A 224,908-nucleotide genomic window follows, 5' to 3' on the forward strand; every position below is an offset into this window, starting at 1 on the left:
AGGGCGTACGGGTGGGCCCCGTCTCGCTCTACACCCAGGACGCCCAGGACGCCGTGGCCACGGCCGACACCACGGGACACGTGGTCGGCATGCAGCTCGTCGTCCGCCGTTGGGACGGCCGCGACGGGCTCGTCCTGCGGCTGGCGACGGCCCCCGGCGGCCACGGCCGCGATGAGCTGGCCGGTGCCGTCGTCGCGGAGCTGGAGAACGTCCGGCCGCTGTATCCGGACAGCGTGCGCGCCGGGTTCGTGCACCCGCTGTCCGTGGAGTGGGTGCGCCACCGCGACCTCGCCGTCAACCCGCGCTCGGGCAAGCTCGTCCGGGTCCTCGACGAGAGGCCGACCGCATGACCGCCCCCTCCCCCGTGACCGAGACCGGGGCCGCGACCGGGGCCGGGACCGCGGCCGACCGGCGGCGTGCTCCGCTGGTCCTGCGCAACCGCGCCTTCGGCGCCGTGTGGCTCGGCCAGATCCTCACCCAGGCCGCCGTACGGATGTTCCAGGTGGGCGTCTCCTGGTGGATCGTCGCCTACGCCGTGCACGACGGCCGGGGGCTGGCCTCCGGGCTGTTCATGGCCGCCTGCACGCTGCCCGCCGTGGCGCTGGCGCCCGTGGTGGCCGCGGCGGTCGCCCGGTTCGCGCACCGTTCGGTGCTGCGGACCGCCGCCGCCCTGGCCGGAGGCGCCTCGGGGGCCCTCGCACTGTGGGCGTACGGCGGGGGCCCGCCGCTCGCCACCGTGTACGCCGCCGGTCTCGCCCTGGCCACCTGCCAGGCGTTCTTCGACCCCTGCCTGACCACCTCGGTGCCCGAACTCGTCGACGACGCCGACATCGAGACCGCCACCGGCTTCGAGCTGTCCACCCAGTCCCTGGCCGGCCTCGGTGGAGCGCTGCTCGGCGCTCTCACCGTCGACCGGGCGGGCGTGGCCGGGCTGGCCGCCGGCTGTGCGGCCGCCTACCTCGGCGCCGCCCTCCTCGTCGCGGGTGCCCGGTTCCGTACCGTCGTGCCGGGCGACGGGGCCGATGCGGCGGATCCGGCGCAGCGGCGCACGCTGCGCGGGATCCTCGGGGAACTCCCCTACGTGCGGCGGATCCTGATCTGCTTCACCGCGGCGAACCTCTTCACGACCGCCGTGTTCGTGGTCATCCCCCTCTACACCCGCTCGGTCCTCGCGGGCGGTGGCGGCACCGTGGCCCTGCTGGAGGCTTCCCTGGGCACCGGCGCGCTCGTCGGCGCCTTCACCGGCACCCGGGTACCGGGACGCCCCACGGTCGCCGGCGCCTGCTGCCTGGGCCTGATGGCCCTCGCCCTCGCGCTGCCGGGGCTGGTGGCGCACCGTCCGGTCGTCGCGGGCTGCCTGGCCGTGGCCGGCTGGTGTGCCGGGGCCGTCAGCGTCCGCTTCGTGGCCCTCTTCCAGCGGCTGGTTCCGCCGGCCGACAAGCCCGGCTTCTTCGCCGTGATGCAGGCCGTGCTGGGCGCCTCGCTGCCGGTGGCGTCCTTGGTGTTCGGCTTCGCCGGCGACTTCCTCTCCCCGCAGACCCTGTGCCTGGTGCAGGGCGTCGGACTGGTCCCGGCGGCCTGCGCGCTGGCCCTGCTGAAGTCCCCCGCACCCGCGCCGGCCGCACGACCCGCCGGAGGTGAGCGGTGAGCCCCGTCATCACCCCCGCCGCGTGCTCGGACATCGCCGAACTGCGACAGCTCTACTACGCCGTCTACGGACCGCACTACCCCGTGGCCCTCGGCACCGACCCGGCCGAGATGGCCCGGCTCATCGAGGACCCCCACTCCCTGTGGCTCGTCGGCCGCTGCGCCGGCACCGGCGCACTGACCGCTTCCGCCGCCATCCACGGTGAGGCGGGCAGCCGCATCGGCCGCCTAGAGGGCATCGCCGTACACCCCGAGCACCGCTCGGCGGGCCTGGCCGCCGTCCTGACCGAGGAACTGTGCGCGGGCATGCTGGACACGGGACGACTGGACTCGGTGTACGCGACCGTGCGCACCGTCAGCGCCGGCCCGCAGCGCGTCGTCGCGCGCAACGGCTTCCGCCCGCTGGGCATCCTGCCCAACGCGGTGGATCTCCGCAGCCGCGAGAGCCTCGCGCTCTACGCGCGTCACTCCGCCGGGGTGCTGGACCGCCGGATCCCCGTCGCCGAAGTGCCCGCCCCGCTCCTGCCGTTGCTGCGCACCGCCGAGGCCGCGCTGGGCATCGGCTACCCCGGGGTGCGGGCCGTCACCGGGCCGCAGCCGGCGCCGCCCGTACCGCAAGGCGCCGGCGACCGGCTGGAGATGATCGAGGCGCCGGCCTTCGTACGCCGCCGCTTCCGCGAGCGGTACCCGAGCGCCGAGGGCTGGTTCTACCCGCTGCACACCCCGAACGTGCTGCTCACTCCCGAAGACGGCCGGTTCGAGGTCTACGCCTACCTCAACCGCGCCGGAGGGTACTGCTCCCTGCTGACCGCCCACCCCGACCCGGCCGCCGCGGCCGCGTGCCTGGAACCCGTCACCCGGGCCCTGGCCCGTGCGGGCGCGGGCTACATCGAGGCCCTGGTACCGCTCGCGCACCAGGAGGTCCTCTCCGCCTTCCTGTCCGAGGGGTTCGTCGCCGGGGCCATCTACCCGGCGATGCGCGCGGACGGCGAGGGCTTCCACGACTACGCCGTGCTGTCCCGCTCCAGCGAGCGCATCGACTTCCGCGGCGTCGCCGTCGAACCGCCCCTCCAGCCCTATCTGGACTGCTACGTGTCGGCCTGGGCGTCGACGCACCTGCCCACATCACCCGAGGTTGCCCCATGAACCCCCATCTCGCGCCGGTCGCCGTCCCCGACCCGGCCCTCCTGCCGCACGTCCAACAGCTGTGCGACCTGACCGACCCCTACGCCTGCGGTCCCGCGGAGGACGAGCTGTTCGCCGCCGCCATGGCCGAGACCAACGCCTGGCACGTCGAGCGCTCCCCGTTCTTCAGCTCCCTGTACGAGGCCACTCCCCCGGCGCGGCCCTACCGGACTCCGCTGGTCCACGCGAACTTCTTCAAGCGGCACGAGGTGCTCTCCGTCCCGCGCGAGGACGTCGAGCTGCACCTGACCTCCTCCGGCACCACCGGCCAGAAGTCGCAGATGTTCTTCGACCACTGGACCATCCGCTCCGCCCAGCGGATGGTCGCCCGGATCTTCGAGCGCAACGGATGGATCACCCCCGACCAGGAGGTCAACTACCTCCTCTACAGCTACGAACCGGCTCCCTCCCTCAACCTCGGGACCGCCTTCACCGACAACTACCTGTGCGATTTCGCCCCGGCGCGCAGCGTCGAGTACGCACTGCGCAACACCGGTGGCGACCACGAGTTCGACCCCTTCGGCTGCGTCGCCGCACTGCGCCGCTTCGAGCGGGAGGACGCCCCGGTCCGCATCCTCGGCTTCCCGGCCTTCCTCTTCTTCACCCTGGAGCGGATGCGGGCCATGGGGATGCCTCCGCTGAGCCTGCCCGAGGGCTCCCTCGTCATCCTCGGCGGGGGCTGGAAGGGGCACTCCGACCGGCGCATCGAGAAGGAGGAGCTGTACGCCCGCGTGACCGAGCAGCTCGGCATCCCGGGCGAGCGGATCCGGGACACCTTCGGGTCGGTGGAGCACTGCATCCCGTACATCGAGTGCGACCACCACCGGCTGCACGCCCCCGTGTGGTCCCGGGTGACGATCCGCTCCACGCGCACCCTCGAACCGCTGCCGTACGGGGAGCGGGGCTACCTGCACCTCGTGTCGCCGTACATCACCTCGGTGCCGGCGCAGAGCGTGGTCATGGGCGACCTCGCCTCCCTCCAGCCGGGCGACGCCTGCGGGTGCGAGCTGGAGACACCCTGGTTCACCGTCCACGGCCGTGCCGGGGTGAGCCGCAACCGCAGCTGCGCGGTGGCCGCAGCGGAACTGATGAAGGGCATGGCGTGACCATGATGGAGACCACGACCGGGTCCGCGTACGAGCAGCACGGCGACGGCGGCGCGGACCACTACTGGCAGGGTGCCTTCATCGGCGACGAGGAGGCCGGGCGCCGCCTGGCCGGCCTGCCGGGCGCCGTGGAGGCCGCGCTGGCCACGGTGCTGGAGACCGAGACCGTGCTGGCCGCCTGCGACGCCCTGGCCACCGCCCTGTGCGACCCGGCCCACCCGGTACACGCCCGGCTCGCCGCGCACCTGCCCGCGGGAGAGGACCCGGCCGTCCTGGCGGAGCTCGGTGGCCTGCTGGGCCGGCGGGAGCTGACCCGCAAGCTGCGCCGCGAACTCGGCAGCGCGACTCCCGGCCGGCTGGACCGGGCCGATCCGCGCGAGACGGTCTACGAGGCGTGGGCGCCCGTCGGCCTGGTCGCGCACATCGCCCCCGGCAACGCCGCTACGGTCGCGCCGCTGAGCATCGTCGAGGGGCTGCTCGCCGGGAACGTCAACGTCCTCAAGACCAGCAGCGCCGACACCCTCCTCACCCAGCACCTGATGGCCGAGCTCGCGGCCCTCGATCCCAGCGGCGCGCTGGCCGCACGGGTCGTCGTCCTGCGCTTCCCGTCCTCCCGGCAGGAGTGGCTGCGCCTGATGTGCGCGCCCGCGGACGCCGTCGCGGTATGGGGCGGGGAAGGCGCCGTCGAGGGGGTGGCGTCGCATGTGCCGGCCGGGTGCCGGCTGGTGGAGTGGGGGCACCGGATCTCCTTCGCGTACCTGACGGGCGACGTCTGGTCGGACGCCGGCACGCTCGGCGCCCTCGCGGACGACGTGTGCCTCCACGAGCAGCAGGCGTGTTCGAGCCCGCAGGTGGTCTACCTCGACACCGAGGACGAGGGGGAGGTGTTCGCCTTCGCCGAGCGTTTCGCCGCGGTCCTCGCGGCCCGCCCGCCGGCCGCGGGCACCGGTCAGGAGGTCGGGCCGGACCCCGCCGAGGCCGCCGAGCTGACCACCACCGAGCTGGTGGCCCGGCTGGAGGAACACCTCGGCCTGACCCGTGTGTTCGCCGCGCCCGACGGCTCGTGGCGGGTCATGGCCGACACCCGGTCGCCGCTCACGGCCTCGCCGCTGCACCGCAGCGTGTGGGTCAAGCCGCTGCCCCGCAAGCGGCTGATCGCCACCTTGCGCCCGATGCGCCGCTACCTGCAGACGGCGGGCCTCGCGGGCAGCCGGTCCGACGTGGCCGAGCTCTCCCGCACCGCCCTGGCCGCGGGCGTCACCCGCGTCACTCCGGTCGGCGCCATGCTGGAGAGCTACGCGGGCGAGCCGCACGACGGCGTCTACGCCCTCCAGCGGTACAGCCGCCGCGTCGCGGTCCAGGCCGACCCGGCCCGGTTCGCGACCACCGCCTGCCTCGACGACCTGGTCCGGCCCGTCGTACTCCCGCTGCCGACGGGCCCGCTGCTGGGCAAGGAGGACGTGCAGGAACCGGCCCGGGAGCTGGCCCGGACCGATGCCGAGCTCTACTTCCGCAGCGGCGGCAGCACGGGCGCTCCCGCCCTGTCGGTGTTCAGCTACGACGACTACGACACCCAGATGCACGCCGCCGCCCGCGGTCTGCTCGCCGCCGGCTACGACCCGGTCGGGGACCGCACCGCCAACCTCTTCTACTGCGGCGGCATGTACGGCAGCTTCATCAGCTTCTTCTCCGTACTGGAGCGGCTCGGCGGGGTGCAGCTGCCGCTGTCCGCGGGACCGGACCACCGGGCCACGGCCCAGGCCCTCATCGAGCACCGGGCCGACACCCTCTTCGGAATGCCCTCCTACCTGTGGCAGCTGCTGCACGCGGAGGCGGACGCGCTGCGCGCGTACGGGGGCCTGCGGAAGGTCTTCTACGGCGGTGAGCACTTCACGCAGGAGCAACAGCGCACGCTGAGGGAGAAGTTCGGCATCGAGACCGTCCGCTCCATCACCTACGGCAGCACCGACCTCGGCCCGCTGGGCTACCAGTGCACGGAGAGCTCCGGCGGCGTCCACCACCTGCACGCCGACCTCCACACGATGGAGATCGTGGACCTGGCCGAGGACCGGCCGGTGGCCGCGGGAGAGACGGGCCGGCTGGTCTTCACCACGCACGCCCGGCGCGGCCAGCACCTGGGCCGGTACCTGATAGGGGACCTCGGCCGGGAGGTCCCGGGCCGCTGCCCGTGCGGCCGGCACGCGCCCCGCTTCGAGCTGATGGGGCGCACCGGTGACGTGATGCGGGTGGCGACGTACTTCCTCAATCACCGCCGCTTCCTGGCGCTGGCCGAGGAACAGGGCGGCCACCGCGGCGAGTTGCAGATCAGGATCGACGGTGCGGATGCGCGCGAGCGGCTGACCGTACGGGTGGAGCAGGCGCCGGCGACGGACCCGGGGCGGCTGCGGGAAGTGTTCCTGTCGGGCTACCCGGAGCTCGGTTCGGCGGTGGCGGAGCGGCTGCTGGACCTGGTGGTCGAGGCGGTCGACGGCCCGTCGCTGGACCGCAGCCCGACCAGCGGCAAGCTCCTCGCGGTGGTGGACGCACGCCGCTAGGACGTGGCCGCGCCCGTCGTGCCGGGTGTCCTCCGGCCCCGGTCCGCCGGCCGGGGCCGGGTTCCGCGCGGGCGGTCGCCGGGCTCGGGCAGGATGGGGGCGTGCAGACGACGGAGCTGGTCATGAGGGCGGGTGCGCTGGCCGCCGGGGGCGGCCGGCGGATCCTCGGCATCGCCGGGCCGCCGGGCGCCGGGAAGTCGACGCTGGCGGCACGGATCGCGGGGGCGCTCGGGCCGGCGCGGGCCGTGGTGGTGCCGATGGACGGGTTCCACCTGGCGCAGGCCGAGCTGCGCCGGCTGGGGCGGGCCGACCGCAAGGGGGCCCCGGACACCTTCGACGCGGCCGGCTACGTATGCCTGCTGCGCAGGCTGCGCGCGCCCGAGGGGGCCACGGTGTACGCGCCCGCCTTCGACCGCTCGCTGGAGGAGCCGGTCGCCGGCAGCATCCCCGTCGGGCCGGCCGTACCGCTGGTGATCACCGAGGGGAACTACCTGCTGCACGACGCGGTGGACTGGGCGCCCGTGCGGCCCCTCCTGGACGAGGCCTGGTACCTGGCCCCGGACGACGCCGTGCGGGTCGACCGGCTCGTCGGCCGGCACGTGCGCCACGGCAAGGACCCGGCGCACGCGCGCACGTGGGTGGCGCGGTCGGACGAGGCCAACGCCGTGCTCGTCGCCCGCGGCCGGCACCGCGCCGACCTCGTCCTCGACCCCGGCTGACGTGCCCGCGGGGGACCCGGCCGACCGCGTGCTCAGAAGCTGTTGCGGCGGCGCATCCTGAGGGGGCGGCCGTCCGGGTCGATCAGGGCGCGGTGCAGCGGCGCCGCGAACAGGCGCCGCGTGCCCGAGAGCTCCGGCGGGAGGTAGCGGCGCAGCCGGCCCGGGGGGCGCGGTCCGCGGCGGCCGGAGGCGTGCCAGTCGTCCAGGGCCGCGGCGGAGCGCCCGAACCGGTCGAAGGCGGTCTCCGGATCGCACAGCTCCGGCCCGGTCCCGTCCGGCGCGTCCAGGTGCTCGCGCATGAGCTCCAGGCGCAGCCGCCGGGCGAAGGGGCGGGCCCCGTCCCCCAGCCCGCCCGGGTCGTGCGGCGGATCGGGATCGCGGCTCCGGTCGAGGACGGTGCAGCTCAGCTCGGAATCGTGCGTCCACGAGCGCAGGTTGACGTTGTCGGAGCCGACGGCGGCCCATACGTCGTCGATCACGCAGACCTTGGCGTGCACGTACACGGGGGTTCCGGCGTGGTTCTCCAGGCCGTACACCGCGACGCGGTCGCCGCCCGCCCGGCGCAGCTCCTCCAGGGCGGTGATCCGGCCGATCAGGTTCACGGGGCGGGTGAGGCGGCCGTTCTGGTCCGGGACGGAGGGGATGACGGCGATCAGCCGGAGCCCGCGGTGCGCGCGCAGCGCGCGGGCGAAGCAGGCCACGACGCGCGGGGACCACAGGTACTGGTCCTCCAGGTAGACGAGCGCCCGGGCGCGCCGCAGGGCCTTGAGGTAGCCGCGGGCGATGCTCCGCTCGCCGTCGGGGGCGAAGGGGTATCCGCGCAGCAGCCGGTTCGGGTAGGTGCGCAGTACCTGCACGGCGTGCGTACCGCACGGCAGGGGGTCGGGGCCCTGCGGAGGCAGCTCGTCCGCGATGGTGTCCTCCCGGCCCCACCACTCCCGGAGGCGGATCACGGGGCTGCGGGAGAGCGGCGCGGGATCCTCCCAGCGTTCCCGGAAGACCGCTTCGACGTCGCCGACGGCCGGCCCTCTGACGGCCAGCTGGATGTCGTGCCAGGGCGGGTGCGGGCCGTACGCTGCGGCGATGGGCAGCGACTGGCGGTCGCCCCGGTGGTCGGCGTCGTCGTTGCGGTTGTGGCACAGGTCGATCCCGCCGACGTACGCGACGTCGTGATCCGGGCGGCCCTCGTGGCGCAGGACGACCAGCTTCTGGTGGTGCGAGCCGCCGGGGCGTACGCGCAGGTCGAGCAGGCATTCACCGCCGGCGGCCTCGATGTCCTCGCCGAGGGAGCGGTTCTCCTCCTCGCTGAAGCGGAAGCCGTCCAGGTGGGAGCGCCACAGCAGCCCCTTGACGATGACACCCCGCTGCGCCGCTGCGCCCAGCACGGTCGCGATCTCGGTGCCGGGTCCGTCCAGCCGTTCGTCGGGGTCGCCGCGCCAGTCGGTGAACAGGAGCAGGTCGCCCGCGCGCATCCCCCGGATCATGGCGAGGAGCTCCGCGAAGTACGCGGCTCCGTGGACCAGGGGACGGGCGTCGTTGCCCTCGGACCAGGCGGCCCCGTCCGCGCGGCGGTGCTCCAGCCGGGTGGCGGCGTTTCCGCGTTCTCCGGGCTCCAGCAGCCAGTCCGAGCGGGTCATGAGACGACCTCCGCCGTGCGCCTACCCGCTGCGGGGCCTTCCACCCCCGCGAGCCGTCAGGGGGCGGGCGCGGCCCCGGCGGGCTCGCGCAGGACGCCGATCTTGTCGATGCGGTGCTCGGGGTTGCCCTGCGCGTCGCTCCAGAAGTTCCCCTTGGCGTGGTCCTCCGGCGTGGCGCAGGTCGAGATCGTGATCATGGCCTGGGTGGGGGTCGCCCCGGGCTTCCCGGGTACGGCGGCGCGCTGTTCGCTCAGCGAGCGCTCGGACCGGAAGGACGTCTTGCGGGTCTCGACGATCTCGTAGGCGTACGTCTGCCCGCCCGCGGTCACGAGGACCGTGTCGCCCTCGTCCACGGCGGGCAGGTCGCGCAGCGGGCCGCCCGCCGAGAGGCGGTGCGCGGTGACCAGGAAATTGCCCACCTGGCCGGGTCCGGCTCCACCGCCCTTCCCGTACGGGCTGGCCGCCACGCCCCGGTCCTGTATGCGGGTGCCCGGTACGTCGTCGGTCGTGCCCTCGTAGGCGACGACGCGCAGCCCGGTGATGCCCACGGAGGGTATCGACAGCGTCGATTCCCGGATCGGTGCGGGCGCGGTGGTCGATGGCACCGGGGGCTGTTCCGGGGCGGGCGCGGGCGGGGCGGAGACGGGCGGGGCGGAGGCAGGGGGCGCGGAGGCAGGGGGCGCGGAGGCGGGGGGCGCGGAGGCGGGGGGCGCGGAGGCGGGGGGCGCGGAGGCGGGGGGCGCGGCCGTACCGGCGGCGGCCGAGGGCCCGCACGCCGCCAGCAGGGCGACGACGGCGCCGGCCAGTACGGCGGGGACGGCTCTGGAGCGGAACGGCAGGGGCATGGGGCGATTCCGTGTCGGTCGGTCGGCCGGGTCCTGCGGCATGTGGGGGGGGACCCGGTCCTCCCGGCCAGAGTGACATGCGGAGCAAGCGGTCCATAAGGGCCCCGTCCTGTGACCTCGCTCCCCCACCCGGCTTCCGGGGGCGGCGGAATCCGGGAACATCGTGTGGCGGCCGGCGGACGGCGGGGTCGAGGCCACCGCGTTCCGTCCGCTCCCGCCCGCCGCCGCGTGGGACGGACTCGCCGCGGAGGCGCAGTCCCTGACGGCGCTCCTCGCCGGCCGCGAGGCCGCGCCCTACAGCCGCTGCCACCACTGGTGGGCCAGGCTTCCCGAGGCCGAGGTACGGCTGCTGCCGGTCCGGCCGTGAGCGGCGTGGACGTCCGGAAGGCGCCCGCGGTCAGCCGCGGTCCGGCAGGGCCGGCCCGTCCGCCTGTTCCACCCGCCCCAGCACCTCCCGCAGCCGGTCGCGCGCGGCCGTCTGCGCGGCGATCCGGGCCTCCAGGACGGCGAGCCGCCGCCGGGCCACCGCCAGCCCCTTCGGGGAGGGCGGCCCGGCGGCGACGTCCCCGTCCAGGCAGGGCAGGAAGACCCGTACGTCGTCCAGGGTGAGCCCCGCGTCGAGCAGCGTCCGGATGTTGCGGACCCGTACGACGGCACGCTCGTCGTAGACCCGGTAGCCGTTCGGCGCCCGCAGGGAGGAGATCAGCCCGGCGCCCTCGTAGTGGCGCAGGGCGCGGGCGCTCGTGGCGGTGGCCCCGGCCAGTTCCCCGATCAGCATCCGGCCATGGTCTCAGGCCACCGCCGCGCCCCCGTCGACCGGGACCACCACGCCGGTGAGGAACGACGCCGCCGGGTCCGCGAGCCGGCACACCGCCCAGGCGATCTCCTCGGGCCGTCCGACCCGCCCGAGCGGGGTGCGCGCCACCTGCCACGCCCGCACCTCGGCGGCCCGCTCGGGGCTCAGCCCCTGGTGCTCCCCGATCGGGGTGTCCACCGCACCCGGTGCCACCGCCACGACCCGCACGCCGCGCGGGGCGAGTTCCACCGCCCAGCTGCGGGTGAGGGTGTCGAGCGCCGTCTTGGTGGCGGCGTAGACGGAGGCCCCGGGCCACCCCCGCTGCCCCACGGCGGTGCTCACGTTCACGACGACCCCCGACCCGGACGCCTCCAGCCCGGGCAGCGCGGCCTGGGTGAGCAGCACCGGCGCCACGAGGTTGACGGCCAGCTGCTCCGCGACGTCGCCGGGGGCCACCCCGCCGAGGGCGCCGGCACGCACGATTCCGGCATTGTTGACCAGCACGTCCAGCCGTCCGTGCGCGGCGAGCACCTCGCCGACGATCCGCTCCGGCTCGCCCGCCCCGCTCACGTCCCCGGCCACCACCCGGATCCCGGGATGCCCGTGGGCCGTCTCCTCCAGCGGCTCCTTCCGCCGCCCGACGGCGACCACCAGGTCCCCGCCGGAGGCGAAGGCCCGTGCGGTCGCCCGCCCGATCCCGGTCCCGGCCCCGGTGACCAGGACGACGCGCCGATCACTGCCGTTCGTCTCGATGTCCATGCCCCGAGTGAACAACCCTGCCGCCAGTGACAAGGTCAAGTCCGGGCCGACCGCACGCCGGACCGGCGGGTGAGGCGGTGCCACCAGTGGTGGCGGCGCGGGTGTACGGCGCGGCCCATCCGGCGGCCCAGGAGGAGGTAGCCGAGCAGCGCGCCGGCGGTGTTGAGGAGTACGTCGTCCACGTCGAAGGCACGGCCGGTGACCAGGGCGCCCTGGATGAGTTCCACGAGCGTCATCACGACGGCCGTCACCGCCGCCACCCGCATCAGCCCGCGTGCCTGAGGGAGGAGGACGGGAAGCAGCACTCCGAACGGAACGCCCAGCAGGACGTTCCCGCCGAGCTGCTTGGCCGCCTCCCGGACCGAAGTCCCGTGGAGGTACGGGGCGATCGAGGCGCCCGGCCGGGTGTTGCTGTGCGCGATGCCGGCCGAGGCCGCCGAGGGCTCCAGGGTGAGGCGTGCCAGGACCAAGCTGAACAGGACGGTCCCGGCGAAGGCCGCCAGCATCGCGAGGGCCCGTGTCAGCGGACGGACGGGTGGCCGGGAGCGGTCCTCGGGCACCGGCTCCCGCACCCTCGCCGTCCGCTTCATACGGCGGCGCAGCGCGGCGAGCTTCCCGCGTACGTCCATGGCCCGCTCCTTCCGTGACCGGCTCGTGCCGTGCGGACCCGTGTACCCCGCTCCGAGGCACTGACGCGTGTGGCGGGCGGCGGGGTCAGTCGACCTGTACGCCGATGACGCAGGTGTCGTCGTCCGTGTCGGACCAGCTCTCGGTGAGGAGCGCGTCGAGGCGGCCGTCGAGGTCTCCGGCCCCCGTCGCGGCCGTGTGCAGCAGATGGGCCAGGGAGTCCTGCACGGAGGCGTCCCGGCGCTCGACGAGGCCGTCGGTGAACATCAGCAGGGTGTCCTGCGGTTCGAGGCGGACCTCTCCCTCCGCGTACGTGACGTCGGGCAGCGCGCCGAGGAGGAGGCCGTCGATGAGGGGGAAGGCCTGGGCCCCGTCCTTCCTGACGAGCACGGGCGGCAGGTGTCCGGCGCGTGCCCAGCGCATGACGCGGGTGCCGGGGTCGTAGAGGCCGCACACGGCGGTCGCGGTGACCTGCTTGGTCAGGTGGTGGGTGACGGTGTTGAGCCAGGACATCAGCTGGGCGGGTCCGGCTCCGGTGACGGCCAGGCCGCGCAGGGCGTTGCGCAGGACGACCATGCCGGTGGCGGCTTCGATGCCGTGTCCGGCGACGTCGCCGACCGAGAGCAGGATGAGGCCGGAGGGCAGCACCAGCGTGTCGTACCAGTCGCCGCCGACGAGGGACTCCGTCTCCGCCGGCCGGTAGCGGACGGCGACGCGCAGTCCCGGCGCCTCGACGTGGTGGTGCGGGGGCATGATGGCGTGCTGGAGCTGGAGGGCCAGCCGGTTGCGTTCGGCCGACTCGGCTTCGGTGAGGGCGAGTTGGTCCCGGGTCGCGGCGAGGGCCACCTCGGTCCAGTGCTGGGCGGAGATGTCCTGGTAGGCGCCGCGCACGGCGTGCAGCCGCTGTGCCGCGTCGAGTACGGGCTCGGCGACGACCCGGATGTGGCGCAGGATGCCGTCGGAGCGCCGCAGGCGCAGGTTCACGGAGGCGGGGCGCCGGTAGCGCAGGACGGCGCGCAGGAAGCGGCCGAGGGCGGCGGAGTCGTCCGGGTGGGCGTGGTCGGGCAGGTCCCGCAGTGGTACGGGGGACGCGGTGGGCGGGAGTCCGTGGAGGGCGTAGAGCTCGGAGTTCCAGGTGATCTCGCCGGTGGCGAGGTTCTCCTCGAAGCCGCCGATGCGGCCCAGCCGCTGGGCGTGCTGGAGGAGGTTGGCGAGCCGGGCGGTCTCGTCCTCGATCCGCCAGATGAGCAGGACGGCGGCGCCGTGCCGGCTCACGCTGATGTCGGCGACCGAGGTCAGCGGGATCTGGTCGACCAGCGCGGTGAGGCTGACGCGTTCGGCGCGGAAGGGTTCTCCGGTGGCGTGCACCCGCTCGATGGTGTCGAAGAGGCCGCTGTCGCCGCCGGCCATCGGGTAGGCCTCCAGCAGCAGTGCTCCGTTGACGTCCGCGCGCGGGCGGCCCACGGGGTCGACGAACCGGCTGTTCGCGTGCCGGATGCGGAAGTCGGCCAGCCGGCCTTCGGCGTCGAGGACGGGAGTCAGGATGACGGTGGGGTCGTGGAGTCCCTCGGCGAGGTCGATGAGTTCCGAGACGTCGGGGAGCAGTCCCTCCGGCGCTGCCGCGTCGGGCGGGGCTGCCGTGTCGAGGGTGTGGGCGCACAGCTCGGCCAGCGCTTCCACCTGGCGCCGGATCTGCGGGGGCTGCGGCGGCAGGGGCTGCGGCCAGCAGACTTCGAGTACCCCGTGTACGCGTCCGCCGGTCCCGGCGGGTACGGCCATCCGGCCGCCTCCGGGCCATTGGAGGTGTCCGATCGAGGGGATCCCCTCGCGCCCGAGGTCGGTGAGGGTGACCGGGGCGCGTTCGCGCAGGGCGAGGCGGGGGACGGTCGTGACGCCCGGGGGCACGTGCCGCCAGCGGGAGGCTTCCTCGGCGGGGAATCCGGCGTGGCCCGCGAGGGCCATCGAGCCGTCGGGGGCCGCGGCCCATACCGCGACCGCGACCGCCCCCAGCGGGGTCAGGGCGTTGGCGAGCAGGGATTCGGCGACCGCCTGGGTGTCGGCGGCGGCGGCGAGGACTCCGCTCTCGGCGGTGCGCAGGCGTACCGAGAGGGTGGATGCCGCGGGCGCGGTCGGCGGGGCGGTCGCGGTGCGCTCGACGAACTCGGCCGCGACCTCGCTGACGTGGTCGCGGGCAGCCTGGTTCACGATGTCGGCGGCGAGTTCGAGGGGGGAGAGCCCGGCCTCGCGGCACAGCTCGTCGAGCTGGCGGGCCGCGGCGGCCGGGGTGCAGTTGAGCCGCCCCATCAGGATGCCCTTGGCCAGTTCGACCAGGGCCCTGCCGTCGGCCGCCGCGTGGGCCTCCCGCACCTCGCGGCGCAGCCGCTCGACGGTGGCGACGAGCCGTCCGAGCGGGCTCGGCGCCTGCTTCGGGAGCGAGGGCGGCGGCCCTTCGCCGGCCCGGGCCGCGGGGGTCGGGGAGGGGTGCGGGCGGGTCACCGGACGGCCTGCCCCGCGTCGCGGCGGCCGGGTTCGGTCAGCCAGTGGCGGACGCGGCCGATGAGGTCGTCGGCGTCCACGGGCTTGGTGACGTAGTCGCTGGCCCCGGCGGCCAGGCTCTTCTCCCGGTCGCCGGGCATCGCCTTGGCCGTGACGGCGATGATGGGCAGGTCGGTGTGCGCGGGCATGCGGCGGATCTCCGCGGTCGCGGCGTAGCCGTCCAGCTCGGGCATCATCACGTCCATCAGGATGAGGTCGATGCCGGAGTTGCGGGTGAGCGTCTCGATGCCCTTGCGCCCGTCCTCGGCGTGGAGCACGTGCACGCCGTGGAGTTCGAGGATGCCGCTGAGGGCGAACAGGTTGCGCGCGTCGTCGTCGACGACGAGGACGGTGCGTCCCGCCAGGTCCCCGTCGGGCGCGGCGGGCGCCTCCTCGCCCTCCGCGGCCCCCTTCACGAGGGCCGGCGCCTCGCCGGGCCGGTCGGCGGACAGGTGCAGGACGATGCGTTCGCGGAGTTCGTCGAGGCTGCTGAGGAGTTCCACGCGGCCGGACCCGGCCCGGTCGCGCAGGGCGTCCTCCCGGCCGTTCCTCAGGCGGGGGTTGTTGTGCGCGAGGACCGGCAGCGAGCTGAGTGCCGGGTCCCCGTCGAGCGCGTCGAGGAAGCGCAGGGCTTCACCGCCGGGCATGTCGAGTTCGAGGACGACGCAGTGGAACGGCTCGGACGCCAGCACGGCGGCGGCTTCGCGCGAGCTGGTGGCGCCGACCACCTGGACGGCCCCGTGCTCTCCGCCGAGGGCGGGAGGCGGTACGAGTTCGCGTTCGGCGCTCTCGGCGACGAGGGAGAGCAGCCCGCCCTGGCGTTCCTCGATGACGAGGAGGCGGCGGGCCTGGCGCTGCCGGCCGCCCGGGGTCCCGCCGTCGGCCTCGTGCCGCGGGCCGGGCAGCCCGTACGGGGCGGCGGCGGCAGGCGCAGTTGCGGCGGGGAGGGCGGCGGGGCCGTCCTCGAACTCGGCGTGGCTGACCGGGAGGTAGAGGGTGAAGGTGCTGCCCTGCCCGGGGGTGCTCTCCGCCGCGACGGCGCCGCCCAGCAGTTGCGCGATCTCGCGGGTGATGGAGAGGCCGAGCCCGGTGCCGCCGTACTTGCGGCTGGTGGTCCCGTCGGCCTGCTGGAAGGCTCCGAACACGGATTCGAGCTGCTGTTCGGGGATGCCGATGCCGGTGTCGCGGACGCGGAAGGCCATCACGCTGCCCCGGCCGAGCAGCCGGGCGGGGACTTCGGCGTCGGTGGCCCGTTCGATGCGCAGCTCGACGCCGCCGCGCTCGGTGAACTTGACCGCGTTGGACAGCAGGTTGCGCAGGACCTGGCGCAGCCGGGAGTCGTCGGTCAGCAGGTCGGCGGGGGCGTCGGGGGCGGTGGTGACGGTGAAGTCGAGGCTCTTCTGCGTGGTCATGGGCCGGAAGGTGGCCTCGACGTAGTCCAGCAGCTGCGGCAGGTGGACCCGCTCGGGGTGGATGTCCATCTTGCCCGCCTCGACCTTGGAGAGGTCGAGGATGTCGTTGATCAGCTGGAGGAGGTCGGATCCGGCCGAGTGGATGATGCCCGCGTACTCGACCTGCTTCGAGGTGAGGTTGCGGGTGGGGTTCTGGGCCAGCAGCTGCGCGAGGATCAGCAGGCTGTTGAGCGGGGTGCGCAGTTCGTGGCTCATGTTCGCCAGGAACTCCGACTTGTACTTGGAGGCCAGCGACAACTGCTGGGCGCGGTCCTCCAGTTCCTGCCGGGCGTGTTCGATCTGGAGGTTCTTCGCCTCGATGTCGCGGTTCTGGCTGGCCAGCAGGGCGGCCTTCTCCTCCAGTTCCGCGTTGGAGCGCTGGAGTTCCTCCTGCTGGTCCTGGAGTTCGGCCGAGCGTGCCTGGAGTTCGGCGGTCAGGCGCTGGGACTCGCCGAGGAGTTCGTCGGTGCGCGCGTTGGCGACGATGGTGTTGACGTTGACGCCGATGGTCTCCAGCAGCTGGCTGAGGAAGTCCTGGTGGACCGGGGTGAAGGAGGAGAACGAGGCGAGTTCGATCACGCCGAGGACCTGGTCGTCGACGACGATCGGCAGGATCATCAGGCTTCCGGGCGTGGTGTGGCCGAGTCCGGAGGAGATGACGTAGCCGGCGGGGACCTGGTCGGTGCTGATGGTCCGGTGGCTGCGGGCCGCCTGTCCGACGAGGGACTCGCCGAGGGCGAAGCGGACGGCGACCCCGTCGGACGCGGAGCGGCCGTACGAGCCGACGAGCGTGAGCATCGTGCCCTGCTGGGTTTCCTCGGCCAGGTAGAAGGCGCCGTACTGGGCGGCGACGAGCGGGGTCAGCTCGTCCATGACGAGTTCGGCGACGACCGCCAGGTCGCGGTGGCCCTGCATCAGGCCGGAGATGCGCGCGAGGTTGGACTTGAGCCAGTCCTGCTCCTGGTTGGCGCGGGTGGTCTCCCGCAGCGAGCCGACCATGGAGTTGATGTTGTCCTTGAGGTCGCCGACCTCTCCGGGCGCCTCCACGGTGATGGAGCGGGTGAGGTCGCCCTCGGCGACGGCGCTGGTGACGGCGGCGATGGCCCGGACCTGCCGGGTGAGGTTGCCGGCGAGCTCGTTGACGTTCTCGGTGAGCCCCTTCCAGGTGCCCGCCACGTTGGGCACGCGCGCCTGGCCGCCGAGGCGGCCTTCGGTACCGACCTCGCGGGCCACCCGCGTCACCTCGTCGGCGAACGCGGACAGCGTGTCGACCATCGTGTTGATGACCCCGGCGAGCACGGCGACCTCGCCCTTCGCCTCCACCGTGATCTTCTGCGACAGGTCGCCGCGGGCCACGGCGGTGGCGACCTGGGCGATGGAGCGCACCTGGCCCGTCAGGTTGGACGCCATCACGTTGACGTTGTCGGTGAGGTCCTTCCAGGTCCCCGACACTCCCCGGACGGTTGCCTGACCGCCGAGGTTGCCCTCGGTGCCGACCTCGCGGGCAACGCGCGTCACCTCGTCGGCGAAGGCGGACAGCTGGTCGACCATCGTGTTGATGGTCGTCTTCAGCTCCAGGATCTCGCCGCGCGCGGCGACGGTGATCTTCTGCGAGAGGTCGCCCTGGGCGACGGCGGTGGCGACCTGGGCGATGGAGCGCACCTGCGCCGTGAGGTTCCCGGCCATGAAGTTGACCGAATCCGTGAGGTCCCGCCAGGTGCCCGAGACGCCCTTGACGTCGGCCTGGCCGCCGAGCAGTCCTTCGGTGCCGACCTCGCGCGCCATGCGGGTCACCTCGCCGGCGAAGGAGGAGAGCTGGTCGACCATCGTGTTGATCGTGTTCTTCAGCTCCAGGATCTCGCCCCGGGCGTCCACGGTGATCTTCTGCGAGAGGTCCCCCTGCGCGACCGCGGTGGTCACCTGGGCGATGTTGCGCACCTGGTCGGTGAGGTTTCCGGCCATGAAGTTGACCGAATCCGTGAGGTCCAGCCAGGCCCCGCCGACGCCGGGGACCTCGGCCTGGCCGCCCAGGGTCCCCTCGGTGCCGACCTCGCGGGCCACCCGCGTCACCTCTGAGGTGAACAGCGAGAGCTGGTTGACCATCCCGTTGAAGACGGTGGCGATCTCCCCGAGGAGCCCCTCCGCCGCATCGGGCAGCCGCGTACGGAAATCGCCGTCCCGTACGGCCGTCAGGCCCTCCAGCAGCAGGCGCAGCTCCGACTCGGTGATGCCGCCCTCGCCGGATTCCACTGGCGCTCCGCCCGGTGCAACCGCGCCAGTCCGCTCAGCCATCGCCAACCCCACTTCCGCCGTACATGACGGGTGAAGGCTAACCCCCTCCCGCCGGACGCCGGGAAGCGTCACCGGCCGAGGGCGTCCCCGACGGTGGGGTGCAGCGACAGGATCGTGTCCGCGCCGGTCAGGGCGAACAGGCGGCGCAGTTGTTCACCCGGAGCGGCGATCCGAAGGTCCGTCAGGCGGTGCAGCCGCAGCAGCAGGTTGAGGAACGAGGAGTCGCCGAAAGTGACCGAACCCGCGTCCAGGACCACCACCCCGTGCCGGTCCGCGGCGGCCGTCAGGGCCTCCTCCAGCGCCGGCAGGGTGTCCTGGTCCAGCTCGCCGCGCGCCGTGACGACCCAGCCGGGCCCCGCCCGGTAGCTGTCCCCGACCACGCCGTCGCCCTGCGCGTCCCCTGCTCCGGTCATGTCCGCCTCCCCGGATCTCACCTGTACGGGTTCCGGAATGGAGTATGCACGGTGGATCGGCGTCGGACGACGCCGCCCGTCCCGGCAGCACGGCGTGGCAGAAGTCACGTTCCGGTACGCGTAGGACGCCGGTCTCGGGGCAGGAGCGCGACGGCAGCCATCGACAACAGGGAGGGACCCGCCACCATGCCCCGTTCGGCAGCAGTCGTAAGCCCTGATCGTGCGACGGACCGGCAGGTGCCGGCCCCTGTCCCGCCCGCGGGAGGGGAGCCGTCCGCCGCATCACCGCTGCCCCGGGTGGAGCAGGCCCGGGAGGTCGCGCCCGCGGACGCCCGGGAACTGTCGCGGGTGTTCTTCGGGCGGCTGCGCTCCCTCGAGGAGGGCACGCGGGAGTACCAGTACGCCCGCAACACGCTGATCGAGATGAACCTCTCCCTGGTGCACTACGCCGCACGCCGGTTCCGCGCGCGGGTCGCCGGCGGCGGACTGGACATGGACGACATCATCCAGGTCGGCACCATAGGCCTGATCAAGGCCATCGACCGCTACGACCCGGGCCGCGAGGTCGAGTTCTCCACGCTGGCGCTCCCCTACATCACCGGTGAGATCAAGCGGCACTTCCGCGACACCACCTGGGCCGTGCACGTCCCGCGCCGCCTCCAGGAGCTGCGCTCCGAACTCGCCAAGGCCCAGGAGTCCCTCACGGAGACGCTGAACCGGGCCCCCACCGTCAAGGAGGTCGCCCGGTACCTCGACCTGTCCGAGGAAGAGGTGATAGACGGCCTGGTCGCGGCGAACGGCTACACCAGCGGCTCGCTCGACACCGCCGACGACGCCGAGGAGGTCGGGGGAACGGGCCGCCCCGCCCGGGCTCTCGCCGACAAGCTCGGCGAGAGCGACCCCGCCATGGAGCTCTTCGAGGACTTCCACACCCTCGCTCCGCTGCTGCGGAAACTGGAACCACGGGAACGGCTGATCCTGAGCATGCGCTTCGGGCAGGAGAAGACGCAGGCGGAGATCGGCGCGGAACTCCACATCTCGCAGATGCAGGTGTCCCGGCTGCTCTCCCGCACGCTGGGCCGGCTGCGCGCCGGAATGCTCACCCCCTAGGAGTCATGGTGGCCCTGACAGCCGTACCGCTGGGAGACCGCGCCGGCGCGCGCCTCAGCGGCAGCGGGGACCTGGACACCCGGCAGGCCCTGTGCGCGGCGCTGGCGGCCGTGAGCCGGATCCCGGGTTCCGTCGTCCATCTCGACCTGTCCGCCGTGAGTTTCCTCGACGCGGCCGCCGTGGCCGCTCTGGTGGAGGCGTCGGCCCTCTTCCGCTGTCAGGGCCGGTGCCTGCTGCTCCACCACCCCCCGTACTCGCTCCGCAGAGTGGTGGAGATGTTCCCGGACGAATGTGCCGCGCTGGAGGTCGCAGCATGATCACAGTTCCTGCGGCCAACGGCCCCGGGGCCTTCGTCCATCCCGCACTCCTCTACCGGGATCCCGACGAATACCTGAGCGGCGTGGGGGGCTTCGTCCGCGGCGCGCTCGCCGCGGACGAGCCCGTCCTGGTCGCCGTGCCCGGACCCCGGCTCGGGCCCCTGCGCGAGGCCCTCGGCAGCGACGGGGCGGACGTCGAGTTCGTGGACATGTCCCGGCTGGGCCGCAATCCCGGCCGGATCCTCGCCGCGCTGCGGGATTTCGCCGACCGGCACGAGGGCCGGCCCGCCCGGATCGTCGGCGAGCCGATCTGGCCGGGCCGTACGCCGGCCGAGGTGCTGGAGGCCACGCGCCACGAGGCCCTCATCAACACCGCCTTCGCGGGCCGCGACGCCACCGTCCTGTGCCCGTACGAGGTGCCCGCCCTCTCCCCCGGCGTGCTCGCCGACGCCCGTCGTACGCACCCCACGCTCATCGAGGGCGGACGCGTACTGCCGAGCCCGGCCTACGCGGACCCCTCGGTGGTCAGCGCCGACTGCGACACCCCGCTGCCCGAGCCCGGGCCGGAAGCGGCCGGCCTCGACTACGCGGGCGGGGACCTGGCACGGGTACGCGAGTTCGCCGGGGCCTGGGCCGACGGGACCTCCCTGGCCGCGGCGCGCCGGGGCGACCTGCTCCTCGCCATCGGCGAGGCCACGGCCAACTCCCTGGCGCACGGCGGGGGCCGCGGCTCCCTGCGGCTGTGGCGCGCCCCGGGAGGACGCGGCGTGGTCGCCGAGATCCGCGACGGCGGCCGGCTGGCCGATCCGCTCGCGGGGCGCCGCCGTCCCCCTCTCGCCTCCACCGACGGCGGGCGGGGACTGTGGATGGTCCACCAGCTGTGCGACCTCGTCGAGATCCGCTCCACGTGCTCCGGCCTCACCCTGAGACTGCACATGGCCGACGTCTGAGCGCCCGGCCCCCGTAAACTGTCCCGGCACTCGACGTCACCGGGAGGTGGCCCGCCGGGTGTCCCCGGCCGGTCCGGGGGCATACCCACCGTCTGGAAGCCGACGGAATCAGCCGGGACCCGAGCGGTCGCCACGAGACGAGAGCCGTGTCAGCGGCGGGGGTGAGACCACAGTGAAGAGCAGCGGACCTCAGACCGGCCGTCCGCCACGGCCCGGGGCAGCCGGCCAGCGCCGGCTCCTGGCACTGGCCGGTGCCCGGGGCCAGGTCGCGAAGGGCCGCGACTTCGCCCGGCAGGCGCTGCGGGACTGGGAGTGGGACGGGACCGAGACCTCCGAGGACACCCTGCTCGTCGTCTCCGAGCTGGTGACCAACGCCGGTCTGCACGCGGACGGCTGCCTCCAGCTGGTCCTCACCGGCGGTGAGGCCCTGCGCATAGAGGTGTTCGACGGTTCCACGGCGCTGCCGCACCGACAGCCGTCGGCCCGGCGGGGCGCCCCGGGCGGCCACGGGCTCCACATCATCGACCGCCTCTGCGACCGCTGGGGCGCCGAGGTCCTCGAGCGGGGCAAGGTGGTGTGGGCGGAGATCGAGGCCGCCCGGCTGGTCTCCGGCAGGCCCACGGGGGGGTGATCCCGCCCGGGGCCTGCCGCACACGTCACGGCCGCACACGTCACGGCCGCGCACCTCACGGCCGCGCACCTCACGGCCGGCGGCCTTCATCGGCCCGGGGTTTCAGCCGGCCGGGCCGTCCGCGGCCGCCAGGACGAACGCGTGTCCCGCCGGGTCGGCGTAGCGGCGCTGGGTCGTCCTGCTGCCGGTGCCGGCGCCCTCCGCCTCCGCCGCCACCGGGCGGGCGCCGAGGGCCACGGCCTCGCGTTCCGCCTCGTCGAGCGTGTCCGGGGCCACGAGGATGTGCAGGTGGGGCTGTTGGGACCCTTCGGGCAGCGGCCAGCTGGGCGGTACGCGGTCGGGGTCGTGTCGGACGCCGAGGACGGTGCCGGCGGCGCCCGAGACGAGGAGGAGGCCGGGGTCGCCGTGGGCCGGGCCCACCGCGCCGCCCAACAGGGAGGCGTAGAAGCGGGCCAGCGGTTCGGGCTCCGCGCTGTCCAGCACGATGACGCTCGTCTTGGGTCCCCGCGTGTGCCCTGCGCGGCCGCCCGCACACGTGCCGTCATACGGGGCACGGCCCGCCCTTCGCCGTGGCGCGGGGGTGCGCCCGGGCCGTTTCGTTTTCCGGACGGCCGGCGCGGATCCGTTCGCGCAGCGGCTTTCGCACGGGGCTCCGGGCGGCTGGAGTGGGAACATGCCTGCCACCCCGCCCCCAGCGACCCCCGAGCCTTCCGAAGAGGGGGACGGCGGCGACGACTGCGAGCGCGTCCGGCGCGTCCTGGCGTCGGCCGGCTTCGACACGTCCCCGCAGGAGGGGGACGGACTGCGCGTGTGGACGGCCCCGGAGGGGGTCGTGGTGGGGTGGGTGGCCCGGGAGGTGCTGCGGCCGACCGTCCGGGTCCACGCCCACGAGGACGACCTGTCGCGGTTCACTTCGCTGGCGGGCCTGCACCAGGCGCTCCGGACGGCGCTGGCCGTGATCCTGCGCGAGGCGGGACTCGACGTGGCCGTCCACGGGGAGCACCTGCTCACCGTCCGGCCCGCGGCGCCGCCGCCGGGGCGCCGTCCCGGGCCGCCCGGTCAGGACCCCGCGAGCGTGCGGCCGGGCGGGCCTCCGTAGGCGGCGCGGTAGGCGGCGGAGAAGCGGCCCTGGTGGTGGAAGCCCCAGCGGTTCGCGATGGCCGTGACCGTGTCCCGGGCGGGGTCCGCCGCGACGAGGTCGGCGTGGGCCAGAGCCAGGCGTACGCGGCGCAGGTACGCCGTCGGGGTGGTGCCGAGGTGGCGGCGGAAGGCGTACTGGAGGGCCCGCGGGGTGACCGCGGCGGCGGCGGCGATCTCGGTGAGGCCCATCGCGGCGGCCGGCTGCGACTCGATGAAGGCGACGGCCCGGCGGACGGTCTCCGGCGTCGCGTCCCTGGTGTCGGCGAGTACCGGGTCGGGGCGGGCGTTGGTGGGGAAGGCGGCCAGGACGGTCGCGGCCAGCATCCTGGCGGCGGCGTCGAACACCAGCGGTTCGCCGCCCTCCGGCAGCCCCAGGATGCTCTCCTCCACGTAGTCGACCGTCCTCTTCCACTGGTCGGCCATGGCCTTGGAGACGGGGGTGAAGCGTGTGAAGCGCAGCGGGCGGGCGGGGCGGTCGGCCGGGCGGCCCGCGAGTTCCTCCACCAGCGCCAGCGGCACCGTCACGGCACGGAGTTCCGCCGAGTACACCCTTCCCGCGTAGGGCAGATGGGGCTGCGAGATCGCCAGGACGTCGCCCGGCCCGGCCTCGGCGGTGTCGTCGGCGCACTCCCGGGCCAGGCGGCCGCCGACCACGTGGGTGACGGCCACGGCGCCGAGGGGGCCGGTGGTGTAGCCGTACTCGGTCCGCAGCGAGATGGTGCTCAGCGATACCGGGCCGACGTTGTCGCGCGTGTACGTGAAGGTGCTCGACGGCTCGGGGGTCTTCATGCGCAGGCTCGTCCCGTACGCCGACCTCAGCCAGTCCCGTGCCACGTCCACGTCCGAGGTCCGGAAGGTGTGCCCGGCCCGTGGTCCGGCGGCGTGCTGCGGTCGTCGCATGGCGAAGGCGTCCTCTTCCGCGGTGGCGCGGCGGGGAGGAGCTGCGCGGGATCAGCGTACGCCGGGGGGCGGGTGCGCGGGGCGGGTTGGCGGTGTGCGGACCGTACGGCCCGTGATCGCGGAGCGGGCTCGGCGCCGGTGCCTGCCCCGCGACCGGGCCGCTGTCGGTCCGCGTCCGCCGTACCTTCCGGCCGGCCCCAGCATGTGCTCCTCGTACCGGCCGAGCCCGAGGGCGGCGCACATCAGCAGCGGCGGTACGAGCAGCGCCAGGAACAACACGGGAGGGCTACCTGTGGCGGACCAGGGTGGCCACGAGGACGACGAGGGCGAAGGCCACCACGAGCAGGTGCAGCCATACCGGTCCGGCTTCGGCGGCCAGGGCGAGGACCGCGGTCGTATTCGATGTCATACGGGCGCGCTTGCCCGCGCTCGGGCGACTGACACGGCCGGGGCGGATCCGGTCGTGGGCGGGCCCCCGGCAGGCTCAGGTGCGGGGTTCCATGGCGCCCAGGCCCAGGGTGCGGAGCGTGTGCTCGGCCATCTGCAGGTGGCCGACGGCGTTGGGGTGGGCCGGGTCGTCGAGCCAGGCGATCGGGTCGGCACCGTCGAAGTGCCGGTTCCAGTGCGCCTCGTGGTCGACCAGCAGTACGCCGGCCTCCTTCGCGATGTCCCGTACGGCCTGTGCGTACGCCGGGAGCGTGCCGCGGGCCTCACGGCCGGCGATGCTGACGAGCACCGGGGTGTGGAGGACGATCTGGGTGTCCGTGCCGGTACGGTCGATGAGCCGGCGCATGGCGTCGTGGAACTCCGGCAGCCCGGCCAGGCCGGCGCGCGCGTCGTTCGTGCCGAGCGATATGGACAGCACATCGGGTGCGAAGCGTCCGATCAGGTGGTCGTAGGAACCGAGCACGTCCACGGCTCGCCAGCCGGAAACGCCGGTGTTGACGACGATGTCGGTCAGCCGGTCCATCTGCCATCTGATCCGTTCCTGCAGGTGTTCCACCCAACCGCGTGCGCCGTGGGTGTGCAGTACGGCCTGGGTGATGCTGTCGCCGGCGGCCACCCAGGTCATCGGTGCTTCAGAGAGGCGGATCATGCCGTCGTCCTCCGTTGTGCGGTCGTGGCTCCGGCGGCTGCCGGGTGCCCGAGGTCCTGTTCAAGATCAGAAACATAACGCTCGCACGCCCTGGCGCCTTCCCGTCCTGGGAGAGGAGTTCACGCGGACGCCCCGCGGTGCCAACCCGCCCGCCCGCACGGTTCAGCCGAGGACCTCGCTCACTTCTCGACGGGCCGCCTCCGAAAGGAGCGGCGTCCAGCGCGTGAAGAGTTCGAGCAGGTCCGCCCCGTTGCGCTCGCGGAAGGACGCGTTCACCTTGGCCAGGTCCAGTTCGTTGGCGACCGTGAGCTCGGCGAAGTCGCGGCGCCGGCGCAGGGACGGGGCGGACTCCTCGCCGGTGAAGCGGTCCCGGAAGGTCACCGGTGCCCCGTCCGGGGCGGCGAGGGTGGGGTAGGAGGCCTTGCGGTCGCAGCTGGCGTAGAAGTACACGAGCTCTTCCGCCTCCGTCCCGATCGCCTCCGCGAGGCGGGCGCGCTCGGAGAGTTCCAGGAGGCTCAGGGGCAGCCCGTCCGTGCCGTAGAAGGCGTGGCACAGGGCCGCCTCCTGCAGGACGGGCCGTGCGCCCCACGCGGCGAGCAGCGCCTCGACGCGCAGCAGGTGGGTCAGGAGCGTACCGCCGGAGTGCTTGGCGGTACCGGCTCCCAGCTCCTTGAGCAGGGCGATCGCGGGTGAGTCGGTGTGCTTGTCGTCGCTGTGCATCATGCGCACATCATGGCGGGGTCCCCGCGCGGGCGTCCGCCGGGACCGGCATCCGGACACCGGGGCCCGGGTGCGGTCACCGCCCGGCGGGCACGCCCTCCGTGTCGCTGCGCGCAGTCCGCTCCTCTGCGTCGGCCAGCCAGAACAGGAGCGGCGGAAGGCCGAGCTCGATCGCGGCGAGGGCGATCTGGAACCCGTGCGGCGGGCCGGCCACGGCGAGCGGGAGCAGCCGGACCACACCGCCCAGCAGGAAGACCCCGGTCAGCCACCGCACCGGCCGAGCCGGGATCGGGCTCTGCCGTGCGGCCCAGAGCCAGGCCGGGCCGTAGCCGGTGGAGCTCGCCCCCGTGAACCGGCCCCAGCTGTCGACCGTCGCACCGGCGGAACCGGCGCCGGGGATCGCCGCGTTGCCGAGGGCCGCGTGGAGCAGGACGATCGCCACACAGGACCAGCCCATCACGTGTGCGAGTGCGCGCAGAGTCCTGGGACGAACGAACCGGACGCACTCCGGGCGCGGCTGCCGGCCGTGCTCCCCCTCGCGGACGAGAGCGCGCGCGAGGCCGTGTCCGGCGTCCTGAAGAGCTGGCTGGTCTTCGTCCAGGTCCTCTGCGTCGACTGGCTCACCCACGAGACCTGTACGCGCACCCGCCTGCGCGACGTCCGCGTCGGCGCGGCCATCGGAGCCCTCCGCCCCCTGCTCACCGAAGACCCGGCCCCGACTGGCCGTCGCACGGGGCCGGCGCGGGCGCGGGCAGCTAGCGTGGGGCCCGTGGGACTGGACTGGAACACGCTCCTCGCCGACCAGCTCGACTGGCACTGGCAGCACCAGCTGCGCGCGCGGCTGGACGGCCTCACCGACGACGAGTACTTCTGGGAGCCCGTACCCGGCTGCTGGTCCGTGCGGCCGCGCGGCAGCGGCACGGCCGCCGTGCAGGGCGGTTCCGGTGGCTTCACCATCGACTGGGCCTACCCGGAGCCGGTTCCCGCGCCCGTCACGACGGTCGCCTGGCGCCTCGGGCACCTGCTCGTCGGCGTGCTGGGCGCGCGCAGCGCGGCACACTTCGGCGGGCCGCCCGCCGACTACATGGCGTACGCGTATCCGGGCACCGCGGCAGGAGCGCTGGAGCGGCTCGACGCCGCGTACGCGCGGTGGGTGTCCGGCGTGCGCGGTCTGGGCGCGGAGGGTCTGGCGCGGCCGTGCGGCGCCGCCGAGGGCCCGTACGCGCAGGAGCCGATGGCGACGCTCGTACTGCACGTCAACCGCGAGGTGATCCACCACGCGGCGGAGGTCTGCCTGCTCCGGGACCTGTACGCCCACCGGCCCTGAGGCCGTCAGGCGGCGGGTCCGGCGGACCAGGTGACGGCCGGTGGGCGGACGGCGGCGCACAGGGGTCTGCCGTGGGCGTCGGTCAGGGCGAGGCGGGCGGTCAACAGGCCGGCGTCCGCGGCTTCGCCGGCCGTCGACGGGTCGACGGCGTCGAGCATGAGCTTCGCCCGGCGGAACATCGTGCGGACACCGGCGTCGTCGATCCCGCTCCACGAGAGGTAGACGAACCGCTGTCCGGGACGGCCCTGGATCCACGGGCCCGTCAGGTCGATGCCCGCGGGGCCCCGGCGCGCGGTGCAGTCCAGCGTCCAGACCGCCGCGCCGGCGTCGCCGGGATGGGGGGCCAGGGGCTGCGCGTCCCGGGCGCGCGGCTGGACGGCGACGTGGATGTCGTCGTAGCCGGGGAAGCCGGGGCCTGGCGGGCAGGTGCGGCCCGGCAGGTTGAATCCCTCGATCCGGATCTGCATGGGGCCACTCTGCCATCCGGCCCGCGACGGCCATGGCAGAGCCCGCCCGGCGCCGCACAATCGAGCTGCACCAGGCGATGCCGCCGGCCTCGCGCTCGCCGTCCGGTGGCTGGTCCACGGGGCGGCAGGGACCAGGTCAACGGGGAGGCCGACCGCCGCCTCACGAGCGGCTAGCAGGTGTCGTCGTTCTCCGCGCGCGGCCAGTACCGTCCTTCGAGGGCCTCGGCGCTGCGGTTGAGCCGGACCAGGACGTCCTCCAGCTCCCGTACCTCCTCAGGGGTCCAGTCCGCGACGACCCGGGCCAGGCAGGAGCGGTTGACCTCGCGGTCCCCGGCGAGCCGGCGCCCGCCCTCTGCGGTGATGCGCAGCTTGCGGGCCATGCCGCCGTCCGGGTCGGCGACGCGCTCGGCGAGTCCGCAGCGCAGCAGTGCGGCCGTCTGACGGTTCACGGTCGAGGTGTCGAGCCCGAAGGCCTCCGCCAGCTGCCCTATGGACATGGGGCCCTGGGTGTCGATCCGGCTGAGCAGCAGGTACGCCGACCGCTCCAGCCGCTCGGGGTCGCGCTCGCGCCGGGCGAGCACCTGGTGCCGCGAGAGCAGCATCAGCTCCCGCTCCAGTTTCTCCAGCACTGCGCCTCCCACTCCTTCCGGCGCTCCATTATCGCCGACCGATGATCCCGTACGGGCGGGCAGGCTACGGTCCAGGTGCAATATGCATGCTACATATCGTGTGTATCATGCATTTCTCGTTGCCGTCCGACGAGCCACAGCCTCAACCCGGAGGACCCGCATGACCACCACCACGTCCACCGCCTCCCGCGCGGCCGAGATCCTCTCCCGGCCCGTCACGCTGAACGGCCTGACCGTCCCCAACCGCATCGCGATGGCTCCGATGACGCGGATGTTCTCCCCCGGCGGCGTGCCCGGCGAGGACGTGCAGGCGTACTACGCCAGCCGGGCCGCCGCGGGTGTGGGCCTGATCATCACCGAGGGCACCTACGTCGGCCACGAGTCCGCCGGGCAGAGCGACCGCGTGCCCCGGTTCCACGGCGAGGAGCAGCTGGCGGGGTGGGCGAAGGTCGCCGCGGCCGTGCACGAGGCGGGTGGCACGATCGTCCCCCAGCTGTGGCACATAGGCATGGTGCGCAAGCAGGGCGACGCGCCGTACGCCGACGCGCCCGCCGTCGGCCCCTCCGGCATCCGCGTCGACGGCACCGAGGGGACCGGCAAGGCGATGACCGCCGCCGACCTCGACGACGTCATCGGCGCGTTCGCCGACGCCGCCGCGGAGGCCGAGCGGATCGGCTTCGACGGCGTCGAACTGCACGGCGCCCACGGCTACCTGATCGACCAGTTCCTGTGGGAGCGCACCAACCGCCGCACCGACGCCTACGGCGGTGACGCGGTGGCCCGTACGAAGTTCGCCGCGGAGGTCGTGGCCGCGGTCCGTGAGCGCGTCTCGGCCGAGTTCCCGGTGATCTTCCGTTACTCGCAGTGGAAGCAGGAGGCCTACGACGGCCGGCTCGCGCAGACCCCGGAGGAGCTGGAGGCGATCCTCGCCCCGCTGGCGGCGGCGGGCGTCGACGTCTTCCACGCCTCCACCCGGCGCTACTGGCTCCCGGAGTTCGAGGGTTCGGACCTGAACCTCGCGGGCTGGACCAAGAAGCTCACCGGCCGGCCGGCCATCACCGTCGGCTCGGTGGGCCTCGACGGCGACTTCATCCGCTCCTTCGCGGGCGAGGGTGCGGCGCTCGGCGACATCGACAACCTCCTGGACCGCATGGAACGCGACGAGTTCGACATGGTCGCCGTCGGCCGGGCCCTGCTCCAGGACCCGCAGTGGGCGGCGAAGGTCCTCGGCGACCGCTTCGACGAGCTGAAGCCGTACGACGCGGCTTCGCTCGGTTCGCTCAGCCGGTAGCCGCACGGCCTGTCCCGCATCGCCCCGCGACGCCGGTCCGCCGGCCTCGCGGGGCGTTCGCGGTCCGGTCAGCCCCCGACTCGCTCATCCATGGCCGAAACCACACCTCTCGGGCATGTGCCGCATTGACCCCACCGCACCGTCGCGGTTGCATGCTCTGGTCCTCCGGCAGGCAGCCGGAGGAGCGGCTTTGTCCTGCTTGGGGGGAATGATGAGGGGAAACAGGAACCGGATCACCACCAGACGCGTACGGGCCGCCCTGAGCGCGGCGGTCGCGGCCTGCGCGGTCACGGCGGTGCTGCCCGGAGCCGCCTGGGCCGGGCCCGCGGGGGCGGCGGGCCCGGCCGGTGTCGGTGTCGGTGTCGGTGTCGGTGTCGGTGTCGAGAGGATCAGTGTCGCGGCCGACGGCTCCCAGGGCGACGGCAACTCCACCGGGGCCTCGATCACGCCCGACGGCCGCCACGTCGTCTTCGCGTCGTCGGCGAGGAACCTCACGCCGGACAGCTCGACGGGCGGCGACAGGGTGTTCGTCCGCGACCTGCAGACGGGGCGGGCCAAGCGGTTCGGGGACTACACACCGCTCCAGGCCCCGGTGATCAGCGGCGACGGGGGGTACGTCGCCTATCCCCTGCAGTGGTTCAACGACGTACGCGTCCGCCAGTACCAAGTGAGCACGGGCGGGACGGCCTCCGCCAACTGCTCGGCCTACAGCTGCGACCAGCCGTCATTGGGTGCGGACGGCCGCTACACGGCCCTCGCCGTCCTCATCAGGAAGCCGTCGCCGAGCAACCGCCAGCGCGTCGAGGTCCACGACTGGAACACCGGCGCCAAGGTGACCGTCGCCGCCTTCGAACACACCTCCCCGTCCCGGCCGTCCATGAGCGGCGACGGCCGCTACGTCGCCTACCAGGACGGGCAGGCGCAGGACGTCTTCGTCTGGGACCGGACCACCGGCACCAGCTCCGGACCGGTCGAGGGCCCGTCCGCGGGGGCGGCGATCCTCCAGCTCAGCGACGACGGCAGCACGGTCGTCTACCTCTCGGGCGCCGACACCTACGTCCACGACCTGCGCTCGGGCACCAGCCGGCTCGTACCGAACGTGCGGGGCGTGGCCATCGATCCCACCGGCCGCCATCTGCTGTACGCCCCGCACGGTACGAGCGGACCGTCGCTGGTCCTGCGCGACCTGGAGACCGGAACGGACCAGGTCGTATCGGACCAGCCGGCCTCGGCCGGGACGGACTCGGTCAGCGCCGGAGGGCGCGACGTGGTCTTCCAGTCCACGGCCGACGACATCGTGCCCGGCGACACCAACGGCAAGTCGGACGTCTTCGTCCGCCACTTCTCCTGACCGGATCTTGTCCGGTCAGCCGTGTGCGGGGAAGAATCGAGGCATGACCGGTGACCGACTCATGCGCATCCACAGTGCCGAATTCCAGGCCATGGCGGAAAGGGTCCTGCGGGTCACCGAACTCACCTCGCGCCTGAACGTCCTGCCCTTCGAGGACGAAGGGGCCAAGGCCGAGCTGTTCGCACAGATCCTCGGCAAGCCGCTGCCGCCGAGAGTCACGATCCATCCGCCCTTCTACACGGACCACGGTCTGCGCCTCGAGCTCGCCGAGCGCGTGTTCATCAACCAGAACTGCACGTTCCTGGACTACGCCGGGATCCGGCTCGGCGAGCGCGTGATGGTCGGCCCGAAGGTCACGTTCATCACCAGCGGCCACCCGGTCGATCCCGAGGAGCGGCGGCTGTACCTCACCGGCGCGCCCATCGACGTCGCGGAGAACGTGTGGATCGGCGCCGGTGCCACGATCCTGCCCGGCGTCAGCATTGGCCGTGACGCGGTGATCGCCGCCGGCGCGGTCGTGGCCGACGACGTTCCGCCGGCAAGCCTGGTGACCGGCCCGAAGGCCACCGTGCAGCGTCAGTGGTGACGGCTTCCCGGGCCCGGGCCCGGGGGCGGCGGCGTGCCGAGTGGCCGCGCGGTGGTGGCCGCGCGGCCTGCTCGGTCAGGAGCGCGGCGAGACCTTGACGATGGCCTCGATCTCCACCAGCTGCTCGGGAACGGACAGCTCGGAGACGCCGACGATGGTGTCCGTCGTGCGGTGCTTGCCGACGTACTCCTTGTGCAGGCGGGCCGCCGTGTCGAAGTTCTGGCGCAGGTCCTTGGTGAAGATCTTGATGCTGATGATCTGGCTGCGCGGCACCTTGTAGTGCGCGAGGACCTTGTCCAGGTTCTCGAACGACGTGCGGACCTGCTTCTCGAAGTCGCCGGCGCCCACGAAGTTCCCGGCCGCGTCGTGCGAGACCTGCCCCGAGATGTAGATCTCGTCCCCGGCTCTGATGCCCTGCGAGTACCCGTAGGACTCCTCCCACGGCACTCCGAACGTGAAGTGGTCCCAGCCTCGGCGTGCCTGGTCATGCGCGCTGGCACCCTGCTGCGGTCCCGTGAAGGTGATGGTGGTGGCCACGATCGCGGCCACCACGGCGCCAATGCCGAACCTGCGCCTTGACTTGGTCATTCCTCTTGTCCTTTCGTCCCCGGTGGAGCCCGGAGCCCTGACGCTGTCAGGCCGGGAAGGAGAACTCCTCGAACGGGAATCGAGTGGACGGCACACCGCTGTGGCGGCCGGGCCTGGCTTGATCCGGTGCCTTCGGCCGCCGGGGTCGCAGCCGGGCTGGCAGCATCTGCGGATGCTCGGAAAACGTGGTGTTGTCCTGACCGTGGTGGCGGCCGCGTACGGCCTGTCCTCCATGGGGGACCAGATGGCGATCGTCTCCCTGACCCTCCGGCTGCACGACCAGGGGCATTCGGGCGCCGCCGTCTCGGCCCTGGTCATCGCCGGCGTGCTGCCGCTGGTCGTGGTCGGGCCGCTGGCCGCTCCGCTGGTCGACCGGATCGAGAGCGGCCGGCTGGTCGTCGCGGTGACGGCTCTGCAGGCTCTGGTCAGCGCGGGGCTCGTGTTCGTGACCGACCTGGCCGTCACCCTCGTACTGCTGGTCCTGCTCGGGGCAGGGCTGGCCCTGGCGTCCCCGGCGCTGCTGCTGCTGGTCCCCCGGATCGTCGGCGCCGACGACACCGCCCGCGGCTACGCCCGGCTCGATGCCTTCCGGTCCGCCGGCAACGTGGCCGGGCCGGCGCTGGCAGGTTCCCTGATCGCCGCGTTCGACGTACGGGTCGCCCTGGTGGCGAACACGGCCACCTTCGTCGGCCTGGCCGTGGTGCTGTCCTGCCTGGGCGTCCGGCGCGAGCCCGTGGAGGGGGCGGGAGGGCGCTGGCCGGCGCAGGTCCGCGAGGGGGTGCGGGTGCTGGGCGGGGACCGGCTGCTGCGCACCGCGATCCTCGCGCTGGCGTCGGCGATCGTGTTCACCGCCGTGCTGAGCGTGGCCCGGGTCTTCTTCATCCGGGACGACCTGGACGTGTCCGGTACCGGGTACGGCTTCCTGGTCAGCGCGCACACCGTCGGGATGCTGGCCTCCTCCACGCTGATCGCTCCGCGGGTCCCCCTGGAGTGGCAGCCCCGGGTCCTGGTCGGGGCCGGGGTCCTGATGGGGACCGCGCTCGCGGTCGGCGCCGCCGTGCCGGTCTTCGCCCTCACGCTGGTGTCCTTCGTCCTGACCGGCATCGCCAACTCCCTCCAGGGGCTGGCGATCCGCAACCTCATCCACGCCCGGGTCCCCGAGCAGGTACGGGGCCGGGCCTTCGCCACCTCGGGGGCGACGCTGAACGGGGCCAACCTGCTGGGGACCGCCGTCGGCGGGCCGGCCACGACGCTGCTCGGCGGGGCCGGGGCGCTGGAACTGGCGGGCGCGGGGACGCTGCTCGCCACCCTGGCGGGCAGTCCGGTGCTCCTGCGCAGCCGCGCGGACGCGGCCGGCCCGGAGCCGTCCCGGGATCCGGAGCAGGAGGCCGATCCCGCGCCGGAGTAGGTGGCCGGTTTGCGCTCCTGCGCGTTGACGGGCCGGAGAGCCGTCCCTAGCGTCGGAATTCGACCAGGAATGGTCGAGTACGTCGTGTCTCTGATCTCAGAGGGTGCCAGGCAGGACCTGCCACCCGTCAGAGGGGGAAATCCATGTCCAGCACGATCCTTCCCGGCAATCCCGTAATCCGAGAACTGGTGCTCCTGGGCGACTCCGCGCCCGGACGCCGGGGCGGGCGCACCATCGTCGCCCAGTCCCACTGCGAGATCGACCTCGGCTCCGACGAGGCGCTGGAGCGCTGCGTCCAGGCGTTACGGGCCTCCGACGAGCGCCTCGCCGAGCAGTCGGACGGCCCCTACGACTGGCAGCGGACCTGGGTGGAACGCAACGGCCAGGGCGGCGGCAAGGTCATCTTCGACGTGGCCTGGTACAACGAGGAGTTCTTCCAGCAGAAGAAGGACACCTTCCTCGCTCCGGAACACCTCGCGATGTACGCGAACATCGGCGCGCAGGACGGAGCGGTGCAGGTCACCCACTGGCACAAGGTCGACTGACGTACCGCCAGGAGCCCGGGGAGGGCCGCCCGCCGGAGACGCGGGCGGCCCTCCCGCGTCGGCGGCCGCGGCTCCGGATCTCTACGCCGATCGGGTAGGGGCGGAGCGTCATGCGCAGTGGGCGGGCGGGGCGCGGGCAGAGCAGGGGGAGGGAACCCGCACACTTCGGAGGCGCTTGACATGTCCGTTCTCTTCTTCGACATCGGGGCCACTCTGGCCGATGCCCGCATGGAGCCCGACGGCTCGTTGACGCTGCGGCCCCGGCCCCGGGTGCTCGCCGTCCTCGATGCCCTGCCCGGCGTACCCAAGGGCATCATCTCCAACCCCGGACCGGGCGAAGGCGCCGCCGAGCGGGCGGCGGCGGCCCTCGCCGAGGCGTTTCCCGGCCGTTTCACGGACGCGGGGCTCGTGCACTGGGGCGTGAAGGACAGCCGAGGGCTCTTCGACCTGGCGGTCGCGAGCGCCGGGGGCGCAGCGGCCGACGACTGCGTGTTCGTCGGCGAGGACGCCCAGGAGAGGGCGTTCGCGCGGGAGGCCGGAATGGGTACGGCGCCGCATCCGGTGTTCGCCCTCGCCGCGATGGAGGACCGTCCCGTGTTCTTCGCGCGGATCGGCCTGCCGGACGGCACGGGCCTGCCGGAGCTGGCCGCGGTGGCGGAGACGACCGAGGTCGTTCCGGTGCACGTGGCTTCGGAGCGGCTCGTGCTCGTCATGGCGAGCGCGCTCGGCGCCGAGGCGCTCGAACGCGCCGGGTTCTCGGTGGACCTGCGGGATCCGGTGGACGACAGGTCGGCCTTCCTGATCCGCGACGAGGGCCCCGCCGGCGCCGCGGAGCCGGCGGCCGGGGTGGCACGCCGCGCCGAGGCCGTGTACGGCTTCATCGCCGACGCCCTGGCCGGGATGGGTGCCCCGCCGGCCGTCCTGCTCGGACCCGCACCGGGCGGCGTGTACCTCGCCGTGCCCGCCGGTGCGCGGGTCGAGGAGGTGCACCGGCCGGGAGCCAGGCCCGGGGACACGGAATGCCTGCTGCCGGACCCGGCCCTCCTCTCGCGGCCCGGCGAGGCGGCCGGGTCCCCGCGCTCGGGCCCGGCCGGCGCGGCGTCCGGCAACGGCCTCCCGTCTCCCGAGGTGCTCGCCGCGGTGCGGGCGACGGTGACCGCCGAGGCCCTGCGGGGCCATGTGGCGCGCATCTCCGGGGTGGAGCCGCTGGTGGAGGGCGAGCCGCTGACGGTCCGCAGCAGGGACGCCGCCGCCGAGGACAACGCGCTGGTCGTCGAGGCGCTGGCCGGCCGGTTCCTGGAGCTCGGGCTGCGCGTGCGAAAGCACCCGTTCCGGTGGCGGGGGCGACGGCTGTTCAACCTGGAGGCCGAGCACCGGGTCGCCGGGGCGGACTCCGCCGTGCTCATCACGGCCCACCTGGATTCGACCGCGTCCGGCGGTGACTTCGTGGACGCCGACGGCGCACCCCGGCCCTACGACCCGGCGGTGGACCCGGCGCCGGGGGCCGATGACGACGCGAGCGGGACGGCGGGGGTCATGGCCGCGGCCGAATGTCTGGCAGCCCTGCTCGCGGACGGCAGGCGGCCGAGCCGCAGCGTGCGCTTCGTGCTCTTCAACGCCGAGGAACAGGGCCTCGTGGGCAGCAAGTTCTACGCACGGGCCGCCGCCGCGGAGGGCGACCGGATCGCCGGGGTGTTCCAGATGGACATGATCGCGGGACTGCAGCAGGGCAGCACGCCCAAGGTCGAGATCCACGCGGGGTCGGCCGTACCGGGCCCGGTCGTGGAGGCTTCCGACGCGCTCGGCGGTCTCGTCGCCCGCACCCTTCCGGCCTTCGACCCCTCGGTGACGGTCCAGCACCTCACCGGCCCCGGCGATCCGGCGGTGGGACGCAGCGACCACGCGAGCTTCCACGAGCGGGGATGGGCGGCCGTCGCGGTGTCCGAGGACCTCTTCTCCACCTCCGACGGCGCGCCCGGAACCGGCACCCGGCAGTACCACACCCCGGGGGACACGCTCGTCGACCAGGACCACGACACCGCTTTCGCGGCGACGGTCGCCGGATCGGTCACCGCGACCGCTCTGGCGTTCGCGGGGCTGTAGGTGGCCGGTCGGGGTCCGAATGCCGGCCGGGAGGACGTTTCCGTGCCCCTGTCCGATACCGGTTCCGGTGATTCCGTGACCGCGCTTCCGCCGCTCGCCGTCCAGGCCGAGCGCCTGATCGAGCTCGGGGTGCCCGGGCTCGCCGGGATCTCCGCCGCCGAATTTCGGGCCTTCGCGAGCGGGGGCGGCGACGGTGTGCTGCTCGCCGTCCACCCCGAACGGGCCCCCGCCTCCGTCCTCGCACCGCTGCTCCGCCGCGAGGGGAAGTCCGGCTTCGTCGTCGCCGACATGCACGACGTCGACCGGTTCGCGCCCCATCAGGTCGAGCTGCCCGATGCGCCCCTCTACCTCGTCGCCGGTCCCGACCGCGGCGACCGCATGGCCAACTGGAGTCCGGACGAGGCACTTCCCGCCCTCGCCGAGGAGGGCCGCACCCCGCTCGTGCTGACCGAAGGCATCCACTGGATCCTCCAGCAGCCCTCCGTGCTCGACCGCAACCACTGCTTCATGACCATCGGGTCGCGGCTGCTCAAGGCCAACGGCACGCCGGACGCCCGTACTCCGGCCATCTGGATCAGCAACGGCACCGGACGGGACGGCCTCGCGCGGCGCAACGCGCCCAAGGTCGGCTGGTGTTGGTGGAACAACCGGCACACCTGGCTCGGCTTCGCCTCCGCCGCCGGCCGCCGGCTCCAGGCCGCGAGTGTCACGCGGCCGGCGGCGTAAGGGGTGTGGGATCGCGGTAGCCCGCGCGAAGCATGCCGTGCGCCGCCCTCGGGCGTCGGCTGGGCTGCGATTGTGCTGCCCAGTACCAAAGTTGCGAACCCTCCCCCGTGGAGATCGCTGCCTTCGGGCGGCGCATACAGCCATACGGGAGGTCCGTCGCGAGTGCGAGGGGCAGCCCCATTGGCGGCATGGCAAGATCCTGCTCCACCATCCCTCAGGTGTCAACAATAGTTTTCACATACGTCAACTCGCGGGCTGCCGCCGGATCTTGTCCGCCGCTCCGCGCCGCAAGCGGGCGCTGGTGAGCCCGTGTCAGCGAGGAGGGCTTTAGACCCTTCCCAGTCAAGGCGAAAGCGGCGATGATCGTGGCGCACTCGCCGTCCCGGCCGCCCAGCGCGCCCGTGCCGGCAGCCGATCCGACCAGCAGGAAAGAGACCGATGAGCGGCACGGGGGACGAACGGGCGTCGCTGATCTCAGCACGTCTCGACTTCCTGTTCGCGCACATCTTCCCGAGGGGCGGCGGCCCGCAGTCGCAGGACGCCGTCAGCCTCGCCACGGGTGTGCCGGTCGGCCTCCTCCAGCGTCTTCGGGCGGGCGATCCCCTCACGGAGGGCGTGGACGACGACCCGTTCATCGGCCGGCTCGAACACCTGCTGAAGACCCGGATGACCGCCGAGGGCAAGCCGCACACGATCACGGACGTGGCGAAGGCGTGCGGAAAGTCCCGGACCTGGCTCTACAACCTGCTGGACGACAAGAGCAAGCCGAGCCTGGAGTCCACCAAGCTGCTCTGCAAGATCTTCGGGGTGGATCCGTCCTTCTTCACGGACGACCCCCTGGAGGCCCTGGCTCGGCACTTCGGCATCGAGGCGGGACCGCGGTTCTTCCTGCTCCCCGACGACGACGACCTGGTGCGGGAGACGAAGAGCCAGGTGGAACTGGTCGCGCTGCTCAGGGAAGTCGGCGCTCCGGCAGTGCTCAGCCGCTATCTCGGCACCCTGCCCGGCTCCGCTCCCGCGGGTACGCCCCGATCACGGACCTGAGCTGCGACTTCGACCTGCCGCCGGGCGGGGGCGCCCCCGGCGCGGAACCCTGCGGGCAGCCATTCGGGGCTCGCTCCTTTACGCTGCCGTGGGACCACGGTGAACGGTCCGTGGATGCGGCGCCGCCCACGAGTGACGCGGCAGACCGGTGGACCGGACGAAGTAGGCGTCCTGTCGCAGGTCTTGTAGGAGGAGAGGTCGTGGCGGGAATCAGGGCAGCCGTCGGGATCGTCGTGGAGACGGTCCGGGAGATCCGCACCCTTCGCAGGTTGCGCAACACCTTCTGCTCCCAACTGGGGCTGCCCGCGCATCCGACCATCGACGCGGTCGTCTCGGCCGTGTCCGACCACTGCGGGATGCCGATCCGGATCCTCCACCTGCCGTTGAAGTACCCCCTCACAGGGGGGCTCCTGCAAGGGCCCGGCGAACTGATCGTCGTGGTCGACAAGGACTCTCCGAGCATCCTGCAGAACTTCGTGGTCGCTCACGAACTGGCCCACGCCTTCCTCGGGCACGATCCGGAGACCGCGGGACACGACCTCCAGGACGAGCTGCTCGCCAGCCTGGCGCCCGCGCTCAACCCCAAGGTGGCCCGCATGATGCTGGCCCGTACGTACTTCGACGGTGACGGACCCGCGCATTCCCACGGCCAGAGTCCGCCCGAGCGGGAAGCCGAGACGCTGGGACGTCTCATCGTCAGCATGATCACCAATACCGGCGGCAACTCGACGACCTCGGCGAGCTCTGCCCTGCGCCACAGGGGGACCGGTGTCTGAAGACACTGCGGACGTCGTCTACCTCATCGTCGCCGCGATCGCGTCCTGCACCACCCTGGCGAAGTTCGTCGCGTGGCAGCGGGAGCGCTCCCCGGCCCTGCGGCTGATCGCCGTGTGCTCCGCGGTCGGGGTGGGCGCGTTCGTGTTCGCCACACCCGTGGTCTACCGCGGCATCGCCGGGCTCACCGGCTCGCAGAACCTCGCCGAGCTGCTGGTGTTCTTCTGCATCCTCGGCTTCTTCGCCCACACGCACGTCATGTCGCTGGTGTGGCGGCCCCTCGCCGAACCGGCCTCTGGGCGGAGCGTGCTGGCGTTCCCGCTCTGCGTCTACGCCCTCGTCTCCACGGCCATGGCCGCCGGGTTCCTCGCCGGCGGACTCGACGACGCGCCGCACCCGCTGGACTTCAACATCGCCTACGGCCGGGACCCCGGCGCCCTGGTCATGCTGGGCGCGTTCCAGCTGGGCCTCGGCTACGCCTCGGTCTCCACCGCCCTGCGGTTCCGCCGCAACGCCCTCTCCGCCCAGGACGATCCGCGGCTGCGCCGGGCCCTCCAGCACATCGCCGTCGCCACCTGGTTCATCGCCGGATACGTGGCGTGCGTCGGACCGGCCACCCTGGCCGGCGCCTTCGGCTGGAGCGGCCTCGACCCCCTGCACAGCCTCGGGCCGGTCTCCGGCACCATCGGGGCGATCATCATCAACTGGGGCTTCTCCGGGGCCGCGATAGCCACGTGGCGCAAGGACCGCCGCGACTACCTGGCCCTGGCCCCCCTGTGGCAGCTGACGCGCCGCCCCGACCCCCGGATCGCGCTGACCGAGCCCAACCGGGTCACGCAGCTCGGCCTCGTCTACGTACGGGACTGGCACCTGGTGACGCGCATGGCCGACATCCTCAGCGGGATCCGCAGCCTGTACCCGTACTTCAGCGACGCCCCCGTGGACCGCGTCCGCCGGGCCGCCCCGGGTGCGGGCTGGTCGCAGGACGAGGAGCACGCCGCCGCGGCGGCCGCGGTCCTCCTGCGCGCGGTGGCGCTCGCCGAGAGCGGGGCCGGCCCCGTGAGCGAGAGGGGCCGCCCTCTGCCGGGCTCCGCACTGGAGCCGGCCGCCCAGCGCGCCCACCTGGTCCGCATGGCCCGTCATCTCGAACACCCCGACGTCCTGAGCGCGGCGGGGGTGGACACGGACGGGCGGCTGGTCGCCGACTAGGCCGTGTCCGGGCGCCCGGCGGCCGTGGCCCTCACCGTCCCCGCTGTGCCCGCTGTGCCCGCTGTGCCCGCATCGCCATCGCGACGCGCCACCAGAACTCCGGCGTCCGCAGGTCCGCCGGCCGCCGCCGCATGTTGACGACGTCGAGGAACCTCTCGTTCACCCACGTGTCCGTCGTGGAGGCCCGGGCCATCCAGTCCGCCATCTTCGCGGCGACCCGGTAGCCGCGCGGATAGGGGCCCGTGACGTGCGGCTGCGCCAGGTCGGAGAGGGTCGAGACCTCCCATGCCGCGTCCACGACGACCCTGACGTGGCGGAAGTAGGCACGGGCCGGCGCGTGGAGGTCCCCACCCTTGCTCAGGTGGGCGGCCAGGCAGGAGGCGTGCAGGAAGGCACTGGTCATCCCCTGCCCGTACACGGGGTTGAAGGACGCCACCGCGTCACCCGCCACGAACAGGCCGCCCGGCAGACGGTCCAGCGCCCACCAGTTGCGCCGCAGCGAATGCGCCATGCCGTACGTCTCGACCCCGCCGATCATCGCGCACCGCTCGGCCACGACCCCGAACGGAGCCGCCTCCATCTCCCTCATCCGCCGCAGGAACTCCGCGGGGTCGCGGGAAGGGCGCTTCTCGGCGTAGGCGACGATCACCGCCATCCACTCACCGCCCTCCACCGCGGCCATGGCCCCCGTATCGGGCTGCTCCGCGGCGCCGACGGCAGCGGTGGGCAGCTGGTGCGCGACGCCCACCCCGGGCAGTTCCCCGCCGCGGCGGAAGCGGGCCGTGGCGTAGCCCAGGTCGATCCGCATGCGGTCGACGGGCGGTTCCGGCCAACCGTGTTCCCTCAGCCAGGACGTCAGCCGGCTCGACCGGCCCGTGGCGTCGACGACCGCGTCGGCGGGCACCACGCGCACCCCGGCCGGGTCTGCGGTGCGTACGCGGACGGCCGCCACGCGTCCGTTCCGGATGTCCAGGCCGCACGCCCTGCCCACCATCACGCGGGTGCCGCCGTCCAGGACGGTCCGTCGGCGGATGTGGTCTTCGAGGAGGGTGCGGCTCACACCGATCAGGGCGTTGCCGGGAACGCTCACCTTGCGCGTGCCGTTCGTGAAGAGCTGGACCTCGCTGCCCGACACCAGGACCGCGCCGTCTGCCACCAGGTCCTTCGACAGACCGGGAAACCAGCGTTCCGCCTGTGTCCGGCCCATGTCGAGCAGCGCGTGGAGCTGCCCGCCCTGCGGCACACCGGCCCGCGCCCCCCTCACGTCGAGTCCGTCGGGCTCGACGATGGTGACCTTCATTCCCCGGCTGCGCAGGGCGCGCGTCGCGGCGAGCCCCGCGATGCTTCCGCCCAGGACCACTACGTGTTGCACGTGCTTGCTCCCCCTCCTCCTCGGCCGGCCTTCCCGCCCGGCGACCCGCGCAGAAGGACTCCGGGCCAATCTAAGGCCGTTCCGCTTGGCCACCAACGCGGGGTGGGATCCGCCCCGTTGGTGCGGAGGGGCCGGCCGTGGGCGGGGGCGCGGTGGGCGGCGTGCGCTTCAGCCCCCGGGGCTCCCGGAGGGATCGGGCGACCGGCGGAGTTCGAGGAGGGCCAGGGCGATCTTCACTCCGGTGGCGATCGTCAGGGCCTGCAGGAACGGCATGCCCGTGAGCCACAGGGCGACCATCATCACGGTGAGGACCAGGAACGCGGGAAGCAGGTTGGTTCGCGTGATCGCGGCCTTCAGGTACCCGGCCGTGCCGCGGCTCCGGCTCCGGCTCCGGGCCGCCGTACCGGCGGGACGTGCGGTGAGGCCTTCCTCGTCCTCTTCGGCTCGCGGCATCGGCCGTTCTCCTTCCCTCGCGATCGTCCCCCGCCACGAGCCTCCGGTGCGGCCGGGCCGACTGCCACTCCTGTCGCCCCGCCCCGCCGCCATCCGACGTACAGGTTCACCGGCCCGGGCCAGGCCGGCGCCGTTCCGACCGCGTGCCGTGCCCGCGGGGGCCGCGCCGAAGCGCGGCCAGGTCGCAGCCGCGGCGCGCGGAGGCATGAGACCGCGCAGTCGGATATCCCGCCATCGGCTGACGCGAAAAGGCCTCGCCGGGCCCAGGCGGGCACTCCATGCTTGGTGAGGTCCGGGATGGATGAGCCATTTTTTCCGGGCCACTCCGTACGTCCCCGCTATTTCTCCGGGGCACTGCCCCGGCCACGATTTCCAAAAGGGGTACTTCTGTTATGCGCCGAGTGAGTTCCTTAGCCGCCGCCGGCCTGTCCCTCGCCCTCGCCCTGGCCGCGGCGCCCTTCGCCGCCGCCACCGGGAGCCAGCCCGCGGCGTACCCCTGCAACTCCGGGAACTTCTGCATCTACAGCGACTGGAACGGCGGCGGCGAACGCTGCGAGTGGCCCGAAGCCCAGAAGGCGAACACGGCGGACAACTGCGGCTTCATCCAGCGCGGGGCCAATGTCCGCTCCGTGTGGAACGGAAAGAACAACCGGGTCCAGTACTACACCCAGACCAATTACAACGCGCGCGTGGGATCCACTCCGGGCGGCGCGGGCGGAAATCTGATGGGCAACTACCAGATCCGGTCCTTCAAGAAGCAGTAGTCGATTCCGGGCGCTCAAGGATTCCGAAATGCCGGGATCCCGAACCGGCCCAGTACATGGCCCGGAGGGCGTACGCCAGGGCTCCCATCCTGAGGACGTCGCGCTCTGCCTGGAGCTCGACCGGTTCTCCTTCGCCATGCTGGCGGCGCTGGAGGACTCGCACATGGTCGTGCGCCCGTTCGCCGTGCCCTCGCTTCCGGACGGCGCGGAAGACCGCCAGGACACGACCGGGCGCGACGCGGCGTGACCTGCTCGGGCCCGGGACTCCCCCGGCTCAGCGTCCGAGGGTGTTCATCAGGATGATGGCGACGAGGTTCAGGAGCACGACGGCGATCACGCCGCCGAGCATGATCCAGGCCCTGCGCGATTCGTCCACGTCCGTCGCCTCCCGGCTCTGCCGTCCCGGCCATGGTGGCGCGATTCCGCGCAGGGCACACCTCGGGCGGGCGGCCGGCCCTCCGGGCCCGCCGCCGGCGCCCGATCACGCGGGGCGGTTCAGGCCCCACGTCTGCAGGACGAACGGCCGGCCCTTCTCCTCACCCGTGATCAGCGGCACGTCGAGCAGTGTGAAGCCCGCCTTCTCCGCCACGGCGACACTGGCGGCGTTCTCGGCCTCCAGTTCCAGGATTACCTGTTCCGCACCCATCTGCTCGAACGCGTACGCGGCCATCACCCGCACCGCCCGTGCCGCCAGACCCCGGCCGCGGTGCGCGGGCCCGACCGCGTAGCCGATCTCCATGCCCTCGGGGGCGCGCCGCAGCATGATCTCGCCGAGCGGTGCACCGCCGTCGACGGTGATGGCGAGGAGGATGGTCATGCCCTCCTGCCGCAGCTGCCGGTCCCGGGCCAGCCGTGCGTGGGCGGCCGCCTCGTCGAAGGGCGACACGATCGGTGTCCAGTACGCGATGTCGGGGTGGTCGAACAGCTCCGGCATCGCGGCCAGGTCCGCCTCCGTCCAGTCGCGCAGGACGAGCCCCTCCCCCGACAGCTCGATCCGCTCGGGCAAGGACGACGACGTGGCACTGCTCATGATGTGGGACCTCCCGGGGCCTGTTCAGGACGAGGCAAGATATCCGGCACGGCTCCCGGCCGCACGCCCATTTTTCCCGGGTCCGGAATGACAGCGGGGTGCGGGTCGGCGCCGGTCGTGTCCAGGCCCGCGAGCAGGCGCAGGCCGTCTTCCGCCGGGGTGTTCGGGGCGGCGGACAGGACCAGCAGTTCCATGCCCGACTCGTCCGGCAGCGCGAAGTTCTCCTGGTGCAGTTCCAGCAGTCCGACCAGCGGGTGCCGGTAGACCTTGCGCCCGTGGGTGCGGGCGCGCACGTCCGCGCGGGCCCAGAGGCGGCGGAAGCGGTCGCTGCCCATGGCCAGTTCGCCGATGAGGGACGCCAGGCGGGGGTCCCCGGGGTGTTGGCCCGCGGCCAGGCGCAGGTGCCCGACCACGTCGAGGGTGCACTGCTCCCAGTCCGCGTAGAGGCCGCGCTCGGCCTCCTCCAGGAAGATGTGCCGGGCCGTGTTCAGGCCCGGCAGGGGCCGGCCGAAGAGGAGCCCGGCGAGGCGGTTCCCGGCGAGCACGTCCAGCCGGTGGTCCATGATCAGCGCGGGTGCGTCGGCGACGAGGCCGAGGACGCGCAGCAGCTCCGGCCGGACCCGCCCGCCCGGCGCCTTGGCGCGCCGCCGGCGCTGCCGGGCGAGCCGGTGGAGGTGTCCGCGTTCGGTGTCGTCGAGGCCGAGGACGCGGGCCAGCGCGTCGAGCACCTGCTCGGAGGGCTGGGTCGCACGGCCCTGCTCCAGGCGTACGTAGTAGTCGACGCTCACCCCGGACAGGTGTGCCACCTCTTCGCGGCGCAGCCCTTCGACCCGGCGGCGGCTGTCGGTGGGTATGCCGACGGCGGCCGGTTCGACCCGGGAACGCCGGGTCCGCAGGAAGCCCGCAAGATCGTCCATGCGTTCCAGTATGGCCTCGGCCACTCTCGTGAGGGTGGTACTGGCGTTCCCAGGACGGCCGGTCCGATGGAAGGAGCATCCCTGAACGCCGTGCGCCGCGGCGCCCAGGATGGGGGCATCCGAACCGAAGGAGTTCCCATGAAGACGCTCATCGTCCACGCCCACCCGGAGCCGAGGTCCCTCAACGGCTCGTTGAAGGACCTCGCGGTGTCCACGTTGGAGGGCGCCGGTCACGAGGTGCGGGTGAGCGATCTGTACGCGATGGGCTGGAAGGCGGTCGTGGACGCCTCGGACTACGGCCCCGACGCCTCCAGTCCGCTGAAGGTGGCCCTGGACTCGGGCCGGGCCTTCAAGGCGGGGACGCTCACCCCGGACGTCCTCGCCGAGCAGGAGAAGCTGCTGTGGGCGGACACGGTCATCTTCCAGTTCCCGCTGTGGTGGTACTCGATGCCCGCGATCCTCAAGGGCTGGGTGGACCGGGTGTTCACGTACCGCTTCGCGTACGGGGTCGGCGAGCACAGTGACACCAAGTACGGCGAGCGTTTCGGCGAGGGCACCCTCGCGGGCCGCAGGGCGCTGCTGTCGGTGACCGTCGGCGGCCCGGAGTCGCATTACGCGGCCCGGGGCATCAACGGTCCCATCGAGGACCTGCTGTTCCCGATCCACCACGGCATCCTCTACTACCCGGGCATCGAGGTCCTGCCGCCGTTCGTGCTGCACGGCACCGACCGGATGGACGACGAGGAGTACGCGGAGGCCGCCGAGGCCTGGGAGGAGCGCCTGCTCACCCTGGAGTCCACCGAGCCGATCGCCTTCCGGCGGCAGAACTTCGGCGACTACGGGATCCCCTCGCTGCACCTGAAGGAGGGTCTGGAGCCCGCGGGCCGCACGGGTTTCGGGCTGCACGTACGCGGCTGACGGGCTCGGGGCGGTGTCTCCCCGTACCCGTCTCCAGGGTGTTTTGGCTTGAACTCGCCGTGCGAGGGGGTTCCCACTCGGCTGCCGGCCGGAATGGGCGGCCCCCGGCGTGCCCCCTTACGGGAGCAGTCGCTCCGGGGACGTCGCCCACCAGAACGTCAGCTGGGGCACCGTTTCCAGGCCCAGCGCCTCGCGCAGCTTCGAGACCTGGGCCGTCACGGTGCGCTCGCTCAGCCCGAGGTTCTCCCCGATCTGCCGGTGGCTCCTGCCGGCCACGATGCCCCGTACGATCGTCCGCTGGAGCTTCGAGGTCGTGGTGTCGTCGTCGCCCTTCCCCGCACCGCCCTCGGCCCCGCCCGGCAGCCACGGGTCGGCCCGCTCCCACTGCTGCCAGAAGTGCGCGGCGAGCACGGCGCACACGCCGCGGTCCTGGGTGTACCAGGCGGCCGCGTGCTGGACGGTGCCGTCGTCGCCGTAGACCTCGAAGAAGGCGTGCTTGCGGTCCACGATGATTAACCGCAGGAAGTCTTCGCCGAGGGTGCGGACCTGGGCGCCGGCCCGCGTCATGGTGGCGACCCAGTCCCGCTGCGTCGGGTTGGTCCGGCCGTTGGTCCGGTAGATCGTCCGAACGGTCACGCCGCGCCGGGCCGCTTGCAGGTCCCGCGGCAGCGCCCCCTTGAGGACCTGCGGTTTCCGGTGGCCGGGCTGTGCGGTGAGGATCTCGGACTCGGCGGACTGGATGGTGCGTATCGTCTCCGCGTTGACCTCCGGCACGGTGCGGAGCAGGAGCGTCCCGACCGGGCCCGGGGTGTGGTGGTACCGCTGCTGCTCGGCTTCGAGCTCGCGTACGTGCGCGGGGACGGCGGCCAGGGCCGCGGTGACGCCGGTGAGCGCCCTGAGGACGGCGTCGATGAGCTGGGTCTCCAGGTAGCGGGACGGGGCGGGGACGTACGTACCGGGTTCGTGGGTGTTGGGGAAGAGGATGTCCCGCGCGAGGAGCGAGGCGAGGCCCGGCTCCTCGTCGGGCAGTTGCTCGCCCTGCAGGGCCCTGCGGTAGGTGCGCAGTTCCCCTGCGGTCAGCCGGGAGGTGTCGGGGGCGGCGGATATTTCCCGTTCCGTCATCAGATCTGTCTTCCTCTTCCTGAACTGCGGGTGGACGCAGTATCGCGAAGGTTGATCGCGCCCCTGTCCCGGTACAGGCTTGATCCCGTGCCACAGGGCCCGTGGCGCGCAGAAGGCCCCGCTGCCCGCATCGTCCGCGGGGGCCGGGCCCGCCAAGGGAGGAACGCCTTGATATCGATCAACATCCGGTCAACCATCACCGCCGTGCTGCTCGCGATCCTCGCGGTCACCGGACTCAGTGGTGTCGCGGCGGCCAGTGGGCCGGCCGGCACCAATTGGGGAATCGCAGCCCAGGGAGAGGTGGAGCAGCAGGCCGACGTCCCCGTCGTGTCCGCCCGTTCACTGATCCAGCCGCCGGACTCCGACTGGGGATGATCCTCCCGCGCTGCGGCGCACAGCACCCGGTACAGCGGTAACCCCGCTCCGCCGGGTGCGACGCCGTTTCCGGGGTCGGTCCGCCACGAGGAGAGTCATGCGCCCCGTCCTCGTGGCGGACCGTCAAGGAACGTCCGCGGGCCGACGGCGCCGCGCGGGGTATGCGGAACCGCAAGTCCGGGAGCTCACGCCGCATCGGGCCGACGAATGACCACGCGCTCGTCCTGCGCGGTGGAAGGATGGGCGCATGTGGTCACGACTGCCGTTCGGGAACGGGTTACGGGCCGAGCTGGGGACACCCGGACGCTCCCGCAGGCTGGGCAGCAGCCCTCGCTCGCGCGTGTGGCGCGTCGAGTTGCCGGACGCGACGGCGGTGGTGAAGCAGGTCGTCGACGGGCCTGACGCCGACGAGCGCTACAGCCGTGAGGTGACCGCCCTCCGGCTGGCCGCCCGGGGGGACACCCCCGTGGTACCCGCACTGCTGCCACCGATCCCGGCGAACGGGTCCTGGTGCTGGAGCACCTGGAGCACAGGCCCCCGGCCGATGACTGGATCGTCGGCTACGCGGGCGCGCTGGCGCGGCTGCACGCGACCGCCCGCCCCGAGGACGTCGGGGCGCTTCCCCGGTGGCGGGGCCCGAGCCGGGCGGACGCCGATGCCTTCCTGCGGCTGGCCATGGCTCTGGAAGTCCCCGTACCGCCCCACGTATCCGGTGAACTCCACGGCCATGGCCTCACTGACGCGTGCGCCGGCTGGCTGCTGCGCGGCGACGGGCTGGTCGAGCGGGCGCGCCGGGAGAGCGCCGATCACCTGGCCCGGATTCCGCGCCGGGACTGGGCGTGGGGCACCGCGACGGCCCGGCAGCGGCTCGTCCACCGGCTCGGTGTCGTCGGCGAGATGGCGGCCGGCCACCCTTCGCTCAGCGGCTTGGGCGGCCTCGGCACCGCCATGCGCCGCCGCATGCTCGCCCGCTGGCCCGGGCTCCGGCCGGTTCCGGAGAGGCGGCCGTAGTGGAGCCGCCGGGGCGGGAGGGGCCGGTGGAGCGTCATCCGAGCCAGACGATGTCCAGGACCGACAGGCGGCGCAGCGGCCGGTTGATCCAGTAGATGACGGACAACGCGCCGACGGACGCGATGCGCACGTCCTCGCCCTCGGGGTCGCCCGTGTCCCACTGGTGGAAACCCCACGGTCCGGCGGACGCGGCGTCCATGATGTCCCAGGCCGTGTCCTCGGCGTGTCCGGGCAGGGCCGTGAGCACCTTCGCGGCATGCGGGGACAGCCGGACCGCGTACGGCTGACCGGTCATCGGCGCCTGCTCCGCGGTTCGTTCAGCTCGGCGGAGCCCTTTCCCCGGTCCGGGTCGAGCCGTTCACCCAGCACGCGTCCGCCCTCCTCGGCACCGCTCCGGCCCGGCCTTCGCGGACCTCGGACAATCTATCGGCCGGGGGCGGGGGGCGCGGCGCCGGACGTCCTCCCGCCTCCCCCGTGCGGGGGAGACGGCCGCGACCTGCGGAGGATCCCCCGCGCCCTGGTCGCGGGCGACGATCAAGGCGTTCGCATACCGTCACCGTCACCGTCACACATCCGGATCGGAGCCCATCGTGCTGAAGTGGACCCTGCGCGCCGTCGCCGTCCTGGCCATCGCCGCCGCGATCGCCGCGCCCGTGGCCGCGCCCGCCCCTGAGACCGCCGTCGCCTCACCCGCCGCCCCCGTCGCCGTCGCCGCGCCGGCGCCCGGAACTGACGCCCTGGGGGCCGGGCTGTGACGGGCGCCGCGGGGAACGACCGTGATCCGGCCGCGTTCCACCAGATCAAGATCCGTGTCGCGGGCCTGGTCCTGGACGGGCGGGACGTGGCGCTGATCCGGCGGACGAACGGCCGGGGGACGGCCCACTACTCCCTGCCGGGCGGCAACGTGGAACCCGCCGAGCCCCTGTCCGACGCCCTGCGGCGCGAGCTCCAGGAGGAGCTCGGCCTGGGTCGGGAGGACCTCGCGGAGGCGCCGCGCTTCATGTGGCTGCTGGACGCCATGGTGAGCCGGCCCGGCTCCACGCCCCCGCGCAAGCTCCACCTCGTCTACCAGGTCCGCCTGGATCCGGGAGTCCGGCCGAAGCTGAGGGCGTTCGAGGATGACGACGCGGTCGGCCGCGGGGAGGTCGTCTGGCTGCCCCTGGAGCAGACCCGGGGCCTCCCCCTCTTCCCGCCGGTGCCCCTCGCCGATCTCGGGCTCGCCGGAGGCGACGGCAGCGGATCGTCCCTGCTCCCCCCTGTGGACGACTCCGACTACGAGTGGATCTGACCGGGACGGGTACTTCGGGGCCCCGGCCCCGGACATCGTCACGGGGCGTTCGGCGTGGCACGTTCCAACGTGGGAGGAGCCGTCACTACCCTCGGCGCATGGCAGACACGTTCGATCACGCTCCCGCGGTCTGGACCGCCAGGCAGCTGCGCTCCGCCCTGGCCGATGTGCCCGACGACGCCCCCATCAGCATCGGCGTCGCCGGTACGCCCGGCGACTTCGACGAGTACGACGAGTTCGTGCTCGTGGGCGCCGAACCCGTGGAGGTCGACCCCGGCGACGGCGAGGATCCCGGGACGCCCCAGGTCGAGTTCACCCTCTTCGCCGACGCCAAGGCCGGGCTGTACTACCTGGACATGGAGTGACGCCGGCCCGCGCCTAAGGAGCAACGGGCCCGGTGCTCCACGGCCATGCGGACCCGCGGCCGGCTTCGATGAGGCCGACCATGCGGAAGGCGGCGTCCGTGAGGCCGCCGAAGGTGTAGCGGTGGGGGCCCGCGGGGCCGTGGGCCGGCCGGTATCCCGCGAGGTTCCACGTGTAGACGGGGACCTCGGCCGGGACCGGATCCGCCGGTCCTGTGGGGCCGTGGGGCGCGGCCTGCTCATCGGTGACGATCAGGACCCGGTCGTGTCCCCGGTAGTGGGTCCGCACCGCCTGGGTGGTCTGCGTGCCGCCGAGGCTGTGGAACCGTTTCAGCACCTGAAGTACCGGTTCGTCCCGCACGAACGGCACCTCCCGGCTGCTCGAGCCGAACTCCACCAGGTCGGCGCGCTCGGCCCGCATCGCCAGCGCGGCGCCGAACACGGCCGCGGCGTCGGCCCGGGTCAGCTTGGACCGCTCCGAGACGGCGTCCCAGAACATCGAGCCGGACCGGTCGACCAGGATCAGGGTCCGGCCGGGCAGGGACGGTACGTTGGACAGGGAGTGGCCCAGCGCCCGTTCCAGCGCGCCCGCCCAGCGCGGCGAGGGCGCGTGCTGGTGAGCGGCCAGGTAGCGGAAGGGGAACTGGCGGGACCGGGCGACCTCGGCCGGGTCCGAGAGGCGGGCCGCGACCCGGTCCGCGACCTCGTCGCAGACCCCCGCCCCGTCGAAGTTCCGCAGGTTCCGCAGCAGCGCCATCGGGCCCATCGCCGGGATCACGGCCTCCCAGACGGCGGCGTCCATCGGTCCGTGCAGCCAGCCCGCCAGGGCCTCCCACGTCATGCCGGCCGAGGCCAGCCGCTCGGAGCCGCCCGGCCCGGTCACCATCGCGCGCCGCTCGTCCGCCGGAGCCCCCATCAGCTCCCGGTGTGCGGCCAGCAGTTGGTCGGAGGCCGGCGGAACTGCCTGCTCCGGGTGGTGGCGGCGGTCCAGGGCGTACCGGAAGAGCGCGCCCTGCCAGGGTTTCGCCGGGTCGGGCGAGGCGTGGACCAGGTTGAGCACGTCGCCGAAGCGGAAGGCCTTCGAGGCGGTGTCGTACTTCAGCAGGGACCGGGAGGTGTACAGCCGGCGTACGGCGTCGGCGATGCCGCGCTTCACGGGCTGCGGCACGTTCCGCCCGTGGGCCGAGGTCCAGTGGGCGAGCAGTTCGCCGGGCTCGTCGGCCCGCTGGAGCACCGAGTCGATCACGGACCGGTTGGACGGGCCCGCGGCGGCCCCGGCCGCGAGCCGGGCACTCACGTACGCGGCGGCGCCCACCAGGGACGCCGTACGCATGTTGCCCTCGCCGCGCAGCCACCGCAGCAGGCCGGCCGTCCACTCGGGGTCCTGGACGGCGAGTTCGCCGACGAGACGGAGGTACCGGGCGTCCCGGTCCTCGCCGCTCTCGTAGAAGGTCCGCTGCGAGACGAAGTTGCCGACCGCGAGGAGGAAGAGTTCTTCGCGGGGCTCCCGGACGAAGGCCGGGCCGCCCTCGTAGGTGAGGTGGTCCGCTCTGGCGGGCCGGTGGTGGAGCAGGGGTGGGCTCTGGGAGCGGGCGGCCGCCGCGATGTGCGGGGCCACGAGCATCTCGGACCACGTCTTGGAGACGCGCGGGGTGTGGCGAGGCAGCGAATCCCCCCGGATTCAAAGGACTGGGCGGCCCCGGCCGGACTTGCCGGCGGGGCGGACGACGACCACGCCTGCGGAGATCAAAGGTGGCGGCGGCGTCACTTGGGTGTCAGAAGAAGTAGCCGCGGCCGGGCGCATCGCAGGCGTGGTCGCGGACGACAACCTACAAGGACCGCCGGGCCGCGCACCAGCGATTAACGCGAGGGCGGACCATCTTGCCCGACCTATTGAAATTCGATAGATTCACATCGTGATTCGATAGAAGGAGAGGCAATGGGAAAGCTGACGGTGCACGCCCTGCGCGCCGTGCTCGCGGTGATGCTCGCCGGCACGGTGTTCGTACAGGCGTTGATGGTGTGGGCGTTGGCCGCGGACCCGGAGGAGGGGACGGCGCTACCGCTGACCCCGCTCCGCGTGATCGTGATCCTGGGAGCCGTGACGGTCCAGGTCGTCCTGGTCTGCGTCTGGCGGCTGGTGGCGATGGTGCGGCGCGGCACCGTGTTCTCGCACGCCGCGTTCCGGTACGTGGACGCCGTCATCGGCTCGTTCGTCGCGGCCGACCTGCTGGTGTTCGCGGTCTTCCTGCTGGCGCGCCCGCAGATGGAGCCGCCCGGGTTCCTGTTCCTCGGCGGGATCGGCATCGGGCTCATCGGTGTCGCGCTCATCGTGCTGGTGCTGCGGATGCTGCTCGCCCAGGCCGTGGTGCGCGACGCGCAGGCCGCGCACATGCAGGCGGAGCTGGACGAGGTGATCTGATGCCGATCCTCGTTGACATCGACGTGATGCTGGCCAGGCGCAAGATGTCCGTGGGCGAGCTCGCGGACCGCGTCGGGATCACCCCCGCCAACCTCGCCGTGCTCAAGAACGGCCGCGCCAAGGCGGTGCGCTTCTCGACCCTCGCCGCGCTCTGCGAGGTCCTCGAGTGCCAGCCCGGCGACCTGCTGCGCTGGGAGGCAGAGGACGTGGTGGACGAGTCCGCCGCATCCTGGGCCTGAGCCGGATCGAGGGGGCGGTACGGCGGGCCGACCGAGGCCCGGCCCCGCCGGCCGCCGCTGCCAGTACCCACACCGTGACCATGACCGGAACCCTGACGGTGTCGGACGCCCCCAGCTTCGGTTCGAGCCGCACCACGCAGCACTTCCCGTTCACCAGGCTGGTCAAGCTGAGTCACGACCGACGAGACGGTGCGTCGGACTGGACCCCCGTCCACCCGAGGGTCGAGTGCGCCTGACCGCGGTCCCTCACCGGTGGCGCCGTCCGGCGTGCCGGGGAGAATGCGTGGATGCGCATCAGAGCCGTACGCCTGGACGAACTGCCGCTCCTCCAGGACATCGAGAGGGCCGCCGGGCAGTGCTTCCGGGACATCGGCATGCCGGAGATCGCCGACGACGAGCCGCTCCCCCTCGATGAGCTGGCCCGTTACCACCACGCCGGCCTGGCCTGGACCGCGGCCGACGAGGCCGACGCGCCGGCCGCCTACCTGATCGCCGACCGGGTCGACGGGAACCTCCACGTCGAGCAGGTCTCGGTGCATCCGCACAGCTCGCGTCGCGGTGTCGGCCGGCTGCTGCTGGAACATCTCGCGGCCCGCGCCAGGAGCGAGGGGGTACCGGCCCTGACCCTCACCACGTTCACCGGGGTGCCGTGGAACGCTCCCTACTACGCGCGCTGCGGCTTCCGCCTCATGGACGACGACGGCCTCACTCCCGGTCTGCGCAGGATCCGCGAGCTCGAAGCGGCCCACGGCCTGGACCGGTGGCCGAGGGCCTGCATGCGCCGGATGCTCTGACGTCCCGGTTACCCCTCGCACCGTCCCCCGGACGGGCGGCCCGGCGGGCCCCGGCGTCCGGGCGGCCGGAGGATGGGCGGGGGGACACGCGACGGGAGCCGACCAGGATGCCGAACACCGCCGGTCACTCGTACAAGGCACGCGGCGCCCTCGCGGGCGTGCTGCTCCTCGCCGGGACCGTCGTCACCGGGTGCGGCGGCGAGGACCGCGACGGGGCGCGCGGCGCCGGAGCCGCGGCGCCGTCCGGCAAGGTCACCGTCGTCTACGAGGACCGGACGGTCGCACCGGAGGACCGCAAGGTCGTGGCGCTGGTCCGGGACTCCCGTGTGCTCCAGCGGCTGGCCGACTGGGTGAACGGGACGCTCGCGCTCCCCCACGACCTGGTCGTGAAGGTCACCGCCGCAGTGCCGCCCGGCGTCACCGACGCCGTCACCCAGCCGGACGGCAGGACGATCTTCATCCCGCCCTCGTTCCTGACCGAGGTCGAGGAGACCTCCGCCACCATCGTGAAGACGGTCGAACGGCCCGCCCCGTTCCCCGCGTCCGACTACAACACCGGCGAACTGACGGTATTGGCCACCGAGTTCGTCTTCGGGCACGAGATGGGCCACGCCCTGCAACGCCAGCTCCTCCTGGCCAACCTCGGCCTCGAGGAGGACGCGGCCGACGGCTTCGCGTCCTTCTACACCGTCAACGAGGTCGGGCCGGGCCCCTCACTGGCCGCCGCGATCCTCTTCGACGAGATCGCCCGCAAGGAAGGCCGGCTCACCCTGGAGAACCTGGCGAGCGACCACCCCGTCACCCAGCAGCGGGTGTTCAACTTCCTCTGCTACCTGGACGGCAGCGACCCGGAGAAGTACCAGCGGCCCCTGGTGGACGGCGGATACCTCCCGAAGACCCGTGCCCCGCTGTGCCCGCAGGCGTGGGCGATGCTGGACAACGGCTGGTGGACGCAGCTCCAGCCGCACTTCGGTGCGGCGTACCGGGCGCGGGGTGACGAGGAGCGGAAGAAGGCGCACGCGCGGCTGATCGCCGAGACGAAGGCCCTCGCGGAGCGGCTCGACGAGATCCGCACCGGCCGATGACCGCATCCGGGGTCCACTCGGCCTCGACCGGATCTCCAGGACACCCTGCCAAGATCATCGGATGAATCAGGCAACACCCCCACAGAGTCCGGAATCGGAGCAGGGCTCCGGCAACGCACTCACCGGATACCCCGCCGCCTACGTGACCGGCGTCGCCTACGAGGCCCTCATCGCGTTCACCCGCGCCCGGCAGGCCGAGAAGGGCTACACCCAGCCCCAGTTCTGGCTGCTGCGGAACCTGTCGGCGAACGACATCTCGCCCGACGGCGAAGGGATGACCCTGCCCGAGCTGCGGCAGGCCATGGCCTCCTACATCCGGCCCGAGGACGACCTGGCGGCGGAGTCCGCGGTGCTCGTGGAGCGCGGCTGGCTGCACCGGGACGACGAGGACCGGCTGTGGCTCACCGAGGAGGGGGAGCGGGCCCGGCTCGAACTCCGGCGCAACGGTCCCGCGATCCGCGCCGCCCTCCACGAAGGCATCGACGAGGCGGACTACGCCACCACCGTGAAGGTGCTCCAGCAGCTGATCCGCAACGCCGGCGGGACGGCCGTCTGACGGACCCGCCCGGCCGGCCGGTTCAGGCCCCCGTTCCGGTCAGGGTGTGCGTGAGGTGGTCGGCGAGGCGGGGCAGCCACTCGGAACGGACGTTGCCGAGGAGGTGGTCACCGTGCGGGACGCAGAGGTGGGTGCCGTACGGTGCCAGCCGGGCCAGGGGCTCGCCGTTGACGACGCCGGGGATGACGTCCGCCTCCCCGTCCACGACCAGCAGGGGCGCCGTGATCCGGGGGGCCAGGTCGGTGAGGTCCACGTGCCGTGCGAAGGCGCGGGCGGCGTCGGCACCCCCGGTGCGGCGGGCCATGATGTCCCGCACCGGCGGGGGCAGTTCCTCCCAGTCGAGGCGGAAGGGCCCGCTGACGGTGGCGACCGCCGCCACCCGCGGCTCCAGGGCCGCCGCGCGGGCGGCGAAGTAGCCGCCCAGGCTGAGGCCGACGAGGCCGACGCGTGCCGCGCCGAGCGCGTCGACGACCCGGCCGACGACCTTCTCGTACTCCGGCCGGAGGGTCGTCGCCTCCGCGAGGACGCCCTGACCCGGGCCGTCCATCGCGAACACGGCCAGGCCCCTGGCCAGCAGCGCGGACGCCAGGTCGAGGAACTCCTCCTTGGCCGAGTCCAGTCCGGGGACGACGACCACCGTGGCGGGCGCGTCGCCCGGGCCGCGCAGCCAGCCGGTGAAGCCGTCGCCGCTCACCCGTCGCGCGCCGGGCTCCAGCGCGCTCAGGGCCCGGCCCAGGGCCTCGTCGGCGCGGGCGGCGGCACGGCCGGCCCCCGCGTGGGGTGCGAGCGTGGCGAGGTGGAACCACCGGGCCGCCATCAGCAGGTGCTCACCCTCGGAGAGGGACGAGGCGGCCCGGTCGGCGCGCGTGAGGTGGCTGTGCGCGGTGCGGACGAGGGCCGGGCCCCAGTCGTCGACGGACGCGAGGGCGCCCGTCACGCGCCGGAACTCGTGGGGGTCGACTCCCGCGCCGGTGGCGCGTGTCCACTGGGCGTCGGCGAACTCGTGGGCGTTCATCGTGCGGTTCCTCCGGTCAGCAGGACGGCTTTGCCGCGGATGCGGCGTTCTCGCAGGTCGACCAGTGTGTCGGCGGTCCGCGTCCAGTCGGCGGTCCGGCCGGTCTCGGGATGCAGCCGGCCCTGCTCCACCAGGCGCACCAGGGCCGCGAGGTCGGGGCCGTAGGGGGCGCCCGCGTAGTGGAAGTGCCGGATCGTGACGCGCTCGGGTCCGTTCAGCAGGTCGAAGAAGTCCAGGGTGACCGGGGTGCGGCCGGCCTGGCCGAACCAGACCAGGGTGCCGCCGGGGCGCACCTTGGACACGGCGGCCGTCAGGGCGGCGCCGCCCGTGGACTCCAGTACGACGTCGAACGGGCCTTCGGCCTCGCTGACGTCGTGCACCAGCCGTGCGCCCAGTGCCGTGAGCCGCTCGCCGCGCCGCGGGGTCGCCGTCACCGCGGTCAGCTCCGCTCCGGCCCCCGCGGCCAGCTCGGTGACGTAGTGGCCGACGCCGCCCGAGGCGCCCGTCAGCAGCACCCGCCGGCCGGCCAGGGAGCCCGCCGTGCGCAGCAGGCGCAGGGCGGTGATCCCGGCGAGCGGCAGGGCCGCCGCCCGTACGCTGTCGATGGTGTCCGGGAGAACCGCGAGCGAGTGGGTGGGCACGGCCGCGTACTCGGCCCAGCCTCCCTGTGCCGGATGCCCGACCACGCGGGTGCCGATGCCGGGACCCGAGCCGTCCGCCGCGGCCTGGACGACGAGGCCCGCGATGTCCTTGCCGGGCAGCCAGCCGGGCCTGGGGCGTTCGAGGAGGAAGGTCTCGCCGCGGTTCAGTGCGAACGCGTCGACCTTGACCAGTGCCTCGTCCGGCTCCGGTACGGGCTGGGGGGCGTCGGCGAAGGCGACCGGCCGCGCCGCGTCCCCGGTGGGAATCAGTCTCTGCATGCCGAGGATGCAACACCGGTGGCCGCCCGCTGATCCAACAACCGGCGCGCGAGGCCGACAACCATCGGTTGTCGCCTATGGTGAGGGCCATGGATCTTGATGTGGCGCAGGTACGTGCCTTCGTGTGCGCCGCAGAGGAACTGCACTTCGGGCGGGCGGCCGGGATGCTCTCCATCTCCCAGCAGGCGCTGTCCAAGCGGATCGCGCGGCTGGAATCCCTGCTCGGCACCCGGCTGTTCGAGCGCGGCGGCACCGGTGTCCGCCTCACCGAGTCCGGACGGCGCTTCCTCGCGCCCGCCCGGCACACCGTGGCCGCCGCCGACACCGCGGTCGCGGCGGCCGCCGGGACCGGCCGGCCGCTGCGGGTGGACGTCTGGGGTCACCTGTACGCGCCGATGCGGACGCTGGCCCGGGTCGCGGCGGGGGCCGGGGAGCTGGTCCCGGGGCACGGCCGTGATCTGCCGGCGGTCGCGGCGGCGCTGCTGGGCGGTGACATCGACGCGGCGTTCGGCCGGGTCCACCCTCCGCTGCGCGGCGGACTGGCGCACCGGCTCATCCGCCTCGAACCCGTGGACGCCGTCCTGAGCACGGCCCATCCGCTCGCGTCCGCGGCCGCGCTGCGGCCCGGGCAACTGCGCGGCAGCGTGCTGTGGGCACCGGGCACGCCGGACCGCCTCGACTTCCTCCACCAGTTCGCCGACCGGTTCGGCATTCCGGACCGGGCCAGGGGCATCAACCTCGGGCTCGCCCACTTCCTCGCGGAGGTGGCCGGGGACCCGCGGCGGTTCTCGCTCGTACCGGCCGACCTCCCCCTGCCGGACGTCCCCGGCCTGCGCTCCGTCCCGCTGGTCGGCCCCACTCCCCTGTACGCCTGGTCATTGCTGTGGCGCACCGGCAACGAGCACCCGGGGCTCGGCCGCCTGACCGCGGCCTGCGCCGCCGAAGCGGGGCGCAGCCGTTGGCTGGAGTACGACCCGGCGCGCGACTGGATGCCCGAACCTCCGACGGGCCGGCCCGCGCTGTGAGGCGCGTCCGGACGGCGCCTCGCGTCCCGAGGGCTGCCGTGCGGTACGGGAACGGCAGCCGCTGCCCCTGCGTCTCATGCGGCGGCGGTGGACGGGCGGCGGAAGGAGCGGGGCCATGCGGGGCGGACGAGGCGTCGGAGGCGGGGTGGTCGCCCTCGCGGTCGGGGTGCCGCTGGTCGTGGCCGGGATCGTGCTGGTGGCCGTCCTCCCGGGCAGCGGCAGCGCCCCCGGGCCGCTGCACCGGGCGGTGGACGCGTACCTCGACGGGGCGGGACGCGGCGGACCCGTGCCGGCCACGGCTCAGGGAAGCCCTTGTCCGGGCGGCGGGGAGGAGCCCGCGACGGCGCTCCGCCGCATCGCGCCGGCGTTCGGACACCGCATCGTGTCCTCCACGGAGAGCGGAGACAGGGCGGCGGTGAACGTGGACCTCGCTCCGCGGGCGGGCGGCCGGGTCGCGGTGGTCCTGGAGTTGCGCCGGAGCGGTGACCACTGGGACGTCTGCGCGGCCTCCACCGGGCACGTGGAGATCGACCCGTTCTGAGCTTCGTGTAACCGGTCTGCGACAGCGGTGTCCTGGAACGAAGACGCCGGGATCCCCTCGCCGCACCTTGGTCTCGTAGTGATCGGACGACCGCCGGGGATCCGGACCGCCTCGGCCCGACCACTGACGACCAAGGGGCTCTTCCATGTCCGGCGACCGCCGCAAGGCCATCCTCGTCTCCGCAGCCCCCATCGGCGGCGCCGTGCTGATGACCGCGTGCCAGGACTCGGACGCGGCCTCGGACACCGGCGCCGCGCAGGGCTCCACCCCTTCCGCTCCCTCCGCCCAGTCCACGAATTCCGCCGCTCCGGCCGGGAAGCCGGGCACCCCGTCCGGCTCGCCCGCGGCGGGCGGCGGCCAGGGCAACGGCAAGGGCAAGGGCTCGGGCGCCGACGACGGCAGTGGCGGGCGGAAGCCCGTCGGCCAGGCCTGCGGCGCCGGCGACATCGCCTGGAGCACCACGTCCGGGAGCCAGGCCGGCGGATACATCCTGATCACCGCCAAGGCGAAGCCCGGGATCACCTGCTACCTGCCCGCCGCGCTGCCGACGGTGGCGTTCGGCTCCGACGGCACCGAGGCGGGCCCCGCGGAGCATGCCCCCGGCCGGCAGATCGAGCTGAGCGGCGGCACGGCCGCCTACACCGGGGTCAACCCGAAGACCACCAAGGAGAACGGCGGCAAGGAACTGGACAGCATCATCGTCGCCGTCGGCAACGACGACCCCGATCCGGTTTCCCTGAAGGTCGGCACGATCACCGTCGACCGCCCCGTCGTCACCAACTGGCACACCTCCCCGAAGGACGCCGTCCCCGTGAAGTGAACGGCCCGTTCGTCCGCACATGGCGTCCTCTCGGCGTACCGGTGGTGAACGTGGCGGCACCTCGATCGAGAGATATGCAGACGTCACCGCTACTTCGCCGGCCGGGACGAGCTGATCACCGAACTCGTCCGCGACGCCTACCGGAGCCTCGCCGACACCCTCCGGGCCGCCTCCGCGGCCGGCGCGGACCTGGCCGGGCCGGCGCACGCCCTGCGCGGCTGGGCCTGGACGACCCCCGGCGGGTACTTCCTGCTCGGCACCCCCCGTCCCCGGCCACCAGGCGGCCGAGGACACCGCGGCCATCTCCGCCGAGATCGTGACCGCCCTCCTCGACGCCTGCGCGGCACCCGCTCCCACCGCGCCGGGAGCGCCGTTCGCCGCCTGCCTGGCGGAGCACCGCGACCCGGGAGCTGACGCCGGTCCGGGGCGGGCGGACGGCCGGATGCGCTCGCCAGGGCGCTATGCCCCCATTGCGTAGATATCCTGTGAACTGTGATCGAGTCCGGACGGCCGCGGCCCCGTCGGCGCCCAGGCCCGGGAAGGCTTGTGCGGCTGTCGCCGGTCATCCTGACCGTCGTCATCGCCAGCCTGGCGTACACCACTCCGCCGGAGATGGCCTTCAGCCGCCTCCTGCCCGCCGCCCCGGCCCTCGCCGCCGCCATGTGGCCGGTGCTCCCCACCGTCCTGCTCGGCACCGTCTGCCTGATCCTGATGATCGGCCTCAGCCTCGTCTTCCCCGACCTGGGGACGTGGTGGACGGCCGCGGGGATCATCGCGGTCACCGTCGCCGCCGCGTACGGAAGCCACCTGCGGCTCCAGCGGGAGCGGACCCTCTTCCAGGTGAGGCTCGTCGCCGACGCCGCGCAGCAGGTGGTGCTGAGCCCCATGCCCCGCCGCTTCGGCGACGTCGCGATCGAGTCGTTGTACCTGGCGGCCGCGGCGGAGGCCCGCATCGGCGGGGACTTCTACGAGGTGGCCGACACGCCGTACGGGGTGCGGCTGCTCATCGGCGACGTGCGGGGCAAGGGGCTGCCCGCGGTGGGGGCGGCCGCGGCGATCGTCAACGCCTTCCGGGAGGCGGCGTACGACGAGACCGACATGGTCGACGTCGCGCGCCGGATGGACGCCAGCAGCACCCGCTACAACGCCGCCTTCCCCGCCGACGGGGCGACGGAGCGCTTCGCCACGGCCCTGCTCGTCGAGATCCCGCACGAGGGCAGGCACATCGACATCCTCAACTGCGGGCACCCCCCGCCACTGCTGCTGAACCGCGGGGAAGTGCGTGTCCTCGAACCCGCCACCCCCTCGCCGCTGCTCAGTCTCGCGGAGCTGATCGGTGATCACTACAGCGTCGACACCTTCGAGTTCGCCCCCGGGGACCTGCTGCTCCTCTACACCGACGGGATCGCCGAGGCCCGCGCCCGCGACGGCGAGTTCTTCCCGCTGACGGCCTGGATGCGCCGGCAGCCCCCGACACCGCCCCGCGAACTGCTCACGGCGCTCCACCGCGACCTCCTCCGCTACAGCAGGGGACGGCTCGACGACGACGTCGCCGCCCTCGCCGTACGCCTGTGTGACCCCTGAGCATCCGCCCCCACGCCGGCCGGGGCACCGAGCCCGCTACCCTGCGGGCATGGTGTCCCCCTCCCGTCCCGGCCGCAGGCGCCGCGTCGCACTGGCGGTGGCCGCCGCCACGGCGGCCGGCGTCTGGCTGTACCAGGACCGGGCCCGGCAGGGCGACTTCGCCTCGGATCCGCACCCCTGCGCGCTCGTGTCGGCGCAGACGGCCCGGCTGGCGGCAGGGCCGGCGGAGGGGGTGGAGGCCGGGTCGTCCTGCACCTGGCCGGGCCCCGGCCCGCAGCCGGTGCTGCAGGTGCAGGTGACCCGGCTGGGGACGCCGGCGGCGCGGGAGGCCTTCCAGCGCGTCAAGGAGGAGTCGCAGGGGAAGACGGGCCCGATGACGGCGGAGCTGTCGGACTTCGGCGACGAGGCCTTCTCCCGCGTCCGGTACCCCGGCGGGGGCCGGGTCACGAGCGAGGTCTACTTCCGCCAGGGCAACGTGGTGGTCGCGGTCCGGTACGCACCGGTCGACGGCGGCATCGACCCGTCCCACGCGGGCGCCTACGAGGTGGCCACGGAGGCGGCGGCCAGGCTCGGCAAGGGGAACTGACGGCCGGGGGACGGCGCCGGACCGCGGACGCCGCGGCGAGTGGTGGACGCGGATGCCGGAGTCGCGGGCCGCTCGGGTGATAGTGGTTCCCACCCGGGCGGTTTCCGCCCCGAACGTACGCACCACACGGGGAGTTCAAGCATGCGCATCCACCGGAGCCGTCACGCGGCCCTGGCCACCTTCGCCGGGCTCGTCCTGGGCCTGACCGGCTGCGAGGGCGGCGGCGCCTCGGACGGGGCGCTCGAGGCGCCCGCGGCGAGTCCGAGCGGGGGCACGGCGCCTGCCGTCGCGCCGGCGCCGGCTCCGACGCCGTCCCGCTCCGAGACGCCGGCGGCCGACGCGGGTCCGACGCGGGAGGGGCAGGACGGCAAGGGCACCGGCGGGCCGGGCACCGACGACAGCTACGCCTACACCCACCCCTGCTCCGCACGGAACATCACCGTCAAGGTCACCTCGCCGCAGGGGTTCCCGGCGACCGTCCGCGTCATCACGGTGACGAACAACGGCTCCACCACGTGCGGGCTCGCCTTCCACCCCGCCGTCGGCTTCAGCGCCAAGGACACCGCCCTCGGCATCCAGGCGACGCCTCCCGATGGCCTCGGCGGCCCTCCGGCGCACCCGGTCCGGCCGGGAGCCACCACGTACGCGGCGGTGGACCTCAACCCGTCGGGCGGCGGCGGACCCGTCGCCGACGAGATCAACATCCTGGCCGATCCGGACCACATGCCGAACGCGGACGGCGTCAGCCTTCCGCTCGCCACGCCCGGTGCCGTCGCCCGTCCGAAGGTCGGCTTGTACCACTTCACCGCCCGCGACTCGTTCAAGACCCTCTAGGACGGGTCCTGGTCGGCGTCCCGCTGCTCGCGCGCCCGTTTGGCGACGACCGCGGCCGCCGCGGCCGCGCTCGCGGTGAAGGCCAGTGCGAGCATCCACCGCTGGTCGAAGGTGTGGCCGGTGGCGTGGTCGAGGGAGTAGCGGCCCGCGCCGGCGAGGCCGATGGCGGCCGCGGTGAACCCGAGGAAAGCCGGGTACTCGAAGCCGCCGGCCTGGGCGAAGAACCCGGCCGGAGCGTGGAAGGACACCGCGCCCGCCATGGCACCCGCCGCCGCGGCACCCGCGGCCGGGGTCGCGAGCCCCAGCACCAGCAGCGCCCCGCCGCCGGTCTCGCCGAGTCCGGCGGCCAGGGCGCTCTGCCGGCCGGGGGTGAAGCCCATGTGCTCCATCGCGGCGGCGGTCTTGTCCAGACCGCCGCCGCCGAACCAGCCGAACAGCTTCTGGGTACCGTGTGCCATGAGCACGGCTCCGGTCCCGGTGCGCAGGGCCAGCAGCGCGAGGTCGCGTCGGTTGATGCAGCTCATCGAAGTCTCCCTGGAACGACGGGGCCGGATGCCGGGAACATCCGTATCCCTTCCGGGCGGCGACGCCCCGCGTACCGGGACAGGTCCGCCGAACGGCCGAACGGCGCGCACCGGGAGCGCGTTCCGGTCAGGCCCTCGCCGCGGCCGTGCCCGCGACCTCCGGGGAAGGGGCGTCGGCGGGGCGCGTCCGGAGCCAGTACGAGCGGGCCGCGACGGTCAGGGCGATGCCGTAGACGGCGAAGGCGGCCATACCGATCCAGCCGACCAGCAGCATGTCGCCCGCGGAGTGGAAGTCGCCGCGCCGCATCGGCGCCGCTCCGGACGTGGCCAGGACCAGGTATCCGACCCCCAGGACGCCGTACGGGGCGAGGGTGGCGGCCCCGAGCAGGGCGGGGGTGAGCGGGAGCCAGCGCGGCACGCGGCGGCCGCGCAGGAAGGGGGTCCAGCGCGGGAAGGCCTGCCCCCACGGGCTGACCAGTCCCCAGAGCAGGAACACGCCGAGGGCGGCCAGCAAAGCGGTGGGGTCCAGGCCCCAGGACTCCAGGGTGAGGAAGAGCCCCGAGGCGCCGTTCCGCTCCGACGCCGCGAGCACCTCGGTACCGGTGGTGCCCGCGAACGTCCCGCCGGACGCCCAGATCAGCTTCATCGCCGCGTACGGTACGAAGGCCAGCGTCCCCGCCCAGGCGGCGAGCCGGATCGGGCGCGGTGCGGCGGACGGCGCCCGTACGGCGGCGCCCGCGGGCGGCCGGCCGGACCGGGCCGTGGCCGCGAGCAGGACCGCCCCGACGGCCGCGAGGGCCTTGTTCGCTGCGGAGGCCCAGCTGTCCGGGCTCTGGCCGAACATCAGCGCGACGACGTCCATCAGCAGGCTGAACGCGCCGGCGCCGGCCAGGGCGCAGAGGACCCAGAGCAGCGCCCGTACCGCCGGCCGGATCCCGTACAGCACCGCCGCACCACTGGCCGACGCCGCCAGCGCGCCCAGCGCCGCGACCGCCCACCCGAGCCCGGGACTCCCCGGGCCGCCTCCGTGACGGGGCAAGGAGGTGCCGGTCAGCGCGCACGCCAGGCCGAAGCCCGTGTACAGCACCGCCCACAGCATCGTCGCCGGGGCCGCCCGGTGCGGCCACCGCTGCCATCGGGCGCTCCGGGGCGCCTTCGTCGTCCGTCCTGCACTGGTCATGCCCCGAACCTCGCACCGGGCGGGGCGTCGCGGCGTCGCCCCGCGGAACGATCCCCCTCCCCCGGCCGGGGGAGGGGGCGCCGCACGGGCCGTCAGTCCACGAGCACGCCGGGGTTGAGGATGCCGCGGGGGTCGAGCGCGGCCTTCGCGGCCCGCAGGGCCAGTGCGAAGGGTTCGGGGCGCTGGAGGTCGTAGCCCGGCCGGTGGTCCCGCCCCACGGCGTGGTGGTGGGTGATGGTGGCGCGGTACCGGTGCAGGACCTCGCCGGCGACGGCCTTGAGGTCGTCCCAGAGTGCGACCTCGCCGCCGGGCACTCCTGCGGCGAGGACGGTGAAGTAGGGGGCCGCGCCGTCCGGATAGACGTGTGTCAGGCGGCAGTTGACGGTGGCGGGGTGTCCGGTGGCCTTGAGCGCCGCCGCGGCGACCTCGGTGCGCACCGCGTCGATCAGGCCGGGGACGCGGTCCCAGGTGGCGGCCGTCTCGAAGGTTTCCGCCACCGCGCCCATCCGGACGAGGCCGTCGCGGAGGTAGGGCATCCGCAGGAAGGCCTCGCGCCACGCGCCCACGGCCTCGTCACCGGCCGGTCCCCCGTCGGCTGCCCGGCCCGGGCCGGTTCTGCCGTCGTGCCGGCCGCCGTGGGAGCGGGCCAGCTCCACGGCGCGGGCGAGCCGGCCCTCCACCGGTTCGTACGCGGACTCGAAGCCCAGGACGAGGACGGCGGAGCCGTCCCGGGCCGCTCCCGACAGGGCTGCCTCGCCCGGGTCGAGGAGGCGGCAGTTGGCGGGTGCGAGGTCGGACTGCGCGAGGTCGCGCACCGCGCGGAGCGCGGCGTGGAAGTCCGTGAAGGCGACGGCCGCGGAGGCCTTGTGCCGGGGGCGTTCCTGGAGGCGCATCCACGCCTCGGTGATGACGCCGAGCGCGCCTTCCGAGCCCAGGAAGAGGCGGTCGGGCGAGGGGCCGGCCCCCGAGGCGGGCAGGCGCCATGACTCGCCGGCGCCGGCGGGGGTGACGACGCGCATCGACTGGACGAAGTCGTCGATGTGGGTGCGCCCGGTGGCGTAGTGGCCGCCGGTTCGGGTGGCGAGCCAGCCGCCGAGGGTGGAGAACTCGAAGCTCTGGGGGAAGTGGCGCAGGGTCAGGCCGTGCGGGCGCAGCTGGTCCTCCAGGTCCGGCCCCAGGGCGCCGGCCTGGATGCGCGCGGCGCGGCTCGTGGCGTCGACCTCCAGGACGCGCCGCATCGCGGTCAGGTCGAGGGACAGCACCGCCCGGTGGGCGTCGCCGCGGTACTCCACTCCCCCGCTGACCGAGGAGCCCCCGCCGTACGGGACGACCGCGGTCCCGTGACCGCCCGCCCAGTCCAGGAGGTCGGCCACCCCCTGCTCGTCGGAGGGACGGGCGACCAGGTCGGGGATGCGGCCGGGCTGCCCGCGCAGGGCGCGCGCCACGTCGCGGTAGGCCTTGCCCATGGCGTGGGCGGCACGGTCCGCCGGGTCGGCGGTGACCAGGTGGGCGAGGCTCGGCGGCGGTTCGACGGCGGGAGCCCCGATGCGGAGGTCGCGTACGTCGGGGACGGGGAGGGGCCGGGCGAGGGTGCCGGGGAGCAGTGCCCCCATCGCGGCGCATTCCGCGTCGTCGGGGTGGGCGTCGGTCCAGCCCCAGCCCCACCAGGAGCGGGTGCGGAGGGCGGGCCGAGGGGTGGTGCCGTCCATGGAGGTACTCCAGAGGTCGCCGTGGCGCGAATTTACCTTGCGGTAAATTACCTACTGGTAAGATCGGCTCATGGCAACCCCTCCTTCAAAAGCCGGCACCAAGGGAGTCCCCCGCGAGCACCGCGCGCGGCAGATGCTGGACGCCGCCACGCAGGAGTTCGGCACCCGGGGCTACGCGGCCGCCTCGCTGCCGGCGATCGCCGCACGGGTCGGCGTCACCAAGACGCTGCTGCACCAGTACTTCGGCACCAAGGAGGAGCTGTACGTGGCCTGCCTGGTACCCGTCGGCGACCGGATCCTGGGGGCCGTCCGCGCGGCGATGGGGCCGGGCGGAACCACCCCGCAGACCCCGCTGCGCGTGCTCGACGCGATCTTCACCGCGCTGGAGGGGCAGCGGGAGGCGTGGTCCGTGCTCTACGACACCACCCTGCCGCCGGGCGGGGAGGCCGCGCGCGTGGCGTCGGAGTACTGGTCGGCCATCGACCGGCTGGCCGCCGCCGGCACGGCCGAACTGCTGCGCGGCGCCGGATCCGCCGACGTACCGGGCGTCGGCCCGTCGGACGTCGACCCGTCGGACGTCGGCCCGTCGGACGTCGACCCGCTGGACGCCGACGCGCTCCTTTACGTGTGGCGGGACCTGGTCGCCACCCTGGTCCGATGGTGGGTCAAGCACCCGGAGCAGACCCCGGACGCCATGACCCGGCGCTGCGCCCGCCTCTTCGCGGCGGCCGCGGCGCTCGCCCCGGACGGCGGCCGCTGACCCCGCGGCGTCAGAAGGCGTAGAGCGCGTTGCCGTTCAGGGTCGCCGACATCTCGCAGGGGTTGGGGAAGGTGTGCTGCCACGCGATGCGGCGGCCGTTCCAGACGCCGTCCGCCGTGACCGTGACGGGGGCGTACTGGCGGGGGCAGGGGCGGTCCGGGGCCGGGGCGGCCAGCAGGCGGTCGAGCTTCCCGCCGGTGGCGCCCAGGGCGTCGCACGCGGCCCTGGGATCGGGGTGCGTGCCCTCGGCGGTGTAGGCGCAGCTGAGGGTGGCGGCCCGCAGGACGGTACCCGTGGCGGCGTCGCGGCCCTGGACGATGCCGAAGACCATGGCGGACGGTCCGTGCGGGGTCGCGGGCGCGGCCTCCGCCGCGCCCGCGGCGCCGGCGAGGCAGAGGAGAGCGGCGGCGGAGACTGCTGCTAAGCGGTGACGCACGACAAGACTCGCTTTCGATTCAAAGGTTGAAACTGGCCCTATCTCTGCTATCCAGCGGCCAGTTGGGGGTGACACTGTCAGATGTGAAAGGTCTCCGCACATCGAGGATCGATTTACGGACGCCAGGTTCGGATATCGGATCCCTGGTGGCGGCGGCGACCGGCTCGCCGCGGGGCCGTCCAGCGTGACCGGATCGGTGCGCCGGCGGGTCGGCCGACAGGCGGACGGCGGGGCGGGCGGCAGCGAAGTGACCCGTGCGTACTGCACGTCGGGGTGGTGACAAACGAGACTGTCGCGGGCTCCTCGCCGCGTGCCACCTTTGCTCCCGTCACCGACCGAGGGAGCAGGAGTGAACAACGGGCACGCGGCCTTCTGCGACGCCGACCGCTGGTTCTACGACGCCCCGTACCGGCGCGCCGGAGAGAGCTTCCCGGCGGCCCTCGCCCCCGTACCCGAGGGCTGGCGCTCGCACCGCAGCGGCGACTGGCTCGCCCTGCGCCCCGTCGGCCTCCGACTCCCCTCCCAGGGCTGGAAGATCCACGTGTCCGCCTGCCTCGACAACGCGGAGTCCGTCCTCGACCGGGTCCACGCCTACTGCGTGGAGCGGCGGACCGCCTTCAAGTTCGTGCCCAGCCGGTACCTGCTGCACCTGCGCAACGCCAAGTACGCGGACCGCGGGGCGAGCGGCAAGTTCCTCACCGTCTACCCCGCCGACGCGGACGCCTGCCGCGGCGTCGCCGAGGACCTGGACGCCCTCCTGGCCGGCGAGCCCGGCCCGTACATCCTCAGCGACCTGCGCTGGAACGACGGCCCGGTGCACCTGCGTTACGGCAGCTTCACCCTGCGGCACTGCTACGACGAGCAGGGCGAGCTGGTCCCGGCCATCGAGGAGCCCGGCGGACGGCTCGTGCCGGAGGTACGCGGCCCGGTGTTCCGGCCGCCCTCCTGGGTGGAGCCGCCCGACTTCCTCCGGCCGCACCTGGAACGGCGCTCCGCGGTCACCCTGGAGGGCATGCCGTACACCGTCGAGCGGGCCCTGCACTTCTCCAACGGCGGCGGGGTGTACGCGGGCCGCGACACCCGCACGGGCGAGCCGGTCGTGCTCAAGGAAGCCCGCCCCTTCGCCGGGCTCGCCGCCGACGGCGCGGACGCCGTGGCCCGGCTGCACCGGGAGCGCAGGGCGCTGGAGCGGCTGGCCGGGCTGGACTGCGTACCCGCCGTCCGCGGCGCCTTCACCGTCGGGGACCACCACTTCCTGGCGCTCCAGTACCTCGACGGCAAACCCCTCAACACCTACTTCGCCCGCCGCCATCCGCTGATCGAGGCCGACCCCGACCCCTCGGAGCTCGCCGCCTACACCGACTGGGCGTTGAAGATCCACGCACGCGTGACGGAGGCCGTCGACGCCGTCCACGCCCGCGGCATCGTCTTCAACGACCTCCACCTCTTCAACATCATGGTCGCGGAGGACCCTGCCACCGGCGAACCCTCCGTCGCCCTGCTCGACTTCGAGGCCGCCGCGCACGTCGACGAGGGCCTGCGCCAGACGGTGGCCAACCCGGCCTTCGTCGCACCGCCCGGCCGGCGCGGCTTCGCCGTCGACCGGTACGCCCTGGCCTGTCTGCGCCTGGCGCTGTTCCTGCCTCTGACCAGCCTGCTCGTCATGGACCGGGGCAAGGCCGCGCACCTCGCGGACATCGCCGCCGCCCAGTTCCCCGTACCCCGTTCCTTCCTCGACGAGGCGGTACGGGAGATCCTCGCCGACCCCTCGGGCGGCGCCCCCGGCGGGCGGACACCCGCCCCCGCCCGGCCGTACCTCCCGGCCCGCCCCGAGGACTGGCCGGCCGCCCGCGCCTCCCTGACGGCGGTCCTGCGCGCCACCGCCACCCCCGGCCGCGAGGACCGGCTCTTCCCCGGGGACCCGGCCCAGTTCGCCACCGCCGGCGGCGGAACGGCCTTCGGCCACGGGGCCGCCGGGGTCCTGTACGCACTCGCCGAGACGGGCGACGCGCCCTGGCCCGAAGCCGAGGAGTGGCTGCTCGCCCGTACCCGGGACCCCGCGTCCGGCACCCCGCTCGGCTTCTACGACGGCCTCGCCGGACTGGCCTGGACCCACCACCGGCTCGGCCACCACGACCGCGCGCTCGCCCTGGTGGAGCGCCTGCTCGACCAGCCGTGGCAGTCCGCCGGCCCCGATCTGCACGGCGGCCTCGCCGGCATCGGGCTCGCCCTCGACTCCCTCGGCACGGCCACCGGCGACGGCACCCTGCACGGCGCCGCCCTGCGCTGCGCCGAGCTGGCCCACGCCGCCGCCCCCGGGCTGAAGCGGGCGGGGCTGCTGTACGGCCACAGCGGGATCGCCCTGCTGCACCTGCGCCTGTACGAGCGCACCGGGGACCCCGAACTGCTCCGGCGCGCCGGGCACTTCCTGCACCGGGACCTGAACCGCTGCGTGACCAGCGCCTTCGGCACCCTCCAGGTGGACGAGGGCTGGCGCACCATGCCCTATCTCGGCGCGGGCAGCGTGGGCATCGGCATGGTCCTCGACGACTGGTCGCGGCACGCGGCGGACGACCGCTTCGAGAAGGCCCGGCCCGAGATCGTGCAGGCCTGCCAGGCCACCTTCTACGCGCAGCCCGGCCTCTTCCGCGGCGCCGCCGGCATGATCCTGCACCTGTCGCGGACCACCGCCCCCGGTCCCGGCACCCGCCCCGAGGACATCGGCCGGCAGATCGAGGCCCTGGCCCGCCACGCACTCCCGTACGAGGGAAGGCTCGCCTTCCCCGGCGAGCAGATGATGCGCCTGTCCATGGACCTGTCCACCGGCACGGCCGGCGCCCTCCTGGCCCTCGGCAGCGCCGCCACCGGCGGACGCGCGCACCTGCCGTTCCTCCCGCCGCCGCGCACCGCGGCGGCCCCAGAGCCGGTCCCCCACCGGGGGGCCGTGACCCATCGGAACACACCAGCGAAGGAAAGGAAGCAGCGATGACCCTTCTCGACCTGCAGTCCATGGAGACCCCGAAGGAAGAGAACACCGAGGCCGCGCAGCTCGGCGGTGGCGGGGGCGGCAGCCGCGCCAGCCTCCTCCTGTGCGGCGACAGCAGCCTGAGCATCACGACCTGTAACTGATCGGGTCCCTGCGGGCCCGGGCGACCCCGCCCGGGCCCGCACCTCATCCCGGGCGCCCCCGTCCCGGGCCCCCGGGAGACACGAGGAGCCGCCGCCGATGACCCCGCCCGAACCCCCCGGCGAGGCGGCGGCCTTCGACGCCCCCGGCGAGACGGCTGCCACCGGTGCCGCCGACCGGGCACTGAAGGCGGCCGCCCGGCACAGCGCCGGCCGCACCGCCGCCGTGGCCGGCTGCTCGCTGGCCGCCGCGTGCGCGGCACTCGCCGAACCGGCGGTCCTCGGCCACGCCCTCGACCTGCTCCTGCGCCGCGACCCCTCGGGCACCCTGTGGGCCCTGTGCTGCGCGGCGGTGATCGCCGCCGAAGTCCTGCTGGACGCCGCGACCGCACGGCTCACCGGCAGCGTCGACGCCCGCTCCACCGCCTGGCTGCGCCGGCGCGGCCTCGCCGCGCTGCTGCGTACCGCGCCGCACCACGCCGCGCGGCACTCCCCCGGTGAGGTCTCGGCCCGGCTCACGGCGCACGCCGCGGGCGCCGGAACCGTTCCCGCGGCCGTCGCGACGGCCGTCACGGCCCTGCTGCCGCCGGTCGGGGGACTCGTCGCGCTGTTCCTCGTCGACGTCTGGACCGGCCTCGCCTTCCTGGCCGGGGTGCCCGTCCTCGCGCTGCTGCTGAGGACCTTCGCGCGCGCGTCGGGAGCCAGCGTGGGCCGCTACCAGCAGGTGCAGCTCGCCATGGCCGGCCGCCTCGCCGAGGCCCTGGCCGGCGCCCGCACCATCGCGGCGGCCGGCACCGCCGACCGGGAGGCGGCGCGGATCCTCGCCCCGCTGCCCGAACTGGGCCGCGAGGGACGGCGGATGTGGCGGATCTACGGCGGCACCGCCGCCCGCACCGGCGCCCTGATGCCGCTCCTGCTCTACGTGGTCCTCGGCGTGGGAGGCATGCGCCTCGCGGCCGGGGCGCTCGGCGTCGGCGGCCTGCTCGCCGCCGTCCGCTACGCGGGACTCGCCGCCGGCGCCGGAGCCGTCACGGGCCGGCTCGCGGCGGTGGTGCGCGGCCGCGCCGCCGCCCGCCGCACGGCCGCCCTCCTCGGCCTGGCCGAACTCCCCCAGGGGGACCTGGAGCACGCCGCCGGCGGCCCCGGCACGCTGGAGCTGCGCGGGGTCCGCCTCGTACGGGCGGGCAGGACCGTGCTGAGCGGCGTCGACCTGCGTCTGCCGGGCGGCACCACCACCGCCGTCGTGGGCCGCTCGGGGTCCGGCAAGAGCCTGCTGGCCGCCGCCGCCGGACGGCTCACCCCCTGCGACGGCGGACGCGTACTGCTCGACGGCACCCCGCTGGAGGAGCTCACCGCCGGGGCGCTGCGCCGCGAGGTCGGCCACGCCTTCGAGCGGCCCGCCCTGTTCGGGGCGACCGTGGGCGCGGCCATCGCCTTCGGAGCCCGGCCGGAGCCCGGGGCCGACGCCGTTGGGGCCGCCGCGCGGGCCGCCGGAGCCGAACCGTTCGTACTCCGCCTGCCCGAGGGCTACGGCACACCCCTCGCCGACGCCCCGATGTCCGGAGGTGAGCTCCAACGCCTGGGCCTGGCAAGGGCCTTCTGCGGTGCGGGGCGGGTGCTCGTCATGGACGACGCCACTTCCGGCCTGGACACCGTCACCGCCCGCGAGGTGGAACACGCCCTGGCCCACCGGGTGCGGGCCGGGACCCGCCTCGTGGTGACCCACCGCGCTTCCACGGCCGCCCGCGCCGACCTCGTCGTATGGCTGGACGAGGGCCGGGTCCGGGCCACGGGGACGCACGCCGGGCTGTGGCGGGACCCCGCCTACCGCTCCCTGTTCGGGGCGGGCACGGACCCCGGCGCCGACGGCCCCGGGGCGGACCGGTGAGCGGGCACGGCACCTGGCGGCGGGTCGGCGGCGAGGGACGCCGCTTCCTGCGCGGCCGCACCCGGATCCTGCGCCGCCTCGCCCTGTGGTCCCTGCTGGAGTCCGCCCACACCTTCCTCGGCGGGTACGCGGTGGCCCGCGCCCTGGACGACGGCTTCCTCGCCGCCCGGACCGGCACCGGCCTCGCCTGGCTGGCCGTGGCCGGGGCCGGCGCCCTCCTCGGCGGGCTGGCCCTGCGGGGGGTCTTCGGCGGGCTCTCCGACCTCGTCGAACCGATGCGCGACGGCCTGGTGCGCCGGGCCGTGCGCCAGGCCCTGGAGCGCGCGGTCGCCGACCCCGCGCGGGCCGCGCACGACGGGGGCGTCTCCCGGCTGACCCAGCAGACAGAGACGGCCCGGGACTCCTTCGCCGGACTGGTGCTCGTCGCCCGGTCCTTCGTCTTCACGGCGGCGGGGGCGCTGGCCGGGATGGCGGCGCTGGCGCCGGTGCTGCTCCTGCTCGTCCTGCCGCCGCTGCTCCTGGGAACGGCCGGATTCCTGCTCACGCTGCGTCCGATGGCACGGGTGCAGCGGCGGGCGCTCGACACCGACGAGGCCCTGGCCGCGCGGACCGGCGAGCTGGCGGCGGGCCTGCGCGACGTGGTCGCCTGCGGAGGCGGCGCCGAGGCGGGGGCCGGCCTGCGGCTGCTGATCGCCGAGCAGGAGCGGCTGACCCGCCTGCTGGCCCGGTGGGCCGCACTGCGCACCGTGGCGCTCGGCGTCGCGGGCCGGCTCCCGGTCGTCGCCCTGCTGCTGGGGGCGCCCTGGCTGCTCGGGCGGGGGCTGAGCGCGGGGGCCCTGGCCGCCGCGCTCACGTACCTGGTCCAGTCCCTGCTGCCGGCACTCGACGCGTTCATGGGCGCCCTGGGCTCCGCGGGCACCAGGCTGGTGGTGGTCCTGGACCGCTTCTGCCTCCCGCGCCCGGGGCGGGCACCGGACACCGGGATGGGGGATCCGGCACCGGCACCGGAGCCGGTGTCCGCGCCGGGCGGTGGCGGGGGCGATGGCGGGGATCTCGCCGCCGAGCTGCGCCGGGTGCGGTTCGCGTACGGGGCCCACTCCCCGCCGGTGATCGACGGTCTCGACCTGGCCCTGCGCGAGGGGGAGCACCTCGCCGTCGTCGGGCCGAGCGGCATCGGCAAGTCCACGCTCACCGCGCTGCTCGCCGGGCTGCTCCCGCCGGGCCGGGGCAGCGTGCTGCTGGCCGGCGCGCCCGCCCGGCACGCGCCCGCTCGGGGTCCCGATCCCCGGCGGACCCTGCTGCCGCAGCAGGCGTACGTGTTCACGGGCTCCGTCCGCGAGAACCTGACGCACCTGTGCCCCGGGCCGGTGCCCGGGACACGGCTGGACGCGGCCGTGGCGGCCATCGGGGCGGACGGCCTCGTGGAACGGCTGGGCGGGCCTGACGCGCCGTTGGACCCCGCCGCGCTCTCACAGGGCGAACGGCAGCTTCTGGCCCTCGTGGCCGCCTACCTGTCGCCCGCTCCGCTGCTCCTGCTCGACGAGGCCACCTGCCACCTCGATCCGCCGGCCGAGGAGCGTGCCGAGCGGGCGCTCGCCGACCGCCCGGGCACGCTGGTCGTCGTGGCCCACCGCATCTCCTCCGCGGCCCGGGCCGACCGGGTCCTCGTACTCGACGGGAGCCGTGCGGTCTGCGGCACGCACGCGGACCTCCCTGCCAGGTCGGCGCTGTACCGGGAGCTGGTGGGGCTCTGGAACGCGCGGGTGTGAACGGGCGGGGGTGAACGGGGGGTCTCAGACCCAGCCGGCCCGCCGGGAGATCCGGATGGCGTCTATCCGGTTGCGGGCGCCGGTCTTGCGGGTGGCGGCGGCCATGTAGTTGCGCACGGTGCCGCTGGCGAGGTGCAGGGCGTGCGCGATCTCCGCGATGGAGTCGCCCTCCGCGGCCCGGGCCAGCACGGTCAGTTCGCGCGGGCTGAGCGGCATGGGGTCGGCCTCCAGCAGGGCCGAGGCGAGGGAGGGGTCGACGAACCGCTCTCCGGCGGCGACCTTGCGGATGGCCCGGACGAGCCGGCCGGTCGATCCGTCCTTGTCCACGTAGCCGCGCGCCGCGGCGCGGACTCCGCGCTGGAGGGAGCCCGGCGCCCCCGACGTGGCGAGCACCAGCAGCGGGGCGGGCGGCTCGTCGAGCGGGCGGGAGGCCCCCGCCCGGGCCTCCAGGGTGGCCGAAGCGCCCGGACAGTCGAGGTCGACGACGGTCACGTCCGGTCGTAAGGACTCCGCCTCGCGCGCCGCGGACCGCCAGCCGGCGCACGTGACGTCGAAACCGCCCTCGGATCTCAGCAGGGCGGCGAGCGCCGACCTCACGAGGCTGACGCTGTGCAGGACGAGGACCTTGGTCATCGGGGCTCTCCTCGGGTGCTGATCAACGGGCACCAAGCGGGTGCCCAGCAACCACCGGGTCGGAACGTCCGCGTCCGCGGCGCGGGGGCGCACGTGGCCGAAGCCCGGCGCCCGGGCGAGCGGCCTGGCGGCCGGCCGCACCGGCGTCACGCTCCGCGGGCGCGGCCGCGGCGCCGGGGCGCACGCGGCGGCGGGCTGAAGCGGTAGGGCTGATTCCGGGTGCTTTCCGGCTCCTGGTCCGCCCAGGCCGCCGGCAGCCGGCGCGGCGCACGGCCGTGCGCCCCCTCCGGGACCGCGGCCTCCTCCGCCGACGTGCCCCGCACACGCCGGAGGCCTTCCTCCGCGAGAACCGGCACCCCGGTTCCGCTGACCGGGGGTCAGCACGGCGGGGTTCCCGGGCCGTTCGCACGACCTCGTGATCCGTACGGGCTGTCCGGCCGCCCGTACGGATCACGCCGGGGAGCCGTCCTCCCGTGGGCGTGGTCGGCTGGGCTCGGCCCGCCACGGTCCCCGGCGGCCGGCCGTCCCCGCAGCCGCAGAAAGAGGAACCCCGATGTTCCGTCGGCGTGTCCCGGCCGTCCTCGGCCTTGTCGCGGGAGCGCTGGTGGCTGTCCAGGCCGAGGCCGCGCACGCCGCCACCGTGCAGGTCCGCTGCTCGGTCCCGGATCCCGTCGAGGCGATCAACGCCGCGAACGCCGCACGGGGACCGGACACGCTCCAGCTCGCTCGCGGGTGCACGTACAAACTGAGGGCGCCCCGCCTTTCCCGAAGCCGTGGGCGTCTCCTGCGGCGGCGGCATCTCCAACAACGGGGTGATGCGGATCACCCACCACAACCGGGCGGGGGACAGCGGCGGCATCTTCAAGGCGTCGGGCCCGCTCACCCTGAGCGGTGACGTGGTCCGGCACCACCAGCCCAACAGCTGCGCCCCGTCCGGCGCGGTGCCGGGCTGCACCGGCTGAGGCCCCCACCCGGTGGTCGCCGCCGCCGGGTGTCCGTAGCGGATGCCGGGCCGGGGCGGATCAGCCGATCGGATGACGGGAGGGTCGGCCGGGCGGGCGGCACGGCAGGGACGGCGGGCGGACCGCCCGCCCGGGCGGGCCGGGCCACGATGGAGGCATGAACCCGCACGACCGACTGATGCTCGACGCCGCCAAGGCCGGTGACACCGACGCGGTGCGCGCCGCGCTCGCCGCCGGCGCCTCTCCGGAGATCCGCGACGAGGACCTCCGCACACCGCTGCTGCTCGCGGTGCTCGGCGACCACGTGGGCGTGGCCGAGGTCCTGGTGGCCGCCGGCGCCGACCCGAACGCCCCCGACTCCCGTGCGGACAGCCCCTGGCTGGTCACCGGGGTCACCGGCAGCGTCCGCATGATGCGGGTCCTGCTCCCGGCCGGGCCCGATCTGACGCAGCGGAACCGGTTCGGCGGGATCTCCCTCATCCCGGCCGCCGAGCGCGGGCACGTCGGATACGTACGGGCCGTGCTGGCGGAGACGGACATCCGCGTCGACCACGTCAACCGGCTCGGCTGGACCGCCCTGCTGGAGGCGGTGATCCTCGGCGACGGCGACTTCCGCCACGAGGAGGTCGTGCGGCTGCTGCTGGCCGCCGGGGCGGACCCGTGGCTCGCCGACTCCAAGGGGGTGACCGCGTACGAGCACGCGGTGCGGCGCGGCTTCGACGGCCTGGCCCGGCTCCTGCGCGCGGCGCAGGACCGGCCGGGCGGCGACGGCCGGAGCGCGCGGTGAGCCGCCGGGCCCGTACCCGGGTGCTGCTCGTGGCCGTACCGGCCGTCCTCGCGCTGCTGGGCGGCTGCACGACGGCCGGGGCCGAGGGCGGGGCGGGCCGTGCCGCAGCCCCGCCGGCCCCGAGCGGGACCCCGCTGCCCGCCGGCCGCCCCACCCCCGAAGGGACCCTGCTCGTCGCCGACTTCGGCGCCGACACCGTCACGGCGCACCCGCGGCCGCGGGCTTCATCCGCTGGCGTACCGGACCCGGGCCGATTGTCAGTGGCGGGTGCGAGGATCGGAGCATCAAGTCGGAAACAGGGGGAGCGGCCATGTCCGGAATCCAGAATTACATCAATCACGTTGCCCTCGTACTGGACGCGAGTTCGTCCATGTCGCACCTGAGCCAGAAGGTCGTCGACGTCGCCGACCAGCAGATCGCATATCTGGCCCGCCGTTCGAAGGAACTGGACCAGGAAACCCGCGTCACGGTGTACGTGTTCTCGAACAAGGTCGAATGCGTCATCTACGACAAGGACGTGCTGCGAATGCCGTCCCTGAAGCAGCTGTACCGGGTCGGCGGGATGACGGCGCTGCTGGCGGCCACGCTGCAGTCGCAGCGGGAGCTGGCGCAGACCGCCCAGCTCTACGGCGACCACAGCTTCCTGACGTTCGTGCTGACCGACGGTCAGGAGAACGCGAGCCACCGGTGCCCGGGTGCCCCCGGCCGCACCCCGAGTGACCTGGTGAAGGCCGTGGGCACGATGATCGAGACCCAGGACGACAACTGGACGCTGGCCGTCCTGGTGCCGGACCAGATGGGCAAGCGCGAGGCCATGCAGTGCGGCTTCCCGAAGGACAACATCGCCATCTGGGACGCCACCAGCACCCGGGGGCTGGAAGACGCCGGACAGGTCATCCAGGAGGCCACCGAGAAATTCATGGTGGGCCGCACCAAGGGAATCCGCGGTTCGCGGGCCGTTTTCTCCACGGGCGGCGAGGCCGTCAACAAGAAGGCCATCGAGGCGGCCGGACTCACCCCCGTGGACGTCTCGAAGTACCAGCTCATTCCCGTGGCCCGCGACGCCGCGATACGGGAATGGGTCGTCGAGAGCGGGCACACCTACCGCACGGGCTGCGCTTTCTACCAGCTGAGCAAGTCGGAAAAGGTCCAGGCCCGAAAGCAGATCGCGGTGCTGGAGAAGAAGACGGACCGGGTCTACACGGGGCCGGAGGCCCGCGCCCTGCTCGGCCTGCCCGACGCGGAGGTCCGCGTCAAGCCCGACCACAACGACGACTTCACGATCTTCGTGCAGAGCACCAGCGTCAACCGGAAGCTGGTACCGCAGACGCGTCTGCTGCTCATGGTCTGAAGTCACCGCCGCCGGACCGGAATCGGGGACCCGGGGACCGACTGGGAAGGGGTCCTGGGCGCCTTCGGCGGGGGTCCGGGGCACCCGCCGCACGGGTGTGCGACCGGTTCGCCGGCCGCGCCCGCGCGGGGCGCCAACCGGCCGTCCAGCGCTTCAGGGAAATGACTCTGACCTGGTGTTTTGTGAGATCGCACCTAGGCTGTGGGGGTCTGCTGGACACCGTCGAAGGGGGACTTCATGAGCAAGGACCGCATCGAGTACGACGCCTCCCGCATCCAGGTGCTGGAGGGAGCGGCGGCCATCCGGCTGCGGCCCGGGATGTACGTCGGCTCGTGTGACGAACGCGGCCTGCACCAGATGCTCTTCGAGATCGCCGGCCGGGCGGTGGAGGAGGTGCTGGCCGGCCGCGCCGGCTCCGTCCACGTCAGCCTCACGCCCGAGGGGTTCGTACGGGTCGCCGATGACGGTCCTGGGGTGCCCGTCGAAGGGGTCGAGGCGCTGATGACCGGCGTACCGGGGCCGCGGCCCGGCGGTCGGGACTCGGTGCTCCTCGGGCCCTGGGGGATCGGCCCGTGCGTCGCCGGCGCGCTGTCGAGCCGCCTGACGGTGGAGGTACGCCGGGACGGTGTCCGCTGGCTCCAGGAGTACGAGCGCGGTGCCGCACTCGCCCCGCCCTCGCCGGCGGGGCCCGCCGTGGACACGGGGACCGTCATCTCCTTCCGGCCCGACTCCGAGATCTTCGGCACGGCCGAGTACGACTTCGACAAGCTGGCCGGCCGCTTCAGGGAGTTGGCCTTCCTGAACCGCGGCCTCGACATCGCGCTGCTCGACCGGCGCCCCCAGGGCGGGTCCCGGTCCGAGCGCTTCCGGTTCCCTCTCGGGGCGCGGGAGTTCGTCGCCTTCCTCGACGACCGGGCCGGGGTCTCCGCAGGCACCGGCGTCCGCGGCTTCGAGCTGGAGGTCCCGCGGATGGCCGGGACGCTGGAGGTGGCCCTGAGGTGGAACGACTCCCCCGAGGAGCGGGTCCTGGGCTTCGCCAACAGCTCGCCCACCCCGCACGGCGGCACGCACGTCGTCGGCCTCCGCGACGGGGTGGCGGCCGCGGTCAGCGCCTTCGCGCGGGACCGCGGGCTGCTGTCGGCGGCGGAGGCCGACTTCGGCGCCGACCTCGTCTGCGAGGGCCTGACGGCGGTGGTCTCGGTGAAGCTCGACCGCCCCGAGTTCGAGGGCGCCACGCGCGGTGCGCTCGGCAATGCCGTGGTGCGCGGCTGCGTCGCGGAGGCCGTACGGGGAGAGCTGGGCGCCTGGTTCGCACGGGACCCGCGGCCGGCCGCGTCGGTCGTCAGCCGTGCGCTCCGGGGTTCCCGCCCGGCCTGACCGGGTGCAGACCGTCTTCCCCGTCCCCCGCCGGCCGCGGAAGACGGGGAACGGCCGGCAGTTCACCGCAGTCGTGGGTGTCGAGCCAGGCCGTGGCCCTCTCGCAGAAGAGGCGGATCCCCAGCGGCATGGCCAGGTCGCGCATCCGCCTCGCGACCGGGCCCGCCGTCTTGGCGTCCCGGTTGTCCCGGGCGGCCCTGGCCGTCTTGGCGACGCGCGAGGACCGGGCGGTGTCGTACGCCGCGAGGGCCGCCGCCACCGAGGGCTCCGCGGCCGGTGAGCGCGCCTGCTCGGTGGCGACGGCGTCCACCTGGAGTGGCTGGCCGGGCGCGGCCACCGGCTGCCCGGCGACCCGGCGGTCGTCGCCGCGGCCATGGGGGCGATGGTCTCGATGCTCGGCCACGCCGTCGCCGCCGCCGGGGAGGGCGGCCCGCCGGCCACCGACGAGGAGATCCCCGACGCCCTCACCGCCCTGCCGCTCCACGGCCTGGCGGGACCGGCACCGGGCGCGGACCGAGCCGCCGGGGTCCGGCCGCGGGGCCTCCGGCCGTCACCCGGTCGGGCCAAGCCGCGGCGGTCCGCTACCGCGAATGGTCCAGGATCGGGACACCGGACAGGCCGTTGTCGGGGTGAGGTGCCTAACGTCGCTGGCAAGGCACATCGTTCGGAGACCTGTTCTCGCAGACCTTTCGCAGACCTTGTGGAGACGCCATGTCCCGTAGAGGCCGCTGGATGGCCGGCGCCTGCGCCAGTACGGCCGCCGCCGTACTGCTCGCCACCGGGGGCGCCCCGGCCCCCGCACCGCACGGGGGCTTCGGGAGCGGCTCCGGGAAGGGGGTCGCGGTGGGCGCCTACCTCCACTACGGCTCGCCCGGCGTCGACCGCATGCGGGGGCTCTCGCACTGGCTGGGCGGGACCGACCTGCGCGCCGGCCACACCTACCTGCCCGGCGACACGTGGGCGAACATCGAGGGAGCACCCGATTCCCTGCACAGCTGGGCCCGGTGGCGCAAGGAGCGGCCCGACCGGCTGTTCGTGCTCAACGTGCCCATGCTGAACCAGAACGAGGCCGACGTCCCCGATGACCGGGTCGCCGAGCTGCTGCGCGCCGGTGCGGAAGGCGAGTACGACCACCACTTCCGGCGGCTGGCCGGACGCCTGGTCTCCCTGGGACTGCCGGACACGGTGATCGTGCTCGGCTGGGAGATGAACGGGTTCAACTACACCCACCGGTGCAAGCCCGACCCGGAGAGCTGGAAGCGGTACTGGCGGAACATCGTGTCCTCCATGCGCTCGGTTCAGGGGCAGCGGTTCCGCTTCGACTTCGCCCCCAACCGCGGGAGGGACGCGATCGGCTGGACGAAGTGCTATCCGGGGGACGACGTGGTCGACATCGTCGGGATGGACTCCTACGACCAGCCGCCCGGGGAGAGCTTCGAGGAGCAGGTCACCCAGCCGTACGGCCTCCAACAGCACGTCGACTTCGCGCGGGCGCACGGCAAGCGGATCTCGTACCCCGAATGGGGGCTGTTCCGCAACGGCGACAACGCCGAGTACATGCGGGACATGCTGGCCTGGATCGCCGACCACAAGCCGCTCTACCACAGCATCACCGACTACTGCCCGCACGGCGTGTGGCAGTGCGGGCAGAACCCGCGTTCCGCGCAGGTGTTCCGGGAGTTCCTGTCGTCCGGCCGGGGCGGGCGGCCGGCGGGCGGGCCGCCACGCCCGGGCGGTCACCCGGGCGAAGCCGTCGGGAGCGGTGAAGGGGCCAGCGGCCGCGGCGGTCGCGAGGCGGTGGGACCGATTGCCCTCTGGGGCGACTCCGGCCGCTGACCGCTCCCGCGGCCGTCCCCGGCGCGCCCACGCGTCCGCCGTGTCGCAGGACGTCTGCCCGAGGATGGCGGGATGACATTCACGACACGGACCATCGACGTCACCACCGGCTCCGCGGAGACCGTCCACGATCTGACGGCGGCCTGCGCCGGCTTCCTGCGCGAGGCGGCCCGGGGGCGCGACGGGCTCCTCAACGTGTTCACGCCCCACGCGACGGCCGGGCTCGCGGTCATCGAGACGGGTGCGGGCAGCGACGACGACCTGCTCGGCGCCCTGGCCGAGCTGCTGCCCGCGGACGACCGCTGGCGCCACCGCCACGGCTCCCCCGGCCACGGTCGCGACCACGTCCTCCCGGCGTTCGTGCCGCCGCACGCCACGCTGCCGGTCGTCGGCGGCGAACTCGCCCTGGGTACATGGCAGTCGGTCGTCCTGGTGGACACCAACAAGGACAACCACCGGCGCACCGTACGGCTGTCCTTCCTCGGCTGACCGGCCGCGCACGGGCCGGCCGGCCGGCCCGCGCGCCGGTGGCGCGGGCCGGTGTCCGGTCATCTCCCCGGCAGCGCGGGGCCGTTCGGGAATCCCGCCGGTTCAGAAGGGACGGCCGCCGAAGGCGCCGCCGGCGCGGTAGTAGTCGGCCAGTTCGTCGTGGTAGAGGGCGTCACCGAGGTGCTTCTCCCGGTGGAACTCCGGTGCGTGCTTGATCTGTTCCTTGGTCCGGTCGACGTAGATCTTCTCCTCGTCGACGTCGATCCGCGAGACGGTGCCGGCGGGCAGGAGTACCTCCTTCCCGAAGATCCACGGTCCGGTGTCGACCACGATGTAGGCGGAGCCGGCCTCGTCCGAGTGCCTGTCGACCTTGCCGATGCCGCCGTCGACGGCCTCCACCTTGTATCCGCTCAGATCGACGCCCTGCAACCGCCCGGACGTCTCGCGGTAGCCCCACACGTTCTCGGTCATCAGAAGTGGTCCTTTCCGTTCGACGGAAGTCGTTCTCCGTGTCACCGCGCCTGCCCCGCATCCCCCGGCTCACACCCGGTCGGGGCGTTCGGGGCCCGATACCGGCGGAACCGCCCGGCCGGGCACCCGCGTTGCGGGCCGGAGGACATCCGGGCATATCATCTCGGGCCGATTTGCCCGACCCGAAAAATTTCACGCCGTGTCCGACCGTGCATGAGTGGAGACTTCGTGCAAAATGGGCGGTCGTCGGGAGCCATTACGCAGTCACCGAGAACAGTCACCATCACGGTCTTGTTCCTGTATATGAATGCGGAGGTATCACGATTGCCGAAAACAAAAAAACGCGTGAAGAGGCACAGCTTCCCCGCCCTGCTCCTCTCCCTCTCCGTGGCCGCCGCCCTGTTCGTCCCCGCCCGCCCGGCCCAGGCCGCTTCCCAGTACGGGATAAAGGCCGTCGCCATCGCCGCTTCCAAGAAGGGCGCACCTTACGTCTACGGCGCCACCGGGCCCAATGAATTCGACTGCTCGGGCCTCACTCTCTACGCCTTCCGGAAGGCCGGCCGGGCCCTTCCCCGCACCGCGGAAGCCCAGTACGAGAGCACCCTCCACATTCCGCACACGCAGCGCGCCCCCGGTGATCTGGTCTTCTTCCCCAAAGGGGGAACCATGGGCCACGTCGGCATCTACGCCGGCCACGACAAGATCTGGCACGCACCCAAACCCGGCACCCGCGTACGGCTGGAACGCATCTGGACCGGCACCGCCCGCTACAGTCGGGCCAATTGAACGAGCAGCGGGCGAAACGGATCAGCAGGGGTGTGAGCAGCAGTGGTCACCGGCGCGAGCGCTGCGCCTCGACGATCTGCCGCACCGAGCCGTCGAGGCCGGCCCGGGCCTGGATCCGCTCGGCGAAGCCGGGGAACTGTCCGGCCACGGCACTGAGCAGCCGCAGTTCCAGCGGTGCCACGTTGACCTCGCAGCGGTCGCGGCGGACGGCCCGCACGACGCCGTCGGCGACCTGCCCGGGCGTCACCGTCCTGATGCCGCTCGGCGGGGCGGCACCCGTCGCGGCGAACATGCCCGCGTCGCGGACGAAGCCCGGCTGCACGAGGGACACCCCCACTCCCGTGCCCCTGAGTTCCTGGCGCAGGGCGAGGGCGAAGCCGCGCAGCCCGAACTTCGTCGCGTTGTACAGGGAGGTCGACTTGGTGGCCGCCTTCCCGGAGATGGAGCCGACCAGCACGATGTGTCCGCGGCCGCGCTCCGCCATGCGCGCCGCGAGCAGCCGGGACAGCAGGACCGGGGCGCGCAGGTTGACGTCGAGGGCGCGGTCGAGCTGCTCCTCGGTGTAGTCCAGCAGGTCGCCGCTGGCGGGCAGGGCGGCGTTCGCGACGAGGAGGTCCGTCCCGGCGCAGGTTTCCGCGAGCCGGACCACGTCGGGGCGTACGGCGAGGTCCGCGACCACGGTGCGGGCGCCGCAGGCACCGGCGGTGTCCTTGAGGGCCCCCTCCCGGCGCCCGGTGACCGTGAGGCGGGCCCCCTGGGCGGCCAGGCGCACCGCCAGGGCGGATCCGATGCCTCCGGTGGCCCCGGTGAGCAGGACGTTCGATCCGGATATCTCCACGACGACTCCCGTACGGCTTTCCCTCGGACTGTTCGTTCGAACGAACAGTAGGGACCGCCCCGCGCGTTGTCCACACCCCGCGCGCTTTCAACTCCCCTCACCCACAGGGGAAGTGGCCCGGCACGGCCGATGGGGCAGAATGCCGACATGCCCCGTGCTTCCGAAACCCGACAGAGCATCATCGACGCCGTACTGCGGATCATCGGGCAGGACGGGATCGCCGCCGTCACCAACCGGCGGATCGCCAAGGAGGCAGGGGTCTCCCTGGGCTCCGTCACCTACCACTTCGCCACCCAGCACGAGTTGCTGCGCGAGAGCCTGCTGCACTTCGTGGCGGAGGAGACCCGGCACTTCACGGAGCTCGCCGACTCGTGCGCGGACGAGCGCTTCGACATCGGACGGGCGGCGGAGGTGGTGGCGCGGGTCGCGGGCGGCAACGCGTTCGACAGCCGGCACATCGCGCCGTTCGAGCTGTACGTCCAGGCCGGCCGCGACGAGCGGCTGCGCGCCTCCGCGGCCGAGTGCTTCGCCGCCTACGACCTGCTGGCCACGCGGGTCCTCAGCCACCTCGGCGTGCCGGATCCCGAACGGCTGGCGGGCGCGGCCGTCGCCCTGGTCTTCGGCCAGCAGCTGCGCCGCCTGGCCACCGGCGCCCCGGCCGAGGACCTCGTCGACGCGCTGATGGTCCTCACGCAGCTCGCCCCGGCGCGGACCTAGAGGGCGTCCGGTCGGGCGGGAGCGGATGTGGTGGGAACACTCCAAGATCGATTCGGGATCCTTGTTCCCGGCCACGGCTCCGGTGCGTACCGCTGCCGACGCAGACTGGCGGGACGCGGTGGCCGGTCGGCCGCCGCGTCCTTGTCCCGGCCGACCCAAGGACTGCCACCGTGAACGAGCGCGTTCTGACCCCCCGCAACCGGGGCTTCCTCTTCCTCGACTCCCACCCGGCGGGCTGCCGGCGGCTGGTGGACGACATGTGGCAGGCGTGCCCCGCTCCCGCCGACGTCCCGGAGGGCGACGGCCCAGTGGCACTGGTCATCGGCTCCTCCGCCGGATACGGCCTCGCCGCCACCCTCGCCGGACTCAAGCGGGCCGGGATCCGCGGGATCGCGGTCTCCTTCGAGAAGGCCCCCACGCCGCGGCGTACCGCCACGGCCGGCTGGTACCGCACCGCCGCCACCGCCGACATCGCCCGCTCGGCCGGGCGGGACCTGGTCTTCCTCAACGGCGACGCGTTCTCGGACGCGATGAAGGAGCAGGTGGCCGAGCTCGTCGAGCGGCGCTTCGGCGGCCGGCTGGACTACCTGGTGTACTCCGTCGCCGCCCCCCGCCGCACCGACCCCGACACCGGTGCCGCGTACGCCTCCGTCCTCAAGCCGATCGGCGGGGCGAACCGCACCAAGACCCTCGTCTTCGACGACGAGGGCGCTCCCGAGGTCCGCGAGGTCGAGACCGGGCCGGCCGAGGGCGACGACGTCGAGCAGACCGTGGCCGTGATGGGCGGCGCCGACTGGGAGCGCTGGATCGACCACCTCGCCGGACGGGGCCTGCTCGCCGAAGGCTTCGCCACCGCCGCGCTGTCGTACATCGGCTCGCCGCTGACGGCGGCGATCTACCGGCAGGGCACCATCGGCGTGGCCAAGGCCCACCTGGAGGCGACCGCCCGCACCCTGGACGAGCGCCTCGCCAAGACGGTGGGCGGCCGGGCCGTGACCTCCGTCAACGGCGCCGCCGTCACCCAGTCCTCCACCGCCGTCCCCGGCATCGCCCTGTACACCGGCCTGCTGCGCGGGGTGCTCGGAGAGGACCTGGTCCCGCCGATCCGTCAGCTCGCCGCCCTGTGGGACCAGCTGACCGGCGCGGCCCCGCTCGCCCAGGACGACGAGGGCCGGGTCCGGCTCGACACCTGGGAGCTCGCCGACGGGGTCCAGGCGGCCGTCGCCGAGCGCTGGGAGGCCGCCACGACCGGCACCATCGCGGGGCTCGCCGACCTCGACTGGTTCCGCGACGAGGTCCGGCGCCTGTACGGGTTCTCGGTGCCGGGCATCGACTACACCGCCGCCGTGGCCACCGACATCCCCTGGCCCACAGCCTGATCCGGCCCGAATCCGGCCCGGCCCGAACCCCGACACGGCCTGCACTCCGTCCGGCGGCCCGCCGGGCGGGGCTGTAGGGTGCGGCCGTGACGGAGCATCAGCGCGACCTCGTCGGTTACGGTGCCGAGCCGCCGCACGCCGCCTGGCCCGGCGGGGCCCGGGTCGCCGTCAGCCTCGTACTCAACTACGAGGAGGGCGGCGAGCGGAGCGTTCTGGAGGGCGACCCGGCCTCCGAGGGGTACCTCCACGAGATCGTCGGCGCGCCGCCTGTGGTGGGCGGGCGCGACCTGAACGTCGAGTCGATGTTCGCCTACGGTTCGCGGGCCGGGTTCTGGCGCATCCACCGCACCCTCGCGGAGTACGGCGCGCCGCTCACCGTCCACGCCGTGGGGCAGGCGCTCGAACGCAACCCGGAGGCGGCGCGGGCGATGGGCGGCGCCGGCTGGGAGGTGGCGGGCCACGGCTGGCGCTGGACCGACTACCGCGATGTGCCCGAGGACACCGAGCGCGCCGAGATCGCGCGCTGCACCGCCGCCATCGAGCGGCTCGTCGGCCGCCGGCCGGTCGGCTGGTACACCGGGCGGACGAGCCCCGCCACACGGCGGCTCGTCGCCGAGGAGGGCGGTTTCCTCTACGACTCCGACGACTACTCCGACGACCTGCCCTTCTACGTCGAGGCGGCCGGGCGGCCGCACCTCGTGGTGCCGTACAGCCTCGACGCGAACGACTTCAAGTTCCTGATCGTCCACGGCTTCACGACCGCCGACGACATGCTCGGCTACCTCGTCGACACGTTCGACGCGCTCCACGCCGAGGGCGCCGACCGGCCGCGCATGATGAGCGTCGGCCTGCACTGCCGGATCATCGGCCGGCCCGGGCGCATCCGCGCGCTCGACGGCTTCCTGCGGCACGTCGCCCGGCGCGGCGGGGCATGGGTCACCACCCGCGAACGCATCGCGCGCCACTGGCTGGCCGCCCATCCGCCCGTGCGCTGAGCCGTACGGCCGGACCCCGGGCCGGCGGCCCCGGCCGCTTCGCCCGGGTCCGTCAGTCGCCCCGGCCTCCGCCGCCCCCTCCCCCGCAGGACGAGCCTCCGCCGCAGGAGTCGCCGCCGCCGTCGCCCCACGAGGACCTCCGCCGCCGCGGCCGCTTGCGCCCGAACAGCACCTGGACGGCCACCACGAGGATGACGACCGCCATGGTCAGCACCACTTCCATCCTGCTCTCCGTTCCCTCTTCGTTCCGTGCCGGCACGATGCCCTGCGCGGGAACGGCCCCAACCCCGTGTTGAGCAACTTCAGAGCTTCGGATGCGGGGTCCCCGGTGCGGCCGGTGTCACCTTCCGGAGTGCGGACGGAGCAGGCGGGCCTCGACGTCGCCGTCGACCGTGCGGCATTCGAAGACCGGCTGCGGTGCGGTCGCTGGGCCGCTGACGTTCCAGCCGTCCGACAGGCGGAAGACGCTGCCGTGCCAGGGACAGCGGACGCAGCCGTCGGCGAGCTCGCCCTCGAACAGGGGGCCGGCCATGTGGGAGCACCGGCCGGCCAGCGCGCGGATCTCGCCCCCGGACTGCCGCACCACCAGCACGTCCACTCCCGCCAGCTCGGCCCGCACGGCCCGCCCCACGGGGAAGTCCGCGACCGCACCGAGCCGGCTCCAGCCCTCCGGCACGATGTGCGGGACCGCCTCCGCGTGGTTGGCCCCGGCCGCCTGACGGTACGAGAGGTGTCCGCCCAGGGCTCCGCCGACGCCGACCGCCGCGAGGCCGGCCGCTCCGAGGAGCCTGCCGGATGTGTTCCGGCCGCGCAGGCGCGCGGCGAGGGAGGCGGCGTAGAGCGATACGCCGGTGAGGTTCGCGGCGGCGTGGACGAGTCCGACCCGGGCCTGCTCGGGCGGCAGCTCCGCCCAGTCGGCCCAGCCGGCCACCGCCGCGGGTGCGGCCGAGACCAGGCCCACTCCGATCAGCACCTGCTGCTCGCGCCGGCGCCCGGGGAGGCAGTCCAGCACGGCGGCCGAGAGCCAGGCCCCGAGGGGTACCTGGACCAGCAGGGGATGCAGCGGGTGCCCGAGCGGAAGGCCGTGCAGTACGTCGCGGGCCGGACCCAGCGGAACGGCGCGCACGGCCCCGCGCACCGCGGACGCGAGGCGGTCGGGCGCGGGCCACTGCTCCAGCCGGTCCAGACCCGCGAGGAGCCGGCGCGACCAGGCGCGGGAGCCGCTTCTTGTCAGGGGTTGTCCGGTCATGGGCCGCGTCTACCCCGCGCGGCCGCGGTTCACCACCCTTCGGGCGCGGGGGCTCCGCGGGGCGCGCACACCCCGGCGCGCCACGCGCGACGGCGTGCGCGCCGTTGTGACCGGGGCGGCGGTTCCCTAGCGTGCTCGGCGCGGGTCCGGCGGCGAGGGGAAGGCGCCGGTTCCGCTGCCGGACCGTCGTCGTACGCACGGGAAGCAGGGGGAACATGAGCGCACCGGGAGCGAGCACGCCGGACACGCACCGGCCGAAGGGGAGGATCTTCCAGACCTCGACCATGACGGCCATGCTGGAGGGCGTCTACGAGGGCACGACCACCATCGCCGAGCTGCGCCGGCACGGTGACTTCGGGATCGGCACCTTCGACCGGCTCGACGGCGAGATGATCGTCCTCGACGGCCGCTGCTACCGGCTGCGCGCCGACGGGTCCGCCGGTGAGGCCGACCCGTCCACGCGCACGCCGCTGGCGGCGGTGACCTACTTCCACGGCGAGCACGACTGGCGTACGCGGGAGGCGGTCGACGCCGCGGGGCTGCGGGCGCTGATCGACGACCGGCTGCCGAGCCCCAACCACTTCTACGCCGTCCGCGTCGACGGGTACTTCGACCACGTGGTCACCCGGATGCTCCCCGAACAGCACCGGCCGTACGCGAGGCTGATCGACGCGGTGGCGGGACAGATCGTCTCCACCCACACCGGCCTCGCGGGCACCGTCGTCGGTTTCCGCAGCCCCGCCCACATGCTGGGGGTGGCCGCCGCCGGGTACCACCTGCACTTCCTCTCCCGCTGCCGCACGCGCGGCGGGCACGCGTACGACTTCGTGCTGCGCTCCGGGCGGGTGCGTGTCGACGTGGGGTACGAACTGGTGCTGCACCTGCCGCGCACCGCGGACTTCGGCCGCGCGCGGCTCGGGCGGGGCGATGTCGCGGGGGAGATCGAGGCGGTGCTCCAGGGACGCCCGAAGCGGTGACGGGCGTCCCGTCCGGGGGCCCGTCCTTGCGGCGCGGGCGTCAGAACGCGAAGACGGCGTTGCCGTTGAGGGTCGCGTTCATGGCGCAGGCGTTGGAGAAGGTGTGCTTCCAGGTGACGCGGCTGCCCTGCCAGACGCCCTCCGCGGTGACGGTCACCGGCGCGTAGTGCATGGGGCAGGCGCGGTTGGTGTCGGGGGCGGCCAGCAGGCGGTCGAAGGTGCCTCCGGTGGAGTTCAGGGCCGTACAGGCGGCCTTGGGGTCGGGGTGCGTGCCCTGCGCGCTCGGCATGCAGCTGAGGGTGGCGGCACGCAGGACCGTGGCGGAGGCGTCGTCGCCCTGGGCGACGGAGAAGACCATGGCGGACGGGGCGTACAGGCTGGTGGGCTTGGCCTCCGCCATGCCGGTGGCGCCTGCCAGGCACAGGAGGGCGGCGGCGGAGACGGCAGCGAAGCGGTAGCGCACGACAAGACTCACTTTCGATACGAAGGTTGAGCGCGACAATTACTTTCGTTGTCGGGCTCCGATGCGACCGAGTCTGTCGGGTATGAAGGTGGAGTGCATATCGACGGCCGATTTACGGACAGGCCGTTCGAATATCGGATAACGAATGGTCGTTCGGGCAGCTCAGGCGGTGTGCGCCGCTCCGTGTCCGGACGGAAACAGGGGGTGAGGAGGGGGCCGCCCGGCCGAAGGCGGGCCGCTGACCTGCCGTCGAGCGGCCCGCGTTCACCTGGAGGTCATTCAGCTTGTCCGGATCGCTGCGGTTTCCCTGCCGTGGAACCGGTCGTCGTCCCTGACCTGGACCTGAACCGTCGGGGAGGCGCACGCGACGAGGATCCCGAGTACGAGGAGGAGCACGATCAGCGCCTTCGCCGGCGTGCCGAGGAGCAGCGGCCGGGTGCCGGACCCCGCGCCGGGCCCGGGTGCCGGGGCGGAGGCGGCCGGCGCGTCGCCGAACAGGCGCTTGGGGTACGCGGAGGTCAGCATCATCGTGTACGCCTGGTAGCGCATCCGGTACCGCGCGACCGCCGCGACGGCGCCGAAGACCGCGGTGGGCATGCGCCCCAGCACGAGGGTGATCAGCCAGAACACCCAGCAGACGGCGCCCCAGCCGTACTGCAGGAGGCCCGCCACGATCATCGCGGGGATCATGAGGACGAGGCGGAACAGGACCGCCGCCCGGTTCAGCGGGCCGGGGCGCAGCTCGATCCGGACCGGATGGCCGGGCGCCTCGAAGGAGAACGGCGGGTACCGGTCCACCAGCAGCACCGCACTGGCCGCGACCCGGGTCTCGTACGCCAGGAACCCGCCGAGGAAGCGGGCGATGCCGTCGGGCAGGCGGCCCTGGACCAGAGCGGCGAACCAGCCGGCGATGGTCACGAAGAAGGCGGCGATGCCGAGGAGGGCCGTGACGATCAGCTGCGGCAGCAGCAGGAGCAGCCGCAGCAGCACCGTCCAGCGTCGCTGCCGGCCCGGCGGCGGGACGTCGAGCTCGGGCAGGTGCTCGCCCTGCGGGTGGCCGGCGTCCGGCGGGCGGGGGGTCCAGCCTGTGGTCATGCGGCGCTCCTGCCGTCGGTCGGGGCGCGCGGGCCGCGCCGCCCGGCCGGTCGGCCGGGACGGCCGCATGCGGAAAGGCGGGTTCCGCGCGTACGCCCTGTCAGGGGTACCGCGCGGAACCCGCCTTTCCAAGGATCCCGGCTGTGGCCGGCCGCCCGTTGCCCTGAAGGGCCCCTCCGGCGGCCGGGCCCGGCCCGTCTCAGGCCGTGGCGGGCGCCGCGGCCTCGGCGGCCGCGGGCGGCTCCGGGGTCTCGTCGGCGGAGGTCCCGTCGGCGTCGGGGCGGGGGATGCGGTGCAGGCCCCGGCGGTCGTAGAGGCGGGTGACCGCGAAGCCGAAGAGCAGTGCGGCGACCAGGGCGATCCCCATCGCGGCCCACGCCCGGCTCAGGCCGGCGTCGGCCTGGGCCCCGTAGAAGAGCAGGGAGCGCAGCCCCTCGGTGACCTGGCGCAGCGGCTCGAACTCGGCGAGGCCGCGGAAGAAGCCGGGCAGCGCCTGGAGGGGCACGGTGGCGCCGGAGGAGGGAACCGCCATCGCGATGAAGACGATGGTGGCCAGCAGCATGCCCGGGGTGCCGAAGGCGGCGAACAGGGCGAGGCTGCCGATGCCCACGACCGCGATCGTGGCGACGGAGTACAGCCACAGCAGGCCGAGGTGGGAGGCGTCCATGTCGAGGATGGCGACGGTGGCGACCTCGACGAGGGTGCCCATGATCACCGACATACCGAGCATGAGCGCCATGCCGACGGCCAGGGTGCGGACGCGGCTGGTGTGCTGCACGGGTTCGCGCTTGCGGACCGGGCCGTAGTCGGTGTGCAGGTAGCCGAGCGCGGTGTCGACCTGGGAGTTGACCAGGTTGGCGCCGAGCATGCCGCAGACGACCAGGACCAGGGCGTAGTAGAAGGCGCTCAGGCCCATGGCGCTGCGGGAGCCGAGGGGGTGGCCGTCCGCGACGGTGACGGTGACCGGGTCGGCCAGCTTGAGCTGGGCGGCCGTCGGCAGCGGGGCCTTCTGGGCCGCGGCCTGCTTGAGGAGCTCCTGGCCGATCTGCGCGGAAGCCGCGTGGGCCGCCTTCTGGGCGGCCTGGGAGGACATGGAGGAGCCTATGCTGCCGGCGGACTGGTTGGTCAGCACCGTGATCGTCGGCGGCGCGGGCTTGCCCTGGGCCGGCTGGGGAGCGGCGAGCGCGGTCACCGTGGCGGAGAACTCCCGCGGGATGACCAGGGCGCCGAAGACCTTGCCGCGGCCCAGCCGCTTGTCGGCCTCCTCGCGGCTGACGAGCTGCCAGTCGATGCTCTTGTCGCCCTCGGCGGCCTTCTCGATGCCCGAGACGACCTGCTCGCCGAGGTTGACGCTGCGGCCGCCCGCGTCGGCGCCCGCGTCGGCGTTGACCAGGGCCACCGGCAGGTCGCGCAGGTTCCCTCTGGGGTTGACGTTGCCGCCCACGTAGAGCAGGGCGAACAACATCGAGACCACTGCGGCGATGAGTCCCGTACCGATCCACAACTTGGGTCGGCGGAGCACGGAGGGTGGCGTGGGGTGAGGCATCGATTCTCCGGTGCGGCTGCGATTCCTGAGTTGGATACTTCTGGTATCCAGTGACTGGATACTGGCAGTATCTTGTTGTGGTGTCCAATCGCCCATGCCGGACACCGGACCGGATCGCATGACCAGCAGGGAAGCCGTATGAAGATCTCGGAGCTCAGCCGGCTCACCGGCGTGCCGGTCGCCAGCATCAAGTACTTCCGGCGGCAGGGTCTGCTGCCGGCCGGGCGGGCGACGGCCGCGACGCTGGCGGAGTACGGGGAGGAGCACGCGGAGCGGCTGCGGCTGATCAAGGCCCTGACCACGCTCGGCGGCCTCTCCATCGCCGCCACCCGCGAGGTGCTCGGGGCCGTCGACCAGGCCCACAGCACCGAGGGCGCCCTCGGCGCGATCAGCTACGCGCTCCCGGTGCCGGTGGCCTCCCAGGGCCCCGGGGGCGACGAGGAGGACACCGACGCCGACGAGGCCGCCGGGGCGGAGGTGGCGGAGCTGCTCGCGGCCCTGGACTGGCGGGCGCCCGGCACGTCACCGCACGTCAAGGGGCTGACGGCGGCCCTCAAGGAGTTGCGCCGGCTGGACGCCCAGTACGCCCCCGGCGAGCTGGCCGCCTACGCGAGACTGGCCGGGTCGGTGGCCCGGCTGGACCTGGAGCGGGCGTCCTGCCTCGACGAACCGGTGGCCCTCGCGGAGCGGGCCGTCATCGTCTTCGCGATCTGCGCCCCGGTCTTCGAACTGCTGCGCCGCCTCGCCCAGGAGGACCAGGTCCGTCGCCGCATCGCGGAGGACGGCGCCGGGTCCGGCCGCTAGCCCGTCCCGTCCGGGCCTGGTGGGTGCCACCCGGTCACGGTGCACGCGGTCACGGCGTCACGCGGTCACGGTGTCACCGTGGCGGTGGGCCACCCTCCACTCGCCGTCCTCCCGGCGGTAGACCTGGGTCGCCCGCAGGGTGTAGGTCCGGGGCTCTCCGTCGACGGAGGCGGAGGTGTGTTCGAGGCCGGCCGTGTAGGCCATGTCGCCGACGACGTCGTACGCCTGGAGTTCGAACTCGTACGAGGTGCAGTCGGAGAAGCTCTCGCCGAGACCGGTGAACAGCTCGTCGAGCTCCCGCCGGCCGATGGCGTTGCGCCACGCCCCCAGGACGCTGACCGGCTCGTTGCGCGACCACAGCGCCCGGCGGGGAGCCGGGTCGCCGTTGTGCAGTGCGCGCTCCGCCTCGTACAGGGAGGTCCTGACCCACGCCAGGAACTCGTCGCGGTCGCTCATGGCTTCATCATGCATCCGGCGGACGCCGGTCGCCCCGGGCCGGTGGCCGGCGAACCGGGTACGCGGGCGGTCCTGCCGGCCGGGCCTGCCGCCGGGGGCACCGGGGCCCGGCCGGCGGCGTCGGGGGCTCCGCCCGGGTCAGATGGTGACGCAGATGCCGTCCTCGATGGTGCGGCCGTCGCGCTCCAGGCCACCGCAGACGAGCTTGGCGCCCGCCTGCTCGTAGCCCACGTCCCACCGGTGGGAGGCCGCGTTCACCCTCGGGCCGTGGAAGTTGCCCCAGTAGGAGCGCAGCGTGCCCGGCAGGCCGTCCTTGGTCTGGACGGTGATGTCCTGTACGAAGCGGTTGTGGTGGGCGGTCATCACGCAGATGTACTTCCCGCATTGGCTGTGGACCCCGCTGGGACGCGCGTCGGCGGGAGCACCGGCGGTGAGCGCCAGGGTGACACCGGTTGCCAGGGTCGCGGCGAGGTACCGCAGGCGGTTGTTCATGGAAGAGCCGTCTTTCTTTCTGTCGCTCTGTCGCTGCTCGGAAAACGCCGGCGGGCGGCGGTGACCGTCGTGCCCACGGGGGCCCCGCTCTTGATCACGATCCGGTTGTAACGACCCGCGGCCGGGCCGGGACAGGGCACGGAGGGGAAACTCACCCGTGTGGGCTAGTGCGTTCACCTGGCAAAACGCCACTGCACCGGCGGGGCGGGCCCTCAGTCCACCAGCCCGGGGGCGAAGTAGTCGCGCAGCCTCGCGATCTTCCCGTCCCGGACGCGGAAAATCTGCACCAGCGAGACGGCCCGGTCTGCCGTGGAGCCGTCACCGTCGAAGACCGTGTCGATCTCGACGATGAAGACGTCGGGGTCGGAGGTGGTGTGCAGCACGTACCCGGACTTCTCGAAGTTCGGCGCGCCGCCGCCATCGACCGGTCGCGCGTAGTACGCCGCCATCGCGCCGCGGATCTCCTCTCGGCCCGCCAGCCTCCGCGGGAAGGAGGCTCCGTCCGGCATGAGCGGTGCCTCGAAGACCCCGTCCTCGGTGAAGGTCTCGGCGAGGGCGTCGGCGTTCCGGCTGATGGTGCCCGCGTGGAGGTAGCCCTCGAAGATCTGCTGCGGTGTCGGCGACACGTCGGCCTCCCCTGGAAGTCCGGCTGGATATCGGAAGGCCACACCATCACAGTGCCGCCTCCCCCACGGGGGTTTCGGGCAACGATCACCCTCCGCCGGCTCAGGGCCGCTCCAGCATCCGCCGCCGCAGGCTGTCGTAGACCGGCTCGCTCTCCAGCCGGTCCGCGGCCAGGACCGCGGCGAAGCAGGCGACCAGCAGCGGAAGGACGAGCGGGGTGGCCCCGGTCATCTCCAGCACCAGCACGACACCCGTGAGCGGCGCCCGTACGACGCCGGCGAACAGGGCGGCCATCCCGACGGCCGCGAACGCCCCCGGACCGGCCGCCCCGGCCGGCAGCAGCGGCGCGGTGACCGCGTGCGCGAAGGTCCCCCACAGGGCGCCCAGGGCCAGCAGCGGGGCGAACAGCCCGCCCGGGGTCGCGGCCGCGTAGCTCAGCGGGCCCGCCACGAACCGGACGGCGAACCAGCCCGCCAGCACCGCCACGGCGGGCTCCCCGCCCGCCAGCAGGCTTTCGCTCAGCGGGTCTCCGCCCCCGGCCAGCAGCGGGTCGTACGCCATGAGCAGGCCGACGACGGCCCCGATGACCGCGGCCCGGGCCACGGGCGGAACCCGGGTGAGCCGGTCGCACACGGCCAGCGAACCCACGACGAGGGCGCTGTAGGCCGCGCCGAGGACCCCGGCCACCGCGCCGAACAGCAGGAAGACCGGCAGCGTCCACGCGGGCGGGACCGGTGTCGGCACGACCGGGAAGACGGGCGCGTCACCCACCAGGAACCGGGAGCAGGCGAGCGCGGAAGCCGTGCCGATGAAGGTGAGCAGCACCAGGCGGGGCCGGACCGTACGGGTCACTTCCTCGCAGACGAACAGCAGCCCGCCGAGGGGCGCGGTGAAGGCCGCGGCCAGGCCGGCGCCGCCGAGCGCGGTGTGCAGCTGCCGGGTGTCCTCGGCGTCCAGGCGGGTGAGGCGGCCCGCCCCGGAGCCGATGGAGGCCCCCATGTGCACGATCGGGCCCTCCCGTCCGAGCACCAGGCCCGAGCCGATGGCGATGAGACCGCCGAGGAACTTGGCGGGCACCAGCCACAGCGAGCGGGGGCCCGGGCCGGCTTCCTCCCGCCATACGGCTTCCACGTGCTGGATGCCGCTGCCCGCGGCGTGCGGGACCCGCCGGGCGATCGCGCAGGCCACCGCCGCGCCGGCGGCGGCGAGCGCCACCGGGATCAGCCAGCCCGGGCCGCCGAGTGCGTCGGCGGCCTCCAGCACCCTGCCGCGCAGCGCGGCGGCGCGTTCCAGGCACCAGCGGAACGCACCGCCGACCAGTCCCACGAGGGCCCCGGCCGGCACCGCGAGCAGGTAGGCCCGGTACCCCTCCGGGGCGCGCCGACGACCGGGCATGTGCTGCCTCCCCACCGAGCCGTACGGACGTCGTCCGAGCCTGGACCCGTCCGGCGCCCGGCCCGGCGAAGCTCGCCGGGCACGTACGACGGAGGCGCCCGACCGGGCGAAGCGGCGACGGCCCGTCAGGGGTGCGGGGCGCCCCTGAGTCGGCGCAGGGTGTAGCCGTCGCCGGTCGGGTCCAGGGGCCTGGTGGCCTCCTTGAAGAGGTATTCGGCCCGCTCGTAGGACAGGCGGCGGCGGCCCGTTTCCGGGCAGAGGTCGGCCGGTCCGGGGGTGCGGGCGGGGCCGGGCCGGCGGTCCGAGAGGAACACCGGGCCGCGGGCGCGGCCGGCCAGCAGCCGGGGCAGGAGGGCGGCGGTCCCGGAACGCCAGCTCACCCGGGAGCGGCCCGAGCGGGTCGGTCGGGCGCGGCGGTCGTCCAGGTCCAGGTCCTCGACGTCCAGCGACAGGACCGTCGTCACGGGTGCGGCCGACTCGTACAGGAGCAGCCACAGGGTGCGTTCGCGCAGCGGGAGGTCCGTGCGGCTCCAGAGCACGTCGAGCTGCGCGGGGTCCAGCGCCGGTGTCCGGGGGCGGGGCCCGTCGGCCGGGTTCCCGGTGCGGCGCTCCAGGTCCGCGGCCAGGTCCGCCCGGGAGGCCCACGCGCCGAAGGAGCGGACGGCCGAGCGGTGCCGGTTCCAGGTCGCGGGGGCCGCCCCGCCCCAGGCCGTGGCGAACGCCGCCGCCACCTGGCCGGCGGTCACGGAGGCGAGCGGCCGCCGTTCTCCGAGGGTCCGGCGCAGGCGCCGCAGGGTCTGCCCGTACGAGTGCACGGTCGAGGCGTCCAGATCCCCTCGGGTCAGGAAGGCGTGGGCGGCCTCCCCCAGTGTGGGACCGGGCGGGTCCGCCGGGCCGGTGGCGGGGATGGCGTCCGCGCGCCGGAGGAGGAAGGCGCGCTCGGCGGCGTTCCCGGTGAGCGCCGCCGCCCGGTGGAACTCCAGCCGGGCTTCCCCGTAGCGCTCCAGACGGACCAGCAGGTCTCCCCTGACGCTGGGCAGGAGGTGGTAGTCGCGCAGTGCGGGATCGGCGGTGAGGGAGTCGACCAGGTCGATCCCCGCCCGGGGGCCGTACGCCATCCCGAGCGCCACGGCCCGGTTCAGCTGGACGACCGGCGTCGGCAGCAGCTTCGCCAGCGCCCCGTACAGGCCGGCGATCTGCGTCCAGTCCGTCTCCTCGGCGGTGCGCGCCCGTGCGTGGCACACGGCGATCGCCGCTTGCAGGAGGTAGGGGCCGGGCGCGCCGCCGGCCTGCCGGGCGCGCAGCATGGCGGTGAAGCCGCGGCGGATGAGCAGCTGGTCCCAGCGGCCGCGGTTCTGTTCGTGCAGCTGGACGGGTTCGCCGGCAGGCCCGGTGCGCGCGGCCGAGCGGGAGGCCTGGATCTCCATGAGGGCGACCAGCGCGTGCGTTTCGGCCTCCTGGGGTGCCAGCTCCGCCAGCACGCGGCCCAGCCGCAGTGCTTCGAGGCAGAGTGCGGGGCGCAGCAGGTCGTCGCCGGTGGTGGCCGAGTAGCCCTCGTTGAAGATCAGGTAGACGACCTCCCGCACGGACGCGAGGCGCCCGGCCAGTTCCGGGCCGTCGGGGAGGTCGAACGGTACGCGTTCCTCCGCCAGCGTCCGCTTGGCGGCGGCCATCTGCTGGTTGATGTCCGACGGGGTGACGAGGAAGGCCCTCGCGATCTCCTCGGCCGTCAGGCCGCCGAGGAGCCGGAGGGTCAGTGCCGCCCTCGCCCGCGTCGGCAGTGCGGGATGGCAGGAGATGAGCATCAGCCGCAGGACGTCTTCCTGTCCGGCATCCGCGTCGGGGCCGTGTCCGGTGTCCTGGCGCTGGTCCAGCTCGTGGGCGAGCTGCTCCTGTTTGCGGGTCAGCCGCTCGGAGCGGCGTATGTGGTCGACGGCGCGGCGCTTGGCGGTCGTGGTCAGCCAGGCGCCGGGGTTGTCCGGAACGCCTTGGACCGGCCACTGTTCGAGGGCGGCGACGAGCGCGTCCTGGGCCAGCTCCTCGGCGAGGCCGATGTCGCGCACCATGCGGGTGAGCCCGGCGATTATCCTCGCCGATTCGAGCTTCCAGACCGCGTCCACGGTGCGATTGACATCCGGCACGGGCCGATCACAGCACGTGCCCCGGCCGGCCCGCAAGCGGCGTCCGGGGCACTTCGCAGCGCCGGGGCGCCGGGACGCCGGGCGGCTCAGGGGCCGAAGACCTGCTGGACCACGCTCTCGCCGTCACCGACGATCCTGCGGAACCGGCGGGCCAGTTCGACCGCCTCCTCCTTGGACCGGACCTCGATCAGGGCGAAGCCGGCGACGGCCTCCTTGGCCTCGGCGAACGGCCCGTCGGTGACCGTGATCTCGTCGCCGACCGAGGTCACCAGGACGCCGCCCGGTTCGAGGCCGCCGGTGGCCAGCAGCACGCCGGCCGCCGACAGCTCCTCGATGAACCTGCTCATCTCGGCGTACAGGTTCTCGTCGGGAGCGGTGTCGGAAGGACGGGTCGTCATCAGGTAGCGCACGGGGTCCTCTTCTCGTCACGGAGTGCGGCCGGTGTCTCGTCTGTGTCCACCACCCACACGTCGAACGGGTCCGTGTGACAGGGAATGCACGGCGTTCCCTGTCACATCGCCGGATCGACGTGTCAGCGAGCAGCGAGAACCGAACACCGAACGGCGACCCCGGAGGACAGACACATGAGCACCGCCACCACCCGCACGGCCCGCGCCACCCGCACCGCCCGCACCGCGACCGGAAGGAAGCTCGCCTGCGCCGTCGCGGCCACCCCGCTGTGGACGGTCGTCGCCCTCACCCAGGCCGCGACCCGCGAGGGCTTCGACATCACCCGCCACCCGCTGAGCGCGCTGAGCAACGGCTCGCTGGGCTGGCTCCAGATCGCCAACTTCCTGGCCGTCGGCGTCCTGTTCACCATCGGGGCGGCCGGCCTGCGCCAGGCCCTGGGCGGCACCCCCGGAGGCACGTGGGCGCCACGGCTGGTGCGGATCGGCGGCATCGGCATGATCCTGGCGGGAGTCTTCGTCATGGACCCGGCCGACGGTTTCCCGGCGGGCACGCCCTACGGGCCGCCCGCCGCGCTCACCTGGCACAGCTACGCCCACTTCGCCGCCGGGTCGGTCACCTTCGTCTCTCTGATCGCGGCGTGCTACGTCCTGGCCCGCCACTTCGGCCGCCTGCGCGACCGCCGCCACACCGCGCTCGCCCTCGTCGGCGGCACCGCGCTGCTGCTCGGCAACGGCTGGTCGATGGCGGGCGGCAGGGCCGGCACCCTCACCCTGGCGGTGGGCGTCATGACCGCGATGCTCACGGTCTCCCTGATCGCGAACCGCTACCGCAACACCCGCTGACACCCCCGAAGCCCCCGGACTCCCGTGCCCCCGCACACGCCCCCGCGTGCGGGGGCACGGCCGTTCGCGCCCGCCCGTCAGCCCGCTCGTCCGGGCGGGCCGTCGTCCACGTTCCAGGCCCGGACCAGCGCCCGCAGTTCCCACGGTGGCGGCCGGGCCGGTCCTAGACGGACATGAAGGGGGTCGCCAGGAAGGCCAGCAGGGCCAGGGCGGCCATCGCGGCGGCGGCCGTGAGGAGGATCGCGTCGAGCCAGCGGCCCTTGCCGTCGGCGCGGACCACCCTGGTGGGGTCCTGCGGGTCGTAGCTGACCTCCAGCCTGAGGCGGCCGCTCGTGTCGTAGTACGTGCGGGTGTTGCCGTCCAGGTCCCCGTACAGGTAGAGCGTCGGCTCCGCGGCGCTGTGGGCGTACTCCGCCGTCACCGTGATGCCGTGCCGGGGCAGGCGCCAGCGCTCGGCGGCCTTGGGCAGCAGCAGGACGACCGCGCCGGCGAAGGGGAAGCCGACACCGCCGGCGATCCATACGAAGATCATCACGATGGGGTGCGTGGCGAACGAGACGAGCACGCTCATCGCGGCGATCGCGAGGACGGACGTCCACACCATCCGCTTCACCCGCCGGCCGAACGCCTCCCTCGGAGTGTCCGGCTCGCGCTCGGCGGGGCGGGTGGTGACCAGGGCGGCGCCGTCCACGGCTGCGGCGCCCCCGGGGACCGGCGGGAGTGCCGAGTGGACGGCCCGGGCGAAGGCGGTCGCGGCCGCCGCGCTGACGCCGTCGATCCGGTAGACGGCGGGCGCGCTCCCGTCGGGTGCCCTGAGGCGGACTTCGACGGCCCGTCGCTCCGTGTGGACCAGGGCGACGGCCTCGAGGGGGATGCGGTGCTCCCGGCCCGCCCGCCGCAGGACCAACGCATCGTCGGCGGCTCGGAGTTCGGTGCGCTTGCCACCTCGGAGGACGGGTATCGGCGTGATCGGCATGGCCGGATCCCAGCGGCCGCCGCAGGGCGTCGCGGCCGTTCTGGATCTTGTGTTAGGTTCTTTCTGTAACAACCACTACAGAAAAACGGGGAGCTCCTCATGGGCATGGGCAAGAACGCACTCGTCACCGGCGGCAGTCGGGGTATCGGCCGGGCCGTCGCCGAGCGGCTGGCGGCGGACGGGGTCACGGTCGTGCTGACCTACGCGAGCGACGGGGCCGCCGCGCGGGAGACCGTCGAGCGGATAGCCGGGGACGGCGGCCGGGCCTTCGCGCTGCGGGCCGAGCTGGGCCGGCACGGGGACGCGGCCGCACTCTGGGCCGCGTACGACGAACTCGGCCTGGACGGCGTCGACATCATCGTGAACAACGCGGGCATCGGGCTGCCCTCCCCGCTGGGCGAGGTCACCGAGGAGGGCTTCGACCGGGTCTTCGCGGTCAACGTACGGGCCCCGTTCTTCGTCGTGCAGGAGGCCCTGGGCCGGCTGCGCGACGGCGGCCGGGTCATCAACATCTCCAGCGGCGCCGCCCGGCTCGCGATGCCCGAGATCCTGGCCTACGGGGCGACGAAGGGCGCCCTCGACACTTTGACCCTGAACCTCGCCAAGGCCCTCGGCGCCCGGGGCATCACCGTGAACTCCGTCGCGCCCGGCATCGTCGACACGGACGTCAACGCCGGCTGGCTGCGCGGCAACCCGGAGGCCGAGGCGCACGCGGCCTCGCTCGCCGCGCTCGGCCGGGTCGGGCAGCCGCGGGACATCGCGGACGTCGTCGCCTTCCTCGCCTCGGACGCCGGGCGCTGGGTCACCGGCCGCGTCGTCGACGCGACCGGTGGGGCGGGACTGTAGGCCTCAGCCGCGCCGGGCGCGCAGCACCCGGAACGCCGCGTAGAGGGCGGCGGCGGCCAGGACGAGCACGAGGCCGGTCTCGATCAGCTGGGTCGGCCAGTAGTGCGAGGCCGGGTGGAAGTCCGCGTACCGTCCGGTCACGTTCAGGTCGGCGGGGCAGACGCTCATGTTCTGGGTCCGCACGTAGCAGGCGTTCCAGGGCAGGCGCTCGCCCGAGGCGGTGAGCAGCCCCATGTCCGTCGCGAGGGAGCCGTGCGGCATCAGCCGGGCCGGGTCTCCGGGGAAGGGGATGGTGCTGGTCTGGGTGGGCATGAGCGACCAGCGCAGGGAGCCGAGGCCCAGCAGCACCAGGCCGGTCAGGAGACCGGTGACGGCCATGGCCGCGACCGTGCGCCGGACGAGCTGCCCGACGAGGACTCCGACGGCCACGCCGAGCAGGCAGTAGCCGGCCAGCACCGGCCCCGTGGACTCGTACGGGCCCCGGTCGAACCAGGTGAGCTGATAGGTGTTGGACACCCGGGACCAGCCGAGGCGGTAGACCAGCACCAGCGCGCCCGCCCCGAGGGCCGACACCAGCGCGGCGACGAGGACCTTCGCGCCGAGCCAGGCCCTGGGGGTGGTCGACTGGGTGAGGGCGAGCCGCCAGGTGCCGCTCTCCAGTTCGCGCGCGGTCATGGGGCCGGCCACGAAGGCTCCGACCAGCAGCGGCAGCAGGAGCAGGCCCGTGCCGGCGTACTCCATGCAGAGCCGCAGCAGGTTGTAGGCCCGGGTCGGGAGCACGAACGGCCCGTCGGAGCCCGGGTCGCCGACCTGGAAGCGCAGCGCGATCACCGCGGCGAGGCCGGCCGCCGCGACGGCGGGCAGTGCCCAGGTCGCGCGCCGGTGCTGGCGGACCGTGGCCCAGTAGGGACCCTTCAGCGTCGGCGCGCTCATGCCCGCACCCCCGCGGCGGCGAACGGCGGGGCGTCGGGGGAACGCAGGTGGGCGAGCAAGAGCTCCTCCAGGGAGGGGGTGGCCGTCTGCCAGGTACGGCTGTCGACGGGTCCGCCCGGCCGCACGAGTGCGGTGAGCGTGCGGCCCGTCGTACGGCTTTCGACAACGGTGTGGCGGGCGAGTTCGGCGGAGGCGGCTGCCGGGCCGGTGAGCAGGCGGTGGGCGGCGTTGACCTCGTCGATGGGGCCGGAGAGGCGGATCCGGCCGCCGTCGGCGAGGAGGAGGTGGTCGCAGGCGCCCTCCAGCTCGGTCAGGATGTGCGAGGACATCACCACGGAGGTGCCGTTCTCGGCGGCGTCGGCCATCAGCGTGCCCATGAGCTGGTGCCGGGCGAGCGGGTCGAGGTCGGCCATCGGCTCGTCCAGCAGGAGCAGGCCGGGGCGCTTGCCCAGGGCGAGGGCCAGGGCGACGCGGGTGCGCTGGCCTCCGGAGAGCGTACGGATCCGGGCCCGCCGGGACAGTCCGCCGGCCTCCACGATCCGCTCGGCCGTCGCCGCGTCCCAGCGCCCGGGGTTGAGTTCACGGCCGAGGCGCAGCGTCTCGTCGACGGTGAGCTGCGGGTAGAGGGGCTTGTCCTGGCCGACGTAGGCCAGTTCCTCGCGCGGCGCCGTGCGCAGGGTGCCCTCGGTGGGGAGCACGAGCCCGGCGGCGAGGGCCAGCAGGCTGGACTTTCCGGCCCCGTTGGGTCCCACGAGCGCGCATATCCGGCCTTCGGGCAGCCGGAAGGTGCAGTCGCGCAGCGCCCAGTCCCCCTTGCGTCCGTAGCGCAGTGCGAGGCCTTCGGCCTCGATCACGGTGTCCGTCATGCGTCGCCGTCCCCCTTGAAGTGTGTGTCGAGTACGGATGCGAAGAGCGCGGCCACGTCGTCCCGTTCCATCCCGGCGGTCCGTGCCCGCCGCGCCCAGTCGTCGAGTTCGTCGTGGAGCGGGGAGTCGGCCGGGGCGCCGCCCAGGGACTTCCGGATGAAGGTGCCCATCCCCCGCTTCGCCTCGACGAGCCCTTCGCGTTCCAGTTCGCGGTAGGCCTTGAGGACGGTGTTGGGGTTGATGGCGGTGGCCTCGACGACCTCGCGCGCGGCCGGCAGCTTGTCGCCGGGTTCCAACAGGCCCAGGCGCAGGGCCTGTTTGGTCTGCTGGACGATCTGGAGGTACGTGGCGATGCCGCTGCGGCGGTCGATGCGGTACTCCAGCACGACAGCATCACCCTTTCACTAGTTGACTAGTGAAAGGGTGATGCAAGGGCGCGGTCGCTGTCAACCTCTGCCGGTGGCGCGAAAGGGATCACTCCGGCTCTCACCGCGGCGCGCGGTCCCTATGCTGGCGGACATGATCGACATACCGCTCTCCGCGCTCGAAGTCGCGATGGTCCAGACCGGCACCCGGGCCGTGGACACCCTGCGGGACACCGCGGCCTTCGCGCAGGAGCTGGAACGGCTGGGCTACCACCGGGTCTGGTACGCCGAGCACCACCACTCCCCCGCGATCGGAGCGTTCCCGCCGGTCGTGCTGACCGCGCACGCCGCGGCGTCCACCTCCGTGATCCGGCTGGGCTCGGGCGGCGTGCTGGCCCCCAACCACGCTCCCCTCACCCTGGCCGAGCAGTTCGGGACCCTGGCCGCCCTGCACGAGGACCGCATCGACCTCGGCGTCGGCCGCGGCCCCGGCACCTTCGACGAGGGCATCGCCCGCGCCCTGCGCCGCGGGGCCGGACCGACGACGGACGCCGAGTACCGGGAGGACGTGGCCGCGGTCCTGTCCTTCCTCGTGGAGGAGGTCGCGCTCGGCCCGCTGCCGGAGCCGTGGCTGCTCGCCTCCAGCCCCGCCGGGGCCGCGCTCGCCGCGGAACTCGGCCTGCCGGTCGCCGTCGCCCACCACATCCGGCCGGAGAACACCCGCGCGGTCCTGGAGCACTACCGGGCCGCGTTCACCCCTTCGCGCTGGAGCGCCCGGCCCCGGGTGCTGCTGTGCGTGGAGACGGTGTGCGCGGAGACGGAGGAGGAGGCCCAGCGGCTCGGGGAGCCGATGAACGTCGTCAAGGCCGGGCTGCTCAAGGGCATCAGCGACATGCCCTTCCCCACGCCCGAGGAGGCCGGCGCCCACTCCTTCACGGAACAGGAACGGCAGGCGCTGGCGGGCTTCCGCGCGCGGCAGGCCGTCGGCACCCCCGAGACCGTCGTACGCCGGCTCGCGGAGCTGGCCGCCTGGACCGGCGCGGACGAGCTGATGCTGACCACGCCGGTCTACGACTTCCGCGACCGGGTCCGGTCGTACGAGCTGATCCGCAAGCACCTGGGGGCCTGACGGGGCCGCACCGTCAACGGCCCTGGAGCGCCTTGACGTTGTCGCCGAAGGTCCAGTTCCGGGATCCGTCCCAGTTGAGCGACCAGGTCATCAGCCCCTTGAGCCGGCCCCCGTAGGCGTTCCACGCCTGGGCGACCGGGCCGGGCGCCATGTAGCCGCCGCCTGCGCCCGGCTGGGCCGGGAGCCCGGGGACCTGCTTGTCGTAGGGCACCCTGATCGTGGTGCCCTGGACGACCAGGCCGCGGTCCAGGCAGTCCGTCTGCGCCTTGAAGCCGGCGACGGTCCCGGCGGAGTAGGAGTCCCCGGAACAGCCGTACATGCTGCCGTTGTAGTACTGCATGTTCAGCCACCACAGCCGGCCGTTGTCGGCGTACTTCTTGATGATGGGCAGGTACGCGCCCCAGATCGAGCCGTACGCCACGCTGCCGCCGGTGACGTAGGCGGTCTCGGGGGCCATCGTCAGGCCGAATCCGGCCGGCATCCGGTCGAGCACGCCGTCGATGATGCGGATCAGGTTGGCCTGGGACGGGGAGGGGCGGGTGATGCTGCCGGACCCCACGAGGCCGGTCTCGATGTCGATGTCGATCCCGTCGAAGTTGTACTTCTCGAGGATGGGGACGATCGTCGCGACGAAGCGGTCCGCGACGGCGGTGGAGTTCAGGTCGATGCCCGCGGCCGCGCCGCCGATGGACATCAGGACCGTGAGGCCGTCCTGTTTCGCCTGGCACATCTCGGCGGGGGTCGGCACCTTCACGGTGCCGTCCATGCCGTCCTCCCACAGGACGGTGCCATCGGAGCGGATGACGGGGAAGGCCGCGTTGACCACGTTGTAGCCGTGGGCGCGGATGCGGCCGTCGGTGACGGGGATCCAGCCGAGGGGCGGGTGGACGCCGTTGGCGGCGCCGTCCCAGTTCTCCCAGTACCCCTGGAGGACCTTGCCGGCCGGCTTCGGCTTCACCGCGCAGGTGTCGGGCGCGCCCGGCCCGGGGGGCTCGGCCGCGGCCGCCGCGGGCAACTGGACGCACAATGCGGCGAGTCCGAGGCCGAGGCCGAGCAGGCGGATGGTGCGACGGATCACGGGGGTGCTCCCTTCGTCCGTTCGCGCCGGAGGTGGCGCGCCACCACGGATGATTGGTCCAGACCAACCATCCGTCAAGGGTGTGCGCGGCCCCTACTTCTCCAGCGCCCGGACCGCCTCGCGCTCCAGCTCCACGCAGCGGTCCACGCGCTCCGCGCACGCGTCGAAGAGCGCCCGCCGCTCCTCCGCGCCGGCCTCCGGGGCGGCGTCCCGGGCCAGCATGGCCAGCTCCGCCCAGTGGCCGGCGGACTCCCGGAAGAGACCGGCGGCCTCCGGGCGGCCGACCAGGTCGAGGAAGTCGGCGTACAGCGGCCGGGTCGCACCCGGGGCGGTCCACTCCTCCTCCAGGCAGGCGTACAGCCGCCCGGTGCCGGCCCGCAGGGCCTCGGGCGAGCTGCCGAACCGCCGCTCCCAACCCGTCTTGGTGGTGCCGTCGCGCAGCTGGGCGGCGAGCTTCTCCATCCCGGTGAAGCCGAAGTTGACGTCGAAGCTGTTGCCGAGGACGGCCCCGGTGAGGTGCGTGACGGTGGAGGCGATCGCCCCGTCCACGTCCGGCTCCCCCTCGGCGGGCCCGGTGGGGACCACCAGCTGGTGGCGGCCCTTGCGGTGGGCGGTCCAGGCGGCGCCGAACTCCTCGCGGCCGATCCGGTACGGGGTCTCGGCGCCGTCCTCGATCAGCAGGTCGTCGCCGTCGTACCCGGCGATGACGACCGTGTACGGGTCGGTACCGGTCATCTCGGCGTCCGGGTCGGCCGCGTGCCAGGGCAGGGAGGAGCGGTCGACCACGCAGAACGCGGGCTGCCCGCCGTCCAGCGCGGCGCGGACCCGGCCCCAGCGGGGGTTCATCGCGCGGGTGGCCTCGTACGGGACCCCGAGGCGGCCGAGCGCGACCTGCACCCAGGGCTCGGGGTGGGCCTGGGCCACGATCGTGAGGATGGGCAGGCGGCCCTCGTACTCGAAGACGAAGTACATGAACCCGATGCCTCCGGCCAGGCCGGCCACGAGCTCCTCGTCGTGGACGCTGCCCAGGGCGTGCCTGATCAGCGAGGCCTCACGGTGGCGGCCGGTGCCGAAGTCTTCGTATACGAGCACAGTCATGGGGTGAGCCTAACGGCGCGGGACCACGGCCGGTGACCGGCCGCGGTCCCGCGCGGCGCCCCGCGCTCAGCGCAGGGCGGGGATCACGTCGCGCGTCTCGTCGACCTCCATGCCCGCGGTACGGCGGCCCGGCGCCTCCGGGGGCGCCTCGTCCGCGCAGACGGTGCCCCGGGCCGGCAGCGCCAGGGTGGCGAGGTACTGCGTGGCCAGGGCGCTGACGCATGCGCTCCGGTTGTACGCGGTGTGCCCCTCGGCGTCGAAGGTCAGCAGGCGGCCGTTGTCGAGCGTCCTGGCGAGGGCCACGGCGTCCTGGTACGGGGTGTCGGGGTCCCCCGTCGTGCCGAGGACCAGGATCGGGGCGGACCCGGCCGCCCGGTAGGAGCCCACGTGGCGGCTCGGGCGCTCCGCCTGCCACTGGGCGCAGGTGGTCGCGTGGTTGTGGTCGTAAGTGGGCGGCCCGAAGCCGATCGCGGGGCCCAGCAGCGGTGCGGAGGCCGCCTCGGCGCTCACCAGCGCGCCCAGGAGCAGGGGACTCTTCGGGTAGACGCGGTCGGCGCACTCCACGGCCAGGTTGACGTTGAGGAAGTCGAAGGAGCCGGGTGAGGGCGGGTTGAGCAGGAAGGAGGCCTGGCGCGCCTGGGCCGCCCGCAGGGCCTGTCCCAGGTAGGGCCAGATCTCCTTGCCCGAGTTGATGTTGAACATCAGGCGGTAGGCGAGGGTGTAGCCGGTCGCGGGGCGTCCGCTCGCGGTGACGACCGGGTCGGCGTCCAGGGCCCGCTTGAGCTCCTCGAAGGCCTCACGGGGCCGGCCGTCGCCGAAGCCGCACCCGGCGGGGTCCTGCGCGCACCAGTCCAGGAACCGGCCCACGGCCCCGTCCAGGGCGGTGAACTGGGCTGCGTCGTAGGCGTAGGGCAGGTCGGCGTAGGTGCGGGGGTCGTAGGCGCCGTCCAGGACCATGGCGCGGACGCGGCGCGGGAACTGCGCGGCGTAGACGGTGCCGACGTAGCTGCCGAAGGAGCGGCCGTAGAAGGTGAGCTGTTCCTCGCCGAGGGCCTGGCGGAGCAGGTCGATGTCCTTGGCGTTGGAGCCGGTGCCGATGTACGGGGCGAGGTCCGCGGCCCGCTGCCGGCAGGCGGTGGCGAAGTCGAGGCCCTGCCGGACCGCTTCCCGCAGGGCTCCCGGGGCGGGTACGCCGCGTGCGGCGTCGACCGCGGCGGAGTACTCCTTGTCGTTCCAGCACTCCACCTGTCCGCTGCGCCCCACGCCGCGCATGTCGTAGCCGACGACGTCGAAGGAGTCGCGGAGGGAGGCGGGCAGGTTCTCGTAGCTGTTGCGGGCGAAGTCCACGCCGGAGTTGCCGGGTCCGCCGGGGTGCAGCAGCAGTACGCCGGTGCGGTGGGCCCGGTCGGGCGCGGGGCGCCGGGTGACGGCGAGGGGGATCGTACGCCCGGTCGGATCGCGGTAGTCGAGCGGTACGCGGGCGGTCGCGCACTCGAAGGCGTCCCCGGGGGCGGCGCCTTCGCAGGGGCCCCAGGACAGGGCGGGGACGGGCGGGGCGGCGGGGGACGCCGCCGCGGCGGGCCCGGGCGCGGCTCCGAGCAGGGCGGTGACCGCGACCAGCACGAGGGTCATCCCCCACACCACTCGTTTGCGCGGCTCATCGGTGAAACGGTTCTGCATACGGCGGACTCCCTCTGTGACGGGTCGTCGAAAAGCGGCGCACACGATCGGGGGGCTCGTGGGCGCTCCCGCTCGGACGAGCGGCCCGGCCAGGTTCGCACCCCCGGGCCCGCCTGGTCAGGCGATCGATGGTGCTTACACATCCGGAGCTGTGCGCTCCTTCACCGCCGCCCGTTGAGGGTTCCCCGGCGGGCGCTCCCGCCCCCGGGCCGGGCCGGGAAGGCACCCGTGCGGGTACTCCGTGGTCCGCTCGGCGCGGCCCGCGGGCGTTGAGCCGGGCGGCGCGGCGGCAGGTGGTCCCGCTCGTCGAGGCCGGGGGCCTTCCGGGCCGCGAAGTCCTGCCCGCGACGGAGCCGGTCGCGGCTCCTCGACATCCCCGCCCGGGGGATTTCAGCCGGCGGGGGCCGGGGTGGCGGGGCAGTACTCGGCCTCAGCGATCTTCCGCACGGCTTCCCCGTTCCAGTCGCCGTTGCGGTTGTACGCGAGCTGGTGGCGGGCGTCCTCGGTGGAGACGGCGAGGGAGGTCGAGCCCACCGTGCCCCCGCCGTGGCCCCAGAGGGTCGTCCCGCAGCTCATCCGGAACCGGGTGATGCCGAGGCCGTAGGCCATGTCGGGGCGGTCGGGGACGGGGACGGTCGTCTTCATGGCCTTGAGCTGTTCCGGCCGCAGCAGTTCGCCGCGCAGCAGTGCCCGGTAGAAGCGGTTCAGGTCTCCGGTGGTGGAGATGACGTCCCCGTCGGCCCAGCCCTGGGAGCCGTTCATCTCGGTGACGTCGTCGATCCGGTCGGGGGCGGACTCGAACAGCTTGGAGTAGTGGCGGCTGGAGGGCGAGGGGATGCGGGTGCCGTTGCCGGGGTTGGAGGTGGCCCTCAGGCCCAGCGGCCGGATGATGCGGTCGCGGACCTCGGCCTCGTAGGTCCGCCCGCCCGCCTTCTCGATGATCAGTCCGGCGAGGACGTAGTTGGTGTTGGAGTAGGAGTGCCGGTCGCCGGGCGCGAACAGCGGCCGGTGGGACGTGGCCACCCGTACGTGCTTCTCGGGCGGCAGGGTGTCGTACCGGTGCGCGAGGTAACCCTCGCGGAGGTAGGTGGCGACGTACTCCTCGTCGGCCAGGTAGTCGAAGAGGCCGCTGGTGTGGTTGAGGAGCTGCCGTACGGTGATCCCGTTGCCGTCGTTGCCGTTTCCCTGCACCAGGCCGGGGAGGTGGTACTCCACGGTGTCGTCGAGGTCGAGCTTGCGCTCCGACTCCATCTGCAGCAGGACGGTCGCCACGAACGTCTTGGTGATGCTGCCGACGCGGAACCGGTCGTCGGCGCTGCGCGGCGCGCCGGTGGCCCGGTCCCCGACGCCCGACGTCGACTGCCACACGCCGTGGGCGTCGCGCGCCTGTGCCGTGATGCCGGGGGTGCCGGCCTTCACGTCCGCGTCCATCGCGCGCTGGGTCGCCGCGTGCCGGGCCTTCGCGGGGGCGGGGTCCGGTGCGGCGTGGGCGGGGGCCGCGAGGGCGGTGGCCGCGATGGCGGCGGCCGCGAGGCCCACCGCGCCGGCCCGCGCGGTCTTCCGTAACGTCATGTCGTCTCGTTTCCTTGCCGTTGTGCTGCCCTGTCGGTCGGGAAGACCCCTGCCGGCGGAGAAAGGTTGAGCCACTTGGGTCTTGGGCACGGGTGTCGACATCGACGGGGTGGTCGGGGCACGCGGGGCCGGCGGACGAGGTGCGACGCTCCGGCCGGACGCGTCTAGCCGGCCGGGGTGAAGGCCACCGGGAGGGTCAGGGGGCCGCGCAGGCCGCCGGGGCGCCAGGGGATCTCGTCGGGCCGTACGGCGAGGGCGAGGCCGGGGAGCCTGCGCAGGGCCGTGCCGATGGCGATCTCTCCTTCGAGCCGGGCCAGCGGTGCGCCGAGGCAGTAGTGGATGCCGTGCCCGAAGGCCAGGTGGGCGTTTTCCCGCCGGGTGATGTCCAGGCGGTCGGGGTCGGGGAAGCGCACCGGGTCCCGGTCGGCGATGGCGGAGGCGATCAGTACGGTCGATCCGCGCGGGATCCGCACGCCGGCGATCTCGACGTCCTCGCGCGCGAACCGGGCGATGCCGGGGCTGACCGGGCCGTCGTAGCGCAGGAACTCCTCGATCGCCCCCGGCAGCAGACCGGGATCGGAGCGCAGCAGGTCGAGCTGGCCGGGGTGGGCGAGCAGCATGGCCAGGCCGCCGCCGATCAGGTTGACCGTGGTGATGTAGCCGGCGGCCAGCAGCAGGAAGACCATGGCGATCAGCTCGTCCTCGGTCAGCCGCCCCTCCTCGTCCCGGGCGGTGACCAGGCCGCTCAGCAGGTCGTCCCCGGGGTGCGCCCGCTTGTCCCGGATGAGCCCGGTGACGTAGCCGCGCATGTGCTGCCACGCCTCGTTCACGACGGCGGGGTCCGGCGGCTCCGCGCCCCGGGTGATCAGGCGGTCCGTCCAGCGCTGGAAGTCGTGGCGGTCGTCCACCGGGACCCCGAGCAGCTCGCTGATCACGGTGACGGGGAGCGGCAGTGCGAAGTCGCCGACGAGGTCGGCGCGGCCGGCGGGGGTGACCGCGTCCAGCAGCCGGTCGGTGACGGCCTGGATCCGGGGCCGCATCCCCGCCACCCGGTGGGCGGTGAAGGCCTTGGAGACCAGGCGGCGCAGCCGGGTGTGGTCGGGCGGGTCGCTGCGGAGCATGTTGCCGAGCATCGCCTCCCGCTCGGTGCCGGGCAGCTGCCGCAGGAGGCGGGCGTCCGTGGCGTCCCGTACGTCGCTGCTGAGGCGGGGGTCCGACAGGGCCTCCAGGCCGTCTTCGTAGCGGGTGACGAGCCAGGCGTCCAGGCCGCCCGCGATGACCGCGCGGTGGACGGGAGCCTCCTCGCGCAGCTGCCGGTAGAGCGGGAACGGGTCCGCGACGAAGGACGGATCGGCGTAGGGCAGCAGGACGGGCCGCCGGCCCGTGCCGTGTCCGGGTTCGTCGCCGGATTGGGTCGTCACCCGGCCATGATGCCCGGCGGATCAGTCCCTCAGCAGGAGCGCCACGGCCGCGAGTACGACGGCCAGGGCGAGGGCGGCGAGCCCGTACCACGGCCGGTGGGCGCGCAGGACCGGCAGGAAGCGGTCCAGGGCGAAACGGCCCGGTCCGGTCAGGGCCAGGGTGACGGCCGCGGCGATGATCAGGGACTCGAACTCGATGCCCTCCGGGCCGAACACGGAGCCGGCCCACTTGACGGCGAGGGCGTTGACGATGACGCCGACGACGGCCGCGGCGGCCAGTGGGGTGAACAGGCCGAGGATCAGGCCGAGACCGCCGAAGGTCTCGGTGAGGGCGGCGACCGCCGCCATGGCCTCGCCCGCCGGGTAGCCGGCCTTGGCGAAGAACACGCCGGTGCCCTTGAGGCCGGGGCCGTCGAACCATCCGAACAGCTTCTGGGTCCCGTGGACGGCCATGATCACGCCGAGTACGAGGCGCAGCACGGGCAGACCGATGTCGGAGGGGGTGGTCACGGGGGAACGGGTCGCGGGGGAAAGGATCGCGGCCATCGTGGCGCCTTCCGTCGGCGGGGCGGGGAGTGCCGGGCCGGGCACGTCCGCCATGGAAGCACGTACCGCCCGGCCGGCCGGGGCGGGGCGCGCTGGGCCTGCCCGGCCCGACCCGAAAGCACCCCCGGGGCGCCCGGACACCCGCCCCGCCGACCCGCTCCGCCCCTCCGCTACCTTGACCGGATGCACAGACACAGCAGGCCGGAGCCGTATCGCCGGGCCGGGTGGACGGTTCCGGGCACGGCCGGGCGGGCGGCCGCCGCCACCGCCGCGCTGATCGGCGTACTGACGGGCTGTTCGGACTCGCCGGGCGAAGAAGACGTCCGCTACGCGGGGGACTACGGCAACCACGAGCCGCTGGCCGTGCTCGGGTACCCGTCCGCGGGCACGCTGCGGACGGCGCAGGAGGTCGTCTGGCGTACGGCCGACGGAGACGCGGGGGAACTGGCCGCCCTCGCGGCGCCGGGCACCGCGCACGGCGCCGTCACGGCGACGGCGCGGAACTGGATCTCAGCCTTCGGCGAGGGCGCCCGGGGAAGGGTCACCGCGGAGTTCTACGACGAGGGCTCCAAGCGGCAGAGCGTCGTCCTGTACTTCCACGCGACCGGCCAGATCAAGCAGATCGGCGTCCGCTCGGGCATGGGCGGCGAGGACCGCGACTGGTACGTGTACATGGACGAGACGGAACCTGCCGCGGCCACGGCCGTGCCGTCGTGGATCCCGAAGACGCCCGGCGCGCTCGGCTCCCGGTCGGTGCCCTAGGGAGCCGGGGGCGGGCGGAACCGGGGGGCTCCGCCGAGATGGTGGCAGCATGGGCACATGGCCCTTGACGATCTTGAAACGCTGTTCGCCTCTCCCGCCGCGCTGCTGGCAGCCGGACCCGGCGGCCTCGGGGAACTGCCCGCCACGGGCGGGGGCGTGGGGCGCGAGGCCTTCGGCCAGGCGGTCTCGGTGCTCGACGGGGCCGAGGTGCCACGGGCCGAGTTCGCGTCGTGGCTGTACTTCGGTGCGCGGGTGCTGGGCCACGAGGCGTACGCCGGACTGGTCGCCGGGGCCGCGCCGGACATGCCGTGGCGGACCGTCTGGGCCTGGTGGCGTCCGGTCGGCGCCTACCGGGCCCAGCCGAACCTGTCCGGCGGCGCGGACGTCGAGGTGCACGAAGCGCCGGACGGCCGGGTCCTGTTGAAGCTCGAGGCGCAGTGGGCGGGTAAGCGCTGGTTCGACCCGGCCACCGGGGAGCAGGTCCCGGCCCCGGCGGAGGGGGAGTTCACCGAGCGGCCGTACGACGCCGTTCCCGATGAGGGGGACGACGTCTTCTTCGACGACGGGGAAGAGCCGGCCCTCCACTGGCCGCGGACCTGGGAGGAGCCCGTACCGCTCGGCGGGGGCCGGTTCGCGTTCGCCGAGGAGCGCGGGATCGCCGTCGTCGAGCGGAACGGTGACCGGGTGGCCGACCGGTCCGCCGACGCCGTCGGATGGGGGACGGGCGGGCCCTGGTTCGCGGGGCCCGCGCCCGCGGAGACCCCGCTCGACGCCGGCCGGCTGGCGGAGGCCTTCGGGGCGGACTGGGTCCTGCGCCTGGCGCCGGAGCGGCAGCCCGCGGCACTGGTCCACTCCCCCAGCCGGCAGGTGATCGCGGCGGCGGGGCTGCCGCGGTGGTGGGCGGCGGGGGTGGCCTCGTTCAGCCTGGGGTGGACCGGGGAGGGCGCCCACCAGGTGCTGCCCGAGGAGAACGGGCTGCTGCCGCTCGGCACCTTCGAGCTGAGGTACGGCGACACCGGCCGGGTGTCCGTCCACCCGGAGACGGGCGCGGTGTGGATGGTCCGCAACGGGGAGGGGCCGTTCCTCTTCGCCCGGGACGTGGAGACCTTCGTACGGCTGCTGGAGGCCGTGTACCGGTTCATGGGCGCGTGCTGGAGCCCGTACCCCGGCGAGGACGGCAAGCGGGACTTCGTGCGCGAGGCGGCCGCCCTGGACCCGCTCGCCGTCGATCCCTCCACGCCCGGCGGGGACGTGTGGGAGCACCTGTTCGCGGCCATCGTCGACCTCGGCGTCTGGGGTTACTGATACGCGTGCGCCCGGGGCCCCAGCCGCCGGTACGGGTCAGGCGGCGCGGGTCGCGGTCAGGAGCCAGGCCGTGCTGCGCAGCCTGACCGCGCCTTCGGCCTCGTACGCGCGGAACGTGTCGGTCAGGCGGTCCCGGGCCCGGGTGCGCACGTCGGGGCCGACCGCGCCGAGCAGATGGCGGCCGGGTCCGGAGTCGAGGAGGAAGTCCGCGGCGTCGCGGGCGGTCCGGCCCCAGGTGCCCAGCGCCCGGACGTGTTCGGCGCGGACGTCGCGCAGGCCCGCCGTACGCAGCAGGCCGGTGCCGGTGCCGGGGTCGGCCAGGGAGAACATCCCCGGGCCGCCGGGCGATCCGAAGCCCCCGACCGGCAGGAGGTCCGCGAGTGCGGTGATCGCCGTCAGCCACTCGTTGCCTTCGGGCTCGGCGGCGCACAGGAGGGCGACGCGGCCGCCCGGCCTGAGGGCCGAGGCGATGTTGGCGAAGGCGGCTGCGGGGTCGGAGAAGTACATGATGCCGAACCGGCTGATCGCCACGTCGTGGGCGGCTTCGGGCAGCACGTGGGTCTGGGCGTCGCCGTGGGTGAAGGAGACGTTGGCGATGCCCTCCCGCGCGGCCACCGTACGCGCCCGGTCGAGCATGGGGCCGGAGAGGTCGAGGCCGTGGGCGTGGCCGCGGGAGGCGGTCCGGGCCGCCAGCCGGGTGGTGGCGCCGGCCCCGCAGCCGACGTCGAGGACGCGCCCGTCGGGCCGGATCGCGGCGGCGGCGAGCAGGGTCCGGTCGAAGCCCGCGTTGACCGCGTTCCAGCGGTCGTGGTGGGCGGCCCAGTGGGCGCCTTCGTAGCCGTTCCACGCCTCTGCCTGGGCGGTGTTGGCGCTGCTGGTGGTGTGCATGCGGAAGGACCTCCGGTAGGAGTGGCGCCCCCTAGAATGGGCGAGTGCCCAAACAGTATGGGCGTCTGCCCATACTGGCAATCCCCTTACATCGGGAGGATGTTGATGTCACCGCGAGGAGTGGCCATCGAAGGCCTGCGGGAGCGGCTGTTCGAGGCGGCGGACCGCGTCCTGGCCCGGGACGGGGCGGCCGCCCTGACGAGCCGGGCGGTCACCGAGGAAGCGGGCTGCGCCAAGGGCGTGCTGCACACCCACTTCGCCGGCCTGGACGAGTTCGTCGCCGAGCTCGTCCTCTTCCGCTTCGGGACCGCCGCCGCCCTGTCGGAGGGCCTTCCCGCCAGGGCGGGAACGGGCGCGGTGGCGGACAACCTCGCGGACGTGGCGTCGGCGGTGCTGTCCCTGGACCCGGGCCTCGTGGGACTGGCCGTGATCCGGCCGGTCGCGGCGCGGCGGGTCCGGGAGGCCTGGGCGGACGGCGCCCCGGGGTTCGACGCCATCGAGCGGGCGGTCGGCGGCTACCTGCGCGCGGAGCAGGCCCTCGGGCGGCTGGGGGCCGGCGTGGACGTGGAGTCGGCCGCGCTGGCGCTGGTGGCGACGCTGCACCACCTGCTGATGACCGGCCCGGCCGGAGCGGAGCCCTCGGTCCGGGCCCGGGTCGAACGCCTGGTGCGGGCGTTGACCGGGACCGCCTGACCGGCGGCCGGGCCGTCGGGCCGACGGACCGGTGCTCCCTGCCGGGATCCCGCGGTCCCGTCAACCCCGACGATCGTCGGGGGTGCGGGCAGCCGTTCGGCCGGGGTGCGCGGGCCGCGCCGTTCCTACGGTCGGGGCATGGATTCGATCACGCAATGGGGTTGGGGGCGCCGCCTGTTCCTCGCGGCCGCCCCGGCAGGGGCGGGAGCGGCGGCCGTGGTGTGGCTGGCCCCCGGCGGAGCAGTGGGTACGAACGCGCCGGTGCACGTCACCGGGGGCTGGTCGGCCGCCGGGTACCGGGCGCTGACCGGGAGCGTGGCGGACGGCCCGCCGTGGGCGACGGCCCTCCCGGGGCCGGCCGGTGACGGGACGTTGCTGCTGCTCGGGCTGCTGCTGCTCTGGGCGGGCTGGAGCTCCCTGCGCCGCCGGGACGCCCTGGGCCTGGCCGGAGTGGCGGCTGCCGCCGCCGGGACGGTCTTCGCCTACGGGACCAGTGAGGCGGTCAAGCTCCTCGTCGACGAGGAACGCCCCTGCCGCGCCCTGACCGGGGTCACGGCCCCCGCGCCGTGCCCCGACCCGGGCGACTGGTCCTTCCCCAGCAACCACGCGACCCTGGCGGTCGCGCTGGCCGTGGGGGTGGCCCTCGTGCGGCCCCGGCTCGCCGCCCTGGCGCTGCCGGTGGGCGCGGCGGCCGCCCTGCTGCGGGTGCTGGCCGGGGCGCACTACCCGCACGACGTCCTGGCGGGCGCGGCCCTCGGCACGGCGGCCGCGGTGGCCGTACGGGTCCTCGTACTGCCGTACGCCGTACGGGCGGTGTCAGCCCTCCCCGGCCTCCGGGCGGCCGGACGGCACCGGGGCCACGCCGGCCTCGTGCGCGACCACCGCGGCCGCGGCCCGGTTGTCGACGCCGAGGCGGGCGAGGATCGAGCTGACGTGGGCCTTCACCGTGCCCTCCGCCAGCCCCAGGCGGCGCGCGACCTGACCGTTGGAGAACCCGCTGCCGAGGTAGCCGAGCACCTCCCGCTCCCGGCCGGTCAGGGCTTCGACCCGGGCCCGCGCCGCGGAGCGGCGGCCGGCTCCGGCTCCGGCGCCTCCCGCGGCCAGATGGGCGACGACCCGGGCCGCGACCTTCGGTGACAGGTAGGCGGCGCCGTCGGCGACGGCCCGGACTCCGGCGATCAGCTCCTCCGGCTCCCCCGACTTGATCAGGAAGCCGGCGGCGCCCTCGCCCAGGGCGCGCAGGATGTACTCGTCCTCGCCGAAGGTCGTCAGCATCACGACCCCCGTCCCGGGAACGGTCCTGCGTATCTCGGCAGCGGCCTCCAGGCCGCCGGTTCCGGGCATCCGGATGTCGAGGACGGCCACGTGCGGGCGGTGGGACTGGGCGAGTTCCACGGCCCGGCGGCCGTCGGCGGCCTCCGCGACCACGGTGACGCCCGGGTCGGAGGCGAGGATCGCGCGGACGCCCGCGCGGACCATGGGCTCGTCGTCGGCGATCAGGATCCGGATCATCGGACGTCCTTCGCGGTGTAGTCGTCGGTGGAGACCAGGCGTCCGGCGCGGAAGCAGAGACGGTAGACGTCCCCCGAGCGGTCGTCGAACGGGTCGCCGGTCTGTACGTAGAACTCGCAGACCGCGTCCGGCGGTGCGGGTGTGGGCGCCGCCGGGCGGCGGGTCGTCTGGCGCTCGGGAAGGTACGCCGCCACCTCCTCGCGGGGCTGGCCCGCGTACAGGCGGGCGTAGTCGCCCGGCGCGAGGACGGACTGCCGTGCGGTCACGGTGTCCCACGCGCGCACCCCGCCGATCAGCAGGGCGCAGGTGCACAGCGGCACGAGCACGGCCGCGGCGGCGGTACGGCCCAGCCGGCGGCGGGCCGTGCGGTGCTCGGGGGGCAGTGCGCCGGCGGGCCGGCCGGGCCGCGGCGGCGGCACGGTCCCGGGGCGGTGCGGGAGGGTGGCGCGTACCGCGAAACCGCCGCCCTCGGGACCGCAGGTGAAGGTGCCGCCCGCCAGCCGGACGCGTTCGTCGAGGCCGATGAGCCCGAAGCGGTGCTCTGCCCCGGCTGCCGGGGCCCCGGCGTCCGCGGCGGGCCGGACGGCGTGGTCCCGGGGTCCGGAGACCCCGGGCACCGGCTCGTCGGTCACGCCGACCTCGGTCCGGTCCCCGGTGTGGCGGACGAGGACGGTCGCGCGGTGCCCGGGCGCGTGCTTGGCGACGTTCGTCAGTGCCTCCTGGACGACCCGGTGGACGGCCCGCCCGACGGCGGGGGGCGTTCCGCCGGCGGTCGCTCCGGCGCCGTCCGGTACGCCCTCCACGCGCAGCCCCACGTCCAGGCCGGCCGCGGCGGCCCGGTCGACCAGGCCCTCGACCTCCGCGAGCCCGGCGGCCGGACCGGACCCCGGCGTCGGCTCCGACGGCTCGCGCAGCACTCCGATCACCTCCCCGAGCCGGTCCACGGCGGCGCCCGCCCTGGCCCGGATGTCCTGGGCGGCGGCCCGGTGTTCGTCCGGCAGTCCGGGGGCGAGTTTCAGCGCCCCCGCCGACAGGGCGATCAGGCTGAGGTCGTGGCCGAGGAGGTCGTGCATGTCCTGTGCGATGCGGGTCCGTTCGCGCAGCCGGGCCTGTTCGGCGACCAGCCGCTGCTCCCGCTCCAGCCGCGCCGCGCGCTCCCATCCCGCCCGTACGAGTTCGCGGTGCTGGCGCAGGAAGCGGCCCGCGAACCAGGGCAGCATCGCCGCCACGAGGAGCAGCCCGACGAACCGGCTCGCCCACTCCAGCCAGGCCGGCACCAGGAGCACGCAGACCACGGCGGCGGCGAGGACGGCGGCCAGCGCCGCCGCCGCGCTCCGGCCGCGGCCCCGCTGCCGGCCGGCGAGGAAGGCGCAGACCGCCGCCGGCAGGCCCCACCACAGGGTGGACACGCCCGTACCGACACCGGCCACCGCCCCGGCGAACAGGCCGGCGGACAGCACCGGGACGGGCATCCGCATCCGTCCCGGCACCGGCCGGCATTTGGTGATCGTTTTTCTCACGGACACGACCCTACGGAAGCGTGCCGTTCCCGCGACACCGCCGAAAGTCCACTACCGCCCGCCGGCGCCGGTGAGGACCACGAGGCGCTGGGTCGCCCGGGTCATCGCGACGTAGCGGTCGACCGCGCCGGCGACGCCCGTGCCGAACTCCTGCGGGTCGACGAGGACGACCAGGTCGAACTCCAGGCCCTTCGACAGCGCCGGCGTCAACGACCGGACGCGCGGCGTGGCACGGAACGCGGGATCGCCGATGACGCAGGCGACCCCCTCCGGGTGCGCGGAGAGCCAGGCGTCGAGGACCGAGTCCCGTTCGGCGGCGGACCCGTGGACGACGGGGATGCCGCTGCTGCGGACGGAGGCCGGCACGTTGGCGTCCGGGAGGACGGTCCGGATGACCGGCTCGGCCTCGGCCATGACCTCCTGCGGGGTGCGGTAGTTGACGCTCAGGGAGGCCATGGTGATGCGGTCGAGGCCGATCCGTTCGAGCCGTTCCCGCCAGGACTCCGTGAACCCGTCCCTGGCCTGGGCCCGGTCCCCGACGATGGTGAAGCTGCGGGAGGGGCAGCGCAGCAGCAGCATCTGCCATTCGGCGTCGGTCAGTTCCTGGGCCTCGTCCACGACGATGTGCGCGAAGGGGCCCGCGAGCAGGTCCCGGTCGGCGGCGGGCAGCGCGGCCCCGTCGATCAGGCTGTCCTGGAGGTCCTTGCCGCGCAGCATCGTCACCGCGCCCTCGCCGTCGGCGTCGGCCGCGAGCACGCTGTCGATGACCCCCGCCATCCGTTCGCGTTCGGCGGCGACGGAGGCCTCGTGCCGGCGCTTGCGCAGGGACGCCTGCGAGTCGCCGAGCCGCTGCCGTGCCGCGTCCAGCAGGGGCAGGTCGCTGACCGTCCAGCGCTCGGCGTCCTCGCGCTGGAGCCTTTGCACCTCCTCGCGGCCGAGCCAGGGAGCGCACTTGCGCAGGTAGGCGGGGACCGTCCACAGGTCGGCGACGATCTCGGCCGCCTCCAGCGTCGGCCAGGCCCGGTCGAGGGCGGTGACCAGCTCCCGGTTCTGCCGCAGCGACCTGCCCAGCAGCTCGGGCGAGAGGTCGTCCTCGTCCCCGTCGCCTTCGTCGTGGTGCTTGTCCAGCAGGATCGCGACCAGTTCGTCCCAGATCTGCTCGCGGGCCTCGTTGTGCGGGGTGCCGGGTTCGACCGCCTCGAACGCCGTGGCCCAGTCGTCGGCGGTGAGCCGGACGTCGGCCCAGTGGGTGGTGACCGTCATCCCCTCGGCGGGCGGCTCCTCGTAGAACGCGACGGCCGCCCCGATCGCCTTCACCAGGTCCGCGGAGGACTTCAGGCGGGCCACCTCCGGGTCGCTCTCGGGCACCGCCGTGGCGCCCTCGGCGACGAGGTCCCGGACGGTGCAGGTCTGTACGCCCTCCTCGCCGAGGCTGGGGAGGACGTCGGCGACGTAGGACAGGTAGGGGCGGTGCGGGCCGACGAAGAGCACGCCGCCGCGGCGGTGTCCGAGGCGCGGGTCGGAGTAGAGGAGGTGGGCGGTGCGGTGCAGGGCGACCACGGTCTTCCCGGTGCCGGGACCGCCGTCGACGACGAGGGCGCCGCGGGAGCCCGCCCGGATGATGGCGTCCTGGTCCGCCTGGATGGTGCCGAGGACGTCCCGCATGCGGGACGACCGGTTGCCCGCGAGGCTGGCGATGAAGGCCGACTGGTCGTCCAGCGCGGCGTGCCCCTCCAGCCCGTCGACGCTGAACACCTCGTCCCAGTAGTCGCCGATCCGGCCCCGGTTCCACCGGTACCTGCGGCGGCTCGTCAGGCCCATCGGGTCGGCGTGGGTGGCCGCGAAGAAGGGTTCGGCGGCCGGGGAGCGCCAGTCGATCAGCAGCCGGCGGCCCGTGGCGTCGGTGAGGCCGAACCGGCCGACGTACAGGGGCTCGGGGTCGTCGGCGAGGACGATGCGGCCGAGGCACAGGTCCAGGCCGAAGCGGCGCAGCACGCGCAGGCGGGCGGTCAGCCGGTGGATCTCCGCGTCCCGGTCCATGGCCTCCCGGCCGATGCCGCCGGGTGCCCTGCGTGCGGCGTCGAGCCGGTCGGACACCTCGGCGATCGTCCGTTCGAGACTCTCCTCGATGGCGGCGAAGTGCCGTTCGTCCCCGGCGACCAGCTTCGGGTCGGCCTTGGCGGCGAGGTGGTCGGGAAGGTCAAACACGCTGGTGGTCAGCGGGTTCACTGATGCGGCTCCGATCCGAGGTCGTTCGCGACCCGTGTGTTGCGGTGTGTTCGGCTGTTGCGTGTGTACGGCTGTGTTGCGGTGTGTTCGGCTCAGGTCGGTGATTCTGCGTCACGACCAGGGCCTTGCCGCAAGCCCCCCGGTGCGTTATAACTTGAGAGTGGCAAGGAGCGGGTTTCCCTCCTTGCCTTTGCTGTTTGCGCCGCCCCGCGTGGATGACCCGCCTCCACGGCACGGCCGCAGCCCCCCCTACGCGCACGCGCGCCCCCCTTTCACGACGGCGGCTCCGCCGCACCCGCCGGGACCCGCCCCGCGCACCCGGCGGCGGTTTGCGGCCATGCGGGCCCGAATTCGGCGGTGGGTGGCGTACCGCCGGCCGACCCGGGCCGTCCGGGGGCCGATTGCGCTGTCTTTCGGTCAACCTCCTTGGCTTCACATGGAGTTATCCCCTGATGTCGAAATGCGTCCGCTGCGCCCGGATCGCCCCTGGAGCTACCGTGGCGACCGCTCGTCCGCAACACGGATCCGGCCACCACACATCGCCCCACACCCTTGGGAGTTCTCATGGCAGATTTCGACGCGGCCCTGTCCTTCGAGGCCCACGACCTGGACCTCGGCGGCATCACCGTCACCGCGATGCGCGACACCGCAGGCGTTTCGGCCTTCGCCGCCGGCTCGTCCACCTCCACCTGCGGCATTCCCACCGCCACCGCCTGCCAGTGCGTCACACAGCAGCCGCAGACGGTTCCCGGCGTCATCTGAGAGTGCCCCGCAGACGCCCGCTCCGGCACCCGTTCCCCCCGGGCCCGGAGCGGGCGGTCCGCTTCCTGCCCCCGCCCAGGCCGAGCCGGAAGGACCCGGGACGCCATGACCTCACCCGCCCCCGCCGTGCGCACCTCCTCCTACGCGCTGGTGCGCGCTACGACGCTCACCCACCCCGCGCAGTCGCCGGACGCGGCCGCCTTCCGTGCCGCGTTCGAGGAACTGACACGGCTGGAGGGCGCACTGGCCCGGCTCACGCCCGCACTGACCGACGCCCTGTACGCGAGCCGGGGCGGCCATCCCGACCCCTTCCACCGCGACGTGGTGCTGCCGCTGCGCCGGGCCCTGCACAACGGCCGGGAGCCCCGGCCCGCACTCCTCGCAGCCCTCGGCGACCTGCCCGAACGGGTCCCGGCACTGCGGGAGTGGCTCGGGCTGCACGGCCGGCGCACCTCGCTGCGGGCCCGGCTCCGCGGCCCGGCCGCGGCCGCCCTGGCGGCGGAGCGCCGCGCCCTCGCCACGCAGTGCCGCGAGCCGGCCCTCGCCCTCGCCGCCTCGGCGACCAGCGCCGAACTGCTGGCCGCCGTCGAGCGGACCGCGGCCGGAGCCGTCGGGCGCCGCGCCCGCAAGGAGGAACCCGGAGTGCTGCGGCACGCCGTGCGCGCCGCCACCCGGAGCAGTCCCGTGTCCTGGTACACGGCGGTCGGCTGGGGCCCGCTGCCGGCCGCCCCCGGCGCCCGGCAGCCGGGCGGCTCCGACTGGGGGGAGGGCGACCTGCCGGGCGCGGTCGGCAACCACGTCCGGACCGGCCGGAGCCTGGTGACCGCCCTGTGCGAGGCCCTGCTCGCCGACCCCGCCCGGCGGGCCCGGCTCCCGCACCGGATGGCGAGCGCGGCCCGTACCGCCGACGGGCGCGCCGCCTTCGCCCGGGCCCGCGGCCTCTCCGCCGTCGGCCGCTTCGCCGTCCCCGGGCAGGACGAGGTCGAGGTCGCCGCGAGCGCGCCCCTGGAGCGGGTGGCCGAGCTCTGCCGCACTCCCGCGACACCCGCGCGGCTGGCGGCGGCGCTGGCCGCTCCGGAGGACCGGGCGGCCGCCACGGCGTACCTGGACCAGCTCGTGGAGGCCGGACTGCTGGTCCCCGTACCGCCCGTCGGACCACAGGAGGGAGACCCGCTCGGACGTCTCGCCGCCTGGCTGCGCGCCGGCGGCGAGACCGCCCTGGCCACCCGGGTCGACGAAATCGCCGACGGTACACGGAAGTTCGGGGCGGCCGGGCCCCGCGAGCGCACCGCTCTGCTCGCCCTGCTGCGCGAACGCTGGACGGCGTTGCTGGCCTCGGCGGGACGGCCGCTGCCCGCGCAGGACCCGGTGCCCCCCGTGCTGGCGGAGGACGTGGTGGCCCGGTACCCGGTGGACGCCGACGGCCTGCTCTCCGCCGAGGACCACGAGGCGCTGCGCGATGTCGCCGCCCTGGCCGAGCTGTACGACCTCGGGCACCTGGTGCGCCGGGCCCTGCGCGACCGGTTCGTGGCGCGCTACGGCCGGGGCGGTGTCTGCCACCCCGTCTGGGACTTCGGGCCCTCGACGGTCGCCGCCTGGGAGGACACCGTCCGGGACGCGCTCCTCAGCCCGCGGGACGGGCTGGGCTCCCTCCCGAGCCGCGCGGCCGAACTCGTGGGCCTGCGGGCCTCGTTCGAGGAGGCGGTGCGGGAGCGGACCGCCCTCCGGGAGGACCCGGACGCCGATGTGGTGCTGCCCGCGGAGCTGGTCGCGTCCCACGCGGCGCGGCTGCCCGGCTGGGCCGCGACGCGCCCCCTGTCGTACGCGCACTTCCTCCAGCGGGACGCCGGGCGCGGGCTGCTGGCCCTCAACCACCTCTACGGCGGCTGGGGACGGACCGGGAGCCGCTTCTTCGGCCTGCTCGGCCCGGACGCCGTCGAGGCCGTCACCCGGGAGGTCGCGCACGCGGCGGGACCCGGCTCGCGGCCGGTGCAGTTCCGGCCCGTCCAGGGCTTCAACGCCAACCTGCAACCCCGGTTCATGCCCGAGGAGATCGTCTCGCAGGAGTACGCCCCGCACGCGGAGGGCGGCGGCGGGGACCGGGCGCCCCTGCGCGACTCGGACGTGGAGCTGGTCCACGACGAGGCCACCGACCAGGTGCGGCTGCGGCTGCGGGCCACCGGCGAGACGCTGGACGTCTTCTACCCGGGCCTGCTGGTGAGCGGCCTGCTGCCCACGCGGGACGCCCCGCTGGTCCACGACCATCCCGAGGGCGTCGTCTCCTTCGCCTCCCTGGTGCCCCGGGTGGTCACCGAGGTGCCCGGCGGGCCGCTGGTGCGCACTCCGCGGCTGCGCCACCGGCACGTCGTGCTCCGGCGGCGGCGCTGGAAGCTCGCGCCCGGCACGGTCGACGCGCTGCGTGCCGCGCTGGCCGCCGACCTGCCCGGCGGGGAGGTGCCCTTCGCCGCCGCCGCGCGCTGGCGTGCCCTGCTGGGCGTACCCGACCAGTTGTTCCTGCACCCGCCCCTGGTGACGGCCGCGGAGGCCGTCGAGACGCCGGGGGACCCCCGGTACCGGCGGGCGCTGCCCAAGCCGCAGTTCGTCGACCTCGGCAACGCGCTGCACCTGCGCTGCCTCGGCAAGTGGCTCGCCCGCCATCCCGACGGGCTGGTGCTGGAGGAGGCCCTGCCCGCCCCCGGCGGACGGGAGCGTCCCGCGCGCGCCGTCGAGGTCGTGGTGGAGACCTACCGTGCGGGCAGCCCCGCGGGTGCGTCATGACCGCCGCGCAGCCGGACGTGTCCGGCGCGCCCACCGGGGCCCGTGAGCCCGACGCGCTGGACGCCCTGCGGTCCTGGCGGCTGCGGCCCGGGGTCATCGCGAGCACCCTCGCCTCGGGGCTCCACCTGCGGGGCTGGAGCGGCAGCGTCACCCTGGAGGGCAGTCCCGCGCTGCCGGTCCTGTGGCGGATGCTGGAGGAGGCGCTGCGGACGGGCGGCGCCGCGGAGCTCGCCGCCCGCGCCGCAGCCGGTACGCCGCTGCGTGCCGCGCTGTGCGCCCTGATCGGGCGGCTCCACGCCCACGGGATGCTGGTCGAGGACCCGGCCCCGCCGGGCGGCGCCCCTGCGGGCGAGTGGCTGCTCACGGTCGCCGGGCGTCCCGCCGAGGCGGCCGCCGCCCTCGCCGGGGCCCTGGTGGAGGTACGGGCCGCCGACCCGGGCGGCCCCCTGGCCTCGGCGGCCGTACGGGCCCTGGCGCGCGCCGGGATCCCGGCGGTCCGGGCCCGGGCCGCCGGCGGCCGGGAGCGGGTGCTGCTCCGCGCCACCCGCGCGGACGGCGCCGAGTGGGCGGTCGGCGCGGTCGTCCACCCCGGCGGGGCGTTCGTCACCCCGGTCGGCGGCCCGGCGCGGGCCGTGGCGGACACGGCGGCGCTGGCCGGGCGCCTCGGGCTCGGCCGGGACCCCGGCCGGGAGCCCGGCCGACTGCCGCCGCCGGGCCGGGCGCTCACCGCCCTGGTGGCGGGCGGGGCCGTGCAGCGGCTGCTGTGCGCGGTGGCCGGGCTGCCGGATCCGGGCTCCGAGGACGCCGGGGCCGGGGCGGGGCGACCGCGGTTCCCCCTGGTGCTGGTCGCCGGGGACCACCCGCCGCGGTCGGAGTACCGTCCCTGGCCGCAGGGTTCCGCGGAGGCGGCCGCGCCGCCCGGCACCCTCGCCGAGGCGCTGGCCGGGGTGGCCGCGCTGGGCGACGAGCGCCTCGGGGTGGTCGCGCCGCCGCTGACCGGGGCCCTGCCGCAGCTTCCGGTGGCGCTGGCCGGCTGCGCGGTGCCGGGCGGCGGGCGGCTGGTGGCCGGTGCCGCCCGGGCCGACCTGGCCCGCCTCGACGCGGTGTGCCGGGCGGCCGAACTGCGGTGCCGCGGCACGGGCGTGGTGGTCGGGGCGGGGCCCGGGCACGCACTGGGGCGGGCGCTGCGGCGGGCCGCGCTGCGGCTGCCCGCGCCGGGAGCGGGGGCCGCGCCCTGGGACCCGTACGGGGGCGGGCACCCGCACGCCCGCCACTGGTGGGGCGTGCTGACCCGCCGGCTGGGGGTGCGGGCGGAGATGCGCGTGGCCCCGCTGGACGCGGCCGGTACCGCCCACCGGGCCGAGGTGCGCGCGAGCGGCTCCCCCGGGCGGCTGCTCGGGCGGGCGGTGGAGGCCACCGCCGGGGACGCGGCGGCCTTCGCGGCGCTGGCCGCGCTGGTCCGCGTACAGGCCGGCCCGGCCGGTCCGGCGACCGGTCACATCACGTCTCCCGGCGGGGAGTTGTGCCCGCTGGCGACCGCCGGGGTGGTCCCGGCGCCGTGGGAGGACGAGAGCTGGGCCGCGGGCTGGTGGGCCGGGGTGGCCCGGCGCGAAACCGGCCTGCACACCGCCCTGCGGGAGCTGACCGGCCTGCGCACCCGCGCCTGGGAGCCGGCCGGGCCCGGGGCGCACGCGGTCCCAGCGGCGCTGCGCGGCTGCGGGTTCACCGTACTCGCCGGCCAGGACCGCGCGGGCACCTGCCCGGAAGGAGGAACACGGTGAACGCCTCGGCTCGGCCCGCCACCGCCACCCCGCTCGGTGCGGCCCTCACCGCGCTCGGGCTGACCGTCCTCGACGCGCGGAGCGCGCTGGCCGCCACGGCGGGGCGGGCCGTGGTGGTCCTGGACGACTGGTCCCTGGACACCGCCGCCGAGCTGTCCCGGCACGCGCTCCGCCATCCGGTGACGCTGGTCCCGGTCCGCGGCGACGGTGCGCTGAGCGTGGTCGGCCCCGTGCTGCGCCCCGGCGCGGTGGGCTGCCTCTCCTGTACGGAGTACCGCCGGCTCGCCACCATCGGAGGCCGCGTCCCGTGGCACAGCCCCGGGCTGCGGCTGGGCGGCAGCCCCTCCCCCGCCCTTGCGGACGCCGTCGCGGCACTGGCCGCCGACCTGTTGGCGGAGCCCGCCCCCGCGCCGGGCGCCGGCACGCCGGTCCGGGTGGTGCACGGCGGCCGGGCCGGCTGGTCGAGCCACGTCTTCCGGCCGGTCGGCGGCTGCCCGGTGTGCCTGCCCCTGCCCGATGACGACGCCGCGACGGCACGGCCCCGCCGGAGCGGGGTGCCGCTGCCGGATCCGGGGGTGCTGCGCGGGCCCAACGACCGTACGGACAGGGCCGGCCTGCTCGCGGAGCTGTACGACGAGCGGTTCGGGCCGGTCCACCGGGTGGTCCGCTCCGAGGATTCCGTGAACAGCCTGACCAGCGCCTACGTCACCCTCGGGCGGGACCTGCCCGAGGGCGGGTACGGCCGGTCCGGCGACTGGGACAGCAGCGAGCGGGTGGCCCTCTTCGAGGGCGTCGAGCGGCTCACCGGGATGAGCCCGCACGGCAGGCGGACCGTACTGCGGGCCGCTTACGCCGAGTTGGGGCCGGAGCGGGCGGTGGACCCGGAGCGGCTGGGACTGCCCGATCCCGCCCACCACGGCCATCCCGCGTCGCCGACCGTCCCCTACGCGCCGGACCTGGAGCTGGACTGGGTGCACGGCTGGTCGCTGACCCGCGCCCGCCCCGTCGCCGTGCCCGAGCACGTCGCGTACTGGGATCCCGCCCCGGGCCGGCCGCGCGTCGTCTACGAGTGCTCCAGCGGGTGCGGTCTCGGCAACAGCCCCGAAGAGGCCGCGCTGTACGGGCTGTTCGAGGTGGCGGAGCGCGACGCGTTCCTGATGGCCTGGTACGCGAGGGCCCCGCTGCGGCGGATCGCGCTGCCGGACGACGACCCGGAGGTGCTGCACCTCGCCGACCGGGTGCGGCTGGCCGGATACGAGCTCGCGCTGCTGGACGCCACCAACGACTTCGGTGTCCCCGCCGTCATCGCCGTCGCGCGGCACACCGATCCGCGGTCGGCGGCGCCGCAGGTGTTCCTGGCGGCCGGAGCCCACCACGACCCGCGCGCCGCGATCCGCTCCGCCGTGGTGGAGGCGGTGACCAACGTGTTCAACGCCGCCCAGCGGCTGAGGGCGGAGCCCGACAGCTGTGATCCGCGCAGGCTGCGGCCCATGCTGGAGCGGCCCGAGCTGGTCGTCACGCTGTCCGACCACACCGCCCTGTACGGCCTGCCGGAGGCCCGGCCGCGGCTGGACTTCCTGTACGAGGGCGACGACCGCCCGGCGTCCTGGCGGGAGGCCTGGCCGGGCGCTCCCGAGCCCGTCACGGACCTGGCCGGGCTGCTGGACGCGACGGTGCGGCGGCTGGCGGGCGCCGGGCTGGAGGTGGTCGTGGTCGGGCAGGACGAGGCGGGGATCCGCGACCGCCTCGGCCTCCACACGGCCAAGGCGGTGGTGCCGGGCGCCCTGCCGATGACCTTCGGGCACGTCAACCGGCGCACCCGGGGGCTGCCCCGGCTCCTGGAGGTCCCGCACCGGCTGGGCCGGGCCGCGGGGCCGCTGCGCCACGACGAACTGCCGCTGCATCCGCACCCCTTCCCCTGAGGAGCCGTACGTGACGACCGCTCTGCCGGACTCCTGGCCGGTCCTGCACTGCTTCCCGCGGACCGGGCCCGGGGCCGTGGACGGCTTCCTCGTGGAGGAACTCGCGCCGCTGCTGGACGGGCTCGTCGCCGAGGGCCGGGCCGCCGCCTGGGACTTCGTACGGAGCGAGGAGGGCGGAGCCCACCTGACGGTGCGGGTGCACGGCGGCCGCCCGGCCCGCGGCGAAGTCGCCCGCGTGGCCGGGGCGTTGTCCGGGTCGGCGGAGGTGCGTACCGCGGCGGGGGCGCCGTCCGCCGGCACGGGGTTCGCGGCCCTGTCCACCCGGACGGCGGTGGACTGCGTCGCCGGGACCCCACCCGGCGGCAGGCGCCTGGCCGTCGCCGCGGACCTGGCGCACGCCACGGCCTGGGCCCTGGGGATGGACCCCTTCGCGGCGGCGCGCTGGCTGCGCGGGCTGGCGGTGGCCGGACGGCTCGGGCCGGGCGCGGGGCGGGCGCTGCCCGCGAGCGTGGTGCACGCGCACGTGACCGCCCTGTACGCGGCGCAGCGCGCGGGCCTGGCCGGCCGGGCGGCGGCCTTGCGGGAGGCCCTGGCGGAGGGCGGGGCCGCGGGGCCGGTGGCGGCCTGGGCGGCGGGGGTGCGGGCGGCGGCGGGCGCGGGGGCCGGGGAGTGGGGCTCCGAGCTGCGCCTGCTGTGCAACCGGATGGGGGTCGACCCGGGCGAGGAGCGTGCCGTGTACCGGCTGGCCGCGCACGCCCTGCTCGACACCGGCGAGCCGGCCGCGTACTTCCCCGAGGGGCACCTGGCCCCGGACTGGCGGTACCTGGAGCGGAGCAAGGTCCGGCCGGGCTGGGACGCCGACGACGGGCTGCGGCCGGCTCCCGGCGAGCCGGCCGCGGACGGGGAGGAGGTGGCGCTGCCCGGCGGTCCGGTGCCGGAGGTCCCGCTGTGGGCCGCCGTCACCGGCCGCACCAGCGTCCGCACGGGGCTCACCGGTCCGCTGGACGCCGGGGAGCTGGGCACGCTGCTGTGGGGCGCCCATGCCGTCAGCCACACGACCGGCTCCGGCGCGCCCTTCGCGCACCGCCCCTATCCGAGTCCGGGCGGCCTCTACGCGGCGGGGATCCGGCTGTTCGCGTTCGGGGTGGCGGGGCTGGCGCCGGGTGCGTACCAGTGCCTGCCGGGCCGGCGCGCGCTGCTGCGGGTGGGGGACGCGCCCGCGCTCGACGAGTTCAAGGCGGTGTCCGCGTACATGACGGCGCCGCCGGCGGATCCGCGGGCGGTGGTCGTGGACGAGGTCCCGGTGGTGCTCGGCCTGTACGTGGACCTCGGCCGGATGCGGCAGCGCTACGGCCTGCGGGCGCTGCGGCTGGGCCTGCTGGAGGCCGGGCACCTGGCGCAGTCCCTGCTGCTGACGGCGTCGGCGCTGGGGCTGTCCGCGATGCCGCTGGGCGGCTTCCAGGACGACCTGGCCCACGAACTGTTCGGCCTGGACGACCTGGACCGCCCCCTCCAGTACCTGCTCCCCCTCGGCCGGGCCGCAGGCTGGTAGGCGTGTCTTTCGGATCAGGCCGGGTGGGTGCCGTGCACCCGGGCAGGGGGCGGCCTGGGCGGGGCGGTCGGGCGGGCCGAGGCTGGGACCCGTACCCCCCTCCGCCCGTCGAACAGGACCTCCCATGCCCGTTTCCGGTACGTCGTGCCCCGCCGTCCTCGAAAGCATCCGCCGCCGGTCCGGCAATCCGGGCCGGCGGGTCCTGTTCACCGGCGCGACCGTCGTCACGATGGACCCCGTCCTGGGGGTGCTCGACGGCGCCGACCTCCTGGTGGAGGGCGACACCATCGCCGCGGTCGGCCCGGGTCTGAGCGGCGAGGGCGCGGTGACCGTCGACGCGGCGGGCACGATCCTCGCCCCGGGTTTCACCGACACCCACCGGCACGCCTGGCAGAGCCAGTTGCGCCGGATCATGCCGGACGTCGACGACCTCGGCTCGTACGTACGGTCCACCCTGGCGGGCTACGCCCCCGCGTACCGGCCGGCGGACATGTACGTCGGGACCAGGCTGGCCGCGTTGGGCGCGATCGACGCCGGGATCACCTGCATGCTCGACTTCTCCCACAACTCCCGTACCCCCGAGCACTCCAACGCCGCGGTCCAGGGCCTCCTGGACTCCGGCATCCGGGGTGTGCACGCTTCCATGGGCCCGCACTTCGGCGAGTGGGACGGGCGGTGGCCCGGGGACCTCGCCCGGCTCAGGGACCGCTGGTTCGCGAGCGACGACCAGCTGCTGACCCTGCGGCTGGGGGCGCTGGCCACCGCGGAGATCGCCGGGCCCGCCCTGGCCTACGGATCCGGACTGGCACGCGTGGCGAAGGAGCTGGGCATCGGCGTCAGCGTGGACGCGGTCTTCGGCGCCCCCTCGTCCGAGGCGGTCCTGGAGTGGGAGCGGCAGGGCGTCCTCGGCCCGGACGTGACGCTCATCCACGCCACCGGGCTCACCCCCGGGGCGTGGGAGGCGATCGGGAGGAGCGGTGCGACGGTCTCCCTCGCTCCGACCTCGGAGGCGCAGATCGGGCTGGAGACCGCGGTCCCCGCCGTGGACGAGGCGCTGGCCGCCGGGGTCCGTCCCGGTCTGGGCATCGACGTGGAAGTGGCCCTGGCCGGCGACATGTTCACGCAGATGCGGGCCCTGCACGCCATCCAGCGGATGCGCGCGGTCAACGCCGTCCACGGCACCGGCCGGCCGGCGCGCCGCATCACCGCCCGCGACGTACTGGACTTCGCCACGCTCCAGGGGGCCCGGACCAACGGGCTGGACGGCGTCAGCGGCTCCCTCACCCCGGGGAAGAAGGCCGACCTGATGGCCGTCCGCGCCGAGGACCTCAACAACATGCCGCTGAACGACCCGGTCGGCACGCTCGTACTGGGCGCGGACGCCCGTAACATCAGCGCCGTGCTCGTGGGTGGCGAGCCGCGCAAGTGGAACGGCCAGGTCCTGGACGTGGACCTGGGCGCCCTGCGCGACGAGGTGAGCGCGTCGCGCGCGTACCTGATCGACCGGGCGGGCCCGGGGACGGGTGCCGCGCGGTCCGCACCGGATAATGGCTCCGCCGCGCGCTGGAAGCACTGAGCCGGTACCGGCCCGCACCGACCCGGGAGACGAAGGATCCATGACGCTGAGGGAAGGCCGGCGGGTGACGCTGGCGTCCGACATCGGGCTCTCCGGTTCGCCGGTCGCGATGGACGGCTCCGGCGCCCCGCCCGTGCCCGTGGCCGGGTTCCTCGCCCTGGCGGCGGGCACTGCGGGCACGGTCGAGCGGCTGGACCGGGAGGAGCCGCGGGAGAGCCACGGCGTCCGCGAGTACGCGCGGCTCAAGTCGCTCTTCGATTCGTTCGGGCACGACATGCCGGCGGGGAGCAGGCGGCAGCTGGAGGAGCGGATCGCCGCCCTGGAACCGGAGTGGACCGCCCATCAGCGGCAGGGACCCACCGTGACGGTCCGCGTCCGCTTCGACAACGGGTTCGTCCTGGACGGGGCGTCCGCGGACCTCTTCGCCGACGCGGGCGGGGACGGGTGCTGATCCGGACCCGCCTGGCCGCGGCGGCGGCCGCGGTGGCGGTGGCCGGGGCCGGACTGGGCCTGCGGGCGGTGGCGGCGGGGAGCGCGGCCAAGTACGGCGGTGACGCGCTGTACACCGTCCTGGTGCTGGCCCTGGTCGTGCTGGCCGCGCCCCGGACGGCGCCGCGACGGGCGGCCGCCGTCGCGCTGGCCGTCAGCTGGGCGGTGGAGTTCCTCCAGCTCGGCCCCCTGCCGGCGGAGCTCTCCCGGCACAGCACGGCGGCCCGGCTGGTCCTGGGTTCCACTTTCAACGGGCCCGACCTGTTCTGGTACGCCGTGGGCGCGGCGGCGGGCGGGCTCGTCCTCACCGCCCTGCGGGGGCGCCCCTCCCACAGCACGGCGAGGCGTTTGCCCGTTTTGTGAGAACGGTTACCTTCTCACCCGAATGGCGCGTTTCCGGGGTCATCATGGTTGACCGGAACTGTCGTCTATGCGCCCCTGCCACGGCCCGAGAGCCGTCGGCGACCGGTCGGCGCCACTAGGGAGAACCGTGCGACCTGCGGGCAGCTGGACGGGCAAGAACTGGCGGACCGCGTTGCCGGTGGCGGGAGGCGCCCTCGTGCTGGGGCTCGGCGGCCTCTACGCCGCCGGGCTCGCCGTGGGCGACGACATCGCCGACGGCACCCGGGTCCGGGGCGTCGAGATCGGCGGCATGAGCCGTGCGGCGGCGGAGAGCACGCTGGTCCGGGAGCTCGGCCCGCGGGCCGGCGCCCCGATCCCTGCGGGGATCGGGGACCGCGTCGAGCAGGTCGCCCCCGCGTCCGTCGGACTGTCCCTCGACGCCGCCGCGACCGCCGACCGTGCCTCCCGTGCGGGCTACGGCCCCGTCGGCGTCATCGGCAGGCTCTTCGCCTCCGGCGACCCGGACGTCGAGCCCGTGATCCGCACCGACGAGCAGGCGGCCCGCGCCGGCGTCGACCGGCTCGTGGCGGGCACCGCCCAGGCCGTCCGCGACGGGTCCATAGCCTTCGACGCCGGAAAGCCGAAGGTCGTCCCCGCGCGGACCGGCGTCACCCTGGTCCAGGACCGGGCCTTCGACACCCTCCGGGACGCCTACCTGCGGCCGCGCCCGGCCGGCGCGCCCGTCGCCCTGCCCGTCACCCGTACCGAGCCGCGCGTGGGCGCGGAGGAGACCGGGCGGGCCCTGCGCGAGTTCGCCCGGCCCGCCGTGTCCGGGCCGGTCACCCTCGGCGTCGCCGGTGCGCGGATACCCGTGAGCCCCGCCGTGCTGGGCGAGCACCTGAAGATGAACGCCGACGCCGACGGCCGCCTGGTGCCGGCCCTGGACTCCGAGGGCCTGCTCGCCGACCCGGCCGTGGCCGGCCCCCTCGCGGAAGCCGCCGGGGCCCCGCGCGACGCCGCGCTCGACGTGGACGCGGACGGACGCGTCGTGGTCACGCGGAGCAGCCGCGCCGGACAGCAGGTCACCGGGGAGGCCCTCGGCCGGGCCGTGCTGCCCGCGCTGACCCGCTCGGGTGCCGGCCGGAGCGCCGAGGTGGCCACCAAGGCCGTGGAGCCGGAGCTCACCGATGCCGAGGTGCAGCGCCTCGGCATCAAGGAGAAGATGTCCTCCTTCACCGTGGAGTTCCCCGCCGCCCCGTACCGGACCACGAACATCGGGCGTGCCGTGGAGCTGATCAACGGCTCCGTGGTCATGCCCGGCAAGCAGTGGAGCTTCAACCGCACGGTCGGCGAGCGCACCGAGCAGAACGGCTTCGTCGACGGGATCATGATCAACGACGGCCGGTACGTGAAGTCGCCCGGCGGCGGCGTCTCCGCGGTCGCCACGACGATGTACAACGCCATGTTCTTCGCCGGCCTCAAGCCCCTCGAACACGGGGCGCACTCCTTCTACATCGAGCGCTACCCGGAGGGCCGCGAGGCCACCGTCGCCTGGGGCAGCCTCGACCTGCGCTGGCTCAACGACTCCGGCCACCCCGTCTACGTGAAGGCGTCCTCGACGGACACCTCGCTGACGATCAGCCTGCTCGGCACGAAGAAGTACGACGAGATCCGCGCGACCAAGGGCCCCCGCACCAACGTGAAGCCGCCCGCGAAGGTCAAGGCCGGCGGTCCGACGTGCGAGGTGCAGACGCCCCTGGAGGGCTTCGACGTGACCGTCGGCCGGGTGTTCGTCAAGAACGGCCAGGAGGTCCGGCACGAGGAGCACACCACGCACTACACCCCGCGGGACGAGGTCACCTGCGAGCCGGAGACCGCGCCCGGCACGGTGCCGGGCGGCTCCCCGACGGCGGGCACTCCTTCGCCGGGCACCCCGGCGGCGGCCGCCCAGGCGGCCCCCGCACAGGGCCGGTAGGGGGAAAGAACCGCCGCCCGAGGTGACCGGCGGCGCGCGCGGCGCGCTCCGCCGGGCGCCGGAGGGGCCCCAGGTGCTACAACTGGGGACGTGACCCTTCCTCTCCAGCCGTACCGGGCCATTCGGTGCGGTCACCCCTGAGCAAGGGATTCAAGAGCGTCGCCGGACAGGTGTTCGTCCTTCAGGTGGCGATCGTGGTGTTGCTCGCCGCCGGAGCGCTCCTGGCGCTGCTCCTGCAGTCCCGCCACGACGTCGACCGTGAGGCGCGCAACCGGTCGATCGCCGTCGCGGAGACCTTCGCGCACTCCCCCGACCTCCAGGAAGCGCTGCGGACGCCGGACCCGTCCGCCATCCTGCAGCCCCTCGCCGAGGTCACCCGCAAGGCCGCCGGGGTCGACTTCATCGTCGTCATGAACACCGACGGGATCCGCTACAGCCATCCCCAGCCGGACCGCATCGGCAAGCGCTTCGTGGGCACCATCGAGCCCTCCCTCGCCGGCCGGGTCCACACCGAGAGCGTCCAGGGGCCGCTCGGCAAGGAGATCCAGGCGGTGGTGCCCGTCACCGCGCCGGACGGCAAGGTCGTCGCGCTGGTGTCCGCGGGCCTGACCGTGAAGAACGTCAGCGGCGCCTTCGACCGCCAGCTCCCGGTCATCCTGCTGGCCATGGCCACCGGCCTGGCCCTGGCCACCGCCGGCACCGCCCTGACCAGCCGCCGCCTGCGCCGCCAGACGCACGGGCTCGGCCCCCAGGAGATGACCCGGATGTACGAGCACCACGACGCGGTGCTCCACTCCGTCCGCGAGGGGGTGCTGATCACGGACGGGGACGGGCGGCTGGTCCTGGCGAACGACGAGGCCAAGCGGCTGCTCGGGCTGCCCGAGGAGGCCGAGGGCCGCCGCATCGGCGAGGTGCCGGGCCTGGACAGCCGGATGGCCGACCTGCTGCTGTCGGGCCGGGTGGCCACGGACGAGGTGCTGGAGGCCGGGGACCGGCTGCTCGTCGTCAACCAGCGGCCCACCCACCCGCGGGGCCGGCCCGAGGGCGCCGCCGTCACCATCCGCGACTCCACCGACATGCAGGTCCTCACCGTGCGCGCCGAGGCGGCCCGCAAGCGCCTGCGGCTGCTGTACGACGCCACCGGCGACATCGGGACCACCCTGGACGTGGAGCGCACCGCCCAGGAGCTCGCCGACGTCGCCGTGCCCCGATTCGCGGACTACGTCACCGTCGACCTGGCCAGCCCGGTCCTCGACGGCGAGGAGCCCGGCCCCGGCTCCGACATGCGGCGCACCGCGGTCAGCGGCATCCGCCGGGACCACCCGCTGTACCCGCTCGGCCGGCTGATCGAATTCAAGCCCAGCACCCCGCAGGCGCGCGGCTACGACACCGGGAGGACGGAGCTGGTGACCGACCTGACCGACGCCCCGGGGTGGCGCGTCCAGGACCCCCGGCGGGCCAGGGCCATCATCGAGTACGGGATCCACTCCCTGATCGCGGCTCCGCTCAAGGCCAGGGGCGTGGTCCTCGGCGTGGTCAACTTCTGGCGGGCGGGGAAGCCCGAGCCCTTCGACGAGGACGACGTGTCGCTCGCCGAGGAGCTGGTCGCCCGGGCCGCCGTGGCCATGGACAACGCCCGCCGCTACACCCGTGAGCACACGCTGGCCGTCACCCTCCAGCGCAGCCTGCTGCCCCGCGGCCTGCCCGAGCAGAGCGCCGTGGACGCGGCGCACTGCTACCTGCCCGCGCAGTCCGGGGTGGGCGGGGACTGGTTCGACGTGATCCCGCTGCCGGGCGGCCGGGTCGCCCTCGTCGTCGGGGACGTGGTCGGGCACGGGCTGCACGCCGCGGCCACGATGGGGCGGCTGCGGACGGCGGTCCACAACTTCACCTCCCTCGACCTGCCGCCGGACGAGCTCCTGGCCCGGCTCGACGACCTCGTGCAGCGCATCGACGAGGACGACACCGACGGGGCGGGCGGGGTGCTCGGCGCGACCTGCCTGTACGCCGTCTACGACCCGGTGTCGCGCAACTGCACCCTCTCCCGGGCCGGGCACCTGCCGCCGCTGGTCGTCGCACCGGACGGCACCACGGAGATCGTCGACCTGCCGGCCGGGCCCCCGCTGGGGCTGGGCGGCATGCCGTTCGAGACGAGCGAGCTGCGCCTGGCGGAGGGCAGCCAGCTCGTGCTGTACACGGACGGGCTGGTGGAGCAGCGGACCCGGGACATCGAGGAGGGGCTGGAGCTCCTGCGGGAGGCGCTGAGCCACGCGGACCGGGACCCGCAGGAGAGCTGCCTCGCCGTCCTCGACGCCATGCTGCCGGCCCGGCCGACCGACGACGTCGCCCTGCTCATCGCCCGGACCCGGACCCTGGGGCCCGACCGGGTCGCGCAGTGGGACGTACCGCCGAGGGCGAGCGGGGTCGGCGTCGTGCGCAACCTGGCGGCCGCCAAGCTGCGGGAGTGGGGAATGGAGGAGCTCGCCTTCACCACGGAGCTCATCCTCAGCGAGCTGATCACCAACGCCCTGCGGCACGGCGGCCCGCCGGTGCGGGTCCGGCTGCTCCACGACCACGCGCTGACCTGCGAGGTCTGGGACGGCAGCAGCACCGCCCCGCACCTGCGGTACGCGGCCACCATGGACGAGGGCGGGCGCGGGCTGTTCCTCGTGGCGCAGCTCAGCGAGCACTGGGGCACCCGGTACACCCCGGAGGGCAAGGTCATCTGGTCGGAGCAGTCCCTCCAGGGTCCCTCGGACGGAGTATCCCCGGATGTCTTCGGGGACCTCGAACCGTAGCGTGGAGGGGTGCGCCCGACGCGCCCCGTGTCCGCCTGCCTGACCGCGGTCGCCGTGCTGTGCGCGAGCGCGGCGCCCGGCTGCGCGCCCTCCGGGCGGGAGCGGTCCGGGGTACCGGTACGGGCCGCCGCGCCGACGCTCGCGGCGGAGGTGACGGACGTGCCGGCGGAGAAGCTGGGGGCGAGCCTGCGGGACGGGTGCCCGGTGCCGGCGGAGCGGCTGCGGCTGATCCGGATGAACCACTGGGGCTTCGACGGGAAGGTCCACCGGGGCGAGCTGGTCGCCCACCGGGACGCGGTCGAACCGCTGCTGTACGTCTTCGGCCGGGCCCTGGAGGCCCGCTTCCCGATCCGCCGGATGCGGGTGGCCGCCGACTACGGCGGCGACGACCTCGCGGCCATGGCCGACGACAACACCTCCGCCTTCAACTGCCGGCCGGTGACCGGGGACCCCGGGAAGCCGTCGCGGCATTCGTGGGGGCTGGCCGTGGACGTCAACCCGGTCGAGAACCCGTACGTCGACCGGCACGGGACGGTGCATCCGCCGGCGGGCCGGGCCCACCTGCGGCGGGACCCGGCCCGCCCCGGGATGATCACCGAGGACGGCGTGCTGGCCAGGGCGTTCCGCCACGTCGGCTGGCACTGGGGCGGCGAATGGTGGTCGAGGCCGGACTACCAGCACTTCTCGGACGACGGCGGGTAGCCGCCCGGCCGTCCTGACGCGTGTCCTTCGGATCAGGCCCGGACCGCGGCGTCACGGTCGCGCACCGCCACGTCCACGTGCGGGTGAAGCCGTTCCGTAATCCCGCCGAGCCCGACGGGCACCGGAAGACTGGGCCCGGGTGCAGGCGGCTGCACCCCTGAGCACGCGGAGCGCACGAGATGACGAACGGTACGGTCCTGCTGGCCCTGCGGGAGAACCCGTTGGGCGGGGGTGTCAGCGCCGAGCAGCTGCGGCGCATCGGCAAGGAGCTGGAGAACCAGGGGCTGGAGCTGCGCTGGGCGCCGAGTGCGCGGGACGCGCGCGCCGCGCTGCACACCGAGGCCGGGCTCGCGGCGGCCGTGGTCTCCTGGGAGCTGCCGCGGGCCTCGGGGGGCGCCGTCGAGGAGGGCGGCACCGAGGTACTGCGGCACATCGGGCGCCGCTTCAAGGACCTGCCGGTGTTCCTGGTGATGGCGGACGATGGCGACCAGGACCTGGAGCGGCTTCCGCTGTGGGTCTCGGAGGCGGTGGTCGGCTACATCTGGCCGCTGGAGGACACGCCGTCGTTCATCGCCGGCCGGGTCGCGACGGCGGCCCGCGGCTACCACCGCGGCCTCCTGCCGCCGTTCTTCAGGGCGCTGCGCCGGTTCGACGACTCCCACGAGTACTCCTGGCACACTCCCGCCCACTCCGGCGGGGTCGCCTTCCTCAAGTCCCCGGTGGGCCGGGCGTTCTTCGACTACTACGGCGAACGGCTCTTCCGCACCGACCTGTCGGTCTCGGTGGGGGAGCTCGGGTCCCTCTTCGAGCACAACGGCCCGATCGGCGAGGCCGAGCGCAACGCCGCCCGCGTCTTCGGCTCGGACCGTACGTACTTCGTCCTGCACGGCGACTCCACCGCGGACCGCATGGTGGGCCACTACAGCGTCACGACCGACGAGATCGCGCTCGTGGACCGCAACTGCCACAAGTCGGTGCTGCACGGGCTGGTGATCTCCGGGGCGCGGCCGGTCTACCTGGTGCCCACCCGCAACGGCTACGGGCTCGCCGGCCCCCTGCCGCCCGCCGTGACCGAACCGGCGGCGGTGGCCGCGAGGATCGCCGCGAACCCCCTGTCGGCCGGCGCCCCCTCCACCGAGGCCCAGTACGCGGTGGTGACCAACTCGACGTACGACGGGCTGTGTTACGACACGGTGGCGGCCGCCCGCGCCTTCGCGCCGAGTACGCCGCGCCTGCACTTCGACGAGGCCTGGTTCGCGTACGCCCGTTTCCACCCGCTGTACGCCGGCCGGTACGGGATGGCCGTCGGGCCCGACACCTTCCCGGACACCGGTTCCGGGCCCGGGCGGCCCACGGTGTTCGCCACCCAGTCCACCCACAAGCTGCTGGCCGCCCTCTCCCAGTGCGCGATGGTGCACGTGAAGTCGGCGCCGCGGGCTCCGGTCGAACACGAGCGGTTCAACGAGGCGTTCATGATGCACGGCACCACCTCGCCGCTGTATCCGGCGATCGCCTCCCTGGACGTGGCGAGCGCCATGATGGACGGCCCGCAGGGCCAGTGGCTGATCGACGAGGCGGTGACGGAGGCCATCCGGTTCCGCCAGGCGGTGGTCCGCACCGGGCGCCGCATCGCCGCCGCCGGGGACCGGCCCGGCTGGTTCTTCGGGGTGTGGCAGCCGGAGACGGTCACCGACCCGGCGACGGGGGCGAGCGTCGCGTTCGCGGACGCGCCGCCGTCCCTGCTGAGTCGTGAGCCGTCCTGCTGGCACCTGGAGCCCGGGGCCGACTGGCACGGCTTCGCCGGTCTGACCGAGGGTTACTGCCTGCTGGACCCGGTCAAGGTCACCCTGACCTGCCCCGGCGTGACGGCCACCGGTGAGACCGGCGACTGGGGCGTCCCCGCACGGATCCTCACCGCCTACCTGGCGACGCGCGGGATCGTGGTGGAGAAGACCGACAGCTACACCACGCTGGTCCTCTTCTCGATGGGCATCACGAAGGGCAAGTGGGGCACCCTGATGGACGCCCTGATGGACTTCAAGGCCCTGTACGACACGGACGCCCCGCTGGAGCGGGTCCTTCCCGGACTGGTCGAGCAGTTCCCGCTGCGCTACGGGGGCGCCACCCTCGGCGGCCTCTGCCGGCAGATGCACGAGCACCTCACGCGCGCCGACCTGATCTCCGCCCTCGACGCGGCCTTCCATGACCTCCCCGAGCCGGTGGCCCCGCCGCGCCACTGCTACCAGCGGCTGATCCGGGGCGGCACCGAGCGGGTACGGCTGGCCGAGGCCGCCGGGCGCGTGGCCGCGGCGATGGTCACGGTGACCCCGCCGGGGATCCCCGTCCTGATGCCCGGGGAGTCCGTCGGCGCCGCCGACGGGCCGCTGCTGCGCTACCTGCGGGCCCTGGAGGCCTTCGACCGGGTCTTCCCCGGCTTCCACAGCGAGGCCCACGGGGTGACGGTGGATCCCGGGAACGGCGACTACCTGATCGAATGCGTCCGCGCGGACGCCCTCGCGGGGGTGGTCCGCCCACCCGCACCGTGACGGTTCCGCCGCAGCCGCACCGCCCCGGTCATGCCGGGCGGTGCGGCCGATATCGCACGGGTGATCCGCGCTCCGGACGGCCGTATCATCGGGTCCACGTCGGCCCGGTACGGGGAAGGGGCCGCGCACCCCGGCCGTCCCCCGCGGTGGTCTGGCGTCGCTCACGATCACGGAAGGACGGCGATGAAGGTCGGAATCACCGACGTCGCGGCCCGCGCGCAGGTCAGCGAGGCGACCGTCAGCCCTGTGATCAACCGCCGTCGGGGCGTGTCGCGCAAGACCCGGGACGCCGTCGAGCAGGCGATGGCCGAGCTCGGCGACGAACGCAGCACCCAGGGCCGGTTGGTGGCCGTGATCACCGACCACGTGCTCTTCGACCCCGAGCTGGTCGTCCGGGGCTCCGCCGCCCCGGCCCCCTGACCGCCGCCCCCGAACTCCACGACCACAGAGGCGAGGACGTGCACGTGCACAGGACCGTCACCGAACTCGCGGACGGTCGCGAGCTCATCTACTACGACAGCGCCCCCGGCCGGGACCGCGGGGCCGAGGACCTCCGGCCGCTCGACCCCGTCGGGAGCGCTCCCGAACTGCGCCGGGATCCGGCCACCGGAGACTGGGTCGCCATCGCCGCCCACCGGCAGTCCCGTACCTACCGGCCGCCCGCCGACGCCTGCCCGCTGTGCCCGTCCCGGGAGGGGCGGCCGAGCGAGATCCCGGCCGCCGACTACGAGGTGGCCGTCTTCGAGAACCGTTTCCCCTCCTTGTCCGGCGGGGCCGGCCGGTGCGAGGTGGTGTGCTTCACCCCGGAGCACGACGCCGGCTTCGCGGCGCTCACCCCCGCGCGGGCCCGGCTGGTGCTGGACGCCTGGACCGACCGTACCGCCGCGCTGTCGGCCCGCCCCGGGACGCACCAGGTGTACTGCTTCGAGAACCGGGGCGCCGAGATCGGCGTCACCCTCCCCCACCCGCACGGCCAGATCTACGCCTTCACCACGCCCACCCCGCGCACCGCCAAGCACCTCGCCGCCGCTGCCGCCCACCGGGCCGCCACCGGGCGGAACCTCTTCGAGGACCTGCTCGCCGAGGCCCGGGCGGCCACGGAGCGGGTGGTCCTCGCCGGGGAGCACTGGACGGCCTTCGTCCCGTACGCCGCCCGCTGGCCGTACGAGGTCCACCTGTACCCGCACCGCAGGGTGCCCGACCTGACCGGCCTCACCGAGGCGGAACGGGCCGAGTTCCCCGGGCTGTACCTGGACCTGCTGCGGCGCTTCGACGGGCTCTTCGGGCGGGCCCGGCCCACCCCGTACATCTCGGCCTGGCACCAGGCCCCGCTGGTCGGCGGCGGTGAACTCGCCCTGCACCTGGAGCTGTTCACCGTCCGGCGGACCGCCGACAAGCTGAAGTACCTGGCCGGGACGGAATCCGGCATGGAAGCGTTCATGAACGACGTGGCCCCGGAGGCGGCGGCCCGGCGACTGCGGGAGGCCCGGTGACGGCGCGGGTGCGCGAGGAGTTCGAACGGATCCACGGCCACGCCCCGGAGGGGGTCTGGGCGGCCCCTGGCCGGGTCAACCTGATCGGCGAACACACCGACTACAACGACGGCTTCGCCCTGCCCATGGCCCTGCCCCGGACCACCCTGCTCGCCGCCCGCCGCCGGGCTGACGGCCTGCTGCGGGTGCACAGCGCCCAGGGCGACGGCCGGGTCGCCGGGTTCGCGGTGGCGGACCTCGCCCCCGGCGCGGTCGCCGGCTGGGCCCGCTATCCCGCCGGGGTGGTCTGGGCGCTGCGCGAGCGGGGCCTGCCCGTCGGCGGGGCCGACCTTCACGTGGACAGCACCGTGCCAACGGGTGCCGGGCTGTCCTCGTCCGCGGCCCTGGAGTGCGCGGTGGCCGTCGCCTACGACGAGCTGTACGGGCTTGGGCTGGAGCGGCCGGAGCTGGCGCGGGTGGCGCAGTACGCGGAGAACGCCTTCGCCGGTGTGCCGTGCGGGGTCATGGACCAGATGGCCTCGCTGTGCTGCGCCGAGGGCAGCGCCCTGTACCTGGACAGCCGGGGGCCGTCGGTCCGGCAGGTCCCGTTCGACCTCACCGGGCACGGGCTGTCGCTGCTGGTGCTGGACACCCGGGTCAAGCACGACCTCGCCGACGGGTCGTACGCCGCCCTGCGGGCGGGGTGCGAGCGGGCGGCCGGGCTGCTGGGGCTGCCCGCCCTGCGGGACCTCGCCGAGGAGGACCTGCCGGGCGCCCTGGAGCGGCTCCCGGCCGGACTCGTCCCGCTGGTCCGGCACGTGGTCACCGAGAACGCGCGGGTCGGCCGGGCCGTCGAGCGCCTGACGGCCGGCGATCCGGAGGCCCTGGGCCCGCTGCTGACGGCCGGGCACGCCTCCCTCCGGGACGACTACCGGGTGTCCTGCGCCGAGACCGATCTCGCGGTGGACGCCGCCGTGGCCGCGGGTGCGCTGGGGGCGCGGATGACCGGCGGCGGGTTCGGCGGCTCCGTGATCGCCCTGGTCCCGGCCGGGCGGGCCGGGGCGGTGGGCAGGTCCGTGGCGGAGGCCTTCGCGGCGGCCGGGTTCGCCCGGCCGGCCGTGCTGGACGCCGTGCCGTCGGCGGGGGCCCGCCGGATCGCCTGACCGTTCCGCCGCCGTCTCTGTCTTTCGGCAGAGGAACGGATCCACCGCGAGGCTCATGCCGCTGCCGCCGTCGGCATCAATACTGGTCAGCGTGGTGCGCACTCCCCTGATCCCTCGTCCTGCCCCCGGCCTCCCGCCCGGGGCCCTTCCTCACGGGTGGGTGCGCACGGCTGCCGGGACCGCCGGGGTGACCCTGCTGAGCCTGTGCGTGTTCGCGGCCGTGGCGGGGGTCGGGCTCGCGCGCCATCCGTCCTTCCAGGTGCTGGTGATCGCCGCCGGCGCCGTGGTCTTCCCGTTGCGCGGCCGGTTCCCCGGGGCGGTGCTGCTGGTGCTGGCCGGGCTGACCGGGCTGGCGAGCGGCGCCGGGCCGCTCGCGGCGGTGGCCGCGTACGGGCTGGCGCGCCGGACGGTCCGGGCGCGGCAGCGGGCCCGGCTGCTGGCCGCGGCGGCGGTCCTGCTGGTGGTGGCGGCAACGGTGGCCGCACCCGTGGTGGGGCCGGGGCGCGTGCCGTACGGTCTGGCGCTCGGGCTCGCCCTGGCCCCGACGGCGGTGATCGTCCCGGGGCTGGTGGGTACGGCGCAGGGGCAGCAGCGGCGTCTGGTGCGGGCCCTGCGCGAGCGCGGGGACGCGGCGGAGCGGGCGCGCCTGGCGGCCGACAGCGAGGCCCGCACCCACGAGCGCTCCCGTATCGCCGCCGAGATGCACGACCTGCTCGGGCACCGGCTCAGCCTGATCTCGCTGCACGCGGGCGGGCTGGAGCTGGCTCTCGACCGGGCCGCTCCGGAGCTGCGCGAGGAGGCCGTCCTGGTACGCCGGACCACCCGAGACGCGATGCACGAGCTGCGGCAGGTCCTCGGGGTGCTCGGGCCGCTGGGCCGGGACGCCGGACCCGGAGTCCTCACGGACGCGACGGGCACCCGCGCCGACATCGAGGCCCTGGTGGCGGAGTCCCGCGACGGCGGGGTGGCCGTACGGCTCGACTGGACGGGGCCGGACCTGGACGCCCGCCCGGCGGCGGTGCGCAGGGCGGCGCACCGGGTGGTGCGCGAGGCCCTGACCAACGTCCACCGGTACGCCCCCGCCGCGCACGTCGCCGTCGGCGTCGCGCACGACGGCACGGCGGTACGGATCACCGTGCGCAACGGCGCGCCGCCCGGGCCGCCGGTGCCGGCCGGGAGCCTGGGCACCGGGCGCGGCCTCACGGGTCTGCGGGAGCGCGTGGAGCTGCTCGGCGGGGCCTTCGACGCCGCCCCGCTGCCGTCGGGCGGGTTCCTGGTGGACGCGGTCCTGCCGGCGGAGCCCGGTGACGCCGTCGTCCCGCACACCGCCGGGCCGCGCGGCGCGGACGCCGTGTCCGGCGCGGAGGCCGGCGGCGCCGAGGGCGGGGCCGCGAACGCGCTGACGCTCGCCCTGGGGCTGGCGGCGCTGTGCGTGCTGATGGCCCTGGCGACCGCCTTCGTGTACGGAAGCGCGCCCCGGCCGGACGCCGGGCCGCGCCCGCTGCCGCGGATCGGGATGTCGTACGACGACGTGACGGGCCTCGGCGTCGTGGACAACAAGGCGGTCCGGGCCGCCGCCACGGGGCACGAGCCGCCGCGCCCCGCCGGCACGGCCGGCTGCGCGTACCCGTTCAACGGCGCGACCGAGAGCCGTCCGGGCGGCCTGCTGGTGGCCCGCTACTGCTTCGACGCCGGACAGCGCCTGATCGCCATCGACCGTTTCACCGTCCCGGCGGTCCGGGACGCCTCACCCTGGGAGACCCCGTGACCGAGCCCGACGGGCCGATCCGTGTCCTGCTCGCCGACGACGAGACGATGATCCGGCACGGCGTACGCCTCATCCTGCGGCACGCCGACGGGATCGAGGTGGTCGCCGAGGCGGCGGACGGGCGGCAGGCCGTCGACCTGGCCGCCGCCCACCACCCGGACGTAGCACTGGTCGACATCCGCATGCCGGTGTGCGACGGACTGGCGGCGATCGCGCCGCTGCTCGCGCTCGATCCGGCGCCGCGGGTGGTGATGCTGACGACCTTCGGCGACGAGGACAACGTCGTCCGGGCGCTGCGGGAGGGCGCCGCCGGGTTCCTGCTGAAGGACGAGGGCCCGCAGGAGCTGATCAGCGCGGTACGGGCCGCCGCGGCGGGCGACGCCGTGCTGTCCCCGGGCGTCACTGGTGCGGTGATCTCCCGGATGCTGGGCGCCGGTGAGCCGGCCGGGGCGGGCGGCGCGGTCGCGGACGAGCGGATCGCCCGGCTGACGGGCCGCGAGCGGGACGTCCTCGCGGCGCTCGGCGAGGGGCTGTCGAACCAGGAGATCGCGGCGCGGCTCGGCATCGGGACCGGCACGGTGAAGACCCACGTGGGGGCGATCCTGGACAAGACCGGTTCGACGAGCCGGGTCCAGGCGGCGCTGCTGGCGCACCGGACGGGGCTGGCCTCCTGAACCCCCGCTCTGTCCGGAGGCGGAGCGCGGTGGCCGCGGCCTCTGTCCTCCGGCAGAGGGGAGCCGGGCCGGACCGGTCTTTCGGCAGAGGCCGACTCACACCTTGAGGCCGATGTCCGTGCAGGTCAGGGCGGTGAGGATGGATGCGTCCCCCCGGCTCGCGGCAAGTTCCGCGGGCCTTCGCACTTCAGGCGGAGCATCCATGTCGCACGCGTTTCCCTCGTCCCCCGCGCCCTCCTCGCCCCCGGCCCCCGCCGAACCGGCGGCCCGCGCGACGGGGCTGACCAAGACGTACGGGAAGGGCGGGACACGGGTCACCGCGCTGGACGCGGTGTCGGTGGAGTTCGCGCGGGCCCGGTTCACGGCGGTCATGGGGCCGTCCGGCTCCGGAAAGTCCACGCTGATGCACTGCATGGCGGGCCTGGACCCGGTGACGTCGGGTTCGGCTCGGATCGGCGGGGTCGAGCTGTCCGACCTGAACGACCGGCAGCTGACGCGGCTGCGGCGGGAGAAGGTCGGCTTCGTCTTCCAGGGCTTCAACCTGCTGCCCACCCTCACGGCGATGGAGAACATCACCCTGCCGCTGAGGCTCGCCGGACGGCGGCCCGACACGGCGTGGACGGACGCCGTCGTCGCCACCGTCGGGCTCGCGGGCCGGCTCGCGCACCGGCCTGCCGAGCTGTCCGGGGGCCAGCAGCAGCGCGTCGCCGTGGCCCGGGCGCTGGTCTCGCGTCCGGAGATCGTGTTCGCGGACGAACCGACCGGCAACCTCGACTCCCGCTCGGGCGCGGAGGTGCTCGGTTTCCTGCGCGACTCGGTACGGGAGCTGGGCCAGACGGTCGTGATGGTCACCCACGACCCCGTCGCCGCCGCCCATGCCGACCGCGTGGTGTTCCTCGCCGACGGCCGCCTCGTGGACGAGCTGCGGGAGCCGACCTCCGGCGCCGTCCTGGACCGGATGCTCGCCTTCGAGTCCCAGGGCCGCGCCCGCTGACGGCGCTCCTCCCCCGCTCCCGTTCCGCCCGCCCTCCCGCCGGGCCTTCCGAAAGACCGACATGCTGCGAACAGCACTGCGCAACGTCCTCGCCCACAAGGCGCGCCTGATCATGACCGTCCTCGCGGTCTGTCTCGGGGTCGCGTTCATCTCCGGGTCCCTCGTCTTCGCCGACTCCACCACCGCCGCCTACCGCGCCTCCATGGCACGCGACTACGCCGGCATCGCGGTCACGGTCGACCCCAAGTACCCCGTCGGCGCCCCTTCCGGCGAACGGGCGAGCGCCCTCGACGACGCGCTCGTGGCCCGGCTGGCCGCCGTGCCCGGGGTCGCCGCGGCCCGACCGACCGTCGACGGGTCGGTGACGCTGGCCGCGAAGGACGGCTCGCCGATGCGGGCCGGCAACGCCATGGGCAAGCTCGCCGCCGGCTACGTCCCCGGACCCGACGGCAAGGACTCCCGCTACCCGCTGACGGCCGGCCGCGCCCCCCGCGACGGCGGCGAAGTGGCCCTGGACCGGGGCACCGCCGAGGCCGGCGGGTACTCCCTCGGCGACACCGTAGGCCTGGCCGTGGACGGCCCCGTGCTGAAGCTGCGGCTGGTCGGCACCGTCTCCACCCGCGACACCCGGGTCACGTCCGGCGGCACCCTCGCGGTGTTCGACCGGGCCACCGCCCAGAAGCTCTTCGCCACGCCGGGCCGCTACACCGGGATCGACCTGTCCGCACGGCCCGGGACCGACCGGTTCGACCTCGCCCGGCGGGTCGGCGCGCTGCTGCCCGCCGACCGGGCGGAGGCCACCACCGCTACCGCCAAGGCCGACCAGCAGTCCGTCTTCATCGGCACCAAGACCCGCAGCCACGCCCGGCTGCCCCTGGTCTTCGCCGTGGTCTCGCTCTTCATCGGCTCGTTCCTCATCGTCAACACCTTCACCATGCTCATCACGCGGCGGACCCGGGAGATCGCGCTGCTCCGCGCGATCGGTGCGTCCCGGCGCCAGGTGGTCCGCTCCGTGCTCGCCGAAGCGGCCCTGGTGGGGCTGGTCGCCTCCGTGGTCGGGTTCGGCCTGGGCCTCGGCGTCGCCGCCGCGCTGCCCGGCCTGCTCGGCACGGGGGAGGAACGGCTGCCCTACGGCCCGCTGGTGATCGGCCCCGCGCCCGTCGCCGCCTCGCTCGTCGTGGGCGTCGGCGTCACGGTCCTCGCCGCCTGGCTGCCGTCCCGCCGCGCCGCCCGGATCGCACCCGTCGAGGCGATGCGCACCGCCGAGCAGCCGCCTTCCGCGACGCTGTCCCGGATCCGGGGCGCGATCGGGGCGGCCGTGGTCCTGCTGGGCGCGGGGCTGCTGCTGTCCCTGGGCGGTGCGAAGGACGCCTCGGACGAGAACCTGCGGACCGCGATGTTCGGCTGCGGTGTCCTCGTGACCGGGCTGATCGTGCTGGCGCCGCTGCTGGCGGGCCCGGTGGTCCGGCTCATCGGGCGGGTCACCGGCCGGTTCGGCGTGGCGGGCGGCCTCGCCAGGGACAACGCCCTGCGCGACCCGCGGCGTACCGCCGCCACCGCCGTCGCCCTGATGATCAGCACGGCTCTGGTGACCGGGCTCGCCGTCATCGAGCACTCCTCCAGCCGGGCGCTGGACTCCCAGGCGGCCGCCGGCCTGAGCGCCGACTACGTCATCGGCACCCGCAACACCACCACCGCCGTCGACGCGGCCGCCGTCCGGCGGATCGCCGCCGTCCCCGGCGTCAGGACCGCCTCCGCCGTCGCCGACTCCAGCATCTCCGTCGGCGCCAGGGCGGGGCAGGTCTCGGGCGTCGACCCGAAGACCGTGGAGGCCGTCATGAGGCTCCGCTTCACCAGCGGCTCCGCCAAGGACATCGGTCCGGGCCGGATCGCGGTCTCGGCCGGCTTCGCCCGGGACATCCGGATCCGCACCGGCGACCAGGTCCGGGCGGCCATCGGCCCGGGCGTCGGGGAGGACCGCGACCGGCCCTACACCGTCGTCGGCGTCTACCAGGACAACCCCACCGCGCAGGACGCGCTCGCCGACCGCGGTGAGGTCCAGGAGCACGGCTACCTGCGCGACTCCGTCCAGCGGGTCCTCGTCTCCGCCTCCGCGGACCTCGGCGGGCAGCTGCGCGCGGCCGTGGACAACAGCCCGCTGCTGAAGGTCCAGAGCCGTGCGCAGCTGGTGCGGGAGCAGGCGGGCGTCGCCGGCGACCTGATCACCATGGTGTTCGGGCTGCTCGCCATCGGCGTGGTCATCTCCGCGCTCGGCATGGTCAACACGCTCGCCATGTCGGTCGCCGAACGCACCCGCGAGATCGGTGTCCTGCGCGCCATCGGCATGGACCGCTCGGGCGTCCGCCGCATGATCCGTCTCGAATCCCTCACGGTCTCCGCGTACGGCACCCTGCTCGGGCTCGCGGGCGGCCTGTTCGGGGCCTGGAAGGTCAGCGGCCTGGCCAACGGGGCCATCCCGCAGTACTCCTTCTCCCTCCCCTGGGGCACCCTGGCCCTGGTCGTCCTCCTCTCCCTCGCCGTCGGCGTGTCGGCGGCCGCGCTCCCCGCCCGCCGGGCCGCGTCGCTCACCCCGCTGCACGCCGTGGCGGACGCGTAGTCCGGGTCCTACGGTGGGAGGAGCAGCAGCTGGAGCGTCGCGATGGTCAGGTCTGAGGGGCCCGGGCGGCCTTCCCTCGTCCGGCGGATGGGCAGCGCCCTCCGCCGGACGAGGGCCGGCGGCCGCTGGGTCCACGTCCGGGGCCTGCACCTGTGGCAGCGCTCGCTCGGGTTCGCCGCCCTCGGCTTCCTGACGCTCGTACCCCTGCTCATCGTCGTCTCCGCGGCGGGCGCCGTCGGCGGGCAGGGTTTCGCCCAATGGCTCGGCGACGGGCTCGGCGTCTCGGCGGGCGCCAGGCTGGAGATCGGCCGGCTCTTCGCCCTGCCGGGCCAGGCGTGGCGGACCACGACGGGGTTCGGTCTCGCCCTGCTCACCGTGTTCGGCCTGTCCTTCGCCACCGTCCTGCAGAGCGGGTACGAACGGATCTGGGGCCTGCCCCCGGCCCGCTGGTGGGACCGGTGGCGGCACGTCCTGTGGCTCGCCGCGCTGATCGGGGTGCTGTACCTGTGGGCGTTCTCCCCGCCGTGGCGGGACTCCCCGGCCCGCGGCGTCGTCACGTTCGTGACCGGCACCCTGTTCTTCTGGTGGTCCCAGCACCTGCTGCTCGCCGGCCGGATCTCCTGGCCGGCCCTGCTCCCCGGAGCCCTCGCCACCATGCTGGGCCTGCTCGGTCTCCGGCTGTTCTCCCGGCTCGTCTTCTCACCCCTGATCGCGTCGAGCGCGGTCTCGTACGGGCCCTTCGGGACGGTCCTGGTCATCCAGTCGTGGCTGCTCGGCGTCGGTGTGGTCGTCTTCGCCGGCGCGCTCCTCGGGCGTCTGCTCCACGACGAGCTGGAGCGGCCCGGGCGACGGACCGCCGGGCCGTGACGTTTTGGACCTTCCGCTGACGGGATGCGGCGCCCATGGTCGGGAAGGCGCATTGCGTACAGGGGTGTTGACGGACTGGAATGCCAAGGTCAGGGCCCGTCTCCGCGAAACACGACCCGCACGGCTTCCGGTCCAGGAGCTGGCACGGAAGGAATCCAATGGCATCCATGCTCGACGGCTGCACCCCCTGGCCGGAGGAGTTCGTCGACCGCTACTGGGCGGCCGGGCACTGGGGCGGCAACACGCTGGACAACCTGCTGCGGGGGTGGGCCCTGCAGTACGGGCCGCGGACCGCGCTCGTGCACGGCGGGACCCGCGTCACGTACGCGCACCTGAACCGGCGGGTGGACCGCATGGCCGCGGGGTTCCGGCTGCGCGGGCTGCGGCCCGGGATGCGGGTCGTGGTCCAGCTGCCGAACGTGCCGGAGTTCGTGGTCAGCGTGTTCGCGCTGATGCGCGCCGGTGTCGTCCCCGTCCTCTGCCCGGTCTCGTACCCCGCGTCCGAGGTGCCCGAGCTGGTACGGGTCACCCAGGCCGTCGGCTACGTGGGCCCGGCGGCGTACCGGGGCGTCGACCACACGGCGATGGCCGCGGACATCGCGGCCCGCTGGCCCTTCCTGCGGCGGGTGTTCACGTACGAGGCGCCGGGGACCGAGTCGCCGTACGGCGGTATGACCACCGACCCGTCGAACTGCCAGTACGCGCCGCTGGGTTCCATCGACGCCGCACCCGAGCCGGCACTCCCGCCGGGCGCCGGGCAGGTGGCGTTCCTGCTGCTCGGCGAGGGCGACGGCGAGGGCGAGGGCGGCGGCACGGGGGCTCCCGTGCTCGTTCCGCGCACCCACAACGACTTCGCCTACCAGGCGCGGGCCGCCGCCGAGCTGGTGTCTCTCACCGAGGAGGACGTGTACCTGGCCGCGCTGCCCGCCGCGTCCGTCTTCGCCCTCGGCTGCCCCGGCATCATCGGCACGCTCACCGCCGGCGGGACCGTGGTCCTGGCCGACGGGCCGGATCCCGCCGCATGCCTGCCGCTCATCGAGCGGGAGCGGGTCACCCTCACGTCGCTGCCGGCCGACGCCGCAGCGGCCTGGCTCGACGCGCTGCACTCGGTCCGGGCCGACGTGAGCAGTCTGCGTCTGGTGCAGACCGGCGGCGCGCCGCCGGACCGGACGGTCGCCGAGCGGCTCGGATCCGGGCTGGGCGCGCGTCCGCAGCAGGTCTTCGCCCGGGCGGCGGGGCCGGTGGTGCTCACCCGGCCGGCCGATCCGGACGAGGCCGTGCTCACCACGCACGGCCGCCCGCTCTCGCCCGACGACGAGGTCCGCCTGGTCGGTGCCGACGGCCGGGACGTGCCGGACGGGGAGCCCGGTGAACTCCTGGCGCGTGGCCCGTACACCCCTCGGGGCCGCTACCGGGCGCCCGACGCCCGCTGCTTCACCCCCGACGGCTACGTCCGCACCGGCGCCCTCGCCCGGCGGACGGCGGACGGCAACCTGGTGGTGACCGGCCGGGTCCCGGAGTCCACGGCGGGCTGACGTGCCGGGTCCGGGTGGTTCCCGCATCATGAGTGCTGTGTGCGACCCACCCGGCGAACCGGTCTTCCTGTCGATCGTGGTTCCCGTCTTCAACGAGGAGGAGTCCCTGCCGGTTCTGGCGGCGCGGCTGCGGCCCGTCCTGGACGGGGGCGAGGAACCGTACGAGGTGCTCGCCGTCGACGACGGCTCGACGGACGGGACCCCCCGCGTGCTGGAGGACCTGCGCGCCGCCTGGCCCGAGCTCCGTGTCGTGACCCTCCGGCGGAACAGCGGCCACCAGGCGGCCCTGACGGCCGGACTGCACCGTGCCCGCGGGGCCTACGTGATCAGCATGGACGCGGACCTCCAGGACCCGCCGGAAGTCATCCCGGAGATGCTGGCCCTGGCCCGGGCCGACGGCCTGGACGTCGTCTACGGCGTCCGGACGGACCGGTCCACCGACACCGGCTTCAAACGCCGGACGGCCGCCGGCTACTACTGGCTGATGCGGCGTCTGGCCGGCTCCTACGTACCCGCCCAGGCCGGCGACTTCCGGCTGCTGTCCCGCCAGGTGGTGGAGACCCTCAAGTCCCTGCCCGAGCAGCAGCAGATCTACCGGCTGCTCATTCCGTGGCTCGGCTTCCCCGGCGGCCGGATCACCTACCAGCGCGGGGAGCGAGTGGCGGGCACCACCAAGTACCCCCTGCACAGGATGGTCCTCCTGGCCCTGGACAGCGTCACCAGCTTCTCGGCGGCCCCCCTGCGCCTGGCCACGGCGATCGGCGCGTGCAGCCTCGCCGTGTGCCTCGGCTTCCTCGTCTGGACCCTCGTCGCCCACGCCACGGGGAACACCCTGCCCGGCTGGACCTCCCTGATCACCACGGTCCTGTTCTTCGGCGCCGTCCAGCTGTTCTGCGTGGGGATGCTCGGCGAGTACGTGGCCCGCATCTACACGGCCGTGCAGGCCCGGCCCACCTACTTCGTGGCCCGTGACACGGACGGGGAACAGCGCTAGGGAGCCGCGGCCGGCCCGGCCACCGGCAGACGATGTCGAAGTGCCTGCGGACGAGCTCCTGGATCCGCTGGTCTCCGGGCAGGGAGCCGCTTCTCGGCCCCTCCGGCGCTCCGTCCCGGCCGGCCGGCGGATGGTCCGACGTGATCCGCAAGAGCGGGCCCAGCGGGTGTCACACGAGCACTCCGGAGAAGAACATCGCCCCGAGCAGGGCGTACTGGGCCGCGCAGCAGGCCAGCAGCGGCACCTGGACCCATCGCGGCATGCGCGCGACCAGGACGAGTCCGACGAACATCTGCGCGTGATTGCGGTACCAGGACATCTCGGCGCCGGCGAGGAACGGCACGAGGAAGACCGCCGCCGTCAGGACGGCCGCCGCCCGCTCCCCCGCGTCGAGCCCGCGGTCGCCGTGGCGGACGAGCAGGGCGACGGCCGTCGCCAGTACGAGGAGCACGAAGGCGGTGTCGAGCCAGAGCTGAGTGCGGTGCGCGTCGAGCGCGTGCCGCACCATCCAGGGAAGGTGCCCCTCGGGGGTGTACCAGTCCTTGAACGGGAAGCGGTAGGCCTTGGCCATCTCGTCGAACGGCTGGTGCACGCCGCCTTGGCCGTAGCTGGATTCCTGGATGGTCTCGTACGCGTCCCAGCGGCCCGTCGCCTGCCACATCAGCCATTTGGCCCAGAGCAGGGCGCAGCCGGAAACGGCCGCCGCCGCGCCCGCCTTCGCGAACCGGACGGGCCACGTGCTCCCGCGCCACGCGAGGAAGGCGCTCAGGAGCAGCATGCCGACGGCGACGGCGCCGACGGGGTGGCAGGCGGTCGCCGCGAAGCCGCCGGCGGCGGCGACCGCCCACGAGCCGCGCTTCACCCCGGCGACGCAGACCAGCAGTGCCAGGGTGGCGGCGGAGATCGGGAACAGGGCGTGGAAGTAGACGCCGCCCGGGAACACCGTGCCGATGGCGAGGGCGAGGCCGGTGGCCCGGGTGAGCCGGGCGCCGAGCAGCCACCACAGCACCGCGAACATGCCCAGCAGGGCGGCCTCGGTGACGACGGCGGCGGACAGCTCGTAGGAGAGCCCGGTGGCGGAGACCGCCCGGACCGACATGGGATACCCGGGGAACCAGGCGACGTTCCCGCAGATGACGTCGCGGAAGTCCGGATAACGCTCCCGGCAGCGGAACATCTCATAGCCGGATTCGGCGATGGACAGGTAGTGGGCGGAATCCCAGCGGCTGCGGCCACCGGTGGACCAGTACGCCACCGGGGTGCCGTCGCCGGCGACGGAGGCCTTGGCGACGGCCCAGGTGAAGAGGTTCGCGATCAGCCACGCGACGACCGGCGGCAGCAGCCGGTGGCGCCGGTCGCGGCCCGCCGGCCGGGTCGCTCCCGCCATCTCCAGCCCCGCGATCGTCTCGTCGGCGGTCCGCCGCACGGCCGGCCCGGGCGGGAGGGCCCGTACGGTGCGTGCTTAACGGTCATTCTGGCCAACGCCCCGCGGAGCCGCACCCGGAGCTACTCCTGTCCGGGGCGCCCGCCCCGCGCGCGGGATGATCGACTTGCTCCATGACGACACTGGCGCACCGCGTCCTCCAGGCCCTCGACCGGTTCCACGCGGCCCACCCGTGGGACCACAACGCCCACTACCACCGCTGGATCATGCGGCAGCTCCCCCGGCGGTTCGACCGCGCGCTCGACGTCGGCTCGGGCAGCGGCGACCTCGCCCGGCTGCTGGGCACGCGCGCCGCGTCGGTGCTGGGTGTGGACGCGGATGCCGGGATCGTGCGACGGGCACGGGAACTGACCCCGCCCGCCGCCGCCGTGACCTTCGTCGCCGCGGAGGCGCCGGCCGGGATACCGCCGGGCCCGTACGAGGTCATCACGTGCGTCGCCGCCCTCCACCACCTGCCCTTCGCCGAGTCCCTCGTCCGGCTGCGCCACCATCTGGCGCCCGGCGGAACGCTGGTGGTGGTGGGTCTCGCACGTGCGGAGTCGACCGGCGACCACCTCCTCGGTGCCGCCGCCGTACCGGCGAACGTCGTCATGGCCTGGGCCAAGAACAGGGGCCGCGGGGCGTCGCGGCCGGTCGCGATGACCGCCCCCACCCGGCCGGCGGCCATGGGATTCGCCGAGATCGCCGCCGAGGCCCGCCGCGTCCTCCCGGGTGCGCGCCTGCGCCGGCGCCTGTTCTGGCGCTACACGCTCGTCTGGCGCAGCACCTGACGGCGGCTCGGAGCGTACGGCCGGGGCCCCGGTCCGGCACCCGTCCCCGCGTCAGTAGCCGATCGTGAAGCGGCGCTGGACGAAGCGGGGCAGTTCCGCCTCGTCGACGAGCGCCACGGCGGCGTCCTCCATGGAAATCCGGCTGCGGCCGTCCGCGTCGAGGACCGGCTGGTCGCCGCCGGTCCGGAAGCGGCCCGTGCGCTCCCCGGGCGCGATGTCCATGGCGGGGCTGAGGTAGGTCCAGAGCCGGTTGGAGGTGCGCAATACGTCCAGGGCGTCGCGGGCGCCGCGCACGGCGGCCGCGTACTCCCTCGGCAGCCCGAGCGGGTCCAGGGTGTTGAACAGGTGCTCCTCGGAGTCGGCCATGACCAGGCCCGGTTCGACCTCCAGGCTGCCGGCGCCGCCGATCACGATCAGCCGGGTCCGGGGGTGGCTCTCCAGGGCCTTCAGCAGCGCCCTCGCGGCGGTGGCGTACACGGTGGGATCGGCTATCGACCGCCGCACGGTGTCCGTGAAGTCCCTGGCGGCGTTGCCGGGCTGGAATCCGCTGATCAGCACGTCCAGTCCGGGCAGTACGGCGGCGATGCCGCCGGCGTCGAGGACGTCGACGCTCTTCCAGGTGACGTTCTTCCGGTCCTCCCGGATCCCCGTGGCGTCCCGGCTGAACGCGGTGACGTGGTGCCCCCGGTCGAGGGCTTCGGTGACGACGCGGCTGCCGATCCCGCCCGTGGCCCCGATGACTCCGATCTGCATGGCTCTCCCCTGTGTCGGTCGGTCGGTGACAAGGCGCGATCCATGTCGATGCACGCCGTGTGAAAACTATACGCCGTGAAGTAAAGATACGGCACTCGGGAAAGTGACTCTGTAGAGTGGCGCCGTGGGAAGCACCAAGGGGCGCCGCGAGCGGCTGCGGGCCGAGACGACGGCCGAAATCAAGAAGGTCTCGCTGGAGTTGATGGCCTCGGGCGGGCCCGACGCGATCACCCTGCGCGCCATCGCGCGCGAGATGGGCATGACCGCCAACGCCATCTACGGCTACTTCGCCACCCGCGACGACCTGGTGACCACGCTCATCGGGGATGTGTACACGTCGCTGGCCGACGCCGTGGACGCCGCCTGGGACGCGGCCCCCGCCGCGGACCCGGCCGCCCGGATCCGGGCCTGGGCACACGCCCTGCGGAACTGGGCCCTGGCCAACCCCGAGGGCTTCCGCCTCGTGTACGGCGACCCCGTACCCGGCTACCAGGCCCCGCCGGACGGTGCCGCCCCCGACGCCGCCCGCCGCGTCTGCCTCGGCCTCACCGCCCTCGCGGCGGCCGCCTGGCCGTACGCCGAACCCCTCCACCCGGACGGCGAATTCCAGTGGTCCGACTTCGAGGCCCCGCTCCTCGACAAGGTCCGCCCGGCCTTCCCCGGCCTGCCCCCGGCGGGCGTGGCCCTGGCCATGCGCCTCTGGGGCCGGCTGCACGGCCTGGTGACCCTGGAGGTCTACGGGCACCTGCGCACGCAGACCTCCAGCCCGGACAAGCTCTTCCGCGCGGAACTGGACGACCTCGTCCGCGCCTTGGGCCTCCCGGCCGGCGAGCAGAAGCGGAACGGATGACGGCCGGTCCGGCGCAACAGAAAGGCCCCGGTCTCCGTGAGGAGGCCGGGGCCTTGTCAGAGCGCTGGGCAGGCCTTGCACCTGCATTCCCCCACGGGAAGTGGGGTGTCTTTCCTTGGACCACCAACGCATCGTCCCGTCACCGTGTTTCGCGGCGGCGAGCTCGAGATCAACTATAGCCCACGAAACAGGAAGCTCCGCTACCGCTCCCCGCGCTCGAAGTAGTCGTACCCGACGGCCCGCCCGTCTTCGGAGAGGACGCCGGCGGTGACGAAGCGCGCGGTGCCGGCGCCGATCCGCGCGACGAGGTCGCCGGCCGCGGCCACGGCCGGCCCCGAGAAGTCGCGGCCGGTGACGGCGGCTGCGCGCCGGGCCCGGGAAAGGGTGCCCAGCCCGATGTGGCACTGGAGGCGGATCGGGACGCGCCCGCCCCAGCTGGCCCGGTCGGCCACGCCAGTCGGCGGAGTCGGCGGCGGGAGAAGTGATCATGAGGGGACGCCGGTACCGGCCGACCGTATCCGTCCGGTCCGGGCCGGTCGCGCCGGACGCCCCGGGCTTTCGGGTTTAACTCGTGTAACCTGAAACGACAGGGCAGCATCGGGCTACAGAGAGCGATGAAGCACGCCATGGCCAAAGAGGCATCGGCTCCCGCGTCGGCCACCAGCGCGGACGTCGCCCGCCTGGCCGGGGTGTCACGCGCCACCGTCTCCTTCGTGCTCAACGACACCCAGGGGCACCGGGTCAGCGAGGGCACCCGGGCGCGGGTGCTGGCCGCCGCCGCGCAGCTCGGCTACGTGCCGAACGCGGCCGCCCGGTCCCTGCGCGCGGGCCGCAGCAACCTGGTGTTGATGCCCGCCTCCGTGTCGGCGGTCGGGCGCCTGGTGAGCGAGTGGGTGGACGACCTGCTCAGCGAGCTGGAGCGGCACGGCTACACCACCGTCATGCACGCCGGCCGCTTCGCCGATCCGCTCGAAGCCGCCCGCGCCTGGGCCGAGTTCCGGCCGGCCGCCGTGCTCTCCCTCGACGGCGACCGCCTCACCGCCCGGGCGGCCGAGGTGCTGCGCCGTGCCGGGGTGCGCGGGATGCTCGCCTTCGCCTCGCAGCCCGTGGACGGGGTCCACACCATCGCCTTCGACCACACCTCCGTGGGTGCGACCGCGACCGAGCACCTCATCGCCCGTGGCCGCACCGGGATCGGCGTGGTCATCCCTCGCGAGCGCGGCCTCGACGCCCTCGCCCGGCCGCGGCTGACCGGCGCCGAGCAGGTCGCCGCGCGGCATCCGGTGACCGTCACGCCCGTCGAGCTGGCCTACACCCGGGAGTCCGCGACGGCGCTGGCCCGCCGGTGGAGGGAGCTCGGCCTGGACGGCGTCTTCGCGTACAACGACGAGTACGCCGCCCTGCTGATGCACGCGCTGATGGCCGAGGGGATCTCCGTACCGGACGAGGTGGCCGTCGTGGGCTGTGACGACCTGGTGCTGTCGGCGCTCCAGCGTCCCGCGCTGACCAGCGTCGCGCTGGAGCTGCCCTCCGCCGCCTCCGTCGCGGACGCCCTGCACGCGCTGGTCTCGCAGGGCACGGCCCCGGGGGTCCCGGGCATCGAACCGGTCCTGGTGCACCGGCAGTCGTCCTGAGGCGGCCGGCGGGCGCCCCCCGGAGCCTGCCGGCCGCGTCCGCCTCAGCTCCGGCGGGCTGTGGCGGTACGGTCCGCGGCACCCCCTCGGGTAGCGCGGAGCCGCGTTCCTCCCGGGCGAGTACGGGCATGAAGGCGCGCCACACCAGCAGCGCGGCCGCCGCCCCGGCCGCCGCGCCCGCGACGGTGTCGCCGCCAGTGCGCGTGCAGCCACGTACGGCTCCACACCATGGCCGGCGTGAACAGCGTCCCCGCCCAGCAGCAGGCCCAGCGGCAGTACGCCGGGCCTGCGGTGCGCGGGAACGGGTCTCTCGCTCATGGGCGCGGCTCAGGCGTCCAGGTGGCGGGCGAGGAACGCCACGCTGCGGGTCACGATCGGGGTGACGTCCGGGACGCCGAGGAAGATGTGGTCGGCGCCCTCCACCGGTTCCAGTACGCATTGCCCGCCGGCCGCGCGGAGCGCCGCGTCGAGCGCCTCGCTCTGGCCGTAAGGGACCAGGCCGTCCCGCGTGCCGTGGACCAGCAGGAACGGCGGCGCCCCGGCTCCGCCGGCGGCGGGCGCGGCGTACGTCACCGGGCTCGCCGCGCGGGCCAGTGCCGGCCGTTCCGCCTCGGTGCCGCCCAGCAGCGCGTCACAGGGGTCGGGGAACTCCAGGCCCGGTGGCATCGGCGGCATGGGGTGCTCCCGTAGGGAGTCCAGGTCGGACACGCCGTACCAGTCGACGACGGCCCGGACCGAGGTGTCCCCGGCGCCGACGCCCTCGGCGCCCTCCAGGGCGGCGGCGCCGGGGGTGTGCGGGCCGGTCAGGCCGGCCAGGGCGGCGAGGTGGCCGCCCGCGGACTCGCCCCAGACGGCCATCCGGTCGGGGTCGATGCCGAAGACGCCGGCGAACTTGCGGACGTAGCGGATGGCGGCCTTCACGTCGTGCAGCTGCGCCGGGAAGGGGGCTTCGAGGCTGTGCCGGTAGTCGATGGAGACCAGGGCCAGCCCGGCCGCGAGCACCGTGCCGTGCAGCAGTCCGGCGGGGACGGTCGGCGGCGGGTAGCGGCGGTCGCCGTCCAGCCAGCCGCCGCCGTGGATCCAGACCACGGCCGGGACGGGACCCCGCGCGGCGGGGACCTGGACGTCCAGCAGCCGCGGCCGGTAGCCCGGCCGGGTGGCGTAGGTGACTCCGTCGAAGCGGCGCACGCCGTCCTCGGCGACCACGGGCGGCACGGGCGCCTGGAAGGGAGGGGGCGGCCAGGTCAGGTCGGGCCCGGCCGGGAGCGATTGCGTCATTGCGGCCCTTTCACGCGAGGCTGTCCGGGGGTCAGCCAGTCCGGTGTTACACGTGTAACATCGGACTGTAGCCAGCCCTGCCCCGGGCCACAAGATGCCCGCTACAGCTGGTTCCCTCCCGCGTGATTACACGAGCGAGCGGCCTCCCTCGTCGAGAGGGTGCCCGGTCGTGGCGTCCACATGGTCCGGGACCTCGTCGTGGCGGTCGCCCACGGTCGGCGTCCCGGCGGGTTCGAACATGAGGATGGCCGCGCCGGAGGGCGAGTGCGGCTTGTGCTCCGTGCCCCGCGGGACGGTGAAGACCGCCCCGCGCGGGAGGACGACCGTGCGCTCCCCGGCGGGCTCGCGCAGGGAGATGCCCAGCTCGCCGTCGAGCACCAGGAAGAACTCGTCGGTGTCGTCGTGGGCGTGCCAGACGTGTTCGCCCTGGACCTTCGCGATGCGGACGTCGTAGTCGTTGACGCGCGTGACGATGCGGGGGCTCCACAGCGCGTCGAAGGTGGCCAGGGCCGTGGCGAGGGAAATGGGTTCGTCGGTCATGGGCCCATGCTGCGCCGTTCCGCACGGCCGGGGTGAGTGCTAGGAATTGCACATGCCGAAAGAATCCTCGCACCGCGTCGTCGTGATCGTCGACGAGAACTCGAACCCCTTCGAACTGGGCTGCGCGACCGAGGTCTTCGGCCTGCGCAGGCCGGAGATCGGCCGTGACCTCTACGACTTCACGCTCTGCTCCCCCGCGCCCGACACCCTGATGCGCGACGGGTTCTTCACGCTCACGGGGGTGGCCGGGCTGGAAGCGGCCGATACGGCGGACACCCTCATCGTCCCCAACCGCCCCGACGTGGAGGTGCCCCGCCGTCCCGCCGTGCTCGAGGCGGTCCGGCGGGCCCACGCGCGCGGGGCGCGCCTGATGGGCTTCTGCAGCGGCGCCTTCACACTGGCCGAGGCCGGAGTGCTCGACGGCCGCCGGGCCACCGCGCACTGGCAGTGGGCGGACTCCTTCCGGGCCCGGTTCCCCTCCGTCCGCCTGGAGTCGGACGTGCTGTTCGTGGACGACGGCGACATCCTCACCGCCGCGGGGAGCGCGGCCGCGCTCGATCTCGGGCTGCACGTGGTCCGCCGCGACCACGGCGCGGAGATCGCCAACTCCGTGAGCCGGCGCCTGGTCTTCGCCGCGCACCGGGACGGCGGCCAGCGGCAGTTCGTGGAGCGCCCCGTCCCCGACCTGCCGGACGAGTCCCTGGCACCCGTCCTGGCGTGGGCGCAGGAGCGGCTGGACTCGCCGCTCACGGTCGCCGGCCTCGCCGCGCGGGCGGCGGTCAGCCCGGCGACGCTGCACCGCCGGTTCCGGGCACAGCTGGGAACGACGCCGCTGGCCTGGCTCACGGGGGAACGGTTCACCCTGGCGTGCCGGCTGATCGAGCGCGGCGAGTCCCGCATGGAGCTGGTCGCCCGGCACAGCGGCCTCGGCACCGCCGCCAACCTGCGCGCGCTGATGCGCCGCGAGACGGGCATCACGCCGTCGGACTACCGGCGGCGGTTCGGCCCGGCGGCCGGCTGAGCGGGGGCGTCCCGTACGGTTCGCGCCGCGCGAAGTCCTTCGGCGAGGCCGGTCCGGACGGGCAGGTGTGGTGCGGAACCGCCACCGTCCCCACGCAGGACGCCGTCGCGGAGGCCGGGCTGTGCTGGTGGGAAGGACGGCTCTCCGAAGGCGTGGTGTACCTGCCCGGCGAACCGGGCCCCGAGGCCGCCGCGACCGCCACCCGCGCCTCCCGCGAAGCCCTCGCCACCGCCGGGCCCCCGGGCCGGATCTGACCGGCCCTTACGGCAACCGGGTGACGTGCGGGCCCCAGGGGGGCGTGGGACGCTGTTGGCGGGGCCCGGACCGCTGTGGAAGGGCAGCCGCGACGAACGGAGCGCGCCGTGGGGAATCCGATCCTGCCCGTGGCGTTGCGGCGCCGGGCTACGGCCGGATGTGCCGCCGCCCTGCTGCTGGTGGCGCTGGCCTCGGGTGCCGGTGCCGCCCGGGCGGCTCCTTCACCCCCGCCCTCCCCCTCGCCCTCCGGAGGCGGCCTCGACCCGCGCATCACCGAGATCATGCGCAAGCCCGAGTACCGCTACGCCCAGTGGGGGCTGCTGGAGACCGAGCCGGCCAACGGCCGGGTGGTGCACAGCCTGTTCCCGGGGCAGTTCTTCATACCGGGCTCCACAGCGAAGCTGTTCCCCGTCTCCGCCGCGTGGCAGACCCTCGGCCGGGACCACCGCTTCGTGACCCCCGTCTACGCGGTCGGGCAGCGCGACGGTTCCACCCTGACCGGGGACCTCGACCTCGTCGCCCAGGGCGACCTCACCCTCGGGGGCCGGACCCGGCCCGACGGCACGGTCGCGTACACGGACCTCGACCACACCTACGCCGACGTCTTCCCGGGCGCCACCCTCACCCCGGAGAACCCCCTCGCCGGGATCGACCGGCTCGCCCGGCAGGTCCGCGAGTCCGGCATCACCAGGGTGGAGGGCGACGTGATCGTCGACAGCCGGCTGTTCGCCCCCGACCCGGAGCTCGACCCGGTGCCGACGCCGCTCATCGTCAACGACAACCTCATCGACCTGCTGACCACCCCCGGGGACCGGGCGGGTGCCGCCGCCAAGCTGGACTGGCGGCCGAAGGTCGCTCCGTACGAGGTCACCTCGACGGTGAAGACCGTCGCAGCCGGGAAGCCGACGGACATCACGGTGACGGCCGACAGCACCGGCACCCGCATCCGGCTGTCCGGCGCCATCGCCGCGGACGCCCGGCCGCTGCTGCGCACCTCCCCGATCACGGACCCGGCCGCGTTCGGCCGGACGGCGCTGATCCAGGCGCTCGGCCGGGCCGGGGTGGAGGTCACCGCCCCTGCGGCGGGGCCCAACCCGGTCGCCCGGCTGCCGCGCGACTACGAGGGCCGGCCGCGCGTGGCCGCGTACACCTCTCCCCCGTACGAGCAGTACGCGAAGCTGATCCTGAAGGTCAGCCACAACCTGGGCGCCAACCTGGACGTCTGCCTGCTGGCCGTCAGCACCGGCAGCCACCGGTGCGAGGACGGCTTCCCGGTGCTCGCCTCCTTCCTGGACCGGGTCGGCGTGGACCGCGAGCAGGTGGCGCTGGCGGACGGCCGGGGCGGCAACCCCGCCGACCGGATCACCCCGCAGGCGCTGGTGCAGATCCTCGCGTACTGGCAGGGCACCCCGGACGCGCGGCGGTTCCGGGAGGCGCTGCCGATCCTCGGGGTCGACGGGCTGCTCGCGGAGAACTGCCGCGACTGTCCGGCCCGCGGCAAGGTGTTCGCGAAGACCGGTGCGGCGGTCGGGGCCGACCTCCTCAACGACCGGCTCGCCGTGGGCGCCATCACCATCGCCGGCTACCTGGACAAGGGCGGCGGCCGCTTCGACCCCTTCTACGCGGGCGTCACCGGCGCGATGACCCCGAACGCCGGCACCCAGGGCGTGGTGGCCATCGCCAACGACCTGGCCATGATCTCCGCCTACCTCCAGGAGTCGCCCTGACCGGGTGGCGGACGGGCGGCACCGGAGCCGTGCCTACAATGGCTGAATGATCTTCATTGTGGTGAAATTCGCCGTCAAGCCCGAATACGTGGACCAGTGGCCGGAGAAGGTCGCGGAGTTCACCCGCGCCACCCGCGCCGAGCCGGGCAACCTGTGGTTCGAGTGGTCCCGCAGCCTGGAGGAGCCGGACACCTACGTCCTGGTCGAGGCGTTCCAGGACGACGCGGCCGAAGCGCACGTCACTTCCGAGCACTTCGCCAAGGCGTTGGACACCATGCGTCCGCTGGTCACGCGTACGCCCGACATCGTCAGCACCACCATCGCGGGCGCCGCCGGCTGGAGCCGGATGGGCGAGCTCCAGGTCGACTGAGGCAGGGCCGGCGAGGGCCTCTTGACCAGCCGTCCATGATGGACGGTATATGGACGGTATGACGACCGGATCCCGTGCTCGTTCGTTCGGTTCCGCGGCGGCACGCTACGCCGAACACCGGCCCTCCTATCCGGCCGCGCTCTTCGACGCCGTCGAGGAGCTGGCCGGCTTCCCGCTCTCCGGCGCCCGCGTCGCCGACGTCGGCGCGGGGACGGGGATCGCGAGCGCCCTCCTGCACGCCCGCGGGGCCCGGGTGGTGGCGGTGGAACCCGGGGAGGGCATGGCCGCCGAGTTCCGCCGCCGCAATCCGGGGATCGCGCTGGTCCGCGGCGACGGCGACCGGCTGCCGCTCGCCACCGGGGGCGCCGACCTGCTGACCTACGCGCAGTCCTGGCACTGGACGGACCCCGGCCGTTCCGGCCCCGAGGCGCTGCGCGTCCTGCGGCCCGGGGGCGCGCTGGCCGTCTGGTCCAACGACCCCGACACGGACGTGGAGTGGATCGCCGAGCAGCAGGCGCGCATCGAGAAGCACTTCGGCCCCGGCTGGTACATGAACGAGCCCGCCCGGTCGCTTCCCGGCCTGCACTTCACCGCCCGACGGCTGAACTGGTCGCGCCGGATCTCCGTCGAGGCCCACCTCGGCAAGCTGTCGACGCACTCCCTCTTCCTGGTGGGCGAACCGGGCACGGACGCCTTCCTCGCCGCCGAACGCGCCCGCCTGCTCGCCCTCTTCCCGGACGGCCGGCTGGAGGAGCACTACGCGGTCAGGCTCGGCCTGGCCGTCCGCCGGTAGGTCCTGCTCCCATCGGGGGTATTCCGCGGCGTGGGGACGGTTCGCGGCCGGTGTCCGGGCCTCGCTGGGGAACACTCGTAGCGCCCTGACACGGGGGCACGGGAGAGGACGGCGCGTGTTCACCAACACCAAGGCATACAGCGGGTTCGCCGTGAACGACCTCCAGCAGGCGAGGGAGTTCTACGCCGAGATCCTCGGCGTGCGGGTCAGCGAGGGGAACGGCATGCTGACCCTGCACATCGCGGGAGGTACCGAGATCCTCGTGTACCCCAAGCCCGACCACGCACCGGCGGGCTTCACGGTGCTCAACTTCCCGGTCGACGACATCGACGCGGCCGTCGAGGAACTGACCCGCCGCGGCGTCCGCTTCGAGCGGTACCCCGGTTTCACGCACGACGAGAAGGGCGTCGTGCGTGACGCGGGTGGCCCGCAGATCGCCTGGTTCACGGACCCGGCCGGCAACGTCCTCTCCGTGCTCCAGGAGCCGTAGCACCGGGCCCGGCGAAACAGAAAGGCCCCGGTCTCCGCGAGGAGACCGGGGCCTTCGGTCGAGCGCTGGGCAGGCCTTGCACCTGCATTCCCCCACGGGAAGTGGGGTGTCTTTCCTTGGACCACCAACGCATGTCCCCTCCACCGTGTTTCGCGGCGGCGGGTGCGAGATCAACTATACGGCACGCGGGCGGCTGCCAAAACCGGGTGACATCCGGGGCGTCCGGACGTCAGCCTGGCGCGATGACCATGGACTTGAACGTCTTACGCCTGATCGTGAGGTCCGGGGACCTTGAGATCCGCCCGCTCATCGACGGGGTGGACGTGATCGAGGAGGCCTTCGACGACGAGGACTACGGCGCCCGGTGCGGCGACCCCCGGGACTGGCTGCTGCCCGACGGGCCGTTGTCGGTGGGCGACAGGCCGCATTCGGTGGACTTCGCCGAGCGGTGGTGCGGCTGCCACGGCCTGCTGTACCTCACGCTGCGGCGCGACGGCGACACGGTCGTGTGGACCTGGGACACGGCCGAGGAGGGGGTCCCCCAGCTGCCCGAGTACCGCTTCGACGCCGCCCAGTACGACGCCGAGCTGGAGCGCGCCCGCCGGGACGGCGGCTGGGAGTGGCCGGCGCAGACGGTCTCGCGGCTGGTGCTCGACGGACTGCGCGTCGAAACCGGGTGGCCGGAGCGCTGGTCGTGCGAGCTGGGCCACGTGTGCACGGACCCGGAGTACCCCGGGCAGGTGCTGATCTGCTTCTTCCGCGACCAGGAGCAGCCGGGCGGCGGGTACGTGCGCGCCGAGGAGTTCGGCACGGAGATCGCGGTCACCGAGGAGGCCCCCGCCCGCCAGGCCGCACGTATCGTACGGGCCTTCCTGGCGGGAGATCCCCGGACGGTGGACGGTGTCGGGTCGTACCTGCCGAAGGGGGCCCGGTTCGGGCGCTACCACGGTGAGGGACCGCTGCCCTGGAAGCAGTACCGGTAGGCCGGCTCAGAACCAGTTGACGGTGAGGGCGAAGGACGTGCCCGCGCTCGCTCCGGCGGAGTCGGTGGCGGTGGCGGTGACCTGTGCCGTGCCGGTGCTCCAGGGCTTTCCGGTGATGCGGCCCGAAGCGGCGTCCACGTTCAGGCCCCAGGGAAGGCCTGCGGCGGCGAAGCGGAGGGGCTGCTTTCCGCCGGTGGCGGTGAGCTGGACGGTGCAGGACTGGTTGAACCTGCACGTCTGGGGGCCGGGGTTGGCGAGCTTCAGGTCACCGGGGGTGGGTGTGGGCGTCGGGGTCGGCGTGGGCGTCGGCGTGGGCGTCGGCGTGGGGGTGGTGCCGCAGCCGGGGGTGGCTTCCGGGGGGAGGGTGACCTGCCAGATCTGCGGGTCGTTCTCCGAGCCGACCAGGAGGTGCGCGCAGTCCGCGTACGTCACCGTCTCGCCCTGCGACTGGGCGGGGAGGGGCACGTCCGCGAGCTTGGTGCCCGACGTGTCGTAGACCGAGGCCGTGTTGGCGCCCAGCGGGCCCCCGCTGCGCAGCACGTACGAGGCGCCCGTCGGGGAGAAGGCGCCGTCCGTGGCGAAGACCGGGCCGGGGCGGACCGGGGTGAGGGTGTTGACCTGGCCGGTGACCGGTGGGAGCGGGGCCTGGTAGAGCTGTCCGGCTGCGCCGATCAGCTTGCTGGCGATGAGGATCCGGCCGGTGGCGGGGTCGGCGAGCAGGGATTCGGCGTCGTGCCTGCCGTCGGCGTAGGCGAAGCGGTACGTCACCGGGGTGACGGCGGCGTCGGCGAGCCGCTCCGGCTCGGGGAAGGAGTGCACGGTGATCTCCGCGCGGCCGGCGAAGTTGTCGCCGATGTCGCCGACCAGGACGGCCGGGCCGCCCGCGGCGTCCTTGCCGATCGCCAGGCCCTCCCAGTCGGTGTTGCCGACGCCCGAGACGGTGAGGGTGGCCTTGAGCACTCCGGTGGCGCCCGTGCAGTCGATGGCGAAGACCTGGTTGGTGTTGCCGCTGTCGTTGACGGCGTAGAAGACCCCGGGGTGTCTGCGGCTCATCGCGAGGCCGCTGATCTCGGTCATGCCGCCGGGCAGGGTGCACTTCTTCTCGGGGGCGGGGGCGGCCGCCGGGACGGCGGACGGCGCCGGGGACGCGGTGGCGTCCGCCATCCAGGCCACCGCGGGCAGGAGCACGGCGAGGGCGGCGGTCGCCAGGGCGGCGGCCCTCGGGGGTGTCAGGAGTCCGGTCATGCGGACCATGTGAGGCGGCGGCGCCGGGCAGCGCCAGCCCCGGACGACCCCCGTTCGAGCATCGTTCAATGCCGTCCCGGCATACCCACGGCTGCCCGCGGCTCAGCGCTCCGGTTCCCTCACCGGCGCCTTGTGGCCGGCGTGGGCGATGAAGGCGCGGGCCGCGCGGCTCAGCGGGCGGCGGGCGTGCGCGATACCGACCGGGCGCAGCAGGGCCGGGGTGAAGGAGCGGATCTCCGCCCTGCTGCCGAAGGCTCTGGCCACCACGTCCCGGTACCAGATGAGGGAGCCGCGGCCGTCCGTCACACCCGTCACCCAGGCGAGGCGTTCGTCGACCTCTAGGGAGGGCACGGGGCGGACGCCCATGCAGCTGAACATGGCCTCCATCTCGGTGCGGCGGCCGGTTCCGGGGGTGGGCAGGACCATGGGGAGCCCGTCGAGCATGCGGAGGGGGACGGGGTTCGGCAGCCGGGTGCCGATCGGGGAGATCAGCACCACCTCGCGCTCCTGGATGAAATGGGTGGACAGTTCCTTGTCCACGGGCAGGTCGACCAGGGCCAGTTCGGCCCGTCCCTGGGTGAGTTCCTCGACGAGGGCCTCACGGCTGTCGTGGTGCTGGAGCCGGATGTCCACGCCGGGGTGGCGCCCGGTGAAGCCGGCGATCAGGTCGGTGGCCAGGTCGAGCGCGAGGGTGGGGGTGGTGACGAGGGTGAACGCGGCCCGTGAGTCCTTGCCGTGCGGGGTTCCTATGTCGTCGATGGCTTCGACCGCGTTGAGCACGGTACGGGCCAGCCGGACGACCCGGGCCCCCTCCGGTGTGAGGTCCACCCCCCTCCCCCGGCGGGCCAGCAGTTCGACTCCGAGGTCGCGTTCCATGGCCTGGACCGCCCGGGACAGGGCGGACTGCGCGACGAAGACCGAGGCGGCGGCGCCGGTGATGGACCGGCAGTCGGCGACGGCGACGAGGTAGCGGAGTTGCGCGAGGGTGGGGGTCATGACCGGACGGTAACGGCGTGGGCATGGACCTGTAAGGGCTGGTGGGTGAACAACTGCCGCCGGGTCCGGGGGCGGCTCCATACCGGCTCGGCGGCAAGACATGCCCGGGCGGCATGAGCCCGGTCGGACGCCGTACGCGGTCCCGTGCGCGGGGCCTGTCCGCCCGGCCGGGAAAGGCGCAGGCCAGCGGCGGGGCGCGGGTTCGCGGCAGACCCGGGCGGAGCGGCGGCCGGGTGCGCCGGAGGTCCGGGCGGGGCGAAGCAGCGTATTCCGTATGGCTGTTGACAGTGTGCGGCGCCCCCCGCACGATGCATCGCGGCGTCCGGGCGTTTGACCACGGTTCAAGCCGGTCGCGCCGCTGGGCCGTGTCTTTCGGGCCCGGCCTGGTCCGAAGGACACGGTCCGGGACGGGGCCGCGCCCGGCGCCACCCGTGTGATCGGCACCGCCCTCGTCTCATCGCTCTCCCCCGTTCTTCCACCCCGTACTGCGCCATGTCACACAGCACTGGAAGAGGAGCGCTCGTGACCCTCCCGCACCCGCAGTCCGCAGCCGCGCAGGCCACCGCCCGTGAACTGGTCGTCGCGGTCAGTCCGTTCGAGGAGCCGAACCCGGCGATCGTGACCGCGGCCGAACGCGCCGGCTCCCTCGGCCTGCTCGACCTCGGCCGGGACCCGGACGCCGCACGGCACGCCTTCGCCGAGCTGGCCCGCCGGCTGGGAGACACGGGCGGAGCGGGCGGCGGAAGAAGCGGCCGCTACGGGGTGCGGGTTCCCCCGGGGTGCCCGACGGGGCCCGCCGAACTGCCGTCCGCGGTGGACACCGTGCTGCTGGCCGACCCGGCCGGCCACACCCGCGAGCAGGTGGCGGCCTGGGCCGCAGCGCCCGGACGGCCCCGGATCTGGGCGGAGGTCACCGGCCGGGCCGAGGCCCGGGCGGCCGTCGCCGCCGGGGTGTCCGCGCTGGTCGCCAAGGGCCACGAGGCCGGCGGCCGGGTGGGCGGGGCCACCACCTTCGTACTGCTCCAGCAGCTCCTCGCGGACTCCGGGCCCGGGGTGCCCGTACTGGCCCTGGGCGGGATCGGCCCGCACACGGCCGCCGCCGCCGTGGCGGGCGGGGCCCGCGGGGTGGTGCTCGACGCACAACTCGCCCTGACCGCCGAGGGAGAGGAGGCCCTGCCCCCCGAAGTGGCCGCGGCACTGCGGGCCATGGACGGCTCGGAGACCCGGCTCCTGGACGGATACCGGGTGTTCGCCCGCCCCGACCTGCCCGCACCCCCCACCGGTCCGGTGTCCGCACTGCTGGGCGCCCGCGGCCTGCGGGCGCAGCTGCTGCCCGTCGGCCAGGACGGGGCTTCGGCGGCCCGCCTGGCCGCCCGCCACCGCACCGCCGGCGGGGTGCTCCGGGCCGTGCGGGCGGCCGTCACCGGGCACCTGGCGGCCGCCGTACGGGCCCGGCCGCTGGAGCGCCCGCTGTCCGTGGCGCAGGGGCCGATGACCCGGGTCAGCGACCGGGCCGGCTTCGCGGAGGCGGTGGCCGCCGGGGGCGGTGTGCCGTACCTCGCGCTCGCGGTCATGGAAGGCCCCGACGTCCGCGCCCTCCTGGCCGAGACGGCCGAACGGCTCGGGGACCGCCCCTGGGGCGTGGGCCTGCTGGGCTTCGCCCCGGAGGAACTGCGGCGGGAGCAGCTGGCGGCCGTGGCGGGGGCCCGCCCGCCGTGGGCGGTCATCGCGGGCGGCACGCCCGCGCAGGCGGCCCCGCTGGAGGCAACCGGGATCCGGACGCACCTGCACGTGCCGTCGCCGGGACTGCTGGAGCGGTATCTCGCCGAGGGGGCGCGGCGGTTCGTGTTCGAGGGGATGGAGTGCGGCGGGCACGTAGGGCCGCGCGCCTCGTTCCCGCTGTGGGAGGAGCAGATCGAACGGCTGCTCGCCTGTCCCGAACCGCGGGCCCTGGACGTGCTGTTCGCGGGCGGCATCCACGACGCGCGCTCCGCGGCCATGGCCGTAGCCGCCGCCGCGCCGCTGGCCGAACGGGGCGCGCGGATCGGCGTGCTGATGGGCACCGCCTACCTGTTCACCGAGGAGGCCGTGGCCTGCGGGGCGGTGCTGCCGGTCTTCCAGCGGACGGCGGTGGAGTGCGCGGACACCGTGCTGCTGCACACCGCGCCCGGGCACGCCACCCGCTGCGCGGCGACCCCGTACGCCGAGGCCTTCGGGGCCGCGCGGCGGCGGCTGGAGCGGGACGGCACCCCGCAGCGCGAGGTGTGGGAGCAGCTGGAGCGGCTCAACCTGGGCCGGCTCCGCATCGCGAGCAAGGGCCTGCGCCGCGCCCCGGACGCCCCCGGCCTGGAACCGGTCGGTGCGGAACAGCAGTATGCCGAGGGGCTGTTCATGCTCGGGCAGGCCGCCACCCTGCGCTCCGGGGTCACGACGGTGGCCGCGCTGCACGCGCAGGTGACGGAAGGGGCGACCCGGCTCCTGGACCGGCGGGCCGGGGAGCTGGCGGCGCCCCCGGAGCCGGCGGAGGGCGCGGCGGACCCGCTGGACGTGGCCATCGTGGGGATGGCGTGCGCCTATCCCGGCGCCCCCGACCTGGCCGGCTACTGGGCGCGGATCCTGGACGGCACGGACGCGGTGACCGAGGTGCCGGCCGAACGCTGGGACCCGGCGCTGTACTACGACGCCGACCCGGCCCGCGCGGGCGAGCGCACCCCCTCCCGCTGGGGCGGCTTCCTCGGCCCGGTGCCCTTCGACGCCCTCGCCCACGGGATCCCGCCCGCCTCGCTCGCCGGAATCGAACCGGTCCAGCTGCTCGCCCTGGAGATCTCCGCGCGGGCCCTCGGGGACGCCGGCTACGGCCGGGAGCGGGAGTTCGACCGCTCCCGGACCTCGGTGGTCTTCGGGGCGGAGGCCGGTACCGAGCTGGCGGGCGCGTACGGGCTGCGGTCGCTGCTGCCCGGCTACCTGGGCTCGGTCCCCGACGGCCTGGACGAGCAGCTGCCCCGGCTGACGGAGGACTCCTTCCCCGGGGTGCTCGCCAACGTCATCGCGGGCCGGGTCGCCAACCGGCTCGACCTGGGCGGCGCGAACTGCACGGTCGACGCGGCCTGCGCCTCCTCCCTGGCCGCCCTGGACCTGGCCTGCCGGCAGCTCCGGGACGGGGACAGCGACATGGTGCTGTGCGGCGGCGCGGACCTGCACAACGGGATCAACGACTACCTGATGTTCTCGTCGGTCCGCGCCCTGTCCCCCGGCGGACGCTGCCGGCCCTTCGACGCGGCCGCCGACGGGATCGCGCTCGGCGAGGGCGTGGGCGTGCTGGTGCTCAAGCGGCTCGCGGACGCGGAGCGGGACGGCGACCGGGTGTACGCGGTCGTCAAGGCGGTCGGCGCCGCCAGCGACGGCCGGTCGCTCGGCCTGACCGCGCCCCGGCCCGAAGGCCAGCGCCGGGCGCTGGAGCGGGCCTACGCCCGGGCCGGGGTCTCCCCGGCCGAGGTGGGTCTGGTCGAGGCGCACGGCACCGGCACGGTGGTCGGCGACAGCACCGAACTGGCCGTGCTGACGGACCTGTTCACCGCGTCCGGTGCGGCGCCGGGGTCCTGTGCCCTGGGGTCGGTCAAGTCGCAGCTCGGGCACACCAAGTGCGCGGCCGGGCTGGCCGGGCTGATCAAGGCGGCGCGGGCGGTGCACGCGGGCGTGCGGCCGCCCACCCTGCACATCGACGCGCCCAACCCGGCCTGGGAGGAGGGGACCAGCCCGTTCTTCTTCGACGAGCGGGCCCGGCCGTGGGCGCTGCCGGCCCGGCGGCGGATCGCGGGGGTCAGCGCGTTCGGCTTCGGCGGCACCAACTACCACGCGGTGCTGGCCGGTTACGCCGGGGCGGACGAGCCGGGGCACGGGCTGGAGGAGTGGCCGGCCGAACTGTTCTGCTTCCGCGGCGAGGACCGCCGGGCGGCGGGCCGGGCGATGGCCCGGCTCGCGGCCCGGCTGGAGGAGAACGACGCGGCCGGGCGGCCGTGGAGCCTGCGGGACCTGGCGGCGGAGGCCGCCGCGGCGGGGTCGGGCCCGGTGCGGGTCGCGGTGGTGGCCGCCGACGCGGACGAGCTGGCCGTCCGGCTGGAGCGGGCCCGGGCGTTCGAGCCGGGCGCGGGGGTCCACGTACGGGAGGAGACGGCCGGCCCGGGGCAGGTGGCATTTCTGTTCCCCGGGCAGGGCAGTCAGCGGCCGGGCATGCTGGGCGAGCTGTTCACGGCGTTCCCCGCCCTGCGCGGGCTGCTGGACGGGGCGCCGGGGGCGGTGGTCTCGGCGATGTTCCCGCCGGCGGCCTTCGGCGCCGGGGGGCGGGCGGCGCAGCGGGCGGCGGTCACCGACACCCGGGTGGCCCAGCCGGCCCTGGGGCTGGCGGGGGCGGCGGCGCACCTGCTGCTCGGGCGGTTCGGCGTACGGCCGGACTGCGTGGCCGGGCACTCGTACGGTGAGCTCACCGCGCTGTGGGCGGCAGGGGTGTACGACACGCCGGGGCTGCTGCGGCTGAGCGCGCGCCGCGCCGAGGCGATCCTGGCCGCCGCCGGGGCGGATCCGGGGTCGATGGCGGCGGTGTCGGCGGCCCCGGAGGAGGTGCGGGAGACCGTCGAGCGCGCCGGGTGCGTGGTGGCGAACCACAACGCACCCCGGCAGTGCGTCGTCTCGGGTCCGACGGCGGCCGTCTCCGCGGCGGTGGAGGCACTGCGGGCGGCGGGACTGACGGCGGAGCCGATCCCGGTGGCCTGCGCGTTCCACAGCGGGGTGGTCGCGGGGGCGGCCGGGGCGCTGGCCGCCGAGCTGACCGCCACGGAGCTGGCCGGGGCCGCCGTACCGGTCTGGTCGAACACCACCGCCGGGCCGTACCCGGCGGGCGCCGAGGCCGTACGGGAGCTCCTGGCCCGGCAGGTGGCGGAGCCGGTGCGGTTCACGGAGCAGGTGGAGGCCATGTACGCGGCCGGGGTGCGGACCTTCGTGGAGGCGGGGCCGGGCCGGGTGCTGTCGGGGCTGGTCGGCCGGATCCTCGGGGAACGCCCGCACACGGTGGTCCCGCTGGACGTGCCGGGCGAACACGGGCTGGTCCGGCTGGTCACGGCGCTGGCCGAACTGGCCGCGGCCGGGGTGCCGGTGGACCCGGCGGCCCTGTTCCGGGGCCGGACCCGGCGGCTGCCGGAGCGGCCGCCGGCCCGGCCGGGCTGGCTGGTGGACGGGCACCTGGTGCGTACGGCCGACGGGGCGCCGGTCGCCGGGGGGCTGCGGCCGGCCCGGCGGGTGGAACCGGCCGCGCCGGTACGGGCCCCGGGGGACGGGGACCGCCGCGAGGAGGCGGTGCTGGAGTACCTGCGCGGGACGCGCGAACTGGTCGAGGCGCAGCGGGCCGTGCTGCTCGGGTACCTGGGCGCGCAGGCCCCCGTGCCCGGCGGGGCGGGGGCGGCGGAGGGCCTGGCGGGCGAGCTGTTCGCCGGCACCGGCAGCGGTACCGGCCTCGGCGCCGCGCCCGCACCGGTGCCGGTACCGGTGCTCGTCGCGGATCAGGGCGCCCCCGGGGCGCCGCGTACGGCCGAGGAGGTGATGGACGCGGTCCTGGAGATCGTCCACACCCGGACGGGATACCCCCGGGACATGCTCGACCCGGAACTCGACCTGGAAGCGGACCTGTCCATCGACTCCATCAAGCGGGTGGAGATCATCGGCGCCCTGGCGGACCGCATCGGCCTCCCGCGGGAGCCGGGCGGCGCCACCGGCTCCGCCGTCGAGGAGCTGTCCCGGATCAAGACCCTGCGCGGGATCGTGGACTGGATCGTCTCCCGCACCGCCCCCGGCCCCGCCACTGACCCGCACCCGGAACCGGAGCGGGCGCCGGAGCCGGCATCGGCCCCGCTCGCGCGGCTGCGGGTGGAGGCGGTGCCCGTGGCGGCGGCCGGCGGGGATCCGGAGGCCCTGCGGGGCCTGCGGATCGGGGTCGTCGAGGACGGCCAGGGACTCGCGCTCGCCCTCGGCGGCGCGCTGCGGGAGCGGGGTGCCGAGGTGCGGCTCCTGGCCGGAGCGGAGGCCGGGTTCGACGGGATCGTCGACCTTTCCGCGCTGCGGGCCGGGGCCGAGCCGGTGCTGCCCGGGGCCTTCGAGGGGCTGCGGCAGGCTCTGGCCGGCGGGGCGGGGCGGCTGCTGCTGGTCACCGCGCCCGCGCCGGGGACGGCCGGGGCCGGTCTGCACGGGTTCGCCCGCGCCGCGGCGCCGGAGTTCCCCGGCACGCTGGTCCGCGCCGTGGAGGTCCACCCCAAGGAGGACCCCGAGCAGACGGCCCGGCTGCTCCTGGCCGAGCTGGCCTGCGAGGCCGCGGAGCGGGGTGGCGCCTCCGTCGGGTACGCCCCGGACGGCACCCGCTTCGCCCGCCGGGCGGTGCCCGCCGCGCTGGAGGCGTCCGGGCGGGCCCTGCCGTTGGGCCCGGACTCGGTGGTGCTGCTCACCGGAGGGGCGCGGGGGATCACCGCCCGCACCGCCCTCGCGCTGGCCCGGGCCACCGGCTGCCACGTCGAGCTGCTCGGCCGTACGCCCGAACCGCCGCCCGGGGAGGACGCGTTCGGGCAGGCGCGGGACCGGGTGGCGCTGCGGGCCGCGCTGATCGCCTCGGGGCTGCGCACCCCGGCCGAGATCGAGGCGGCCGCCTCCCGGATCCTCGCCGCGCGGGAGGTGCGGGCCGTGCTGGACGGCCTCGCCGGGGCGGCGGCCTCCGTCCGCTACCACCGCGCCGACGTCACGGACGGGGCGGCCGTACGGGCAGTCGTGGCGGACGTACGCGCCCGGCACGGCCGGCTCGACGGGATCGTGCACGGCGCGGGGGTGCTGCGGGACGGGCTGCTGCGCGAGAAGCGGGCGGCCGACTTCGCGGAGGTGTTCGCCGTGAAGGCGGCCGGCGCCCGGCACCTGGCGGCGGCCGCCGCCGAGCACGGGCAGTGGCCCGCGCCCCGGTTCCTGGCCCTGTTCGGCAGTGTCGCCGGGGTGTACGGCAACCGGGGCCAGAGCGACTACGCCGCCGCCAACGACGCCCTCGACACCCTCGCGCACGCCTGGTCGGAGTCCTTCCCGGGCCGGGTGCTGTCCGTGGACTGGGGGCCCTGGGCGGCGGAGGCGGGCGGGATGGTCACCCCGGAGCTGGAGCGGGTGTACGCCCGGCGCGGGATCCCGCTGATCGCGCCGGAGGCCGGGACCGCCGCGTTCCTCGCGGAACTCGCGCACGGGGACGACGTACAGGTGGTCCTGGCGGCCGCCTCGGAGGAGGGGCGGGGCGATGAGTGAGCGGCTGGGGCGCGGCCCGCGTCCGACCGACGCGGCGATCGTCGGGATGGGCGCGGTGTTCCCCGGCGCCGGCGACCTGCCGGCGTACCGGCGCAACATCTTCGCCGGGACGGACTGCATCGGCGAGGTGCCGCCGGAGCGCTGGGACCCCGAGGTGTACTACGACCCGGCCGCAGCCTCCGGCCCGGTGGCCGGCGACCGGTTCTACTGCCGGCGCGGCGGCTTCGTCGATGGCCTGGCCGGCTTCGACCCGACCCGGTTCGGGATCATGCCGGCGGCCGTGGAGGGGGCCGAGCCGGACCAGTTGCTGGCTCTGCGGGCGACGGCCGAGGCGGTCGCGGACGCGGGCGGCGAGGAGCGGCTGCCGGCCGACCGGTCCCGGATCGGGGTGGTGCTGGGGCGCGGCGGGTTCATGGGGGTGGCCACGGCCCGGCTGGACCAGCGCGTGCGCACGGCGCACCAGTTGGCGCAGACCCTGCGGGAGCTGGCGCCGGAGCTCGGCGAGCGGCGGATCGCGGAGGTGAGGTCCGCCTTCCAGGAGGCACTGGGCCCGGAGCGGCCGGACGCGTCGATCGGCCTGGTGCCGAGCTTCACCGCCGCCCGGACCGCGAACCGGCTGGACTTCCGGGGTCCCGCCTACACCCTGGACGCGGCCTGTGCCTCCTCGCTGCTGGCCGTGGACCAGGCGGTCGGGCTGCTGGCGTCCGGACGCTGCGACGCGGTGGTCGCGGGGGCGGTGCACCACTGCCACATCGCCACGCTGTGGAGCGTGTTCACGCAGCTGCGGGCGCTCAGTCCGAGCGAGCGGATCCGCCCCTTCGACCGGGCGGCCGACGGGACCCTGCTGTCCGAGGGCACCGGGGTGGTGCTGCTGAAGCGGCTGGCGGACGCACAGCGGGACGGCGACCGGGTGTACGCGGTGGTCCGGGGCACGGGCGTGGCCGGGGACGGCCGGGCGGCGAGCCTGATGAGCCCCCTCGTCGCGGGCCAGGTGCGGGCGCTGGAGCGGGCCTGGCGGGAGGCCGGGCTGGACCCGCGGGCGCCGGGGGCTCTGGGGCTGCTGGAGGCGCACGGTACCGGTACCCCCGTCGGGGACGCTGCCGAACTGGACACCCTGGCCCGGGTGTTCGGGCCGCCCGGGGCGGCGGCCGGGCCGGGGATCGGCTTCGGGTCGGTCAAGTCGGCGCTCGGGCACACCATGCAGGCCTCCGGGATGGCCGGGCTGATCAAGGCCGCGCTGGCCGTGCACGAGGGGGTGCTGCCGCCGACCCTGCACCTGGAGGATCCGCACCCGGACCTGGCCCGGACCCGGATGCGGCCGGTGACGGCCGCCGGTCCGTGGGAGCGCGGGCCGGCCCCGCGCCGGGCCGGGGTCAACGCCTTCGGCTTCGGCGGGATCAACGCGCACGTGGTGCTGGAGGAGGCTCCGGCCACCGGGCGGGCGGCTCCCCCGGTGCGCCGGTTCGTCCCGCTGGGGGGCGGGGCCGCCGCGCCCGTGGGGGCGGGCGCGGCGGGCGGCGTACTGCTGCTGGCGGCGGACACCCCGGCGGAGCTGTCGGCCCTGCTGGCCGCGCCCTCGCCGGAGTCCGGCGGGGACGGGCCGTGCCGGGTCGCGGTGGCCGGGCCGACGCCGCAGCGGCTCGCGCTGGCCGCGAAGGCGGTGGCGCGGGGCCGGCCCTGGCGGGGGCGGGGGGACGTGTGGTTCAGCCCCGAGCCGCTGGGGGGCCGGGTGGCGTTCCTGTTCCCGGGCCTGGAGCCGGAGTTCGCCCCGGTGCTGGACGACGTCGCCGACCGGCTGGGCATGGACCGGCCGCGCCTGACCCGGGGCGGCTCGCTGATCGAGCGGGCCCTGGACGCCATCGCGACGGGCCGCTTCCACGCCCGGGTGCTGCCCGCCCTCGGGATCGGCGCCGACGTGCTGGCGGGCCACAGCCTGGGCGAGTGGGCGGCCATGGTGGCCGCCGGCATGTACCCCGAGGACGCGGCCGACGCCTTCCTCGACTCGCTGCGGCCCGGCTCCCTCAAGGTCCCGGACCTGGTGTACGCGGCCCTGGGCTGCGGTGCCGGCCGGGCGCGGGCGGCGCTGCACGGGCTGGACGCGGTGGTGGTCAGCCATGACAACTGCCCGCACCAGTCGGTGGTCTGCGGCGACCCGGAACAGGTGGCCTCGGCGGTCGGACGGCTGCGCGGCGAAGGGGTCCTGGGGCAGGAGCTGCCGTTCCGTTCCGGCTTCCACACCCCGATGTGGGAGCCCTACCTCGGCCAGGTCCGCGCCGCGTTCGGGCGGCTGCCGCTGGAGCCGGGCTCGGTCCCCGTGTGGTCGGCCACCACCTGCGCCCCGTTCCCGGCCGCGCCGGGGGACGTACGGGACCTGGTGGTGCGCCACCTGCTGGAACCGGTGCGGTTCCGCGAGCTGACGCTCCGCCTGTACGAGGAGCAGGGCGTCCGCAGCTTCGTGGCCCTGGGCCCCGGCAGCCTGCCGGGGTTCGTCGAGGACACCCTCCGCGACCGGCCCCACCTGGCCGTCTCCACCTCCTCCGCCCGCCTGTCGGGCCTGGCCTCGCTGACCCGCACCTGCGCCGCGCTCTGGGCGGCGGGGCACGAGCCGCGCTGGGAACTGCTGGCCGCCGCCTCCGCTGCGCGGGCCGGATCCGGGGTACCGGCGGCGCGGGCCGGGTCCGGTATGCCGTTGCCGGAGCGCGGTACCGGCACGCCCGCGGCGCGGGCCGGGGCCGGTACGCCGACGGCGCGGGCCGAGCTCGGTGCTCCGACAGCACGGGCCGAGGCCGAAGCGTCTCCGGCCCGGGCCGAACTCGATGCTCCCGCAGCGCAGGCCGAGGCCGAAGCACCACCGGCCCAGGCCGAACTCGGTACTCCTACAGCGCGGGCCGAGGCCGAAGCACCACCCGCCCGGGCCGAACTCGATGCTCCCGCAGCGCGGGCCGAGGCCGAAGCACCACCGGCCCGGCCCGGAGACGGAGCACCGGTGCCACCCGCCGGCGCCGGCCGGCCGGGGTCCCGGCCGGTGCCGGCCGGGGCGGGGGTGCGCGGGATGAGCCTGGACCTCGGATCGCCGCTGGTCCGGCTCGGCGATGCCGCCCGGGCCTCCCTGAGCGGGCTCCTCACCGCGGGCACGGCCCCCGGCTCCGGTCCGGCCACCGCCGCCCCGCGGGTCCGGCCGGCCCTGCTGTCCGCCCTCGACTCCGTCCTCGACGACACCCGTTCCGCCGCGCGCAGCGTCACCGAGGCGTGGACGGCCTCACGTCCACCGGAACCCTCCGTGCCCGACCCCCGCCCCGGTACGGGCCCGTGCCCGAGCACGCCCCCCGGGACGGGCCCGGGCACGGTGCCCGGCACACGGTCCGGCGCACACCCCGGCACGGGAGCGGCGCCCGGGACACGGTCCGCCGCACGACCCGGCACGGAGTCCGGCGCACACCCCGGCAAGCGGCCCGGCACGGGGTCCGGCACGGGGGCCGGCACAGGACCCGGCACGGGACCCGGCACGGGGTCCGCCCCCCGCGGTTCGGGAAGGGCCACGGGGAAGTACACCCTGCGGCTCTCGCTCGCCGCGCTGCCCGGCGTACGGGACCACTGCGTGTACCTCCAGCCCGACGGCTGGCCCGAGGACTCCGACCGGTTCCCGGTCGTGCCGATGACCACCATGCTGGAGCTGGCGGCCGACGCCGCCCGGCGGTACGCGCCCGCCGGTCTGACGGTGACCGGCTACGAGGACGTGCGCGCCCTGCGCTGGCTGCCCGTCGAACCGGCCCTGGACGTCGAGGTCCTGGTCCGCCGCGAGGGCCCCGGCCGGTTCCGGGTGGCGATCGGAGAGAGTACGGAGTATGCCTCGGTCGTCGTCCTGCTCGGCGAGCGGTACGGGGCGCCGCCCGCCCCCGACACCTCGCCCCTGTGCGACCCGCGGCCCGCTCCGGTCAGCGCCGCCGCCCTCTACCGGGACCGGTGGATGTTCCACGGGCCGCGCTTCGCCGGCGTGCACGAGGTGCGGACCGTCGGCTCGGACGGGATCGAGGGGGTGCTGAGGGCGCTCCCCGACCCGGGGGCCCTGCTCGACGCGGCGGGCCAGCTGTTCGGGCACTGGATGCAGCTGAGCCTGCCCGTGGACCGGCTGGTGTTCCCCGCCACCGTGGACCGCGTCCGCTTCTGCGGCCCGCCGCCGGCCGCGGACGGGCTCGTCCGGGCCACGGCCCGGGTCCGCGAGGTCCAGGACGTGACCGTGCGCGGGGACGTCGAGCTGCGCCGGCCGGACGGCGGGGTGTGGGCGCGGATCGAGGGGTGGACCTACCGCCGGTTCGGGGCCGACGAACGCGTCTGGCCGATGAAGTTCACCCCGGAGGTGTGCGGCATAGGCGAACCGCAGCCCGGCGGCTGGTGCCTGGCCCGCAGGCGCTGGAGCGATCCCGCCTCGCAGGAGCTGGTGATGCGCCGCTACCTGGGGGCCGCCGAGCGGGCGGCGTACGAGCGGCTGTCGCCGCGTGCCCGGGGGCCCTGGCTGCTCGGCCGGATCGCGGCCAAGGACGCGCTGCGGCAGCTGCTGTGGGACGGCGGTGCCGGACCGGTGTTCCCGGCGGAGGTGCCGGTCGGCAACGATCCGGCGGGCCGTCCGCTGGCGCTGGGGCCGCTCGCCTCCGGGTACCGGCTGACGATCGCCCACAAGGACCGGATCGCCGTCGCCCTCGCCCGTCCCGGCCGGGCGGTGGGGATCGACGTGGAGCCGGTGGCCGCCGACCCGGACGCGCTGGTCCGCGTCGCCCTCGGGCCGGGAGAACTCGCCCTCGCCGAGGCACTCGCCGGTGCCCCGGCAGGCGCCCGCGGCGGCGCCGGCGGCCTGCCTGCCGCGCTGACCGCCCTGTGGTGCGCCAAGGAGGCCGCCGCCAAGGCCGGGGGCAGCGGGCTCGGCGGCCGGCCGCGGGAGTGGCGGGTGTCCGCGGACCCGGACGGCGACCCGTTCTCCGGGGACGGCTGCCTGCTGGTGCGGTCCCCGGACGGCCACCCGTACCCGGTGCGCACCACCCTGCTCGGATCCTCGCCGCCCGGCCACGTCGTCGCCTGGACCCACGACGGCACACCGCCCACCGTCCCCTTCCACCTCACGGAGACACGCCATGGGAAATGACATCCTCGCCGAGATCACCGGCATGCTGGTGGAGATCGTCGGCGACGAGTACCTGCTCGCGGACGAGGTCACGATGAAGACGACGTTCAACGAGGACCTCGCCCTGGAGAGCATCGAGTTCGTCGCCCTCGCCGAGGCGCTGCACCACCGCTACGGCGCCGGGGTGGACCTGATGGGCTTCCTCGCGGAGAAGGACATGGACGCGATCCTCGCCATGTCCGTCGGTGAACTCGTCACCCACATCGGGCGGATCACGCACGCCTCCCTCGCCCGCGGCGCCTCGGGGAGCACCTCCTCCGCGGCCGTGGCCGGCTGAGCCCGCCGTGGCCTTCGTCCGCGCGGGGTCCCTGCGCTTCCACGTCCAGCGGCTCCCGGCCGCCGCGGCCGCCCCGGCGGCCGGTCCCGGCCGACCCCTGGTGGTGTTCCTGCACGGCCTGGTCGTCGACAACCTGTCCTCCTTCTACTGCCCGGTGGCCCTGCCGGTCGCCCGGGCCGGGCACGAGGTGCTGCTCTACGACCTGCGCGGCCACGGCCGCACCGAGCGCCCGGCCGACGGCTACGACAGCCGCAGCGCCGTGCGGGACCTGTTCGGGCTGCTCGGCGCGCTGGGCTTCGGCCGGCGCCCCGTGCACCTGGTCGGCAACAGCTACGGCGCCACCCTGGCCCTGCACGCCGCGCTGGCCCGGCCCGACCTGGTCACGGGGCTGACCCTCCTCGAACCGCCGCTCAGCGGGGCGTGGGTGGAGAACATGGTCGACACCCTGTCGGCGGCGGCGCTGAGCCTGGAGGACAGCCCGGTGCCCGCGGAGCTCCTGGCGCTGCGCCTGCGCAAGGCGGCACATCTGACCGCCATCGCCGACGACCTGCTCAACCGCACCTCCCTGATCGACGACATCGCCGGGAGCCGCGCCTTCACCCCGGCCGACTACGCCCGGCTGCGCTGCCCGGCGCTGATCGTCTGCGGCGAGCACTCCGAACTGGTGCCGGGGGCCCGGGAACTGGCCCGGCACGCGCCGGGGGCGGAGCTGCGGATCCTGCCGGGCCTGGGGCACGACGTCCTGAAGGAGAGCAGCGGGGTACTGCGGGATGCCGTCCTGGCCCATCTCGACGCGACGGCGACGGCGACGGCGACGGCCGGCGTGTCCACGGTGGCCGCGGGCCGGCCGCGGGCGGGAGCTCTGGTCCCGTGAGGGTGCTGTTCGCGGTGCCGCCGCTGGCGGGGCACGTCAATCCGACCGTGGCCGTCGGGGCCGAACTGGCCTCGCGGGGGCATGAGGTCGCCTGGACCGGGCCGGCCTCCGCGCTGGCCCGGCTGCTGCCCCCGTCGGCGCGGATCCTGCCGGCCGGCGAGGAGGCCGAAGGCGGCGGCTACGCCGCGCTGCACGAGCGGTGGCGGGATCTGCGCGGGGTCGGTGCGCTGCGGTTCCTGTGGGAGGAGGCCCTGATCCCGCTGGCGCGGGCGATGGTACCGGGGGTGACCCGGGCGGTGCGGGCCTTCGCCCCGGACGTGGTGGTCTGCGACCAGCAGGCGCTGGCCGGGCCGCTGGCCGCCCGGCGGGCCGGGGTGCCGTGGGTGACCTCGGCCAGCACCTCGGCCGAACTCACCGATCCCTTCGGCGGCTTCCCCAAGGTCGGGGAGTGGGTGGCCGGCCAGGTCGCGGGGCTGCTCGCGGAGTTCGGGGAGGGCGGTGGGGACGGCGGGCCCGGCGGCGGATGGGACCCGCGCTTCTCGGAGCTGCTGGTGCTGGTGTTCTCCACGCCGGAGCTGCTGGGGCCGCGCGCCGCCTCCGCTCCGCACCACGCCTACGTCGGCCCCGCCTTCGGGGCCCGGCCGGCCGCGCCCGGGTTCCCGTGGCGGCGGCTGGATCCGCGGCGGCGCCGGGTGCTGGTGTCCCTGGGCACCCTGAACCAGGAGGCGGGATCCCGCTTCTACCGGGCGGTGCTGGGGGCGGCCGAGCGGCTCGCGCCGGAGGTGCAGCTGGTGCTGGCGGCGCCCGACTCGCTGGTCGGGGAGGTGCCCGGCCACGTACTGCTCCGGCCGAGCGTCCCGCAACTGGAGCTGCTGCCGCACCTGGACGCGGTGGTCTGCCACGGTGGCCACAACACGGTCTGCGAGGCCCTCGCGTACGGGCTGCCGCTGGTGGTCGCCCCGATCCGCGACGACCAGCCGATCGTGGCCCGGCAGGTCGCCGACGCCGGGGCCGGGGTCCGGGTGCGGTTCGGGCGGACCGGGGCCGAGGAACTGCGGGACGCGATCACGGCCGTGCTGGACGATCCCGGCCCCCGCCGGGCCGCCCGGCGGATCCAGGCCTCATTCGCCGCGGCGGGCGGGGCGGCCGCCGCGGCCGACCGGTTGGAGAAGCTGATATGACGCCGCTCGCGATCCCCCGGGTCCGCTGGACCTCCGCGGTGCTGCTGGCCGCCCTCGGAGCGGGCACCGTACGGGCCGGCCGCCGCTTGCGGGCGGTCCCGGTGCTGCCGGCCGCCCCGCCCGTGTCGGCCGGGGTGCCGGGGGCGGCCGGGTGGCGGCTGCTCACCGCCCGCGGGGTGGAGCCGGACTCGGCCGTCTTCCTCTCGGCCTGCGCGTACGCGGACCGGGAGGGGCTGCGGGTGCTGGACCTGCTGCCCGGGGACCTGCCGGCCGAACGGGCGCTGGGGCTGCTGCGGCTGGTGGACCCGGCCCGGTACCGGGGGGACCGGCTCGGGGAGGGGCGGGGCGCCGGGTTCGCGGTGCTGGTCGCCGAGGAGGTGCTGGAGCGGGCCGGAGCGGCGGGTCCGGACGGGCCGGGTCCGGACGCCGGCCCGGCGGAACTCCTCGCGCTCACCCGGCGTTTGAAGGAGTACGCGGCAGGGGCGACGGGGCTGGCCATCGCCCCGGGGCTGAGCTGCGGCCCGCTGCCCGGGAGCGCCGGCGGGCCGGGCCGGGCCGCCGAGCTGCGGGCGCAGGGGCTGCCCGCCGGGGCGCTGGCCGCCGCCCAGCTGTCCGGGCTGGCAATGCTCGCCGCCGTCGCCCTGCGCCAGGGCCGGTGGGGAGCTGCGGCGGCCGGGCTGTACTGGCTCCAGCCGTACCTGGTCCTGGGCGGGCCGGGCTCCCCGCTGCGCCCCGCCGATCTGGCCCGCGCCACCGCCGCCCGGCCGGTGCGTTCCCTCGGCGCGGCGCTGCGTACCGCCGTGGCGGCGGGCGGCTCCCGGGGGGCGGATCCGGGCGCCGCCGCGGGGGCGGCCGCGGCGTACCGGGCCGAACTGGCCGGGGGGACGGGGCGGTTCTTCGAGGAGCGGCGCCCCGACTGCCCCTGGTGCGGCTGCGGGCCGCTGTCGGTCCGGGTGCGGGTGCCCGACCTGCTCCAGGGCAAGCCGGGCACGTTCGCGCTGGAGAGCTGCGGGGCCTGCGGGCACGTCTTCCAGAACCCCCGGCTCACCCCGCAGGGGCTGGAGTTCTACTACCGGGACTTCTACGAGGGGCGGGGCGGCGAGGGGGCCGGCACGGTGTTCGGCCGGCTCGGCGCCTCCTACCGGCGGCGGGCCGAGATGCTGCTGCCGCACACGGTCCCGGCGTCCTGGCTCGACGTCGGCACGGGCCACGGCCACTTCTGCAACGCGGCGCGGGAGGTCTGGCCCCGGACCCGCTTCGACGGGCTGGACATGGGCGACGGGGTCTGCGGGGCGGAGGCGCGCGGCTGGGTGGAGACGGGGTACCAGGGCCAGTTCCCGGAGTTCGCCCCGAAGCTGGCCGGCCGGTACGAGGTGGTCAGCATGTACCACTACCTGGAGCACACCCGGGATCCCCTCGCCGAGCTCGACGCGGCGGCCGCGGTCCTGCCGTGCGGCGGTTACCTGACGGTCGAACTCCCCGACCCGGAGTCGCGGATGGCGCGGCTGCTCGGTCCGGCGTGGTTGCCGTGGTTCCAGCCGCAGCACCAGCACCTGATCCCGGCCGCGAACCTGCGGGAGGCGCTGGCCGACCGGGGGTTCACGGTGCTCGCGGAGGAGCACGGCCCGGCCCACCAGGGCAACGACTTCTTCGGGGCGGTGGCCCTGACCGCGGCACGGCTGGCCCCGGACCCCGACCGGCCGTGGGGGCCGCCTCCCACGGCGGGCGCGCGGGCGCTGGCGGCTGCCGTACGGGTGGCGTCCGTGCCGTGCTTCGCGGCGGCGTCGGTGCTCGACGCGCTGCGCACGGCGGCGGCCCGGTACACCGACGGCGGGAACGCGTACCGGATGCTGGCCCGCAAGGACGTGCCGTGACGGCGGCCGCCGGGGGCGACCTGGCCCGGCGGGCGACCGCCGACCCGCTGTTCCGGCTCGTCGCCTACGCCCTCGAAGCCGCGCACGGCCGGCCCCCGGCGGCCGTGTGGAGCGCGCCCCACGCCTTCCACCTGGGCTCCCCCGGGCTGGTCGCGGCGGCCGGCTGGCCCGCCGCCGCGGCCGCGGCCCCGCGCACCGACGGGATGGTCCGGCTCAGCTCGCTCGGGCACCCAGCCGACGGCTGCGACCTGCCGCTGACCCTGTCCGGTCCGCCGCCCGCCGCGCCGGCCTGGGCGGTGCGGCCGTACGCCGTGCTGCGGGCGCTGGCCCGGGCGGGCCACGGCCGCGGAGGGACGGACCTGCACGTGCAGGGCTCGCTGACGGCCGCCGCCGGGCTGTCCACGGCGGAGCCGGCCGACTGCGCGGTGGCGCTGGCGGTGGCCGCCGTACACGGCCCGCCGGGCGGGGAGCCCGACCGGAAGCGGCTGGCGCGGCTGCTGGCCGGGGCGCTGCCCGAAGGGGACGACGCGCTGCGCCGGGCGGTGCTCTTCGCCCGGCCCGGCGAGGCCCTGCTGCTCGGCACTCCGGCGGGGCGGCGGCGGTACGTCGCCTTCGACCCGGCCGCCTCGCGGGCGCGCCTGGTGCTGGCCGCCGTACGCGGGGAACCGGCCGACCGGCCCGCGGAGCTGGCCCGGACCGTCGCCCTCGCCCGGCGGGCGGGGGCCCTGAGTGCCTGGCCGCCCGGCGGCCGGCCGGAGCGGAGCGTGCTGCTCCTGCTGCCCGAGGCCCGGGCCGCGGCGGTTCGGGCGGCGGTCGCGGAGGACTTCCGCGAGCGGGGACGGCCCGTACCGCGGTTCCTGAACATCGCCGTGGCCGGGGCCGCCCGGCGTGAGCACTGACCCGTCCGGCCCCTTCATCAGTCAACTCCCCAACTCCGTGAACGAGGAGGAACACCCCATGCCCGTTCCCTCACCGGGACCCCGGCGTCCCGTCACCGTGGCCGCGCTGGCCGCGTTCAGCGCGCTCGGCCTGCTGGGCGCCGTCACCGTCGCCAGCTCCCAGGCCGCCGAGAGCGGTCCCACGGCGCGGGCGTCGGCGGCCGCCGGACTGCCGTCGTACGACCACGTGGTGGTCGTCGTGTACGAGAACAAGCAGTTCGGGGAGATCATCGGGAGCGCCAACGCCCCGTACATCAACCAGCTGGCCGGCGGCGGAGCGAGCCTGACCGGGATGAAAGCGCTGACCCACCCGAGCCAGCCGAACTACTTCAACCTCTTCTCCGGCTCCACCCAGGGCATCACCGGGGACGGCTGCTACACCCCGCAGTCGATGACGGCCTCGAACCTCGGTCAGGAGCTGATCGCGGCCGGAAAGACCTTCGCCACGTACAACGAGGACCTGCCGTCGGAGGGGTCCACGGCCTGCACCAGCGGCCAGTACGCGCAGAAGCACAATCCGTGGTTCGCCTTCAAGAACGTGCCGCTGAACACCGGGAAGACCTGGGCGCAGTTCCCGCGGAACGACTTCTCGGCCCTGCCGGACCTGTCCTTCGTCGTCCCCAACCAGTGCAACGACATGCACTCGTGCTCGGTGGGCACGGGCGACACCTGGACGAAGAACAACATCGACGCCTACGCGCAGTGGGCGAAGGCCAACAACAGCCTGCTGGTGCTGACCTGGGACGAGGACAACTACCTGGGGTCGAACCAGATCGCCACCGTCTTCTACGGGGCGAACGTGAAGACGGGCACGTACGCGACGGCGTTCAACCACCACCATCTGCTGCGGACCTTCGAGGACCTCTTCGGCACGGCCACGCACGCGGGCAACGCCGCCAACGTCCAGCCGATCACGGAGGTGTTCACCGCCTCCACGACCCCCACTCCCACTCCCACTCCCACTCCCACACCGACACCGACACCGACACCGACACCCACGCAGGGCGGACTGGTGCTGGCCAACCCGGGCCCGCAGACCTGCAAGTTCAACCAGTCCTGCACCGTCCAGCTCAGCGCCACGGGCGGCAAGGCCCCGGTCCGGTACGCGGCCACGGGCCTGCCGTGGGGGCTGAGCGTCGACGCGGGCACCGGACGGATCAGCGGGAAGCCGTGGGGCAGCGGAACGGTCCAGGTCACCGCGACCGCGACCGACGCCACGGGCGCCACCGTCACCGCCGCGTTCCCGCTCACCGTCAACTGGTTCTGACGGGGGCGTCCTCGGGGCGGCCGGTCCGGAGGACGGGCTCCGGCGGTGCCGGGCGGGGACGGCGGAAGGGGCGGGGGGACCACCAGTTGGCGCGGCCCAGGAGGGTCATGGTGGCGGGGACCAAGAGGCAGCGGACGAGGGTCGCGTCGACCACGACGACGAGCGTCAGGGCGACGGCGAGTTGTTTCATCACCAGCACCTCCCCCGTCGCGAAGCCGGTGAAGACGACACACATGAGCAGCGCCGAGGAGCTGATGATGCGGGCGGAGCGCTGTACGCCCGCCTCGACGGCGAGGTCGTTGCCGGCGCCGGCCCGGTAGAGCTCCTGGATGCGGGAGAGCAGGAACACCTCGTAGTCCATGGACAGGCCGAAGGCCAGGGCGAACACGACCACCGGCAGCCAGTAGCCCAGGCCGCCCAGGGTGTGGACGCCCAGGAGTCCGGCGCACCAGCCGTCCTGGAACACCAGGACGAGAGCACCGAAGGAGGCGCCGAGGGACAGGGTGTTCATCACGATGGCCTTGAGCGGCAGCAGCACCGAGCCGGTCATCGCCAGCAGCAGGACGTAGCTGGTCAGGGCGATCAGGGCGGCGGCGCGCGGCGCGTGCTCGACGACCTCGGCCCTGAAGTCGGCGTCGAGCGCGGCCCGTCCGGTCACCCAGACGGGGAAGTCCTCCGGGCGGTCCGCCCGGAGGCGTTCGACCAGGCGGGTGGCGGTGGCGGCGTCCGCGTCGGGCACCGGGACGAGGCGGACGACGGAGACCGCCGGGCCGGCGGCGCCGGCGGGTTCGACCCGCTGCACCTGCGGGGCGTCCGCGAAGCGCTCCGCCCAGGCGGTCAGGCGGGCGGGGCCGGTGCGGGCCACGACCACGACGGCGTCGGGCCGGTGCTGGGGGAACCGCTCGGCGACCAGGTCGGCGAAGCGCCGGGCCTCGGTGCCCGGGGGCAGTTGCAGCTCGCCGACGGGGCTGACGAGGTGGACCCGCAGGAAGGGCGCGGCGGCGGCGAGCAGCAGTACTCCCACGCCGACGGCGACGGCCGGTGCCCGGCGGCGGGTCCAGCGGGCCAGCGCGGCGAAGGCGCCCTCGTCGGCCTCCCGGTCGGCGCGTGCTCCGATCCGCTTCCCGCACGCCGCCAGCAGGGCCGGGGTGAGCGTGACGGCGGCTGCGAGCGACAGCAGGACGGTGCCCGCCGCGGCCAGGCCGACGGAGGCGTAGAAGTCGCTGGGGAAGGCGGCCAGTCCGCTGAGGGCGGCGGCGATGACCAGCGCGGCGAAGAGGACCGAGCGGCCGGCGCTGCCCATGGTCCGCACCACCGCCTCCGGGACGTCGTGGCCCGCGGCGAGTTCCTCGCGGAAGCGTCCGACGGTGAGCAGGGAGTAGTCCACGGCCAGGCCCAGGCCCACCATCGTGGTCGTGGACAGCACCGGGGAGGTGAGGTCGTACCAGCGCGACAGCAGCAGGAGCCAGAGCATGCCGGTGCCCAGCGTGGCGACGGCGGCGAGCAGCGGCACGGCGGCCGCGACGAGGCCGCCGAACAGGAGGTACACCACCACCAGGGTCACGGGCAGGGTGATCAGTTCGGCCCGCCGGGTGTCGGCCACGGTCCGCCGCGCCACCTCGGCGCGCGCCCGTTCGCTGCCGCCGAGGGTCACCGCGACACCGGGCAGGGTCCGGTGCACCGCGCGCAGCCGGGCCGCCACCGCCCGCTCGCAGCGCCGGCGTTCCTCCCCGGCCAGGCCGCGCTCCAGCCGTACGGAGAGCAGCGCGGCCCGGCGGTCGGGCGCGTACGCCCCTTCGGTGAGGGGGGTGACGGCGTGCACGCCGGGGATCGCGGTCAGGTCCCGGCGTGCGGCGGCCAGTTCCCGCCGCAGGGCCCGGCCGGTCACCGGCGCGCCGGACACCACCGCGTCGATCTGGCTCCCGTACGGGCGGACGCCGTCCAGCAGCCGGTTGCCGCGTACGGATTCGTGCGCGGCCACGCTCCAGGGCCGCCGGTCCAGGCCGTCCATCACCGGTCCGGCGGCGCCGGCTCCGACGCCGAGGAGCAGCAGCCACAGCAGCAGCACCGGCACGCGGCGGCGTACGCAGACCAGGGCGATCCGGGCGGGGACCGTGCTCAGGGGGCGCATCGGCGGCCTTCCGAGAAGTAGCCGGAGCCGATGGTGACGTCGCCGGGCTCCCGGACGGTCAGCCTGGCGAACTGCCCCGTCCCCCGCATCGGTTCGAGGCATCCGGCGTCCGCCGACAGCCAGGGCGAGTCGACGATCCGCACGGTCACCGTGCCGGGGCGGGGCATGTGGACCGTGATCCCGGCCGCGTGGGAACCGCGCACCGTGGCCGGCGGGTCCACGAGGGGAACGGCGTCCCGGACCCGGTAGATCCGCCAGTGCCGGTCCCGCCAGACCGGCTCCAGGTAGGACGGTCGGGCGGTGACCAGGGCGTGGTCGGCCTCGGAGGCCGCGTCGGGCGGGCCGTCGTGCAGGACGACGAAGCCCACGGCCCAGCGGTCGAGCCAGGCACGGTAGGCGCGGGGGGCGAGGTGGCCTTCGTAGAAGAGGCGGCCGCGTTCCACGTCGGCCTGCCGGTTCCAGCCGCGTGCCAGCGAGAGGTGCGGGGCGAGGACGGCGGCCTCGCGGTGGCTGCGCGCCATGACCGCCTCCACCCGGGTGCGGTCCGCGCCGAGCCGGCCCAGCTCCGTGATGACCCCGTCGGCCCCGGCGGCCCACGGGGGGACCCGTACCGTGTCGCCGAGGTGGGCGGCCGTGTTCCCGCCCACCCAGGCCAGGCAGAGGGCGAGGCCGGCCGCGGCCAGGGAGCGGCGCGGCCGGTCGGGGGCCGTCGTGACGGCCGCGAGCAGGAGGGCGGGCGCCGCGAGGTCGGCGAGCCTCTCGACGTTCGTCCCCATCGGGGAGGCGACGGCGTACGCGAGGAGGACGGCGGCCGCGTACAGCGCGGCGGTGCGCCTGGCCCACCGCCAGGCGCGCGGCGCGGCGGCGAGGACCGCCAGGGACATCAGCAGCGGGGGCCAGACCCGCTCCAGGGGCATGGGCTGTTCGCCCCGGAACGGGAAGAGCCCTGCCGTCAGGGCCAGTACGGCTGCGGGGGGCACGAGCAGTGCGGCGGCGCGGGCGGCCCGCCGCCGGGGGGCGGGCAGGAGTGCCGTACCGGTCAGGGCGAGGAAGAGCCCGGCGACGGGGCTGGCCATCGTGGAGAGGGCGGCACAGGCGGCGGTGGCGGCGAGCCGCCCGCCGCGGCCGCCGGCCCGCCGGGGCAGGGCTCCCAGTACCGCGGCGAGCGCGAACGCGATGCCCAGGACGAAGGTCGTCCGCCCCGAGGCCACCTGGCACCACAGGGCGAGGGCCGCCGCCAGCGCGGGCCGTTGGGGCGCCCGGACCCCGCTGCGCGCGCACAGCAGCCCGGCGAGCCAGGTGGCCGTCAGCCCGCCCGCCACGGTGACCGGGACGACGCCGAGGACCGCCATGGCGTAAGGGGAGACGAGGCTGTACGCGGCGGTGTGCAGCCCGCCGTGCCAGGCGAGGTTGTACGCGGAGCCGGGGTGGTGGGCGGCGAAGCCCGCCCACGCCGTCTGGGCCGCGAGGTCTCCTCCGCCGGTCGCGAGGACGGCCGCCCACAGGGCGTACAGGGGCAGCGCGCAGCCCGTGGCGGCCAGTGCGGTCCGGGTGGGGAGGGGTACGGCGACCGGCGCCCGCCCGGTCAGGGCGACAGAGGTCATGGGCGGCTCCGGTCAACGTGGGCGGGGGGCGGCGCGGGGCGCGGGGGCGGGGGGCTTCCCCTTCCAACGACGGCCGGGGGCCGGTGTCGCGGTTTTCCGGCACCGGGCACCCGGTCGGCGCCCTCGGGGCGGGGCCGGACGGGCCGGCGCTCTGCCATTCGGGTGACGCACCGCCACGTCTGCGGCCGCGCTCCCGTTACCAGCACGAACTCCCCGATCCGGGGCTCGTTTCGGCTACAGCGAAGGAAAGCTCTCGAATGCTGAAGAAGATGATGGTCACCGCCGCAGCCACCGCCGCCGCCGTCGGCGCGGGTGCCGCCGTCGCCGCCCCGGCCATGGCCATCGGCAACGACAACGGGATCAACACCGTCAACGGCAACGGTGCTCAGCAGATCTACGGCAACCAGAAGACCGCCGGCGACATGAGCCCGCAGCTCAGCGCGGTCCAGGGCACCCTGAACAAGCCCTGCATCGGCCTGCCGGTCAAGGTCAACGCGCAGTCGCTGCTCGCCCTGATCGCGAACATCGGGGTCCAGGACATCAACGTCCTGGCCAACCCGCAGAACCAGCAGTGCACCGAGAACTCCACCCAGGCCAAGGGCGACGAGCCGCTCTCCCACATCCTGAGCAACATCCCGGTCCTCTCGGGCAACCTCTCCGCGGGCAGCTGAGCACCGGTCTACCGCCGCTGAGCGGGCCGGCCGTGGACGTCCGCACGAACGTCCACGGCCGGCCCATCCGCGTTCCCGCCGCCGCTCCCCCGGCCGGTTGTCAGTGGCGCCCGCTACTGTTCGATCAACCGATCAGTTGGACAAGGGGAGGGCGTCATGCGGCGCGGGGAGCACGTCGACGGGCCCGGGGCGGCCGCCGTACCAGGGGGTGAGGACTTCTTCGTCCTGCCCGAGGCCTGGAAGCGGAATCTCTACCCGAGACGCGGCGGGGCCCCTGCGGACGTTCCGCCCGTCGACGGGGAGGCACCGCGGAGGCTGCGCGAGTGGCTCACAGCAGACGCCGAGTCGGTCGAGCGGGCGGTCGACGCTCCGGAGACCGGGCCCGAGCTGGTCCCGGCGGCCCGCGCCCATCAGGCCGGGAGCCCGAGCCCCCTGGGCGCCGCCGTGCTGGCGGAGGCGCTGCCGCCGCGGGCGGGCTGGGCCGAGACGATCGCGGACGCCTGGGCCGGGGCGTACGGCCTGCCGTTCGCGGCCCGCGCCGCCGTCGAGGCGGTGGAGCTGAGCACCACGTCGGTCGTGCAGGGGAGCCGGAGCGTCGTCGAGGGCATCGGGCTCCGCCCCGAGGACGAGGGCAACGGCTGGAGGCGGCACCGTGCCGTCCCCGTCCTGCACAGGGTGCGCGCCCTGCTCGCCGCCGCCGACGAGGAGACCTACCGGGACACCGTCCAGGCGCTGGGCCGCCACCGGAGCAGCCCCCGCCGGCGCGTGACGACCGCGTTCCTCGTCCCCACGGAGCAGGGGTGGGTGGACGAGTGCTGCGCGGACCCCGCCACCCGCGAGCACCACGAGCGCCCCGTACGGGAGCTGCTGGTGTGCTCCCTGGGATCCGCGCGTCAGGCCGCCCTGTTCGGCGACCGGGTGGACCTGAGCTGGCATGGCTGGAACCCCGCCGTCATCGCCACCGTGGCCGAGGGCGTCGGCGTGGCCGTGGCCCCCTGGCTGGCCGCCGACCTCGACCGGGAGAACGCCGACACCGAGGACATCAGGAGACTGGCCGGCGCCCTCTCCGAGCTGCCCACGGACGAGGCCTTCGGTTTCCTCGCCGACCGGGTCGAGAACAAGTACGTACGCGCCGCCCTGGTCGCCGCTGCCCAGCGGCACCCGCTGCGCGCGCTGCGCGTGCTGGCCGGCGCCTCGCTCGGGCCGGGCCGGGCCGCGACGACGGCCGGGCTGCTGCTGAAGGCCCATGTGGCCGCGCACCGGGAGGCGGCGCTCGCCGCGCTGCCGGATCTGGCGGAGCCGCTCGCCGGGGCCGTCGGGCCGCTCGTGCACCGGGAGCTGGTCGAGGAGGCCCCCGTCGAGTCGCTGCCGCCGCTGCTGACCAGCCCGCCCTGGGCGGGCCGGCGTAGGGCCGTGAAGCCGCGCGTGGTCGGCGGGCTGGCGGCCGCACCGGGCACGGCCGTCGTCTGGCTGCCGGGCGAGCGGGAGTCGTGGGCGGGGGCCGAGTCCTGGCTGACGCGATGGCAGCCCCACGCTCCGATGGAGCAGCTCGTCCAGCAGCTCCGGGCCGGGCGGCTGCACGCCTGGAACGCGGTCGGGGTGTTCGTCCAGGGACCGCTCGACGAGGTCCGGCCGCTGCTCGCCGGATGGCACGGGCCCGCCCACTCGTGGGAGGGGCTGGCGGTGTTCAAGCCGCTCGTGGCCCGGCACGAGGAGGCGGCGCTCCCGGTGGCCCTGCGGATGGCCGGCGCCAACCCGGCCACGATGGCTCCGGTCCTGCGGCCCTTCCTCGACGCGGACGTGGCCCGGCTGATGGCGGACTGGCTGGTGCGGCTCAAGGCCGCGGGCGAGACGGCCCGGACCTGGTTCGTCCGGCACGGGGCCGGCGCCGCCCGGCTGCTCGTCCCCGACGCGGTGGGACCGCTCGGGCCGGAGCGGACCGCGGCCGAGCGGGCCCTGACGGTGATCGCCTCGGCGCACGGCGCGGACGCGGTGCGGGAAGCCGCGGCGGCGTACGGGCCGGAGGCGGCCGGGGCCGTCGAAGCACTGCTGGGCGTCGCCCCCCTGGTCGCCGCGCTCCCGGCGAGGATGCCCAAGGCGCCGGCCTGGGCCACCGTGCCGGCGCTCCCGCAGATCCTGCTGAAGTCGGGCGGTGCGCTGCCCGGTTCCGCCGTGGACCACGTCGTCACCATGCTGGCGCTGACCACTCCCTCCTCGGAGTACCCGGGGCTGGAGCAGGTACGGGAGCTGTGCACGCGGCAGTCCCTGACGGCCTTCGTGTGGGAGCTGTTCACGCAGTGGCACCTCGCCGGCATGCCGCCCAAGGAAACCTGGGCGCTGCACGCGCTGGGCCGGTTCGGGGACGACGTGACCGTCCGCGCGCTGACCCCGGTGATCCGGGCCTGGCCGGGCGAGGGCGCGCACCAGCGCGCGGTCGACGGCCTGGAGGTCCTCGCGTCCATCGGCAGCGACCTGGCCCTGCTGAGCCTGCACGGGATCGCGCAACGGGTGAAGTTCAAGGCGCTGAAGCTGCGCGCCCAGGAGAAGATCACCGCGGTCGCGGCGGAACTGGGGCTGACCGCTGCGGAGCTGTCGGACCGTCTGGTGCCGGACCTCGGGCTGGACGCGGACGGCGGCACGGTGATCGACTACGGTGCGCGCCGGTTCACGGTCGGCTTCGACGAGCAGCTCAAGCCGTACGTGCTGGACGAGGACGGCCGCCGGCTGAAGGACCTGCCCAGGCCCGGTGTCCGTGACGACGCGGAGCTGGCGCCCGCCGAGCGCAAGCGGTTCGCCGCGCTGAAGAAGGACGTACGGGCGATCGTCCCGGACCAGGTGCGGCGGCTGGAGGCCGCGATGGTGGAGGGCCGGTCCTGGACGGGCGCCGAGTTCCGGCAGCTGTTCGTCGGCCACCCGCTGGTGTGGCACCTGGTGCGGCGGCTCGTCTGGCTGGTGCGGGACGGGGAGTCGGTGACCGCGTTCCGCGTCACCGGGGACCGTGCGTACGCGGACGTGTCGGGCGGGGTGGTGGAGGTCGCGGACGGGGCGGTCGTCACCCTGCCCCATCCGCTGCGCCTGGGGGACGGACTGGCGGCCTGGTCGGGGCTGTTCGCCGGCCAGGGCGTCGCGCAGCCGTTCCCGCAGCTCGGCCGGCCGGTGCTGGCCGTGACCGAGGAGGAGGCGGGCGGCGAGCGGCTCACCCGCTTCGAAGGCGTCAAGGTGCCGGTGAGCAGGCTGCTCGCGCTGCAGAAGCGCGGATGGGAGCGGGGCGAGCCCCAGGACGCGGGCGTGGAGCGCTGGTTCTCGCGCCGGCTGGGTCCGGAGCGCCATCTGGTGATCGGCCTCGAAGAGGGGATCGCGGTCGGGATGATCGGCGAGTTCCCCGACCAGACGCTGGAGACGGTCTGGCTCGACACCATGCCCTGCGACTACTGGTGGTCCCGTACGCACCCGCTGAAGTTCGCCGACATCGACCCGGTCCTGGTCTCCGAGGTGCTGGCCGACCTGACGGAGCTGACCGCGTGAGCGTCGGCGCCCGCCCCCGGCAGGGGGCGGGCGCGCGGGCGCGACAAGAAGGCCCCGGTCTCCGCGAGGAGGCCGGGGCCTTGTCAGAGCGCTGGGCAGGCCTTGCACCTGCATTCCCCCACGGGAAGTGGGGTGTCTTTCCTTGGACCACCAACGCATGTCCCGTCCCCCGCGTTCCGCGGCGGCGAGCACGAGGTCGACTATAGCGCAGACCCGCAGGTCAATGCACGTGCCCGCTGGTCGAGAATGGCACGGTCGCCGACGAAGGAGGTTTCCGATGGCGCCGCGCCTCACGCGCGTCGCGGCGGTGGTCGCCGCCCTGCTGGCCTGTGGGACCGTCAGCACCGCCTGCGGGCCCGCGACCCGGTCGGGCCCGCCCCGCGCGCAGCCGCTGACCGAGGCCGAGCTGATGTCCGTGCTGCCCTCCGGGAGTGACCTTCCGGGCTACGTCACCACGGCCCGCGGGCCGGCCGCCGCGCCGTCCGCCTCCCCCGCCCCGGTCAGCCGACTCGCGCCCGGGCAGCCCGAGGAGTGCCGCCCCCTGGTCGACTTCGAGCTCAACCACGGGGGGCAGCACAGGCCGGCGGCCAGGGTCCTGGCCCAGGTGTCGCCCCGCGGCGGCACCTCGGGTGAGCACGGGAACACCGACCGCGCGAAGCTGAGCTCCGTGACGCTGTCGAGCCACACCCTCGAAGAGGCCTCGGCGGTGATGGAGTCCCTCGGGAAGGCCGTGCCGCGGTGCCGCGGGTTCCTGGTGTACACCCTGAACTACGGGGACCAGGACGCCCGCGTCGTGGTCGCCGAGCGGCGCGCGCCGGCCGTCGGGGACGAGGCGGTCGCCTTCGACTGGACCGTACCGGGCATCGCGATGCAGCAGACGGTGCCCGTCACGGTCGTCCGTACCGGCGGGGTGATCGCCACGTACTCCGGCGCCGTCCCGGCCGGCATCCCCCAGGGGCAGCACCAGCGGCTGCGGAACTTCCTCTCGGGGTCCGGGAATGAGGGCGTGTCTTTCGGATCGGGCCCGGGGTGTCAGTCGATCACGATCTCCGCCTCGAACCGGGCGCCGAGGGCGCGCAGCCGCCGCTCGCACTCCTCACGGGTCGGCGCCGACAGCACCGCCGCCGCGAGGAAGTCCGAGGACAGGGCCGCCTCCGCGAGGACCTCGCCCGGTTCCGCGAAGACCCCGTAGTACTGCACCCAGGGCTCCTCCGGGGTGACCGGGATGCCGCGCACGGTGCCGGGCCGCTTCATCATCAGGACCTGGCCGGCCATGCGGACCGGCTCCAGCCGGGCGCCGTCCGCGAGCCTGGCCAGGGCGGGCAGCCGCAGTCCCGTCTGGGCCCGCGTCGCCAACTCCACCGGGTGCAGCCCGAACACGGCGTCCAGCACCTCCCGGATCCGGGCGCCGGCCGGGCGGGAGGCGACCTCGCAGACGACGAGGCGGTCGTCGGGGGTGTGGAAGACCTCGGCGTGGAAGGCGTAGTCGGCCGGGCCGCCGAGGGCGGCGAGCGCGGTGTCCGCCAGCTCCAGCAGACGCGGGGTCAGCGGGTCCGAGGGGTCCAGGGTCAGGTCCACGCGGGCGCCGGGATCGGCCTGGAAGGAGGACAGCTCGTACTGGTACTGGGACGGCCAGGCCATCACCGTGCGGCCGCCCGCGACGACTCCGTCCACGTGGCACATCCTGCCCGGGACGTACGCCTCGACCAGCAGGTCCTCACGGGGGTCGGCGCCGGGTGCGAAGGCCTCGGCCAGGTAGGCCTCCAGCCCGTCGGCGGACCTGACGATCCTCAGCCCGATGGAGCCGAAGCCGTCGCGGGCCTTGAAGACCAGCGGCAGCCCGTGCTCGTCGGCGAAGTCCCGCGCCTCGTCGGCCGTGCCGGGCAGGGCGTGCGGGGCGACCTCGACGCCGGCCGCCGCCAGCCGCCGCTTCATCAGGGCCTTGTCCCGGAAGGGCAGCACCTCGTCGGGCAGCTGTCCGGGCAGGCCGAACTTCTCCCGCAGCCGGGCCGCCCGCATCAGGTCCGCCTCGTGGGCGGCGATGACATGGGTGACCCGGTACTCCTCGGCCAGTTCCAGGGCGGTGCGGTCCAGGAGTTCCTCGTCCTCGAAGTCGTCGAGCACGACCAGCCGGCGGTAGCCGCCGTCGCCGTCGGGGACCTGCTCGCGGGAGCCCTCGATCCGGTCGCGGGCAACGATCATCACCACGCCGCCGTCGAGTTCGGCGAGCCAGCGGTCGTACGGGAACGGCGCGAGCGGGAACCGGTGCAGTACGAGCGCGGTCACGCCGCGACCTCCAGGTCCTGGACGTCCGCCGGCGCCTCGGCCGGGGTCACGTCGATCCGGATCTGCCCGGTCAGCCGCTCGCACAGGGCGATCGCGGCGTCGGTATCGGCCGCCGTCACGGCGGCGAAGCCGAGCCGGTCCCAGTTGTCCCGCAGCGGGCGCACCGGGTCGCCGGGCGCCACGGAGACCTCCACGGCGAGGACGTCGGGGCGGGCGGTGAGCTCCTCCACTCCGGAGACGGCCGTGACCGTGCCGGGGTCGCGGAGCACGAAGCGGGTGCAGGCTCCGGCCCGGGCCTCGGGGGACTCGGGGAGCGCCTCGACCAGGCCGAGCGGCCAGGCGACGCCGTAGCCGAGGAGGTCGATGCCGTAGGCGGCCTCGACCAGTTCGTTGATGTGGCCGCCGCCGACCCGGTTGTGGGACTCGATGACGACGGGGCCCCGGGAGCCGAGGCGCAGCTCGGTGTGGCTGGGTCCGTCGGTGACGCCCATGGTGTCGAGGAAGTCCTCGACGGCGGCCGTGACCCGGGCGTGCGCGTCCGGTGCCAGACGGGCGGGCAGGGCGTGGCCGAGTTCCGCGAAGTGGGTGTCGTCGACGAGCTTCTCCGTCACGGCGATCACCACGTGGCGGCCGGCGAAGCTGAAGGCCTCCACGCTGTACTCGGGCCCGTCGAGGTAGGACTCCATCAGGAACTCGCTGACGGTGTAGAGGGTCGAGCCGCGGTCGGTGCGCCGGCCGCGCAGCTCCTCGATCCGCTCCCAGGTGGCGTCCAGTTCCCCGGGGCCGGAGACGCGGATCAGGCCGAAGCTCGCGGTGGCGTCGGTGGGTTTGACGATGAAGGGGTAGCCGGCGAGGGCGGCGAAGGCGTCGAGGGAGGCCCGGTCGGTGACCCGGTCCCAGTGGATCGACAGCTTGCCCTGATCGGTGAGGTGCTGCCGCATCAGGAACTTGTTGCGCATGCGGCGGCTGGCCTCGGGGCCGGTGCCCGGGAAGCCGAAGTGGGCGTTGAGGCGGGCGGCCATGTCGAGCCCGGCCTCGGTGAGGGAGGCGATCGTGTCGAAGCCCCACACCTCGCGGGAGGCCTCGGCGAGCGGCCGTACGGTGTCCCAGTCGGTGTAGTCGACCATCAGCAGGACGTCGGCCAGCCCGGTCTGATAGGCGTTGATCTTGTCGGGGTGCTGGAGGAGCACCACCCGGACGCCCAGCGCCTTGGCTCGTTCGAGGTGCTGGTCCGTGGCGCCGACGAGCAGCAGGGTACGGTCCGCGGCGCGCGCGGTCGGGGCGGTCATCGCAGTGCTTCCTTCTGGGTCTCGGTGGTCGTGGTGCGCAGGGCGGTGTGGGCCGCGGCGATCCGCTCGGCGGCCTCGGCGGGGGTCGGCGCCTCGACGACGGCGTAGCCGTGGCGGGTGCCGGAGTCGGTGGTGCGGGGCAGGACGTCGCCCGGCGCGTAGGGGAAGTGCACGCCGTGCACGTGGTCCCGGGCGCGGAGCTCGTCGAGGCCCTCGACGGACTCCAGGCGTCCGGCGGGGAGCTGGAAGAAGCCGATGGAGGCGTACCGGTGGGGTGCGGGGGCGCTGACGTCCTGGCCGGCCAGGCCGCGGAAGATCGCGGCCTCGATGTCGTAGCCGGTGGCCACTTCCACGAGCAGCGGGATCCGGTCGCCGCCGAGGCGGGCCTGGGACTCGACGACGCGCGGCCCGGCCGGGGTGAGGATGACCTCGGTGTGGGCGGGGCCGAAGGCGTAGCCGGCGAGGTCGAGCAGGGCGGTGACGGTGTCGCGGACCGCGGCGGCGTCGGCGGGGTCGAGGGGGGCCGGGTGGATGTGCCCGGTCTCCACGAATCCGGGTGCGCCGGTGGTCTGCTTGGCGGTGATCCCGACGACGTGGTGGGTGCCGCCGGCGGTGAGGGTCTCGACGCTGAACTCCGGCCCTTCGAGGTACTCCTCGATGATGAAGGGGCCCTCGAAGCCTCCCGCCTTGACCCGCTCGGTCCATTCGTCGAGGTCGGCGGGGGTGCGGACCAGGGCGATCCCGCGGCTGCCGGCCGTGTTGGTGGGCTTGACCACGGCGGGCAGTCCGAACTCGGTGAGCAGCGGCTCGACTTCGCCGAGGGTCTCGGCCCGGCGGGCGCGTACGGCCGAGACCCCGCTCGCGTTCAGCAGGCCGCGCATCGCGTGCTTGTCGTTGAGCAGCCGTACGGACTCGGCGGTGTTCGGCGACAGTCCGAGGGCTTCGGCTTCGGCGAGCACGGGAGCCATGGTGGCCTCGCTGCCCAGGTGCAGGACGTACCGGACGTCGTGCTCGCGGGCGAGTTCGGCGACGAGGGCGCGCAGGGCCGCCTCGTCGCCGAAGTCGACGAGGGCCAGTCCCCGCGAGTGCGCGGCGACCTTGTCGAGGTATGCGGGTGCCCGCAGCTTGGGGTCCCAGATCGACCAGACCTCGAAGCCGGCTTCGACGGCCTTGCGTACGAGCTGCTCGTAGGGCATCACCATCAAGATGCGGCCGGACTCGCGGGGCTGGGTCATGAGGTGGCTCCGTTCCCGGCCTGCGCGGTCGCCGGCGCGGCGGCCGGCGGCGCGGCCGCGGGTTCGGGCTCCGCGGCGGTGCGGTGGGATTCGCGCAGCGGCAGCAGGGAGCGGTAGACGAGGATGGCGCCGAGGCCGAAGGCGCCGTAGAGGAGGCTCATGCCGACCGGGGAGAGGAAGGCTCCGACGGTCACGCACACCGAGCCGATGAGCAGGCCGATGCGGGGTACCAGGCCGTAGGCGGCGAGGTATTTGGTGCGGGCGGCCGGATCCACCAGGTCGGCCAGGATGGCCTGCTTGACCGGTACGTTCGCGATCTCCCCGAGGGTGAACACGACGGCGGCGGCGATCAGGATCCAGCCGCTGTTGCTCACGGCCAGGACCATGTGGCCGGCGGTGAAGACGGCGATGCCGGCGTAGAGGCGGACCCGGTCGGACAGCTTGCGGAACATGCTGCCGGTGAAGAGGGCGAAGCCGACGACCAGGACGGTGTTGACGGCCCGGAGGATGCCGAGCATGGCGACCCCGTCCACGGAGGGGAACCAGCGCTCCAGGCCGGCCAGTGCCTGCTCGGGGAAGTCGTCGGCGAGGCGGACGGCGATGTAGTAGCCGATCTGGACCTCGACGGCCCGGGTGAGGATCGCGGCGCCCACGAGCCTGAGGAACACCCGGTCCCGGGAGACGGCGAGGTAGCCGCGGAGCATGGCGGGGATGCCGGACGTCTGTTCCCCGGCGGATTCCGGGGCGCTCTCGGCGATCCGCCACCAGGTGACCAGGGCGGTCGCGAGGGACAGTACGGCCGCGCCGGCCAGCAGGAGGGCGAAGTGGTCCCCGTAGAAGAAGCCGCCGATCAGGGCGCCGGCGGTGAACGCCATGTTGATCGACCAGTAGTTGACCGTGTAGACGAGCTGCCGGTTCTCGGGGGTGGAGACGTCGATCATCATCGCCTCGGCGGCGGGGGTGGCCGCGCTCGCGAGACAGGTGTTGAGCAGGAAGAGCGCGAAGGTGGCCGCTCCGGACTGCCACCAGGGCGAGTTGGCCAGGGCGAGCAGTGCGAAGGTGAGCGTGGCCCCCACCTCGCCGGCGACCATCAGCGGCTTGCGGCCGTGGACGTCGGCGAGGTGGCCCCCGACGAAGTTGCTGGCGATGCCCGCGGCGGCCACGGCCATGGTCAGCACGCCGGCCGCGGCCGCGCCGTACAGCGTGGCGAGGTGGATGACCATCAGCGGCATCAGCATGATGCCGAGCATCCGCTGGACGAATCCGATGCCGAGCCTCAGCTTGATGTTCGGATGGAGCTGACGGAAATTCACGCCGGGTTCCTTCGAGGAGTGGGGGACGGGCGGGGACGTCCGGGCGGGAGGCGTCAGGACCTGGTGGTCAGGACCTGGGCCGGAGCCGTGGCCGGTGAGGGCGCCGGGGCCGGCTGCCGGGCGGGCCGGGCCGCGGGCGCGGCGGTCTCGCTCCACACGCTGAGGTAGCGCTCGCCGGTGTCGGGCAGGATCGTGACGATCGAGGCGCCGATGTAGTCCGGGTGCGCGGCCAGCCGGCCGCAGGCGTGGGCGACGGCGCCGGAGGAGACGCCGACGAAGATGCCCTGCTCGCGGGCGAGCGCGCGGGCGGCGGCCATGGCGTCCTCGTCCGAGACGGTCACCACGTTGTCGATCAGCGAGACGTCGGTGGTGGGGGCGACGAAGCCGCCGTTGAGGCCCGGGATCCGGTGCAGGCCGCCCTCTCCCTGGGACAGCACCGGGGAGTTCTCCGGCTCGACCGCGACGACGCGGATCCGCGGGTCCTGCTCCTTGAGGTACTTCGCGATGCCGCTGAGGGTGCCGCCGGTGCCGACGCCGCAGACCAGTACGTCGATCCGGCCCGCCGTGTCGGCCCAGATCTCGGGGCCGGTCGTCTCGTAGTGGGCGCGGACGTTGTCGGCGTTCTCGTGCTGGCAGGCGAACCAGGAGCCGGGGGTCGCCGCGTGCAGCTCCTCGGCCTTGGCGATCGCGCCGGGGTAGCCGGCGTCGCGGGGGGTCCGTACGACCTCGGCGCCCAGCGCGTTGAGCAGGGCGATCCGTTCGGCGGTGGCGCTGTCGGGCAGCACGATGACGCAGCGGTATCCGCGGGCCGCGGAGAGGGCTGCCAGGGATATGCCGGTGTTGCCCGAGGTCGCCTCTATGACGGTGCCGTGGCCGGGCGTCAGTTCGCCGCGCTCCTCGGCGGCGCGCAGCATGTAGAGGGCTGCGCGGTCCTTGCTGGTGGACATCGGGTTGGCGGACTCCAGCTTGGCCAGCACCTCGGCACCCGGGGCCGAGTCGTCGAAGCGCAGGCGGATCAGCGGGGTCGAGCCGACCAGGTCCGCGATGCTGTCTGCGATGCGGCGCGTCTCACGGCTTTCCACGTGTGGTTCCTCACAAGTCGGTTCGTGCGGCCGGGTGCCGGGCGGGCGGAGGTGGTCCGCCGCGGCCCGTCGCGGCCTTCGTGGGGGGTGTTCGGCAGGGTGGAGCGGGATCGCGGCGAGCGGGGCCGGGGGCGGTGCGGTGCCGCGCGGCCGGGGCCCGGCTACCAGGAGCCGGCCGAGGCCGTCATCGCGTACAGGTCCTCCATCGGCTGCGGCCGCTGGCCGACGGGCTTGATCACCGCGGTGGCGGCGAGCACCCGGGCGCCCGCGGGCACGTCCTTGTTCACCAGTGCCTGTGCGCCGATGACGGCGTGCGCGCCGATGGTGACGGGCCCGAGCACGGTCGCGTTGGTACCGAGTACGACGTGGGCGCCCACCACCGGGTGCCTGCGGTCCCCCTCGGGCCGGTTGTTGTCGCTCCACCAGCCGACCGCTCCCAGCGTCACCTGGTGGTAGATGGTCACGTCGTCCCCGACGACGGCGGTTTCGCCGATCACCACGGCGGCGCCGTGGTCGATGAACACCCGCCGGCCGAGCACGGCACCGGGGTGGATCTCCACGGATGTGCTGCGGCGGGCGTTCCAGGCGATGATCCGCGCGGTCATCCGGTGCCCGCGCCGGTGCAGCCGGTGCGCGATCCGGTGGGCCCACAGGGCGGGAAGGGCCGCGTGCAGCAGCGCCTCCCGGCGGTTGCGCATGGAGGGGTCGCGGGCGACGACCACCTCCAGGTCCTCCTTCATGATCCGGAACAGGCCGGGGGTCGACTTCGCCATCAGACGAGCACCTCCGCGCGGACGGTGGCGGTGACGGCGGTGTCCGCCGAGCCGCCGCGGGGGGTGCTGCCGGATGTCAGAACGGTCTTCACTGGTGGAACTCCTTCTCCTCAGCCTTCGGTCGGCAGGCCTTCGACTGGTCGAGACTCACGCCTGCGTTCCGGGGCTCCCGGCCCCTGCCGCTGCGCCGTGCGGGCCCCTGGGCGCGCACGGCGCGCCGGCCTGGCACCGGAGTGCTCTGGCGGGACGGTCCGGCCCGCGTCCTGGTCGTAACCGTGTCAGCTCGAACCGATGCGGTGCTGGACCGCCACTCGCGCCCCGGCGGAGGGCGGCTCCAAGGGCGGCCGCGGGGTGCCGGGCGGGCGGTCGCGGGTGATGCTGGTGGCATGGGTGGCGTTCCCGGGAGGCGGCTGCCGGCCGGCTGGGCGGCGGCGGCGCGGCGCTCGGTGCGGGTCACGCTGGCCGGCGGCGCGGGGTTCTACCTGTTCCTGTACGGCTTCGGCTCGACCGTCGCCGCGACCTACGCGCTGTTCGCCGCGGTGGCCCTGGCGGGCCTGTCGCACATCCCCGGCACCGGCCGGCAGCGTGCCGCGGTGGTGCTGCGGCTGGTGCCGGCCTGCTGGGTGCTGATCACGATCGGCACGTTCCTGTCGGTGCGGACCTGGAGCGCGGTCCTGGGGATGCTGGTGGCCGGCTTCGTGCTGGCGTTCGTCGCGGTGGGCGGGCCTAGGGCGGCGGGGGCGGGGCCCGGGCTCCAGCTGATGTACATCCTGCCGTCGTTCCCGCCGTACGATCCGGGCTCGCTCGGGGAGCGGCTGGCCGGTGCGACGGTGGGGCTCGCACTGCTGGTGCTGGCGGAGGCGTTCCTGCTGCCCGACCCGCCGACCGTCCCGTACCGGGAGCTGGCCGCGCGGGCCGCCGAGTGCGCGCGGGTGTGCGCGGCCGAGCTGGCGGCGGCGCCGTACGCGCTGTCCGCGGCGGCGGAGCTGCGGGCGCGGGAGGCCGGTCCGGCGCTGCGGCCCTCGCGGGTGCCGGAGGCGGAGCGGCCGGCGGGGCCGGGGCTGCGGGACCGGGCGCTGACCCATACGGGGCTGGCGGCCCGCACCCTGCTGGTCCGGCTGGCGGGGCTGCCGCCCGTGGCGGGTGCCCCGGGAGCGGCGGGCCTGGAGGTGCTGGGCGCGGTGCGGGACACCGCCGGGGAGGCGGCCGGACTGCTGCGGGGGCGGGGCCGGGGGCCGGCCGGGGACGCGCACGGGGAGCTGCTGCGGGCCCGTGCGGCCCTGGCGGCGGGCCCGGACGGCCGGGAGGGTCCGGCGGTGCTGCGTCGGCATGCGGCGGTGCTGGAGGTGGCGGACGCCGCGCTGGCGATGTCGACGGCGGCCGGGATCGCGGTGCGGGGGCGGGCGGGGGCGGAGCGGGCGGCCCCGGGCCGGTTCTGGTACGCGCGGATGGGCGCGGCGCGGCTGTGGTGGCACCGGCTGGCGGGGCACGCCGAGCGGCGGTCGGTGTTCTTCCAGAACGCGGTGCGGCTGAGCCTGGCGCTGGCGGCGGCGCGGGTGATCGCCGGCGAGGACAGCCTGCCGCACGGGTTCTGGGTGCTGCTGGCGACGCTGACGCTGACCCGTACGACGGTGCGCGAGACCCGCTCCACCGTACGGATCGCGCTGACGGGGACCCTGGTCGGGGCGCTGGCGGCGGCGGGGCTGCTGGCGCTCGCGGGGTCGGACACGGCCGTGTACGCGGCGGCGCTGCCGCCGTTGATGCTGGCCGCGTTCACGCTGGGGCCGGTCAAGGGGGTGGGGTGGGCACAGGCCCTGTTCACGGTGGTCGTCGCCCTGGCGTTCGCCCAGCTGGCGCCCGCGACCTGGCAGCTCGCCGAGTTCCGGCTGTTGGACGTGCTGACCGGCAGCGCGATCGGCGCGGTGTTCGGGCTGCTGGCCTGGCCGCGGGGTGCGCAGGACGAGTTGCGGCGGTCGACGGCGGTGCTGTTGCGGGGCGCCGCGGAGATCGTGGTGGCGACGACCGCCCGGCTCGCGGCGGGCGGGGTGCGGGAGCCGGTGGGCGGCGCGCCGGGGCACCGGTCGCTGCAACACTCGCTGATCCTGGCCGAGTCGGCGTACGCGCAGTACCAGAGCGAGCCGCACGGGCCGGCGGGGCCGGCGCCGGGCTCGGGCACGGGCGGGCAGGACTGGCAGGCCGTGCTGCTGGCCGGCCACCACACGCTGTGGGGCGCGGACCGGCTGCTGGCGGTGCCCGCGCGGGTCCTCGTACCGGCGCTGGAGCGGGAGCCGGCGGCGGCGGTGACCCGGCTCGGGGACCGGGTGGCCGGGCGGATGCTGCTGGTGTCGGCGTGGCTGGACCCGGGCGGCGACACCCCGCGGACGCCGGTCGTGCTGCGGGACCCGGCCTTCGACGGCTTCGAGGCCGAGCCTCCGGGCGCGCCGAGGCCGTACTACGCGGCGGTGTTGTGGCTGGACTCGCTGATGACCGACCTGGAGCGGGTCACCGACGAGGCCGGACAGCAGCCGCCGGGCTGAGGGTGCCGCCCGGCCGTCCCGCAACTCTCCGCGCGCCGCGGGCCGGATGGCGATCAGCGGGGCCGGGTGCCAGGCTGGAGGGAGCAGCCTCAGCGCTGGGCTCCTCCACACCGCCCGCAACCCCTGTTCCGAGTCCGCAGGAGGTGGAAGCCCGTGAGCAGCCGCACTTCACGTACCCGTACCACGGTCCATCTGGCCGTGGCCGCCGTCCTGTCCGCCGTGCTCGTGCCGGTGGCCGCGCCGTCCGCGACGGCCGTCGGCTGCGACGCCGCGGCGGCGGCCCGGCCCCCGGGCGGGGGCGTCCAGGAGCGGGACGCAGTCCTGTGCCTCGTCAACGCCCAGCGCACCCAGCGCGGACTGCCCGCCCTGACGGTGAACGCGTCCCTGACCGAGGCGGCCCGGCAGCACGCGGCCGCGGCCGTGCAGCTGAAGTGGTGGGGGCCCTGGAAGGATTCGCACACCAACCCGCGGACCGGCTCCACGCCGCAGAGCCGCATCATGGGCGCCGGCTACTGCCCCAACCCCAGGTCCTGGGGCGTCTCCGAGATCACCTACAACGGCTGGGGCGGCTCGGGCACCCCGAACTCCGCCGTCAAGTGGTGGATGAACAGCCCGGGTCACCGCGCGATCATCCTGGACTCCTCGCTGCGCGAGTTCGGCGGCTGGGCGCAGCCCGGCGCGGCCGACCCGGCCGGGTCGGGCGCGACCGGAGCCGGGACGTACGTCGTGGACTTCGGCCGCTGCCAGCGGTGAGGGGGCGGGGACGGACGCGGGCGGGGACGGACGCGGGCGGGGACGGACGCGGGCGGGGACGCCGGGGGCGTCTCCCCGTAGGAGTGATCGGCAGCGGCCGGCGGTGCGCCTGCGTGAACCGGTGCGGCGTGCCCGCCCAGGATGGCGCGCATGCGTCCTTCCTCCGCGTTCCTGCGCCGTGCCCTCGTACCGTTCCTCGCGTCCGCCGCCCTGCTCGCCCCGGCCGCCGCCTCCGTCGCCGCCGACGCGTGCGGCTCGGTCATCACCGCTCCGCTGGCCCGGCCGGTTGCCGCCGACGACCCGTGTCCCAGCGCCGATCCCGTGGTGTGCCGCATCCGTGTGCTGCCGATGGACGAGAAGGTCGAGGCCCAGCGGACCCGGATGCGCTACCACGGCCTGCTGGAGGACATGCACCGCACCGAGGCGGCGATGCGCCGGTCGGGCTCCTCCGACGAGGAGATCGCCCGGGAGACGGTCGACATGCGCAACCAGGCCAAGGAGATCACCCGGGCGGGCATGACCCCGGAGGAGGTCCGCGTCCTGGAGGAGCGCAACCAGGCCAAGTACGGCAACCCGCTCGGACCGACCGCCGACCAGCTCTACGTCAAGTACGGCTCCTGGCAGAAGGTCACCGAGGCGTCCATGCGCACCAGTTACGCGGTCGACCGCGAACTCGGCCTGGAGCACCGGCCCTGCCCCGTGTGACCAGGACGCATGGATGACGGTACGGTGCTCGGCACGGTCGAGCGGATCTGGCGCTATCCCGCACCAGCAGGTTCGGCCGGAACCGGCGCTCGTCCACGGGCACCCCGGGAACCGCTGCCCAGACGCCGCCGGGCACGCCGCCGTTCGTGGAGGACCTGTGGTTCGGCGCCACCGCCCGGATCGGCGGCGGCTCGTCGCGCGTGCGGTTCGAGCCGTCCAGCGAGCGGTGCGCGATGACCGGCGAGGCCCAGCAGGACCTGCCGCACTCACCGCTGGTGCTGCGCGCTGTCGCGCGGGGGCACGACATGCGGCTGGACGCGCTGGCCACGGTCGCCGGCCCGGGCCCGGTCCGGGTCGGGGACCGGGCCCGGGTGGAACGGGCCGGGCCCCCGCTCCCGTGAGGGGCGGGGGCCGGGCCTACGGCACGGTGCCGGTCAGACGGTCGTCACCACATCACCGGCAGACGCTCGGGCAGGCGCTTCATGAAACCCGTGCGCCACACGAGCTGCTCGACCGGCACGGCCAGCCGCATGCGGGGCATGGCCTTGAGGAGGGCGAGCAGCGCGGTCTCGGCGTGCTTCTTGCCGAGGGCGGTGGCGGGGCAGTAGTGCGAGCCGCCGCCGAAGGAGAAGTGGGCGGAGGAGTTGGCGCGGGTGAAGTCGAGGCGGTGCGGGTCCGGGAAGACCGAGGGGTCGAAGTTGGCGCCCTCTGGCAGGACGAGCACCAGCTCCCCCGCCTTGACCTGGACGTCGCCCAGGGTCATGTCCTCCATGACCAGGCGCGGCAGGCCGTCGCCGATGGAGAGGTTGATGCGCAGCAGCTCGTCCACGGCCTGCGGCATGAGCTCCGGGTGGTCGGCCAGGTAGTCGGCCTCTTCCGGGTGGGTGAGCAGGGTGACCAGCGCCATGGCGAGGAACCCGGCGGTGGAGATGACGCCCGCGCCGAAGAGGGTGACGCCGACCGTCGCGAACATCTCGTCGGTGACGTGCTCGTACCCCTCGGTGCCGCGCAGCTTGGCGAGGTCGCCGATGAGGCCCGTCCCGGTGTCGTCGAGGCGGTCCTTCATGTAGGCGATGTCGCGGTCCCAGTTCAGGCGCGCGGCGGGGATCTCGGTGGCGCTGTTCATGAAGGCGATCGGCAGCGACTCCGCGAGCAGCGGGGCCGCGTCGTGCGGAATGCCGAGGATCTGGCAGTGCATGGCCTCGGAGAACGGGTCGGTGAACATGGTGCGGACGTCGACGGGGGCGCCGTGCTGGAGCATCCGCTCGACGAGTTCGGCGGCGTACTCGTCCATCCACTGCTGGAGGCCCGGGGACTTCGGGTTGATGGCCTTCATGACGGCCTTGCGCAGGCCGGCGCCGGTGATGTTGCCCATGTTGTTGACGACCTCCGGGGGGATCGTCAGCGCGTACTGGCGGGGCACACCGGGGTCGGAGGTGTTCTTGAGGCTGAACCGGTCGTCTTCGAGGACCTGCTTGACGAGCTCGTACGAGGAGACGAGCCAGGCCTCGGCGCCGGCGATGGTGCGGACCTTCACCACCGGGGGCAGTTCGTCGACCTCGGTGGGCAGGTGCGTTCCGTCCCACGTGAAGGGGAATTCGAGGATCGGCTCCGCGTGGGTGGTCACAGCTGGTCTCCTTCGGTGGCGGGGGTGACGACGGCGTGGCCCTGGTTGCGGGAGGCCCGCAGTCCGGCGCCGCGCGAGTAGAGCAGGTCCGCCATCGGCAGTGCCTGGTGGTAGCAGTTCAGCGACGAGGGGACGCCGAGGATCGCGGGGGTGTCGAGGAAGAGCGGCGCCTCGGCGCACACGTAGTCCAGGCAGACCGCCCGCTGGTGGGCGGTGGGCTGCTGGCCGCCGAGGACCTTCGACGACAGGAAGATGTCGACGAGTTCGTTGCAGGTCTCGGCGAACGCCGGGTCGGTGTGCAGCCGCTCCAGCAGGTCGGCGTGCATGGTGTCGTAGGCCGGTATGCCGCGCAGCGAGGACATCGGCCTGCCGCGCAAACGGGTGCCGGACGGGTCGATGTCGGCAACGGCGTTGGTCACCTTGGCGCGCACTCCGCGCAGGTTCTTGACCGTCTTGCGGCGGGCCTCGTCGGGGGGATAGCCCATGGCCTCGTACATCTCGGCCACGTGCAGGTCGGTGTAGATCAGGTCGGCCTGCTCGAAGTTGTCGAGCGCCCACTCGGCGAGGGCGTGTACACGCTGGGCGGAGAAGTAGGAGTTGCCGGGGGAGATGCCGATGACGGCGTGGCCGCCTTCGTCGGCGATGACCTGGCAGTGCGGTGTGTAAGCATCGACACGGAAGGCACTGGTTCGAGTGGCTGTTGTCATGGGAGTGGTCGCATCCCTGTCGCCGCGATTCCCCGCGCGGACCCCGTGTCCCGGGTGCGGCGGCGACGAGCTGAAGCTATACGAACAGTCGAGGCCTCGGACGATTACCGTGGAGTTCGTCTCGGTTACTGAAACCGTATGTTGCCCCAGTCAACTGCCACGGGCTGTAAGCGCGTTGATCCGGACGGTAAAGTGACGTTCCGCCATATCCGCTGGCGGGTCGGCCCTTTCGAAGGCAAGATTCCGTTTTGAGCGGTATCAGGGCTTCCGTTGCACCGGCGGGCGTGTCGCGTGACCGGAGTCACACGCAACGGAGCGGGCTCCGCGGACACTTCCCAGCGTGAACCCCCAACCGTTCGCGGACATCTACGACGAACACGCCCACGCGGTGTTCGCGCACGCCGTCCGCATGACCGGCGACCGCGCCGGAGCCGAGGACATCGTCTCCCCGACCTTCCTGTAGGCCTGGCGGCTGCGCGACACGCTCGAGGGTGTCGCCAGCCGGCGGGCCTGGCTCTTCGGTGTCGCCACGAACGTCATCCGCAACACCCGCCGGGCGGCGCGCCGCCACCGCGAGGCGATGACCCGGCTGCCGCCGCCCGAGCCGGCGGCCGTGCGGCTGCTGGACCGGATGGCGCTGACGGCTCAGGCGGCCCCCGCCCCGGCCGTCCGGGACGGCCAGTTCCTGTACACGCGGACGGCTCGGCCGACCCCGTGGTACGGACCGCCGGGGGCACCTCGACGCAGCACTCGGTCGGCGGGCACGTGCCCGGCATCAACAGCCATCCGTGGCCATCATCGGCCGGGGGGGGGTCAGCGACCGGGCCGGTGAGACGCCGGCGCAGGTGCGGCCCCGGTAGCGGGGCGGGAGCCGCGCCGAGCGGGCCGGGTTGTGGATCGCCGTGCGCGTCCCTCGCCCATAGTGGGGCCATGCAGTGCGAGAAGACCCCGGTCCGCGTGGTGCTCGTGGAGGACCACCCGCTGTTCCGCAAGGGGCTGAGGTCGGCGCTGGAGAGCGCCGAGGACATCGAGGTGGTGGGCGAGGCCGAGACGCTCGCCGAGCTGGCGGGCGCGGTCGGGACGTGGCTGCCGCAGGTGGTGGTCATGGACCTGTCGCTGCCCGACGGGTCGGGTCTGGATGCCACCCGGCGCCTGACCGAGGAGCACCCCGGGCTGTCGGTGCTGGTGCTGACGATGGCCGACGACGACGGCGCCCTCCTCGCCGCCCTGCAGGCCGGCGCCCGGGGCTACCTGCTCAAGGGCGCCGGGCGGCAGGAGGTGCTGCACGCGGTGCGCACGGTGGCCGCCGGGGGCACGGTGTTCGGGCCGGACGTGGCCGCGCGGATCGCCGTACTGGCCACCGGGGGCGGCCGGCGCGGAGCGGAACGGCTCTTTCCCGCCCTGACCCCGCGCGAGGTCGAGGTGCTCGAACTGGTCGCGCGCGGCCACGACAACCGGCGCGTGTCCCGCGAGCTGTTCCTGGCGGAGAAGACCGTGCGCAACCACGTCACCCGCATCTTCGAGAAGCTCGGCGTCACCACCCGGGCGGAGGCCGTCGTCCGCGCCCGGGACGCGGGACTCGGCACGGGTGACGCACCGGACGCGGACTGAGTCCGGCCGTCAGGGCAGCTCAGCGGGGTGTCCCGCGGTTCGGCGGCCGGTGGCGTGGCGGGTGGGCGACGTCCCGGCGATTCGGGCGCGCGGGGCGGGGCCCGGGTGGGGGGCGGGGTTAACGTCGGCGGCATGGACCGGATGCGCCGGGGCTGGCGGCAGTGCGTGCTCGGCGGGGCGGTGTTCGCCGTGTGCATGGCGGGCACCACGCTGCCGACCCCGCTCTACGGCCTCTACCAGGAGAAGTTCGGCTTCTCCGAGCTGACCGTGACCGTGGTGTACGCCGTGTACGCCTTCGGGGTCATCGGGGTGCTGCTGCTGGCCGGCAACGCCTCCGACGCCGTGGGCAGGCGGCCGGTGCTGCTGGCCGGACTGGGGTTCGCGGCGGCGAGCGCCGGGTGCTTCCTGCTGGCCACCGGGCTGGGCTGGCTGTACGCGGGGCGGCTGCTGTCGGGGCTGTCGGCCGGCCTGTTCACCGGCGCCGCCACCGCCTACGTGATCGAGTCGGCCCCGCCGGGCGGCGCCGGGCGGGCGACGTTCGTGGCGACGGCCGCGAACATGGGCGGGCTGGGCTGCGGTCCGCTGCTGGCGGGGCTGCTCTCGCAGTACGCGCCGCGGCCGCTGTACCTGCCGTTCACCGTGCACCTCGTACTGGTGGCGGCCTCGGTCGCCGTCATGCTGGGGCTCGGGGAGACCGTACGGCAGCGGCGGCCCCTCGCCACCGTACGGCCGCAGCGGCCGGGGCTGCCGCCTCCGGTGCGGCCGGTGTTCGGGCCGGCGGCGATCGCCTCGTTCGTCGGGTTCGCGCTGTTCGGGGTGTTCACCTCGGTCAGCCCCGCCTTCCTCGCGCAGTCCCTCGGGGTGCACAACCGCGCCGTGAGCGGGCTGGTCGTCGCGCTGGCCTTCTTCGCGTCGACGGGAGGGCAGCTGGCCGTGGGCCGGGTCGGTGCGCGGCGGTCGCTGCCGCTGGGCTGCGCGGGGCTCCTCGCGGGGCTCGCGCTGCTCGCGGGCGCGCTGCACTGGGAACTGCTGGTGCTGGTGGTGCTGAGCGCGCTGGTCGGCGGGGCGGGCCAGGGGCTGGCTTTCCGCGGGGCGCTGTCCGTGGTGGCGCGGGCCTCGCCGGCCGACCGGCGCGCGGCGGTGATCTCGACGCTGTTCGTGGTGGCGTACGCGGGCATCTCGGTGCCGGTCATCGGGGTGGGCGTGCTGGTGGAGCCGATCGGGCTGGAGGGCGCCGGGCTGGTGTTCATCGCCTGCATGGCGGTCCTGGTCTCGGCCGCCGGGACCTACCTGCTGCGGCGTTCGGCCACGTAGCCTCAGCCCTCCGGCGGGGCCTCCTCGGCGGCCGGTGCCTCGGCCGCCGCCGGGTCGAGGACGCGGTCGAGGAAGTCGCGGGTGCGTTCGTGCCGCGGCCGGGTGACGACCTGCTCCGCGGGCCCCTGTTCGACGATCACGCCGCCGTCCATGAACACGACGCGGTCCGCGACCTCCCGGGCGAAGCTCATCTCGTGGGTGACGACCATCATGGTCATCCCCTCCCCCGCCAGGACGCGCATGACCGACAGCACCTCGCCGACGAGTTCCGGGTCGAGCGCCGAGGTCGGCTCGTCGAAGAGCATCACCTCGGGCCGCATGGACAGGGCGCGGGCGATCGCGACGCGCTGCTGCTGGCCGCCGGAGAGCTGGGCCGGGTAGGCGTCCGCCTTGCCCGCGAGGCCGACGCGCTCCAGGTTCGTCCGGGCGACGGCGGCGGCCTCCTCCTTGCCCGTGCCCAGGACCCTGCGCTGCGGGAGGGTGAGGTTGGCGGTGACGTCGATGTGCGGGAAGAGGTTGAACTGCTGGAAGACCATGCCGATGCGGCGGCGCGCGGCGTCGATGTCCACGTCGGGGTCGGTGAGTTCCGTACCGCCGACGAAGACCTGTCCGCGGGTCGGCTCCTCCAGCAGGTTCACGCAGCGCAGCAGGGTGGACTTGCCCGAGCCGGAGGGCCCGATGACGCACACCACCTCGCCCCGGGCGATGTCGAGGTCGATGCCCCGCAGGACGTGGTTGTCGCCGAAGGACTTGTGCAGTCCCCGGATCTCGATCTCCGGGCGGTCGCTGCCCATCGTGTCGCCCGTTCCCGTCGTCTGTGGCATCGGTTCCTCACGTGGCCTTGTCGGCACGGGCCTCTAGCCGGCGCACCACGAAGCTCAGCGGCACGGTCACCAGGAGGTAGCACAGGCCCGCGACGAGGATGGGGGTGGAGTTCGCGGTCTCGCTGGCGAGGTCCCGGCCGAATTTGGTCAGTTCCCGCTCGTCCAGCGTCACGCCGAGGAAGAGCACCAGTGAGGAGTCCTTGAAGAGGAGGACCAGTTCGTTGGTGAGCGGGGGGATGACGATGCGGAACGCCTGGGGGATGACCACCGACACCATGGCCCGGCCGTGCGAGAAGCCCAGCGAGCGGGCGGCTTCCATCTGCCCCTTGGGGACGGCCTGGATGCCGGCGCGGATCGTCTCCGCCATGTAGGCGGCGGCGACCAGGCCGAGGCCGAGGGCGACCTTTCCGTACGTACCGCCGGGGATGGCGGTGCCGGGGAAGGCCAGGGGGACCGCCACGCCGACGAAGATGAAGATCAGCAGCGCGGGCAGGCCCCGGAACAGTTCGATGTAGACGCTCGCGACCCAGCGGTACGGGGCCACCGAGGACAGCCTCATCATGGCGATGACCAGGCCGAGCACCAGCCCGAACAGGAACCCGGAGAGGGTGTACACCACCGTGTTCCGCAGGGCGATGGTGATGATCTTCGGGAAGAGCCTGAGGGCCAGGTCCGTCTGCGCGAACTGGTTCTGCAGCCGGCCCCAGTCGGCGAGTACGCCGACCAGGACCAGCACGGCGGCGAACACCGCGTACTGGACGCCCTGCCAGACGCGGCGCCGCTGCCGCCGGGTGAGCCGTGAGGTCACGACGTCGCCTGGGGCAGCGGGCCGATCCACTGTTCGTAGATCTTCTTGTAGGTGCCGTCGGCCTTGGCGTCGGTGACCGCCTTGTCGATCGCGGCGAGGAGGGCGGTGTTGCCCTTCTTCACCGAGAAGCCGTACTTCTCGCCGGTGTCGATGTTCTGCCCGAGGGCGAACTCGGAGGCGTTGGCGGGGTCCTTGAGCCAGCCCTGGACGACCGGGTAGTCGATGACGACCGCGTCGACCTGGCCGGTGCGCAGGCCGTTGAGCACCGCGTCCGAGCTCTCGAAGGCGACCGGGTTGAAGCCCTGGGCCTTGGCGTAGCTCTCGCCGGTGGTCTCGGCCTGTGCGCCCAGCTTCTTCCCCTTGGCCTTGAGGTCGGCGAGGGAGGTGATGCCGCTCTTCTTCGTCGCCAGCAGGGCCTGGGTGGCGTCGAAGTAGGGGACGGAGAAGTCGACGTTCTTCTTGCGCTCGTCGGTGATGGTCATGCCGGCCGCGGCCAGGTCGCACTGGCCGGAGTTGAGGAAGGCGCCCGTCTTGAAGTTCTCGAACGGCGTGTCGAGGATCTTCTGTTCGACTTCGAGCTTCTTCGCGACCAGGTCGATCAGGGCGACGTCGAAGCCGACGACCTTGCCGTTCTGCTCGAACTGGAACGGCGGGTAGGGCAGGTGGGTGCAGGTGGTCAGCTTGCCCTTCTCGACGACCTGCACGCCTCCTGCCGCCTCCCCCGGTCCGTCGTCACCGGACGAGCAGCCCACGGCGAGGAACATGCCCGCGGCGGCGGCAGCGCCGGCCAGGGCCCGCAGGCGTCGGCGGGAGGGGTGGTGGTGACCGCCGTCGCGGTGACTGCGGTGTCCTTCGGCCGTCCGGAACACGGTTGACCTCCACGGGTGCGGGGGGAGCGGCGGTCGCGGGAGGAGACCGTCCGTCGAGATCGTAAGCCCCTGCGGCGCACCGGCAAGGGACCATTCGCGATGCGGCGCGAAGCGTCCTGCCGCGAGGTGCCGGGGCCGGGAGAAGCCCCGGGGACGAAGGGCGTGCGGCATTCCCGCTGCGTTCCCGCCAATACTTCGTCAACGGCTTCGCCCGCACCCCGCCGGGCGGCCCGCCGCGTTCGCAGAAAATGCGCTGATGGGGGCCCTCCCGTACACCGGACGGGCGACTCCGGAGGCCGCCGCGCGCCTTCACCGCGTGTGCGGGAACACATGTCGCGGCTGTGGACCTCGTGCCAGGATCGGGGCGGGGCGACGCGGATTCCTCCATATGCCGACACATCCTCACTTCCCCGCCGCCCGCGGCCGCTTTCCACACGGGGATTTCCCCGCGGACACAACGGGCCGGAGCGGCCGGAATTCGACCACGAGTCGAGCGGTTTTCCCCTCACCGTCCACCCCGACACTCCCGGGAAGGCGAATATCGTGACACGTCTGCGCCATGGAAACAGGCTGTTGCACAAACTGTCGGTCCAGCTGGGGTCCCGCCCGCCGGGCAGGGCCCAGCCGGCCCGCGGGAGGCGATTACCGGGCTCCCGGGCCCTGCCCTCCCCGGCCCGGACCCCGGCCGCACCCGAGGTGGAGCTGCCCGGCACACCACTGGACTGGATCGAGCCGTTCGTCGGGGCCGAGCGCACGGAAACCGTACGGGACACCCTGCGCGGTGTTCGCGACCTGCTCGACGGGCGCACCGTGTGGCACGTCAGCGACAACCCGGTACGGGGCGGCGTCGCCGAACTCCTGCGGGCCAATCTCCCCTACCTGGCGGGCGAGGGCATTTCCACCCGCTGGACCACCCTCGACGGCCCGCCCGAATTCCGCGCGTTCACCAAGTCCCTCTACTACCGGCTGTGCGGCGTCCAGCAGGAGGCGAATGCCTCGGACCTTGAGCGGGGCCGCCGGCTGTACGAACGGATATGCGCGGAGAACGCGGCGCGGCTCGTCCCGGCCGTGGACCGGCGTTCCCTCGTCGTCGTCCACGACCACCAGGCGGCCGGACTCATTCCCCATCTGCGCGAAGCGGGCTGCACGGTGCTGTGGCGGGCCCATTTCGGAACGGCGCTGCGGGAGGACCTCGCCGCGTGCGGATGGGATTTCCTGCACCGCTACATTTCCTCCGCGCACTGCCACATCACCTCCTGTGCGGGTGTCCTGCCCGCCGGACTTCCGGCGGTGGACCGCCGCGTGCTGCAGCCGTCCATCGATCCGCTGTCCCCCAAGAACATCCCGCTGCACCCCGGCACCGACCCGTCCCGCCTGCTGGCCGCCGCCGGGCTGATCGAGGGGGAGGGCGGGGCCCCCGGCGGGCGGCACGCCCTGACCGACCTCCTGGTGCGCCAGCCCGCGCGCGTGGTGCGGGGCGCCGGACCGGCCCCCGCCGGCGCGCCCCTGGTCACCCAGGTCAGCCGCTGGGACCGGGTCAAGGACATCCCGGGGGTGATCCGGGGCTTCGCCGAGTACGTCGATCCGGCCTTCGACGCCCATCTGCTGCTGGTCGGCCCGGAGACCAGGGGCGACCGGCAGGCCGAGCAGGTCTTCGCCGAATGCCGCCAGGTGTGGGCGGGCCTCGGCCGCCGGGGGCGGCGCGTACACCTCGTGCAGGTGCCGACCGGCAACCCGTCCGAGCACGCGCTGACCGTCAACGCCATCCAGCGGCGCTCGGCCGTGGTGATCCAGAAGAGCCTGGCCGAGGGCTTCGGCCTGACCGTGTCCGAGGCGGCCTGGAAGGGACGTCCCGTGGTCGCCGCTCCCGTCGGGGGCATCCGGGAACAGGTCGAGCACGGCGCCACGGGACTGCTCCTCTCGGACCCCCGCGACCTGCGGGGACTCGGGGAAGCGGTCAACCGGCTGCTCTCGGACCGCGGTTACGCGGAGGAGCTCGGCCGCAACGGCCACCAGCGCGTGCTGCGGCGCTTCCTCACCGACAGCAGCGTCCTCGGATTCGCGCGGGTCCTCTCGGACGCCGCCCAGCGCTACCGGTAGAGGAGCCGAGCGTGACAGCAGTACGCATCCTGGCCGTCGGGGCCCATCCCGACGACGTCGAGCTCTTCTGCGCGGGGACGCTCGCCCACTACGCCCGGCAGGGGGCCGGAGTCACCGTCGCCATCGCGACCAACGGCGAACTCGGCTCCCGCACCCTGCCCCCCGCGCGCACGGCCGCGGTCCGCGAGGAGGAGGCGCGGCGGGCCGCCGGCGTGCTCGGCGCGGAACTGCTCTGGCTGGGACAGCCGGACGGCTTCCTCTTCGACACGGCGGACACCCGCCGCCAGGTCGTCGAGGTGCTGCGCCGGGTCCGGCCGGACGTCGTCCTCGCCCACCACCCCGACGACTACCACCCAGACCACCGCGCCGTGAGCCGGCTCGTCGGCGCGGCACGGCTGCTGGCCCGCGAGCCCGCCCTGTCCACCGGGAGCCCCGCCACCGACCGCGTCCCTCCCCTCTTCCACATGGACACCCTGCTGGCGGCGGACGCGGGCACCCCGGACCTGTGGGTGGACATCACGGAGACCATGGCGGTCAAGGAGGCGATGCTGGCCGAGCACACCAGTCAGAACAGCGCCCGCAGGAAGCGCAAGGGCGCCGACTTCCTGGACCTGACCAGGCAGCAGGCGGCGCACCGCGGCCAGGAGGCGGGGGTCCGCTACGCGGAGGCCTTCACCTGCGCGCCCTCCCATCCCGCCGCCTCGGTGCACGATCTGGTCCCGGAGGGCGCGGACATCCGCCTCCCGGTCCTGACCGCCCCGCGGTGAGCGGCGCGAAGGGCCGGGGTGAGAAGGGCAGGGGCGCGGCCGCCCTGTACGCGGTCTTCTTCCTGAACGGGGTCGTCCTGGCGAGCTGGGCCCCGCGCATCCCGCAGGTCAAGGAGCAGCTCGGGCTGTCGGACGGTCAGCTCGGCACGGCCCTGCTCGGGGTGGCGCTGGGGTCCGTACCGGCCATGCCCGCGGCCGGCCTGCTGGTGAACCGCTTCGGCAGCCGGCCCGTCGCCCGGTGCGCCGCCCTCGTCTACGCGCCCGCCATCGCGCTGCCCGGCCTGGCCGGCTCGCTGACCGGACTGTTGCTGGGCCTGGCCGTCCTGGGGGCGTCGGTCGGGGCGCTGGACGTCGCCATGAACGCCCACGCGGTGGACCTGGAGCGGCGCACCGGCCGGGCGAGGCTCTCGTCCTTCCACGGCCTGTTCAGCGCCGGGGCGCTGGCGGGCGCGCTGCTCGGCACCGCCGCGGCCGCCGGGGGCGTGGCCGCGCGTACCCAGTTCACGGTGTCCGCGGTCGTGGGGGTGGCCGCCGCCGGGCTGGCGGTGGCCGCCCTGCACCCGGCGGACCCGCCGCCACCCCCACCGTCCCGGCGCGGGAGGGGACTCCGGGGCGGGGGCCGGGGCGGGCCGGCCGTCCGGCTGCTGCCGCTCAGCGCGCTGGGTCTGTGCGTACTGCTGGTCGAGGGGGTGATGACCGACTGGAGCAGCGTGTACCTGGCCGACGCGCTGGGCGCGGGGCCCGGTCCGGCGGGCGCCGGGTACGCGGCCTTCGCGCTGGCCATGACGGCCGGGCGGCTCGGCGGCGACCGCGCGGCCGGGCGGTTCGGCCCCGTGCGCGTGGTGCGCTGCGGGGCCCTGCTGAGCGCGGCGGCGGCGCTGGTGGCGCTGGTTTCCGGGCACCCGGTGGTCGCGGCGGCGGCGTTCGGCGCGGTCGGTCTCGGGATCGCGGCGTCCTTCCCGCTGGTGGTCGGCGGGGCGAGCCGGATCCCCGCCGCCCAGGCGGGGACGGCCGTGGCGACGGTGTCCACCACCGGCTACTTCGCTTTCCTCGCCGGACCGCCGCTGATCGGCTTCCTCGCCTCCCACAGCGGCCTGCGCACCGCCCTTTTCCTGGTGCCGGCGCTCGCCCTGGCCGCCGCCGCGCTCGCCGCCTCACTGTCCGCGGAAGAGCCCGGGAAAGACATTCCGCTTACCTTGGAGGAGACTCCCACTAGTCGTTGATCGGCCGGAAGATGCACCCTCAACACCTTTAAAGCGAAGGGTAATTACCGGTTACAACCTTCTGAACATCTGTTACTGTGCCCGCTCCTGGTGTTCGTTCAGCATTCCGTTTCCCAGAGGTGGCGTGTACGTGTACAGCACTCCGTTTTCCCCCGCCGGGGCCAGATCCGCGCGCGCCCGCATGGGACTGAGCACGGTGCAGGTGGCCGAGGCCATGGCGGCCTGCGGCAGCCCCGTCCATCCCGCCATGGTGGCGGCGTGGGAGCAGGGCTCCCACGTCCCTTCCGACCAGCACCTCTTCGCCCTGGCGGATGTGCTGTGGTGCGACGCGGCCACCCTGATGGGGACCGCGCCGAGGACGCTGCCCGAGTTCCGGCTGGCCCGCCGGCTGAGCGTGGAGCGGCTGGCGTACCGGCTGGGCATGGACCCGTCGGAGTACCGCGCCGCGGAGGCGTCGGGGCAGTGGCACGGGGACTCCCGGCAGACCAGGGTGCTGGTGGAGGCCCTGGGCCTGTCCCTGCGCGCGCTGACCATGGTCACGGGCCGCGCGGAGGAGCTGGAGGAGCACCTGCGGACGGCGGTGGCCGGACGCTGGAAGGCGCACGTCGATCCCGTGGTGGAGATCGCCTCCGTCGACGCGACGAGCGTGGGCGACGCGTTGAGGACGATGCACGCGGAGCTCTCCGCCTTCTCCGAGCGGTACTTGGGCCACCTGGTCGCCCGCAACGACGACGCCCGGCTGAAGGAGATAGCCGCGGAACGCTCCGCCTACCTGCGCCGCCTGGCCGACCACTTCTGGGAACTGGTCGGCGATCAGGGCGAGGCCGGGCCCGGCGGCCCGGCCGGCGGCTGACGCGGAGCGGCGGGGGCGCCCGGGCGGGCCGGGAGGGGTGCGACTCCCCTCCCGGCCCGCCCGCCGGTCAACGCGCCGGCGCCCAGGCCGCCGGCCCGGGCGGGCCGTCCTCCTCGATGCCGGCGTCGGCGTCGACGTCCTCCCAGTCGATCTCCATCGTGCTGCGGCTCGTGAAGACGTTGAAGAGCAGGTTCAGCAGGATGGCGGTGAGGGCGCCGAGCGTGATCCCGCTGTCGAGCACGGCCCGGACGTCGTCGGGCATGCGCTCGAAGAAGGGCTTGACCGTCGTGGGCAGCATCGCCGCGCCGAGACTGACCGCCAGGATCAGGGTGTTGCGCTCCTCGCGGAGGTCGGCCTTGGCCAGGATCTGGACGCCGACGGCCGCGACGATGCCGAACATGGACACCGCGGCCCCGCCCAGCACGGGGTGCGGGACGGAGGCGACCAGGCTGCCCGCCTTGGGCAGCAGGCCGAGCACGACCATGAACACGCCGGCCGCGACCACGACGTAGCGGCTCATGACCTTCGACATGCGGACGATGCCGATGTTCTCGGCGAAGGCCACGTAGGGGAAGGAGTTCAGAACGCCGCCGAGGACCGTCGCCACGCCGTCGGCGCGCAGGGCGCGCGCCACCGTGTCGGCGTCGACCTTCTTGCGGGTGATCTCCCCGATGGCGTAGACGTCGCCGGTGGTCTCGACCATGGTGATCAGCATGACGACGAGCATCGCGGCGATCGGGAGCAGTTCGAAGCGGGGCATGCCGTAGTGGAAGGGGGTGGTGACCCCGATCCAGTCGGCCTGGGCGACGGCACCGAAGTCCACGTCCCCGAAGAGCCAGGCCACGGCCGTGCCGGCCACGAGTCCGAGGAGGACGGCGAGGCTGCTGAGGAAGGGCCTGCCGACGCGGACCAGGACCAGGATGAAGAGCAGGGTGCCCAGCGCGTACGCGAGGTTCTTCGCGGACCCGTACGCGGGCGTGCCGATGAGGTGGGCGCCGCCCGCCGCGTCCTGCAGGGCCACGGGGATGAGGGTGATGCCGATGATGGTGAGGATCGTGCCGATGACGACCGGCGGGAAGTACTTCACCAGCCTGCTGAAGAGCGGGGCGAAGGCGAAGGTGGCGATGCCGGCCGTGATCACCGCGCCGTAGACGACGAGCAGGCCGGCGGTGCCGCCGCCCGCACCCAGGCCGATGGCGATCATGGGTGAGACCGCGGTGAAGGTGACTCCCTGGACGAGGGGGAGCCGGGCGCCGGCCTTCCAGACGCCGAGGGCCTGGATGATCGAGGCTATGCCGCAGGTGAGGAGGTCCGCGTTGATGAGGTGGACCAGCTCTTGGCGGCTGAGTCCGAGCGCGTTGCCGAGGAGGACGGGGACGATGACCGCCGCCGCGTAGAACGCGAGCACGTGCTGGAAGCCGTACAGGGCGAGCTTGGGTATCGGGAGGAGTTCGTCGACGGGGTGTACGCCCTGGCGGGCGGACTGCCGGGAGGACTGTCTGGTGGCTCTTGCCATCTCTGCCTTGCCTTCGCGAGGTAGGTGAATGAGAGGACCGCCGCGCTCCAGCCCCGGGGTGGCGGGGCGGGCGCAGGCCGGCTCGCATTGAGCCGACGTCGGGCGGTGTTGCCGACAGCACGTCGCTCTGGATGCAGATGGCGTCCCGGATTGGCGGGACATCCTTCGATCGGGACCCGGATCCCCTGACTGCGCATGGGATCTAAAGGAACCTCAACCGGAGGGCGCTCACCATAGCCAAAGGCTGGGTTTCCTCGCGAGTAACCGGAGCTTCCGCTTCCGAGCCGGCCTCGGGCTCGTCCGGGTCCTCGAGCCCGGGGAAGCGGTAGGGGTCGAGCGCCCATTGCGGGGTCCCCGAGGAAAGTCCGTACGTCGGCGCCGCGTCCTTCATGCCCATCGGACCTCCCGGAAGTGGAGTCATTACTGAATGTCATGACTCGTAACTCTCCGCGTTCGGTTCCGGGGCGGAAAATTCCCACCCGAACGTCCCCTATGGCAGCTCTTCACATCAGATCAGGACATACCTCGGGGCCGTGCCCGGGGAACTCCCCCGGGCACGGCCCCGTGGTGGCCCGACGCCGTCAGCGCCGCTGCGGGCAGGTCTTCCAGGAGAAGTGGTACACGGTGTTGAAGCTGCCGTCGGTGGAGTCCATCGCGACGAAACTGGTGGTGTTCGCCGTGTCGGAGGAGCCGGCCTGGGCCCGCAGCTCGGTGTTGATGTTCAGGTTCCGCTTGGCTCCGCAGGGGTGGAAGACCAGGGCCTCGACGGGCACCGCGTCCGACACCTGCCAGTTGCCCTCGGTCGGGCCGTTCAGGGTGTGGCTCCGGTAGGCCGTCTGGGACATGCCCTGGAAGTAGTAGCTGGCGTTCTGGGTGGCGCTCGCGCCGTCCGCGATGCTGGCGAAGCCGCGGTAGTCCGCCTTGGCGATGGCGTAGGTGTAGCCCTGGGGCACGTTCACGCTCAGGCCGAGCTGGCAGTTCTTGCGGAAGTCGGTCGCCTTGGCGTCCTTGCCGACCTGGGCGAGGTACTCGCTGTACGTCACCGTGAAGGCGGTGTTGTCCGGGGAGACCGCCACGTTGGCGGTGCCGGGGCGACAGCCGGAGCCGTTGACCTGGACCACGTCGACGGTGATCTGACCCGGAGGCGCGGGGAACGGCAGGGAGGGTGCGGCGCCCGCGGAGGGCGTGAGGGCGGCAGCGGCGAGCGCGGCGGCCGCGCCGGCAGTGAACACCGTTCTGAGCATGGGGAGTCCTTCCGATCGCTGCTGTGCGTGATCGGCACGAACCGTTCCACACTCCCCACGGCCATCGGCGCAGGCGCGGCAGTCACCACCCCCGCCACCCCGCAGGCGTCCCCCGTCCGGGGCAGTCATCCGACCGTCACACCGCACCCCCCGGGGGCGATGTCCGCCACGCCCCGGCCGTGTTTTGGCTCGTAAGGGGCGGCCCGCGCGGCCGTCCGGCGGCAGACTGGGCCGACCAGGCCCACGAGGAGGTCCACCGCGTGCCCGTCCCGATCATCATCGACTGCGACCCCGGACACGACGACGCCTTGGCGATCATGCTGGCGGCGGGGGATCCCGGCGTCGACCTCCTCGCCGTCACCACCGTCGCCGGGAACCAGACGCTGGAGAAGACCACCCTCAACGCCCGACGCGTCCTGACCCTCGCCGGCGTCACGGACGTACCCGTCGCCGCCGGCTGCGCCCGGCCGCTGCTCCAGCCGCTGGCCGTCGCCGCGGACGTGCACGGCGAATCGGGGCTGGACGGGCCGCGGTTCCCGCCGCCGACGGTCGAGGTGGCTCCCGAGCACGCGGTGGACCTCATCCACCGGATCCTCGTGGAACACCCCGAACCGGTCACCCTGGTGCCCACCGCCCCGCTGACCAACATCGCCCTGCTGCTGACCCGCCACCCCGAGAGCGCCGCCCGCATCCGCGAGATCGTGCTGATGGGGGGTTCCGTGGGACCGGGCAACCGCACGCCGGCCGCCGAGTTCAACGTCTACACCGACCCGGAGGCCGCCGCCGTCGTGTTCGGCAGCGGCGTACCGGTGACCATGTGCGGGCTCGACGTGACCCACCAGGCACTGGCCACGCCCGAGGTACTGGCCCGCTTCGAGGCCCTCGGCACCGAGATCGGCTCCGTCTGCGTGGAGCTGCTCACCTACTTCGCCTCCGCGTACCGGCGGCTGTGGGGCATGCCCCACCCGCCGCTGCACGACCCGGTCGCGGTGGCCCGGGTGATCGACCCGGCGATCGTGGGCTGCGCGGACGCCAACGTCGTGGTCGAGCTCCAGGGCCGCTACACCCGCGGCGCCACCGTCGTGGACCTCCACGAGTACGTGGGCCGGCCCGTGAACGCACGGGTCGGCACGACCCTGGACGCGGACCTCTTCTGGGACCGCATGGTCGGCGCGGTGGCCGCCCTCGGCTCCCGCGCCTCCGGCGGTTCCCCCGGCTCCCGCGCCGGATGAACCGCTCAGCCCGCCACCGGGTACATCAGGCCGCGCCGGCCCTCGGGCGAGGTCAGCCACTCCAGCTTCTCGGCGGTTTCCGTGCCCGGCAGCGGGGTGTGCAGCACGATCGACAGATCGGGCCGCGCCGGGACCCGCAGCTGGGTCGACTCGACGTGCAGCGCGCCCACGACCGGGTGCCGCACCTGCTTCTGCAGCTGCCCGCCGGGGCGGATGTCCCGGCGGTTCCACAACGCGGCGAACTCCGGGCTGAGTTCGAGCGCCTCGCCCACCACCGCGCGGAACCCGTCGTCCCCGGGGTGCTCCGAACAGGCCGCCCGGAACTGTGCCACGACGTCGCAGGCGTTGCGCTCCCACTGCGGGGAACGCTCCTTGTAGATCGGGTCGGTGAAGAAGGCGATCAGGCAGTTCTGCACGGTCTCCGGGCTCATCCCGAAGACCAGCGCGGCCGCGTCGTTGTACATCACGGTGTTCCAGTAGGTGTCCATGATGTGCGCGGGGAACGGCATCCAGGCGTCGATCAGCCGCCGCAGCCCGTCGCACATGTCCCGGTCCCCCGGGGCCACTTGCAGCGCGGGCGGGTTGAGCCCGGCGAGGACGTACAGGTGCCGCCGCTCGGCGCTGGTCAGTTTCAGCACCCGGCTCACGGAGTCCAGCACCTGCCCGGAAACGGTGATGTCGCGGCCCTGTTCCAGCCACTGGTACCAGGACACGCCGACCCCCGCCAGCACGGCGACCTCCTCCCGGCGCAGTCCCGGCGTGCGGCGGCGGGCACCGCCGTCCGGCAGCCCGGCCTCGGCCGGCGAGATCCTCGCGCGCCGGCTCATCAGGAACTCCCGCAGCTCCGTCCGGCGGTGCTGGTCGATCGGCGTTGCCACGAATTCCCCCTGTTCGGCTCCCTGGTGGTGCCACCAACAGGATAAGTTCCCACTCTTCACGGGCATTCCCGGGCCGCGAAGGTGGTGCCCATGACGACAGACACACGGACCCCCGAGGTCAGCGGGCCGCACACGGCGGCACCCGGGAACACGCCCCGGCTCACCGGCCGGGCCAAGCTCGTCCTCTTCGTGCTCTGCGCCGCCCAGTTCATGGTGGCGCTCGACTTCTCCGTCCTGAACGTGGCCCTGCCCGCGCTCGGCGAGGACCTGGGCCTGAGCCGGTCCGGCCTCCAGTGGGCGGTGACCGCGTTCACCCTGCCCTCCGGCGGCTTCCTGCTGCTCTTCAGCCGGATCGGCGACCTGTACGGCCGTAAGAAGCTGTTCCTGGTCGGCCTCGCGGTCTTCACCGCGGCCTCCCTGCTCGCCACCTTCGCCTGGGACCCCGCCTCCTTCCTCGCCGGGCGCGCCCTGCAGGGCCTGGGAGCGGCCGTCATCGTGCCGACCGGCATGTCGCTGCTGACCACGACGTTCCCCGAGGGGCCGCTGCGCGACAAGGCGCTCGGCATCTCCGGCACCCTGCTGTCCCTGGGCTTCACCGTCGGCATGGTGCTCGGCGGTGTCATGACCGACACCCTCGGCTGGCGTTCCACGATGGGCCTGCTCGCGGTCGCCGGGCTGCTCGTCCTCTTCCTCGCGCCGGGTCTGCTGTCCGAGTCTCGCACCCCGGAGCGGCCGCGCCTCGACGTGCCGGGCGCCGTCACCGTCACCGGCGGTCTCCTCGCCCTGATCTACGCCCTGTCGACGGCTGCCGAGCGCGGCTTCGGCGGCGCGGACGTCCGGGTCACCCTGGTGGCCGGGCTCGTACTGCTCGCCGCGTTCGTGGTGGTGGAGTCGAAGTCCCCCGCCCCGCTGGTCTCGCTGCCGATGCTGGGGCGGCGCACGGTGGCCTGGGGCAACATCGGCGGTCTGGTGACCTTCTCGATGATGTCGACGGTCGTCTTCGTGCTGACCCTCTACCTCCAGGAGACGCTGCGCCTGTCCTCCTTCCTGACCGGGCTGGTCTTCGGCGTGCAGGGCGTCACTTCCGCCTTCGCCGGCGCGTACGCCCCGCGGTTCATCGGCCGCTTCGGCGCCCGCCGGGTGCTGATCGGGTCCCTGCTCGCCCAGGGCGCCTTCACCGCCGCACTCCTCGGCATGGGCACGGAGTCGGGGGCCCTGCTCGCGGCCCTGGCCGTGTCGGTGGCCAGCATGGCGCACCTCGGCGCGATCATCTCGTACGGGGTGATCGTGACGAGCGGAGTGCCCGACGAGGAGCAGGGGCTCGCCACCGGGCTGGTGACCACCACCCAGCAGGTCGGTCTGACCGTCGGCATCCCGCTGCTCGGTGTCCTGGCCACCACGCAGGGCGTCCTGTTCGAAGGGGTGCGGCTGGTCCTGGGGATCGACGCGGCCATCGTGATCGCCGCGGCCCTGCTGGTCGCGGCCGGTCTCGGCCGGCGGAAGGCTTGACGCGCGGCGGAGCGGGCCGGGGTACGGATGCCCCGGCCCGCTCCGGCGCGTCGCCGTCCGTGCCGGAGGCCGGCCCCGGGTGCGGGGCCGGCCGTTGTCGCTAGACGGTGGTGGAGAGGAAGTGGCTGTGCAGGCCGGCCGGGTCCGCCCCGCCTGCCTCCACGGCCCGGAACCACTGGGGTCCGGGGGCGGGGGGTGCGCTGCGGACCGGTGCCGGGGCGGGCTGGGCGCTGCCGGCCACGATGAGGGCGAGTAAGACCGCGGCGGCCTCGCTCTGCAGGATCCGGGCGGCTTGCCTCAGCCGGCCGGGGTCGGGGACGGGGATGGACAGGGCCACGCATTCGGCGTTCGGGCCCGAGGTGATGGGGACGGCCGCGCACACCGTGCCGAGGGCGTACTCCTGGAGGTCGAGCAGCGGGGCGTTGGGCCTGCGCGTGTCGAGCTGGTGGAAGAGGGCCTTCTCGCTGCCGATGGTGTGCGGGGTGAACTTGGACATCCGGTGGCGGTCCAGGTGGTCCTTCCTGTCGTCGTAGTCGAGCTGGGTGAGCAGGGCCTTGCCGACGGCGGAGGCGTGGGCGGCCGACCTGAAGTCGACCCATTCCTCGACGACGGGTGCGCCGGGGCCGTCGGCGTACTGGGTGATGGAGACCTCGCCGTCGGTGTAGCGGGCCACGTAGACGGCGGCGCCGACCGCGTCGCGCACCCAGGCCAGGGTTTCCTTGAGGTGGCCGCGCCCCTCGCCGCCCGCCGCGTCGGTCAGCAGCAGGGCGTTCCCGGCGATGTAGGCGTCGGGCCCGGTGGGGGCGGCCAGGCTGGCGCGGACGAGCTGTTCGACGGCCCGGGCGATCACCAGTTGCGGCAGTTTCGTCTCGCGGGCGATCTGGGTGAGGCTGACGCCGCCCGAGTACCGGTTGACCACCTCCAGGACGCGCAGCGCCTGGTGTACGAATTCCAGCGCGGCGGGCGCCGGCTGTCCTTCGGGGCTCTTGCGGGCGGCGTGCGTCAGGTGCGGCTGCTTGAGCGCTTCGAGCGCCCACGCGTTCGCCTCCCCGGTCAGGTGGAGGGGGTTGAGGCGGGCGTGGTGGGCCACGGCCACGGCGACCGGTGGGCTGGGGGTGAACAC

201 protein-coding genes and 5 pseudogenes (1 of these 206 cut by a window edge) are annotated in these 224,908 nt (G+C 74.5%); 123 read left to right on the forward strand and 83 right to left on the reverse strand.

Annotated elements, in window-relative coordinates; translation table 11 throughout:
- The 6 genes from ACZ597_RS17420 to ACZ597_RS17445 all read left to right on the forward strand — a co-directional run.
- Positions 1-350: the end of a phenylacetate--CoA ligase family protein gene (locus ACZ597_RS17420; RefSeq protein WP_471330420.1), read on the forward strand. Its footprint begins 913 nt before the window's first position; 350 of the gene's 1,263 nt are visible here — the last part of the coding sequence; its start codon lies off the left edge, out of view; the stop codon is at positions 348-350.
- A complete protein-coding gene (locus ACZ597_RS17425) occupies positions 347-1,648 on the forward strand; it encodes an MFS transporter (RefSeq protein ID WP_471330423.1) in 1,302 nt (433 codons plus the stop codon). The genes ACZ597_RS17420 and ACZ597_RS17425 overlap by 4 nt, the downstream gene beginning before the upstream one ends.
- Complete coding sequence (locus ACZ597_RS17430; RefSeq protein ID WP_471330426.1) at positions 1,645-2,793, forward strand: GNAT family N-acetyltransferase; 1,149 nt, start codon at positions 1,645-1,647, stop codon at positions 2,791-2,793. Before ACZ597_RS17425 ends, ACZ597_RS17430 begins: the two co-directional genes overlap by 4 nt.
- The gene (locus ACZ597_RS17435; RefSeq protein ID WP_471330429.1) at positions 2,790-3,938 is read left to right on the forward strand and encodes a LuxE/PaaK family acyltransferase; all 1,149 of its coding nucleotides are present in this window, start codon (positions 2,790-2,792) and stop codon (positions 3,936-3,938) included. The genes ACZ597_RS17430 and ACZ597_RS17435 overlap by 4 nt, the downstream gene beginning before the upstream one ends.
- Before the next feature lie 2 nt (positions 3,939-3,940).
- Entirely contained in the window at positions 3,941-6,493 is a 2,553-nt protein-coding gene (locus ACZ597_RS17440; protein WP_471331309.1) for an acyl-CoA reductase, read from the forward strand.
- Positions 6,494-6,594: 101 nt separating this feature from the next.
- A complete protein-coding gene (locus ACZ597_RS17445; RefSeq protein WP_471330432.1) occupies positions 6,595-7,212 on the forward strand; it encodes a nucleoside/nucleotide kinase family protein in 618 nt (205 codons plus the stop codon).
- A gap of 32 nt (positions 7,213-7,244) precedes the next feature.
- Here ACZ597_RS17445 and ACZ597_RS17450 read toward each other — a convergent pair whose 3' ends face one another.
- Both ACZ597_RS17450 and ACZ597_RS17455 read right to left on the reverse strand, forming a co-directional pair.
- Positions 7,245-8,849, reverse strand: coding sequence for a phospholipase D family protein (locus tag ACZ597_RS17450; protein ID WP_471330435.1), 1,605 nt, complete (start codon positions 8,847-8,849; stop codon positions 7,245-7,247).
- A gap of 56 nt (positions 8,850-8,905) precedes the next feature.
- On the reverse strand, positions 8,906-9,694 hold the full coding sequence (locus ACZ597_RS17455) for a class E sortase (protein WP_471330438.1): 789 nt from the start codon (positions 9,692-9,694) through the stop codon (positions 8,906-8,908).
- Positions 9,695-9,857: 163 nt separating this feature from the next.
- Between ACZ597_RS17455 and ACZ597_RS17460 the strand changes: the two genes are divergently transcribed.
- Positions 9,858-10,061, forward strand: coding sequence for a hypothetical protein (locus tag ACZ597_RS17460; protein ID WP_471330441.1), 204 nt, complete (start codon positions 9,858-9,860; stop codon positions 10,059-10,061).
- A gap of 30 nt (positions 10,062-10,091) precedes the next feature.
- Here ACZ597_RS17460 and ACZ597_RS17465 read toward each other — a convergent pair whose 3' ends face one another.
- The 6 genes from ACZ597_RS17465 to ACZ597_RS17490 form a co-directional block, all read right to left on the reverse strand.
- The gene (locus ACZ597_RS17465; RefSeq protein ID WP_471330444.1) at positions 10,092-10,472 is read right to left on the reverse strand and encodes a MerR family transcriptional regulator; all 381 of its coding nucleotides are present in this window, start codon (positions 10,470-10,472) and stop codon (positions 10,092-10,094) included.
- 12 nt (positions 10,473-10,484) lie between these two features.
- Positions 10,485-11,249 (reverse strand): SDR family NAD(P)-dependent oxidoreductase, encoded by a 765-nt coding sequence (locus ACZ597_RS17470; protein WP_471330447.1) that lies wholly within the window; start codon positions 11,247-11,249, stop codon positions 10,485-10,487.
- 35 nt (positions 11,250-11,284) lie between these two features.
- A complete protein-coding gene (locus ACZ597_RS17475; protein WP_471330450.1) occupies positions 11,285-11,878 on the reverse strand; it encodes a VanZ family protein in 594 nt (197 codons plus the stop codon).
- An 85-nt stretch (positions 11,879-11,963) separates the two neighbouring features.
- Positions 11,964-14,372 carry a SpoIIE family protein phosphatase gene (locus ACZ597_RS17480; protein ID WP_471330453.1) on the reverse strand — a complete coding sequence of 803 codons (2,409 nt, stop codon included), beginning with the start codon at positions 14,370-14,372 and terminating at the stop codon, positions 11,964-11,966.
- On the reverse strand, positions 14,369-18,154 hold the full coding sequence (locus ACZ597_RS17485; RefSeq protein WP_471330456.1) for a HAMP domain-containing protein: 3,786 nt from the start codon (positions 18,152-18,154) through the stop codon (positions 14,369-14,371). The genes ACZ597_RS17480 and ACZ597_RS17485 overlap by 4 nt, the downstream gene beginning before the upstream one ends.
- A gap of 68 nt (positions 18,155-18,222) precedes the next feature.
- Positions 18,223-18,567 (reverse strand): STAS domain-containing protein, encoded by a 345-nt coding sequence (locus tag ACZ597_RS17490; RefSeq protein ID WP_471330459.1) that lies wholly within the window; start codon positions 18,565-18,567, stop codon positions 18,223-18,225.
- A gap of 186 nt (positions 18,568-18,753) precedes the next feature.
- Between ACZ597_RS17490 and ACZ597_RS17495 the strand changes: the two genes are divergently transcribed.
- The 4 genes from ACZ597_RS17495 to ACZ597_RS17510 all read left to right on the forward strand — a co-directional run bounded on the left by ACZ597_RS17495 (position 18,754) and on the right by ACZ597_RS17510 (position 21,575).
- Positions 18,754-19,677: a SigB/SigF/SigG family RNA polymerase sigma factor gene (locus ACZ597_RS17495; protein WP_471330462.1), complete on the forward strand. Its 924-nt coding sequence runs from the start codon at positions 18,754-18,756 to the stop codon at positions 19,675-19,677.
- A gap of 5 nt (positions 19,678-19,682) precedes the next feature.
- Positions 19,683-19,994: an STAS domain-containing protein gene (locus ACZ597_RS17500; RefSeq protein WP_471330465.1), complete on the forward strand. Its 312-nt coding sequence runs from the start codon at positions 19,683-19,685 to the stop codon at positions 19,992-19,994.
- Positions 19,991-20,944, forward strand: a complete 954-nt coding sequence (locus tag ACZ597_RS17505) for an anti-sigma factor RsbA family regulatory protein (RefSeq protein WP_471330468.1) — start codon at positions 19,991-19,993, stop codon at positions 20,942-20,944. Before ACZ597_RS17500 ends, ACZ597_RS17505 begins: the two co-directional genes overlap by 4 nt.
- Positions 20,945-21,116: 172 nt before the next feature.
- Positions 21,117-21,575, forward strand: coding sequence for an ATP-binding protein (locus ACZ597_RS17510; RefSeq protein ID WP_471330471.1), 459 nt, complete (start codon positions 21,117-21,119; stop codon positions 21,573-21,575).
- Positions 21,576-21,677: 102 nt separating this feature from the next.
- Here the strand turns inward: ACZ597_RS17510 and ACZ597_RS17515 are convergent, their stop codons facing one another.
- Positions 21,678-22,058: a VOC family protein gene (locus ACZ597_RS17515; RefSeq protein ID WP_471330474.1), complete on the reverse strand. Its 381-nt coding sequence runs from the start codon at positions 22,056-22,058 to the stop codon at positions 21,678-21,680.
- 190 nt (positions 22,059-22,248) lie between these two features.
- Between ACZ597_RS17515 and ACZ597_RS17520 the strand changes: the two genes are divergently transcribed.
- Positions 22,249-22,674, forward strand: coding sequence for a hypothetical protein (locus ACZ597_RS17520; protein WP_471330477.1), 426 nt, complete (start codon positions 22,249-22,251; stop codon positions 22,672-22,674).
- Here the strand turns inward: ACZ597_RS17520 and ACZ597_RS17525 are convergent.
- From ACZ597_RS17525 to ACZ597_RS17545, 5 genes are all read right to left on the reverse strand, one after another.
- Positions 22,635-23,615, reverse strand: coding sequence for an AraC family transcriptional regulator (locus ACZ597_RS17525; RefSeq protein WP_471330480.1), 981 nt, complete (start codon positions 23,613-23,615; stop codon positions 22,635-22,637). The genes ACZ597_RS17520 and ACZ597_RS17525 overlap by 40 nt on opposite strands.
- Positions 23,616-23,901: 286 nt before the next feature.
- The gene (locus tag ACZ597_RS17530; RefSeq protein ID WP_471330483.1) at positions 23,902-24,024 is read right to left on the reverse strand and encodes a hypothetical protein; all 123 of its coding nucleotides are present in this window, start codon (positions 24,022-24,024) and stop codon (positions 23,902-23,904) included.
- 75 nt (positions 24,025-24,099) lie between these two features.
- Positions 24,100-24,711 (reverse strand): SGNH/GDSL hydrolase family protein, encoded by a 612-nt coding sequence (locus tag ACZ597_RS17535; RefSeq protein ID WP_471330486.1) that lies wholly within the window; start codon positions 24,709-24,711, stop codon positions 24,100-24,102.
- Between the two features lie 162 nt (positions 24,712-24,873).
- The gene (locus ACZ597_RS17540) at positions 24,874-25,434 is read right to left on the reverse strand and encodes a DUF6817 domain-containing protein (protein ID WP_471330489.1); all 561 of its coding nucleotides are present in this window, start codon (positions 25,432-25,434) and stop codon (positions 24,874-24,876) included.
- Positions 25,435-25,507: 73 nt separating this feature from the next.
- Complete coding sequence (locus ACZ597_RS17545) at positions 25,508-25,909, reverse strand: DUF4345 domain-containing protein (RefSeq protein WP_471331312.1); 402 nt, start codon at positions 25,907-25,909, stop codon at positions 25,508-25,510.
- 291 nt (positions 25,910-26,200) lie between these two features.
- On the opposite strand from ACZ597_RS17545, the gene ACZ597_RS17550 reads away from it, so the two are divergent.
- Positions 26,201-26,758 (forward strand): DinB family protein, encoded by a 558-nt coding sequence (locus tag ACZ597_RS17550; protein ID WP_471330492.1) that lies wholly within the window; start codon positions 26,201-26,203, stop codon positions 26,756-26,758.
- 5 nt (positions 26,759-26,763) lie between these two features.
- Here the strand turns inward: ACZ597_RS17550 and ACZ597_RS17555 are convergent, their stop codons facing one another.
- Together ACZ597_RS17555 and ACZ597_RS17560 are read right to left on the reverse strand one after the other, a co-directional pair.
- The gene (locus tag ACZ597_RS17555) at positions 26,764-27,225 is read right to left on the reverse strand and encodes a DUF5990 family protein (protein WP_471330495.1); all 462 of its coding nucleotides are present in this window, start codon (positions 27,223-27,225) and stop codon (positions 26,764-26,766) included.
- Between the two features lie 170 nt (positions 27,226-27,395).
- Positions 27,396-27,827, reverse strand: coding sequence for a MarR family winged helix-turn-helix transcriptional regulator (locus ACZ597_RS17560; RefSeq protein WP_471331315.1), 432 nt, complete (start codon positions 27,825-27,827; stop codon positions 27,396-27,398).
- A 187-nt stretch (positions 27,828-28,014) separates the two neighbouring features.
- On the opposite strand from ACZ597_RS17560, the gene ACZ597_RS17565 reads away from it, so the two are divergent.
- From ACZ597_RS17565 to ACZ597_RS17575, 3 genes are all read left to right on the forward strand, one after another.
- Positions 28,015-29,145 (forward strand): NADH:flavin oxidoreductase, encoded by a 1,131-nt coding sequence (locus ACZ597_RS17565; protein ID WP_471330498.1) that lies wholly within the window; start codon positions 28,015-28,017, stop codon positions 29,143-29,145.
- Positions 29,146-29,356: 211 nt separating this feature from the next.
- Complete coding sequence (locus tag ACZ597_RS17570) at positions 29,357-30,496, forward strand: hypothetical protein (protein WP_471330500.1); 1,140 nt, start codon at positions 29,357-29,359, stop codon at positions 30,494-30,496.
- A 43-nt stretch (positions 30,497-30,539) separates the two neighbouring features.
- Entirely contained in the window at positions 30,540-31,082 is a 543-nt protein-coding gene (locus ACZ597_RS17575) for a DapH/DapD/GlmU-related protein (protein WP_471330503.1), read from the forward strand.
- Between the two features lie 75 nt (positions 31,083-31,157).
- On the opposite strand, the gene ACZ597_RS17580 is transcribed toward ACZ597_RS17575, so the two are convergent.
- Positions 31,158-31,670: a RidA family protein gene (locus ACZ597_RS17580; protein ID WP_471330506.1), complete on the reverse strand. Its 513-nt coding sequence runs from the start codon at positions 31,668-31,670 to the stop codon at positions 31,158-31,160.
- Positions 31,671-31,842: 172 nt separating this feature from the next.
- On the opposite strand from ACZ597_RS17580, the gene ACZ597_RS17585 reads away from it, so the two are divergent.
- The 7 genes from ACZ597_RS17585 to ACZ597_RS17615 all read left to right on the forward strand — a co-directional run bounded on the left by ACZ597_RS17585 (position 31,843) and on the right by ACZ597_RS17615 (position 39,479).
- Entirely contained in the window at positions 31,843-33,078 is a 1,236-nt protein-coding gene (locus tag ACZ597_RS17585) for an MFS transporter (protein WP_471330509.1), read from the forward strand.
- A 143-nt stretch (positions 33,079-33,221) separates the two neighbouring features.
- Positions 33,222-33,623, forward strand: coding sequence for a hypothetical protein (locus ACZ597_RS17590; RefSeq protein ID WP_471330511.1), 402 nt, complete (start codon positions 33,222-33,224; stop codon positions 33,621-33,623).
- 180 nt (positions 33,624-33,803) lie between these two features.
- Positions 33,804-35,726: a M20/M25/M40 family metallo-hydrolase gene (locus ACZ597_RS17595; protein ID WP_471330513.1), complete on the forward strand. Its 1,923-nt coding sequence runs from the start codon at positions 33,804-33,806 to the stop codon at positions 35,724-35,726.
- A 48-nt stretch (positions 35,727-35,774) separates the two neighbouring features.
- On the forward strand, positions 35,775-36,452 hold the full coding sequence (locus tag ACZ597_RS17600; RefSeq protein ID WP_471331317.1) for a DUF5701 family protein: 678 nt from the start codon (positions 35,775-35,777) through the stop codon (positions 36,450-36,452).
- Positions 36,453-36,890: 438 nt separating this feature from the next.
- Positions 36,891-37,496 (forward strand): helix-turn-helix domain-containing protein, encoded by a 606-nt coding sequence (locus tag ACZ597_RS17605; RefSeq protein ID WP_471330515.1) that lies wholly within the window; start codon positions 36,891-36,893, stop codon positions 37,494-37,496.
- 200 nt (positions 37,497-37,696) lie between these two features.
- Complete coding sequence (locus tag ACZ597_RS17610) at positions 37,697-38,272, forward strand: ImmA/IrrE family metallo-endopeptidase (protein ID WP_471330517.1); 576 nt, start codon at positions 37,697-37,699, stop codon at positions 38,270-38,272.
- Positions 38,265-39,479 (forward strand): DUF6545 domain-containing protein, encoded by a 1,215-nt coding sequence (locus tag ACZ597_RS17615; RefSeq protein ID WP_471330520.1) that lies wholly within the window; start codon positions 38,265-38,267, stop codon positions 39,477-39,479. The genes ACZ597_RS17610 and ACZ597_RS17615 overlap by 8 nt, the downstream gene beginning before the upstream one ends.
- A 31-nt stretch (positions 39,480-39,510) precedes the next feature.
- Here ACZ597_RS17615 and ACZ597_RS17620 read toward each other — a convergent pair whose 3' ends face one another.
- On the reverse strand, positions 39,511-40,851 hold the full coding sequence (locus tag ACZ597_RS17620; protein ID WP_471330522.1) for an FAD-dependent oxidoreductase: 1,341 nt from the start codon (positions 40,849-40,851) through the stop codon (positions 39,511-39,513).
- Between the two features lie 168 nt (positions 40,852-41,019).
- Complete coding sequence (locus ACZ597_RS17625) at positions 41,020-41,304, reverse strand: hypothetical protein (RefSeq protein ID WP_471330525.1); 285 nt, start codon at positions 41,302-41,304, stop codon at positions 41,020-41,022.
- 392 nt (positions 41,305-41,696) lie between these two features.
- Between ACZ597_RS17625 and ACZ597_RS17630 the strand changes: the two genes are divergently transcribed.
- Together ACZ597_RS17630 and ACZ597_RS17635 are read left to right on the forward strand one after the other, a co-directional pair.
- Entirely contained in the window at positions 41,697-42,068 is a 372-nt protein-coding gene (locus tag ACZ597_RS17630; protein ID WP_471330528.1) for a peptidase inhibitor family I36 protein, read from the forward strand.
- Between the two features lie 64 nt (positions 42,069-42,132).
- Positions 42,133-42,315 (forward strand): annotated as a pseudogene (locus ACZ597_RS17635) (2-phosphosulfolactate phosphatase); the annotation flags it as partial.
- Positions 42,316-42,549: 234 nt separating this feature from the next.
- Here ACZ597_RS17635 and ACZ597_RS17640 read toward each other — a convergent pair.
- Entirely contained in the window at positions 42,550-43,098 is a 549-nt protein-coding gene (locus ACZ597_RS17640; protein WP_471330531.1) for a GNAT family N-acetyltransferase, read from the reverse strand.
- On the reverse strand, positions 43,095-44,015 hold the full coding sequence (locus tag ACZ597_RS17645; RefSeq protein ID WP_471330533.1) for a helix-turn-helix transcriptional regulator: 921 nt from the start codon (positions 44,013-44,015) through the stop codon (positions 43,095-43,097). The genes ACZ597_RS17640 and ACZ597_RS17645 overlap by 4 nt, the downstream gene beginning before the upstream one ends.
- A gap of 138 nt (positions 44,016-44,153) precedes the next feature.
- On the opposite strand from ACZ597_RS17645, the gene ACZ597_RS17650 reads away from it, so the two are divergent.
- On the forward strand, positions 44,154-44,933 hold the full coding sequence (locus ACZ597_RS17650; RefSeq protein WP_471330536.1) for an NAD(P)H-dependent oxidoreductase: 780 nt from the start codon (positions 44,154-44,156) through the stop codon (positions 44,931-44,933).
- Positions 44,934-45,050: 117 nt separating this feature from the next.
- Here the strand turns inward: ACZ597_RS17650 and ACZ597_RS17655 are convergent, their stop codons facing one another.
- Positions 45,051-46,055, reverse strand: coding sequence for a LuxR C-terminal-related transcriptional regulator (locus tag ACZ597_RS17655; protein WP_471330539.1), 1,005 nt, complete (start codon positions 46,053-46,055; stop codon positions 45,051-45,053).
- A 168-nt stretch (positions 46,056-46,223) separates the two neighbouring features.
- Between ACZ597_RS17655 and ACZ597_RS17660 the strand changes: the two genes are divergently transcribed.
- On the forward strand, positions 46,224-46,430 hold the full coding sequence (locus tag ACZ597_RS17660) for a hypothetical protein (RefSeq protein WP_471330542.1): 207 nt from the start codon (positions 46,224-46,226) through the stop codon (positions 46,428-46,430).
- Positions 46,431-46,677: 247 nt separating this feature from the next.
- Positions 46,678-47,441 (forward strand): annotated as a pseudogene (locus ACZ597_RS17665) (aminoglycoside phosphotransferase family protein).
- 34 nt (positions 47,442-47,475) lie between these two features.
- Here the strand turns inward: ACZ597_RS17665 and ACZ597_RS17670 are convergent.
- Positions 47,476-47,736 carry a hypothetical protein gene (locus ACZ597_RS17670; RefSeq protein ID WP_471330545.1) on the reverse strand — a complete coding sequence of 87 codons (261 nt, stop codon included), beginning with the start codon at positions 47,734-47,736 and terminating at the stop codon, positions 47,476-47,478.
- A 295-nt stretch (positions 47,737-48,031) separates the two neighbouring features.
- Between ACZ597_RS17670 and ACZ597_RS17675 the strand changes: the two genes are divergently transcribed.
- The 3 genes from ACZ597_RS17675 to ACZ597_RS17685 all read left to right on the forward strand — a co-directional run bounded on the left by ACZ597_RS17675 (position 48,032) and on the right by ACZ597_RS17685 (position 49,094).
- A complete protein-coding gene (locus tag ACZ597_RS17675) occupies positions 48,032-48,196 on the forward strand; it encodes a hypothetical protein (protein WP_471330548.1) in 165 nt (54 codons plus the stop codon).
- A complete protein-coding gene (locus ACZ597_RS17680) occupies positions 48,193-48,729 on the forward strand; it encodes an NUDIX domain-containing protein (RefSeq protein ID WP_471330550.1) in 537 nt (178 codons plus the stop codon). Before ACZ597_RS17675 ends, ACZ597_RS17680 begins: the two co-directional genes overlap by 4 nt.
- A 98-nt stretch (positions 48,730-48,827) precedes the next feature.
- Complete coding sequence (locus ACZ597_RS17685) at positions 48,828-49,094, forward strand: DUF6225 family protein (protein ID WP_125817431.1); 267 nt, start codon at positions 48,828-48,830, stop codon at positions 49,092-49,094.
- A gap of 13 nt (positions 49,095-49,107) precedes the next feature.
- On the opposite strand, the gene ACZ597_RS17690 is transcribed toward ACZ597_RS17685, so the two are convergent.
- Complete coding sequence (locus tag ACZ597_RS17690) at positions 49,108-50,715, reverse strand: TROVE domain-containing protein (protein ID WP_471330553.1); 1,608 nt, start codon at positions 50,713-50,715, stop codon at positions 49,108-49,110.
- A 315-nt stretch (positions 50,716-51,030) separates the two neighbouring features.
- Here ACZ597_RS17690 and ACZ597_RS17695 point away from each other — a divergent pair, with 315 nt between their 5' ends.
- From ACZ597_RS17695 to ACZ597_RS17720, 6 genes are all read left to right on the forward strand, one after another.
- Positions 51,031-51,513 carry a DUF2975 domain-containing protein gene (locus ACZ597_RS17695; RefSeq protein ID WP_471330555.1) on the forward strand — a complete coding sequence of 161 codons (483 nt, stop codon included), beginning with the start codon at positions 51,031-51,033 and terminating at the stop codon, positions 51,511-51,513.
- Positions 51,513-51,752, forward strand: coding sequence for a helix-turn-helix domain-containing protein (locus ACZ597_RS17700; RefSeq protein WP_471330558.1), 240 nt, complete (start codon positions 51,513-51,515; stop codon positions 51,750-51,752). Before ACZ597_RS17695 ends, ACZ597_RS17700 begins: the two co-directional genes overlap by 1 nt.
- 80 nt (positions 51,753-51,832) lie before the next feature.
- Positions 51,833-51,988, forward strand: a complete 156-nt coding sequence (locus ACZ597_RS17705) for a hypothetical protein (RefSeq protein WP_471330561.1) — start codon at positions 51,833-51,835, stop codon at positions 51,986-51,988.
- 51 nt (positions 51,989-52,039) lie between these two features.
- Positions 52,040-52,546, forward strand: coding sequence for a GNAT family N-acetyltransferase (locus ACZ597_RS17710; protein WP_471330564.1), 507 nt, complete (start codon positions 52,040-52,042; stop codon positions 52,544-52,546).
- 107 nt (positions 52,547-52,653) lie between these two features.
- Positions 52,654-53,631 carry a DUF4344 domain-containing metallopeptidase gene (locus ACZ597_RS17715; protein WP_471330566.1) on the forward strand — a complete coding sequence of 326 codons (978 nt, stop codon included), beginning with the start codon at positions 52,654-52,656 and terminating at the stop codon, positions 53,629-53,631.
- Positions 53,632-53,692: 61 nt separating this feature from the next.
- On the forward strand, positions 53,693-54,187 hold the full coding sequence (locus ACZ597_RS17720) for a MarR family winged helix-turn-helix transcriptional regulator (RefSeq protein ID WP_471330569.1): 495 nt from the start codon (positions 53,693-53,695) through the stop codon (positions 54,185-54,187).
- 22 nt (positions 54,188-54,209) lie between these two features.
- Here the strand turns inward: ACZ597_RS17720 and ACZ597_RS17725 are convergent, their stop codons facing one another.
- Both ACZ597_RS17725 and ACZ597_RS17730 read right to left on the reverse strand, forming a co-directional pair.
- Complete coding sequence (locus ACZ597_RS17725; protein WP_471330572.1) at positions 54,210-55,202, reverse strand: alpha/beta hydrolase family protein; 993 nt, start codon at positions 55,200-55,202, stop codon at positions 54,210-54,212.
- Complete coding sequence (locus ACZ597_RS17730) at positions 55,199-56,122, reverse strand: zinc-binding dehydrogenase (RefSeq protein ID WP_471330575.1); 924 nt, start codon at positions 56,120-56,122, stop codon at positions 55,199-55,201. The genes ACZ597_RS17725 and ACZ597_RS17730 overlap by 4 nt, the downstream gene beginning before the upstream one ends.
- Before the next feature lie 89 nt (positions 56,123-56,211).
- On the opposite strand from ACZ597_RS17730, the gene ACZ597_RS17735 reads away from it, so the two are divergent.
- The 7 genes and pseudogenes from ACZ597_RS17735 (at position 56,212) to ACZ597_RS17765 (ending at position 61,512) form a co-directional block, all read left to right on the forward strand.
- The gene (locus ACZ597_RS17735) at positions 56,212-57,147 is read left to right on the forward strand and encodes a LysR family transcriptional regulator (RefSeq protein ID WP_471330577.1); all 936 of its coding nucleotides are present in this window, start codon (positions 56,212-56,214) and stop codon (positions 57,145-57,147) included.
- A 115-nt stretch (positions 57,148-57,262) separates the two neighbouring features.
- Complete coding sequence (locus ACZ597_RS17740; RefSeq protein WP_471330580.1) at positions 57,263-57,688, forward strand: hypothetical protein; 426 nt, start codon at positions 57,263-57,265, stop codon at positions 57,686-57,688.
- Between the two features lie 145 nt (positions 57,689-57,833).
- Entirely contained in the window at positions 57,834-58,508 is a 675-nt protein-coding gene (locus ACZ597_RS17745) for a hypothetical protein (RefSeq protein ID WP_471330583.1), read from the forward strand.
- Positions 58,509-58,592: 84 nt separating this feature from the next.
- Positions 58,593-58,923 (forward strand): annotated as a pseudogene (locus ACZ597_RS17750) (TetR-like C-terminal domain-containing protein); the annotation flags it as partial.
- Positions 58,924-59,000: 77 nt separating this feature from the next.
- Positions 59,001-60,092 carry a PP2C family protein-serine/threonine phosphatase gene (locus ACZ597_RS17755; protein WP_471330585.1) on the forward strand — a complete coding sequence of 364 codons (1,092 nt, stop codon included), beginning with the start codon at positions 59,001-59,003 and terminating at the stop codon, positions 60,090-60,092.
- Positions 60,093-60,141: 49 nt separating this feature from the next.
- Positions 60,142-60,678 (forward strand): hypothetical protein, encoded by a 537-nt coding sequence (locus ACZ597_RS17760; RefSeq protein ID WP_471330586.1) that lies wholly within the window; start codon positions 60,142-60,144, stop codon positions 60,676-60,678.
- 141 nt (positions 60,679-60,819) lie between these two features.
- Positions 60,820-61,512, forward strand: a complete 693-nt coding sequence (locus tag ACZ597_RS17765) for a DUF4232 domain-containing protein (RefSeq protein ID WP_471330589.1) — start codon at positions 60,820-60,822, stop codon at positions 61,510-61,512.
- Here the strand turns inward: ACZ597_RS17765 and ACZ597_RS17770 are convergent.
- The 3 genes from ACZ597_RS17770 to ACZ597_RS17780 form a co-directional block, all read right to left on the reverse strand.
- On the reverse strand, positions 61,509-62,036 hold the full coding sequence (locus tag ACZ597_RS17770) for a DoxX family protein (RefSeq protein ID WP_471330591.1): 528 nt from the start codon (positions 62,034-62,036) through the stop codon (positions 61,509-61,511). The two genes, ACZ597_RS17765 and ACZ597_RS17770, sit on opposite strands and share 4 nt — an antisense overlap.
- A 127-nt stretch (positions 62,037-62,163) precedes the next feature.
- A complete protein-coding gene (locus ACZ597_RS17775) occupies positions 62,164-63,216 on the reverse strand; it encodes a hypothetical protein (protein ID WP_471330594.1) in 1,053 nt (350 codons plus the stop codon).
- A gap of 92 nt (positions 63,217-63,308) precedes the next feature.
- The gene (locus ACZ597_RS17780) at positions 63,309-64,925 is read right to left on the reverse strand and encodes an FAD-binding oxidoreductase (protein ID WP_471330596.1); all 1,617 of its coding nucleotides are present in this window, start codon (positions 64,923-64,925) and stop codon (positions 63,309-63,311) included.
- 70 nt (positions 64,926-64,995) lie between these two features.
- On the opposite strand from ACZ597_RS17780, the gene ACZ597_RS17785 reads away from it, so the two are divergent.
- Positions 64,996-65,685: a TetR/AcrR family transcriptional regulator gene (locus tag ACZ597_RS17785; RefSeq protein ID WP_471330599.1), complete on the forward strand. Its 690-nt coding sequence runs from the start codon at positions 64,996-64,998 to the stop codon at positions 65,683-65,685.
- 10 nt (positions 65,686-65,695) lie between these two features.
- On the opposite strand, the gene ACZ597_RS17790 is transcribed toward ACZ597_RS17785, so the two are convergent.
- A complete protein-coding gene (locus ACZ597_RS17790; protein ID WP_471330602.1) occupies positions 65,696-66,121 on the reverse strand; it encodes a subtilase-type protease inhibitor in 426 nt (141 codons plus the stop codon).
- Positions 66,122-66,470: 349 nt separating this feature from the next.
- Here ACZ597_RS17790 and lanKC point away from each other — a divergent pair, with 349 nt between their 5' ends.
- The 4 genes from lanKC to ACZ597_RS17810 all read left to right on the forward strand — a co-directional run bounded on the left by lanKC (position 66,471) and on the right by ACZ597_RS17810 (position 72,904).
- Positions 66,471-69,110, forward strand: a complete 2,640-nt coding sequence (gene lanKC, locus ACZ597_RS17795; protein WP_471330604.1) for a class III lanthionine synthetase LanKC — start codon at positions 66,471-66,473, stop codon at positions 69,108-69,110.
- The gene (locus ACZ597_RS17800; RefSeq protein WP_125817414.1) at positions 69,107-69,250 is read left to right on the forward strand and encodes a SapB/AmfS family lanthipeptide; all 144 of its coding nucleotides are present in this window, start codon (positions 69,107-69,109) and stop codon (positions 69,248-69,250) included. The genes lanKC and ACZ597_RS17800 overlap by 4 nt, the downstream gene beginning before the upstream one ends.
- Positions 69,251-69,347: 97 nt before the next feature.
- The gene (locus ACZ597_RS17805; protein WP_471330607.1) at positions 69,348-71,135 is read left to right on the forward strand and encodes an ABC transporter transmembrane domain-containing protein; all 1,788 of its coding nucleotides are present in this window, start codon (positions 69,348-69,350) and stop codon (positions 71,133-71,135) included.
- A complete protein-coding gene (locus tag ACZ597_RS17810) occupies positions 71,132-72,904 on the forward strand; it encodes an ATP-binding cassette domain-containing protein (RefSeq protein WP_471330610.1) in 1,773 nt (590 codons plus the stop codon). Before ACZ597_RS17805 ends, ACZ597_RS17810 begins: the two co-directional genes overlap by 4 nt.
- Positions 72,905-72,928: 24 nt before the next feature.
- On the opposite strand, the gene ACZ597_RS17815 is transcribed toward ACZ597_RS17810, so the two are convergent.
- A complete protein-coding gene (locus ACZ597_RS17815) occupies positions 72,929-73,537 on the reverse strand; it encodes a response regulator transcription factor (protein ID WP_471330613.1) in 609 nt (202 codons plus the stop codon).
- A 773-nt stretch (positions 73,538-74,310) separates the two neighbouring features.
- Here ACZ597_RS17815 and ACZ597_RS17820 point away from each other — a divergent pair.
- The 4 genes from ACZ597_RS17820 to ACZ597_RS17835 all read left to right on the forward strand — a co-directional run bounded on the left by ACZ597_RS17820 (position 74,311) and on the right by ACZ597_RS17835 (position 78,014).
- On the forward strand, positions 74,311-74,499 hold the full coding sequence (locus ACZ597_RS17820) for a hypothetical protein (protein WP_471330615.1): 189 nt from the start codon (positions 74,311-74,313) through the stop codon (positions 74,497-74,499).
- A 157-nt stretch (positions 74,500-74,656) separates the two neighbouring features.
- A complete protein-coding gene (locus ACZ597_RS17825) occupies positions 74,657-75,286 on the forward strand; it encodes an ankyrin repeat domain-containing protein (protein ID WP_471330618.1) in 630 nt (209 codons plus the stop codon).
- Positions 75,287-75,596: 310 nt separating this feature from the next.
- Complete coding sequence (locus tag ACZ597_RS17830) at positions 75,597-76,637, forward strand: vWA domain-containing protein (protein ID WP_471330621.1); 1,041 nt, start codon at positions 75,597-75,599, stop codon at positions 76,635-76,637.
- A 237-nt stretch (positions 76,638-76,874) separates the two neighbouring features.
- The gene (locus tag ACZ597_RS17835; RefSeq protein WP_471330623.1) at positions 76,875-78,014 is read left to right on the forward strand and encodes a DNA gyrase subunit B; all 1,140 of its coding nucleotides are present in this window, start codon (positions 76,875-76,877) and stop codon (positions 78,012-78,014) included.
- Here the strand turns inward: ACZ597_RS17835 and ACZ597_RS17840 are convergent.
- Entirely contained in the window at positions 77,980-78,498 is a 519-nt protein-coding gene (locus ACZ597_RS17840) for a hypothetical protein (RefSeq protein WP_471330626.1), read from the reverse strand. The genes ACZ597_RS17835 and ACZ597_RS17840 overlap by 35 nt on opposite strands.
- A gap of 227 nt (positions 78,499-78,725) precedes the next feature.
- On the opposite strand from ACZ597_RS17840, the gene ACZ597_RS17845 reads away from it, so the two are divergent.
- A complete protein-coding gene (locus ACZ597_RS17845; RefSeq protein WP_471330629.1) occupies positions 78,726-79,850 on the forward strand; it encodes a glycoside hydrolase family 26 protein in 1,125 nt (374 codons plus the stop codon).
- Between the two features lie 72 nt (positions 79,851-79,922).
- A complete protein-coding gene (locus ACZ597_RS17850; RefSeq protein ID WP_471330632.1) occupies positions 79,923-80,339 on the forward strand; it encodes a YjbQ family protein in 417 nt (138 codons plus the stop codon).
- A gap of 102 nt (positions 80,340-80,441) precedes the next feature.
- On the opposite strand, the gene ACZ597_RS17855 is transcribed toward ACZ597_RS17850, so the two are convergent.
- The gene (locus ACZ597_RS17855; protein ID WP_471330635.1) at positions 80,442-80,810 is read right to left on the reverse strand and encodes a PRC-barrel domain-containing protein; all 369 of its coding nucleotides are present in this window, start codon (positions 80,808-80,810) and stop codon (positions 80,442-80,444) included.
- 303 nt (positions 80,811-81,113) lie between these two features.
- Here ACZ597_RS17855 and ACZ597_RS17860 point away from each other — a divergent pair, with 303 nt between their 5' ends.
- The gene (locus tag ACZ597_RS17860; protein ID WP_471331320.1) at positions 81,114-81,596 is read left to right on the forward strand and encodes a C40 family peptidase; all 483 of its coding nucleotides are present in this window, start codon (positions 81,114-81,116) and stop codon (positions 81,594-81,596) included.
- A gap of 46 nt (positions 81,597-81,642) precedes the next feature.
- Here ACZ597_RS17860 and ACZ597_RS17865 read toward each other — a convergent pair whose 3' ends face one another.
- Positions 81,643-82,434 carry an SDR family NAD(P)-dependent oxidoreductase gene (locus ACZ597_RS17865; RefSeq protein WP_471330638.1) on the reverse strand — a complete coding sequence of 264 codons (792 nt, stop codon included), beginning with the start codon at positions 82,432-82,434 and terminating at the stop codon, positions 81,643-81,645.
- Between the two features lie 147 nt (positions 82,435-82,581).
- Between ACZ597_RS17865 and ACZ597_RS17870 the strand changes: the two genes are divergently transcribed.
- The 3 genes from ACZ597_RS17870 to puuE all read left to right on the forward strand — a co-directional run bounded on the left by ACZ597_RS17870 (position 82,582) and on the right by puuE (position 85,525).
- A complete protein-coding gene (locus ACZ597_RS17870; protein WP_471330641.1) occupies positions 82,582-83,151 on the forward strand; it encodes a TetR/AcrR family transcriptional regulator in 570 nt (189 codons plus the stop codon).
- A gap of 170 nt (positions 83,152-83,321) precedes the next feature.
- Positions 83,322-84,530, forward strand: a complete 1,209-nt coding sequence (fabV, locus tag ACZ597_RS17875; protein ID WP_471330643.1) for an enoyl-[acyl-carrier-protein] reductase FabV — start codon at positions 83,322-83,324, stop codon at positions 84,528-84,530.
- Positions 84,531-84,616: 86 nt separating this feature from the next.
- The gene (gene puuE / locus ACZ597_RS17880) at positions 84,617-85,525 is read left to right on the forward strand and encodes an allantoinase PuuE (RefSeq protein WP_471330646.1); all 909 of its coding nucleotides are present in this window, start codon (positions 84,617-84,619) and stop codon (positions 85,523-85,525) included.
- Positions 85,526-85,577: 52 nt separating this feature from the next.
- Here puuE and ACZ597_RS17885 read toward each other — a convergent pair whose 3' ends face one another.
- Complete coding sequence (locus ACZ597_RS17885) at positions 85,578-85,748, reverse strand: hypothetical protein (RefSeq protein ID WP_471330649.1); 171 nt, start codon at positions 85,746-85,748, stop codon at positions 85,578-85,580.
- Between the two features lie 117 nt (positions 85,749-85,865).
- Entirely contained in the window at positions 85,866-86,774 is a 909-nt protein-coding gene (locus ACZ597_RS17890) for a Rieske (2Fe-2S) protein (protein WP_471330651.1), read from the reverse strand.
- Between the two features lie 215 nt (positions 86,775-86,989).
- Here ACZ597_RS17890 and budA point away from each other — a divergent pair, with 215 nt between their 5' ends.
- Positions 86,990-87,751 (forward strand): acetolactate decarboxylase, encoded by a 762-nt coding sequence (gene budA / locus ACZ597_RS17895; RefSeq protein WP_471330654.1) that lies wholly within the window; start codon positions 86,990-86,992, stop codon positions 87,749-87,751.
- A gap of 40 nt (positions 87,752-87,791) precedes the next feature.
- Here budA and ACZ597_RS17900 read toward each other — a convergent pair whose 3' ends face one another.
- The 3 genes from ACZ597_RS17900 to ACZ597_RS17910 form a co-directional block, all read right to left on the reverse strand.
- The gene (locus ACZ597_RS17900) at positions 87,792-88,151 is read right to left on the reverse strand and encodes a subtilase-type protease inhibitor (RefSeq protein ID WP_471331323.1); all 360 of its coding nucleotides are present in this window, start codon (positions 88,149-88,151) and stop codon (positions 87,792-87,794) included.
- Positions 88,152-88,493: 342 nt separating this feature from the next.
- Entirely contained in the window at positions 88,494-89,309 is an 816-nt protein-coding gene (locus ACZ597_RS17905; protein WP_471330657.1) for a DUF4389 domain-containing protein, read from the reverse strand.
- Positions 89,310-89,508: 199 nt separating this feature from the next.
- Positions 89,509-90,855 (reverse strand): YhgE/Pip domain-containing protein, encoded by a 1,347-nt coding sequence (locus ACZ597_RS17910; protein ID WP_471330660.1) that lies wholly within the window; start codon positions 90,853-90,855, stop codon positions 89,509-89,511.
- Between the two features lie 138 nt (positions 90,856-90,993).
- Here ACZ597_RS17910 and ACZ597_RS17915 point away from each other — a divergent pair, with 138 nt between their 5' ends.
- The gene (locus tag ACZ597_RS17915; RefSeq protein ID WP_471330662.1) at positions 90,994-91,659 is read left to right on the forward strand and encodes a MerR family transcriptional regulator; all 666 of its coding nucleotides are present in this window, start codon (positions 90,994-90,996) and stop codon (positions 91,657-91,659) included.
- Between the two features lie 57 nt (positions 91,660-91,716).
- Here ACZ597_RS17915 and ACZ597_RS17920 read toward each other — a convergent pair whose 3' ends face one another.
- The 6 genes from ACZ597_RS17920 to ACZ597_RS17945 form a co-directional block, all read right to left on the reverse strand.
- On the reverse strand, positions 91,717-92,115 hold the full coding sequence (locus tag ACZ597_RS17920) for a nuclear transport factor 2 family protein (RefSeq protein WP_471330665.1): 399 nt from the start codon (positions 92,113-92,115) through the stop codon (positions 91,717-91,719).
- A 138-nt stretch (positions 92,116-92,253) separates the two neighbouring features.
- On the reverse strand, positions 92,254-92,607 hold the full coding sequence (locus tag ACZ597_RS17925; RefSeq protein WP_471330668.1) for a hypothetical protein: 354 nt from the start codon (positions 92,605-92,607) through the stop codon (positions 92,254-92,256).
- A 212-nt stretch (positions 92,608-92,819) separates the two neighbouring features.
- The gene (locus tag ACZ597_RS17930) at positions 92,820-93,233 is read right to left on the reverse strand and encodes a nuclear transport factor 2 family protein (protein WP_471330671.1); all 414 of its coding nucleotides are present in this window, start codon (positions 93,231-93,233) and stop codon (positions 92,820-92,822) included.
- A 100-nt stretch (positions 93,234-93,333) separates the two neighbouring features.
- Positions 93,334-94,626 carry a ClC family H(+)/Cl(-) exchange transporter gene (locus ACZ597_RS17935; protein ID WP_471330673.1) on the reverse strand — a complete coding sequence of 431 codons (1,293 nt, stop codon included), beginning with the start codon at positions 94,624-94,626 and terminating at the stop codon, positions 93,334-93,336.
- A 125-nt stretch (positions 94,627-94,751) separates the two neighbouring features.
- Positions 94,752-96,767, reverse strand: coding sequence for a sigma-70 family RNA polymerase sigma factor (locus ACZ597_RS17940; RefSeq protein ID WP_471330676.1), 2,016 nt, complete (start codon positions 96,765-96,767; stop codon positions 94,752-94,754).
- An 86-nt stretch (positions 96,768-96,853) separates the two neighbouring features.
- Positions 96,854-97,177, reverse strand: a complete 324-nt coding sequence (locus ACZ597_RS17945; protein ID WP_471330679.1) for a YciI family protein — start codon at positions 97,175-97,177, stop codon at positions 96,854-96,856.
- 174 nt (positions 97,178-97,351) lie between these two features.
- Here ACZ597_RS17945 and ACZ597_RS17950 point away from each other — a divergent pair, with 174 nt between their 5' ends.
- Entirely contained in the window at positions 97,352-98,020 is a 669-nt protein-coding gene (locus tag ACZ597_RS17950) for a DUF998 domain-containing protein (protein WP_471330682.1), read from the forward strand.
- 163 nt (positions 98,021-98,183) lie between these two features.
- On the opposite strand, the gene ACZ597_RS17955 is transcribed toward ACZ597_RS17950, so the two are convergent.
- Complete coding sequence (locus ACZ597_RS17955) at positions 98,184-98,996, reverse strand: hypothetical protein (RefSeq protein WP_471330685.1); 813 nt, start codon at positions 98,994-98,996, stop codon at positions 98,184-98,186.
- A 105-nt stretch (positions 98,997-99,101) separates the two neighbouring features.
- Here ACZ597_RS17955 and ACZ597_RS17960 point away from each other — a divergent pair, with 105 nt between their 5' ends.
- Positions 99,102-99,842 (forward strand): SDR family oxidoreductase, encoded by a 741-nt coding sequence (locus ACZ597_RS17960; RefSeq protein WP_471330688.1) that lies wholly within the window; start codon positions 99,102-99,104, stop codon positions 99,840-99,842.
- Between the two features lie 3 nt (positions 99,843-99,845).
- On the opposite strand, the gene ACZ597_RS17965 is transcribed toward ACZ597_RS17960, so the two are convergent.
- Genes ACZ597_RS17965 through ACZ597_RS17975 form a run of 3 tightly spaced genes read right to left on the reverse strand, consistent with a single transcriptional unit; the run spans position 99,846 to position 102,027 of the window.
- Positions 99,846-100,775: an ABC transporter permease gene (locus tag ACZ597_RS17965; RefSeq protein WP_471330691.1), complete on the reverse strand. Its 930-nt coding sequence runs from the start codon at positions 100,773-100,775 to the stop codon at positions 99,846-99,848.
- Positions 100,772-101,641, reverse strand: a complete 870-nt coding sequence (locus ACZ597_RS17970) for an ATP-binding cassette domain-containing protein (RefSeq protein WP_471330694.1) — start codon at positions 101,639-101,641, stop codon at positions 100,772-100,774. Before ACZ597_RS17970 ends, ACZ597_RS17965 begins: the two co-directional genes overlap by 4 nt.
- A complete protein-coding gene (locus ACZ597_RS17975; protein ID WP_471330697.1) occupies positions 101,638-102,027 on the reverse strand; it encodes a GntR family transcriptional regulator in 390 nt (129 codons plus the stop codon). Before ACZ597_RS17975 ends, ACZ597_RS17970 begins: the two co-directional genes overlap by 4 nt.
- 133 nt (positions 102,028-102,160) lie before the next feature.
- Between ACZ597_RS17975 and ACZ597_RS17980 the strand changes: the two genes are divergently transcribed.
- On the forward strand, positions 102,161-103,135 hold the full coding sequence (locus tag ACZ597_RS17980; RefSeq protein WP_471330700.1) for an LLM class flavin-dependent oxidoreductase: 975 nt from the start codon (positions 102,161-102,163) through the stop codon (positions 103,133-103,135).
- 13 nt (positions 103,136-103,148) lie between these two features.
- Here the strand turns inward: ACZ597_RS17980 and ACZ597_RS17985 are convergent, their stop codons facing one another.
- The 6 genes from ACZ597_RS17985 to ACZ597_RS18010 form a co-directional block, all read right to left on the reverse strand.
- Positions 103,149-104,213 carry a chitinase gene (locus ACZ597_RS17985; protein WP_471330703.1) on the reverse strand — a complete coding sequence of 355 codons (1,065 nt, stop codon included), beginning with the start codon at positions 104,211-104,213 and terminating at the stop codon, positions 103,149-103,151.
- Between the two features lie 93 nt (positions 104,214-104,306).
- Positions 104,307-105,311: a BtrH N-terminal domain-containing protein gene (locus ACZ597_RS17990; protein WP_471330706.1), complete on the reverse strand. Its 1,005-nt coding sequence runs from the start codon at positions 105,309-105,311 to the stop codon at positions 104,307-104,309.
- 66 nt (positions 105,312-105,377) lie between these two features.
- Positions 105,378-106,991, reverse strand: coding sequence for an alpha/beta hydrolase (locus tag ACZ597_RS17995; protein ID WP_471330709.1), 1,614 nt, complete (start codon positions 106,989-106,991; stop codon positions 105,378-105,380).
- A 390-nt stretch (positions 106,992-107,381) separates the two neighbouring features.
- Positions 107,382-108,563: a serine hydrolase domain-containing protein gene (locus ACZ597_RS18000; RefSeq protein WP_471330711.1), complete on the reverse strand. Its 1,182-nt coding sequence runs from the start codon at positions 108,561-108,563 to the stop codon at positions 107,382-107,384.
- Positions 108,564-108,727: 164 nt separating this feature from the next.
- Complete coding sequence (locus tag ACZ597_RS18005) at positions 108,728-109,984, reverse strand: cytochrome P450 family protein (RefSeq protein WP_471330714.1); 1,257 nt, start codon at positions 109,982-109,984, stop codon at positions 108,728-108,730.
- 21 nt (positions 109,985-110,005) lie between these two features.
- Entirely contained in the window at positions 110,006-110,530 is a 525-nt protein-coding gene (locus tag ACZ597_RS18010) for a DoxX family protein (RefSeq protein ID WP_471330717.1), read from the reverse strand.
- 183 nt (positions 110,531-110,713) lie between these two features.
- Here ACZ597_RS18010 and ACZ597_RS18015 point away from each other — a divergent pair, with 183 nt between their 5' ends.
- Both ACZ597_RS18015 and ACZ597_RS18020 read left to right on the forward strand, forming a co-directional pair.
- Entirely contained in the window at positions 110,714-111,292 is a 579-nt protein-coding gene (locus tag ACZ597_RS18015; RefSeq protein ID WP_471330720.1) for a hypothetical protein, read from the forward strand.
- Between the two features lie 57 nt (positions 111,293-111,349).
- Positions 111,350-112,597: an SUKH-4 family immunity protein gene (locus tag ACZ597_RS18020; RefSeq protein ID WP_471330723.1), complete on the forward strand. Its 1,248-nt coding sequence runs from the start codon at positions 111,350-111,352 to the stop codon at positions 112,595-112,597.
- A 36-nt stretch (positions 112,598-112,633) separates the two neighbouring features.
- On the opposite strand, the gene ACZ597_RS18025 is transcribed toward ACZ597_RS18020, so the two are convergent.
- Positions 112,634-113,485, reverse strand: a complete 852-nt coding sequence (locus tag ACZ597_RS18025) for a class I SAM-dependent methyltransferase (protein WP_471330726.1) — start codon at positions 113,483-113,485, stop codon at positions 112,634-112,636.
- Between the two features lie 105 nt (positions 113,486-113,590).
- Here ACZ597_RS18025 and ACZ597_RS18030 point away from each other — a divergent pair, with 105 nt between their 5' ends.
- Together ACZ597_RS18030 and ACZ597_RS18035 are read left to right on the forward strand one after the other, a co-directional pair.
- A complete protein-coding gene (locus ACZ597_RS18030; RefSeq protein WP_471330729.1) occupies positions 113,591-114,178 on the forward strand; it encodes a TetR family transcriptional regulator in 588 nt (195 codons plus the stop codon).
- A gap of 138 nt (positions 114,179-114,316) precedes the next feature.
- A pseudogene (locus tag ACZ597_RS18035) lies at positions 114,317-114,904 on the forward strand (phosphatase PAP2 family protein); the annotation flags it as partial.
- Positions 114,905-114,994: 90 nt separating this feature from the next.
- Here the strand turns inward: ACZ597_RS18035 and ACZ597_RS18040 are convergent.
- Genes ACZ597_RS18040 through helR form a run of 3 tightly spaced genes read right to left on the reverse strand, consistent with a single transcriptional unit; the run spans position 114,995 to position 119,439 of the window.
- Complete coding sequence (locus ACZ597_RS18040; protein ID WP_471330732.1) at positions 114,995-115,690, reverse strand: response regulator; 696 nt, start codon at positions 115,688-115,690, stop codon at positions 114,995-114,997.
- The gene (locus ACZ597_RS18045; protein ID WP_471330734.1) at positions 115,687-117,210 is read right to left on the reverse strand and encodes a sensor histidine kinase; all 1,524 of its coding nucleotides are present in this window, start codon (positions 117,208-117,210) and stop codon (positions 115,687-115,689) included. Before ACZ597_RS18045 ends, ACZ597_RS18040 begins: the two co-directional genes overlap by 4 nt.
- 51 nt (positions 117,211-117,261) lie before the next feature.
- Positions 117,262-119,439: an RNA polymerase recycling motor ATPase HelR gene (gene helR / locus ACZ597_RS18050; protein WP_471330737.1), complete on the reverse strand. Its 2,178-nt coding sequence runs from the start codon at positions 119,437-119,439 to the stop codon at positions 117,262-117,264.
- 564 nt (positions 119,440-120,003) lie between these two features.
- Here helR and ACZ597_RS18055 point away from each other — a divergent pair.
- The 22 genes from ACZ597_RS18055 (at position 120,004) to ACZ597_RS18160 (ending at position 150,746) form a co-directional block, all read left to right on the forward strand.
- A complete protein-coding gene (locus ACZ597_RS18055) occupies positions 120,004-120,201 on the forward strand; it encodes a thiazolylpeptide-type bacteriocin (RefSeq protein ID WP_471330740.1) in 198 nt (65 codons plus the stop codon).
- Positions 120,202-120,306: 105 nt separating this feature from the next.
- The gene (locus ACZ597_RS18060) at positions 120,307-122,979 is read left to right on the forward strand and encodes a lantibiotic dehydratase (RefSeq protein WP_471330743.1); all 2,673 of its coding nucleotides are present in this window, start codon (positions 120,307-120,309) and stop codon (positions 122,977-122,979) included.
- Positions 122,976-124,760, forward strand: a complete 1,785-nt coding sequence (locus tag ACZ597_RS18065) for a hypothetical protein (protein WP_471330746.1) — start codon at positions 122,976-122,978, stop codon at positions 124,758-124,760. Before ACZ597_RS18060 ends, ACZ597_RS18065 begins: the two co-directional genes overlap by 4 nt.
- The gene (locus ACZ597_RS18070) at positions 124,757-126,682 is read left to right on the forward strand and encodes a TOMM precursor leader peptide-binding protein (RefSeq protein WP_471330749.1); all 1,926 of its coding nucleotides are present in this window, start codon (positions 124,757-124,759) and stop codon (positions 126,680-126,682) included. Before ACZ597_RS18065 ends, ACZ597_RS18070 begins: the two co-directional genes overlap by 4 nt.
- 10 nt (positions 126,683-126,692) lie before the next feature.
- Entirely contained in the window at positions 126,693-128,234 is a 1,542-nt protein-coding gene (locus ACZ597_RS18075) for a nitroreductase family protein (protein WP_471330751.1), read from the forward strand.
- 124 nt (positions 128,235-128,358) lie between these two features.
- Positions 128,359-129,810, forward strand: a complete 1,452-nt coding sequence (locus ACZ597_RS18080; RefSeq protein WP_471330753.1) for an amidohydrolase family protein — start codon at positions 128,359-128,361, stop codon at positions 129,808-129,810.
- A gap of 40 nt (positions 129,811-129,850) precedes the next feature.
- Complete coding sequence (locus tag ACZ597_RS18085) at positions 129,851-130,261, forward strand: hypothetical protein (protein WP_471330756.1); 411 nt, start codon at positions 129,851-129,853, stop codon at positions 130,259-130,261.
- The gene (locus ACZ597_RS18090) at positions 130,255-130,662 is read left to right on the forward strand and encodes a DUF2809 domain-containing protein (protein ID WP_471330759.1); all 408 of its coding nucleotides are present in this window, start codon (positions 130,255-130,257) and stop codon (positions 130,660-130,662) included. The genes ACZ597_RS18085 and ACZ597_RS18090 overlap by 7 nt, the downstream gene beginning before the upstream one ends.
- A gap of 127 nt (positions 130,663-130,789) precedes the next feature.
- Positions 130,790-132,616: a VanW family protein gene (locus tag ACZ597_RS18095; protein ID WP_471330761.1), complete on the forward strand. Its 1,827-nt coding sequence runs from the start codon at positions 130,790-130,792 to the stop codon at positions 132,614-132,616.
- A 125-nt stretch (positions 132,617-132,741) separates the two neighbouring features.
- Positions 132,742-135,414: a SpoIIE family protein phosphatase gene (locus tag ACZ597_RS18100; RefSeq protein ID WP_471330764.1), complete on the forward strand. Its 2,673-nt coding sequence runs from the start codon at positions 132,742-132,744 to the stop codon at positions 135,412-135,414.
- Between the two features lie 9 nt (positions 135,415-135,423).
- On the forward strand, positions 135,424-136,116 hold the full coding sequence (locus ACZ597_RS18105) for a M15 family metallopeptidase (protein ID WP_471330767.1): 693 nt from the start codon (positions 135,424-135,426) through the stop codon (positions 136,114-136,116).
- 179 nt (positions 136,117-136,295) lie between these two features.
- Entirely contained in the window at positions 136,296-138,662 is a 2,367-nt protein-coding gene (locus ACZ597_RS18110; RefSeq protein ID WP_471330770.1) for an Orn/Lys/Arg family decarboxylase, read from the forward strand.
- Positions 138,663-138,845: 183 nt separating this feature from the next.
- A complete protein-coding gene (locus ACZ597_RS18115) occupies positions 138,846-139,082 on the forward strand; it encodes a LacI family DNA-binding transcriptional regulator (protein WP_471330773.1) in 237 nt (78 codons plus the stop codon).
- Positions 139,083-139,126: 44 nt separating this feature from the next.
- Positions 139,127-140,155: a galactose-1-phosphate uridylyltransferase gene (galT, locus tag ACZ597_RS18120; RefSeq protein WP_471331326.1), complete on the forward strand. Its 1,029-nt coding sequence runs from the start codon at positions 139,127-139,129 to the stop codon at positions 140,153-140,155.
- A complete protein-coding gene (galK, locus tag ACZ597_RS18125) occupies positions 140,152-141,297 on the forward strand; it encodes a galactokinase (RefSeq protein ID WP_471330775.1) in 1,146 nt (381 codons plus the stop codon). The genes galT and galK overlap by 4 nt, the downstream gene beginning before the upstream one ends.
- Positions 141,298-141,352: 55 nt before the next feature.
- A complete protein-coding gene (locus ACZ597_RS18130) occupies positions 141,353-143,065 on the forward strand; it encodes a sensor histidine kinase (protein WP_471330778.1) in 1,713 nt (570 codons plus the stop codon).
- Positions 143,062-143,739: a response regulator gene (locus tag ACZ597_RS18135; protein WP_471330780.1), complete on the forward strand. Its 678-nt coding sequence runs from the start codon at positions 143,062-143,064 to the stop codon at positions 143,737-143,739. Before ACZ597_RS18130 ends, ACZ597_RS18135 begins: the two co-directional genes overlap by 4 nt.
- A 202-nt stretch (positions 143,740-143,941) precedes the next feature.
- Positions 143,942-144,733: an ABC transporter ATP-binding protein gene (locus tag ACZ597_RS18140; protein ID WP_471330783.1), complete on the forward strand. Its 792-nt coding sequence runs from the start codon at positions 143,942-143,944 to the stop codon at positions 144,731-144,733.
- Positions 144,734-144,794: 61 nt separating this feature from the next.
- The gene (locus ACZ597_RS18145) at positions 144,795-147,350 is read left to right on the forward strand and encodes an ABC transporter permease (RefSeq protein ID WP_471330785.1); all 2,556 of its coding nucleotides are present in this window, start codon (positions 144,795-144,797) and stop codon (positions 147,348-147,350) included.
- 87 nt (positions 147,351-147,437) lie between these two features.
- On the forward strand, positions 147,438-148,217 hold the full coding sequence (locus ACZ597_RS18150; protein WP_471330788.1) for a ribonuclease BN: 780 nt from the start codon (positions 147,438-147,440) through the stop codon (positions 148,215-148,217).
- A gap of 158 nt (positions 148,218-148,375) precedes the next feature.
- Positions 148,376-149,752 carry an AMP-binding protein gene (locus tag ACZ597_RS18155; RefSeq protein ID WP_471330790.1) on the forward strand — a complete coding sequence of 459 codons (1,377 nt, stop codon included), beginning with the start codon at positions 148,376-148,378 and terminating at the stop codon, positions 149,750-149,752.
- Positions 149,753-149,780: 28 nt separating this feature from the next.
- On the forward strand, positions 149,781-150,746 hold the full coding sequence (locus ACZ597_RS18160; protein WP_471330792.1) for a glycosyltransferase family 2 protein: 966 nt from the start codon (positions 149,781-149,783) through the stop codon (positions 150,744-150,746).
- A 169-nt stretch (positions 150,747-150,915) separates the two neighbouring features.
- Here the strand turns inward: ACZ597_RS18160 and ACZ597_RS18165 are convergent, their stop codons facing one another.
- Entirely contained in the window at positions 150,916-152,172 is a 1,257-nt protein-coding gene (locus ACZ597_RS18165; protein WP_471330794.1) for a hypothetical protein, read from the reverse strand.
- A 131-nt stretch (positions 152,173-152,303) separates the two neighbouring features.
- Between ACZ597_RS18165 and ACZ597_RS18170 the strand changes: the two genes are divergently transcribed.
- The gene (locus ACZ597_RS18170; RefSeq protein ID WP_471330797.1) at positions 152,304-152,960 is read left to right on the forward strand and encodes a class I SAM-dependent methyltransferase; all 657 of its coding nucleotides are present in this window, start codon (positions 152,304-152,306) and stop codon (positions 152,958-152,960) included.
- Positions 152,961-153,011: 51 nt separating this feature from the next.
- On the opposite strand, the gene ACZ597_RS18175 is transcribed toward ACZ597_RS18170, so the two are convergent.
- Positions 153,012-153,713 (reverse strand): NAD(P)-dependent oxidoreductase, encoded by a 702-nt coding sequence (locus tag ACZ597_RS18175; protein WP_471330799.1) that lies wholly within the window; start codon positions 153,711-153,713, stop codon positions 153,012-153,014.
- A 124-nt stretch (positions 153,714-153,837) separates the two neighbouring features.
- Between ACZ597_RS18175 and ACZ597_RS18180 the strand changes: the two genes are divergently transcribed.
- Complete coding sequence (locus ACZ597_RS18180; RefSeq protein WP_471330800.1) at positions 153,838-154,563, forward strand: TetR/AcrR family transcriptional regulator; 726 nt, start codon at positions 153,838-153,840, stop codon at positions 154,561-154,563.
- A 200-nt stretch (positions 154,564-154,763) separates the two neighbouring features.
- On the opposite strand, the gene ACZ597_RS18185 is transcribed toward ACZ597_RS18180, so the two are convergent.
- Complete coding sequence (locus ACZ597_RS18185) at positions 154,764-155,015, reverse strand: hypothetical protein (protein ID WP_471330803.1); 252 nt, start codon at positions 155,013-155,015, stop codon at positions 154,764-154,766.
- A gap of 174 nt (positions 155,016-155,189) precedes the next feature.
- On the opposite strand from ACZ597_RS18185, the gene ACZ597_RS18190 reads away from it, so the two are divergent.
- Positions 155,190-156,197 carry a LacI family DNA-binding transcriptional regulator gene (locus ACZ597_RS18190; RefSeq protein ID WP_471330805.1) on the forward strand — a complete coding sequence of 336 codons (1,008 nt, stop codon included), beginning with the start codon at positions 155,190-155,192 and terminating at the stop codon, positions 156,195-156,197.
- A gap of 327 nt (positions 156,198-156,524) precedes the next feature.
- On the opposite strand, the gene ACZ597_RS18195 is transcribed toward ACZ597_RS18190, so the two are convergent.
- Entirely contained in the window at positions 156,525-157,475 is a 951-nt protein-coding gene (locus ACZ597_RS18195; RefSeq protein WP_471330808.1) for an alpha/beta hydrolase fold domain-containing protein, read from the reverse strand.
- Between the two features lie 126 nt (positions 157,476-157,601).
- The gene (locus ACZ597_RS18200) at positions 157,602-158,015 is read right to left on the reverse strand and encodes a cupin domain-containing protein (RefSeq protein ID WP_471330810.1); all 414 of its coding nucleotides are present in this window, start codon (positions 158,013-158,015) and stop codon (positions 157,602-157,604) included.
- 52 nt (positions 158,016-158,067) lie between these two features.
- Between ACZ597_RS18200 and ACZ597_RS18205 the strand changes: the two genes are divergently transcribed.
- From ACZ597_RS18205 to ACZ597_RS18235, 7 genes are all read left to right on the forward strand, one after another.
- Positions 158,068-159,036 (forward strand): GlxA family transcriptional regulator, encoded by a 969-nt coding sequence (locus ACZ597_RS18205; RefSeq protein ID WP_471330813.1) that lies wholly within the window; start codon positions 158,068-158,070, stop codon positions 159,034-159,036.
- 65 nt (positions 159,037-159,101) lie between these two features.
- A complete protein-coding gene (locus ACZ597_RS18210) occupies positions 159,102-159,290 on the forward strand; it encodes a hypothetical protein (protein WP_471330816.1) in 189 nt (62 codons plus the stop codon).
- A 108-nt stretch (positions 159,291-159,398) separates the two neighbouring features.
- Entirely contained in the window at positions 159,399-161,018 is a 1,620-nt protein-coding gene (dacB, locus tag ACZ597_RS18215) for a D-alanyl-D-alanine carboxypeptidase/D-alanyl-D-alanine endopeptidase (RefSeq protein ID WP_471330819.1), read from the forward strand.
- 46 nt (positions 161,019-161,064) lie between these two features.
- A complete protein-coding gene (locus ACZ597_RS18220; protein ID WP_471330821.1) occupies positions 161,065-161,388 on the forward strand; it encodes a putative quinol monooxygenase in 324 nt (107 codons plus the stop codon).
- A 58-nt stretch (positions 161,389-161,446) separates the two neighbouring features.
- Positions 161,447-162,181, forward strand: a complete 735-nt coding sequence (locus ACZ597_RS18225) for a class I SAM-dependent methyltransferase (RefSeq protein ID WP_471330823.1) — start codon at positions 161,447-161,449, stop codon at positions 162,179-162,181.
- 115 nt (positions 162,182-162,296) lie between these two features.
- Positions 162,297-162,671: a VOC family protein gene (locus ACZ597_RS18230; protein WP_471330826.1), complete on the forward strand. Its 375-nt coding sequence runs from the start codon at positions 162,297-162,299 to the stop codon at positions 162,669-162,671.
- 242 nt (positions 162,672-162,913) lie between these two features.
- Positions 162,914-163,654: a hypothetical protein gene (locus tag ACZ597_RS18235; protein WP_471330829.1), complete on the forward strand. Its 741-nt coding sequence runs from the start codon at positions 162,914-162,916 to the stop codon at positions 163,652-163,654.
- Between the two features lie 6 nt (positions 163,655-163,660).
- Here the strand turns inward: ACZ597_RS18235 and ACZ597_RS18240 are convergent, their stop codons facing one another.
- Together ACZ597_RS18240 and ACZ597_RS18245 are read right to left on the reverse strand one after the other, a co-directional pair.
- Positions 163,661-164,899, reverse strand: a complete 1,239-nt coding sequence (locus ACZ597_RS18240) for a putative Ig domain-containing protein (RefSeq protein WP_471330832.1) — start codon at positions 164,897-164,899, stop codon at positions 163,661-163,663.
- 102 nt (positions 164,900-165,001) lie between these two features.
- Positions 165,002-165,895 (reverse strand): LysR family transcriptional regulator, encoded by an 894-nt coding sequence (locus ACZ597_RS18245; protein WP_471330835.1) that lies wholly within the window; start codon positions 165,893-165,895, stop codon positions 165,002-165,004.
- Positions 165,896-166,417: 522 nt separating this feature from the next.
- On the opposite strand from ACZ597_RS18245, the gene ACZ597_RS18250 reads away from it, so the two are divergent.
- Genes ACZ597_RS18250 through ACZ597_RS18285 form a run of 8 tightly spaced genes read left to right on the forward strand, consistent with a single transcriptional unit; the run spans position 166,418 to position 184,799 of the window.
- Positions 166,418-173,212, forward strand: coding sequence for an SDR family NAD(P)-dependent oxidoreductase (locus ACZ597_RS18250; RefSeq protein WP_471330838.1), 6,795 nt, complete (start codon positions 166,418-166,420; stop codon positions 173,210-173,212).
- The gene (locus tag ACZ597_RS18255; protein ID WP_471330841.1) at positions 173,205-178,349 is read left to right on the forward strand and encodes a beta-ketoacyl synthase N-terminal-like domain-containing protein; all 5,145 of its coding nucleotides are present in this window, start codon (positions 173,205-173,207) and stop codon (positions 178,347-178,349) included. The genes ACZ597_RS18250 and ACZ597_RS18255 overlap by 8 nt, the downstream gene beginning before the upstream one ends.
- The gene (locus ACZ597_RS18260; protein ID WP_471330843.1) at positions 178,339-178,665 is read left to right on the forward strand and encodes an acyl carrier protein; all 327 of its coding nucleotides are present in this window, start codon (positions 178,339-178,341) and stop codon (positions 178,663-178,665) included. The genes ACZ597_RS18255 and ACZ597_RS18260 overlap by 11 nt, the downstream gene beginning before the upstream one ends.
- A gap of 7 nt (positions 178,666-178,672) precedes the next feature.
- The gene (locus ACZ597_RS18265) at positions 178,673-179,539 is read left to right on the forward strand and encodes an alpha/beta fold hydrolase (RefSeq protein WP_471330846.1); all 867 of its coding nucleotides are present in this window, start codon (positions 178,673-178,675) and stop codon (positions 179,537-179,539) included.
- Positions 179,540-179,541: 2 nt separating this feature from the next.
- Entirely contained in the window at positions 179,542-180,720 is a 1,179-nt protein-coding gene (locus ACZ597_RS18270; protein ID WP_471331329.1) for a glycosyltransferase, read from the forward strand.
- Positions 180,717-182,594, forward strand: a complete 1,878-nt coding sequence (locus ACZ597_RS18275) for a class I SAM-dependent methyltransferase (RefSeq protein WP_471330848.1) — start codon at positions 180,717-180,719, stop codon at positions 182,592-182,594. The genes ACZ597_RS18270 and ACZ597_RS18275 overlap by 4 nt, the downstream gene beginning before the upstream one ends.
- Complete coding sequence (locus tag ACZ597_RS18280) at positions 182,591-183,493, forward strand: galactokinase (protein ID WP_471330851.1); 903 nt, start codon at positions 182,591-182,593, stop codon at positions 183,491-183,493. Before ACZ597_RS18275 ends, ACZ597_RS18280 begins: the two co-directional genes overlap by 4 nt.
- 58 nt (positions 183,494-183,551) lie before the next feature.
- Positions 183,552-184,799, forward strand: coding sequence for an alkaline phosphatase family protein (locus tag ACZ597_RS18285; RefSeq protein WP_471330854.1), 1,248 nt, complete (start codon positions 183,552-183,554; stop codon positions 184,797-184,799).
- Here ACZ597_RS18285 and ACZ597_RS18290 read toward each other — a convergent pair.
- Positions 184,786-186,930 (reverse strand): MMPL family transporter, encoded by a 2,145-nt coding sequence (locus ACZ597_RS18290; RefSeq protein WP_471330857.1) that lies wholly within the window; start codon positions 186,928-186,930, stop codon positions 184,786-184,788. The genes ACZ597_RS18285 and ACZ597_RS18290 overlap by 14 nt on opposite strands.
- Positions 186,918-188,534, reverse strand: coding sequence for a hypothetical protein (locus ACZ597_RS18295; RefSeq protein ID WP_471330860.1), 1,617 nt, complete (start codon positions 188,532-188,534; stop codon positions 186,918-186,920). Before ACZ597_RS18295 ends, ACZ597_RS18290 begins: the two co-directional genes overlap by 13 nt.
- Positions 188,535-188,791: 257 nt before the next feature.
- On the opposite strand from ACZ597_RS18295, the gene ACZ597_RS18300 reads away from it, so the two are divergent.
- Both ACZ597_RS18300 and ACZ597_RS18305 read left to right on the forward strand, forming a co-directional pair.
- Positions 188,792-189,205 (forward strand): rodlin, encoded by a 414-nt coding sequence (locus tag ACZ597_RS18300; RefSeq protein ID WP_471330863.1) that lies wholly within the window; start codon positions 188,792-188,794, stop codon positions 189,203-189,205.
- Between the two features lie 156 nt (positions 189,206-189,361).
- A complete protein-coding gene (locus tag ACZ597_RS18305) occupies positions 189,362-192,730 on the forward strand; it encodes a DUF4132 domain-containing protein (RefSeq protein WP_471330866.1) in 3,369 nt (1,122 codons plus the stop codon).
- A 1,032-nt stretch (positions 192,731-193,762) separates the two neighbouring features.
- On the opposite strand, the gene ACZ597_RS18310 is transcribed toward ACZ597_RS18305, so the two are convergent.
- The 6 genes from ACZ597_RS18310 to epsC form a co-directional block, all read right to left on the reverse strand.
- Positions 193,763-195,016: an ATP-binding protein gene (locus tag ACZ597_RS18310; RefSeq protein WP_471330869.1), complete on the reverse strand. Its 1,254-nt coding sequence runs from the start codon at positions 195,014-195,016 to the stop codon at positions 193,763-193,765.
- On the reverse strand, positions 195,013-196,305 hold the full coding sequence (locus ACZ597_RS18315; protein WP_471330872.1) for an ATP-grasp domain-containing protein: 1,293 nt from the start codon (positions 196,303-196,305) through the stop codon (positions 195,013-195,015). The genes ACZ597_RS18310 and ACZ597_RS18315 overlap by 4 nt, the downstream gene beginning before the upstream one ends.
- The gene (locus ACZ597_RS18320) at positions 196,302-197,540 is read right to left on the reverse strand and encodes an ATP-grasp domain-containing protein (RefSeq protein WP_471330875.1); all 1,239 of its coding nucleotides are present in this window, start codon (positions 197,538-197,540) and stop codon (positions 196,302-196,304) included. Before ACZ597_RS18320 ends, ACZ597_RS18315 begins: the two co-directional genes overlap by 4 nt.
- Positions 197,537-198,853, reverse strand: a complete 1,317-nt coding sequence (locus tag ACZ597_RS18325) for an MFS transporter (RefSeq protein WP_471330878.1) — start codon at positions 198,851-198,853, stop codon at positions 197,537-197,539. The genes ACZ597_RS18320 and ACZ597_RS18325 overlap by 4 nt, the downstream gene beginning before the upstream one ends.
- 53 nt (positions 198,854-198,906) lie before the next feature.
- Positions 198,907-199,935 carry a PLP-dependent cysteine synthase family protein gene (locus tag ACZ597_RS18330; protein WP_471330881.1) on the reverse strand — a complete coding sequence of 343 codons (1,029 nt, stop codon included), beginning with the start codon at positions 199,933-199,935 and terminating at the stop codon, positions 198,907-198,909.
- 161 nt (positions 199,936-200,096) lie between these two features.
- Positions 200,097-200,708: a serine O-acetyltransferase EpsC gene (gene epsC, locus ACZ597_RS18335; protein WP_471330883.1), complete on the reverse strand. Its 612-nt coding sequence runs from the start codon at positions 200,706-200,708 to the stop codon at positions 200,097-200,099.
- 386 nt (positions 200,709-201,094) lie between these two features.
- Here epsC and ACZ597_RS18340 point away from each other — a divergent pair, with 386 nt between their 5' ends.
- From ACZ597_RS18340 to ACZ597_RS18355, 4 genes are all read left to right on the forward strand, one after another.
- Positions 201,095-203,245 carry an FUSC family protein gene (locus tag ACZ597_RS18340; RefSeq protein WP_471330885.1) on the forward strand — a complete coding sequence of 717 codons (2,151 nt, stop codon included), beginning with the start codon at positions 201,095-201,097 and terminating at the stop codon, positions 203,243-203,245.
- 153 nt (positions 203,246-203,398) lie between these two features.
- Positions 203,399-203,998 (forward strand): CAP domain-containing protein, encoded by a 600-nt coding sequence (locus ACZ597_RS18345; RefSeq protein ID WP_471330888.1) that lies wholly within the window; start codon positions 203,399-203,401, stop codon positions 203,996-203,998.
- Positions 203,999-204,148: 150 nt separating this feature from the next.
- On the forward strand, positions 204,149-204,703 hold the full coding sequence (locus ACZ597_RS18350) for a hypothetical protein (RefSeq protein ID WP_471330891.1): 555 nt from the start codon (positions 204,149-204,151) through the stop codon (positions 204,701-204,703).
- Between the two features lie 146 nt (positions 204,704-204,849).
- Positions 204,850-205,104 (forward strand): hypothetical protein, encoded by a 255-nt coding sequence (locus tag ACZ597_RS18355; protein ID WP_471330894.1) that lies wholly within the window; start codon positions 204,850-204,852, stop codon positions 205,102-205,104.
- A 44-nt stretch (positions 205,105-205,148) separates the two neighbouring features.
- Here the strand turns inward: ACZ597_RS18355 and ACZ597_RS18360 are convergent, their stop codons facing one another.
- Both ACZ597_RS18360 and ACZ597_RS18365 read right to left on the reverse strand, forming a co-directional pair.
- Positions 205,149-206,330 carry a cytochrome P450 gene (locus ACZ597_RS18360; protein ID WP_471330896.1) on the reverse strand — a complete coding sequence of 394 codons (1,182 nt, stop codon included), beginning with the start codon at positions 206,328-206,330 and terminating at the stop codon, positions 205,149-205,151.
- Complete coding sequence (locus ACZ597_RS18365; protein ID WP_471330899.1) at positions 206,327-207,037, reverse strand: cyclodityrosine synthase; 711 nt, start codon at positions 207,035-207,037, stop codon at positions 206,327-206,329. Before ACZ597_RS18365 ends, ACZ597_RS18360 begins: the two co-directional genes overlap by 4 nt.
- A 340-nt stretch (positions 207,038-207,377) precedes the next feature.
- Here ACZ597_RS18365 and ACZ597_RS18370 point away from each other — a divergent pair, with 340 nt between their 5' ends.
- From ACZ597_RS18370 to ACZ597_RS18380, 3 genes are all read left to right on the forward strand, one after another.
- Positions 207,378-207,500, forward strand: coding sequence for a hypothetical protein (locus tag ACZ597_RS18370; RefSeq protein ID WP_471330902.1), 123 nt, complete (start codon positions 207,378-207,380; stop codon positions 207,498-207,500).
- Positions 207,501-207,967: 467 nt separating this feature from the next.
- Complete coding sequence (locus ACZ597_RS18375) at positions 207,968-208,648, forward strand: response regulator (protein ID WP_471330905.1); 681 nt, start codon at positions 207,968-207,970, stop codon at positions 208,646-208,648.
- Positions 208,649-208,780: 132 nt separating this feature from the next.
- The gene (locus ACZ597_RS18380) at positions 208,781-209,962 is read left to right on the forward strand and encodes an MFS transporter (RefSeq protein WP_471330908.1); all 1,182 of its coding nucleotides are present in this window, start codon (positions 208,781-208,783) and stop codon (positions 209,960-209,962) included.
- A gap of 2 nt (positions 209,963-209,964) precedes the next feature.
- On the opposite strand, the gene ACZ597_RS18385 is transcribed toward ACZ597_RS18380, so the two are convergent.
- Genes ACZ597_RS18385 through ACZ597_RS18395 form a run of 3 tightly spaced genes read right to left on the reverse strand, consistent with a single transcriptional unit; the run spans position 209,965 to position 212,358 of the window.
- Entirely contained in the window at positions 209,965-210,756 is a 792-nt protein-coding gene (locus ACZ597_RS18385) for an amino acid ABC transporter ATP-binding protein (protein ID WP_471331332.1), read from the reverse strand.
- 37 nt (positions 210,757-210,793) lie between these two features.
- Positions 210,794-211,594 carry an amino acid ABC transporter permease gene (locus tag ACZ597_RS18390; RefSeq protein WP_471330910.1) on the reverse strand — a complete coding sequence of 267 codons (801 nt, stop codon included), beginning with the start codon at positions 211,592-211,594 and terminating at the stop codon, positions 210,794-210,796.
- Positions 211,591-212,358, reverse strand: coding sequence for an ABC transporter substrate-binding protein (locus tag ACZ597_RS18395; RefSeq protein WP_471331335.1), 768 nt, complete (start codon positions 212,356-212,358; stop codon positions 211,591-211,593). Before ACZ597_RS18395 ends, ACZ597_RS18390 begins: the two co-directional genes overlap by 4 nt.
- 678 nt (positions 212,359-213,036) lie before the next feature.
- Here ACZ597_RS18395 and ACZ597_RS18400 point away from each other — a divergent pair.
- From ACZ597_RS18400 to ACZ597_RS18415, 4 genes are all read left to right on the forward strand, one after another.
- Positions 213,037-214,563 carry a glycosyltransferase gene (locus ACZ597_RS18400; RefSeq protein ID WP_471330913.1) on the forward strand — a complete coding sequence of 509 codons (1,527 nt, stop codon included), beginning with the start codon at positions 213,037-213,039 and terminating at the stop codon, positions 214,561-214,563.
- An 11-nt stretch (positions 214,564-214,574) separates the two neighbouring features.
- Positions 214,575-215,330: a PIG-L deacetylase family protein gene (locus tag ACZ597_RS18405; protein WP_471330916.1), complete on the forward strand. Its 756-nt coding sequence runs from the start codon at positions 214,575-214,577 to the stop codon at positions 215,328-215,330.
- On the forward strand, positions 215,327-216,553 hold the full coding sequence (locus ACZ597_RS18410) for an MFS transporter (protein ID WP_471330919.1): 1,227 nt from the start codon (positions 215,327-215,329) through the stop codon (positions 216,551-216,553). Before ACZ597_RS18405 ends, ACZ597_RS18410 begins: the two co-directional genes overlap by 4 nt.
- 181 nt (positions 216,554-216,734) lie before the next feature.
- Positions 216,735-217,406 (forward strand): transcriptional regulator, encoded by a 672-nt coding sequence (locus ACZ597_RS18415; RefSeq protein ID WP_471330922.1) that lies wholly within the window; start codon positions 216,735-216,737, stop codon positions 217,404-217,406.
- 67 nt (positions 217,407-217,473) lie between these two features.
- Here the strand turns inward: ACZ597_RS18415 and ACZ597_RS18420 are convergent, their stop codons facing one another.
- Positions 217,474-218,922: a nucleobase:cation symporter-2 family protein gene (locus ACZ597_RS18420; protein WP_471330925.1), complete on the reverse strand. Its 1,449-nt coding sequence runs from the start codon at positions 218,920-218,922 to the stop codon at positions 217,474-217,476.
- A gap of 581 nt (positions 218,923-219,503) precedes the next feature.
- Positions 219,504-220,166 carry a DUF4360 domain-containing protein gene (locus ACZ597_RS18425; protein ID WP_471330928.1) on the reverse strand — a complete coding sequence of 221 codons (663 nt, stop codon included), beginning with the start codon at positions 220,164-220,166 and terminating at the stop codon, positions 219,504-219,506.
- 260 nt (positions 220,167-220,426) lie between these two features.
- Here ACZ597_RS18425 and ACZ597_RS18430 point away from each other — a divergent pair, with 260 nt between their 5' ends.
- The gene (locus tag ACZ597_RS18430) at positions 220,427-221,398 is read left to right on the forward strand and encodes a nucleoside hydrolase (RefSeq protein WP_471330931.1); all 972 of its coding nucleotides are present in this window, start codon (positions 220,427-220,429) and stop codon (positions 221,396-221,398) included.
- 5 nt (positions 221,399-221,403) lie between these two features.
- Here the strand turns inward: ACZ597_RS18430 and ACZ597_RS18435 are convergent, their stop codons facing one another.
- On the reverse strand, positions 221,404-222,225 hold the full coding sequence (locus tag ACZ597_RS18435) for a helix-turn-helix transcriptional regulator (protein WP_471331337.1): 822 nt from the start codon (positions 222,223-222,225) through the stop codon (positions 221,404-221,406).
- 141 nt (positions 222,226-222,366) lie between these two features.
- Here ACZ597_RS18435 and ACZ597_RS18440 point away from each other — a divergent pair, with 141 nt between their 5' ends.
- Positions 222,367-223,785 (forward strand): MFS transporter, encoded by a 1,419-nt coding sequence (locus ACZ597_RS18440; RefSeq protein ID WP_471330934.1) that lies wholly within the window; start codon positions 222,367-222,369, stop codon positions 223,783-223,785.
- A 238-nt stretch (positions 223,786-224,023) separates the two neighbouring features.
- Here the strand turns inward: ACZ597_RS18440 and ACZ597_RS18445 are convergent.
- Positions 224,024-224,791 (reverse strand): annotated as a pseudogene (locus tag ACZ597_RS18445) (IclR family transcriptional regulator domain-containing protein); the annotation flags it as partial.
- Between the last annotated feature and the right edge of the window lie 117 nt (positions 224,792-224,908).

The sequence above is a fragment of the Streptomyces sp. NPDC040718 genome (assembly GCF_055593565.1).

Coding starts and splice junctions, on each gene's coding strand:
- ACZ597_RS17425 (WP_471330423.1), top strand. CDS start 347: ATGACCGCCCCCTCCCCCGTGACCGAGACCGGGGCCGCGACCGGGGCC.
- ACZ597_RS17435 (WP_471330429.1), top strand. CDS start 2,790: ATGAACCCCCATCTCGCGCCGGTCGCCGTCCCCGACCCGGCCCTCCTG.
- ACZ597_RS17440 (WP_471331309.1), top strand. CDS start 3,941: ATGATGGAGACCACGACCGGGTCCGCGTACGAGCAGCACGGCGACGGC.
- ACZ597_RS17450 (WP_471330435.1), bottom strand. CDS start 8,849: ATGACCCGCTCGGACTGGCTGCTGGAGCCCGGAGAACGCGGAAACGCC.
- ACZ597_RS17455 (WP_471330438.1), bottom strand. CDS start 9,694: ATGCCCCTGCCGTTCCGCTCCAGAGCCGTCCCCGCCGTACTGGCCGGC.
- ACZ597_RS17465 (WP_471330444.1), bottom strand. CDS start 10,472: ATGCTGATCGGGGAACTGGCCGGGGCCACCGCCACGAGCGCCCGCGCC.
- ACZ597_RS17470 (WP_471330447.1), bottom strand. CDS start 11,249: ATGGACATCGAGACGAACGGCAGTGATCGGCGCGTCGTCCTGGTCACC.
- ACZ597_RS17475 (WP_471330450.1), bottom strand. CDS start 11,878: ATGGACGTACGCGGGAAGCTCGCCGCGCTGCGCCGCCGTATGAAGCGG.
- ACZ597_RS17485 (WP_471330456.1), bottom strand. CDS start 18,154: ATGGCTGAGCGGACTGGCGCGGTTGCACCGGGCGGAGCGCCAGTGGAA.
- ACZ597_RS17490 (WP_471330459.1), bottom strand. CDS start 18,567: ATGACCGGAGCAGGGGACGCGCAGGGCGACGGCGTGGTCGGGGACAGC.
- ACZ597_RS17495 (WP_471330462.1), top strand. CDS start 18,754: ATGCCCCGTTCGGCAGCAGTCGTAAGCCCTGATCGTGCGACGGACCGG.
- ACZ597_RS17500 (WP_471330465.1), top strand. CDS start 19,683: ATGGTGGCCCTGACAGCCGTACCGCTGGGAGACCGCGCCGGCGCGCGC.
- ACZ597_RS17505 (WP_471330468.1), top strand. CDS start 19,991: ATGATCACAGTTCCTGCGGCCAACGGCCCCGGGGCCTTCGTCCATCCC.
- ACZ597_RS17520 (WP_471330477.1), top strand. CDS start 22,249: ATGCCTGCCACCCCGCCCCCAGCGACCCCCGAGCCTTCCGAAGAGGGG.
- ACZ597_RS17525 (WP_471330480.1), bottom strand. CDS start 23,615: ATGCGACGACCGCAGCACGCCGCCGGACCACGGGCCGGGCACACCTTC.
- ACZ597_RS17530 (WP_471330483.1), bottom strand. CDS start 24,024: ATGACATCGAATACGACCGCGGTCCTCGCCCTGGCCGCCGAAGCCGGA.
- ACZ597_RS17535 (WP_471330486.1), bottom strand. CDS start 24,711: ATGATCCGCCTCTCTGAAGCACCGATGACCTGGGTGGCCGCCGGCGAC.
- ACZ597_RS17540 (WP_471330489.1), bottom strand. CDS start 25,434: ATGATGCACAGCGACGACAAGCACACCGACTCACCCGCGATCGCCCTG.
- ACZ597_RS17555 (WP_471330495.1), bottom strand. CDS start 27,225: ATGCAGATCCGGATCGAGGGATTCAACCTGCCGGGCCGCACCTGCCCG.
- ACZ597_RS17560 (WP_471331315.1), bottom strand. CDS start 27,827: ATGCTGCTCTCGCGGCACCAGGTGCTCGCCCGGCGCGAGCGCGACCCC.
- ACZ597_RS17565 (WP_471330498.1), top strand. CDS start 28,015: ATGACCACCACCACGTCCACCGCCTCCCGCGCGGCCGAGATCCTCTCC.
- ACZ597_RS17570 (WP_471330500.1), top strand. CDS start 29,357: ATGAGGGGAAACAGGAACCGGATCACCACCAGACGCGTACGGGCCGCC.
- ACZ597_RS17575 (WP_471330503.1), top strand. CDS start 30,540: ATGACCGGTGACCGACTCATGCGCATCCACAGTGCCGAATTCCAGGCC.
- ACZ597_RS17580 (WP_471330506.1), bottom strand. CDS start 31,670: ATGACCAAGTCAAGGCGCAGGTTCGGCATTGGCGCCGTGGTGGCCGCG.
- ACZ597_RS17585 (WP_471330509.1), top strand. CDS start 31,843: ATGCTCGGAAAACGTGGTGTTGTCCTGACCGTGGTGGCGGCCGCGTAC.
- ACZ597_RS17590 (WP_471330511.1), top strand. CDS start 33,222: ATGTCCAGCACGATCCTTCCCGGCAATCCCGTAATCCGAGAACTGGTG.
- ACZ597_RS17595 (WP_471330513.1), top strand. CDS start 33,804: ATGTCCGTTCTCTTCTTCGACATCGGGGCCACTCTGGCCGATGCCCGC.
- ACZ597_RS17605 (WP_471330515.1), top strand. CDS start 36,891: ATGAGCGGCACGGGGGACGAACGGGCGTCGCTGATCTCAGCACGTCTC.
- ACZ597_RS17625 (WP_471330525.1), bottom strand. CDS start 41,304: ATGCCGCGAGCCGAAGAGGACGAGGAAGGCCTCACCGCACGTCCCGCC.
- ACZ597_RS17630 (WP_471330528.1), top strand. CDS start 41,697: ATGCGCCGAGTGAGTTCCTTAGCCGCCGCCGGCCTGTCCCTCGCCCTC.
- ACZ597_RS17640 (WP_471330531.1), bottom strand. CDS start 43,098: ATGAGCAGTGCCACGTCGTCGTCCTTGCCCGAGCGGATCGAGCTGTCG.
- ACZ597_RS17645 (WP_471330533.1), bottom strand. CDS start 44,015: ATGGACGATCTTGCGGGCTTCCTGCGGACCCGGCGTTCCCGGGTCGAA.
- ACZ597_RS17650 (WP_471330536.1), top strand. CDS start 44,154: ATGAAGACGCTCATCGTCCACGCCCACCCGGAGCCGAGGTCCCTCAAC.
- ACZ597_RS17655 (WP_471330539.1), bottom strand. CDS start 46,055: ATGACGGAACGGGAAATATCCGCCGCCCCCGACACCTCCCGGCTGACC.
- ACZ597_RS17670 (WP_471330545.1), bottom strand. CDS start 47,736: ATGACCGGTCAGCCGTACGCGGTCCGGCTGTCCCCGCATGCCGCGAAG.
- ACZ597_RS17685 (WP_125817431.1), top strand. CDS start 48,828: ATGGCAGACACGTTCGATCACGCTCCCGCGGTCTGGACCGCCAGGCAG.
- ACZ597_RS17690 (WP_471330553.1), bottom strand. CDS start 50,715: ATGCTCGTGGCCCCGCACATCGCGGCGGCCGCCCGCTCCCAGAGCCCA.
- ACZ597_RS17695 (WP_471330555.1), top strand. CDS start 51,031: ATGGGAAAGCTGACGGTGCACGCCCTGCGCGCCGTGCTCGCGGTGATG.
- ACZ597_RS17700 (WP_471330558.1), top strand. CDS start 51,513: ATGCCGATCCTCGTTGACATCGACGTGATGCTGGCCAGGCGCAAGATG.
- ACZ597_RS17705 (WP_471330561.1), top strand. CDS start 51,833: ATGACCGGAACCCTGACGGTGTCGGACGCCCCCAGCTTCGGTTCGAGC.
- ACZ597_RS17710 (WP_471330564.1), top strand. CDS start 52,040: ATGCGCATCAGAGCCGTACGCCTGGACGAACTGCCGCTCCTCCAGGAC.
- ACZ597_RS17715 (WP_471330566.1), top strand. CDS start 52,654: ATGCCGAACACCGCCGGTCACTCGTACAAGGCACGCGGCGCCCTCGCG.
- ACZ597_RS17720 (WP_471330569.1), top strand. CDS start 53,693: ATGAATCAGGCAACACCCCCACAGAGTCCGGAATCGGAGCAGGGCTCC.
- ACZ597_RS17725 (WP_471330572.1), bottom strand. CDS start 55,202: ATGAACGCCCACGAGTTCGCCGACGCCCAGTGGACACGCGCCACCGGC.
- ACZ597_RS17730 (WP_471330575.1), bottom strand. CDS start 56,122: ATGCAGAGACTGATTCCCACCGGGGACGCGGCGCGGCCGGTCGCCTTC.
- ACZ597_RS17735 (WP_471330577.1), top strand. CDS start 56,212: ATGGATCTTGATGTGGCGCAGGTACGTGCCTTCGTGTGCGCCGCAGAG.
- ACZ597_RS17740 (WP_471330580.1), top strand. CDS start 57,263: ATGCGGGGCGGACGAGGCGTCGGAGGCGGGGTGGTCGCCCTCGCGGTC.
- ACZ597_RS17745 (WP_471330583.1), top strand. CDS start 57,834: ATGTCCGGCGACCGCCGCAAGGCCATCCTCGTCTCCGCAGCCCCCATC.
- ACZ597_RS17760 (WP_471330586.1), top strand. CDS start 60,142: ATGGTGTCCCCCTCCCGTCCCGGCCGCAGGCGCCGCGTCGCACTGGCG.
- ACZ597_RS17765 (WP_471330589.1), top strand. CDS start 60,820: ATGCGCATCCACCGGAGCCGTCACGCGGCCCTGGCCACCTTCGCCGGG.
- ACZ597_RS17770 (WP_471330591.1), bottom strand. CDS start 62,036: ATGAGCTGCATCAACCGACGCGACCTCGCGCTGCTGGCCCTGCGCACC.
- ACZ597_RS17775 (WP_471330594.1), bottom strand. CDS start 63,216: ATGACCAGTGCAGGACGGACGACGAAGGCGCCCCGGAGCGCCCGATGG.
- ACZ597_RS17780 (WP_471330596.1), bottom strand. CDS start 64,925: ATGGACGGCACCACCCCTCGGCCCGCCCTCCGCACCCGCTCCTGGTGG.
- ACZ597_RS17785 (WP_471330599.1), top strand. CDS start 64,996: ATGGCAACCCCTCCTTCAAAAGCCGGCACCAAGGGAGTCCCCCGCGAG.
- ACZ597_RS17800 (WP_125817414.1), top strand. CDS start 69,107: ATGACCCTTCTCGACCTGCAGTCCATGGAGACCCCGAAGGAAGAGAAC.
- ACZ597_RS17805 (WP_471330607.1), top strand. CDS start 69,348: ATGACCCCGCCCGAACCCCCCGGCGAGGCGGCGGCCTTCGACGCCCCC.
- ACZ597_RS17815 (WP_471330613.1), bottom strand. CDS start 73,537: ATGACCAAGGTCCTCGTCCTGCACAGCGTCAGCCTCGTGAGGTCGGCG.
- ACZ597_RS17825 (WP_471330618.1), top strand. CDS start 74,657: ATGAACCCGCACGACCGACTGATGCTCGACGCCGCCAAGGCCGGTGAC.
- ACZ597_RS17830 (WP_471330621.1), top strand. CDS start 75,597: ATGTCCGGAATCCAGAATTACATCAATCACGTTGCCCTCGTACTGGAC.
- ACZ597_RS17835 (WP_471330623.1), top strand. CDS start 76,875: ATGAGCAAGGACCGCATCGAGTACGACGCCTCCCGCATCCAGGTGCTG.
- ACZ597_RS17845 (WP_471330629.1), top strand. CDS start 78,726: ATGTCCCGTAGAGGCCGCTGGATGGCCGGCGCCTGCGCCAGTACGGCC.
- ACZ597_RS17850 (WP_471330632.1), top strand. CDS start 79,923: ATGACATTCACGACACGGACCATCGACGTCACCACCGGCTCCGCGGAG.
- ACZ597_RS17855 (WP_471330635.1), bottom strand. CDS start 80,810: ATGACCGAGAACGTGTGGGGCTACCGCGAGACGTCCGGGCGGTTGCAG.
- ACZ597_RS17860 (WP_471331320.1), top strand. CDS start 81,114: ATGAATGCGGAGGTATCACGATTGCCGAAAACAAAAAAACGCGTGAAG.
- ACZ597_RS17870 (WP_471330641.1), top strand. CDS start 82,582: ATGCCCCGTGCTTCCGAAACCCGACAGAGCATCATCGACGCCGTACTG.
- ACZ597_RS17885 (WP_471330649.1), bottom strand. CDS start 85,748: ATGGAAGTGGTGCTGACCATGGCGGTCGTCATCCTCGTGGTGGCCGTC.
- ACZ597_RS17890 (WP_471330651.1), bottom strand. CDS start 86,774: ATGACCGGACAACCCCTGACAAGAAGCGGCTCCCGCGCCTGGTCGCGC.
- budA (WP_471330654.1), top strand. CDS start 86,990: ATGAGCGCACCGGGAGCGAGCACGCCGGACACGCACCGGCCGAAGGGG.
- ACZ597_RS17900 (WP_471331323.1), bottom strand. CDS start 88,151: ATGGCGGAGGCCAAGCCCACCAGCCTGTACGCCCCGTCCGCCATGGTC.
- ACZ597_RS17905 (WP_471330657.1), bottom strand. CDS start 89,309: ATGACCACAGGCTGGACCCCCCGCCCGCCGGACGCCGGCCACCCGCAG.
- ACZ597_RS17910 (WP_471330660.1), bottom strand. CDS start 90,855: ATGCCTCACCCCACGCCACCCTCCGTGCTCCGCCGACCCAAGTTGTGG.
- ACZ597_RS17915 (WP_471330662.1), top strand. CDS start 90,994: ATGAAGATCTCGGAGCTCAGCCGGCTCACCGGCGTGCCGGTCGCCAGC.
- ACZ597_RS17920 (WP_471330665.1), bottom strand. CDS start 92,115: ATGAGCGACCGCGACGAGTTCCTGGCGTGGGTCAGGACCTCCCTGTAC.
- ACZ597_RS17925 (WP_471330668.1), bottom strand. CDS start 92,607: ATGAACAACCGCCTGCGGTACCTCGCCGCGACCCTGGCAACCGGTGTC.
- ACZ597_RS17935 (WP_471330673.1), bottom strand. CDS start 94,626: ATGCCCGGTCGTCGGCGCGCCCCGGAGGGGTACCGGGCCTACCTGCTC.
- ACZ597_RS17950 (WP_471330682.1), top strand. CDS start 97,352: ATGAGCACCGCCACCACCCGCACGGCCCGCGCCACCCGCACCGCCCGC.
- ACZ597_RS17955 (WP_471330685.1), bottom strand. CDS start 98,996: ATGCCGATCACGCCGATACCCGTCCTCCGAGGTGGCAAGCGCACCGAA.
- ACZ597_RS17960 (WP_471330688.1), top strand. CDS start 99,102: ATGGGCAAGAACGCACTCGTCACCGGCGGCAGTCGGGGTATCGGCCGG.
- ACZ597_RS17965 (WP_471330691.1), bottom strand. CDS start 100,775: ATGAGCGCGCCGACGCTGAAGGGTCCCTACTGGGCCACGGTCCGCCAG.
- ACZ597_RS17970 (WP_471330694.1), bottom strand. CDS start 101,641: ATGACGGACACCGTGATCGAGGCCGAAGGCCTCGCACTGCGCTACGGA.
- ACZ597_RS17980 (WP_471330700.1), top strand. CDS start 102,161: ATGATCGACATACCGCTCTCCGCGCTCGAAGTCGCGATGGTCCAGACC.
- ACZ597_RS17990 (WP_471330706.1), bottom strand. CDS start 105,311: ATGACTGTGCTCGTATACGAAGACTTCGGCACCGGCCGCCACCGTGAG.
- ACZ597_RS17995 (WP_471330709.1), bottom strand. CDS start 106,991: ATGCAGAACCGTTTCACCGATGAGCCGCGCAAACGAGTGGTGTGGGGG.
- ACZ597_RS18000 (WP_471330711.1), bottom strand. CDS start 108,563: ATGACGTTACGGAAGACCGCGCGGGCCGGCGCGGTGGGCCTCGCGGCC.
- ACZ597_RS18010 (WP_471330717.1), bottom strand. CDS start 110,530: ATGGCCGCGATCCTTTCCCCCGCGACCCGTTCCCCCGTGACCACCCCC.
- ACZ597_RS18015 (WP_471330720.1), top strand. CDS start 110,714: ATGCACAGACACAGCAGGCCGGAGCCGTATCGCCGGGCCGGGTGGACG.
- ACZ597_RS18020 (WP_471330723.1), top strand. CDS start 111,350: ATGGCCCTTGACGATCTTGAAACGCTGTTCGCCTCTCCCGCCGCGCTG.
- ACZ597_RS18025 (WP_471330726.1), bottom strand. CDS start 113,485: ATGCACACCACCAGCAGCGCCAACACCGCCCAGGCAGAGGCGTGGAAC.
- ACZ597_RS18030 (WP_471330729.1), top strand. CDS start 113,591: ATGTCACCGCGAGGAGTGGCCATCGAAGGCCTGCGGGAGCGGCTGTTC.
- ACZ597_RS18040 (WP_471330732.1), bottom strand. CDS start 115,690: ATGATCCGGATCCTGATCGCCGACGACGAGCCCATGGTCCGCGCGGGC.
- ACZ597_RS18055 (WP_471330740.1), top strand. CDS start 120,004: ATGGCAGATTTCGACGCGGCCCTGTCCTTCGAGGCCCACGACCTGGAC.
- ACZ597_RS18060 (WP_471330743.1), top strand. CDS start 120,307: ATGACCTCACCCGCCCCCGCCGTGCGCACCTCCTCCTACGCGCTGGTG.
- ACZ597_RS18065 (WP_471330746.1), top strand. CDS start 122,976: ATGACCGCCGCGCAGCCGGACGTGTCCGGCGCGCCCACCGGGGCCCGT.
- ACZ597_RS18080 (WP_471330753.1), top strand. CDS start 128,359: ATGCCCGTTTCCGGTACGTCGTGCCCCGCCGTCCTCGAAAGCATCCGC.
- ACZ597_RS18085 (WP_471330756.1), top strand. CDS start 129,851: ATGACGCTGAGGGAAGGCCGGCGGGTGACGCTGGCGTCCGACATCGGG.
- ACZ597_RS18110 (WP_471330770.1), top strand. CDS start 136,296: ATGACGAACGGTACGGTCCTGCTGGCCCTGCGGGAGAACCCGTTGGGC.
- ACZ597_RS18115 (WP_471330773.1), top strand. CDS start 138,846: ATGAAGGTCGGAATCACCGACGTCGCGGCCCGCGCGCAGGTCAGCGAG.
- ACZ597_RS18130 (WP_471330778.1), top strand. CDS start 141,353: ATGCCGCTGCCGCCGTCGGCATCAATACTGGTCAGCGTGGTGCGCACT.
- ACZ597_RS18140 (WP_471330783.1), top strand. CDS start 143,942: ATGTCGCACGCGTTTCCCTCGTCCCCCGCGCCCTCCTCGCCCCCGGCC.
- ACZ597_RS18145 (WP_471330785.1), top strand. CDS start 144,795: ATGCTGCGAACAGCACTGCGCAACGTCCTCGCCCACAAGGCGCGCCTG.
- ACZ597_RS18150 (WP_471330788.1), top strand. CDS start 147,438: ATGGGCAGCGCCCTCCGCCGGACGAGGGCCGGCGGCCGCTGGGTCCAC.
- ACZ597_RS18155 (WP_471330790.1), top strand. CDS start 148,376: ATGGCATCCATGCTCGACGGCTGCACCCCCTGGCCGGAGGAGTTCGTC.
- ACZ597_RS18160 (WP_471330792.1), top strand. CDS start 149,781: ATGAGTGCTGTGTGCGACCCACCCGGCGAACCGGTCTTCCTGTCGATC.
- ACZ597_RS18170 (WP_471330797.1), top strand. CDS start 152,304: ATGACGACACTGGCGCACCGCGTCCTCCAGGCCCTCGACCGGTTCCAC.
- ACZ597_RS18175 (WP_471330799.1), bottom strand. CDS start 153,713: ATGCAGATCGGAGTCATCGGGGCCACGGGCGGGATCGGCAGCCGCGTC.
- ACZ597_RS18190 (WP_471330805.1), top strand. CDS start 155,190: ATGGCCAAAGAGGCATCGGCTCCCGCGTCGGCCACCAGCGCGGACGTC.
- ACZ597_RS18195 (WP_471330808.1), bottom strand. CDS start 157,475: ATGACGCAATCGCTCCCGGCCGGGCCCGACCTGACCTGGCCGCCCCCT.
- ACZ597_RS18200 (WP_471330810.1), bottom strand. CDS start 158,015: ATGACCGACGAACCCATTTCCCTCGCCACGGCCCTGGCCACCTTCGAC.
- ACZ597_RS18205 (WP_471330813.1), top strand. CDS start 158,068: ATGCCGAAAGAATCCTCGCACCGCGTCGTCGTGATCGTCGACGAGAAC.
- ACZ597_RS18220 (WP_471330821.1), top strand. CDS start 161,065: ATGATCTTCATTGTGGTGAAATTCGCCGTCAAGCCCGAATACGTGGAC.
- ACZ597_RS18225 (WP_471330823.1), top strand. CDS start 161,447: ATGACGACCGGATCCCGTGCTCGTTCGTTCGGTTCCGCGGCGGCACGC.
- ACZ597_RS18235 (WP_471330829.1), top strand. CDS start 162,914: ATGACCATGGACTTGAACGTCTTACGCCTGATCGTGAGGTCCGGGGAC.
- ACZ597_RS18240 (WP_471330832.1), bottom strand. CDS start 164,899: ATGACCGGACTCCTGACACCCCCGAGGGCCGCCGCCCTGGCGACCGCC.
- ACZ597_RS18245 (WP_471330835.1), bottom strand. CDS start 165,895: ATGACCCCCACCCTCGCGCAACTCCGCTACCTCGTCGCCGTCGCCGAC.
- ACZ597_RS18255 (WP_471330841.1), top strand. CDS start 173,205: ATGAGTGAGCGGCTGGGGCGCGGCCCGCGTCCGACCGACGCGGCGATC.
- ACZ597_RS18260 (WP_471330843.1), top strand. CDS start 178,339: ATGGGAAATGACATCCTCGCCGAGATCACCGGCATGCTGGTGGAGATC.
- ACZ597_RS18275 (WP_471330848.1), top strand. CDS start 180,717: ATGACGCCGCTCGCGATCCCCCGGGTCCGCTGGACCTCCGCGGTGCTG.
- ACZ597_RS18285 (WP_471330854.1), top strand. CDS start 183,552: ATGCCCGTTCCCTCACCGGGACCCCGGCGTCCCGTCACCGTGGCCGCG.
- ACZ597_RS18290 (WP_471330857.1), bottom strand. CDS start 186,930: ATGCGCCCCCTGAGCACGGTCCCCGCCCGGATCGCCCTGGTCTGCGTA.
- ACZ597_RS18295 (WP_471330860.1), bottom strand. CDS start 188,534: ATGACCTCTGTCGCCCTGACCGGGCGGGCGCCGGTCGCCGTACCCCTC.
- ACZ597_RS18300 (WP_471330863.1), top strand. CDS start 188,792: ATGCTGAAGAAGATGATGGTCACCGCCGCAGCCACCGCCGCCGCCGTC.
- ACZ597_RS18305 (WP_471330866.1), top strand. CDS start 189,362: ATGCGGCGCGGGGAGCACGTCGACGGGCCCGGGGCGGCCGCCGTACCA.
- ACZ597_RS18315 (WP_471330872.1), bottom strand. CDS start 196,305: ATGACCGCCCCGACCGCGCGCGCCGCGGACCGTACCCTGCTGCTCGTC.
- ACZ597_RS18320 (WP_471330875.1), bottom strand. CDS start 197,540: ATGACCCAGCCCCGCGAGTCCGGCCGCATCTTGATGGTGATGCCCTAC.
- epsC (WP_471330883.1), bottom strand. CDS start 200,708: ATGGCGAAGTCGACCCCCGGCCTGTTCCGGATCATGAAGGAGGACCTG.
- ACZ597_RS18340 (WP_471330885.1), top strand. CDS start 201,095: ATGGGTGGCGTTCCCGGGAGGCGGCTGCCGGCCGGCTGGGCGGCGGCG.
- ACZ597_RS18350 (WP_471330891.1), top strand. CDS start 204,149: ATGCGTCCTTCCTCCGCGTTCCTGCGCCGTGCCCTCGTACCGTTCCTC.
- ACZ597_RS18365 (WP_471330899.1), bottom strand. CDS start 207,037: ATGACAACAGCCACTCGAACCAGTGCCTTCCGTGTCGATGCTTACACA.
- ACZ597_RS18375 (WP_471330905.1), top strand. CDS start 207,968: ATGCAGTGCGAGAAGACCCCGGTCCGCGTGGTGCTCGTGGAGGACCAC.
- ACZ597_RS18380 (WP_471330908.1), top strand. CDS start 208,781: ATGGACCGGATGCGCCGGGGCTGGCGGCAGTGCGTGCTCGGCGGGGCG.
- ACZ597_RS18385 (WP_471331332.1), bottom strand. CDS start 210,756: ATGGGCAGCGACCGCCCGGAGATCGAGATCCGGGGACTGCACAAGTCC.
- ACZ597_RS18395 (WP_471331335.1), bottom strand. CDS start 212,358: ATGTTCCTCGCCGTGGGCTGCTCGTCCGGTGACGACGGACCGGGGGAG.
- ACZ597_RS18415 (WP_471330922.1), top strand. CDS start 216,735: ATGGGACTGAGCACGGTGCAGGTGGCCGAGGCCATGGCGGCCTGCGGC.
- ACZ597_RS18420 (WP_471330925.1), bottom strand. CDS start 218,922: ATGGCAAGAGCCACCAGACAGTCCTCCCGGCAGTCCGCCCGCCAGGGC.
- ACZ597_RS18425 (WP_471330928.1), bottom strand. CDS start 220,166: ATGCTCAGAACGGTGTTCACTGCCGGCGCGGCCGCCGCGCTCGCCGCT.
- ACZ597_RS18435 (WP_471331337.1), bottom strand. CDS start 222,225: ATGAGCCGGCGCGCGAGGATCTCGCCGGCCGAGGCCGGGCTGCCGGAC.
- ACZ597_RS18440 (WP_471330934.1), top strand. CDS start 222,367: ATGACGACAGACACACGGACCCCCGAGGTCAGCGGGCCGCACACGGCG.